Below are 230,686 nucleotides of genomic sequence, written 5' to 3' on the forward strand. Positions count from 1 at the left end.
CTGGTGTACCAGTTGTCTCGCCAGAGGCATAGCTGGGTAGCTAAGTACGGACGGGATAAGCGCTGAAAGCATCTAAGCGTGAAGCCCCCCTCAAGATGAGATTTCCCAATTAGTAAGACCCCTTGTAGACAACGAGGTTGATAGGTTCGAGGTGGACGTGCAGTAATGCATGGAGCTGACGAATACTAATCGGTCGAGGGCTTATCCAATACACTCATTAACCCGAGTGACAAGCACGACAAACACGGCTCGTTACCGTATTCGCATCCAGTTTTCAGAGAATAAACTTCTCTGCATATGGAGAGATACCCAAGAGGCCGAAGGGGGCGCTTTGCTAAAGCGTTAGGGTGTAACAGCCGCAAGGGTTCGAATCCCTTTCTCTCCGTATCTTTTATACAATCAAGTTTATGGCGGTGTAGCTCAGCTGGCTAGAGCGTACGGTTCATACCCGTGAGGTCGTGGGTTCGAGTCCCTCCGCCGCTACCAAGATTATTCGGAGGCTTAGCTCAGCCGGGAGAGCATCTGCCTTACAAGCAGAGGGTCGGCGGTTCGATCCCGTCAGCCTCCACCATCTCACTTAAGGTGAGGACAATTGTATAATGCGGAGCTGTGGTGTAGAGGCCTAACATGCCTGCCTGTCACGCAGGAGACCGCGGGTTCGAATCCCGTCAGCTCCGCCATTTTTTTCTTAAGTAAAGAATGAAGCAGTATCCGGTTTACCTGTATTTTTTTTTGTCCAATAGAGCCTTACATGTGTAATTGTAACGTGGCTCGGTAGCTCAGTCGGTAGAGCAGAGGACTGAAAATCCTCGTGTCGGCGGTTCGATTCCGTCCCGAGCCACCACTTCACCCAAAGTGAAGATGATTCAAAGATGGAGTTTCCGGTTACTTTACGGGGGACACCAAAAATTAAATATGCCGTTGTAGCTCAACTGGTAGAGCAACTGACTTGTAATCAGTAGGTTGGGGGTTCAAGTCCTCTCGACGGCACCAGCAATATGGAGGATTAGTGAAGTGGCTAAACACGGCAGACTGTAAATCTGCTCTCTTCGAGTTCGGTGGTTCGAATCCATCATCCTCCATCATCTTTTTTATCATGATTACATCATGAGCCATTAGCTCAGTTGGTAGAGCACCTGACTTTTAATCAGGGTGTCGTAGGTTCGAGTCCTACATGGCTCACCATTTTCATCAAACCGATCATCAAACCTTTATCCTCACGGGATAGAGGTTTTTTTGCATATCCATGCTGATCTCCTGATCGGATGAATGATCGCTGTCTGGGGAAACTAACTCTGCACTTATAATAGTTTTCATCTTTTCCTAAAATGTGTATGATGGAAAGTAGACGACAACGGAGGGATAAATGTGACCAACTGGGATCTAATCAAACAACAGCTTGAGGTAATTCTGAACACAGCGGTTAGACTTCAACAAATGTCAACAATCGAATGGAACCGGAAGGCCGCGAATAGTCCCACTGCTAACTCTAAGAGTTTTGTACATGAGCATACCCGATATTTTTGGTTATATAAAGAAGCCTCTTACATCCATGCATTTGCCGTGGACGAGCCTCTACTCACTCCGTCGGAGCAGCAATTGGTCGAATTGACGCTCGAAGCGTATCGTTCGCAGGAGAAATTGCAATCGTTATCACCGGTTTCCGATGATGAACGGAAGGCAGGAGCCATTCGCAGTTGGATTGTGCAAGAGCTGGAGGCGGGTCATACAGAAGGCGAAATGCCCGAGACGGTCTCTTCACTGTTTCCCTTTTACACAACCAAGATTCCAATTTTGTTATATGGCGATTATTCGGATCAACGGAAAACCAGCTACATGGAGTTGAAAAGACTGCTAGAGTCTTTTTTCGAGGGAGACGTTGTTCTTTTGCCCCTACTGGATAAGGAGTGGCTTATCCTTGTGCCAGAATCGTTGCTGCAAGCTGGGAGCGATGTTAGTAAAGGGGATGGAGAGGAAGAAGTGCTAGAGGATTCACTCGAATCTTTGTGCGAAGGCTTGCATGAGATGCTTGCTAGTGAGTGGATCGGGGAATGCCACCTCTCTGTGTCGTATCCTATCCGGCCATCCAAATCTACCTTACAGACCGTTGTGAGGCTGAGAGAAGCTATAACACTCGGCCAAACCTATCATATGACGGATTACATTCATCTCCCTTGGAAGCTGCAGTTAGAGAAATTGCTTCATTGGATTCCGGAAGAGGAAAAGACTGAGTTTGTAGAGCGTGTGTTGAAGCGCATGGATGCTTTGTTGGATCTGGAAATGCTGACTACGCTTGAGCAATTTTTGGCTCTGGATTGTAATGTTAGCGAGACCGCAAAGCGTCTTTTCATTCATCGAAATACATTATTATACAGACTTGATAAGTTTAAACAGGAAACTGGACTAGAGGTTCGGAACTTCCGGCAGGCTGTATTAGTGCATATTGCATTACTATTGTACAAAGTGACGAAAAGAAAGTGATTTTTTTGTAAGCAATGTGCATAGTCATGGGTGAAGAGGTAGGTTAATATAAGTCTATGATTAATTTATAATTTTAGGGGGAATTAACATGGCAGGTGTACGCTTATCTCACGTCGTGAAGAAATATCCAGGTGCTGCTGAAGATACAGTAAAAGATTTCAACCTTGATATTAAAGATAAGGAGTTCTTAGTGCTTGTTGGTGCATCCGGTTGCGGTAAATCCACTACACTTCGAATGATCGCTGGTTTGGAAGAAATTACTTCCGGCGAACTCTATATCGGCGACCGCCTTGTGAACGATGTAGCACCAAAAGACCGCGACATCGCGATGGTATTCCAATCCTACGCTCTTTATCCACACATGAATGTGTATCAGAACATGGCATTTGGTCTGAAATTGCGTAAGTTTAAGAAAGCTGAAATCGATGCCCGTGTTCGTCAAGCGGCTAAGATTCTTGATATCGAAGTATTGCTTGATCGTAAGCCAAAAGCTCTTTCCGGGGGTCAACGTCAACGTGTGGCATTGGGACGCGCTATCGTACGGGATCCGCAAGTATTCTTGATGGATGAGCCACTTTCCAACTTGGACGCGAAACTTCGCGTACAAATGCGCGCAGAGATCAACAAGCTGCACAAGCGTCTTGAAACTACTGTTATCTATGTAACGCATGACCAAACAGAAGCTATGACAATGGGCGATCGTATCGTTGTTATGCACCAAGGGATCATTCAACAAGCGGCTACTCCAGAAGAGATCTACAACTTCCCAGTTAATATGTACGTTGCTACTTTCATTGGATCGCCTTCGATGAACTTGATCACAGGAAGCTTGACTGAATCCGATGGTAAAGTTCGCTTCAAAGCTACTGGTGTAGATGTTGTAATGCCTGATGGCAAAGCACAGTTGTTGAAAGAAAAAGGTTACGTAGGCAAAGAAGTAATGTTCGGCGTTCGTCCTGAAGATATTCATGATGAGCCGATCTTCTTGGATGGATCCCCAAACAGCATCGTAAATGGTAACATTGAAGTAGTAGAGAATCTTGGTCACGAAATGCAGCTATACTTGAACGGTATCGGACCGAACCCTGTTGTGGCTCGTCTTAACTCCCGTACACCATTCAAGGATGGTATGAGCGTGAAGCTGGCATTCGATATGAACAAAGTTCACCTCTTCGATAAAGAAACTGAGAAGAACATTTTCTTGAGCTAATCAGGAATACAGGAGGGTCAGCAAAGCGCTGACCCTTTTTGCGTTAATCTTGGGTAGACTAGTCATTGGTTCAGCTATATTTTTGGGATTAATTGGGTGAGTTCCAGGCAATCGGTTCAATGTACGCATCAGGAACTAAGCTGCATTTTGTGGAAGCTGGGTTGCTTTACACAACTAATTTCGTTACGATGGGAATATGGAAATGAATTGGGGGACATCAAGATGGGGAAGAAGACGAAGGTTTCTGATCTCGTGCAGGCTTTTCAACTGGAAGTGCTTGCAGGGGAAGCAGGACTAAGCCGTTTGATCCAAGTAGCAGAATTATATCGTCCCGGTCTTGAGATGGCTGGGTATTTCGCCTATCATCCGAGAGAACGGGTGCAAATCCTTGGGAGAACCGAGCTTACGTTTTTCGAAACGCTGACTGCTGAAGAGCGCAGAGACCGGATGCAACGCATGTGTTCGGAGGCAGAAACACCTTGCTTCTGTATTACACGGGGAATGACGGCTCCAAGTGAATTATTGGAGGAAGCAGAAAAGCACTCTATGCCAGTAGTGCGTTCCATGATGGCTACGACAACCTTAGTCAGCCGGATTACCGGCTTTTTGGAGAATAGGTTGGCCCCCACTACTACGATTCATGGTGTACTAGTTGATGTGTACGGAATCGGCATGTTGATTACAGGTACAAGCGGAATCGGGAAGAGCGAAACCGCGCTGGAGCTTGTCAAACGCGGACATCGCCTAATTGCTGATGATGCTGTAGAGATTAAGCAAGTGGCTGACAACATTCTTGTGGGAAATGCTCCAGAGCTAATTAAACATTTGTTAGAAATTCGCGGAGTTGGGATTATTAACGTGATGACTTTGTTCGGAGCAGGAGCAATCCGCAATGTGAAGAAGATCACATTGGTCATCCGGCTGGAAACTTGGCAGCAGGACAAGGAGTATGATCGGTTAGGGCTCGATGAAGAGACAACTAGAGTAATCGATACCGATCTCCCGCTCGTTACGATTCCAGTAAGACCAGGTCGGAACTTGGCTGTTATTATTGAAGTGGCAGCAATGAATTTCCGTCTGAAACGGATGGGGTATAACGCTGCTTTGCAATTCACGAACAAGCTAACCGAAACTTTGGCAGGAGATATTGACGACGGAGATTGATTCCTGTAATGGACATGGAAAGGGAGTTGCATGCATGCATTTCTTGTTGAATCCAGTTGCGTTTTCGCTTGGCCCTATACCCGTTCATTGGTATGGGATTATTCTTGGATCAGCTGCGTTGGTTGGACTAATGCTGGCGATTCAAGAAGGGAAAAGATTCGGGATCATTCCTGAATTTTTCATGGACCTGCTATTAATTGGGGTTCCATCAGCAATAGTAGGGGCAAGAATTTATTATGTAGCATTCAAGTGGGATGCTTATAAGAACAACTTGTGGGACGTCTTCGCCATATGGAACGGCGGGATTGCTATATATGGTGCCCTAATCGGTGCCATTCTCGGGGCTGTTATTTTCGTTCGGCGAAGAGGGTATAATTTCTGGCGAATCGCTGACATTGCAGCACCTTCGCTCATTGTGGGCCAAATGATTGGACGTTGGGGAAATTTCGTCAATCAAGAGGCGCATGGAGGTCCAGTAGAAGAATCTTTCCTTCGCGACACTTTGCATTTGCCCAATTTCATCATAGATCAAATGTATATAGACGGTGTATTCTACCACCCAACCTTTTTATATGAGTCATTATGGAATCTTGTAGGGTTAGGGCTATTGTTCGTTATAAGAAGACAAAGCTTCTTAAGAGCGGGTGAATTGTTCTTCAGCTATTTCATCTGGTATTCGATCGGGAGATTCTTTATTGAAGGAATTAGAACAGACAGTCTTGCCATTACAGCGCCTGAATGGCTTAGAGCCATTGTAGACGGGCTATGGCTCCCAATGACCGCAATATTCGAGCCGGGCAATATGGAATATGGAAACGTGAGAATCTCCTCCTTGTTGGCTATCCTTATCATTATTGCGGCTATCATACTGATCATAGTGCGCAGGCGTAAAGGTTGGGCAGCAGAGAAGTACTCCGACCCGATCCGTTCAACCAAAGAAGTGACTGTAAATACTGGTGAAGGCATATAATATGAAGCAGTAAGGGAGATTCAGCAGGATGATCACGACAGTGCTTTTTGATTTGGATGGAACGATTGTAGATACGAACGAACTGATTATTAACTCATTCCTGCATACGCTGGAAGGCATATCGGAGAAAATATTCTCACGGGAAGATATTATTCCGCATATGGGTTATTCCTTGATTGAACAGATTAAGTTTTTTACCGGACTTGAGCAGGTAGATGATTTAATAGTGAAATACAGGAAGTTCAATTTGGAAAAGCATGATGAGATGGTAAAAGAGTTCCCTTACGTTCGAGAAGTTCTGGAGCAGTTGCAAGCAGCCGGCATCAAGATGGGTGTCGTGACGAACAAGATGCAAATCACGACTGTGATGGGACTTAAGCTTTGCGGATTGGACAAGTTCATGGACACTATAGTTACGGTGGATGACGTGCCTCAAGGCAAGCCCGACCCGGCAATGGTACGGCTAGCCTTGAATCGGCTTCAGATCCCTGCTGAGCAAGCACTGATGGTTGGCGACAGCCAATATGACATTCTGGCTGCACGTGCTGCAGGAGTAGCGTCAGTGGGAGTGGCTTGGTCGATGAAGGGTGAAGAGCATTTGCGTCAATATGATCCGACATATATGATTCACGACATGCATGATTTAATTGAGATTGTGGGGATAAAGAGGTAGAGGAATGTGAGACAAACGGAACGGTTTCCAGTAGAAGGCCCGAACGCATTATGGCAAATGTATAAAACCGTAAGCAAATTCAAGGCCGTGCGAAACTTTATTGTCATTCAGTTCGCGCGTTACTGCCCCTCGCTTCCGCTCAAAAACTGGATTTACCGCCGAATTCTTGGTGTAAAGGTTGGCGAACAGACAGCTTTTGCGTTAATGGTAATGGTGGATGTATTCTTCCCGGAGAAAATTTATGTGGGGCGCAATACGATAATCGGGTACAACTCCACCTTGCTAACCCACGAATACTTGATTAAGGAATACCGATTGGGTGAAATTCATATAGGCTCGAACGTTATGATTGGGGCAAATGTGACGGTATTACCTGGCGTTACCATTGGCGATCATGCTGTTGTAGGGGCAGGCTCGGTGGTACACAAGAATGTGGAGGCGGGCAGCTTTGTTGTTGGCAATCCACTTAGAGTGATCCGAGCTGCCGGGGATCCGACAAATGATCAATGAATTTCATCCAGGATTTAATGTTCATGAAGGCTCTCTTCCCCTCTATTCTAATGGGGGTAGGGAGCTGTTTATATATTGACGCAAATAGACGCAGCATGGTAAACTAACCAATATCTTTACTTTGGTAGTATGGTAGCACATTATCGCGATAAAGCAAACGAGCAATGAAATAGATGAATTGAAGTGATAGATGAAGAGGTGGATACATTGTCAAAGCCTAAAGTGTTCGAGAAGCCGACCGGGGTCAAAGATTATTTGCCGGAGGCGGTGTCCAAGTTAAGAAGAATCGAGGCGAATGTGCTCGATTGCATGCAGCGCTGGGGATACCGTCAGATCATTACGCCAGCATTAGAATATTACGATACGGTTGGAGCAGCAAGCTCTACGTCGGACAAGAAGCTGTTCAAGCTTTTGGATAAACGGGGTACGACGGTCGTTCTAAGATCTGACATGACGGCTCCTATCGCTCGGGTAGCAGCATCCCTGCTTAAGGATCATCCATTGCCTCTGCGGCTTTCATATCATTCGAATGTCTTCCGGGCGTTCGAGGATGAAGCGGGGCGAGAGGCGGAATTTTTCCAGACGGGTGTGGAGCTAATCGGGGATGCTTCGGCAGAAGCGGATGCGGAGGTAGTAGCACTGGCGATTGCGAGCTTGAAGGCTGCCGGTGTAAGGCAATTTAAGATCGCTCTAGGTCATGTGGGCTTTCTGAACGGTTTGTTCCAAGAAACACTGCGAGATCAGATTGAACATCAAAATGCTCTGAAGGATAGACTTCTGCAGCGTGATCATGTAGGGTATCGAGCTTTGCTGCGGCAGCTGAATCTATCGGAATCTGTGCGCGGTGAGCTCGAGGGGATCCTTCGTCTGCGCGGCGGTGAGGAGATCTTGGAGCAGGCTCGACAATTGACGCAAGAGCGTACTGCGAGAGATGCAATTGAGCATCTATGTGAAGTATGGGATGTACTCAAAGCTTATGGGGTGAGCGAGAACGTACTGATTGATCTGACGATGATTGGCGACTTCTCCTACTATACTGGAATGACTTTTGAGGGGTACTCTGCAGATCTTGGGTTTCCTGTATGCAATGGCGGAAGGTATGATAATCTGTTGAAGCAGTTCAATCGACCAGCACCGGCCACAGGTTTTGCGTTGAAGACGAATCGGATTATGGAAGTAATCGGCAATGATAAGCTGGAAGAGCCTTACCGGATTCTGATTCGATATGCTTCGGCCGAAAGACAAGCAGCGCTCGATCACGCCAGGGAAATGCGCTCTCGGGATGGTGTCATGGTAGAGACGATGAGGATTCAAGTGGAGCAGCAGTTGGAATTGCAGCTGGAGGATCTTGAGCTGGACACTTCTGATGAAGTAGATAAGGTAACGGTAGATAGGGATGGGAAATATACTTACCGCGGTATTCAATATGATGACGTAATTGATTTCATTTAGACAGGAAGGGGCAACGCTCCATGGGCGAATTATTAAAAGTAGCGATCCCCAAGGGACGGATCGTCAAGCATATCAGCAAACTGTTCCAACAAGCGGGCATTCATCTTCCTGAGGATTTGGAAGATACGCGTAAGTTCATCATTCCTGCGCATGATGTGGGCATGGAGTTCATTATTGCCAAGCCTGCGGATGTACCGACTTATGTTGAGTACGGAGTGGCGGACCTGGGTGTAGTGGGCAAGGATGTGCTGATGGAAGAGAATCGCAATGTGTATGAGCTGTTGGATCTTGGGATCGCTCGTTGCCGATTCTCTGTTATCGGGCTGCCGGACTGGGAACCCGTATTGAACCCTCGTGTGGCCAGTAAATTCCCGAATGTGGCTTCGCAGTATTTTCGCGAGAAAGGTCAACAGGTCGAGGTCATTAAGCTGAATGGGAACGTAGAGCTGGCACCGCTTATTCGACTTGCTGACCGGATTGTCGACTTGGTGGAGACAGGCAACACCATACGTGAGAACGGGCTTGTGGAGATGGAGAAGATAGCTGACATTACAAGCAGGCTCATTGCCAATCGTGTCAGTTACCGGATGAAGAACGAAGCGATTCAACAGCTATGCGACCGCTTGCAGCCTGTGCTGCCTGTAACACCTGTGAATTAGGGGTAGATGCAGGAGTGGGAATGTGAATGGAAACGGAACAAAGCGGATGCAAATAAGAATGGAAATGAAAATGCAAATGAAAATGTAAATGCAAATGCAAATGCAAATGCAAATGCAAATGCAAATGCAAATGCAAATGCAAATGCAAATGCAAATGCAAATGCAAATGCAAATCAAATGCAAAAGCAAAGAGAATGAGATAGAGAGAATTGCATAATTCAGATACAAATGAGAATGAAATTATAGATCGGAGGTAATCTGTATGCGGATGATGCCAGCCAAGGAGTTCGCCTTGGCACGGGTTGTGGATTACGGCACCCCGGAGCAGAATGAGACGGTGCGCAAGGTTCTGGTGCAAGTGCGCCTCGATGGAGACGCGGCACTGACACGGTTGAGTGAGCAGTTCGACGGTGTCCGCGTCGAACCTGAACAGCTCCGCGTCACGGAAGCGGAGCTGCAAGAGGCATACAGCCGCGTAGACGAATCATTCGTCGCGGCTCTGCGTCAGGCGGCGGATAATATACGCCGCTTTCACGAGAAGCAGATGCGCACCTCGTGGATGGATCTGCAGCCGGACGGCAGTCTGCTCGGGCAGATTGTTCGCCCGCTGAAGCGCGTCGGCTTGTATGTGCCCGGCGGCAAGGCGGCTTACCCGTCGTCGGTGCTGATGAATGCGATCCCCGCGCAAGTAGCCGGGGTTCCAGAGATTGTAATGGTGACGCCGCCTTCAACAGGCGGTCAAGCGGGTATCGACCCGTACATTCTCGTAGCCGCCGCTGAGGCGGGCATACGGGAGATGTACCGGGTCGGAGGGGCTCAAGCCGTGGGCGCACTCGCCTACGGCACAGCCACAATTGCGCCGGTCGACAAAATTGTCGGACCGGGCAACATCTACGTCGCGCTGGCGAAGCGCGCGGTCTACGGCGCCGTCGCGATCGACTCGATCGCCGGGCCGAGTGAGATCGTCGTGCTCGCCGACGATACAGCAGATGCGGCGTACATCGCCGCCGACTTGCTGTCGCAAGCGGAGCATGACGAGATGGCATCGGCCATCCTCGTCACGACCTCGCTTGCGCAAGCTCAAGCTGTGAGCGCCGAAGTCGCTCGCCAGCTTGCAGAGCTGCCGCGGCGCGAGATCGCCGCCGCGTCCATACGCGACCGCGGCGTCATCCTGCTCGCGGACAGCCTGGACGAGGCCATCGCCACAGTGAACCGGCTTGCGCCGGAGCACTTGGAGCTGCTCGTCCCAGAGCCGTTCGGCCTGCTCGGCCGCATCGAGAACGCGGGCGCCATCTTCCTCGGCGCCTACAGTTCGGAGCCCGTCGGCGATTACTTCGCCGGGCCGAACCATGTGCTGCCGACGAATGGGACAGCACGCTTCTCATCGCCGCTCAATGTGGACGATTTCCTGAAGAAATCCAGTGTGATTTCTTACAGCAAGGAAGCGCTGCTGGCTAATGGAGAAGCGATTATGACGTTAGCCAAGCATGAAGGACTCGACGCGCACGCCAGAGCCATTCAAATTCGTCTTGAGAAAGAAGGGAAGTAAGCATGACAACTGAAGCAAACCGCTCCCGTTCCGCGGGGATTGATCGTAAAACCAATGAAACGAACATTAAACTTAACTTCAACGTAGACGGTACCGGTGTGTCCGATATTGTGACAGACGTGCCATTTCTCAACCATATGTTAGACCTGTTCACCAAGCACGGCCAATTCGACCTGAAGGTTGAAGCGGAAGGCGATATCGATATAGACGATCATCACACGACGGAGGATATTGGGATTTGCCTCGGACGTGCGCTTAAGGAAGCGCTGGGTGACAAACGCGGAATCAAGCGTTACGCGAACGTATTCGTTCCTATGGACGAGGCGCTGGCTCAAGTGGCGATCGATATAAGCAATCGTCCGCATCTGGAATACCGGGCTGAATTCCCATCGGATCAGGTAGGCAGCTTCACAACAGAGCTGGTACATGAATTCTTGTGGAAGTTCGCATTGGAGTCGAGAATCACGCTGCACGTTATCGTCCATTATGGACGCAACACCCATCATATGGTGGAAGCGATCTTCAAAGCCCTCGGGCGTGCATTGGACGAAGCTACGTCTATCGACCCTCGGGTAACGGGCGTGCCGTCCACGAAAGGAGTGCTCTAACGTGATCGCGATTATCGATTACGGAATGGGCAATTTGCATAGCGTCAGTAAAGCGGTAGAGCGTCTAGGAGTAGATTATGTGATTACGTCTGACGAAGGCGAGCTAATGCAGGCAGAGGGTGCTATTTTGCCTGGAGTAGGAGCTTTTGGCGATGCCATGCATAACCTGCGAGAAACCGGGCTAGGCGAAGCTGTTCGCTATTACGCGCAATCCGGCAAACCCCTTCTAGGTATTTGCCTGGGGATGCAGCTGCTATTCTCCGAGAGCAATGAGCATGGGAGTCATACAGGACTGGACTTGCTCCCAGGGAAAGTTGAACGATTCCAGGGAAACTACAAAGTGCCTCATATGGGGTGGAATCGACTGCATTTCCGTGAGCAGCATGCTTTATTCCATGGGTTAGAAGAAGGGCATGTCTATTTTGTCCACTCCTACCATGTGAAGCCGGAGCGAGAATCGGATTTGTTGGCCTATACAGACTATCATCAGCCTGTGTCCGCTATTGTGGGACGAGGCCAAGTATTCGGCATGCAGTTCCACCCAGAGAAGAGCGGTCCGCTAGGGATGCAGCTTCTAGACAACTATTTAAAGCTCGTTCAGAGACGGATTCCGGTGTGAGTCTGCAGGGTAAGGGGAGATGGGTATGCTAGCCAAACGAATTATTCCTTGTTTGGACGTGAAAGACGGTCGGGTGGTCAAAGGGGTTAACTTCGTTAACCTTCGTGACGCCGGAGATCCTGTTGAGCTTGCGGCGGTCTATGACAGGGAAGGCGCAGATGAGCTGGTGTTTCTGGACATTTCAGCTTCCGTTGAAGGCCGCGCAACCATGATAGAAGTCGTCAAGAAGACCGCAGGGGAGATAACAATTCCATTTACAGTCGGCGGCGGCATATCAAGCGTGGATGACATGAAACGGCTGCTTCGTGCGGGTGCGGACAAGATTGGAATTAACACAGCTGCTGTCAGGAACCCGAGGTTAGTCGCAGACGGGGCTTCCAAATTCGGTTCCCAATGTATCGTTGTAGCGATCGACGCCAAGTTCAACGCAGCATGGGGAGAATGGGAAGTATATACCCACGGCGGCCGCAATGCCACAGGGATGAAGGCGCTGGAGTGGGTAAGCGAGATTGAACGCCTGGGAGCAGGCGAGATTCTGCTCACGAGTATGGATGCGGACGGGACCAAGGATGGCTTTGACCTGAAGCTGACACGCGCCGTGTCGGAGCGGGTGCGGATCCCGGTTATCGCCTCTGGCGGAGCGGGTAAGGAAGCGGACTTCTACGATGTGTTTACCGAGGGGAAAGCAGATGCAGGTCTTGCCGCTACAATTTTCCATTATAAAGAACTAACTATTGATCAGGTGAAGCATCACCTAAGAGAGAAAGGGGTTGAAATCCGGTGACGATAGAACAGAATGATAACTGGCGTTCAGCTATTCAATATGACGCTCAAGGATTAGTACCTGCCGTCGTGCAGGATGCGGTCAGCAAAGAAGTGCTTATGCTCGCTTATATGAATGAGGAGTCTCTTGCCAAAACGCTTGCTTCCGGAGAGACCTGGTTCTGGAGCCGCTCGCGCTCTGAATTGTGGAATAAGGGAGCTACCTCAGGTAACACCCAGAAGGTCAAATCGGTCAAATATGATTGTGACGGAGACACTCTGCTTATTCTGGTTGATCAAAAGGGGCCTGCTTGTCATACGGGCAAATATAGCTGCTTTTATAACGACGTCTCAGATGGGGCGGATTCCAGCAATGCGGAGCAAACGGCTTCTCCAGCTGCTGCAAGCCCTTCAGGCTTCATTAATCTCGGATCTCCTGATGTAGAAGTCTGTGCTGTACCGGGCACTCCAAGCCGATTCGACATTTTGTCCAAGCTGGAGAAAATTATTGCCGAGCGTGATGCTGAGCGTCCGGAAGGAGCGTACACTACTTACCTGTTCGAAAAAGGAATCGACAAGATTCTGAAAAAGGTAGGCGAAGAAGCGGCAGAAGTAATTATCGCAGCCAAGAACCGCGACAATGAAGAACTGCGTTACGAATCAAGCGATCTGATTTTCCACTTGCTGGTGCTGCTGCGTGAGGCGCGCCTGCCGATCGATGACATCATGGCTGAATTGGAAAGACGGCATGTAAATAAGAGCAAATCTTCGTCATAGCCTCCTGCTATTGAAGCACAGCACGGCAAGAACCTCTAGAACATTGGGCTCCAGAGGTTCTTCCTTGTGCTAGGGCGACTGTTAGAATGAATACCTGTATAAATTCTCTTGCCAGTAGAAATACATATTGCCGAAATCATCCTGAGTGAGGCCTCTTATATTTGTTCCGACCACAATGTGTGCAGCAGCCTTAGTCGCCGGATCAATTTTGTCGGATAGCGAGCAAAACAATACGATTACCGAATTGCAAAAAATTGAAGAAATGAGTCGCTCGCTGCGAATGGGAGGGCGAGCTAAACCAGTTTATTGCCACTTTGCAGACGGGCTCCTTCAGTGGGGAACAAATAAGGAACTTGCTGTTCGTTCTGTTGTTTCACATCCAGCACAAGATGAGTGATTTGCCTGATGAGCTGGAGAACGTGTGGTTAAGTGCAAACACCTCTCTGGAGAAAGCGATGAGCAGAGGAGAGACGCTCGACGATATCGGCAATTCCCTGAGCAAGACTCTTGAGGTCGTTGCTGATTGGATTCGAGAGTGGAAGGACTCCAAGAACAATCGGACTGTCGTGCAGGACATCAAGCGTTATATTGATGAGCATTATAGTGATCCGAACATGTCGCAGTCGATGCTGGCGGAAACCTTCAAGCTTCACTCGAGCTCGATCAGCAGACTATTCAAGGAGGAGTATGGCGTCAAGTTTGTAGATTATGTCAACTCCGTTAGAGTGGAGCAGGCTGCACGTTTAATGGGACAGGGCAATTCTACCGTTCAGGAGGTTGCTGAGAAAGTCGGCTTCGTTCATAGCACTACGTTTATCAGCATTTTCAAGAAGGTGACAGGCCTCACGCCAGGTACTTACCAGAAAAACCATACTGGAACGGAAGCTTAAAGCTCCATGCTGGAGGTTAAGGGGGATCAATATGAAACAATCCTACTTGAATTTAAGCGATGAAATCGTTATCAAAAAAATATATTCTTTTCATTACACGGAGCTAACAAAGGATTATGTGTATGAAGGGGAAAAGCATGATTTTTGGGAGTTTTTATATGTAGATCGTGGGGAACTGGAGATTGTTACCGATTTCAACTCGTATCATCTGAAGCAAGGGGAAATGGTTTTTTATGCGCCTAATGAGTTTCACAGCTTGAAGAGCAATCATGGAATTCCCTCAAATATTTTTATTATCTCATTTGGCTGTTTGTCCGAAGCTCTGCAGGTTCTAGCTCATAAATTACTGCGACTGGGCAATGCGGAGCGGAACATACTTAGCTTGTTGATTGAGGAAGGGCGCAAGGCGCTGCTCATACCTGTGAGTAAAGCCAATCAAGTGTATAAAGGCAATAAAAAAGCCCAAAGAGCTATGGGGAATACCGAAATCCCTTATTTTGGCTCGGAACAGCTCGTTAAAGTTTATTTGGTGGCACTGCTCATTCAGCTTATTCGAGGAGCGGACAAGGGTGAGGGGTATCAGAAGCTGTCAACCGTCACGAAAGAAAGAGAGGACAGCCACTTAGCTGCAAGGGTTGCCCAATATTTGGAGGAACAGGTAACCGCCCAATTGCGTCTGGATCAAATATGCAGTGAATTCTCTGTAAGTAAAACCTTTATAAGCCATGTGTTTCGTCAATATTCAGGCAACAGTATTATGGAATTCTATTGCAAGAAGAAAATAGAAAAAGCCAAGCTGCTGATACGTGAGGAAACCTATAACGTTACTGAAATTTCCGAGCTTCTGGGGTACAACAGTGTTCATTATTTTTCTCGGCAATTTAAAAAGGAGCTGGGCATGACTCCTTCCGAATACTTGAAGACTTTAAAAGCACAGATGTAAAAGCAAAAAAAGAGACCTGATTGCATGCAATCAGGTCCATTTCGTTTAAAAAGAATATCTATACAGGTTCTCTCGCCAGTAAAAATAAAGATTGCCGAAATCGTCCTGAGTCAAACCTCTGATGTTGGTGCCAACTACAATATTGGTAACAGCTTTGGTGCTCGCATCAATCTTGTACAGCCCATTCCTGATCTTAAGATAGACGTGGTTGTCTTTGGCGATAAGCATTTTGGCATCCGTCATGACGGGAGCATCAACGGTGTAGGATACGGCTGAGAATTTCTGCTGATTGTATATGATTGCATCCAGTGATGGACTATAAATGAAAAGATATCCTTCCGCCATACCCCATATGTTTCCATCGGGACCTACAATAACGTCGGTAATCGCCTTTTTTCCTGTCACAGGTACAATCTCGGAGGTTTTAACTCCGGTTGCCACGTCGTATATGAACAGGACGGCTGAAGTTGCAGTTGGTGTTGTACCCAGACCACCCCAGATCGAGGTGCCTCCATAAACTTTACCGTCTTTATAAGTCAAGGAAATCACACTTTGGTCCTCTACAATATTCGCTTTTACTGTTGGAGTCCCGCCGAGTATCGTATCATATATAGCCAATGCTCCACCAAGCTCCCCATATTTAGGCGCAGTGCCAATAAACAACTTGTTATCTCCCGAGGCGAATGCATAAGGCCTGTCCTGGTCGCTGCCGACTTGGAATAGTAATTGCGGATTGCTTCCACCACTGGAGAGGGTCCAAGGCAAAGTTGGATCATATTCGTATAGATACGCACCGGGGTAGATGCCCAAGTAGAGCTTATTATTGTATTCATATAAGCTTTCCGGCTGCCCAATGCCTCTGAATTGTTGGGTGTAGTCGCTACGACCAGCAGAATATGCCCCAAGACCCCCATTCAGGAAACCACCGGTATAAATGGTATTGTTAGGCCCTTTCTCCACGTAATTGATCGTTGTGTTGGCACCCGGCAAAGACAAAGGGAAGACTTCAACCTCGTCATTAGTCAAGTTGTATTTAGCCAATACGATTTGACCATTCTCGCTTCCGATACCGATCACTGTATGTCCCGGGTATTGAATTTGATCATCCAGTTCCACAATCTCCATCTCGATAGGGTTGATAGGAAGCTGTGCATCCAGTGAGCTGGCAGTTTTGGTAATGAGATCATAGCTCTGAAGCTGTTTATCGTTTGTATAATACACTTTATCATCATAAACTGAAGTCAGGCTTAGAGAAGTCAGGTTACTGATTTCATAATCGAGGGTTACATGAATATCTCCGTACACATCCTCTGTGACTGCCAGCACAAGCCCTTTGCTGCCAGGAGACATTTTGGCGAAGAGCTTACCTTCTCTGTAGTGCACATCATATGCAAAAGTTTCCGTTTGGTATGCAGTCGGAAGAATGTTCTCAGTATCGTTTGTATCCAGATCATATCTCATCAGATGGGCATGGGCACCGATTCCGGCATAGACTGCATTATAGGCAGGATCGTAAGCAACGCTGCGGACATAACTCTCACCGGCAACTATTGGAGAGTTTCCGAGCATGGTAAAACCTGTCCCGTACTCATATTTGTAAAGTGTTGCATTGTTGTAGGTCCCTACATAGATTTCACCGTTGGGGCCGGGCTTCAGATCAAAAATGAATTTGGAGCCCGGATCAGGGACTCCGAGACTTTCAACGCTCGTATCGCCTGGATTATATCGATACAGCGCTCCATTCGTCATATTTAACAACCCCATATATACTTTTCCGTCCGAGGAGTATGTGACTGCCCAAGCGGGATTGGAACCACCATTGGCTTGGTCAATGTCAATAAGCTTTGTAACAAGATTCGTATTGTAATCGATCACTGCAAGCATAGGTGGAGTAGTCCCGCTGCCGTCCAAAACTGCGTAGAGCACAGGGACGTTATTCTCATCGTAACCGAATACAGCTCCATGAGCTACCATCGATGTCATTTGTGGACCCAAGTTCGTTATTCTCTTGCTGATTGTAATATCATCAAAATAGGCTGTGCCAATAGTAGCTGTTGGAATATATAACATTACACTAACATAGGCGGTATTCGTTGGAGCTGTTCCCGTTACCGAAACATTTTTCCATGCTCCCGTTCCAGGAGTGTTTGCAAACGAAGCGCCCAGATAGGCGTTACTGCTGTCCCAGAACCTCACATACAGCTGTGCTCCACCAGTCTCTACATAAATTCTGGCTTGTGCCGTATACTTCTCTGCCTCCACAGCAGCTATTTTTCCGCTTTGCATGCTAAGAGGCAAATCCGTCCTGTTGTCCGCCATTTTCAGACTATAGCTTCCGCTGTAAGCTCTATCGCTGGAGACCGAGGCTGTGCCACCTCCGTGCACCAAGCTCCAGTTAGTAGGAACGCTGCCACTGAAGCTTTCAAAGCTAAAGTTAGGAAGCAGCATATCCCTCTCTACATTCAGCTTGATTTCATCAAAGTAGGCTGTGCCCACAGCAGATTCGGAAATAGACAAGAGAGCGCTTACAAATTTTGCGCCAACAGGTGCAGTTTCGATTACATGTACTTCCTCCCAAAGCCCGGTTTCGGAAGAATCGGTGTAGGAGGAGCCAAGTAAATTCAAGGCCTGGTCCCAGAACCTCAGGTATAAACGTGCGCTTCCGGAAACTGCATACACCTGTGCTTCAGCTTCGTAAACCATGCCTGTAAGGGCATCTACCTTATCGCTTTCCATACTTAAAGCTGTGCTTGCAGAGCTGTCTGTCAGCTTAAGACTATTAACTCCTCTGTACTGCTGGTCGTCTGATACCGAAGCAACTCCGCCGCTATGAACAAGGGTCCACCCTGTTATTCCTGCTACTGGCAAAGGCTCTTCAAATCCGTAGTTGCTCACAGTCAAAGGCAGCTCATTGAAGCCTGCTTGCACAGTAGGGGTGCTGTTATGCATGAAGCCTGCAAACAAAACAAGAGTGAGAATACTAACAAAAAGCTTTTTCAATGATAACAAATCATCCAACCTCCTTTATGGTGTCTTTCAATGCAATCATAGCGAATTAGCTGTTTGAAATCTTTGTACTATAGTTCATGAAATCATCACAATCGTACGGAATGAAAAAAAACAGGCGCTGGATAAGCCGACTGTTCTTCAAGCTTTCTCATGCACCTGTTAAAAGGTTACCTTCTGTTTCCTGCAAAGAATGCCAAATTTATAGTCCGTCTGCGCCATATCAAGGCTGACCTCACTATCTGTAACCGGAATCCACACTACTGCCTCTGGATTTTGCTTATCCGTAGACATGCCTGCAAGCTCTACTTCACCCGAAGCGTTCATTCCTGTTATACGAAGCTTGCGCCTTGCACGCTCCCAATCGTTGATCTCCTTACCAGTCATGAAGGTAAAACCGTACTCTCTGGCAGTGCGGACCACTTTACGAAGGGCATCTCTTACATTAAGCTGATTGTGAATATGGAACTGGTGAAATAAGAAATGGGCAACTCCGTTAACACTCTTTGCCTGCTCAAGAAAGGGGACTAGAACACTGCTGTCTGCCAGCAGATTATGATCCAGATCCTGGGTTAAGAAGCCGATCTCAAGTACATCGTAAGGTCGGTTCTGTTCATCCCAGTAAGCGATCGGGAAGTAGGGATGGCATGTACCAAACAAATAGCCGATATTGCCTTTTTTGCTCGGTCCTCGAGTCTGATCCGCTTGAATTCCATTCCGCTCACACCACTGAAATAGTTCTCCCCATCCTTCAAAACGAGTGTAGTGGTTTTTGTTGGATGTGAATTGTCCCATCCCTGTGGCTTGCTTCAGCCAGTCGAATTGACGAATGAATTCTTGTTCCCCCCATTTGCCATTCTGATCTTCCATAGCATTATAATGAAAGGCCAATTCATGACCATCCGCATGTGCCTGCTCATAAATGAAGGAACTGTAGCCCGGCTCCAACATACACCAAGTACTGCGAACCTCGCATTCCTTCAATACGTCTAATGTTGTGATGGCAGTTTCGTCTATGTTACGGTCGCTATCATGAGAGATCATGGCTACCTGCTCAATCCCATCCGGCCAGTACCCAATGAATGGCAGCGACAGACCAAGCTTAACGGTCTCATTCAGCAAATGTTTGATGACCGCTTCTTTCCATAAATCAGAGTAGGGGTGAGGGAAATAAGAATATCCAGTTTCAGTCTGAGCACGATCCATGCTCCAATCCAACTCGAAGCCGTCATCGGCCTTCAATAAGAGGTCATCAATGGCCCCTGTTCCATCCGGAGCAGGTATTCCGTCTTGGGTTACCGGTTGTGTGCCTTGCTGCAGTCCTACCCATGTGGCGGGCAAGTTTACTGCCCAGCGATGAAGGGCACCGCGGCCGATTGGAAAGCGCTGCAACGCAGCGCCGAGTCGTGGTGCCTCTGAAGAGGAAGTTTCTCTAAGAACACCAAAAGACTCGGCTGTATCTGGCAGATCTGAATCTGAAGTATGGATACTGCTCCAGGTAGTAGCCTGAATATACCGCAGAGGTCTTGTGTCTCCTAGGTTATCCGGCAACGTAGCGTATCCAGGGCCAGCATTTGGATGGACCTCACAACCCAGCCGGTTGGTGAAGTGGTTTAATCCTGAGAAGGAGACAAGCAGGCCGCCACGTTCGGCATAGGTCCACAGTTGTTCAAGTGAATCAGTAGAAGTTGGTTCTAAAGCAACAATAACGACGTCAAGCTGACTGGAGGCAAGCTCTTCTCCAGCATGCAACCACTGAAATGGAATGCCTGCATGTTCTAATACTTCGCTTGTAAATCTTTCGAATACGTTCTCACCTTTTGCCCATCGTGCTTGAGCTGCTTCACGATCAAGGAGAACGCCTACTTGTGCTAGTCTGTTCATTGAGCACCTTCCTTCAACAGCAATCATAACGAATTAGAAGTCCGAAATCTTAAGACTATAGTTCATGAAATAATCACAATCGTACTAAATGAAACGAACACTCTATGCCTGTGGAAATAACTCCCCCTTGAAATATGGGGGAGTGTATCCTCAGTACAATAGTTACTTACTTAGCCAGACCAGCAGCTTTCACTTGCGTGTCATAAGCTTCAAACAGCGCTTTACCGTTATATTTATTTATCAATTCATCGCGGTATGCAGGCCAGTTCTTACCAGACTTATCTTCGAAGATAGCTTTGGCTTGCAGCTCGCGTTGACGCTTACGGAAAGTAGCCAAGTCAAATCCAGCAGGAGGGATCAGACTTGTTCCCAGATATGGTGCAGATGGAATAGTTGCAAGTGTTTTTACAATTTCACGATCACGTTCGGTTTGATTCGGATCTACGACAGTCAAGCCGTAAACATTTGGTGTATCTGGTGTGAAGAAATCCCAGATCGTCAAGAAGTCGCCTTTGCTTGTAATATCCGTTTTAATAGCATCAGGCTTCAGGGTAATGGTTTTACCGCTCTTCGTGTAGTGCTTGTTCTCCACTCCATAGTGAGTGAGCAGGAATCCTTCCTCACCAGCCAGCCAGTCAAGAATTTCGACAATACGGGTAACCTTCTCAGGTGATTTATCAACTACGTTCTTATGGAAAAGAAACGGTGATCCAGGAGCTATGCCGGATTGAATAGGTTGTTTGCCAAAAGGTGTGAACGGAACCCAGTTTGCATTCGGGAACAGAGATTTTGTTTTGGCTTGCAAGCTTTGTGGGTTGGAGTCAAAGGCAAAATCCTTGGTTGCTCCAATTACAACGCCTACTTTTCCTTGTGCTGCTTTATCTGTGTGCTGTGGAGACTTGTTGAGGAACCAGTCGGGATCGACTACGCCCTCAGCAATTACTTTGGATATATCGTTCAATACTTGCTCTACGCGTGCATCCGTCTGCATATCGATGAATTTACCATTTTCCAGGAAGGACGCGAAGATGAGCCCTGCTTTCCAGTATTCAGGCCAATCCAATCCGATTCCATCGCCGCCTGCAGCCGTGGTGAAGCCGTAGGTATCTTTCTTGCCATTTCCGTCGGGGTCATTGTTCGTGAATGCTTTAAGGACGTTGTAATATTCCTCGTAAGTAGTTGGAACCTTCAGGTTCAGCTTATCGAGCCAGTCTTTGCGGATATACCAAGCGCGGTACAACTCTTTGCTGTATGGTATTGGAGCACGCACAACTTTACCTTGAACTTGATAACGATTGAAGGTAGTCTCATCTACCCAGTTTTTGAAATAGTTAGGCATCGCTTGTGGATTCACGAATTTCCCGATCTCACCAAGAACCCCGTCCAACGCGTATTTCTGTCCTCCGTCACCTGTTGCATCACGCCACATATCGGGCGGGTCGTTTGCAGTAAGCTGGGCATTCAGCTTGTTAATATAATCTTGACCTGTGGGCATATAGTCGACAGTAAGCTTAACGTTGAATTTCTCTTCAATCGTTTTCTTAACGAAATCATCTGCTTCTGCAGGCAGCTGTGCACTAGGATTACTATCAATCATGATGCGAAGGTTTAATTTCTCTTTAGTTGGTTTTGCGGAGGCAGTTGCACCTGCGCTACCTGCTGGAGTCGGGTCGGCCGTGCTTGCGCCGTCTTTTGCGCCGCATGCACTGAGCATAGCGGCAGCTAGTGTTACCGAAGTAAGCACTTTCATTTTTCTGAATTTTTGTGTATTGGTTTTCATTTGGTACTGATTCCCCCTTAAGCGTTTTGATTGGCCATACTCTTGCCTAGTTATCGTAATCGAGACAGACTTAAGTTGAAAATAGACCGTTTTTGCAGGATGCCCCAATTTTGCAAGCGCTATTAAAACCTTGACGAGAGAGCGCTTCGCAGGGAATAATTAAGGCACGGGTCTGCACACTAGATGGAATTACCCCCTGACCTTGGGAGGAGGATAGCGTCATGAAACGGAATTGGTTCTACCGGATGTTGTTTTCTTATATGCCGGTTTTTCTGGCTGTTTGTCTTACTTTGTTGCTGATCCTGTTTCTAACTGTTCGGCAATTGTCGGAGCAATCCTCCATTCAATCAAATGAAACCGTTGCCAAGAATGCAGCTCAGATGATTGAGCAATCCCTCCGCAGCATTGATGATGGCATGGCCCAGTTTTTTAATAAGGACACGATTGCGGGTTACTATAATGAACCGGACGATAATTTGTATTACTCCTCCTATGAGGCAGCACGCACTTTGACCGACTTTCAAATTCGATTTCCCATAATAGAATCGCTATATCTTGTAAAGCCTGCCGACGGCTCTGTATTGGAGCCTAACTCAATTCATAATTTGAGTAATCACCCGGATAAAGCTTATATTGAGAATAAAATGAAGTCTGATTCCAGATTTGTCTGGGGGGACAACAGAACGGTAGAGTCCCCTGGCTATGCGACAGGCAGTCGGGACGTCATTTCACTAGCTCGAATCTCCAGCTTGCGAACAAACGGCTTATTCGTAGCGCAAATAAACATAGCTACCCTTCAAAGGCTGCTTAGTCAGTCTGTGGATACAACGACAGGGTACCTAAAAATAATCGATAACGAGGGGCAAATTATTGGATCTACTATTGCTATGGCGGAGGATGGTAAGGAACGCAGAAAGCTGGCTGCTGTAAAGATGGGCTACACAGGCTGGGTCATGGAGAGCGGGGTATTGCAGCCAGGCATGCTCGGCTGGGCGGAGCCTGTGCTGTATGTGTCCATTTCGTTGGGTGGCGTTTGCATCTTTTTCGGCTTGGTGTGGTTTGTGATAGCGACCCGCAGGCATTACCGTCCCGTTCAATCACTCCTGACACAAATTGGGACTTTTTCTATAGCCAAACCTAATGATCCCTTACATGAAGGCAAAAAAGACGAATTTCAAACGATTGGCCGCGCGCTTGATAACTTGTGGGATCACTCCAACCAACTGCAGCAAGAAAATGCTAAGAATCTGAAGTTCAAAAGAGAGCATCAATTCCGCAGATTAGCTGAGGGGCGCTTTGAGACGGCTTCTTTCTACGGAGCCAAGGAGGAAGAGATGTTCGGGCTTCAGCTGGAGAAGCGGCCAACTGCGATTCTAATTGAGATGGATCGATTCTTATCCGAATTATCTAACCTGTATCCGGAGCATGAAATCGGATTGATGAAAGAAGCTTTCCAGTCTTCCTTGGATAAACGGTTAATAGAAGAGGGAATTTCCTCGACCACAGAATGGCTGGCTGAACACCAACTGGGAGCTATAGTTATGCAAGAAGAAGGACCGGAAGCGGAAGAGTTACTCGTGCGATTGCTGGAGGATTTCCGGATGTGGACGGAGCAGGAGCTTCCTTTTACAGTTACGATCTCAGTCGGAGTTGCGGTTGAACGTATTGAGGCGGTATCCGTTTCATTTCAGACAGCGCGCAGGGCACTCTCTTTCAAAGTATCACTCGGGTTGAATCGAATGATCACGCAGAATGTATTGCCAGACAGCGAGCAGCATGGTATGGTTCAGGAACTGCAGAGAATTGAAGAAATCAGTCGTTCGTTACGTGTGGGTGAGCGCAGTTGGGTACAGGAGTTGGAACTATTCATCACTGCGTTGCAGAACGGTTCATTTAACGGGGAGCAGGTTAGAAACTTGTTATTCGTCTTGTTATTCCATGTTCAGCATAAGATGAGCGATTTGCCTGCTGAGCTGGAGGACGTATGGCTTAATGCGAACTCACAACTTGAGATGACGATGAACAAAAGCGAGACGTTGTCGGATATCCGTCTTATTCTTAAGGAAACCCTTGAATCCGTATCGAGTCGTATCCAGGAATGGAGAGATTCTAAGAACACCCGGGTCATTATGCAGGATGTGAAGCGTTATATAGATGAGCACTACAACGACCCTAATCTGTCACAGTCGATGCTGGCGGAAGCGTTCCGGCTGCATCCGAGCTCGATTAGCCGCTTGTTCAAAGAAGAATATGGCGTCAAGTTCGTGGATTATGTCAATTCTGTTCGTGTAGAGCATGCTGCACGTCTGATGGGGCAAGGTCATTCCGCCGTTCAGGATGTCGCTGAACAAGTAGGTTTCGTTCACAGCAAGACATTTATAAGTATTTTCAAGAAAATTACGGGGTATACCCCGGGAAGCTATCAGAAGGATCGCACGGGGACGGAATCTTAATCTTATAAAGGTGGGCATCAGACAAATGGATAGAGTGATAAAGATCGGCATTATTGGTTGCGGCGTCATGGGTCGCGTATATTTGAATGCGGCTAAGGGCGAATCTTCCATAGCGATTACCGCTGTTGCCGATATGAATGAGCAAGTAGCGAAGGATACAGCTGCTGAGTTCTCGGTTCCAACCTTTTATGCTTCTGCAGAAGCCCTGATCGAAGATCCTAATGTAGAAGCAGTTGTATTCGCAATTCCGCCTGCTGGATTCAAGACCAAGCTTGCCTTGCAAGCTTTCTCGCTCGGCAAGCATGGCTTGCTGGAGAAGCCGATCGCGATTGAGCTGGAAGAGGTTGAGCAGTTGATTGAAGCATCCGAAGGCCTTGTAGCAGCGAGCTGTTCCGCTCGCCTTAGATTCTCAGATTCGGCAGAAGCCGTGCGAGCAGTATTGGAAGAAGGAACGATAGGCACATTGCGAACCATCTCGTGCCGATGGATATTGGCAGCAAAGCAGAAGCCAGAAAAGCTTCCTCCAGCATGGAGATTGAACCCTGCCTTGAACGGAGGAGGCAATCTGACGAACCTGGGTACCTATGTGTTGGATTATATGTTCGGTATTACCGGATGGAAGTATACGGTTCAAACGGTGTCTGGCCGAGTGTGGGGGATGCCGGGGATGTTCAAGGATTATGTAGCCGAGGGATCTGTGGGTGAAACACACAGTGCGGCGATCATAACTTGTCGAGGCGCTGACGCGCCAGTAGTACTTCTTGAGCAAGGAGAGTATACGATTGGGCCGGAGGAAGCGGCTTGGCAGATCTCTGGAGATCGAGGTACGCTTAAATTCCGTATCCTTCCAAGCGCCGCCAACGAAGTCCTTCTATATCAATATGACAATGATGAAGTGAAGCCAACGACAATATGGTCAGGTGTAGAGACGTTCGCCGACCTTCAGAGAAGACTCTTGCTTGATTTTGCGAATGCGATAAGGGACGGTCTCGCACCGCGCACTACTTTGCGTCAAGCTTATGAGCTGCAACGCACCATTCATGCTGTCTATCGTTCGTCTGCGAGCGGAGAAGCTGTAAGCCTGCAATAAGGTCAGCCATGCTGCCAAAGTAACGCATTAAATAGGAATGGAGCTTGAAGAATAATCTTCAAGCTCCATTTTTGTGTCAATTGATCTCGGATGAGAGCGGACCGGCTAGCTCTCGCAAGTAAAATAGCTTGCCCGGGAGAGTGGGCATGAATGTGGATGGAAGCCACATATCCGGGCCGTATCGAAGTGTTGTCCATAATGAAAGTCCTTGCCACTGCATACCGCGGCCAAGGGCGCCGTCACAACCGCCAATAATGCGATCTGAGCGAAGGAACAAGCCAGGGCCTATCGTATTGGCATAACAGGGCACCAACGTCGTTCGGCTCTTAAAGCTCGTGATCGCGTTTTGTTCGATCGTCAAGGGGTGCAGCTTGGCGCCAATGCGATGTGTTTCTTGCCGCCACTCTGTCTCATTCGCGAACTCTGCGGCGAAGTGAGGCTCCCAGAATGCGATATGGAGCATTCGGCCAATGCCGAATATGGTGATCAGCTCGGCGCCTTCTGCTTGTAGGGCAGCGATTTGATCAGCATAGGTGGGAAGATTATCGCGTGTGGCGAAATTGCGCTGATTGACAGGGACAGTTAACTCTCCAAGCGGGCCGTAAAAGGCCTGCTCCATCGCATACTGGAACGATCCTGGATTATCTGATGATAAGGTTCGGCCGTGTTGGTCGCTCCATTCATCCATATTAAACCCGTACACATGCGAACAATTGGTTTGCCACTGTTGAAGGAAGTAAACCGCCCACTTGTACATTCCCATCGGTCCGGCTGGAAGAATAACGGCCAGCTTGCGTCCAGCTTCCTTCGCACTTCGGATATTCCAAGCGATTTCGTGTCCCATCATCATGTCGAACTCTGCTACCTGATCGCAGGCTACGGGCATGAAGTTCTGATGCCAGAATGGTTGGCGTTCTTGTATAGCTTCCGGGCTATTCGCGCAACAGGCATCGATTCTGTTCAGATCCCATCCGCGGGGATAAAAACCTTCCAGCATCGAGCCTTCTATGGTTTGCATCATATCCATTGTTCAATCGCTCCTTTGTATGTCGATTTTTGGCTAGGGCAGTAGTCGTTCAGTCGTCAGTCGCGGCCAAGCTTGGCACTGCTTGAAAGCTTCCGCATACGGCTTGCCGCATTGCAGCCCGCGGAATTTCGACACGGTGCGCACAAAATCGAGAAAATCAATACCATCATGATCGCGAAGCCAAGTAATCTGACTTTCATGACAGTCGTTCATACGGATTTTGGTCTCAATATAAGCCGATATGTCAACGTATTCGGTCGGCAAGAATCCAACGCCAGCAAGCGTGTCCATGTAATAGATGGGCACCGCTTTCTCATGGTGGGGAGCGCCTCCTTCCACTTGATAATGGGGGACAGTAGCTGAAAAGCTGGCATCGAATACGGCCTTGGAAACCTCCATATGATCCTTCATATAATCTTCAGGCGGGTGGGTAATGATATAATCCGGTCTTGTTCTGCGAATAACGTCGACAAGCTTGCCGACCAACTGATCATTGTCGCTTTTGATCGTAAGATCTGAGATATCCAGGCTAATAACGGCAGCTCCAATCAATGCTCCTGCTTCCTGGGCTTCAACGGCTCGTATTTGCTTGAGCGGTTCGGGCTGTATAATCGCATGACCTTTGTCCCCATTGGCCACGTGCACCATCGTAACCTGATGACCAAGGGCAGCAAGCTTAGCGAGGGTTCCTCCACAACCAATCTCCAAATCGTCGGGATGGCAGCCGACAGCTAATACATTCATCATTATCACTCCGGACTCATGCCGAATTTTCATTCGGCTGAATAGTTAATAGGTTCCTGAGATTATTGTAATACAGCCCTCGCCTCTACAGCTTTATCATAAAGTCTGATTCATTTATCGATTCGTCCAAATCAAGACCGCTGCGTAAAGTGTCGTGCTATACTAATCTCGAGAAAACAAAAACAGGGGACTGATTCCTGATGGTGGTCAACCGATTTCCGAGAACGAATCTATCCGAGTATCTAACCATCAAACAAATCGTTTCTTTTCACTACTTTGAATTCTCAAAGGATTTTATTTTTGACGGTGAAAAGCACAACTTTTGGGAATTTGTCTATGTGGATCGAGGTGAGGTAGAAGCGCTGGCGGACAAAGACGTGTATCTGCTGAAGCAAGGGGACATCATTTTTCACAAACCGAATGAATATCACAACCTGTGGGCTAACCGAAAGATTGCACCGAACGTGATGATCGTTTCTTTTGTATGCCGTTCTCCGGCTATGCGCTTTTTTGAGAACAAAATCTTTTCTTTGACTTCTGATCAACAGCATCTTCTAGTACAAATACTGAAAAATGGGTTTGCGGCATTTATTCCGCCATTCGATGACCCGCGAAATCACGAGCTTCATAGAAATCCCGAGGCGCATGGGGCTGTTGAGCATTTGTTGAGAATTCACCTGGAGCTGTTACTAATCCGACTGCTGGAGCACGCGGAGCTTCAACAGAAACGATACCGGTTGTCGGGTGAGGTCAAGCAACAAAGCGATCACGAGCTTGTGGAAGGGGTAACCGCTTACATGGAGCAGCATGTATATCAGAACCTGCGAATCGACCGAATATGCAAAGTTTTCAACATCAGTCGAAGCTATGCTCTATCAATCTTCAAGGAGAAAACCGGCCAAAGTATGATGCAGTATTTTCGTGCATTGAAGATCGAACAGGCCAAACGCATTATTCGCGAGAATAAGCACAATGTAACCGAAATAGCAGAGCTACTCAAATATAGCAGTGTGCATAGCTTTTCCAGGCAATTCAAATCAATCGTACAAATGTCTCCAATGGAATATGCCAGAACAATTAAAGCAAAAATGTAAGCGGAACACATACCATATTAAGGAGGAGTCGAAAGAATGGGGAATTTACGGTTTGTGGTGGTTGGTACAGGTTGGGTAGCGGGAGAGTATTTGAAAGCGATTGCGGCAAGATCAGATGCAGAGGTTGTAACGGTAGTAAGCCGCAATATCGAGCATGCGAAGAGCAAGCTGGCTGAACTGGGCATCGAAGCAGGCGTTACCGACAACTATGAGGAAGCAGTAAGCGCTTCGAATGTAGACGCCGTTGTATTATGCTCCACGCCTGATCTGCGTCCTGAGCAAGCCGTGATCGCTGCACGATATGGCAAACATATGGTTCTCGAGAAGCCGCTTGCGATGGACAGGGCGGGGCTGCTCCTCATGGCCGAATCCTTGGAGCGGCATCCGGTTCGTACCGCTGTAAGCTTCGTATTGCGTTGGAACCCATCGTTCGTTAACACGAAGGCTCTAATCGATGACGATGCAATCGGTCGCGTCTACATGGCCCAAATCGATTATTGGCACCATGTTGGGCCGCAATATGGTCAATACCGCTGGAGCAAGACGAAGGCTCAGGGCGGCAGCAGCATGCTATCGGCGGGCTGTCATGCGGTTGACGCGGTCCGTTATTTCGCGGGTGAGATCACAGAGGTTACAGCGTACAGCTGCGGTACGTGGTCCAGCTCCGAATACGAATTCGATCCGAATGCGATTGCGATATTCAAGCTGAAGAATGGAGGCATCGGTAAGGTGTCGTCGTCGCTTGAATGCAAAACACCATACAAATTCAATGTGCATCTACTTGGAGAAAAGGGCGCGATCATGAACAATCAGCTCTTCACGCACAAATTGCCGGGACAAACCGACTATGCAACGATTCCGACGATTCTGCCAGACAGCGGGAATGTGTCGCATCATCCGTTCGTGGAGGAAATCGACGACTTCGTACGAGCCGTACATAGCGGCACGACGACACGCTGTGAGTTCCTGGATGCGTACAAATCGATGGAAGTCAGCTTCGCTATTGACGAATCGATCGCAACGGGAAAGAGCATATCCCTTCTGAACGCCTGATTAAGAAGTCTATGTAGTGACTGTAGCAGTTCAAATAATATTAGGAATAAGGCAGGAGTGGATAAGATGACAGTTAAAATTGGCATGATTGGTGCAGGGGGAATAGCCCGCCACCATTTGAATGGGCTGCAAAGAATTCCAATGGCTGAGATCGTAAGCGTCTACGACGTAAATCGCGAAGGTGCGGAGTCGATGGCCGCTATAGTCGGAGCGCGAGCAGTGGACAGCGTGGACGTTCTGCTTAATCCAGACGAGATCGATGCCGTCTTCATATGTGCTCCACAGTTCGCCAGAGAAGGCTTGGAGGAGATGGCAGCCAGCAGAGGAATTCATCTGTTCGTAGAGAAGCCGCTCGGGCTGGAGCTCCCGTCAGTGCTGCGCAAGGAACAGGCCATTCGCGAGTCTGGTGTGATCCATTCGGTAGGTTACTGTCTGCGTTATTATGATACCGTGCAGCAGGCAAAGGCTTATCTGGAGGGCAAGACCATTCATCTGATTCAAGCATTCCGATTCGGCGGCTCTCATCCTGCCCCGTGGTGGAGGCAGCAGCATATGTCTGGCGGGCATCTGGCCGACGCGGTGACTCATCAGGTCGACATGATTCGTTTCTTGGCTGGTGAATACAAGAGTGTCTCGGCGATGTTCGGCCATAATTCCATTCCTAGCTTGTACCCGGATGCCACTATTGCCGATGGCGGTGCTGTTTCCTTCACGCTAAGCTCAGGCGCTGTCGGCACCATTACTGAATCCTGTGTATCGCTGCATCATAGTGCCTCAACGATCAAATTTATCGGTGTCGACTTCTTCGTCGAGTTGAGCGTGAACGGGCAGGTTCTGACGATCGTGGACAAAGACCAGCAAATCACGGTGACTTCCCGTAAGGATCCAACCTATGAGCAGGATAAAGCTTTTGTAGAAGCCGTGGCAGCCGGTTCAAAGGACGGGATTCTAAGCGGTTATGAGAACGGTATGCGGACCTTGGCCTTCACCCTAGCGGCTCATCAGTCAGCTGAAGAGCGCAAGGTGGTTGAACTCAGCAGTTAAACAACGAGTAAACATATGTATCACAAAGAACCTGGCCGCTGCGGCCAGGTTTCTGTATTCTTATGGGTTAGCCGTCCTTTTTAACGATGTCGCTCGAGAAAAGTGCCTATTATTGGTTGAATTGTTACAAAAAATCGTCGATTGTAACAAAAAAATCGACAACCCTGTCGTTTTCTTTTGAAATTAATTGTCGAACAGGTATAATAAAGCTGAACCGACTTTAATAGGCCATCACCAAGATGTGATGTTATTGTAAATTTTGCAAGCACAAATTTAGGGGGTAACCATGTACACGGACAATTGTAAAATTTTTAGCGGATCGTCCAATCCTAAGCTAGCGGAAGCCATTTGTACGGAATTGGGTGTGCCTCTTGGCAAAATTAAGCTTTCTCGCTTTAAGTGCGGGGAAATTTATTGTAATTTTGAGGAGACAATCCGTAATTGTGACGTGTTCCTGGTACAGACATTTTCTCACTCCGTCAATGATCATCTGATGGAGCTATTGATTATGATGGATGCAGCCAAACGTGCATCAGCAAGAACAATTCACGTGGTAATGCCATATTACGGGTATTCGCGACAAGAACGCAAGGCCGCACCTCGCGAGCCGATCTCTGCTAAGCTTGTAGCGGATCTGTTAACAACAGCAGGCGCAACCCGTATACTGACCGTGGACTTGCATGCCCCAGCAATTCAAGGCTTTTTCAATATCCCAGTAGACCACTTAACCGCTACGGATATGATCAGTGACTACATTCGCAGCAAGAATATACCGAATCCGGTCGTGGTTTCTCCTGATGCAGGCCGTGCCACAACCGCTGAGAATCTGGCGAACATTCTGAACGCTCCGTTCGCTATTATGATCAAGAAGCGTCATGCGCATAATGAAGCTACTATCACTCACGTTATTGGAGATGTAGAAGGACGCACCCCGATTATTATTGAGGATTTGATCGATACGGGCGGCACGATCGTCAAGGTTGTAGAAGGACTGAAGGAGCGCGGTGCTGAGGACGCCTATGTATGCGCCACACATCCCGTATTTACTAACCCTGCTATAACGCGACTGGATCATCCGAACATACGTGAAGTTATTATTACGGATTCCATTGCCCTTCCAGAAACAGCAAGCGGCCGCTTCAAGGTGCTGTCCCTCGCACACTTGTTCTCAGATGCGATCCGTATCATTATGCAAGGTGGCTCAATCAGCACTTTGTTCAAATACGGTGGGGTCTAAGAACCGCTTAGCGGTGCAATCCCTGTAGGTTATCGCGATGAACTGTGATATACTTAAGTGAAGTATGTCACTGGAGGTGTCAACAACCATGGCGAGGAAAAAGCCTGTGGCCGAAGTGCAGCCACGCAACGTCATCTCGATCCAGATGGATGCCACTTTCTTTTTTGAGAGAGCCGTTCAATCTCTAGATCGACACCACTATGACAAGGCCTTGAAGTATTTCCGCAAGGCTGTGGACTATGAGCCTGATAATCCTGTGAATCATTGTAATCTAGCTGGCGTTCTTTCGGAGACAGGAAACTTCGAAGAATCGAACCAGATCTTAACCCATATAGTGGAACAGATTGATCCTGCAATGACGGAGTGTTATTTCTATTTGGCTAATAATTATGCCAATATGGAAAACTATGAACAAGCGGAAGAGTCGCTTATTCATTATTTGGAACACGACCCGAACGGGCATTATCTGGAAGAAGCCGAGGAAATGATGGAGCTGCTCAGTTATGAGCTAAACCGTCCTACTCGGCTGACTTCGATTAAGAGCCGGGAAGGCATGTTCGAGCATGACCGGGCGCGATCGCTCTTAGAGGAGGGCAAGTTCTCTGAAGCGGTCCGTATTCTGGAAAAGCTTGTAGAGAACACACCAGATTTTCTGGCAGCACGCAACAATCTTGCGCTCGCATATTACTATATGGGCTTATTCGACAAGTCAATGGATACGATTCGACAAGTGCTCGAGCTGGACCCGGGTAATCTGCACGCTTTGTGTAACGTAGCTATTTTCTACCAGCACAACGGCGATAAGGAGAACCTGCAGCCCTTACTTGCGCAGCTTCGCAAAACTTACCCGCTGCATCATGATCATGTGTTCAAGTTGGCAACGACGATGGGCATTTTGTCTGAGCATGAAACGGCGTATAGGTTATTCCGAAGATTACTGAAGAGTGTGGAATCCGGTCTGGATCCATGTTTGTACCACTACACCGCTGTTGCAGCCTACCACATTGGACGTTATAACGAAGCGGAGAAGTTGTGGAAGGTTGTAGAGAAGCTGGATCCGGGAACAGAGGTTGCTCCTTTCTACTTGAATCAGATTCAAGAAGTTAGGGCAGGTCAGAAGAAGCCGATCAGCTACCACTATCATTTGCCTTTTGAAGAACAGTTCAAGGTATTGGAGAAGGCGGAAGAAGGTATTCCTGATCATCTGAGAAGAGATCCACTCGTTCGTTCGTCTTTTTTCTGGGCTTTACGGCATGGAGATGCAGAGACGAAGCTTCAAGTGATTCAAGCTTTTGGCATTATCGCAGACAGTGAAGTGGAAGATGCACTAAGGGAGTTCCTTCTGGATCCTAAAGAGGATGAGTACCTGAAAAAGGTAGCTATGTTCGTCTTGCGCAGCATGCATGCGAAAGAACCGATTCAAGTGCATATGCAGGGCAAACAAACCGCTATTCAGTCGATACCATGGTCGCCCAATTTGCCTTCTTGGAAGGAACAATGGCAAGCGGTTATGGATCGGGCGCTGCAGATGATGGATAAGCGATACGATATGGTGCAGCAGCATGACTTGGAGACGCTGTGGGTAGAGTTCTTAACACGAATGTACCCAAGCGTGCCTAAGGTTGCTAAGATTGACGGATGGGCGGCTGCATTGGAGTATTTGACTGCCAAGATGCATCGCCGTCAGATATCCTATAACGAAGTAGCAGCCCGATACGGGGTGTCCACTTCGACCGTAAGCAAATATGTAAAAGTAATCGATGATGCATGCGGATTGAAAGCCAAGATGGCTGAAATCCTGCCTAAGCTTACCCGCTCAGAACAGAGGTAAATGATCTGGATGGGGTAGCCCGGGAGCGGAATTGGATTAAGCATGAAGGCTCTCTAACTTCGCTGGAATACAGTTAAGGAGGAAAAATGGAATGACCACATATCAATCTATAGTAGTTGGTACAGGGCCTGCGGGGTTGACAGCGGCTATTTATCTGGCACGTGCGAACCTGAAGCCGCTTGTTATTGAAGGGCCTGAGCCAGGCGGACAACTGACGACTACCACTGAAGTAGAGAACTTTCCAGGTTTTCCGGAAGGTATTATGGGTCCGGAGCTAATGGATAATATGCGTAAACAAGCTGAGCGGTTCGGAGCTGAGTTCCGTACGGGCTGGATTAATGAAGTGGACTTGTCGAAGCGTCCTTTCACGCTTCATCTCGAAGGCGGCCACGTTCTGACAGCGGAGACGTTAATTATATCTACTGGTGCTTCAGCAAAGCTGCTCGGAATAGAGGGCGAGAAAGCGAACATGGGCCGCGGTGTAAGCACATGCGCGACATGTGACGGGTTCTTCTTCCGCGGGAAGAGAATTATTGTAGTAGGCGGCGGCGACTCTGCGATGGAGGAAGCGAACTTCTTGACTCGTTTCGGAACGGAAGTGCGCCTGGTCCATCGTCGTGAAGAGCTGCGAGCATCCAAGATCATGCAGGATCGTGCCCGTGAGAATGAAAAAATCAAGTGGAGCTTGAATTCGACTCCTCTTGAAGTCGTTGCTGGCGAGAGAGGGGTTACGGCTCTCAAGGTACGCAATAATGTGACAGGCCAAGAGGAATTGTTGGAGACGGACGGGATCTTCGTAGCGATTGGACACACTCCAAATACTGGATTCTTGAACGGCCAACTAGAGACGGATGAGACCGGGTATCTGATTGTTAAGCCGGGTACTTCGGAGACCAATATCCCAGGTGTGTTCGCTTGTGGAGACGTGCAGGATCATAAGTATCGTCAAGCGATTACGGCAGCAGGAAGCGGCTGTATGGCGGCCTTGGACTGCGAAAGGTTCCTTGAAGGTCAAGCGGTTCATGACTGGAGCCAGTCCCTTAATAAATAAAGAAACCACACAGCCGGAGGCGACTGCCGCAGGTCCGGAATGTATCGGTTGCAGAATCCCCTTCGGCATTGGCTGACGGGGATTCCTCTATTTGGTACGACCATCCAGACAGCTTGACCTTCGCATAGGGTTGGCTTATAGTTGGAACAGAAGCATGTCTATTTCATATTATTTCGAGGTGACAAAGGAATGTCAGAAAAGATTTATATCGGCGTGGACTTGGGCGGAACAAGTATTAAAGTGGGAATTTGCAACGAAGAGGGCAAGTTACTCCATACCTTTGAGGGGCCGACAGAGTCTGAAGAAGGTCCTCAAGCCGTGCTCGATCGAATCGCGCAATATGTGAAACAGATTGTATCTGACTCCTCGTATAGTTGGGAACAAGTAGCTGGAGTTGGCGCTGGTATCGCCGGATTTATCGATTTGGAACAAGGCATCGTCATAGAATCCGTTAACTTGAAGTGGCAAAATGTTGAGATAACGAGAGAGTTGAATGAACGCCTGAATCTTCCGGTCAAGGTCAACAATGATGCGAATGTAGCGGCATTGGGTGAAGCATGGAGCGGCGCAGGTAAGGGAGTGCAGCATTTGATCTGCCTCACACTAGGAACAGGTGTCGGTGGAGGCATTATTATAAATGGCAAGATCATAGAAGGCTTCCGTGGAATGGCGGCGGAGCTTGGTCATATTAAGATTGTTCCCGATCTGGAAGCTATCCAATGCGGCTGTGGACAGATGGGTTGCGTAGAAACCGTATCTTCAGCTACAGGTATTATCCGAATGGCGAAGGATGCCGTTGGGCGCGGGGAAATCACTTCCTTGTCGGAGCTGGATTCAATCTCTGCCAAAGCGGTATTCGATGCTGCTAAGGATGGAGATGAAGTAGCGATTCGTATTGTGAAGCGGGCTGCCTACTATTTGGCCAAGGCCATGGCGGCCGTGGCAGTCGTGTTGAACCCGCAGCGGTTCATTATTGGCGGCGGTGTTTCCAAAGCTGGTGATGTATTGTTCGATGAAATACGTAAAGTATACAAACAGAATGTTCCTGCTGTATTCGTCGATGGCGTAGATATCGTGCCTGCCCAATTAGGGAATGATGCAGGGATCGTCGGCGCAGCCGGGTTGAATTTGAATTAGTTCCTTCTTAAGCTTTTCCTCATGGGAGGTGGAACAATTATGGTGCATACAGATGAGGCTGGTTCAGCGGCCAAGTTAGTCATTATTACAGGCATGTCCGGAGCAGGTAAGACCATTGCAGTTCAAAGTTTGGAGGACCTTGGTTTTTTCTGTGTGGATAATTTGCCCCCTGTGTTGATACCGAAGTTCGCTGAACTCATCGATCAATCCAAGGGTCGAATCGGGAAGGTAGCCTTGGTGATTGACTTGAGAGGCAGAGAGTTTTTTACCTCTTTGTCGGAATCGCTTCGGATCATCCAGGAGAATTACACGATCACTTACGAAATCTTGTTCCTGGATGCTACGGACGGCTTGCTTGTCCAACGGTATAAAGAGAGTCGACGCAGGCATCCTCTCGCGCCAGATGGATTGCCGCTAGATGGGATCAGACTGGAGCGCAAGCTGCTCGAAGAGCTCAAAGGAATGGCTACTCAGGTTATCGATACGAGCAACTTGAAGCCAGGTGAATTGAAGGAACGAATTATTGATCGATTTACGAATATAGGCCGATCGGGAATATCCGTCAACGTGATTTCTTTCGGCTTCAAATACGGAATTCCAATTGATGCGGATTTGATCTTTGATGTACGGTTTCTGCCTAATCCTCATTATGTTGAGCAATTAAGACCGAATACTGGTATGGATCAGGATGTATACGACTATGTGATGAAATGGACAGAGACGCAACAGTTTCTGACCAAGCTGATGGATATGCTGCAGTTTCTTATTCCGCAGTATGCCAAAGAAGGTAAAAGCCAGGTAGTTGTAGGTATTGGTTGTACGGGAGGCAAGCATCGTTCCGTTGCAATAGCTGAATATTTGGGGAAACGAATGGGAGCAAGCGAGACAGAAACCGTACGGGTCAGTCACCGTGATGCGGATCGGGATCGTCGACCTGAGGTGAGCCGATGACCGAATTGAGTTCTAGCAGCGCTAAGCCGCGGATCGTCGTCATCGGAGGAGGTACGGGGCTATCCGTGATGCTGCGCGGCTTGAAAGAGAAGCCGCTGGACATCACAGCCATCGTAACCGTAGCCGACGATGGGGGGAGCTCCGGCATACTGCGCTCGGAGCTGCAGATTCCGCCTCCGGGAGATATTCGCAATGTGCTTATCTCCCTGGCCGATGTAGAGCCGCTGCTGGCGCAGATGCTCCAGCACCGGTTCAGCGCCGGCTCCGCCTTGGCCGGGCACAGCCTCGGCAACCTCATCCTGGCGGCGATGAAAGATATCACCGGGGACTTCGTCACCGGTGTGAAGGAGATGAGCCGCGTCTTCGCAGTCCGCGGCCGGGTGCTTCCAGCGAGCGATCAGCAGATCGTGCTGAAGGCTGAGATGATGGACGGCTCCATAGTAGAAGGGGAGTCGAACATCCCCAAGGCCGGCGGCAAGATCAAGCGAGTCTTCATCGAGCCACCCGACGTATCGGCGCTGGGCGAAGCGGCCGATGCGATACGGGAGGCCGATGCGATCCTTATAGGGCCGGGCAGTCTATTCACAAGTATTCTACCGAACTTGCTCGTTCAAGACTTGGCCGATGCCATCGTGAACAGCAGCGCCATCAAGATCTTCGTATGCAACGTCATGACCCAACCAGGGGAAACGGATGGATATTCCGTCAGTGATCATTTACAAGCGATTTATGAACATGTGGGGCATCATTTATTCGATTACGTCATAGTGAATAATGGGGAGATTCCTCCTCAGGTGCAAGATAAATACGCAGAAAAAGGCGCAAGAGCCGTACACCTCGATTTGGATGAAGTGACCAAGCGAGGCTATAAGGTAATTGCCGACAGGCTCGTGCTGTTCCGCACCTATTTGCGGCATGATGCCGAGCGATTAAGCCATCATATTTATCAGCTGGTGGAAAGTTGGATGGTACGAAAGAGGTGAGTTCCGTTGTCCTTTGCAGCCCAAACGAAGAAAGAGTTGACCTTGATTGAAGCCGACGCTTGTTGTGAGCGAGCTGAGCTAGCGGCCTTGATCCGCATGAATGGCTCTGTACAGCTAACGAATCAGCGCATCGTCTTGGACATCTCGACGGAGAATGCGGCCATAGCTCGACGGATTTACTCGTTGATCAAGAAAATGTTTAACATTCATACCGAGTTGTTCGTGCGTAAAAAGATGCGGTTGAAGAAGAATAATGTATATATTGTTCGTCTCCCCGGTCAAGTGCAGGAAATCCTAGCCGATCTGCAAATTGTATCAGAGGGCTTTCAGTTTACGACTGGGATTGACAAACAAATTGTACGAGGCAACTGCTGCAAGAAAGCTTATCTTAGAGGAGCTTTCATGGCGGGGGGTTCGGTTAACAATCCCGAGGGCTCCTCTTATCACCTGGAGATCGCCTCCATGTATGAGGAGCACTGCCAAGCATTATGTCAGCTAGCCAATCGCTTCGATCTGAATGCACGCTGTATTGAGCGCAAGAAAGGGTTCGTCTTGTATGTAAAGGAAGGGGAGAAGATAATACAGTTCCTCAGCCTGATCGGCGCGCATCAAGCTCTGTTGAGGTTCGAGGATGTCCGTATCATGAAGGACATGCGTAACTCCGTTAACCGGATTGTGAATTGTGAGACGGCTAACCTGAACAAGACCATCGGGGCAGCTGTGAGGCAGATTGATAATATCCGATTGTTGCAGAAGACGATCGGATTGGAGAATTTGCCTGAGAAGCTTCGAGAGGTTGCAGAGATCCGATTGCAGCATTCCGATATGAACTTGAAGGAAGTCGGCGAGATGCTGAAGGGAAATGTAAGCAAGTCTGGCGTGAACCATCGGCTGCGAAAATTGGATGAATTAGCGGAAAAAGTAAGGAATTCACTACCTGATACGAAATTGCCAACGTTTTCTTTTACAGATTCATGAAAAATGGTATAATGAAATAATAAAGAAACCGTCAGAGCGTTTGAATAAAGTGATGGATGTAGGGGGTATAGGCGAAAATGACAAGACGACCAGCAGTCGTTAAACTCAGAACAGGGCTACATGCTAGGCCGGCAGCGCTTTTCGTACAAGAGGCGAATAAGTTCTCTTCTGAGATTTTCGTGGAGAAAGACGATAAGAAGGTTAATGCTAAGAGTATCATGGGTATTATGAGCTTGGCGATCAGTTCAGGTACAGAAGTACACATAAGTGCAGAAGGTTCGGATTCCGAGCAGGCTGTAACCGCTTTAGTAGCACTCGTTGGCAAAGAGGAATTGGAGAATCAATAAGAGCGGCGCTTCCCTAGTGGAGGCGCTGTTTTTGTGTAGATGTGTTAGAGTATTCGACTCGAACTGAACTCGATCACCATGGACCTTTGGAATGATCTCCCCAGAGGTTTTTCCTCTATCCGCAGGAGCGTGTCCCCAGTAGTAACGATCAAACAAAAAATGTATCTCATTTTCTATTAGTTGGTTGATTTCTACCTCCAAAAGCATTGATCTATAAGGCTTCTCCGTTGTATTGCTTCCCAACATGTGAAAATTTAAACGAAAATGAAAACGCTTTATTTACATATTTGGAAGGCCCACTATAATGGGAAATGTGCTGATGCAATGAATCCATCGTATATAGCTCAATATATTGAAGAGAACTATACCGGGAATTTGCATTTGGACCATATGGCCGATATTATGGGGACTTCTCCCAAATATTTCTCGAATTACTTTAAGAAGGCGTTCACCATCAATTTTGTGGAATATCTGAATAAAGTAAGGCTGACGCATGCGAAGGATTTGTTGAAAACTACGGAGATGTCGGTCGCGGAGATCGGCGAAAAAACCGGTTACTCTAATGCTTCCACATTTACTGGCACATTCAGAAAATATTGGGGGATATCACCAAGCGAATACCGCAAGCACACTTTAGATTGAATATCGGCATGTAAGAAAGAAAGAAAGAAGAACCAGACGTATTTGTTCTAGAGTCAGGTTCTTCTTGTTAGGTTAACCGACACGAAAGCAGTTAGCAAAGGCCCCGGGAATCCCGGGGCCTTCCCCTCCACCACTCACTCATCAGTCGATCTTACTTATCTTTTCCCTACTTTGGGTTATTGCTTCTTGGGTCATTTTACGGTAACAGTCGCACTTGCCGTGCTGCTGTTGCCCGCTTTATCAGTCACCGTGTAGGTGATGGTGTAAACGCGGTCCTGCTTGCCGGAGCGCTCTGCGCGAAGCTCAAACGAGGTATCCAACATTCCGTAGGCCGCTCCCTGGATATCCGCCGCATTTTTCTTGTTTCCGTTGTTGTTGTTGTTGTTGTTGTTGTTGTCATCGTCAAAGTCATCAGGATCCTGACTGTCGTCTCCCTTACTGGATTCCGGGTCGCTGCTTACTATAGAGGTCAGCACAACCGATGCAACTCCGGAACCAACATCTTGAGGTGTTAAGGCGACTTCGATCGGAATCATTTTGTTGTTGGTTTTATCGATCATGGGTTTATCCACAACGACTTTCAGGGTCGGAGCTGCTTTGTCGATGTTTGTGACAATGGCAACGGCAGTGCCTGTGTTGCCAGCTGCATTAGTAAACTCAAACGTAAAGCTGCCGTTCTCTTCAAACGTATAGCTCGATGAACCGCCATTATTGGTGATTGTTACCGCCTCACTCGGCGTAATAGTAGCCACGACATCTTTGTTCGTCAACTCTGTGTTGCTGTAAGCAACGGTTGCAGTCAATGGTTTCTTCACAACAGGGACCGTTATAGTTAACGGATTCGAAACTCCGGCTCCGCCCACGTGCAGCCTATAGTCCCCTCCCTGTAATCCCTTTAAATTTATCGAATCGCTGTAGGATCCATTCACTTCACTCTTGGTGTAGCCTACGTACACAACTTGACCATCTGGGGACGTGAGCTTTAATCTGATCATCGATGTACTTGGTGTAGCTGCAATTGACCCATGCACCCTAATGATATCGGATTCTGCTTCGTATTCAGCTGATGCTGATTGAAGTGCCGTTTTTGCCGGTTCAGTTGTATAATTCAAGGCAAGTTTATATAGGTGTGAGTTTTTAGCATAATACAAATGATCCTCGCCATCCAAAGTCATCAAGCTTACATCGTTCACAATAGTTTTATGCTCTAAAGTATTGGAATCAATAACAGTTAATTGGCGTCCTACCGTGGTGTAGAAGAGACCATGCTCTCCCCAACGAATATGGAATGGTCTCCATGTGCTTCCTGCACTGCTATTTGCATACAATAATTTGCTTTTGACTACCTTTAATGAGTCTGCCGGATCTAATGCAAACACGGAAAATGTTGTTCCGCCGGTCACTGCCTCACCGAACGATGTTCCCCATAACAGTCCATCTGGACCGAATGAAAGATCCCCAATCATTTTGTGATGAGTCATTCCTTCAATTTGCGGGGAAAATTCTTTGATCTTTGTTGCATTAGCCACATCCCACATAAATATCTTTGCTTCAGTGGCGACGGGATCGATTCCTAGACCGCCCCATATCGTTGTACCGCCATACACAACATTATCCTTGTAGGCTAATCCTATGATACTTTGGTCTTGAACTACATTGCGATGCTCCGACCATGTATTGGCCTTTTCATCATAAACTGTTAGTGCGCCGCCCAATATACCATAGTCAGAGATAGTCCCTATAAAGAGCTTGTCATCCCCTGAATCGAAGGTGAATGGCCTGCTCTGACCATTACCGATATCATGAACAAGTGAAGGATTAACCCCTCGTTCATACGGTAAGGTTGGGTCGTACTTGTAAATGATCGCCCCACCATAAATTCCGAAATACATTACATTATTTAAAGTGCCCATGCCTTCAATTTGGCCGAATACTTTTTCTTGCTTGTCGTATTGTTCTGTCTCCGGATCGTACATGGTCAGACTGCTCTGAAAACCTCCCAAATATAGTCGGTGATCCGGTCCCATTTCTAAGCTTTGAATATTGATTCCTTGAGCATTCAACTCTGGGTGGGTCCGTGTTATCGAATGGTCCTCAGGATCATATAAAATATATTCCAATCCCTTGGTAACTAAGCCTAGCAAAGTCTTCCCGGTCTTCGGGCCCTCAGTCTGAACAATCCAATCATAAGCTACAACTGTAGATTCCGCGGATATAAATGCGCCAGGAATGACATTGACATCGTTAGTGTCCGAATTGTAGGTTGCTAAAACACCAGTAGTCGCATCCCGAAAATACAATAAATTGGGTTGTAGCGGGGAAGGCTTGGAAATCATTCCATCTGCTCTAAATTCCGCAGGATATGCCATTGAATAGAGAAGCTCTTCTGACTTTTCATCAAGAATATAGAGCGATGTCGCTCCGACACGGACAAACAGCTTGTCGTTGTAGATCCATACTTCAGCAACTGAGCCCGAGCCTCCTGTGCCCGGCAGCATAACTTCCGTTTTTTCGCCGGTTTGACGGTTAATTTTGAATAGGTGGGTTTCAATTCCTATACCTGCATAGATGTAATCCTGGGATGCACCGATACCTCTTACATAATCTTGCTCGGGATGCATTCTGCCTAAATCCTTGAAAGTGGCCTCGGCAATATTATATTCGAATACTTTAGCATTTTTCCAAGTGCCTCCATAAATAAAACCATCGGGAGTTGCTGCTAAATCAAAAATTTGCCGATCACCAGTTGGGTTGACCCCTAAGTTTTGGATTATTCTCTCTTTGGGCAAATACCGGTATAAAGCCCCATTATCTGGCCCGCCGAAGTATATGTTTCCATCAGAAGCCATAGTAAGGGCAACGATGTTCGAATTCCCTATCAAATCTTGAGAAAACTTGACGTTGCCGTTCTTCGCATCAAGCACATAAAAGGTAGCTGGTGAGCCATTAGTGGCAAAATACACCTCATCGTTACCCATCTGGGCTCCTACCGTAAAGGAAGCGAGTGTAGCTTCTCCCAAATCAACGGGATCCCCAACTGTAACAGGGAATTCGTATGGAAGACCTTCTACTACACGGATGTTATCCATATAAAAGGTGCTCAAAGTAGCTGTTCCGGAATATAACCAAATTTCCGCACTAGCCGCCTCTGAAGGAGCGATGCCCTCAACCGTCTGGTCGATCCAGCTATTCAGTGGGGATTGCAGGTTAGATCGTAAAGAGGTGCCTATTTTTGAGCCTGATGCGTTAAAAAAGTCTACAAGTATCGTTGCGGATCCGCTTACCAAGTAGGTCTGAGCGGACACAGAGTACCGTTTACCTGGTGTAACAGGGAACCTGTTGCTGATTAATCCCAATGACTTGCTGCCACCGTCAACCATTTTCAAGCTGTTGGTTCCTTCGTAGGCTTGTTCATTCGTTACTTGTATGGAATACTCGCTAGTTAATGGAGACCAATAATAGTTCCAACCCGGGATGTTCGACCCTGTTGCCGGTTCCTCAAAACCATAGTTTGGAGTCAGTGGGGGTGTTGGTACCACTAGTTTTGTGATGCTAAAATCATCGAAGTATCCAGTGAATGTGTTGGCAGAATGAGAGAGCATGAAAAAGATAGCATGAGTCGCTCCATCCGGGACATTAGTTTCGATAACCATCTCCAACCATTCATTTCTTGCCAGATCTTTATCAAGAATCTTGATTTTCTTATCACTGGTCGTCAACCGGTTGGCTTCCGTGATCGTTGCCGATTTGTAGAAACGGATAATCATCTCTACGCCTCCGGTGGCGCTTGTAGTGCTGAAGTTCTCAACAAGTACATTAGATTTCGCTTGAATCAATGATCCTGCCTCGACCGCGATTGCCGAGCTTTCTGGAGCCGTATTCTTGTTAATGGATACTAGCTTCATACTGTGAGAACCCGACTTATAAACTGAATCGCTTACAGACATACCTGTACTATTTCCGCTACTCCAGTACCTCCAACCCACTGGTCTTCCACCGGTACCAATTCCTTCCTCGAAGCCAGGATTGACGACCTCAAGCGGGATTCTATCATATTCAGAACCGACTGCACTTGCATTGTAAGGCAACACAGGCATCATCGTCATTACTAACATCATAATCAGTAGAATGGTAGCCGTTTTTGTTTTTCGATACATGTTATTTCACTCGCCTTCTTATACGATGCGGGTTCCGCACTCGTAATTAATGTTGTGCGTGTCATTCCTTGAATACTAAGAGTGCGTCTATGGATCTGCATCCTCCCTTTATGCATCATGGCCATATCTTGGCCATATCGTTGCTGCTTCCAATGATAACCTTATTTGAAAGCGCCGTCAAAAGAAATCTTCTAATCGTCTGCAAACGGTACCTGCATCTTCCATACCGGACCAAAACAGCTTTAATTCCCGTCTTATGCGAATCATATGCTCATTGCGAATATTCAAATCCGACAACAATTTAAAGGATGGAATCATGTTACTATACATATGGAAGCTGGACGGCCGGTTTATTTCTTCCTTGCCTGTCCATTCGGCCGCCTTTTTTAAGCTCGGTATGGATATCGTTTGTTTACGGATCATCAGCTGCGCTGAATACGACAGCATGAAATCTACCAATTTTTCAGAAGCTTCTTTCACTTTGGATCTTCGGCTAATAGCAAGACCGGTCATAAGAAGTAAAGTTTTGGGGTCATGAATCGCAGGCAGCGGCGCTATATCATAGGCAAGTCTAGCATCTCGGAATTTATTGATACTATAGTACGTAGACATGATCATAGACACTTTTCCTTGTAAGAATAACTCTTCTACATCGGAATCACTTTCAGAAAAGTAATGGGCATTAATCAGTTTACGGCATAATTGTATACCTTCCATAAATTTTTGCTTCGCCGATTGCTTTGAACCTTGAAGATTCCCGAATTGAAATCCGTTTTGCAGGAGGATGATCGGCCATCTATTGCTCGAGAGTAAATGATAATAGAAGCCGTATCTGTCCTCTTTTTTGCCCAACGTTTTGGCTGCCAACATTAGATCGTCCCATGTCCAACTGCTGTTGGGCTCAGCTAACCCGTGTTCGGCAAAATGGTCTTTGTTGTAGCACAGAACGACAGGAGAGAAGATGAAAGGCAGCGCGAGCAAATGATTGTCGGTTGTAAAAGCATTTGCTATAAAATCGTATATATCGGGATTAGGCTTGAGCTCCTCTAGAAGCTCCAGTCCGCGTCCCTCACGGAAAAAATCAAAATCAGCATGATTGATCATTACCACATCGAGCAAATCATTGTCGATATATTCGGTTACCGTTTCCAAATACGGGTCATATGGAATCAGAATCGACTGAACCTTAATGTGGGGATAATGGGTGTGAAATTCTGCAATGATCTCGTTTAACGCCGCTTCCATATCCATATTTTTATAACACCCAAGCTTTAAGGTGTACGTGACTGCGTTATGGGGATTACGTACTTTTGCTCCCACTTTCGGGAGTTTTTCTATTAACCCTTCTTCCAGAAGAACTTGCAAACCTTTGCGCACAGAGCTTTTACTGAGATTGAATGTTTCCCCTAGCTCTGCGTTTGAAGGCAGAAATTCACCGATCGTCAGTTTATTCGTCAAAATATGATTTCTTAACATCGATACCATCTCATCCATTCGTTTATGGTACGTGATACGGCTTGGTTTATTGGCTGTCATCATTAACATTCCCCTTAAATTCCATTTCGCTTATTCTAGCATATATACGATGATCAAAGACAACCAAGAGAAAGAGTATTGGGATCCAGTATGCAGCCTTACAGTATTAATAGGGGTTATCTAATGTGCGAAGACAAACAATAGAGGAAACGATCAAAAAGGGATTTTGCTGGAGTGAACCTTAGATTAGGCAGCACAAATACAAGGCAGTTTGAGGTATTGTTCAGGAGGAGAGACAGAGGCATTATAAAATCGGATGGGTTGAGCGATATGGGAATCCTAAACATCCATGCACGAATACAGCTGTATTTTGAAGGTTTATACAGCCCTAAGGTAGACACATAGATGTGGATGGGAGCGGGAACAGCAGCCGCATCGTTTAGAAACGAGGCTCCTGTCCCCGTAACGTAAGTAGGGGTATGGATTACCTTATTCAGAAACGAAGCAGCGTGCCAATTGCAGGCGAAGGGGTTAACAAGTATTGATCGAACGCTTCCTTGGCATGATCTACGGGGTAAATCCCGCTGATGAGAGATTTGACGCTGATCCGCTTTTCGGCCAAAAGACGGATGTACTCTCGTGTGTTCCTTCCTTCTGTCCAACGTACGAAACCGATTGGATAGTCCTGATTATGCAGCTCGTACTGAGGATCATAGCGGCCTGGACCGCCTGCTCTGGAGATGAGGACCTGGGCTTCCTTACCGAACATTGCTCCCCTCGAGAATTGTGCCGTAATATCCCCAACGATTACAATCTTCCCTCGATCCCGCAGCCAAGAGAACGAATCATTAATCAGCTTCTCTCCGTCGCCGCTTGCGCAGAGGATAACACTGTCAGCTCCATATCCGTCGGTTATAAGGGGCAGCATCTGCTCTAGCTCCTCTTGGGAGCTGTAGGAGTGCTTGACGCCGCATTGCTGGAGCCGCTTCGCACGTTCAGCATTCGTATCGAATGCAACAGGTATCAAAGAGGCTGCCGATGCGATCTGGGCGAGCAGGTTGCCGAGTATCCCCAGCCCTACAATCACCGCACTTTCACCGAAACGCAGATCTGCAACGCGAAGCGCATGTATCGCAATCGCTCCGAGACCGGCAAATGCAGCCTCTTGCGGATCGACATGGTCGGGAACGGGCGCCGTTAGGTTGGCCGGCACCGACATCAGCTCCGTATGACGGACATAAGGTGCTCCATAACAGGCAACACGCTGTCCTGGCAGCAGGTCTGTGACCCCTTCGCCAACCTGTTCAATGATTCCCACACCGCTATACCCTAAATCAATGGGTGTCTCCTTGGAGCGCCTCAAGGCAGTCAGCTCGGTTCCGGGACTGATCGCTGAATATTCAGTCCGGATCAGCACATGACCGGGCTTCGCGTTTGGTGCCGCTATATTACTCGGAACAATTATGCTTCCGTCTCTGGCTTGTACAGCTTTCATGATTTCAAGATCCTTTCTTTTTACCGGTTCATCTGTTTCCTGTATTCGCTCGGTGAGATTCCGTATTGCTTTTTGAACGTGCTGGTGAATGTAGAAGCGTTCAGATACCCTGTCTTTTCGCCAATTTCCGCAATAGATAGCTCTGGACGTTTCATCATCTCTTTGGCCTTAAGCAGTCTGACCTTGTTCAAGTACTCAACGAAATTGATTCCGAACGTCTTCTTGAAGTAGTTAGAGAAGTACTTCGGTGTTGTATGAAGCTTCTCCGCCATATGATCCAGATGAAGATAGTCCATGTAATGAGTCTCGATATATTGAGCAATGAAGGCTGGATCGAGCTTCCGCTTAGGATCCGGTTTGGATAGATCGGCGGAGATGGCGCGTACGATCCCGATCAGGGCATTGCGCATATCGACAGCCGCTGCTGTGGTTTCAATCTGTTTGTAGAAAGATTTCTCCAGAGTGAAGACTCGCTTGGCCTCCGAATCACTAAGATCCCAGTGCTTAAGCAGCTCGTACAGAATCGTGGTTGCAACTGAAGCCATCTGGAAGCGGTGAATGCCGCGCACCTCGTTATCTTGAATGATGCTGTCGATGATGCGCACGCATTCCTCTTCATTACCTATAATCAGGCACTGTGCTGCTTTTTCAATCTCGTCAAGCGGGGCATATACCTTCCAATTGGGGCGGATCAATGTGTAGTCAATAAGCGCATCATCTGAGTTCATATGACGGTACAAGAAGCACTCGTTGATCTCTTGGAATGCCTTGGGACAATGGAAAATCTCGGATGTATAAGCTCTGCTCGCGGCTGCCTCCGTTACTAACCCTTTCCACTCGGAACTCTTGGCCTGTCTAATTAACGTATGAAGCTGTTTGATTGCAAAGTCACGTTCAAATGGGCTTTCAAGACCGATCACCACAAGTTGATAGCCCAGTTCCATCCGAAAAACAAATGAATGCTCGAAGCGTTTGCTGAGCTCGGTCTCCAGGAAAGAGGCGGCTTCAGACAGGAGTGTGCCTGATTCCTGCGATGCACTGAATTTTTTATGGATTCGGAAAGCGGCGAAAATGAAGTATTTGGCTTGATAGAACGGTGCAAAATCCCTCTGGAACCGTTGTTCAAGGCCTCTTCCGCCGGATTCAGAGTGTATGGCGTTTAATAGTGCGGCTTTTCGCATCTCCTGCTGGAATATATCCATCTGATGCTTGAACGATTCATTCTCTTGCTGTATTTTCACTATGCCGGTCCTTATGTTCAGGAAGTCAGCCCCGTTATGATCGCGTCCTGCCACTAATTTGACGATGTTACGAATCGGCCTGTACAAGTACAGGCTGAGCAGGGCGGAGAGGATGACGGCACAGGCTATAGCCGAGAGCATGATTTGACGGTTAACATCTTTAACAGGCTTCTTGTTGGCGAATGGATAGGGTGTTTTGTTAATATACATAAAGCCGTTGTATTCCGATTTGTACAGATGATATTCATGATCCATCTTCTTCAATGAGGTCTCTGAATCGGTACCTGGGTTAAGCTCGTAGATTACGTCCAGCAGGTCCCACTTTTCCTCGGTATTCATAATGATATTGCGGTTCTGGTCCATGACAATCAGAGAAGATCCTTGCATCATGGCTTCTTGATTAACCTTTTGCAGCAGCTTATCCATTTTCAAAAAAACCAGCACATTAAGAGAAGAGATCTGAGTACTGCCCATAACAGGAATTAGCTTGCGTACACCGCCTGTGTTGGAAGTCGTGAATGACTGTGCTGAAAATATTCGGGAGGGATGCTTCGTTTCCGATAGTTTCTTCCAAAATTCAAGATTATAGGCCGAGTTAGCGTATGAGGAACGTAGCAGCTCCTCTAGTGATATGGTCCCGGAAGTAGTGATAGCCAAATCCGAGCCTTGATGAAAAATAACGACGTCCTCTACATAGTCCATTGAAGAAATGAGGGAGCGTATGTTCATATGGGTAAGATAAGCTTCATGCATATCTACCGTCCCGTCATTCCTCCAAGCGCTATAGGATAACATTTGAACGGAAAACAAAATATCATTAATATTTTTGAAACTGTCGTCAAAGAGACGAACCATGTTCTTAACAACCAGCTTGTTGTTCTCATTGACTTGTTGATAGATATCGGTAATGGAATTTCTATACACTAAGTAATTCGAAATGAACATGGTAACCGCCACTAATAGCAGGGCAAGAAAAATTTGTAGCAAACCTTTATTGACAGTAGCCCTGAATTTGGGCAGCATCGCCCCAACCCCCATCGAATGAGAAAGATGTCGTACCCTACCATTATTCGACATAAATAAATCTAACCCTTTTCCGAACCAAGCATAACTCCTTTGGCGAAATATTTCTGGGCGAAAGGATATATGACCAGCACTGGCACCATAGATATGAAAATAGTAGCATTCTTCATAGCTTGCGGGGTAATGGTAGATTTATCGATTATGCTGTTTTCCTGGGTTGAGCCAAACATCAGCATGTCACGAAGCACCACTTGCAGGGGGTACAACTTCGGATCATTCAAATAAATCATCGGGATAAAAAAGCTGTTCCAATGTCCAATGAAATAGAAGAGACCTATGGATGCAAGCGCTGGTTTCGAAAGTGGAATAATAATACTGCGCAAAATTCTGTATTCGGAAGCCCCGTCAATCAAAGCCGATTCTCGTAATGAAGATGACATGGATTCATAGAAACTCTTCAAAATAAGCAGTTCGATGGTCCAGATCGCGTTAGGAAGCACGATTGCCCAGATCGAATCGATCAGATGCAGCTTTTGTACAATTAAATATGTAGGGATAATACCTCCATTAAGGAACATGGTCAGAATGATGGCGACCATAAAAAATTTGCGTCCAAAAAAGCCTGGTCGGGACAACGGATACGCAGCTACTGCAGTCATCAATAAATTAACAGCTGTGCCTATGCTTGTATAGAGGAGAGTATTTCGATAGGCCCTTGGGATTCTGGGGTTTTCTATGATTTGTATATAAGCATCGAGATTAAAGCCTTTTGGCCAAAGAAACACCCTGTTTTGTACAATAGAAGCGGTATCGCTGAATGAGATTGCAATGATATAAATAACGGGGTAAACCGTCACAATTCCAACTAAGCTTAACAGTAAGATAAGAAAAACATCAAAAAAGGTGTATTTTTGCTGAAACGCCTTCGATTTTACCATAACCCTCTTCCACCTGCTTTCTTACTGATGGCATTAGTAAGGAGTAGCATGCACAAAGCGATAAGCGATTCAAATAAGCCTACTGCTGATGCATAGCTATAATTGGTCTCGAGTAATCCTTTGCGGTATACGTAGGTGGAGAATACATCAGCAACCTCGTATGTCATCGGATTATAGAGGAGAAGCACCTTCTCATAACCAACCCGGAACATGGAGCCAGATTTAATAATGAACATAATCAGGATTGTAGGCATGATGCACGGAATGGTGATACGTCGCATCATCTGAAAACGGTTAGCACCGTCTACTTTGGCTGCTTCGTACAGGCTGGGGTCAATTCCGGCTATAGCTGCCATATAAATAATAGCTTCAAAACCCATATGTTGCCATATATCAGAGGAAATATAGATGGTTCGGAACCATTCCGGCGAGACTAAGAAATAGAAGGGTTCAAATCCTAACCATTGCAGCAATTGATTCACAAGACCGTGTGTTGGCGAGAGGAAGTCTATGATCATGCTGCTGACAATAACGACAGACAAAAAGGTCGGTAAATAACTGAATGTTTGAATCGTTTTTTTGAATTTAACATTGCGGACTTCATTCAGTAAGACAGCGAAAGCGATCGGAAATGGAAACGACCATAACAGGGCGAACGAGCCTAGTAAGAATGTATTCCGGAATAGGAGCCAAAAATCATAGCTATCAAAGAAGCGTCGGAAATGCTCTAAACCAACCCACTCACTGCCTAGAATACCTTCATAAACGTTATAGTCCTTGAAGGCAATGATTAGCCCGTAGATAGGTCCGTACCGGAACAAAATATAGAAAATGATACAAGGGATGAATAAGATCAGCAATTGGCGATCGCGATATACATGCTGCAGAATGGCTTTGAAACGTGACCTGCGAACCATTTTATTGGGCCCGTTTGATATATGGGGTTGTGTAGTTTGCAATGGGCTTCCTCCTATCATAAGGACAGAGCACCCGAGACTAATTCGGCTCGGGTGCTTCTGGTCAAACCAATGAGCTTGGCAACTTACTTGGCTTCATCAAAGCGTTTTTGTGCAGCATTGTAGGCATCCACGATTTTCTGAGAACCGAGTTTATTAGCTGTTTGCTGCCATTCCGTCCATGTTGTATCGTTAGATTCTTTTTTCATTACATATTTCGTGGCGAACTCATTAGCTGCTTTGTCCAGAGATGACTTCAAGTCAGCTATGGTCTTCGTTTCTTCTTCCGTGAACTTCACAATTGGATCCGCCGGTTCATATTTCTTCGTTTTATTAATTTTATCTTGAGCTTCCTGCTCTTTTTCAGTAAAAGCGTAATACACACTGCGTTTGTCTGGACGTAGATACATGCCTTCCAGCCACATGCCGTATTTGGTCTCCAGTACTTTGATATCAACGAGCGGTACGTCTTTCAATTCAGGATAAACCAGTTTGTTGTTCTCCATTTTGAAGGTCACGCCCTCAACCCCCAAGGAGACTAATTGCGAGCCGGATGGACTGGTCAGGTAATCAAGGAGTTTCAAAGAAAGTTCCTTGTTCTTGTTATTCGTTACTACGATGCCAAAGTTGGAGATTTTCGGTAATGTCCGAATGTTGCCAGTAGGACCGACCGGGTTTGCGTAACGCAGGTTGTAATCAGGAGTTGTTGCTTTCACTTGGTTAGCGAACGAATCCAGTCTTCCAATCCAGTCAAATGTTACGAAGGATTTGTTATTCGTAGTCATCTTAGCCGTCCATGAAGCGTCTGTATCGGTTATAAATTCTGGATCCATCAAGCCTTCTTCATACATTTTCTTCATGAAGTCAAGCATGCTTTTATATTCAGTGGACGTGTATGCTGACTTCCAGGTCTTCGACTTCTCATCATAGAATATAGGGAAATCATTTCCGCCAATCCCCCACCCGTAAGCCCAATCTCTGAAAATGTTCTCCTTCGTTTTGGAAGCGTAAGGGTAGGATTGCGGGTAAGCGGCTTTCAGCTTCTTGAGTGCATCATAGAATTCATCTGTATTGGTCCATTCCTTGATACCGTGCTTGTCGAATATATCTTTACGGTATAGGAATCCGTGGTTCACGTCACGATTCAGACCAAAGATCGGCCATCCGTATAGATTGTTTTTCTCGTCTGACCAAGACTTCATTATCCAATTATTCTCGGGATTGTTAGCATAGAGTTTACTGAAGTTCGGAAGATCCTTAAGGTGAGCATTGATAGGGGTCAAGGCTCCTTGACCACCCATTTTATTGATTTCTGCAGACGTAAGGCCGTGCCAGATATCTGGAAGATTATTAGATGCTACGACAACTTTCAGCTTATCTTTGTAAGTTTGTGATGAGTACACCTGCATGTCCAGTTTAATACCCGTTCTTTTCTCAATTTCCTTTATGACCATCGAGTTGTTGAGATCCGGATGTTCGCTGACGAGCATCCAAGTCAATGTGGTTGGCTTATCGACGAGTGGTAGCTTCAGTCCGCCAGTATCCCCGTAGTTAACCGTTGAAACTTGTGATGTTGGCGATGGTGTGGTGCTCGGGTTCGTACTCGGGCTCGTGCCTGTCGTGCCGCCCCCGCAACCTGCGAGCATGGTTGCCGTAAGCGTAAGTGCAAGCGCAATTTTACTCTTTGTAGCCATTTGCTTGTTTCCTCCCTTTTTATCGATCACGACTAACGAGTCATTATCCTTGCCGATTGATGGATAACGCTCCTCCATATAGTAGGCCAGCTTTGAAAGAGGCGTAAATAAAGCGTTTTCATTTTCTTCATTAAATGAGGGCTGATTTGTGATTCGACTTAATAAACCTTATAATAGTGCGGTTGAACGTATGTAGAAATACCTAAAGACAGGAAAATCATAAACAAATGGCCCAATCTTAAGCTGTTGCCAACAGGTAACTTGTCGCAGGTCGAATAGGACAATTATCTCATAACCGTCAATGGTATATGCAACCTTTTCCAATAATTAACGTCTAACTTAGGGTCGACTATATAGAAGAGGATGGAGAGAATCTTGAAATTACGGAAGTGGATGATTGCTTTACCGTGGATGCTAGTAGCGATCCTGCTAACGGTTAATATCGTATCGCCCAATGCAGGGGCAAGTGTATCCTCGACAACGATGACGATATGGCTGCATGAGAATCAACAAGCCGCAACAGTAGATGGGCGACCTGTTCAATTGGACATGCCCGCTCTTGTAAAAGATGGAGACATCTACTACGTGCCGGTCAAGTTCCTATCGGAACAAATGGGCTTCGATTTGAAATGGAATAATAAGACGAATCGAGTGGAGATTGGAACATCCAAGTCCAAGATTGAGATTGATAGCGCCAAGCAAGCGATATATGTGAACGGGGCCTCATTCCCTTTCAAAAATTCCGCCAAACTGTTCGACGAACGGCTTATGGTAGCTGACACCTGGCTGAATGATTTCTTCGGTGCCAAGTATACATACAATAAGGCTGAGAAACGAATGGAAATTTTCTTTGTGAAACGGCCTCAGACGTTAACCAATGACGGTAACGCCAATTCCAAGCCAGTGGCTCGCTTTACTTTCGGGAAGCCGACTTATCGGATTGGGGAGCCTGTCAAATATGTGGATCTCAGCTATGATCCGGATGCGGAAGGGTTAACCTATGAGTGGACAGGCAAGGAGGAAGCCTTCTACAAGGCAGGCAGATTCCTGGTCACTTTGAAGGTGACGGACGGCAAGGGCAAGGTGAGCGATATGTACTCCCGCTATATCGAAGTGGAGAACCGCACCATGTTCACTACGGATCTGCAGAGGCAGCTATATACCGCACCTGTAGGTACGATTATCAAAGCGAACTGGCCTATGCTATACGCCCATTTCCTGGAAATTCCGGAATTGCCTAAGAAAGTGACGGAGGATCGCTCCCGCTCGATGCTGATGAGCGACGGTCCTGAGACCTTCACCGAGAAAGGTATCCTGTATCAGGATATTATTAATGGCAAAGGCAGGCTGTACGCGAGTCATATGAACGGCATGGACGAGAAGGTTCAGTTCGTCATTATGGCCACGAATCCAGGCACGAAGCCAGTGACAATTCATACTACCAATAAAGGGGAAGTATACCCTTCGATCTATGCTCATCTGATCGGTCATCAGTCCGCGGTCGAGTTCATGCTCAATGACAAGATGGATCAGAAGCTGACGATTCCGGCAGGCCAGACAAGAGCGTATGTCCAGATGCCGGAATTCCATCCCGGTCAGGGTATGAATGCGATCTACGATGTGGAGACAGACGGTCCGATTCAATTCTCATTCATGGCTATGGATGCGGTGATCGAGACACCTATCTCGCTGTATCCATTGTTGTATGCGCCGCTGCCGTTCGATGGGCATATCCGCGGAACGTTCCCGATTACGCAGAAAACATGGGATGTCGAGGGGAGCAGCTTCACCAAGGCTTCGCGTCTGGTGCTGGGAGACAATATCAGTGATCCCAACCAGGCGGGGTATGATGTATTCCGCAAAGAAAAAGTGTTCGAGGATGGCAACTACGGAGTCGTATACAACATTCATATGGATAAGCCGCGCAGGATGGCAGTGCTGCTGTTAGCGCGGGGAGGAGCCTTCAAGGGGCCGCTCAAATTCAACGGTGAGCTGGTGCTGGTGCCGCAATCCGGCGTTATCACCGCATTTGAGCAGATTCAAGTGTTGTATCGAACCGATGGTACGGAGCCTTCGCTGGATATTGAATACATCCCGCCTTCCGGATCCGCATTTCCGGTCGATCTGATCTTCTATCCGTTGGACGATATCAAGTAAATAAACGAAAAAACAGGCAGTCGGTATAATAACCGGCTGCCTTATTTTTTTTGATTATAGTCATTCGTAAGTTAATAAGCATGTACGGGTATACGACCCTTGTTTTGATGGCTTTATCACAGAACAACTACACAATGATCCAACTATTTATGGATTGCTCATTGTTATTAAGTTATATTTAGGCGTAAAAAATGACGGATGAGTTGCTTGAACATTTGTGTTAGCATTAACAATGGAAGAAATAGTTGAAACCCCTTCTAAAATCACAATTTTTAAAACGAACGATTCATACGATACGGATTTGGCTGGGTGTTTAGCAGAGCTTTGCAATATTAAAATCCCGTACAAGGAGTGAGTTCATCCATGCTCAAAGGAAGACTTGCCCTACTTCAAAAAATGAGTCTGACCTACAAGCAGCAATTGTTTGTCTATTCATTACTGTTCAGTATAGTGCCGGTACTTTTGGTAGGCCTTTTCTCGGCTAATATCTCCTCAGGCAAAATTCAAGAGGAAGTCAACTACAATCAGCAGATGACATTGCAGCAGCTAAAGTATCAGGTGGATACGTTTCTATACAACATTGAACGTACCTCCCTACAAATTGTAGGGGATGTTACAATCGAGAAATCGCTGAGGATCGGTATTTCCATGGATGATAGTGATGCTCTGAATACGTTGTTGGATATGCTAGAAAGGATTAAAAGTTACCGGAGTTATGCGGATATTAAGTTTGATATGTCACTCATTTACAATAAATACGGTTACCTCTATTCTAACAATTACGGTGTTATGAGCGTCAAGGATTTCCCATTTTATCAACTGCTTCAGACAGAAAAGCCTCTGGCATCCAGCGCCCTCGTTATTCCGCCGAACGTCTACCGGAACCAGAAGGAACTTCTATTAATCCGATCCATTCAGAGTAGTGCAGCTCCACCGGAAGGTCTCTTGGTGATGGAGGTCGATGCCCAAAGGTTTTATGAGTTCTTTCAGTCTTTGGAAATAGGCAACAACAGCAGGGTCGTAATCGTCGACAACGAAGGCAGAGTGGCTATGAGTCAGAACGAACCGGAAATTGGGTCGCGTGTCGATTCTTTATCCCCCCTTTTTCAAATATGGCAAGACCCGCAACCTTACCCGATTCAAATATCTATCGATGGATCTGATTACAAGGTATCCGCACAAAAATCATCCTTCAACCAATGGACGTATATCGCTATGACGCCGCAAAAGGTGCTGACTCAAAAGTCAGATTCAATCAACCATCTGACTTGGGTAGTGGTCATAGTGTTGGTAGGGATGTGGACTTTGCTCTCCTTCATTGTTTCCTACAGGATGTATCTTCCGCTTCAACGAATGTCGTTAAAGCTTCCAAAGCGAGAGGGTGACGTCCTGCAGGCGATCGATACATACATAGATGATTCTACAGAGACGACCCGTAATTTGACTACTCAAATCATTAACCAGAGATCGGACGTACGGGATCACATTCTTCTGCAGCTGTTGCGAGGGGAAATTTCAGAATTTGAATTTCTTGAAAAATCTAAGAGATGCGAGTTTCTATTGCAGGGTCAATTGTATTATGTCGGTCTTGCCGAGATAGACCAGTACCTGGACTTCAAACAGAAGTTTATTGGAAGCGACCGATCTTTGATGATGTATGCATTATCCAAACTAATTGAGGAAATTAGCGAGGAGTTTTATCCGTGTGCTGCGGTTAGCCCCAATCCTGGCCAGATTGCTTTCATTCTGGGGGTGGATGAAGCGAGCGATGACATGGACCGCCGCATAATTGGACTGGGCGATGCAATTCGCAGCAAGGTATCACAGTACTTTCAATTCTCGCTTACCGTGGCTGTCAGTGGGGCGTTTCGGCATCTGAACAGCATAAGTGACGGCTATGATCAGGCATTGGAGCTTCTCCAGTTGCGCTTTTGGCTAGGAGATAACCGAACGATCTCTCGAGCAGAAATGAATAATTTGGGAACGGTTCAACAAACGAGCAAAAATTTGGTGAAATGGCAAAAAGCGATCGTGAAAAGCATCGCTGAAGGGGATCTTGTAAAGGCAGAGGAGCAGGTGGTCCTAATGTTCAGTTCCATGCCGCAGACGGAAGCAAATTCACAGCAAGTCGTCGGTTTTCTTTCCCATCTTATCGGAGAAGTGGACGGCATGATGGAAGAGATGGGTTATGAATTACCTCGTTTGTTCGAGGCTAACCTCTATAAAGGAATGTACTTAACTGAAACGATGACCGAGCTAAGGGACTGGTTCCAGAACGAATTTTTTCCGGAATTACACAGACATCTTGGCCAATTAAACGGTTCACAAAAAAAGCGACTGGTCCAACAAGTCATCGCCTACATTCATGATCGTTACGAGACGGACTTGTCATTACAACAGGTCGCTGATCATTTTGGGCTGCCGGCTTACCAGTTAAGCCGCTATTTCAAGGAGGAAGCAGAGATCAGCTATATCGATTATGTTATGCGGTTCCGTATTAACAAGGCCAAGGAGTGGCTTACACATTCGGAAATGTCGATCAAGGAAATCACGGAAAGGTTGCGTTATGCCACTACCCAAAACTTCACTCGTGTCTTTAAACAAATAACGGGGGTTCCTCCCGGAAAGTACCGAAGTAAATTGCGTCAAAGCAACGAATAATAGTAGCTTGATTTCCCTGGATGAAGGCGTTTACCAGGGCTTTTTTCTTTTTGTATCCTGGTTAGCATTTGTGTTTCCTGTTTCTCTCAGCAGCACTACAATTGAGACTTTTACTTTCATTCCGGGGTTTATATAGTGAATGCAATACTTAAGAAAGGAGGAGAAAATGAATGGGTTTGAATACCATGCGTAGAAAAGCTTGGCAAAGCCGCTATATGTACTTGTTCGTACTGCCAGGATTGCTCTATTTTATCGTTTATAAGTATGTTCCCCTACTAGGGTCGGTCATTGCGTTTCAAGATTTCAGCCCCTTTAAGGGGTTCCTTCACAGTCCTTGGATAGGTTTCAAACATTTCCGAACGATCTTCGAAGATACAGAAGTCATGCGGGTACTTTACAATACGCTTACGCTTTCGTTTCTGCAAATTGCATTCGCCTTTCCCGTTCCAATATTGCTGGCCTTGATGCTAAACGAAGTTCGCAACGAGCTGTATAAAAAAATTATCCAGTCGATTGTCTATCTCCCGCACTTTTTATCGTGGGTTGTGGTGGTGGGGATCGCAACCCTGGTATTACGCAGTGACGGGTTAATCAACAATGTCCTGTATGACTGGTTCGGCATGGAGTCGTTTCCATTCCTGCAACAACCGGTTCTTTTCAAGCCCCTGCTTGTATTAGAGGTAATTTGGAAAGAGGCGGGTTGGGGAACGATTATTTTTTTGGCTGCTTTGTCGGGCGTTAATCCGGAATTGTATGAAGCTTCTGTGGTTGACGGAGCCAACCGTATGCGGCGTATATGGCATATTACGCTTCCGGCTATCCGCAGCACCATTGTGATTTTGCTTATCCTTCGGTTGGGCCATGTGCTGGACAGCGGGTTCGAACAGGTGTTCCTTATGCTCAACCCGTTTGTTAATGATGTTGGCAATGTGTTGGATACTTATGTCTATTATAAGGGGATTCAGCAATCGGACTTCAGCTTTGCCACCGCTGTAGGCTTATTCAAATCATTCGTCGGGCTTGTGCTTGTGATTAGTGCGAATTTTCTGGCCAAGCATTTCGGGGAAGAAGGGATTTACTAGTGACTAGAGGTGAAGCGTAGATGCTGCTCAAACCAAGGATAAAAACAAGCTTTATCAAGAAAGGGAACGATCTTTTCTCCCGCCAATCTTTCGGGGACCGGATTCTGGATGGCCTCAATGTTGTGCTGCTGCTAGTTGTTGCGGCGGCAATGTTTTTACCGTTTCTATATATTTTCTCGGTTTCGTTCTCATCAATGGCAAGCTATTTGCAGAGCAATATTATGTTGTGGCCGAAGGAATGGTCAACGGGTGCCTATCGTTACATTTTGTCCAACGACCGATTTATCCGCTCCATTATCGTAACCGTATTCATTACCTTGGTTGGCACTCTGTGCAATCTAGTGATTACGGCAACGATGGCTTATGGGGTCTCGCGACCATTTTATGGTCAACGTACTGTTATGTTTCTGGTGTTGTTCGCGATGCTGTTCAGTGCTGGTATTATTCCGACATATTTGGTCGTACAGTCAACCGGCTTGTTAGATACAATTTGGGCGCTTATTATTCCCGTATTGATCAGCCCGTGGAATCTCATCGTGTTTCGTCAGTTTTTCAAAAGCATTCCAAGCGAGCTTCGTGAAGCGGCTTTGATCGACGGTGCAGGTGAGTTTTCCATTTTCCGAATAATAATTTTACCGCTATCAAAACCGGCACTTGCTACGTTTGGGTTGTTCTATGCAGTTGCCCATTGGAACTCCTATTTCACGGGAATTCTTTACTTGAACGATTCGTCCAAATGGCCTATTCAAGTACTGCTCAGGCAAATTGTCGTTGTGAACGACATGACTTCCATACAGACCCAGCAGATTTTGGAGCAGGTGCCCCCTTCGGAAACGGTACAAATGGCGGCGATCCTACTAGCCACATTACCGATCTTAATCGTATATCCGTTTCTGCAGAAGCATTTTGCTAAAGGTATGATGGTAGGATCTGTAAAAGGTTAGTTATTACCCAGTCAAATAAAATATCCATTCGGAGGTTCGAATATGAAATTGAAACGTACAACATTCATGCTTGCTACGTGCTTGGTGATTCTGGGAATAGCCGCTTGTACAAAGGGAAGTGAATCTGGAGAATCGGGAGAGCAAGGATCGCCAATCTCCCCCAGCAGTTCAGACAAAATGTATGAAATCAGCTTCATGAACCATGCTTATACCATTTTTCCGCCGGCTCAAGGTGCAGCGGTTGATGCGATCAAGGAAAAATTCAACGCACACATCAAATCACAGTTTATCCTTGCGGCCGACTTCAAAGATAAGCTGAACGTCGTCATGGCTTCCGGCAACATGCCCGATGTCGTGGTTATAGCAGGCCCGATGGACTCGAACTATTACAAATGGGCCAGGCAAGGAGCGTTCCTTCAGACCGATGAATACCTGAACAAGTATGAGACTTTTAAGGCGGTTCCGGCATCGGTTTACAACCAGGTTAAAGTGGACGGCAAAGTTTACGGCATTCCAACTTACAGATCGACCTACACCAACAGTGGGTTGATTCGCCAAGATTGGTTGGATAAGCTCGGCTTGAAGATGCCGACCAATTACGAGGAACTAAAGCAGGTGGCAATAGCTTTCACGAAGGACGACCCGGATGGCAATGGTCAGAAAGACACGTACGGTTTTGCGCTTAGCCAGAATATTGAACCCGATTTCAGTATGGGGGCGTATTGGTCCAGAGGCTGGTATCATAAGAACAAAAACGGACAATACATTCCCGGAGTAATCGGACCCGGCCGCAAGGAAATCATCCAAACCCTTAGCGAGGCTTATGCCCAGGGTGCCGTAACGAAAGATTTCGCCGCACTGAACTGGCCCCAGACAAATAAGGAGTTTTATTCCGGTAAGGCGGGTATCTTCATCGGCATCCCTGCTGGGATGGTGGAGGATTATTATCTTGGATTATTGAAAGTAAATCCGAATGCTAAGCTGGTACCGATTCCTTACTTCAAATCGCCGGATGGACAGCAGGGTGGGCTGCTTGAAAGAGGATATTATGGGGTAGCCGCCTTATCGTCAAAACTGAAGAATGACCCGGGTAAGGTGGCGAAAATACTCGAGATTTTGGACTATGGCCGCAAGTTCATCCCAGTAAACGAGCGGAACCCGCAGAACAAACAATTCGACTGGCTGATGGGCCATGAAGGTATCGGATACGACATGGTGAATGGCCTAGCGGTATTGAAGCCGAATTCCGAAGCGGTGACTCCGGTCCAATACATGTTGCAAAGGCATGAATCGTGGAGACCGTGGGCCCCAAGTAACGAGGCGAATCAATATTCCAAAACGACGTATAAAACGCCGGAAATGCAGAAGATGATCGCTAGCATTGAGGAAATGGAGAAAAAGTACAATAAGGAACCTTACGATGATCCGAGTTATTCCGTGTTTTCTGAAACGGATGCGCAAAAGGGAGGGGAGCTAAGTAAATATATAATCGGCGAGCAGACAAAGATGATTGTTGGACAGCGTCCAATTGCGGATTGGGATAAGGTTGTGCAGGAATGGATGGACCGCGGTGGTGCTCAAGTCATTCAAGAAACGAACGACGCTATTAAAGCACTTAAATAACTTTTAAAAAAGAGAGTGAGCCTATGAAAATCTATGTTAGCGTAGACATGGAAGGAATTGCTGGAATCATTTCGAAATCACAAATATTTAAAAACGAATTGCATTATGAAGAGTCAAGAAGGCTTTTGACTAACGAGGTAAATGCTGTCGTAGAAGGGTTACTGCAAGAAGGAGTAGATGAAATTATCGTAAAGGATGCGCATAGCACAGGCTTTAACTTTCTACTTGAGGAGTTGCATCCGGGTGCGACGTATTGCATTGGTGGAACAAACATAGCCGAACGCTTCCCTGGATTAGATGCGTCCTTCGATGGAGCTATGCTGGTTGGTTATCATGGCATGGCTGGAACGTATCGAGCAATTCTGGATCATACCTACTCGATTAAGAGCTTTACTGAAATTAACCTGAATGGACAACCGATCGGTGAAATCGTAATTGATAGTCTGCTCTTTGGGCTAAGGGATGTACCTGTGCTGTTGGTCACGGGGGACGATACGACCTGTGTAGAAGCTGATCGTGAGCTTGGACCGGACGTCCAGACGTACACGACGAAAATAGCAACTGGACGCCACAGCGGTTTAATCAAGCCCCCGCGCAAGGTGAACGAAGAGATCAAGGTCGCGATTAAAGCCGCCCTAGCGAAAAAGGAGGTATGCAAGCCTTATAAGAAGCAAGGTCCTTACGAATTGGTCGCGCATTATTTATCTACTGATTTGGCGGATGCCCGCTATTGCGATGGCAAGGAAACCATCCGACTTGACGGTCTGCGGATTTTGTTCAAGGATAATGATTTGGTCAGACTATTCAACAGAGCATTGTAACCACTCTTGCATTCCTTTGCTCAAGCTTGTGTTTCTGTATTCACAACCCAGCAGAATTACACCACAACAACAACAACAAGAACAGCAGGGAGTTGGCACTTGGCCAACTCCCTGCTGTTCTTGCTGAGTAATATTTTTCAGTCTAAGCGTTCGTAACAACCTTGTCGATCAAGCCATATTCTACAGCTTCTTGTGCGCTCATGAAGTAGTCGCGATCGGTGTCCTTGTCAATCCGCTCAATCGGTTGACCGCTGCGCTCGGCCAGAATTCCGTTCAGCTTGTCACGCAGCTTGAGGATCCGCTTGGCGCGAATCTCGATATCGCTCGCCTGACCTTCTGCACCGCCAAGAGGCTGATGGATCATGACTTCGCTATTAGGCAGCGCGTAACGCTTGCCTTTGGCGCCTGCCGCGAGCAAGAATGCGCCCATGGACGCAGCCATACCTACACAGATCGTCGACACATCAGGTTTAATAAACTGCATCGTATCATAGATAGCCATGCCTGCCGTAATCGAACCGCCCGGGCTGTTGATGTATAAGGAAATATCTTTATCCTGATCCTGGGCGGACAAGAATAACAATTGTGCAATAATGGCGTTTGCTACTGCATCATTGACAGGTGTGCCCAAAAAAACAATACGGTCTTTCAGTAAGCGGGAGTAAATATCATAAGCACGTTCTCCCCGTCCATCTTGTTCGACAACCATTGGAATATAGCTCACGGCAAAGCCTCCTTTATGGAACAAGTATGCTCCAAAATGAATTGGTATTAAACCCATCATACTGAAAAAAACATCAAAGGTCAAGGAAGGTCAAACGAAGTGAAAATAAAAACGTCTCCGAGCAATCGGGACGTTATGGTGTGCATGCTATTGATGTTGATAATAATGAAATAACAAGAGAGTTAATGGCGCGCTCGCGAGGAATTGAACCTCGATCTCAGGCTCCGGAGGCCTACGTCATATCCTTTGGACCACGAGCGCACGATATCAAGTTAAGGCTGACATTTACCTTAAGGACAAGAGCTACTTAATCATAGGCAGCAAAAATTATTATAGTGGATAATAGCTGAAAAATCAAGAGTGCGACAATATGTGTCATAATAGGGCCCCGTACGGCTTGCAATTGCAAATAAGGAGCATTATAATAAAAATATAAGCGGGACACAAATTGCTTTGTAGGGACTTAATACGTCCCACTCGCTATTTGCTCCATGCAAGTCTTTCAACCAGGAGTGAAGGCCGCCATGAGGCATATTCTTGATATTCAGAAACAGCTGGTGCCTGACTTGACGGATGTATTGAAGAAGCGTTACTCCATTTTACACCATATTCACATTTCCGGCTCGATCGGACGCCGCACATTAGCAGCTAATCTTAATTTAACGGAGCGGGTGCTGCGCGCTGAGGTAGATTTTCTCAGGGAGCAAGGATTACTGGATGCAGAATCGTCTGGTATGAAGCTAACCGAGAGCGGGAGCCGCTTGTTGGAAGATATGGAGCTGCTTATCAAAGATCTCTTCGGCCTGTCTGACTTGGAGGAACAGTTGAAGCAACGATTCGGGTTGAATCAAGTCGTTGTAGTTCCCGGTGACTGGGACCATTCGGTCTTCACCAAGAAGGAGCTGGGGCGCGCAGGTGCTGCAGCGCTTCGCAAGTATGCTACTAAGGACGACGTTATTGCTGTAACTGGTGGGTCGACGCTTGCAGAAATTGCAGGGTTCCTGGCGCTATCGCCCACACTCAAGGGCAGCTTGTTCGTTCCGGCACGCGGTGGCCTAGGTGAAAGCGTTGAGCTTCAAGCGAATACGATCGCCTCTACGATGGCGAAGAAGACAGGCGGTCAATATCGGCTGCTGCATGTCCCTGATCATCTGGGCGAAGAAACCTATCAGTCTCTGATGCAAGATACGAATATTCAAGAGTTGGTTAATGTTATTAGAGGCTCCCGTATTGTCGTACATGGAATCGGAGATGCTATTTTAATGGCCAAACGCCGCAAGGTAGATCCTCATACTATTGAGAGTCTAAAGACGGAAGGCGCGCTGGCAGAGGCATTCGGGTATTATTTTGACCGCCAAGGGAAGGTTGTTCATAGAATGCCTACGGTCGGATTGCGGCTGGAAGACATTCAGAACACGGAAGTCGTTATCGGGGTGGCAGGCGGCCGCAGTAAGGCTGAAGCGATTGATGCCGTCATGCATTATGGGCACAATGATGTGCTTGTAACTGATGAGGCTGCTGCTCAAGAAATTCTTAAGCTGTAACAGGTGAACCTAGTACTGTGTTGTCACGACTCCCTCACACGGACGTCTTGAAATAGATTACAATCCCATTTTCCTAGGAGGAAACCCACATGGTAAAGTTAGGTATTAACGGATTTGGCCGGATCGGCCGTAATGTATTTCGCGCATCGTTGAACAACCCGAATGTTGAGATTGTAGCAGTTAACGATCTTACAGATGTGAACACTTTGGCTCACTTGCTGAAGTATGACACGACTCATGGACGTCTTGACGCAACTGTTGAAGCAGGCGAAGGCTGCCTGATCGTTAACGGCAGAGAAGTGAAGATCTTCGCTGAGCGTGACCCTGGCAACTTGCCATGGGGAGAATACGGCGTAGAGATCGTAGTAGAATCCACAGGGATTTTTACAGCCAAAGAGAAGGCAGAAGCTCACTTGAAGGGCGGCGCCAAGAAGGTCATCATCTCCGCTCCAGCGACTAACGAAGATATCACTATCGTAATGGGCGTTAACGAAGACAAATACGACCCAGCCGCTCACACTGTAATCTCCAACGCTTCCTGTACAACCAACTGTCTGGCGCCTTTTGCCAAAGTATTGAACGACAAGTTCGGAATCGTCAAAGGGATGATGACTACAGTTCACTCTTACACGAACGATCAAAGCGTTCTTGACTTGCCGCACAAGGATCTTCGCCGTGCACGCGCAGCAGCTGAGAACATCATTCCTTCATCCACAGGCGCAGCCAAAGCCGTATCCTTGGTATTGCCTGAGCTGAAAGGGAAATTGAACGGTATGGCTTTCCGCGTACCTACTCCGAACGTATCCGTAACCGATCTGGTTGCAGTACTGAATGTGAATGTGTCGGTAGAAGACGTCAATGCTGCATTGAGAGAAGCTGCTAACGGGCCGCTCAAAGGCATTATGAACTTCACGGATGAGCCGCTTGTATCGAGCGATTTCAATGGCGATCCAGCTTCCTCCACAATTGATTCGTTGTCCACAATGGTAGTTGGCGACAACATGGTGAAGGTTGTGTCCTGGTACGATAACGAGTGGGGCTACTCCAACCGTGTGCTTGACCTGGCTTCTTATATTGCAAGCAAAGGGCTGTAAGCTCATAATAGATTAAAGCGGAGGAGAAGCGATTCTCCTCTTAAGTATTTCGCCAGAAATGCACTTCGCAAGCATGCGCTTAAGTATTTCGTCATATCGAACAGGAGGGTCCCGATGAATAAGAAAAGTGTTCGCAACGCAGAGGTAGCCGGCAAGAAAGTGTTCGTACGCGTAGATTTCAACGTTCCGCTAGAGAATGGCGCTATTACAGATGATACTCGAATGCGTGAGACGCTGCCGACCATTACTTACTTAATAGAGCAAGGCGCCAAGGTTATCCTGGCCAGTCATTTAGGTCGTCCTAAGGGACAAGTTGTTGAAGAGCTTCGTCTGACACCAGTAGCGGCGCGTCTATCAGAGCTGCTTGGCATGCCGGTGGTCAGTGCAACGGAATCTATCGGTGAAGCGGTTCAAGCTCAAGTCGATTCCCTGCCTGCGGGCGGCGTCCTGTTGCTGGAGAATGTTCGATTCCATGCAGGAGAAGAAAAGAATGATGCTGAGCTGGCGAAAGCTTTTGCAACACTTGCCGATTTGTATGTGAATGATGCTTTTGGCGCGGCGCATCGCGCACATGCTTCAACAGAAGGCATCGCACATCATTTGCCGGCAGTTTCCGGCTTGTTGATGGAAAAAGAGCTGGATGTGCTGGGTAAAGCGCTTCGCAACCCGGATCGGCCTTTCACAGCGATTGTCGGCGGCTCCAAGGTGAAGGATAAAATTGGTGTTATCGAGAACTTACTTAACATAGCGGATAATATTCTGATTGGCGGCGGATTGTCTTACACCTTCTTGAAGGCACAAGGCTATGAAATCGGCAAATCCCTTGTAGATAACGAGAAGCTTGATCTCGCGCTTGAATTCCTGCGCAAAGCTAAGGACAAAGGGGTTAACTTCTTAATCCCGGTTGATATCGTCATCGGAGACGATTTCAGCGCCAAAGCCAACTCAAGAATTGTGCCTATCAATGAAATTCCTGCAGATTGGGAAGGGTTCGATATCGGACCTAAGACTCGTGAAATTTATGCAGATGTAATTGCCAACTCCAAGCTTATCGTCTGGAACGGACCGGTTGGAGTGTTCGAGTTGGAGCCTTATTCAGCCGGAACGCGCGCAGTTGCTGAAGCATGTGCCAAGACACAAGGTTACACCATTATCGGGGGCGGCGATTCTGCAGCAGCAGCTGAGAAATTCCACCTCGCGAATCAGATGGACCATATCTCAACGGGCGGCGGAGCCTCGCTTGAGTTCATGGAAGGCAAAGCATTACCAGGCGTAGTAGCCCTTAACGATAAATAATTTGTACGAAAGGGGATTTCACTCCCATGAGAAAGCCGATTATTGCAGGTAACTGGAAAATGTTCAAAACCGTAAACGAAGCTCTCGCTTTCGTAGATGCGGTGAAAGGTTCTGCTGAGGTAGACGGAGTAGAGAGTGTCATCTGTGCACCCTACATTGCCTTACCGGCATTGGTTCAAGCTGTTCAAGGTACTTCCTTGAAGGTTGGCGCACAGAACATGCACTGGGAAGACAATGGAGCTTACACAGGCGAGATTAGCGGAGCCATGCTGAAGGATCTTGGCGTGGACTACGTAATCATCGGCCACTCGGAGCGCAGAGCGTACTTCGCGGACACGGATGAGACCGTGAACCGTAAGGTGTTGGCCGCGTTCAAGCACGGCCTGACGCCGATTGTGTGCGTCGGAGAGAGCTTGGAGGAACGAGAAGCGAGCAAGACCAAGGATGTGTGCCGCTTCCAGACCGAAGCGGCACTTGCGGGGTTGACCGCGGCTCAGGCCGCGCAGGTTGTAGTGGCGTACGAGCCCATCTGGGCGATCGGTACGGGCAAGACGTCGACCGCGGATGACGCTAACGAAGTGATCGGCTACATCCGCGAGCGCATTGCCGCCCAGCATGGCGCGGAAGCGGCAGCCGCTGTGCGTATTCAGTACGGCGGAAGCGTGAAGCCGAACAATGTGCGTGAATTCATGGCACAGTCGGATATCGATGGTGCCTTGGTGGGCGGAGCGAGCCTTGAGCCTGCATCGTTCATCCAACTCGTCGAGGGGGCGCGCTAAGATGACGGCAGCTAACAGCAGCGTGAGACCGAAACCGGTCGCGCTGATTATTCTGGATGGCTTCGGACTTCGCGGAGAAGTGCACGGCAATGCCGTGGCCCAAGCGAGCAAGCCTAATTATGATCGCTACATGGCGACCTATCCGAATACGACGCTAACCGCTTGCGGAGAAGCAGTCGGGTTACCGGAAGGACAGATGGGCAATTCTGAGGTAGGTCATTTGAACATCGGAGCAGGCCGGATCGTATATCAAGACTTAACCCGGATTACCAAGTCGATTCGCGACAAAGATTTCTTCGACAATGAAACATTGCTTGGTGCAATTGAGTATGTCAAGAAAAGCGGCAGGAAGCTGCACCTGTACGGGTTATTATCGGATGGCGGCGTGCACAGTCATATTGAACATCTGCTGGCCTTACTTGATCTCGCCAAAGCTCATGGGCTAACCGAAGTGTATATTCATGCTTTCCTGGACGGCCGTGATGTGTCGCCTGACAGTGCTGTAGGTTATATTGAGCGTGTGCAGCGCCATATCGAGAGCATTGGAGTCGGTCAATTCGCTACGGTGCAAGGCCGTTACTATGCGATGGATCGCGACAAACGTTGGGAACGGACAGAGAAATCTTACCGGGCTATGGTGTACGGTGACGCTCCTGCTTATACAGATCCGATTCAGGCTGTACGCGAATCTTATGACAAATCCATCTTTGATGAATTCGTCATGCCGACTGTAATCGTTGGAGCAGATGAGAAACCAGTGGGGTTAGTGGAAACGGCTGACGCGGTTGTATTCTTCAACTTCCGTCCTGACCGCGCCATCCAATTATCGCAAGTGTTCACGAACGATGATTTCCGCGGGTTCGATCGTGGAGAGAATCATCCGATTGGGCTGTATTTCGTATGCTTGACGATGTTCAGTGAATCGGTTGGAGGATTCGTCGCTTACAAACCGAAGAGTATGGACAACACGCTTGGTGAGGTGCTTGTACAGAATGGGCTGCGGCAATTACGTGCGGCCGAAACCGAGAAATACCCGCATGTAACCTTCTTCTTCAGCGGGGGCCGCGATGTGGAGCTCCCTGGGGAAACTCGGTTATTGATTAGCTCGCCGAAGGTAGCGACTTATGATCTGAAGCCGGAGATGAGCGCTTATGAGCTGGCTGAGGCTGTCGTAGGAGAGATTGATAAAGGAATCCATGACGTTATTGTTCTGAACTTTGCCAATCCTGACATGGTCGGACATTCCGGCATGCTGGAGCCTACGATCCGAGCAGTCGAAGCGACGGATGCTTGTCTCGGACGAGTTGTGGAAGCGATTCTGGCTCAAGGTGGAGTTGCGCTAATCACAGCCGATCACGGCAATGCAGATCTGGTTGTCGATGACAACGAGCGTCCATTCACAGCACATACGACGAACCCGGTTCCTTTTATTGTGACCACGAATTCTGTTACATTAAGAGAGGGCGGAATTCTAGCGGATATCGCACCAACTATGTTACAATTACTCGAGTTGAAGCAACCGGTAGAAATGACCGGCACATCCATCATATCTTCCGTACAACCAATCATATAAATAAGGAGTGTTACCTGATCATGACGATTATTTCTGATGTTTACGCACGCGAAGTATTAGATTCCCGCGGTAATCCGACTGTTGAAGTAGAAGTATACCTGGAGTCCGGCGGCAAAGGCCGCGCAATCGTTCCATCCGGTGCCTCTACGGGTGCTTATGAAGCTGTTGAGCTTCGCGATGGCGACAAAAGCCGTTATTTGGGTAAAGGCGTACTGAAAGCAGTAGAGAACGTGAACGAAATTATTGCTCCTGAAGTGATTGGCCTGGATGCTCTGGATCAAGTTGGAATCGACAACAAAATGATTCAATTGGACGGTACTCCGAACAAAGCCAAGCTTGGCGCAAACGCGATTCTTGCTGTATCCATGGCGGTTGCTCGCGCAGCAGCGGATGCACTCGATCTTCCTCTGTATACTTACCTTGGCGGATTCAACGCGAAGCAGCTTCCAGTTCCAATGATGAATATTATCAACGGTGGGGCGCATGCGGATAACAACGTTGACGTTCAAGAATTCATGGTGCTACCGGTTGGCGCTGCTACATTCGCAGAAGCGCTTCGCATCGGCACAGAAATTTTCCATAATCTGAAAGCAGTTCTTAAAGATAAAGGCTTGAACACAGCTGTCGGCGACGAAGGCGGTTTCGCTCCTAACCTGGGTTCTAACGAAGAAGCAATCACTACCATCATTACAGCGATCGAGCGCGCAGGTTACAAGCCGGGCGTTGATGTATTCCTGGGTATGGACGTGGCTTCCACAGAGTTCTACAAAGACGGTAAGTACCACTTGGAAGGCGAGGGCAAATCCCTTACTTCTGCTGAGTTCGTAGACTTCCTTGCGGATTGGGCTAACAAATACCCGATCATCTCTATCGAAGACGGCTGTGCCGAGGATGACTGGGAAGGTTGGAAGCTGCTTACTGAGAAGCTTGGCAGCAAAGTCCAACTAGTCGGCGATGATCTGTTCGTTACAAACACAGAGCGTTTGGGTAAAGGAATCGTAGATGGCATTGGTAACTCAATCCTCGTGAAAGTGAACCAAATCGGTACACTGACTGAGACGTTCGATGCAATCGAAATGGCTAAGCGCGCTGGTTACACGGCTGTTATCTCCCACCGTTCCGGTGAGAGCGAAGACAGCACGATTGCTGATATCGCGGTTGCTACTAACGCAGGTCAGATCAAAACAGGCGCACCTTCCCGTACGGATCGCGTAGCGAAGTACAACCAATTGCTCCGCATCGAGGATGAGTTGGCCAGCACTGCTCAATACGGCGGTAAGAAAGCTTTCTACAACCTAAGGAACCTGTAATATAAATAGCACGAAGATTATAGTCATACAAGCTGCTTCCGAAGAGGAGGGGATTACAAATGAGCAGATGGATGGTAACGATAGCTTTATTGGTCGGGTCCGCCATATTGAATCATTGGATCCCTTTCTCTTCTTTTTTTCGTAATCTGGATACAATGGTGCATGAATTCGGGCATGCGATTGCTACACTGCTGTTGTCGGGCAAGGTTCTATATATTTACTTGTTCGCCGATCATAGCGGAGTGACATACTCTTATATAACGGGTGGTTGGCGAGTCATACCGATGGCTATGGCTGGTTATTTCACAGCATCCTTATTCGCGGTTTATTTGTTCTATGCGTATAGTCGAGGCCGGCTAACGCAAGGCTTGGTTGTATGTTCTGTGCTGGCTGTGCTGTGTCTCGCTCTGTTCGTCCGCAATGGCTACGGGATGGCGTGGATTATCGGTTTCCTGGTTGTGAACGGGATCGTCATTATACTGCCTTTCCGGTGGCTCAAAACGTTCTACTATTTGCTCGTGGCCTTTGTATCGTTGGAGGAATCGGTAGTAGGCCCTGTCGGACTCGCCATTATGGCGCTTAATAATCCGTCCAAAGCTGGTGATGCGAGCAGTTTGGCTCAGGCTACTGGAGTTCCGGCTCCGGTATGGGGAATTGTGTTCGTTATCATTGCGCTAGTGTGTGCGCGTTCCGCGATCGGTTACTTTCTGGGGAAGCCAGGCAGACGGAAGGTTGGAAACTTGTCGGGTGCGAGAAGGTTTACGGCGGAGTGAATGGGTTGACATAAAAGAAAGTCAAAAAAATTTCAAGCTGGAGGTTCCTAAGAAAGCGAAGAAGGAGCCTTAAGAAAACGTGTTGAGATTGAATAAAAGGCATGATCGGGTACAATTCAGGTTGCTTCAATCTGGGGGTCGTACCCTTTTTTCATTGAACGGCGTCGATGGATAGGCTTGGTTGTATTATTGCTGTGTGTATGGTATAATCAATTTTGCTTTGAATTTGCAGTGCGATCATTCAGTTGGTTATTACGTAACGCTTTTTAGGAGGTTGGATCGTGGAAATTTTGTTCAAAATATTACTCATTATTGCTTCTCTTGGCTTGATTGCAGTCGTTCTATTGCAGAAGGGTAAGAGCGCAGGGTTATCTGGTGCCATCTCCGGCGGTGCGGAACACCTTTTCGGTAGGACTAAGGCTCGCGGACTCGATTTGTTCCTGTCCCGATTGACTATTGGACTAGCTGTAGCTTTCTTCATCTTAGCTCTGCTTGTAGCTTATGTGGTGAAAGGTTAATTGATAATTGTACAATACGCAGCGGGGGCTATCTCCTGCTGTTTTTTTGTTGGAAAAACGGTTAATACTAATAGAAGCACTGATAAAAAGCATGTTCGATAAAAACAAGGAAGGGTGATGAGATGATCACAGCAGAACAGGTCCTGCAGTTTGTGCGCGAGAAAGCGTATAAGCCTATGACCTATCAGGAATTGGCCCAACATTTTGAAGTATCAGATGATGCGGAGGAGTTTAAAGCTTTTCTGAAAATATTGAATCAACTTGAGAATGATGGAGCGATTATTCGCACTAGAACGGAGCGCTACGGGGTTCCAGAACGGATGAACCTATTGCGGGGGAAGCTGCAGGCGCATGCCAAAGGATTCGGTTTCTTGCTGCCTGAAGAGCCAGACCATCCAGATGTGTACATACATGCTAATGATATGAACGGCGCGATGAATGGCGACATCATCTTGGTGCGCATTACGTCTAAGAGTGCGGCTGGCGGAAGGCTTGAAGGGGAAGTAGCACGAGTAGTGACGCGCGCCAATACGCAGATCGTAGGGACTTTGCAGAGCTTGGAGTCGTACGCTTTTGTTATTCCCGATGATAAAAGAATTGTGAAAGATATATTCGTGCCTTCGCATGCTTTTAACGGAGCTGTGGATGGGCAGAAGGTTGTAGTTAAGCTTGTAACTTATCCGCAAGGGCGCGCTGCTGCAGAAGGCGAAGTCGTAGAAGTTTTAGGGCATAAGGATGATCCTGGCGTAGATATATTGTCGATCATTCGCAAATATCAATTGCCCGAAGCATTTACCGATGATGTCATGCAAGAGGCGGACGCTGCTCCAGATACCATACGCGAAGAAGAGCTCGTTGGTCGACGGGATTTGCGCGGCAAACGGATCGTGACGATAGACGGGGAAGATGCCAAAGATTTGGATGATGCCGTTAATGTAGAGCGTCTGCCGAACGGGAACTATTTACTGGGTGTGCATATCGCCGATGTAAGCTACTACGTTCGTGAGAATTCAGAGCTGGACAAGGAAGCATACAATCGCGGATGCAGTGTGTATCTGGTAGATCGGGTTATTCCGATGCTGCCTCACCGTTTGTCTAACGGGATCTGCAGCTTGAATCCTCAAGTGGATCGGTTGACGATGTCTTGCGAGATGGAGCTCGATTCGAATGCCCATGTAGTACGTCATGAAGTGTTCACCAGTGTAATTAAGACGAAGGAACGGATGACTTATTCGAATGTACGCAAAATTCTCGCTGATGAGGAGCCTGAGCTGAACGAACGGTATGCTGATCTGGTGGATGACTTCCGGTTGATGGAAGAGTTGGCTATGAAGCTTCGGAATCGGCGGATGCAGCGGGGAGCCATTGATTTTGATTTTGCGGAATCCAAGGTCATTGTGGACGAGAAAGGGAAACCGGTCGATATTATCAAAAGAGAGCGATCGGTTGCCGAGCAAATTATCGAAGAATTCATGCTGGCAGCCAATGAAACCGTTGCGGAGCATTTCTATTGGTTGAAGGTGCCTTTCCTTTACCGGATCCATGAAGATCCTGATGGCGAGAAGCTGATGCATTTCATGGAGTTTATCACGAACTTTGGCTATGTATTGCGCAGCAAAGGGAATACGATAAAGCCCCGTGCCTTGCAAGCTCTGTTGGAGGAGATTAAGGGAACCAAAGAACAGACGGTAATAAGCACGGTTATGCTTCGTTCCATGAAGCAGGCCAAGTATGATGCTAACAGCTATGGTCACTTTGGGTTAGCGGCCGAGTTCTACTCGCATTTCACGTCTCCAATCCGACGTTATCCCGATCTGATTATTCACCGGGTTATGCGGGAAGTGTTGGAGCAGGGGGCTTTGAGTGAGAAGCGACATGAGTATCTAGCCAGCCGGATGGATGAATATGCGAAGCAATCTTCCGAGCGTGAGCGTATAGCGGTCGATGCGGAACGCGATACGGATGCCCTCAAAAAAGCCGAGTTCATGCTCGACAAGGTGGGCCAGGAGTTCGAAGGTATTATTAGCAGTGTAACGAGCTTTGGGATGTTCATTGAGCTGGATAATACGGTCGAAGGGCTTATCCGCTTAAGCGACATGCACGATGATTATTACCATCACCATGATAAAATCCATGCGTTGGTCGGTGAACGCACGGCTAAGGTTTATCGCATCGGCGATGAGGTGAAGATTCGCGTCGCACGCGTGAATATGGCTGAGCATACCATCGACTTCGAGATGGTGGATATTTCGCCGCGGCAGAACAACAAGTTCAACTACGTTGACGGCCGCAGCAGTGGTGGTGGCCGCGGAGGCCGGGGCGGTAAGCGCGGCGGCGATCGCGGTGATCGCGGCGCTGAGGGCGGCCGCGGCGGGTTCGATGCTGCGCCTGGCCGAGGCGGGCGCGGTGGTAGTGGCGGCGGCCGTGGTCGCCGCAAGGGCGCAGGCGGCGCTGCGCAGGGCGCTAGCCGCGGCGGTGGCAGCGGCGCGGCGTCAGGCGCTGGACGCGCCGCCGGAAGTGCCGGAAGCGGAGCCGCCAGCGGCGGCAAGACGGGCGGCAGCGCGAGCGGGCGTGGCGGAGCCAGTCGAGGCGGCGCTTCGCGAGGCGCTGGTGGCGGGCCCGGCACGGGCGGTGGCGGCGGTGACGCCGGCAAGGCGACGCGCGGCTTCGTGCGCAAGAGCAGCAAGCGGAAAAAATAGTTATAACTCCGCGCCTGCATTGATTTTACCCGTTGAAGTTGATACAATAAACTCCTAGCTGATCGCATTTAACGATCCAGTTCTATCGATTGAAGGAGTGATGCACATGGGTAAGAAGAGCGAGGGCAAGCTGCTCGCCCAGAATAAAAAAGCTTCCCATGACTATTTCATCGAGGACACTTATGAAGCGGGCATGGTACTGACAGGTACGGAGATCAAGTCCGTCCGAATGAGTAAGGCTAATATCGGGGATGCCTTCTGTACGATTCGGAATGGCGAGGCGTTCGTGCATAACATGCACATCAGCCCGTTCGAGCAAGGGAATCGGAGTAATCCAGACGACCCTACTCGCGCACGTAAGCTGTTGCTGAAGAGTGATCAGATCAAGAAGCTGTATGGAACCGTTAAGCAACAAGGCTACGCGCTAGTCCCGCTTAAGGTATACATCCGTAATGGGTATGCCAAGCTCTTGTTGGGCGTGGGTCGTGGTAAGAAGCAATTCGATAAACGCGAGACCGAAGCTAAGCGTGATGCACAGCGTGATATCCAACGTGCTTTGCGCGAGAAGCAGAAAGTCGCGCGATAATAAGGATATGTTGGCTAATGGCAGAGCTGCCAATAGCCGCCTGTTCTGCCAGTAACATCTTCACATTTGATGGATCGATGTGTGCTATACTGTAATAGCAGCAGGATAACACTTGCTGCATAACCTTTAGTCTTCTTCTCTTAGCAATCGGTCAATTTGATCTTGCGGAAGGGATTAAATTGACACGATTGCGACAGCATCATGCTTCTCTCCCGAGGGATTTCTTCAGTCCTGAGGGAGGGGAACTTTTCTTCTTAGTAACAATCGCTTAAGCTTCACCTTCTAATTCGGGGGCGTTCTTGGATTCGACGGGGATAGTACGAGCAGCGGTTGCGGGTAGTGGGGACGCGTCCACTTCATCAACGCTAAAGCCTATTAAATGGCAAACAACAACAACCCTACGCTTTAGCAGCTTAATAACCTGTTAGCGTGCTCCTCCCTCGCATCGCCCATGTGCTAGGATAGGGGCTCAACTTTAGTGGGATCCGCCGTTCGGTCTCCGCCTGGGGTCGGACGGAATAAGACAATCAGGCTGACCCAAAGCGTAGTGTGTTGCAGGACGACGCTCGGGTGACATCAATACTGCAACTACACCCGTAGATATCGGTGTGGCGTGATCTTCGGACAGGGGTTCGACTCCCCTCGCCTCCATCGAAATACGAAAAACCTGACCTAATATGGTCAGGTTTTTTCGTATTTGGGGCGAGGTTAGAGGAGAACATCTGTCCGAAGAGGACAGGGGTTCAGTCCCGCGCACAGGGAGCGAAGCGGACGAGCACGGCATCGAAATCAACCGCTAAGGTAGTCATCCGCGAGTAGGCTTCGTCAGCAAGTTAGATCAAGATATCGATACTCCCCTCGCCTCCACCATGAAAAACCCGACCGCATGAGGTCGGGTTTTTGCATGTCTGGCGAGTCTAGGGAGGCGAACGCCTGCAAGGGGTTCAGTCCCGCGCGCAGGGAGCGAAGTGGACGAGCACGGCATCGAAATCAACCGCTAAGGTAGTCATCCGCGAGTAAGCTTCGGCAGCAAGTTAGATCAAGATATCGATACTCCCCTCGCCTCCACCATGAAAAACCCGACCGCATGAGGTCGGGTTTTTGCATGTCTGACGAGTCTAGGGAGGCGAACCCCTGCAAGGGGTTCAGTCCCGCGCACAGGGAGCGAAGCGGACGAGCACGGCATCGATATCAACCGCTAAGGTAGTCATCCGCGAGTAAGCTTCGACAGCAAGTTAAATCAGGATATCGATACTCCCCTCGCCTCCACCAACCTTATCAGTGAGACCACCTCGTGAGGTGGTTTTTCTGTATTTTATGGGCTCATTGCAGAGTACATTGCGGTTAGAAAGCCTTGCTGGGACTGAGTTTGTGGTGTTCTGATCACGTATACAGTGAGTTTCCCTGATGCTATGCGAAGAACTAATTTCAACGGATGGAACTGTAGGACGAACCATATTAACGACAGAGTTTCTTTCTGGTTGGTTCGGTAGTAATATTCTTGCAAGATTAAAAAGTGATACCTTGGATCATGGTTACTTAGTAGCTTTTCTTATGTCGACTTATGGCCAACATCAAATTAATAGAGAAGTATATGGCGGTGTTATTGACCATATCAACGAAGAACATATTGCAAAAAATGATCGAGTTCAATATTTTGGATAAGGCAGACTGTTCAACTTTTTGGCGGAAATAGTACCAGCAGGTAAAGGGAGCCATATTGAATTTGGTATTGCACTTGGACAAGGAAAAGAATTTGTCTATATTCACCAAATAACGAGGTTAGTAAAAAATGTATTGGAACTATTGATGAGTTGATAGAAATAGTGACGACATAGGTAAATGTTTTTCAATTAACGGGGGTGTTAGTTGAAGAGCATACCACAAAAATCAAACTTTTTTATAAAACTAAACTTAAATCTGTTAGTAATACCAAGCTGGCAAGCAGACAAATAAGCATTCAGATTGCTAATAATCTTCTGGGCAAACTTCGCCCGTACGCTGCCCTCCAGGGCAAGCGCTTCAATTCGGCTTCCGCGAACATTGATCATGGCGAACTCGACTGCGACGAAATACCCATTCAGCAATACAAGCACCAGAACAAAAAATAAATTCAACAAAATACCGGGTAATGGGTCACTCTCCAAATACTCCCTATCGCCTCATTAAGGCGAATAGGTACACCTCCTTCAGGGGATTGTACAACAAGACAGAAAAACGTCTATGGCACTTATTACACTCGACTTCGAAAAACACAGTCAAACTAAGGAACTTAGCGCATAGTATGGCAGTAGCTAGTAAACCGCTCTTTGTTCCATAATGAACGCTTATAAATGCTTCCTATAACCGGTTTGGCGCGATTCAGAGCAAATTTCGTCTATAAGCGCGGTTTTGTTGCTAGTATATGGCTCGTTGCTTGTATAGTATGACTGCTTGCATGAGCAAAATGCCGACCATCAGAGAACAGCCCTGAATAGTCGGCACTTTCTTGATTCTATGATGACTTACTTCGAGCTTTCCACAGGAACCTTACGCCAATCTTGCTCCAACCCCAGCCCGCTTAGATCCGCCATGCGGTTCTGCTGCTCAGCCTCGTACATCCGCCATATGCAGCGAAGTCCTTGCAAGCTTCCAGGTCCGTCTGACAGCGGCTTCTTGTTGAACTGTATGCAATCGAGGAAATGATTGATTTCGTGATGCGTAAACTTGCCGCCCTCTTTCACTTCCATCAGCAGCTCGACTTGCGAAACTTTCGTGCCGGCTGTCTCCTCATCTAGATTGTGGTGCAGATACAGCCTGCGCTCCCTGAAGTTCATCTCCAGCATCCCCGCCGTGCAGTGAGCATGGATAGCAGCGCCAAGACGCGTGCCGCGTGCGCCCCAGGTAGCAAAGTGCATGCCCAAAGCTCCGTTCTCGAACTCCATCGTCATGTTGCTGGTGCCTTCCTTCTCCATCCAAGGTGTCCCATAATTCGTGCCGAGATGCGTTCCGCGAACTGGATTGCCCATCATCCAGAGCAAAATATCTACATAGTGGCAGCCATGGCTGAAAAACTGCCCGCCCCCAAGTCGCTTCGAATCAAGCGCCCAGTGACCATCGTAATAGCGAGTATATTGTTCGGTGTAAATGGACATCTGGAACAAGTCGCCGTACGTCTTGTTATCGATCAATTCCTTCATTTTGACTACGATAGGATGGTGCCGAACCGGGTAAGCGATCATGAACACCCTGTTCACTTTCTCTGACAGCTCAATCAGATCGATACATTCCTGCTCCGAAATCCCCATCGGCTTCTCCATGAGCACGTGCTTGCCTGCCTTCAAGCAAGTCATCCCTACTTCATGGTGCAGATCATGCGGCAATACGACAAGAACGGCGTCAACGTGATCCAGCAAATCATGGTAATCGGCGACGACCAGTTCAGCGCCATAGTATTCAGCAGCCTTCTGCGCACGCTCCAGCACGATGTCGCATGTGGCGGTTACTTGCATCCGATTAGCCAGCTCTTCATATCCTTGGGAATGCGCTCCTGCCATATTCCCGCAACCGAGAATGCCTAGACGAATTTTTTGCATAATCATATTCGCTCCCTTATCTTTTCTCTTTTCTTTTAGATTCACTTATATAATAGAACGAGAGCATCGATTTGTATTTGTACTACCGGGCGAATGTTTTGTACTATTGCGAATTGGAGAGGGGATATGTCACGTGAACCCCGTTCGATTCGAGCTAAGAGAAGAAATTACGATTCGTCGTGTCTTGACATTTTCATACAAAGAACTGAGCAATACGTTTATTCATGACGGGGAGCAGCACGACTACTGGGAGTTTGTGTATGTAGACAAGGACGAGGTGGAGATCAGCATTGGTCCGCACTGCTATGATATGAGGCAGGGGGACATCGTCTTCTACAAGCCAAACGACTACCACAGCCTGCGCACGAATCAGGTTGTGGCTCCGAATCTATTCATTATCAGCTTTGATTGCCATTCGCCTGCCATGCGGTTTTTCGAGAACTTGTCATTTCCGCTGGACGACGAATGCCGGCATTGGCTCGCACTTATCGTACAGGCCGGCTTCGAAGTGTTCGATCCGCCGATCGACACCCCGATAGTTCGTATGCTGCAACGCATTCGGCAGCGAACAGCTTATCAAGCTATATGTCGAGCTGCTGCTCGTACAGATCATTCGCAAATACGGCGGACATCGCGTACCTGACAGCAAGCTTTCCTCGATGCCAAAGGATGGCTGTGGGGCAGCTTTTTCTCGCTCGGCTCGATTTTGCCTATAGACGGACCACGTATCGAGGAGTCAGCTTGCCTTTGGTGCTGTCGGAAATCTCTTTGTCCTTGAATAGGCTAACGATCTTCTTCACGTCGCTTACATAGATCACATCTCTAGCAACGATCAGCGCTAACGGATCGCGGTGCTCCAATGCCAAATCTTTCAGCGGCATCAACTGTTCTTCCGTTAAGTGGTCCTTCTTGATTTCCGTACCGCTAATAATCCTATTGCACACAGCTTGACCGAATTTCAGCAGCTCAAGCTTGTTCTTAATATAAGCTTCTGGCTTACCGAGTTTGCTGGACACGAATTTAATCGAGATGTTGAACCTGGGATCGTTCATCAGCTTATGGAAGGCCTCTGCCTCCTCGATTGGCGAAAACCCTTCACGCGTTAAATTCTCAGCGATTTGTTCCAAGTAAATTTCTGTTTCATCTGTTGCGGCAGAGACGATACAGGGGATTGTCGGCAAGCCTAGTATGCTGCAGGCTTTGTAGCGCCGGTTTTCATATATGATTTTGTAGCGACCATTCTGGGTGGATCTTACTTTGATTGGAGACAGCAAGCCGAGCTCCCCAATGCTTGTCAGTAGCTCCTGCAGCGAATCCTTATCGAACTGGTAGCGGGGCTAGTCTTTATCTTCATCTATTAGCTGGGTAGCAATTGGGATAATGTCTACGTCATTTCTCCTTGTCGGTGTTATGGTTTGGCTCGCTTGGCTTCGCGTATTTTGTCTTCGTACTGTTTGAATATAGCGGCTCCCTGATAATTCTGGATAATGTCTTGGCGGTAATCGGGCCAGTTGTCGCCGGATTTATCTAAGAATAGCATCCTTACCTGCAACTCGTTTTGTCTTGCTCGCATCGCCTCTGTTTGGATGCCGAGCGGAGGAGTTAAGGTTGTGCCTATGCCTTCATAGACCGGGATTTTCGTAATCGTCTGCAGGATGCTCTTGTCTCTCTCTGTCTTGCGAGGGTCGATGACATTCAACTCGAGTACAAGAGGGGAATTCGGTGTGAAGAAGTCCCAGACGGAGGCAAAGCTCGCCTGTGGGTTTAAGGTAATGTTGTTGCCCTGTCGGGTGTAATGCTTGCCTTCCATGCCGTAATGGGTCAGCAGGAAGCCTTCCTCTCCGCACAACCAGTCAAGAATCGCGGCAATCCGCTTCAGCTTGTCTGGATTCAATCCTGCCGCATTATTGGAGAAGACAAAGGGAGATTCAGGTGTAACGGCGGTTCGCAGCGGTCGATTGCCAAATGGATTGAAGGGAACCCAGTTTGCATCCCCATTCACCGCTTTGCTCCGCGATTGCAGACTGTTCGGATTGGAATCGTAGGCAAAATCGGCGGTATTCCCTAACACGACCCCAACCTTGCCACGAACGGCTTGCTCGACAATATCGAGGTCCTTGCTCAGAAACCAGTCCGATGGTACAAACCCATCGTTCAAAACTTTCAAGATATCGTTCACGACAGCACCGACTCGCAGATCCATCTGCATATCGACGAGCTGTTTACCGTCGTAATAGGCTGGAAACAGAAGTCCGTTTTTCACATATTCCGGCCAATCTGTAGAAATGCTAGTGCCCCCTCCGGAAGTCATAAACCCGTACGTATCATTTTTGCCGTTTCCATCGGGGTCGTTATAGGTAAAGGCTTGCAGCACTTTGTAATAATCGGCGTAAGTCGTCGGAATTTGCATATTCAAACGGTCGAGCCAGTCTTTGCGGATGTAGTAGGCGCGGTATGACTGGTTATCATAAGGGATAGGTGCCCGTACGAACTTGTTATGAATTTGATAATTTCTAAGCTCCGTTTCATTCATCCAGTACTTGAAATAATTCGGCATCATTGCAGGTGACACGAACAGCGACATGTCGGCCAATGCGTTGTCAAGAGCGTAGGAAGCCCCTCCATCGGGACTGAGTGCTAGCCACATATCAGGTGGGTTGTTGGCAGCGAGCAAGGCAGCAAGCTGTCGGTTATAATCGCTCCCATACGGCATTATCGTTACCGTTAGATCGACATGAAACTTGCGTTCTATAGCTTGCTTGACCCAATCGTTCTTCTCGTCTGCAACCGTAGAGGCAGCATGTTTGTTGATGAAAATATGCAGAGACAGCCGATCATCTGGAGTAGGAGGCAGTTTGCGCTCTCTCCAGGACCTGTAGCCTGAAAACGACAAGACGATTACCCCGATGAGTACGACAATAGCTACAATCGACCCTGTTTTTACCCGATTCAACAATAACGTCCCCTTGTCTGGTGGCATGCGTCCGTAGTGGAAAGCCAATGCCGCTTTTATTATTATGGTAATACACTTTGCTCCAAAAATAAACTTTTCGTTGCCGGGCTCGATTGCGGTTGGTACAGTTGTAATATATTTGGCGATTGCGGAGGAGTCTCATGCGGAAAAATTGGTTTAATCGGCTGCTCTTGTCTTACTTGCCCGTCTTGTTCGTAGTCAGTCTAAGTCTGCTGCTCATTATGTATTTGATGCTAAGCGAAATGTCCAAACGATCTGCCGTTCGGGCGAACGATCTGCTTTCGCAAAATATCATGCAGACGATCGATGATGCGCTGAAAGGTATCGACGACATGATGATACGTGAAATTCTGGATAATAACGAGATGAGAACGTTTTTTCAGCCCGACCGCCCGGATGATAATCGGTATGCCGACTACCAGACGGCTGCGGCTTTAAGGAAAATATTGAATGACAATCGGTTTATTGATTCGATTTATTTGTACCGGGTTAGCGGTCAGATGGTACTGACTACGACAGCCTTTATCGGAATCGACAGTTTCGGGGATAAAGAGTTTATCGGAAGACAGATTACAAGTCTGACTCCCCACTATTGGGTGACTACAAGACCATACCGCGAGCGGCCAGACGGACTGGCGGTGAATGTGATTAGTCTTGTGAAATTTACTAACCTTTCCGACAGAAGCTTGATTGTCGTCAACGTCAGAACGGACAGCCTGGGTGAATTAATTCGCAAAATGTCCGATTCTAAACTGAACTTTGTCGAGCTTATTGATTCGAACGAGAAACTGATCGCCTCAAAAGCTCCAAACGGCGCTTCAAGCTACGACGCGGATAGTCCGAATACAGGCAAGGAATTATCCAGTGTGCGTTCCAATTATACGGGCTGGACAGTACGCAGCGGGATTTATCGGGCGAATATCGTGGAGTGGGTCTCCTCCTTGTTCTATGTGTGGATTTCATTTGGCTGTCTCGTTATTGTGGCCGGGATCGTCTGGTTTGTCTATGTGACGCGCCGCAACTATACACCGATCCGCAACATCGCCGATCGAATTGAGGATTACGCAAAGCAGAAGAGACAACATTTAAAGCTCGAAGAGAGCGCGGATGAGTTCAAATACATTGAAACTGCCATAGAGGATTTGCTTAATCAGTCGTCTATCCTTCAGGAACAAAATAAAGAAAACCTCGCCTATCGCAGACGGCATGTTTTTCTGGAGATGCTCGAAGGCTCTTCCATCGCTCTAGCCGATAACTGGATAAGCGAATTCGACCAGCTTGGATGGAATGGTTCACAAGGGGGGTATACTGTCGTTCTTGTCGAAATGGATCGATTCACCGAGTTTGCGAGTCAATATAGCCGCTGGGATCAATTTTTGCTCAAGCATGTGCTGAGCACCGTGAACCAGGAGCTAGCCGATAGTGATCCCGTTCAAGTCTGGGCGGAGTGGGTCGATGATGAACGGCTGGCAGTGGTGTATATGCTGGATGCCTACGCTGTGACCACAGGTTGGGAGGTGAGCATTTTTTGCGAGAAATGGCGGGCTTGGGTGGAGCAAAACTTGACCTTTACCGTTACAATCGGCATCGGCACCTTTCAAGAGAAGCCCGAGCAGATTACGCAATCATATCAAAGCGCCGTTGAAGCGCTCGCATACAAGTCGTCTCTCGGAACAAACCGGCTGATCGGTCCGAACGACTTGACCTCGCTGCCGCAAGGGGAAATGTTCAAACAGCTTTCTAACATACGAGCTATATGCCAGTATTTCCGAGCGGGTGACAAGGAATGGGAGAAGCACTTCCATGATCTGCGCAGTACGGTGCGAATCCAATTGTTTTCTCATGATGAGCTGATCTACCTGTTGACAAACTTAATCGACCATCTCCATAAGGAAGTCATGGAGCTGCCGCCGGAATTTCAGGATATTTGGAATAAGGGCGTTGAGGAACGGTTGCATCGGATTGCAGAGCGAATAGAAAGCGCGGACGAGATTTTTACCGATTTCTATCAGGTGCTGCTCGAAGCTGCGGCACAAATGCAGCAGGTTCGCGAGGGTCGCAATCACCACCGGTTGATTCATCAGGTCAAGAAGTATATAGGCGAGAATTATGCGAATTCTGAATTGTCTTTGGCGCATCTGAGTGACGCGTTCGGTGTGAATGCCAGTTATGTAAGCCGCTTGTTCAAGGATGAGTACGGGGAGAAGTTTAACGATTACGTGGCACAGGTCAGGATAGAAAAAGCGATCGGACTTTTAAAAGAAACGACGTCCACGATCAATGAAATCGCGACCGCTGTCGGATATACGCATCCGTTAACGTTTATCCGCGTATTTAAGAAGCTGACGGGCAGTACACCGGGCAATTACCGCAAGGATATGACGTGAGTAATTGAAAATTGTACATGAAGTAAAAAAATCGTCTATGGACGATGATCGGCCTGAAGCAGTTGATCAACGGCGGCAAGCGTTGACGAGTGATTCAGGCTTTTCATATTTAGACTGTTCTGCTTTTTTGTCTACACTGTGATAATATCGATGATTTACGGGTGATCTCTAGACGTGTTACGTTACTGAACGAATCGGTATTCTTACTAGGGATGCCGAGGAATACTACACTATAGGAGGGTTAAATTTTGAAAACGAGTATGAAGTCGGTTGCAGTACTGGTAGTTTGTCTGATGCTTTCATTATCCTTGTTAGCATGTGCAAGCAAGGACGATGGCAAAAATGCAGGGCCAAGCCCAACGGGTTCAGCTAGTCCGTCGGGAGACTCCAATGTGTATGCGGAGAATGGGCTGCCTAAGAATGAGAAAGTCAATTTGAAGGTCGGATTTTTTGAAGGGGGCATGGGTCGGGTATGGTTCGACTACGCGATGGATACCTTTAAGAAGAAATTTCCGAACGTTAGCTTCGAAGTAGTCTATTCGCCTAAGATTGCTGACATTATCGGCACCAAAATTTCCGCCAATAACGATGAAGATATGTTCGACATTTTTTCGCCAGTATTGAGCGGAGGGAATGCTGCGCTGATCCCGCTTGTCCAAAGCGGCAAGGTAGAATCGCAGGAGGATTTGTGGGATCACAAAGCCTACGATGCCAAAGGCAAGACGATCAAAGAGGTCTCCATAGCGGGTCAATTCGAAGGGGCTCCTCGAATCCTTGGGAAGACGTATGCTTTGCCTGTTGCAGGAACGACAGTAGGGTTGTTCTACAACAAAAACATGTTTGAGAAATACAAATGGAACGAAAACCCTAATACATGGGATGAATTTGTCAAGCTTGGCGAGACGATCAAGGCGCAAGGTATTATTCCTATCTCGATTCCTGGGTTAGTTCCAGACTATATCGGTCATGCGTTCGGACCATGGAAGCGGTTTGAGGTAGCAGAGATTAAAGGGAATTTAAAGCAGTTTGAGAGCGATTTCCGTACTTTCAAAAACGAGTATACAAGTCCGGAAAGTGTAGAGGTATGGAATCGCATCTATGAGCTGGGCAAGAAAGGATTTTTCCCAGAAGGTCTGGCTGCATTAAACCACACTCAATCGCAAATGCAGGTGTTGCAGGGCAAAGCAGCGATGGTCTCCACTGGAGCTTGGGTACAAAACGAGATGAAAGATTCCACACCAACAGATTTCAAATGGGGCTTTATGGCAGTTCCGATGGGTGACAAGGCAGACAGTACGAAGTGGATTCGCGCTGCTGTTGGTAATGGATTCTTCATCTGGAAAGAAAAGCCTGAATTGAACAAGAAATGGGCAAAAGAATTCAGTGTATGGATGTGGAATTTGGATGTGCAGTCAGCAATTGCTGAAAAGGGCGGACAACTGCCGGTGCGTAGTGACTTTGCAGATGACCCTGCTCGGGCTGCCAAAATCCAGGATAGCTCGAAAGCTGTAGTCGAGTACATGAAGAAGAATAAAGTGAAGACGGAGAGTGCTTTCAGAAACATCACATTGACTGACCCGTCATATGCGCAGGCTATCAAGGTAATCAATGAAGCGACGAGCCAGATTGCTTTGGGCAAGCAAGACCCGTTGCCGAAGCTGGAAGAGGCTCAGAAGCTTATCGATAAAGCGATTGCCGCACAGCAGGCTGCTGCTAAGTAACAGAAGTCGTCAGGGGGGAGGGCGTCTTCCTCCCTGAGTTTCATAGAAGAAAGGAGTCGCATCATTGAGTGAGCTGACTAGTATGACAGGGCAACCTTTGCCAACTAGAAAGGGAGGGCTCCGTAAGCTGCAGACGCAGAAGCGGATATTCCTGCTTCTAGCTATTACACCGGCGTTTGGCGGTTATCTCTTGTTCACCTTATATCCTAATCTAATGTCCATTTATTATTCCCTGCTGAATTGGGACGGCCTATCGGAGCCAAAGTTTGTCGGACTAGACAATTATTTGACCTTGCTGCAGGATAAATACGTATGGCGAGCGCTATATCATAACTTGATTTATATGACGGTTGTGCCGGTACTTGTCATTATGATTTCGCTGCTGCTTGCCTATTTGCTAACACACAAAGCGTATAAGGGCAGCTCGTTCCTGAAGGTGCTTTTCTTTTTCCCAAACGTATTATCCAGTGTTGTTGTCGCGCTGCTTTGGGCATTCGTATATGATGGTAGCTTCGGACTGCTTAATTCATTGCTGCGTCTTGTCGGCTTCAACATCGGGGATTACTACTGGCTGGGCGAAATCAAGACCGCGCTATGGGCAATCGTTCCGCCCTATGTTTGGGGGGGTGTCGGGTTTTATGTCATTATTTTTATCAATGCGATGGCCACGATTCCCAAATCACTCTACGAATCCGCAATCTTAGACGGGGCGAATCACATGGAGCGTTTGTTTCAAATTACGATTCCGCTCATTATGCCGATTATTCGAGTTAGCGGACTGTTCCTTGTCCTTGGTTCATTCAAAGGCTTCGAGCATGTTCTGATTCTGACCAACGGGGGACCATCAGGCTCAACCGACGTCATTGGATTGTACATGTTTAATCTTGCTTTCGGGAGCGAGTATCACAACTATGGGTATGCTTCCGCGATCGGCATGTTCCTGTTCATCATACTGGTCGCTGCCAAACTGTTGATTGATAAATACATGCCGAACAGGCAAGTGGAGTATTGATTATTCGAAAGGATGAACGATTGTGACAGAACGACGCTCAATTATCGATATTTTTTGGTGGTTCGTGCTTATTGGCTGGCTACTGACAATATTGTTTCCCCTCGGTTGGATTTTGTACCAGTCGCTAAAGACGAACGTTGCTTTTTTCCAAGATGTATGGGCGTTTCCAGAGGTGCTGAAGTGGGGCAATTACAAAAGCGCTTGGGAGAAATTCCACATTGGCGGCGCTTTGCTAAACACGCTATATTACGTTGGGGCGAGCTTGATCATCGGCACGTTCCTCACCACCATTAATGCGTATGCCTTAACACGTCTGGAATTCAAGGGACGGAAACTGATCTGGGGGACGATCATGCTATCGCTGTTCCTACCAGGCATTAATGCACTCATTCCTCAATATGTACTGATGCGGGAACTTCATTTAACGAACAGCCTTACCGGGCTGGTCATTCTAGACAGCTTCGGGGAAAGCGTGTTTTTTCTCTTGCTGCTGGGTGGGTTTATGCAATCACTGCCGAAGGAGCTAGAGGAAAGCGCGTTTATGGATGGCGCTTCCTTATTCCAGGTATTTGCGCGAATTATTGTGCCGCTCGCTATGCCTGGTATTGTAACGGTCGCTATTTTTAAATTTCTTAGCTTGTACAACAATTTCCTCGCACCGTTTATTTATTTAAGTGACCAAAAGAAATATACGCTCGGAGTCAACATGTACCATGCCAACGTGGCGATGCAATATAGTTCGGACTGGGTTACCTTATTCGCCGGAGTCATCATCACAATGGTTCCATCGGTAATCATGTTCGTCTTGTTCCAAAGATGGATTATGGAAGGAGCTACACTTGGAGCGGTGAAAGGTTGATCGGCTATGGCAGATTCGAGGTATGTACATTATCACTTGAAGGAAGAGCTGTCGATTGAAAGTCTGATTACGTTTTACTATATGGAAACAGGCAAAAACTTTTATACGAGTGGAGAGAAACACGATTTCTGGGAAATGGTTTATGTCGATAAGGGTGAAGTGGAGGTTACTACCGACTCTAACCGTTTCGAGCTAAGCCAAGGGGATATGATTTTCTACAAGCCGAATGAATTCCATGGTGGACAAGCGAAAACTGGAAATGCATTGAATTTGGTCATTGTGTCATTTGAATGCCAGTCGTCTTGCATGACATTTTTTGAAGGTAAATCGTTTCGTTTAGAGGAAGACGAGCGGATGATTTTGTCGATTGTGGTGAAAGAAGGGTTGGAGGCGTTCTATCCGTCGATTGATTCGCCTTACATCAAATTCCCCCAAAGGAAATCGGACTCTCTGTTCGGTTGTGAGCAATTAATTAAAAACTACCTGGAAACCCTGTTTATTATGTTAATTCGCCGGGGAAAGTCACAACGGCATGAGAGACCGCCTTCCGTCTCAATGGAGAAGAAAAATAATGAATTATTGACAGATGTAATTGAATACATGAACGACAATTTGACGAAAGAACTGACTGCAGACGATATTTGCAGCAAGTTTAGCATTGGACGAACAAGCTTGAAAAACTTAATCAAAGAAAAAACAGGCTTGGGGATTATGGAGTGCTACAAAAAGCTGAAAATTGAACGAGCCAAAATTTTGATTCGCGAGAAAGAATTTTACTTTACGGAAATCGCGGAGCAACTTGGCTATAGCAGCGTCCATTATTTCTCCAAGCAGTTCAAGAAACAGGTAGGGATGACACCTACGGAATATGCCCGCTCGGTCAGAGCCAGAACAACACGAAGAGAGTAGCATCACGTACGCAGTACACAATGTCAGCGCCCAAAATGGCAAAATAATTGGCACGGCGGACAAATCATTTTGCGGGAAAAAGATTTAGACTGTAGTTGAAATCCACATTAAGGAGGAGAAAAGATGAGCGAGCAAGTGAAAAGATATGAACAAGAGACAGGAGTCAAAGAAGAAGCAAACATGAGCAGAAGGAAGCTGCTCTCCACCATCGGGATGGCGGGAGCAGCAATCGCCGCAGGCGGAATATGGAATGGAAGGATTAGCACGGCGTTTGCAGCAAGCGCTTCCATTGAGGTCACAACGCTGGCTGAGCTTCGGGTCAATCTGCTTCCCGATGTAAACACGGTGTATTATGTTAAGGATCTGGGTCAGGAAGGGTGTTTCTATTACGACTCCACCGACACTACATCGGTGGACAACACGGGTCTCACGGTCGTATCGTCAGGAGGCGCCAGATTCAAACGGAGTGCAGACGGCCCTCTGGATGTCAAATGGTTCGGAGCCAAGGGAGATGATGTTACAGACGACACGCAAGCGGTTCAGAACACGATTACCGTGGCGCAGCAATTGGGCAGGGGTGTGTATGTACCAGGGGGGAAATACCTCATCTCCGCACCAGTCATACTTGATTCCGCCGCTAGACCGATACGCATCTCGGGAGACGGTGTATACACCTCATTCTTCAAGCCCTATACGACATTCACAGAGTTAAATCCACTCGAAGCGATATTTAAATTCAACGATACGATCGTCGCCAATCGCTACGAATTTACGGAGTTCGGAATCGTGAGTGGGCTAATCAACGATCCGAAACGGATGCAGTACGGGATTTATTCCACTAAACTGTCGCATACGGCCTTCCGGAGAGTTTGCATTCAAGGTACACAGATTGCCGCTCTCGGAATCGGTTACGGTTGGTGTAACGACATCGACTCTTGCGAGTTTTCCTTCAACAGCGGAGACGGACTGCTCTTCACAGCCGGACAACTCAATGCACTGAATGTGGTGAATACGAAAATTTTCGCCAATGGCGGGATCGGAATTAACATGGCCTTTGAAGGTCTGGAAGTCAGGATCCAGGGCTGTACGATTGAGAAAAATGCCATAAGCGGTATTTACGTAAAGAAGGGCAGCTTCAATTTGGGAATTCACAATTGCTATTTCGAGGGGAATTCTGATACCGGGTTTACATTTACTAACCCAGCGATGCTGATCAAAGCTGCTATAATCTTGAACGGCAACGTGTCCGCTACGGAACCGAAGGCTATCCAAAGCAGCTACCCTTCACGAAATGTGACGATTTCCGATAACTTCGTTTCGGTCACGAACGAGGATTACTTCGTAGCTGGCTACGCGGTAGAACTCGGATTGGAAATCAAGAAGAACACGTTCCTACACTCGGGAACAGTTAGGGACTATGCCGTGCTGCGGACGGGTACGAATAAAACAGGACTAGGCGCAGTCCTCAAAGGGCTCATCATGCGGGATAACGATGTAGCAGTCGCCTACAAGCCATACTTGAACGTAAAGCCGTTAGTGGTCGATAATATACCTTTATCCGATTTTACTGGATTCTACACGTCAAAATTCCGCGATGTTCCACTGGGCAACTATAGCCCGGATTTAAGCTCTTTCGTCAAAATACGCGATTTCGGCAGACCAGGCGTGTTTGGAAGTGCTGCGCAGCAATACCGTCGTCATGACGTGTACTCCTATACGGGCGAGGCTGTGCCGGATCAATGGGGATTTGCCATCGATCTTGCGCAGTATCCGGAATTGGCAGGATCCTATATGTATTTTGCCATTTATGTTAAGCAGTCCGCAAGCAATATGAACGCGCAGATCTTTATTACCGGTACCGGTGCGAATACGCAGGGATACTCATCCAATACGAACTGGAGAATCACTTCGAGCATAGTCCAAATGCCGACTACCGGGATCGTCAATTTCACTGTCGGTATGATTTCAGACAGTGCATCCAAAACGCTCTATATGGCGCATCCGGTCTTAAGCGAAATAGGCGTTCCTTACGACCGCTTTTTCTAATCAAGTGCAACACAAAGAAGAGCTCATGTAGCTATAAGAATACCGGGTTAACCGGAGCAATATACGAAATATCCTGAAGGTCATTGGGGCTTGTCGGCCAAACGTCTGGGCGGCGGACAATTTTTCAGTCACGGTTGCCACTATGTTGATCTGATGATGTGGCTGCTTGGCGATCCGATTAGTGGATGTCACATGGGAACAAATCTTGGGACGCCTTGGATGGATCAAGAAGGGACGAGCAATGCCGTGATCTAGTTCGCAAGTGGGGCGATGGGTTACCACATGGGAACTTGGGGCGCCCGGGGAACGCGCCTTGGATGGAGTTTGCACATCCATTGCACGCACGGCATGATCGAATACAAACGAACCGATGGCAAGGTCTACTTGCACCATAGCATAAAAGAAGAAAAATCAAATCTGGACACCGATTCCAAAATCACTGTGCTATACGAAGATTCTAGCAGCGGCAAGCTAACCCAACATGAAACGCGCCACTTCATGGAATGTATAATGAACAACAAACGTCCAATGACCGACGGACCATCCAGCTTGCAAGGATTACGTGTGATTTGGCGGCTTTATGAAGCGGAAAAGAATCATACGGTGGCTGACCTGAGAGGACTTGGTCTGAAGGCATACTGAATCATGACGGGGTATAACATTTAGAAAAAGGGAGGGGTATATCCATGAGCAGACGTGTTACTCTGCGGAAAATGGTTATTATGATCATCTGTACGGTGATTTTATCGGGTTTGTTGGCAGGATGCAACAATCGGAACGAGGGTTCGCAATCGGATGCGCAATCCAAGCCTGTGCAAGCAGACCCTGTTGAGCTCGTTTTTTACGCGTTGTCTCCGTTGTCGGGAACGGAGGAGGAGATGGCGGCACAATGGACAGCTTATGTGCGCAAGAAGCACCCGCATATTTCCTTCAAATTCATTAATGCTACGGAAGAAAACACCGTCGACAAATTCATAGTCTCCAAACAACCGGTTGATATCCTTTTCGGTTCGTTTGCCAACTTTGTTCTTTACAAGGATAGAGACATGGTGGGGGATATGAATGACTTGGTCAAGCATCATAGATTTGATCTGTCAACGATCGAGAAGCCGTATATTGACCTGGTTCATAATTCTTTTGATGGCAAATTGCCGTTACTGCCCGTATACGATCTTAGGTTGGGGCTTTATTACAATAAAGACATATTCGACAAATTTGGCATTCCCTATCCAAAAGATGGAGTCACTTGGGAGGATCTGCTCGTCACAGCCAGACAGTTAACCAGGGTAGATAGCGGCATAACTTACCGCGGATTAGTAACGGCCGCCGCAGGAGGAGGACTGGCGATCAACCAATATTCGCTCGGGCATGTCAATCCTAAAACAACGGACAAGGCGGCTATCAATACCGATCAATGGAAGCGCTATTTTGAGTCGATCGTCCCCTTGTTTACTGTCCCGGGTTATAACCCGACACGAGAAACAATGGCTGGCGGAGCCCAACTCAAAATGTTCGAGCAAGGCACTGCCGCAATGCTGCTCGCCTTTAACTCTTATGGCATATTCAATCTTCCCTCGCTTCAACTCAATTGGGACGTAGTCAGTCTGCCCGAAATGAGCAGCCTACGAGGAATCGGAGCACAACCGTATCCGGTGTATCTGGGCCTCTCTTCCACGAGCAAGCATAGGGAAGCAGCTTTTCTCGCGATCAGCGCGCTGCTCTCCGGTGAAGTCCAGATCGATCGGTCTTCGAAGTATGGGGTGTTCAGCCCGTTGAAGGATCCAAAAGCGAAAGCCTCCTTCGGAGACGCCGGGGTGTGGAAGGGGAAAAATACTCGTGCTTTTACGGCTCAAACGCCTGCGGCTCCGGCGCCGGCTGTCAGAGCAGAGTTCAAGAATATCGTTGAAGGTGAGCTTAACAAGTCATTCGTGTCTGTCGTTACGGGTGAAAAAGATATGAACACCGCGCTGCGGGAGGCGGAAGAAGCGGCTGACAAAGCTATCCAGCAATTCTTGTCCCAACAATCTAAGTAACAACTAAACAGGAGAAGAAGGCGTTGCAAATGTTCAACAATCTGGGAGTAACGAAGCGTGGAGGGCAAATTCCGGTTCCCAAAGACCGGACTGCCCTCCGGAAGCTTAGCAGAAGAAACGTGTTGACCGCTCTTGGGGCGACGAGGATCATGATAGCGGCTCAATCGTTCAGCGGAGCTTCGCTGTTGAGCCAGTCAGAGGCGGCAGGTTTGCTACCATGTGTGAATTACGTTACAGACATAGCAGAACTGAGGTCGCTGACGGGAGTGCAGGAGGGGCAAGCTGTAGCGGTAATGACGACTGGACGGGCTGTCTTGTTATTTTTCCTCGGGGAATTTGTCTGCGCAGGTGGCTAATGACCAGCAATCCGGGATTTATATTGCTCCCAATAGCGATATGTCAGGCTCGAGCGGGGCGTGGATACGTCAATACGGACAAGCTGCCGCCTTTAACACGAAGGTAAACATTGCTTGGTTTGGTGCCGTAGGCGATGGGGTTACAGACGATTACCCGGCAATTCAGGGTGCAATCGATTTGTCTTTGAATGTATTTTTCCTGGAGGCTCCGGTTCAATGGCGCGTTTCACGGTCTGTAATTGTACGTCCTCTCCACCAGCTGGAGGGAGAGTGCAAATGGCAAGATTGGAATTTGTCTGCCGACGCAACCAAGGGTATTAAAGGTGATCCCGGTGTAACGCCATTCATTACGCTGCGACAGGCACGTCATATCCGTCCATGCCTTGCATCCTCACAGCAGCGGCGCGGCCTGACATTTTATCGAATGCACGTCATCGGAGATCACACACCAGCGATCATTCACCATTACGCCAACAATTTTACTTATCGGGAATGCTGCTTGCGCTCCAGTTATGCCCCAACCATTCCGTTGCGTTACTCTTATCGGGGAACTTTTGACAACAACTTTATCGGCGCCAGCAATTACGCAGGGTGGGTGATACAGCTTTATGACAATTGCAACGCGATCGACTTTAAAGGGAGCAATTACATTGCAGGCTCTTCCATAGGCGGCGCAATAGACCCAAAAGTCAGTCCATCACAATTCAAGGCGGAGAGCACGAGGTTGTTGGCCTTGCGTGTTACCGCATCGGCGGCTTGACAACTCAAGATGCCGAATACATCAATGAGGTTGGCAATTGTCACGGGATTCGAATCGTCGGCAATTACTTCGAGCGATGCGCCTTGCCGATCTCTGCGGGCATGGCCGCATATGTTTTCGGTCTTGAAGTTGAAGGCAATTTTCTAAGCTGCTACGGGAGTGAGACCGCTTACAAGGCAGGGATCGAGCTTGGCTCCGTAAGCGGCTGGAAAATCCAGAACAATTCACTGCTCAAGGACGCCAATAACTTCCCGACAATCCGGTTCGGTTACAACCTGCTGGCATCCTACAGATACGCAGTTGCGGGAACAATAAAGGATAGCCATGTTCAGCGAAATGATCTGTCCAGCGGAATCGACTACGAAGTGGAAACATCAATGCCTGCGGGGCTTCTCGGCTATCTGTTTGGCAGCAATTACATGGATTTTACGAACACGAAGGATCTGACTGACGGGAACCCAATCACGTTCAAAACTTTTGGCAGACTTCATGAGTGGACCTCATGTCTGGGCGCTGCCTGAAGTTTGGAAATGGATCAATTATAAAAACGCTTGGTTCAAGCTTAAAATAGACGATGCGATGCTGAACACGTTGTATTATGTCGGGGTCAGCCTGATTCTGGGTCTTTTTCTGACAACGATCAACGCTTATGCTCTTACCCGAATGAAATTTAAGGGGCGGAAGCTGATTTGGGGCTGCATTATGCTGTCGTTGTTTTTGCCAGGCATCAACGCTTTGATTCCTCAGTACGTGCTGATGCGGGATCTAGGGCTGACGAACAGTTTAACGGGATTAATCATTTTGGACAGCTTTGGGGAAAGAGTGTTTTTCCTTATGTTTCTCGGCGGGTTTATGCAATCGCTGCCTAAGGAGTTAGAGGAGAGCGCCTTCATGGATGGCGCGTCCTTGTTCCAAGTGTTTTGGCGTATCATAGTTCCGTTGTCCGTACCTGGTATCGTAACTGTGGCTATTTTTAAATTTTTGGGCTTATACAACAATTTTCTTGGGCCGTTCATTTATCTAAGTGATCCGAAGAAGTATACGATTGGAGTCAATATGTACCAAGCCAATCAAATGATGCAATATACATCAGACTGGGTGACATTGTTTGCAGGCGTTATGATCGCAATGATACCCGCGATTCTCATGTATATGTTCTTCCAACGTTGGATTATTGAGGGAGCGACACTAGGTTCAGTCAAAGGATAGACGTGAAATTTTACTGATTGTTGCTTAAAGGCCGCCGTTAGGGAAATATGGATTCGTAACATCGGCCCTATTTAATGAATGATAATGTTGCGGAGTGTGATCAAATGAGACAATTTAGTAAGAAATTGTTTTTGTTGCTGTGCAGTCTATTAGCGACTATGGTAATAACAACTTGGGGTGTTATATCAATTTATGCGGCTACGGTCAACGAGTCGACTTCTCATCAGATCGTCATTAACGGGCAAGCCAATGCCGTAGTGGTGGTCCATGAAAATGCTAACAGCCAAACGAGTAAAGCAGCAAGCGTTTTAGTCGAATATGTAAAAAAGTCGACTGGGGCAGAATTGGCCATCATGACCGAAGAACAGCTGAACAATGCGGGTCCATTGTTATCTGGATTCGTTCATATTTACGTTGGTGAAAGCGCTCTTATACAAGACTCTACCCTGTCCGCGGATCTGCTAGGGTTAAAGGATGACGGTTTCATTATTCGACCCAATTCGGATCGTATCATGTTGATCGGAACCAACTCTTGGGGGACGATATTCGCTGTGAATGAATGGCTTGAAAGGTATATCGGTGTTCGTTGGATACTGCCTGGGGAGAGCGGAGAAGATGTGCCCATTCATACGGATGTTAGCGTACCAATTCAGGAGATCGTGAAGGAACCGGCGTTTAGTGACCGAATGATAAGCCCCATACTTCCGGGCGCCAATATCCGTTTTCCAGTTCAAGTCGAGTGGGCCGAACGGAATAATACACACTACTCTATAACATTCTCACATGCTTTATACAGTTATTTTCCGACTTCTTTATACGGTACATCTAATCCGGAATTTTATCCGACTCGAAACGGCGTACCGTATATACCGCCTGCCGGTGTGACAACAGGATGGCAGCCTTGTTTCTCTGTCAAAGGCACTGTGGATGCAGCTGTCCAGGGAGTTCTGAATTATTTTGCCGCTAATCCTACTGCAACTACGGCTTCGCTTGGCGTTAATGACGGGGGGGGATACTGTTTGGCGGATATAACCAACCCTGACAAAAACCTGTCTGATATTTATTACGATTGGGTGAACCAAGTCGTGGTACAGGTTCTCAACACCTATCCGGATAAAAGATTCGGATTGCTTGCTTACGGTCCTATCCAGACGCCTCCATCATTTCCTCTGCATTCAAGTGTTGTTCCCTTCATTACAAAAGACCGTATGGCGTGGAGCGACCCTCAGACTGCGTCAGATGATCAAGCTTTAACTTTAGGATGGGGACAAGTGGCAACCAACATAGGCTGGTATGACTATACTTATGGTTCGAGCTATTCTTTACCTCGTGTATACCCCCATTTAATGGCGCAATATTATCAGTTTGCAATGGAAAATAAAGTGTCATCACAATACACCGAGTTGTATCCGAACTGGGGCGAGGGACCAAAGGCGTGGGTTATGGCCAAATTGTTGTGGGATCCGAATCTGGATGTAGAGGCACTGCTCAATGAATGGTATGTTCGTACCGCCGGCGCTCAGGCCGCCTCTGAATTAAAAGCCTATTACGATCACTGGGAAAGCTTTTGGATGGGACGCGTGCAGCAAACGCAATGGTTCCAAGCTAGTAAAGACCGAATAAATTTGGAGTTCGCAAACTCCGGATATTTGAACATCGTAACAGAGGTAGAAATTGCAGAGAACCGACAGCGTCTGGAGGCTGCCTTAAGCAAGGCTGAGACCGAACAGCAGAAGGCTCGTATAACGATTCTGCTGCGAGAATTTGAACAATATGAGGCTGCCGCATTAAGTTATCCGAAGCAGGGTCAGCCGCCGTCCGACTCTGCGCAGGCGATAGCGGCCTTAGACAGGATCTCGGAAACCCTGGACACGAAGCTGCAGTGGGCGGTAAGGCGTAACGAGATACTCGATTCCCTTAAATCGGATCCGATTCTGATGCTTCCGTTTGCGCCTCCTCAATGGTCGGGATGGAACAGTCATGATTTCTGGAATTTAACTGACTACCTGAAACAAAGTGAGCCGAATGACGGATCGGTCCGCGAAAAGGTTCGTATACTTGAACAGGAAGCAGCTTCACCTAATATGCGGCACTTCGCCGGCTTGCTGCAGCAAGTTAGTGCTGCGCCTGCCACGCTGGTTGCGAATTCCTCCTTCGAAGAAGGGAACGGGGATGCCCCGCCCTGGTTGTTCTGGACTGAATCGACGGGAACGATTAAACGGGTTGAAGGAGTTGCGCGCACAGGGAATGCAAGCCTTCAAATCAACAATCTGCATCGTGGCGGACCCGCACAAATTATTCCGGTTCGTCCGGGGTTGATTGCTTCCAATGTATACTATTATACGCCTCCAGGAACTATGGGTAGCGGATCTGTTCAATGGGCCATCAATATGATGGATGCTGAGAAACGAACGCTATACAGTTTACGAAGCGATCAGAAAACAATTGTCAATACAGTCGGGCAGTGGGCTAGCATCAACTATTTGGAAGAGGTTCCCCCTTCCTTTCAAGGAAAGGAAATCAAATTTGTGCAATTTGTTGTCATTGTCGACAACATTCCTTCTGATACGTCGCTTTATCTCGATGATATTGGCGTTTATCAGAGCGAATTGCAAGGGGATGGTGATCTAAGTCTTTTGAGTGTGAGCGGAACGATCCAACCATTATTTAATCCGGCCGTGACCGAATATTCCGTCGAAGTAAGTAACGAAACGGCCAGAATAGAGATAACGGCAAGATCTGCGGATGAAGGTGCCCTGATGATGGTGTACGGAAACCCACTAATCGGAAAGATTCCGCGAACGTTTAATCTAAAGGTTGGCGAGAACGTCATTCCTATAGTAGTGGTGGCCCCGAATGGGGCGATAAAAACGTATACGGTTAGGATAATCCGAGAGTAAACCCTGATAGGGATCGGGGAAAATTAAGGGCCAATGAAAGGACGTTAGATATGGTGAAAATCCGATGGATGTTTTCAGTGTGGCTGATCAGTGCTTTGCTTTCTGCCTTGCTGTTGAATATAGGGAATGTCGAAGCGGCAACTTCTGCATCTACTATATCGGCAGGAGCAAATCCATTCGCAATAGCGGCTAATCCGGTGACGAATAAGATTTATGCGGTAAATGCAACGGGAAACAGCGTAACGGTCATTGACGGATCGAATAACAGCACAGCGACAGTGTCTACCGGAGCAGCGGTGAATGGAAAGCAACCAAGACCAATTGCAGTTGCGGTGAACCCGAAGACTAATAAAATATATGTCGTAAATTCAGGTATTGGTACCGTAGCGGTGATTCATGGGGAGGACAACACTACGGATCATGTGTCGGTAGGTTTTAATCCTCAGGCAGTGGCCGTAAACCCGGTAACCAACAAAATCTATGTGGCCAACCGCGACAGCAATACGATCACCATGATCAATGGGACGAATAACAACCCCGTAACCATATCATTGAAAGTAGGTACTGTTACTGGTTTGGGGCCGCAAGCAATAGCGATCAATCCGATAACCAATAAAATTTATGTAGCTAATTTTCTCAGTAATACGATTACAGTTATTGACGGATCGTCCGACAAAGCGATCAAACATATATCAGCAGGGTCACGTCCTACAGCAGTAGCGGTTAACTCGAAAAGTAACAAAGTCTATATAGCTAATGCAGTCAGCAATAATGTATCGGTTATAAACGGAACGGATGACATTGTTGTAGCTCCGGCGATTCCGACCGGTCTAAAACCGACTGCGGTGGCTGTAAATCCGAATACGAACCTTGTATATGTAGCCAACTACGACAGCAGAAACGTGACTATTATTAACGGTGCCGATCATACAACAGTTTCGATCAGTACAGGGACAAATCCGAAATCCATTGCAGTTAATACATTGACTAACAATATTTTTGTAACGAACTATGGCAGCAACAGCGTTACGAAGATAGACGGTACTTCTGGCGTGCCCGTTACCACCACATTACTTGTTGGTACAACGCCATTTGCAATTGCTGTCAATCCGGTAACCAACCGAATATATACTGCCAACAACGGCGGAGGCAATGTTACGGTTATAGATGGAGCGGACAATAACACTACTCTTGTTCCTGTGGGAACGCATCCTGCTGCTGTAGCGGTAAATTCGACTACTAATAAGGTTTATGTAGCGAATAAGGACAGCGATGAAGTAACAATAATCGATAGAACGAATGGAACTACTGCAACCGTTCATACTGGAGAAGCGCCAACAAGTATAGCGATTAACCCTATAACGGGCAAAGCCTACGTGGTGAACTTTAGCAGCAATAACGTTACGGTTATCGATGGTACAAATAACAACGTTATTTCTACCGTTGCAGTGGGAATCAATCCGCAGGCTGTGGCTGTCAATGTAGCGACTAACAAAATTTACGTGGCTAATTTGTTTAGCGACGACGTTACGGTCATTGATGGGAACGACCTCAGTACGACTACCGTTCCAGTAGGTCAAGCACCAACAGCAATAGTCGTAAACTCTGCTACCAACATGATTTATGTAGCTAACTACAACAGTAATACGGTTACGGTGATTAATGGACTTAATAAGACTACCATTGCCGTTCCAACCGGAGAAGCACCAACGGCATTAACCGTTAATCCTGAAACAAACAAAATATACGTTGCAAATTTTAGAAGCAGTAATGTTACTGTGCTTGATGGAAAAGACAACACAACTGCAACGGTTTCACTTGGCTCGGGCCCGACAGCAGGTCGAAACCCGCTATCCTTAGCTGTGAATCCACTTACTGGGAAGGTCTATGTGGCTAACGTTTCTAGTAACAATGTGACGGTGATTGACGGTGAAACCAATCATACTGTTTCCGTAGCTGCGGGAATTCTTCCTTTTTCGGTGGTAGTTAATCAGGCTAACCATAAGGTATATGTAACGAACCATGGGGGCGAAAATGTAACCGTAATTGACGGGACAACCGCTGGAGCTTTTACTCCTTTTACCGTAACAGTACCGGTTGGAAAAAATCCGCAAGCAATAGCCGTAAACCCGTCCTTAAACGAATATTACGTAACGAACAGTGGAAGGAATGATGTAACGGTAGTGACTGAGCAATCTGTTGTTCCAGGTTTACCGGAGGTACTGATTTCCCCGCTTCCTGAGAATACGTCGGATACGACGAATCCGATGTTTACCTTCCTGGGTACTAACAACTCACAGCGCATTTACTATCAGGTAGATTCACTGACTGGATCATGGCACACAGCATCTCCTAACGGGGCCGACTGGGTAGGCATTGTGGCGGACTTAAGTAAAGGAATGCATACTCTTTATGCATTTGCTGCCGATGGCTTGGAAGCAACCACTGCGAATAGCGGATCAGCCATTGAAATCGGGAAGATCAGCTCCTATGGTTTTCTGGTGAATCCGCCCCCACCAGTTACAACGGCAGGGGTTCAAGGGGTATTGGTCAACGGTTGGTATAAGTCGGATGCTTCTGTCACGCTGGAGGTATATTACAATAAGGATAACGTTATGCGAACGGAATATAGCTTGAACGCTGGCGGTACATGGATTGAATATGAAACGCCAGTCGTTTTGGAGGATAGCGGTATCCATACGATGCATTACCGCTCGGTAAATAAGCAGATGATCGAGGAAGAACCGAAGACGATTGAAGTCCGTATCGATAAGCAAGCCCCAGACTATAGACTGTATGTGGGGGAGGTCTTAATCTCAAACGGTATGAACCTGCAGGACGGGATGCCGCTTGAATGGACGTTCGAATTTAACGATCCTCTATCAGGTGTAGCAGATAAATCGGTTACGGTCAGCGATATCGTGTATGGTCCTATGACTTTTCAGCAATCTTTCACGAAGGATTGGGCTGGACAGCTCGGACCACACACCGTTACGGTTTTTGTCATGGATTATACAGGGAACTTCAAGTCGGATACAATGACGGTAAACGTTATAACAAGTATAGAATCAATGCTGCAACTGGTGGAGCGTTATACGATATCTGGCGATGTAACGGATCCTCTTGTCCCTCAGCTTCGTAACGCATTGAAACAAGTGGAGCACCAGTTGGAAAAGGGGAATTTCAAGAATGCATCCAAGCATATGCAGGACTTCGTAAAACATATGGAAAAAGAACAAATGCAGAAACATATTTCAATCTCTGCAAAAGCAGCTCTCCGAGCCGATGCAGAAGCCCTTTACCAGGAGTGGAATGGTCTTTGATGAGCAAGAAGAAGATCGGGTGCATCTCTTGCGTTGGTACGGAGTGGGAATGAAATTTAATTTGTAACAGGGGTGAGTGAAATTCGGTATGTTGCGTGAGTCCTAGAAAGGTATTGTCGTTTCTATTAATGGTGACTTTGTTGTTGTCTATATAGAACGGTCATCCAGCAGTGGGAGCTGCTGTGGAAGCAGGAGGCACAAGTGTTGAACGGTACAGAATTATTTGTTGCTGATGCTGCCTTTCATCATATTGCTGCGTCAGGCATGACGGAATAATCCAAGTCACTTATCCAAAGCGATAAAGGAGGAACCTCAGGTTCCGTCTTTATCGCTTTGATTTGCCATACCTAAGGTACATGATCCATGCAATAAATGGAATGACTACTCCGTAAAAAAAACCACTATATGGAGAATAAGGAACAAATGGATACCGCCGCCGGGAATATCAAAATCAATTTTATACAGGTCTGCATGATCCTAATGCTCGTGAACGGTCTGATGAATCATGTCATTGTGAACCCCATGCTGCTTGATGTGGCTGGCCGGGACGCCTGGATTTCCGGAAATAGTAGAAGAAAAGGATATGGAAAATTAGCGTTTGAGAAGTTACTTGAATTATTACACACTAAAATATAGATCTTGAAGTTATGTATTGGAATAATATTGGATATGGATTTTGGAAAACGCTTGGATTTACTGAGAGAAGTTTATATGAGACTAGAGGGAACGATCGAAAAGTCGTTACACTAACGGTAAACGAAGCTGCAGCAACCCACACCAGGAGGAGATCGGCTTGCTATAAATCGGAAGATTGTTTATGAGGAGGATGTGAACTAAGCTAAAGGGAACGTTACTAGAAAAGGGATCACTTACTGCTGTTGCAGTTTAGGTGATCCCTTTTGTCGGCTCAAGTAACGGACAGAAGATCGGAATATAACATAATTATCGAAGCTCGCACATAAATCAGCTTACTTATTACCCTATAATATATGTAAAAAGAAGAAAGAAGCGATGACTCTATGCTGGCAGAATGTCCTAGCATTATTTTAATTACCGGAATAATGGCGAGTGGAAAATCAACAGTAGCACAGTTGCTTGCCGAACGGTCCGAGAAATCGGTGCATTTCCGGGGAGATATTTTCCGGAGAATGATTGTTTATAATCATAAAGAAGTTCAGCCAGACGCTGGAAGTGATGATCTGGATCAATTACGGCTACGATATCGGTTGGCGGCACAATCAGCTGATGGCTGTTTTCAAGCAGGATTTACAGTTGTAGTTCAAGATGTCGTAATTGGACCAATGTTGAATGATTTTATAGCTTATATCCAAAACAGTCCTTTTATGTGGTGGTTCTTTGTCCAAACTCGTCGGTTGTCAGACAAAGGGAATCGGCCCGTTTAAAAAAAGGATATGGTGTTTGGACCGTTGAAGGGTTGGATAGTCTGTTGCGAAATGAAACACCTCGAATCGGGATGATGTGGTTGGACTCATCTGAATTGACCCCGGAAGAAACCGTTAATGAAATTATATCGAGATTGCAAGATGAGGCACTTCTAAAATAAGTGACTTACTTAGTAGAAATTTCAAATAGTCATTTAAGAAAATTAACAGTGAAACAATCCAATCATGCTTACAAGGATGCATTAAACCCAATATATTTTTACTTTGACTCTAACGGCGGCCGGGATAACAAATGGGGGATGGATTATTGGACATCACAATCGGATCCGGTAAATATATGGCTTGGCACGAGCAAGCATTCATTAATAAATGGAGTAAACATAAAAGGTATCTTCTAACCAATTGAGACAGTGTAAAAAAGCGTACTCACCAAGATTTGTAATGATATACTGAAGGTAGATGTAAGTTGTACCCTTTTCGCGAGCCAGATGCCCTATGGGCGGAATTATGACAGGAGAGCTGTGCTTTCCCGTGTCACGTTCCGGTCCATACGGGCATTTTTTTGTTCCCGTAAAGTACCGAATAATAAGGAGGATGCCTATGGCAGAAGATTATGGTATTTTATCCGAGGAGCGGTTTACTACGATGGAAAAAGTACGTTTGTACCGAAAATTTGAAAAGGTAGTCAAAAAGCGAGATTCTTCTTTGATTGACAAGTCCCTCTACACGTTTCTGTATGTCTACTGTGGTTATATTGCACACTACAACATCTATACCTATCGTGAGCACTATGGCGATCAACCGCTAAGCTAGTCATCCGCGAGTAAGCTTCGACAGCAAGTTAAATCAAGATATCGATACAACCCTCGCCTCCACCATGTAAGCCCCGAACGCAAGAGGTCGGGGTCTTTCTATGCCTTCAAATTGTAGCCTTTTAGTCGCCAACTTAATATAAGATTACAATTTTTTAGAAACCCAGTAGCCCATTTGACTATTGGGTTTCTCTTGTTTTCTCATCCTATTTCAGGTTACCAGGAAGTTTGATTATTTTGATTTTTCTGAAATTAGTAGAGCAATTCATTCCATTTTATGGTATTGTGATGAGTGTCATAATATAGGGGCTGTGTAAGGATGATAGGGAATACGACAGAGAAAGAACGGACGATATTTGATCATACTGGAAATACAATTAAGACAGAAGATCGAGAGATTCGAATTCTTGCCAAGTATGAGGCACCGCTGGTTGTCGTACTAGGAAATGTGCTTAGCGATGAGGAATGCGATGAGCTAATTAAACATTCTAGGGAACGATTGCTACGTTCAAAAATAGGTGAAGATCGTACGGTCAATCAAATCAGAACGAGCAGCGGGGTGTTCTGTGAGGAGAATGAGACGATTACAAGAATCGAGAAGCGATTCTCTCAAATTATGAATATTCCTATTGAGCATGGTGATGGCTTGCAAGTTCTGCTGTATACCCCTGGCCAAGAGTATCAACCTCATTATGATTTCTTCGCAGAAACGAGTCGAGCAAGTGCCAACAATCGAATTAGTACGCTCGTGATGTATTTGAATGATGTGGAGGAAGGCGGAGAAACGGCGTTCCCCATGCTTAATTTATCTGTTTTTCCTAACAAAGGCATGGCGGTCTACTTCGAATATTTTTACAGTAATCATGAATTAAACGATTTCACCTTGCATGCAGGTACACCAGTGATCAAAGGGGAAAAGTGGGTTGCAACGATGTGGATGAGAAGACAAGCCTTTCGCTTCTCCTAGATGTATGATCATGTACGGAGCGATTTGGAAGCAATGGAAAGTCAGGTCGTTACTAATTCTAGTAACTCTTAAGTGACATCAAAACTATGACTATACCCGTAGAAGCCTGTGTGGCGTGATCTTCGGACAGGGGTTCAAATCCCCACGCCTCCATACCAGTACGGAAAAGGACACCTATGCGGTGTCCTTTTTTTTGGTGGGCGAAGTTTGAGGAGAACATCTGTCCGAAGAGGATAGGGGTTCAGTCCCGCGCACGGGAGCGGAGTAAGGGATGTTTTTCTTGCCTGATCGAGGACAAGATACAGTAGAAACGGTAATTCTGATTCAAAATAATGAATCAAGTTTTACAATAAACGGGCTTTATTTATATATGGAAGGTATTTGTAATTTAATTAACGAATTTACATAGTAAAGCAACCGAGAGGAACGATATGCAATATGCATTAACTAGCGAGATGTTTTGGGTGGTTTCTGTCTTAGAAGCAGCGATTCCAGGCATGGAGTGGGCTCAGGAGAAGGCACGGAAAAGCTGAAGAAGTTAAGCCTTAGTGAGCATCCTTATTGGAAGCACAAATAAATCTACTGGGGTCTCTAATGAACAATAGAATTCGTGAACTGTTAATGGAGAGTACACTATGCTCAAAAAGAGAACTCGTCTCAATTCTAATTAATAGAGCAGAGAAAAAACAGAGTAACCAAGTGTTTCACAGTATATTTCAACAATTTCTAATTGATTCGAAGGTGAGCCTAGCAGCTCCATTCGTGATGGTGGGGCCTAAGAGGGGATTATCATGTTTTGTTTCGGATTTTCTGTCTTTCTATGTAACGGGCAGTGATTATGAAGAGCAGATTAAGCTATTGAAAAGTCTGCTACAGGATTTAGATGATCTCCATGAGTCTAAAAAGCCCATATTGAAAATGACTACTGCTCAAAGCTTACTTCAAATACTTGAGCGTTTTGGAGCTAGGCGTTTTCTGGCTCGCAATACTAGTGGTGTACCTATTCGGTTCTATTTCGTTCCGTATGGCAACAGAAGCATGAATGCAGGATACTTCCCGCATCTTCATTTAGTGGTCATTTACAAGAATGATCTTGATAGCAATTCCAACCCAGAGTATATTTTCATGCATGAGTTAGGACATGTAGTTCAAGTGCGCATGACGAAGAGCCTAACAATTGTACCAAGCTCATTTAAGGAAGCTGTAAGAGGAATGTTTAAGCCCTGCTCAGATGAAGTATTAGCCGAAGTTTTTGCAGATTGCTTTTCTTTAGCAGTTATGAAGGGAACATCATTTGAAGAGAAGAATCCCTTCTGTACTACATTTTTACAGGAGCATCAAATTCTACTTAGAGATTACTTTTCATCCATATTTAAAGCTAAATGAACGCAACGGGAGCAGAAGGGAGGATTAATAATGGATGCACGTATTTTCAATAATGATATAGTATCCCTTGAAACTACAGATGACGATAACATCATGTCTATTAAATTAAGTGCCTCAAAGCGGCATCGAAATCAACCGCTAAGGTAGTAATCCGCGAGTAAGCTTCGACAGCAAGGTAAATCAAGATATCGATACTCCCCTCGCCTCCATACTGAAAACCTGCTCCTGGAGCGGGTTTTTACCTTTTCATGAGCAGACTGCTACAGTTAACGATGCAGTAAATGCTGCAATCATTTGGCTGACTTTGAAGAGTTGACGTTGTAAACAGACAAACATGGTATCCGGGTGATGCTCGATTTGGTGTTCAAGTAGTTTTGATGTTAATTTTTCATCTGCATTTAGCTGAATGTAATAGATTTCAATTCCTTCAGGTAAATGAATGGGAAGAAAAAATACTGGCCATGGAGTATCTCTGGTCATAGCCCCGTCAAGTAGAAAGTGAAAGAAGAGATATATCTAAGCGGCGATCATCTCTCGGTATTCAATGGTAGAGGAGTCGCTGAGTTTTTGTTTGGAAATGTTTTTCGTTATAATGATGCTATTAAGCTAACAGGAGAATAGGAAACATGAAATCAATCATCCAAGTGGAAGAAGCAGAGCAGTTTATTCGGATATGTTATGGTGAATTAGGGAAATCGGATGAGGTGATCGAAGCTAGAGTTAGGGAGATTAAACATTTAATGACAGTGCAAGGCTACTATACCCATACCTTCGAAGAATTAGAGTATGGAGCCAAGCTAGCTTGGCGCAATAGCAATCGCTGTATTGGTAGGCTCTTCTGGAATATGCTTACCGTATTTGATGCGCGTGAACTAGATACAGAGGAAGAAGTTTATGGAGCGCTACTTCAACATCTTGAGTATGCAACTAATGATGGCAAAATCCGTCCAACAATCACCATATTTAAGTCGACAATGGACTTGTCGAAGCAAATTCGAATTCTTAATCATCAATTAATTCGATATGCTGGATATGAAACTGAACATGGGATTACAGGCGATCCACATTCTATCAAATTCACTCAATTCTGTGAACAGCTTGGATGGGAAGGTAGAGGAGGACATTACGATGTTCTACCTATAGTAATCCAAATTGGAGATCGTGAACCAAGACTTTTCGACCTTCCACAAGCCTGTATTCTGGAAGTGCCTATTACCCATCCTGAGATAGAAGGTTTTGCTGATTTGAATCTGCAATGGTACGCTGTTCCAGCTGTATCAGACATGTTTTTGGATATTGGTGGTATCCGATATATGGCTGCACCTTTCAATGGTTATTATATGGGGACCGAGATAGGTGCTCGCAATTTAGCTGATGTTGAACGTTACAACATGCTTCCGAAGGTAGCTTCTATTATGGGATTAGATAGGAAGCGAGAGTCAACTCTATGGCGAGATAAGGCTTTGATCGAACTGAATGTAGCTGTGCTCCACTCCTTTCAGGAGAACAAGGTAACGATAGTCGATCATCATACAGCTTCCAGGCAACTCCAAGGCTTTGAGCAGAATGAACAAAAGCAAGGAAGAGAAGTAACTGGCAACTGGACATGGTTGATCCCACCTGTTTCACCTGCTACAACACATATTTTCCACCGAAGATATGATAACACAATACAGAAACCTAATTTCTTCCATACGGAGACAACAAAGTCTAATTGAAATTATAGATTAAGGAAATTGTCGTTATAAAACGAAGGAACACTCAAGAAGAGAACAGAGCGTATGCATGAATAGAGTTTTTGAAAACTACCACTTAAGGAAGGTGTGAAGATATGATTGACCGTAATGACCTTCAGGAACTCATCCGAATGACAGGTGAACGGGCGACGATAGATGCGAAAGCAAATAATACCTACATTGTATATAAGATTGCGGATGGAACCATTGTAAAAGAGTATCCGAATGGGGAGATTGTTCCCGTGAATGTGAATTACTTCCGTACAGTGCCTTAATAAATCGACAAGATGGTCATTCTGTGATATGGTAAAAGCATCCCATAGGCATTCTACTCTTCGGAGTAGAGTGCCTTCGTGCATACTTACGGGGATTTTACATTAAATGTATCCGATTGGATGTGGATGCGAAGTTTACGTCAGAGGTTACGGTCATTTCAGAGGATAATGAGTTTCTTCTCTCGGTCGTTAACCCTTAACTTCACCCATTCGTGTCAGTGGCGGCCGAAGAGAGGTTACTGGAACATATTCAATAAATGATGGGGGTAATTAACTTGGACAAGATTAATGTAGGCATAGTGGGTTACGGAAATTTGGGCCGTGGCGTTGAATCGGCCATTCGGCAAAATCCGGATATGGAGCTTGCAGCAATTTTTACTAGACGTCAACCCGAAAGCATGCTTTCATCTGCAAAAATGGTACACGTGTCTGAAATCGATAATTATATAGGGAAAATCGATGTGATGATATTATGCGGCGGTTCGGCAACGGATTTACCGGAGCAAGGCCCGTCTATCGCCTCCATGTTCCATACCGTGGACAGCTTTGACAGGCACGCTAAAATCAATGAATATTTTGATTCGGTAGATGCTTCGGCAAAGAAAAGCGGACATGCCAGTGTAATTTCAACAGGATGGGACCCGGGACTGTTTTCACTAAACCGTTTGCTGGCAGAAGCCGTATTACCTGAAGGAAAGGAATATACGTTCTGGGGCAAAGGGGTGAGTCAAGGGCATTCGGACGCGATTCGTCGAATTCAAGGCGTAAACAACGCGGTGCAGTATACGGTTCCTAATGAGGAAGCGGTTAACCTGGTAAGAAAGGGAGAGAATCCGGTATTGTCCGCAAGAGATAAGCACCTGAGAGAATGCTTCGTTGTAGCGGAGCCTGGTGAAGATCTGTCTCGCATCGAAAAAGAGATTATAACGATGCCGGACTATTTTGCCGATTACGAAACTCAAGTCCATTTTATTAGTGCCGAAGAATTGCAGGAGAAACATTCTTTAATGCCTCACGGAGGACTTGTTCTTAGAAGCGGGATAACAGGAGCCGATAGCAAGCAAATTATAGAATTTGGACTTAATCTGGCCAGCAACCCTGAATTTACCGGCAGTGTACTGGTCGCTTATGCTAGAGCAATCAGCAGATTTGCGAAGGAAGGCTTTGTAGGGGCGAAAACGGTATTCGACATTCCTTTTGGCTACTTGTCTCCCAAATCGGCTGAACAGCTTAGAAGAGAGTTGTTATAACGTTCTCAAGTCTCGTAAAAAGGGAATTATCCACAGGGTTATACACAATGCTCACAAGCAAAAAAACCTTGGTGTGCATAACTCTTTTGCAACATATAAACATATCCACAGCATCACATATTCACACAGAAGTTCCACTGACATAAGAAAGGAGCTGGAACCCCTCCGAAAGGGTGCTTTTTGCATGCTACAGGGCAAGGAGGAGAACCCCTGTCCGAAGGAGGACATTGGGGTCGATCGCGCGGACCGGAGCGGAGGAAGCACGCAATCGAAATCAACCGCTGCGGAAGCTCCTCTTTCAATTTCCCTTACACGTTCGGTTTTCTTTTCAGTTCTGGAATTTATGTAAAAGCATTGGAGAAAGGGGAAAGATTTGATGTTACGTTCGAGAATTTATTACGTGAGTCAGCAAGCATGACGGTTGAGGAGTTAGCTTCAAAACACCTGAGTGTTGATCTACGAGAGGCAGAATTCTGGGAAAATGCAGCTAGATTGGTTATGTCGGACATTAATAAGTTTTTGGAATTGACCGAAAAAAATGAATGAAGTAAAAGTGATGCCGCCACTAGGGCGGCATTCTCGTTTAGACAAAACTTGCCGTTACAGAGAACGGTATCATAAATAGTGGTAAAGCGGAGAGTTGAGGTAATAATTGAGATGAAGGATGTTTTAGTACGAGACGATAGACCGTCATCCGTTTTTTTCTGGAGCACCGCTAAGGTGGACTGGTATACTGAAGTCATGAAGCCGGTCCATAGGAAAGAAGGGATACCCGCATGCAACTGGAATTACACGCAAGCGAATATAAAGTGACTACCGAAGGCATAACGGTAGAGCTGCTGCCCAAGGAGTTCGCTCTGTTGCAATTTCTCCATCGCAACAGAGGCCGTACATTCAGCCGGGAACAGCTGCTGGATAAAGTATGGCCGCTGGAATATCCGGTTGAGCGCACGGTGGATGACCATATATACAGGCTTCGTAAGAAGCTAGACCATTTTGCAGGCTTGGAAATTAAGACGGTCCGGGGATTCGGCTATTGTCTGGCTGTACAGAGTCCAAAGAACGCAGCGGAAGCGAACCCCACCGTCCGGGATCCGGAGCTGAATGAGACTATGCGGGATATATTCGAGAAATACCACCAATACGGCCAGGGCCGTTCGATGCTGACCCTTGCACGCCAACAGGATGTGCTTGGCTATGAGCTGGACCCGTTCTATTCCGTCTATGTCCGTTTTGTACAAGGGGATCTGGAATGGCTGCTGAATACGGACGAGGTTCCGCTGAACGAACGCTTTTATTCGCTGCTGTTGTTTTATATTCTCACGGGTAACCCGAAACAGAAGCTGGCACTCTGCGAGCAAGTGCTAGAGAAGAAACTATTGTCTCCAGCGCAGCATAGAGAAATGGAGATTCTCAACATTCTTGATTGGTATACGCTGGCGGGAGAGCCCGATAAAGCGCTGGAACGCTTGAAGGTGAGTCACACCGTGATCGCCGAACCGGATTATGAGTATTTCATCCCGCAAACGGCTATTTCGGAGCTGTTTGTGCACCTGGTCGCAGGGGCGGAGGAGCGCGTGCTGGAGAAGATGGCGGAAGCCATTGAAGCCGGGATTTTGTCCGTCAAGCCTTTTTTGCGTGAGATCGGCAGTTACAAGGTGGTCAAGGGACTGTGGATGTTGCGGCGTCATGCATGGCGTGAAGCGGAGAATCTGCTGGACGAAGGGCTCCAGGTGCTGGACAGGTCCGGTTTTGTGCCGATGAGGCTGTATGCCCTGCATCGGATTATTCATTACTGCGGCATGTTTCCACCGGGGAAAGAATTGCGGCAGAAATATACAGATTTTTTTGAAGAAGAACAGGAGCGGATTGGCCTCCAAAAGCTGTTAGGGCCGCTGGAAGCTACGTTGCTGAACGAGATGAACCGTTTCTGATTATGCTCTGACATTTCTCCGTTACAGTAAATTATACGATCTTACTGCGATTTGGAGGAATGAGGAATGACCGCTTCACAACAAGCAGGAGCAAGCCTGTTTCACAACAAAGTATACGTGCGCATATATAGTGCCTTTGCCGCAGCGACCTTTGGCGACTGGTTCGACACGTTGGCGATCCAGGTGCTTGTGGGGTATCGCTGGCAGGCCAGTCCGCTGATGCTTGCCCTGATTCCGGTCGCCAATGCGCTGCCCAGCATCCTGCTCGGTTCGGTTGCGGGTGTCGCTGCCGATCGGCTGAACAAGCTGAAGCTGATGCGTATTTGCGATCTGCTTGCGGCAGTTCTGACCTTGTTGGTGTTATTGGCTCCGAATATGGTATGGCTGCTTCCTCTGCTTATGCTGCGTGCGGCTATCTCTACGTTAAATGTGCCCGCTCAGCAGTCGTTGACACGCAGTATCGTCAGGGAGGATCAGCTGCTTCAGGCGACCTCGCTCAACGGAATCGTCAACCAGGGCTCCAAAATCGCCGGTCCTTTATTAGGCGGATTCGCCTTGTCCCTCTTGTCGCCGCAGTGGTGCATTTTGCTGTGCGCCTGCTTCAGGGCGGGTTCTTATCTGCTGCTGCTCACTGTCAAGAATGCGGAGGCTGGAGACGGCAGGGAAGCGGTTGAAGGGAAGCATCCGTCCGTGCCGGCGCCGGAGCCGGAGCCGGAGCAGCGGGTTCCGCTGCGTATCATGTGGAAAGAAGGCTGGAGCTTCATTCTGCACAGCCGACTGCTGCTGACCACCATGCTGTTCGGATTAACCGGAACGCTCGCAATCCAGATGGTCGACTTTCAGTTCACCAGCCTCTTCCGGGCGGTTGCGCCGGACCAGGAATCTTTGCTCGGCTGGATGGTGGCGGCAACGGGCGCAGGCGCCATACTCATCATTGCAGCGATGAGTCAAATGAACCATGCAACGGGTTATGGATGGAAGTTCGGAAGTGGTTATGCGCTGATCGGCCTATCTGTTGGAGGGCTGGGGTTGCTCCCTGCCGGGGTTTCCGTGCTTCCCGTGCTGGCACTAGGGTTCGTGCTGGGCATCGGCAACGGCATGTTCATGGTTACATTCAACTATTGCCTGCAGAAAGAAACGCCTCCGCATATGATTGGCCGTGTGTTCGGGATTCAGAGCACAGTCCTTGGGATTGTTATGATTGGAGCGCCGCTGTTTGGGGGACTTCTGGTTCAAGTTTCCGGTCCCGCGCGTACCTTCCTGAATTTCGGTATGGTGATTACCGTGATCGGCCTGCTGGGCATTTTGTTCGGAAAGGTATTGTGGCCTGCGTCGAAGGTGTCGAGCTGCAATAGCCCTGTGGAGCAGACAATGGGGGAGAGTGTAGGAATCTGAGAACATGCGTGTAATTTGTGCATCTGGTCGGAAACTGCCGTCCTCATAGCCTTTAATAATGCTTGCCTGTACTGCTTGTGCTACTGCTTTCTGTGCCCAAGCACCGATCTTCGCTGTGTCTGTGAAAGTCAGTGCCGCTGCTTCTCCATGCGGTGTCAACATATTCATCAGCATAAATATGAAGGAGAAGAAAATATGAATCTAGGCGCATTTTCTGTAAGTTTAAACGTAAAAGACATTAAGGTATCTAAATCTTTTTACGAAAACCTCGGATTTCAAGCTTTTGGTGGAGACATTACACAAAATTGGCTTATTATGAAGAATGAAAATTGCGTAATTCGAGAAATTCAAAAGCAGCTTAAAGCAAAAGGAATGAAAATGCTGACTGAAGCAGATGAAACAAAAGAAGGACCAGCACATTTTGTTATTGAAGATCCAGACGGGAATCAAATTCTTGTCGATCAACATCGATAGAATATGCATACCAGCATCTCTTGAATATCCTTATATGTGTTAAAGCACTTCTAACTACAAACAGGTACTTTCCTATTATAAGGAAAGTACCTGTTTGTTGATGGCTATCAGTTGATGCAGCTATATGGATAATCTGGATTTACATTCTATTTTGCGTTTTCATCTGGCTGATGAATACCAAAAATATTTCCTTCGGTGTCCATATAGTACCCTTGCCAAGCCATACCAGGCAGTGCATACTTAGGCAATGCGACTTTGCCTCCATGATTAATAATTTTTGCTTCAGTAGAATCGTAGTCTTTCACTCCCATTGTACATGCATAGCCATTCAAAGCCTTACCTGGTTCTGGGGAAGAACCTTGGCGCTGCATCAAAGCTCCGTTAATGCCAAGCTCATTTGCATCGCCCGTTACAGCTCCAAAATAAGGCATTCCAGCATAACTACTCCAATCTTCAAATATCCATCCGAAAACCTCTCCATAAAACTTTTTAGCACGCTCCATGTCATCTACATGAATTTCGAAATGAACTAATCTGCCCATGATTTCCTCCTAATTTTGGATTCCTTTAAATCTTTTATTATGATCTCTTTTTGATTCTTCTTCCTCATTATTATAATCTATATATAGAAAAATTTTCAATTTTACTCTTGTAAAGTATGATGCATTCGAGGGGTTACAAATTCTGAGTTTTGGATTCAACAAGCCTTATGCCCATACAGAAAAGAGCCTACGCTGGATCCCGGCGTCAGGCTCTTTCATTATAGTCGGCTATTGCCGATTTCCTCAAATGGGTACAATACGCTTCCAACTCGTGAAACGGTACCGTATAGAGGGCAAAGTCGTTCACGATGGATTTGGTGGAGCCGGGCAGAGCGAGGAATTTGGCAAAGAGCCGATCGAGTCTATCGTCAGCCGCGGAAGCCCAGAACTGAACCTGCCGGACGTCGGGATTGCCTTCTTTGATGGCATAGAGCAGTGCGCGCAGTCCCTGTACGAACAAGGATGTACGTCGCAGCCCTTCCTCAATAAAGGCTACCTCGATCTGACAAATATGCTTGTCCTCATAATCGCCGGGACCCGTGCCGTAACCGAAGCCGGCCGCGCCGACCATGTGGTAGGACTCCTCGTTGATAACGAGCATCGCTTTGCCTAGAAAGAGCGGACTGCTGATGAAGCTGAGCTTCATAGCGAAAGGGTAAGGCAAGTTCAGTTCGTCGTGATGGCTAAGCAGGAAGTCCATGTAGGCTTCATGGTCCATTTCAAATTCGCAGATTCGGAATTCGAAAGACATTAAGTCGTTGGCTGTACTCTAAGGGTATCGTTAAGCTTTACGATTTTGCCGAAGCCGCTTCCTTTAACGATTTCTTTGACGTCGGGCTTTGCTGGATACATGACGGATCGCCTCCTATATGGTATTTAGTTCCTTTTTATTATACCTTGGTAAATCTTTTTAGGGTATCCCTTAGATTGTTAATTTTCTCACAGAATACGATTTCTTTGCCATGAGTGCCTTCACGTACGGAGCTCGCGCTTGTGAATTTGGAGTACAGCCTGCATAAATAGTCGTTTTCGGCCAAGGCAGCGAGCCTGATTTCCTGCACCTCCGGGTGCTCCTCGATAATCTTATTCACCATAAATAGCAATCCCTGGAGAAAGATCCGGGATCCTCGGTAAGCTTTATCAGCTATGGCCACATCCAACCAGGCGACAGCCTTATCCTGAAATTCCTGCTCCGGCGTACCGTAGTAATAGGCTCCTGCTCCGACCACACGTTTGTCGTCATTCTTGACCACAACCAAGTGCCCTTGAGCAATGTAGGAATAAATGAGGGTTACCATTTCCAAGGTGGTAAAAGAAAGGTGGAGATCACGCTTATGAGCTAACAGAAATAGACTGGCTTTGGCGAAATCGTCATCGCTCACACATTTTTGGCAGTGCATCGTCATCATGGGTCTCCTTCCTGACTTCCAGTTGTCATCCGATTCTCTTCTGAAGTGTAAGCTCCAACGATTGGTGAATTTGCGGGTGCTCGGCCATTAGACGATGGAACGCTTCTTGTCTGACGGACAACAGCACCGAAGGTCCCAACGCCCTTACCGTAGCGATCCGGGGGATGTTGTGAAGCAATGCGATTTCGCCGAAATGATCGCCGTCCTGCAGCACGGCGACCCGTCGTTCTCCTCTATCAGGCATACGCTTCGTGACTTCAAATTTACCACGGACAATGATGTAAAATTTGTTGCCTTCCTCGCCCTCGCTAACAATATTCTCGCCTTCCTTACAGGTTTCGGTTGTAAACAGCGCAGCGATGACCTTAAGCACCGGTATTTCAATGCCATTGAGGAAGGGAAGCTTGGCAAGTCTGTCAATATCGACCGTCGCGTAGAGCCCATCCTGAGACAGGTTAAATCCGAACTGCTTATCCCAGAGACTGCGATAAAGTTCATTCTTCTGCAGAAGCTCTTGGTGGGTACCGGAGTCCGCGATTCGGCCATCCTGGAATACATAGATGCGGTCGGCGTTCTTGACAGAGGCCAATCGGTGGGTCACGGATACAATCGTCTTCTCGGTTCGGAGCCGATCAATGAGCTGATTGATGTCCGCTTCGGCAGCCGGATCCAATGCTGATGTTACCTCATCGAGCAGCAGCAGCTTCGGCTTCCTCAGGAGCATCCTCGCAATCGACAAGCGTTGTCGTTCGCCGCCGGAAAGAGAGCCCCCTTCATGATGTACTCTTGTATCGTATCCGTATGGCCAGCTTGCAATGACATCATGGATGCGCGCCTGCTTCGCTGCCTCAATCATTTCATCTTCCGAAGCATCACTGTCCAGCAGCAGGTTATCCCGAATTGTCGTATTAAATAAGAAGGTATCCTGCGTAACAAGTGTAGCTTGCTTTCGTAAAGAAGCCTCGCTTATGGTGCGCATGTCGTATTCATTGATAGCGATGGTGCCTTGCTTCGGATCATAGAAGCGGGATAGCAGCTGCAGCGCAGTGCTTTTGCCGGAGCCGCTGGGACCGATGAAGGCCACATAGCTCCCGGCTGAGATCTGAAGGCTTACATTGCGTAATTGATCGGCCTCTACGTTATAACCGAAGGTCACACTATCCATCCGGATCGAGGGTAGATCAGAAGGGAGCTCCAGAGGATGAGGGGCCTCCTGCACGCTGGGCTTATGGTCCAGAACTTCCTGGATGCGCCGAAAGCTAATACTCGAATCGATAAGGGCTGGGATCAGGAACGATAAATTGGAGCCTGACTGGCCTACACTTAAGAATAATGTGAAAAAAGCCATGAAACCGCCGATGGTTATCTCGTCATGGAAGATCAAATAGCCGCCGAAGCCGATCATGATCCCATTCAAAATGAGAAGTGCTGTAAGAGGGAGCCGTTCCATCAGAGACCCGGTAAGATGTACCTTTAGGCCGAAGGAAAAGAGCTCATGCACCTGCTTACGGGCTCGCTCGTGGAATTTGGCTTGCAGATGCAAGCTTTTTATCGTCTTATGCCCCTTAACCATCTCATCAATCGAATTGGAGAAGCGTTCCTGCGATCCTTTATAGTGAACATTGGCGGCTTCCGCACGCCCTTGAAGGAGCCTCGGCCCGATAAACATCAGCGTAGAGCCTGCAAGCATGGCCAGCGTGAGCTTCCATTCAATAGAGAACAAGATAAAGAGCCCAAGCAGAATGCATAGTGCCTCCTTCAGGAAAAAGGGGATTACGACGCGAACCATTCTTTCCACCGAGGACATATCCGTAGAGAAGCGGGTGACAAGATCTCCGACTCTGTATTGCTGAAAGAATGGGAGCGATTGCTGCTGCAGGTGTGTAAACAGCTCGAGCCGTAGCTTCTTGATGACCTGGCCGCTAAGCGTTCCTAACGAGTAATCCCCGCCCATACTTGCACAAATGTTGAGAAAGCCGCTGCTAAGCAGCACCGTCAGGATGATCGCGAATGCGTGGAGGTTCTTGGGTGTGAATGCCTCGTCCACCAGGTATTTCAGGCTCAAGGGAGTTGCTGCCGCATAAGTGACTTCTATGAGAATGCACAATAAAAAAAGGCCGCTTAGAAGCCTATGGGGAATCAAAAGGCCTAGTAGGGTTCTTATGAAATGCAAGAATAATCGCCACCTTTTGATAGAATAAGCTTACAGCAGTTCCTAAGGTCTGTAAATGACGAGACCTTTGCTTTGCCATACAAACTGAGCATTGCGACGCGGTGAAAGGTAGGTTCCATAGTAACCCCGGTAACCCTCTCTTGCTAGAGAGGGCCATACTGGTTCACCACGCTTGCCGAAGCGTAAACAAATCGCGCAGCTCCTGGTTCGATAGCTCTGTAATCCAACTCTCGGAGGTAGAGATGACGTTCTCGCTCAAGCTCATTTTGCTCTCGAGCATCTCGTCAATCTTCTCCTCCAGGGTGCCGAGGGAAATGAATTTATGCACCTGCACGTTGCGTTTCTGTCCCATCCGGTAGGCACGGTCGGTGGCTTGGTTCTCGACAGCGGGGTTCCACCAGCGGTCGAAATGGAACACATGGTTAGCCGCCGTCAGGTTGAGACCGACTCCGCCGGCTTTAAGCGACAGAACAAAGATGCCAGGGCCAGTCCCTTCTGCCGCTTGGAACGTGTCGATCATCTTATCACGCTCTGCCTTGGGCGTACTGCCGTTCAGGTACAAGACGGGCTCCCCTCGATGCGCTCGCAGCACGTCGGCCAACATACGGCCCATGCCAACGTACTGGGTGAAGATCAAGCAAGAATCTCCCTCGTCCCGGAGTTCGTCGACCATGGCAACGAGCCGCTCCAGTTTCGCGGATCGCGTGATGAACGTCTCCCGATGCTCTTCGGGCAGCAGATCCTCCACTGTTGGTGCAGCCTCCTTCGTCAACAGCACGGGGTGGTCGCATAGCTGTTTAAGCTGGGTCAAGGCAGCGAGGATGGCTCCTTTTCGCTCAATACCCTTTAGTTTGCTCATTCGTTCCATTAGATTCTTGACTGCCTGCTCGTAGAGTGCTCCTTGCTCGACCGTAAGGTTGATATAGACCTTCATTTCCTGCTTATCCGGCAGATCCAGCTGGATAGCGGGGTCGTTCTTTTTGCGGCGCAGCATGAAGGGTTTCACTAGCTTCTGGAGCTGTTCGGTCCGTTCCTCGTCGTGATTCTTCTCGATGGGACCAGCAAACCGATGCTGAAACCCGCGCTGGCTCCCCAGGTAACCAGGGTTAAGGAAGTCGTAGATCGACCAAAGCTCCGACAGCCGGTTCTCAATCGGTGTCCCTGTCAGAGCAACACGGTGCCTTGCCTGGAGGGAACGGACAGCAGCCGATTGTTTGGTTTGCGCGTTTTTGATGTTCTGGGCTTCGTCCAGACAGAGGGAGCTCCACATGATTTCCTGCAGGGCCTCTTGATCCAACAGCGCAGTCGCATAAGAGGTGATTACAATATCCGTATCCTTAAGAGCGGAAGAAATGGTATCGCGGTCGAACCGTCCCTTCCCGTAATGAAGCAAAACCTTCAATTCGGGGGAGAAGCGGGCAAGCTCTTTCTGCCAGTTGCCGAGCACAGATGTTGGGCAGATGAGTAGAGCAGGGTACTCAGACTCTTCTCGATGCTGCAATAAATAAGTAATGAATTGAACGGTCTTGCCAAGCCCCATATCATCGGCTAAACAGGCACCAAGCCCGAACCTTCTAAGAAAGCTCAGCCAAGTGAAGCCTTCACGCTGGTAACTGCGCAGCTCTGCGCGAAGCCCATCAGGGACGGCAAGCTCTTGCAATTCTGACGGCTTTCCAAGCTGGCGGAGCAGTGCTAAGAGGTGTGAGTTTAACTCAACCTCCAGCTTAATCCGTTCTTCTTCGTCCCCAGCATCTTCTCCGGTTGTCCGACCACTCTCTAATCGTTTCTCTTGATCCGCATCGCTTAACAGGTGCAGTTGAAGAACATCCTGCAAAGACAAGCCTTCGTCTGGATTCACGCTTTCCATGAGCCTACGGATCTTCTCCAGAAGAGCAGGATCCAAGATGACCCATTCTCCGCGAAAGCGGATCAGCCGTTCCTTGTGGCTGAGCAGTTCAGCGAATTCAGCTTCGCTCAGGTCCGCATCGCCGATGGCAATGCGCCAGTCGAAGTCGACGAGGGCATTTAGCCCGAATAACGACTGGCCATTACCACCCGCATTGGGTGAAACCTGTGCACGCAGGCGCGGTTTCCGCTTCGAGGCGGCTTCCCACCACCCGGGGAGCATGACGTTCCACCCGTCACTCAAAAGATGGCGGCTATCGGTTGTCAAGAACCGCCAGGCGGCTTCATCACTGAGCGGTTCGGCGAACAGCAAACCGCCGCTGTTCGCGGTTGGAAGAGCCGCGGTCAACCTTGCTGCCCATCCGGGAGAACGCTCACGGATGTAGGAGCTCCAATCGCTGGCCCATAAGCCGGAAGCGTGCCCGTCTACAGCTAGACGAATGGGAACGACCGCTGAGCCTTCCTTTTTATCCTGCAGCACCAACCGGAGGCGCCAATCGTTCTGTTCTTCGTCCGGCTCCAACAGCTGCAACGCAGGACGGAAGGGGGCCATGTCAGGCTTCCACCCGAGTGCTGCAAGCCACTCTTCCTCGGTAAATGCATAAGCCGAGGCTGCCTCGGGCGAAGGCGCTTGAAACAGTGCGGGATAATCCCGCCGAAGATCGGACATGGCGGCTTCGTCCGCATAGTGCTCTGAGGAAACAGCGGCGGAAAAGGCGGAGTGCAAACCGGACATTTCCTCTCCTAAGGTGTCCAGGCTATTCAGCTTGTCCCAATCCAGTTGCTCCAGCTGAGTGGAATCAGCCTCCCATGTCCATTGGAGCTTCCCTTTCCGAAATGAGCGGTAGCTCGGTAAATAACGGCCTGTTTTGGCTTCTCCATATAGGACCGGAGCTGCTTTAAGCAATTCCTTTGCGGCTTCATTCCCGCCCTCCCAACGGAGTATGTCCATAAGACTCGGCTCGGCTAAGAAGGGAAGCACCATTTCCGCAGGGAGGACCGTCACTAACAATTCCCCAGCCTGCTGCAGCGCCAGAGTGGTTCCATAGCAGGATGGCTCATGCCACGCGAATAATAGATTACGGAACTGATCTCCCGGAATATCACGTCCATCTTGAAGGCCCCATAGCAGGGCGTCCCCGCTATCCGTCAGAATCATCTGTAAGGAAATATCATGCAATATTGTACTCATTCCAACAGTTTTCCTTTCTTTATTTCCTCTTGCAGCGCACGTAATCTGCTATGTCGTTCCATAAAAACAGTGAAAAAGCGATCCCAGTGCTGGACTTGTTTCGTTCTCTTGTACACCTTTTCAAGTCTTTTCAGCAGTTTGACTGCTAATTTGTAATCACGCCTGTTTTTAAGAGAGACATAATGCTCGATGGCTTGATGGTAATAAGGGAGAAGATAACTTGGCGCTTCCTTCTCAATCGGGTGGAGAACGCTTACCCGATGGAAGAGGGGATCATGCCTTTGTAAAATTTGCATCTCCACCCATTGCTTCCATTTTTTCTGCTCATACAGCATATTTTCGATAACCGGGGTAGAATGGGGCAGCATCTCTTGCAGAACCGTCCACATCTGCTTCTCAGCATCCGGAGAATGGACGACCGCAGCTTTCCAGTATCCTATATAGGGATAAAGCTCCTTGGAACTTTGGCCATAGAAATAAGGGGCTGTCTTCAGTAACCAATTCACCAAATTTTGCCAATCGTTAGTATTGTTAAGATGATTAAGGAAAGTTAGGAATAGACTTACTGGTGCTTTTTTCAACGTACCGCTCGCCTCTAAAGCATCCCATGCTTCACTGCTTCTGGCTTGATGAAGGTACAGGAAGGCCTTTGCCGCAGAGAGGGATGATGAGCTTGAAACGGCTGTTTGCTTCTCAATGTCATCGATTTCCTGCAACACCCAGTAGTCCGCCTCGGGATTGGGGACAATCCAGTGCTTCCACATCGCTGTATACAGACCGTAGTCCAGGTACTTATGACCTTGATCTTCTGCCATTTGTTGTCTAACATAACTCAAAGTTTGCTTAATACGCTCTCCAGAGCTGGTGAAGTTGATTAGAGTGGATTTCTGCTGTAACCAAGCATGAATCTCATCATACATTCGATAAAGCGCAAAAGAGGTGTAGTAGTTTACACTGCCTTGAGCATTCTGCTCTTTTACCTTCCGAAGGATAAATAGTTCTTGATGCAGCTCAAAATAAGTCCAATCAATCGCAGAAAAAGGAATGGACTCCTTCTGGATATTATCCAACTGATACCGCAGCGCCTCCATATAGATTCCCTGATCATAACCCGGTTTAACATGGGATGTAGCTTGGGTCAGAAACTCATGCCAGCCGACAACATCCATGTTGGGCAATTGGTTGAGCTGCGACTTGGCGGGGGTAATCGAATGAATTCGCTTGAGGTGATGCTTGGCATTCACAATCTGCGAAGCCGGGTATCCTAGTCGGTCAGCAAGCTCCATCATAACCGCTGCCAGATGTTTGCAATACGTGTGAACAGGGCAAGTACAGGAACTGGAGCTGAGCCTGTCTAAATAAAGCGTAACCTTATAGTCTTCCGAGCCTGTTACCTTCGCTTGAACAACACGACTCTCCGAAATGTTCAAAGATGCTACGTACTGCTGCTTAAAATAATTAAACCCTCGGTTAAGGGTAACCTCATTAAAGGTGTGAGCCACTTGCTCAAGCAGCTTCAACCATTGTTCATCGTTCAAAGCTGGAGAAGAGTTCATTACAAAGCTCCTTGCTAAAAAGTAAAGGATTCTATTAATCCTATTATAGAGAGAAACGCAAATAAAGGCGATATCGCACGATTTCGAAAGAAAGTTTAATCGCAACGGCTTAGAACGTCTGGGAAAAAGGATATGCGAGCCCATCGCAAAATGCAATAAGAGCACTGTGTCCCCAAATGTTTAGAGGAACAGTGCTCTTTAATGCTGTTATAGTCTTTATTCATTCTTAGAGGCTAATCCACAATACAAACAATGTACTCTCCACGACCGTCTCCTGACTTGATGACGCTTAGATCTATTAGTTTTGCGATATTCTTGGCGATACTCGAGGATGAAGCATCTAGAGTATCGGCAAACAATTGTCTATGAAATATCTCTCCGTCATCCATTCTACTAATCAATTCGAACATTGTTTTTGCATGTCCTCTACCCAGTAGTTCACGAATATGTTTTATTCTATCGTAACGTTGCAGTTCTTTGAGAACCTTGGTAAGCGATGCGTTGACGCACTCGAGATAAAAGACAATGAATGGTTTTAGGTTACCTTGAGTTGCAGCCATGAGCGTATCATAATAATCCGCGATTCGTTTATCAAAGAATTCTTCTACGCTAAATGCATCTTTAATCGTGGCAAGGTCGTTGTGTATTAAACCAACCAAAGTAGAAAATGCCCGCGCTGTTCTTCCATTACCATCAGGAAAAGGACGGATGTAACCTATTAAATGATGAGTGATTCCAGCAATGATCAGAGGATGGACCTTTTTGTCATGATTAGCATTTGTCGTCTCATATGGGTTTGTATATCCGGTAACACTTGTGTAAAGCCAAGAAAAGTAAGCACGCATGAGACGCGGAACTTCGTTAAATGATTGAGGTTGGTAACTGACATGCCCATCACCATCTTGAAGAGCTACCGGAATATTTCTATATCCCTCTCACAATTGTTTGATGTTTCAAACTTTCAAAGCCTGACGAATCCAGTGGGCCGTTTGTTCGGGACGTTCGATGGGAAATTGATGACCATATGGAATACGAGTAATATCGAGATGTTCATATGGCTTTGGAATATAATGTGCTTTGTCCATGTATCCCCATAATATTTTGACTTTGGTCTCATCCCACATCTCAGGATTCAATTGAATGGACTTCGATTGAGTTAACCATGACATGACCGCGGCGTTAGTAGTGCGGATGCGGGGTGATTTTAAATCATGAACCACATAATGAACGTAATCCTCTAAATATTTGCTGGATGCTATGAAATTTTTGCTTTGAAGCAGCTCTCTTTTCAGTTTGGTAGGTTTCATACATTTTAAAATGAGTTTTGTAACGCCTTGAATTCTGTATTTAGGTTTTACAGGATGCAAGACTGGCTGCAGCATAATGAGCTGATGGATCAGTGAAGGCAGACGTTGCATCACTCGGGCGGCAATCAATCCGCCAAATGAATGACCCACCAATATAACGGGTCTATTCAACTCGATAATCATGGCTGCTACACTGTCTACATAGCCTTCTATAACAGAAGGTTCATGGTGGTACGGAGTGCGTCCAAATCCAGGCAAATCAATGAACCATGTATTTACATCACTTAAAGATCCTGCGATAGGCAATAGGGCATCCGCACCGCTAAACGTCCCATGAAGAAAAATAACAGGGATGCCATGGATATCTTTTTCCAATGAGATTAAATTCGTTCTTCTTCGTTGAGAAAAGCTCTCCTGCCGATTCACTCCTAAATGATTTAACCGATAATCAAGATCGCTGACTATAAAAGGAAGTGTAGATGGCACTATGGATGATTTCGTCTCGCTCATTTGTTCAATTTCTAATTTAGTGTTGACAGGAAATTCTGACTTTACAAGAAAGTTCATGGACTCCTTAGGAATACCAAGGAGCTTTCCAACACCCATTCCAAGAACGGTTTTTAATAACGGAAGGGGTACCCTGCCCAAGGGCTGGGCTGTTTGTAATTCTGTTGCAATGAGCTGAGTCAAGACTCGAATTGATGGACTCGCTTGTTTAGGATCTAATAGATAGTAGGTATTGCTTGTTAATCCTTCTGTATTAGCAAGCTTTGCAATAAATGAGGCAACATGATCAACATGTACCATGGGCAGCCAGTAGTCGTCGCCACCTGGAACGAGCGGCATAAGGTTTCGCCTCACGGCATCAATTAAGATACTAAGACCTCCAAGCTGTTCCGTCTTCCCTGAGAAGGAATCTCCAACGACGACACTGGGATTAACTGTAGATAATGGGATGTTCATAGCATGAAGAGTTTTACGTATATAGGAGTCCGCTAGAAACTTCATTTTCTCATAGGGCGGTTCTTTATCTAGCAGTTGATCAATATCCGACATTGCATTTTGTTCATGATAAGGACTCATGAAACCTACGACATGGATGAAATGTTTTAAACCTTTTGTGGCGTTAATATCTTTTGCCAGCTGAACAAGTGATTTGGCAGGATATAGGAATGACTGCTCTGCTTCCCTGAGGCTTAACTCAATATTCATGGGGCCGCCTGCATGAATGATTAGATCAGTGGCAAGCATTTGCTTATAGCTAGTATCTTCTAAACCTAATCTGGGTTGCGTCAGATCACCAATGACTGGCAGGATGTTAGGCTGTTGATCGGTTGGCAATTGATTTACGATTTCAAGCAAACGGTTTTTTTGACGTATAAGTACATAAATCTGGTGCTGAGAAGCCAATTCAGAGAGCAGATGCCTTCCGATAAAACCAGTTCCACCCGTTAAAAAGATATTCATTATAAAAACTCTCCTTTTTCATTTTTAGTACTAATTAGTACTAGTGTGGCTAAAAAAATTACTTTAGCAATAAAGCTAAAGCGGGATAGACGGTTTTGATGATATCTGGGTTATTAGAAGCTTGAGCTAAGAAAAGAGCACCCTCGATAGAGGAGACGATGAGTGCAGCTGTTTGTTGGACGGGGAGTTCCGACTTTAGTTCTTGCTTCGCAATCCCCTCGGCTAAAATCAATTCAACGGCATGGAACTGTTGTTCAAAAAAGCTTTTGATTCTGTCTCTGACTTCGATAGCTTCAAGGGGTGTTTGCGTGTAAAGGGTTAGGAACGGACAGCCGCCAAGGTAGTTAGTTTGTTCAGTATTATCGGTCAGGATGATGAGTAACGTTTCTAATTTTTCCAGAACGGAGGTCTCACTTTGAGACAGGATGTGATTAATCCGTTGCTCATAGTGTGAAATCAACTGATCAACAATAGTGAGGAGCAGTTCCTCCTTGCTTTTAAAATGGTAATAAATATTCGTTTTTGAGACTTTGCTATGTACGACTATGTCGTCCATGCTTGTCGCTTGAAAACCCTTGGTAAGAAACAATGTGAAAGCTGATTGTAGCGCAATGTCTTTATTGCTAAGTGTATTTTTCCTCATGTTAGTACTATATAGTACTAGAAACAAGTAGTCAAGTTATGATGAGAGGGTTAGGCGAAAAACAAATAAGGATGCCCTTTTTTGGCATCCCCATTTGAGTTGGAGAGCAGGTTAAGCGCTCAAGGATTCGGTTCTCTTTGCCGTCGATACATTAAGCTTCCCAGCCCAGACGCAGTAGCCCATCCCTACATATGCAATTCCCCAGAAAGCCGCGAAGAATTTGTTGTCCGCAATCGGAAGAAAGAGGTTCACAATCATCAATAGGAGCAGAGCCGGAACCCAGCGAGGAAATACTTTGGCCCGGAAAGTAAGAATCGCGAACACAAGCGATCCCCCCATCAAGCCAACCATCATAATTGCCCTGGAGATGTTGACCAAAATGCCCTCCGGCATTGTTGCTCCGGCGCCTGCGGTAAATTGGGTCCATACCATTGCGGTCGTAACGATGTTCGCAATGATGATAGCCAACGTCGTAATAAAGCCCGTTACCCCGGTTTCACGGGACTGCACCATGAACGTGACGATCGTGCCGACCGACATCAGAATGCAAGCGATGAATCCGAAAGTCAGTTCTTGAGGACTGTCCGTTCCCCAAATGATCGAAGTTGGCGTCATACCGATTCGCGCAATTCCCGCAAGGATACAAATCATGCCTAGCCATTTAATAGTTTGCTTTTCATTCATTTTTCTCAGCCTCCAATATGTTTTCGCGTTGTCATGTACTTATCATAAGGGGCAGGAATTCCCGTATACCAGAGAAGTCAATTCCCGATTTAACGGGAAGAGTTGGAGTCATTTTTCGGGAAAAGGCGGGAAGGCCGGCGGGAAATTATGCACCATCCATATTCATTCCAAGGGGCAGGAGCTATAATTAGCTATATTAATTGTTCCGGAGGGCGTGTAGGGAATGGCACTAGAAGTCCGCAAGTCTAATCATTGGGGATTGGCAAGCCTGCAGCTGCTCATCCTGACTTTTTGCGTCATCACGATGGGGATGTATATCGGCAGCATTCCGCGCTATTACATGTCCTTGGTTACCACTTGCATCGAACAGGGCTGCGGGAATTTAGTTCCCGTCATGACGATCCCGGGTCAAGGGCTTACCGTAGAGAACTACGCCCTTCTGTTCGTGCTGATCGATTGCGTCTTTACCTTCGTGTTTTATGCGACGTCCGCTGTCATTCTGTGGAAAGGGTTCCGCGAACCGATGGGCCTGCTGGCTGCCGCAGCGATGGTTTCCTTCGGCACTTCTTTCCCTTCACTCACGATGGTCGCTGCGGAGGGCAGCTTTTTCGCGCAAAATTGGTTCATGTTGGTCTCGATGCTGGGCTGGATTTCGTTGTCGTTGTTTGTCTTTCTTTTTCCTGACGGATTCTTCGTTCCGAAATGGACCCGTTTCGTCTTCCTCCTCATTGTCGCTGTGGATGTGCTTCAATTTATATATCGCGGTCAAATGTGGGATAGTCTTGCCTTGCCGGAGTATATTCAATTGCTTTGGTATGTCGGCTCTACGATGATCCTCATCTATTCGCAGATTTACCGGTTTCGCAAGGTTTCTCAGCCTGTTCAGCGGCAGCAAACCAAATGGGTCGTATACGGGGTTTCGATCGGGTTTGTCGGCTTTGTCTGCATGAGCATCCTGTTCGATCCCAGTTTAAACGACGGCTCCGCCATCGCCTATGTGTACTTGAATGCGATCCTTAACGTATCTTTGACAGCCATACCGATTACGCTGATGATGGCGATTCTGCGCGAGAGGCTGTGGAACATCGATCCTTTGGTTAACCGAACGCTAGTCTATGCGGCATTATCCGTCTGTGTTGTCCTACTGTATACCTTTGTTGTTCTCTACTTGGGCCAAATGTTTCAAACGAAGGACAATTTCATCATCTCCCTTCTGGCTACGGCCATGGTTGCAGTTGCGTTCGCACCGCTCAAGGAGTGGCTCCAGCGCCAAATTAACCGGCTTATGAAAGGCCGGCACGACGATCCTTATGCCGTGCTCCTTGAGCTCGGCAATCAGCTGATCCAGCCGCTTGCGCCGGAGGCTATGCTGGACGCCGTCGTCAGAACAGTTAAAGAAGCGATGCGCCTTCCTTATACGGGAATTTCAATCGGCGTCGGTGTTCATCAAAAGATGGTAGCTTCAGTGGGGGAGCCGCTGAACGAGCTGCATTCATTTCCCGTTATTCATAGGGGCGAAGAGCTCGGTACACTCTATATTGCCAGCCGTTCACCGGGAGAAGCCTTCTCTCCGGAAGACGGCAAGTTTCTCGACGTCCTGTTGCGGCAAGCCGGACCGATCGTCGAGAACGTGAACATGACGCTAGGCATGAAGCTGCTGGCGAAAGATTTGCAGGAGTCCCGCGAGAAGCTGGTGTTGGCCCGGGAGGAAGAACGCCGCCAAATCCGAAAGAACCTGCACGACGACCTCGCTCCAAGACTAGCGGCGCTTGCTCTGAACGCGGCGACGGCGCAGAAATACGTAGAGAAGGAACCCTCTACCGCTATTGAAATGCTGGCCGACCTGCGGCAGGTCATTCGGTCTACCGTGAATGAGATTCGGACGATGGTCCATGATTTGCGTCCGCCGACCCTGGATGAACTGGGGCTGATCGGCGCAATTCAAGAGCGGATCCATGAGCTTTCCAAGCCGGTTCAGTTGCTTGCCGAGGAGCAGGGAACCGAGCCGCTGAGGATTGGGTTCCATGCGCCGACGCCGCTGCCAGACTTGCCCGCAGCGGTGGAAGTCGCGGTTTATCGGATCGTCATCGAGTCTGTCGTGAATGTAATCAAGCATGCGCGAGCAACGTCTTGCACGGTACGGTTGGACGTCCATTCCTCACATCAGCTGACCGTGGAAATCACGGACAATGGGATCGCCGGCAGCCTAAGGTCGGCAGCCTCCACCACCGGAAAGGGAGGCATCGGACAGCAATCGATCCGGGAGCGGGCCGCTGAGCTTGGCGGGCAATGCACGATTGAGAGATTGGAGGATGGCGGAACGCGGGTTTTCGCTGTTTTGCCGCTTTAGGAAAGGCACTTTTACTAAGGGGAGCTGGGTATGAAGATTGTCATCGCAGACGACCATCCGTTGTTTCGGAGTGGCGTTCGAAATTTGTTGGGAACTACGGAGGATTTGGAAGTCGTGGGAGAAGCCTCGTCAGGCGATGAAGCTCTGGACTTGGCGGCTGCACTGCAGCCGGAATTAATCTTAATGGATATCCGCATGCCCGGATTAAACGGGATCGAGGCTACCCGGCTGATCAAGGAGCGGTTCCCGCGCATCGAAGTGCTCATCCTGACCATGTTCCAGGACGATCAATCCGTGTTCACGGCCATGCGGGCCGGAGCCAAGGGCTACGTTCTGAAGGATGCCGATGAGACCGAGCTGCTGCAATCCATCCGGATGGTGGGAAGCGGCGGTGCGGTGTTCAGCTCGGACATAGCAGCGCGGATGATACACTACTTCGCGGCTCCCAAGGCGGCCGTCAAGGCGGGCAATCCCGCTTTGGCCGAGCTGTCCAAGCGGGAGATGGAAATTCTGGAGCGCATTGCTGAAGGCGATACGAACGCGCAGATTGCCTCCCACCTCTTTATCAGCGTCAAAACGGTGGCCAACAATATATCCACCATCTTGAACAAGCTGCAGGTCGCGGACCGGAATGAAGCGAAGCGTCTGTTAAAGGAGTCACGGGAGAATTAAAGTTATGAAGAGGACAGACGTTTGTATCCTAAGCTATCTCCCCTAACAACGGAATTATTAGGCGGCTGCTCCACTCCAGAGTTTCAGAATATATCGCTTTATATGAAGCTAAGTAATCGGAACATCTACATGATCACATGATGAATTGACAATGCGGAACCTAAAGCTTCCGCTAATAGAGGGATTTATATTTATTCGTCGAACTTACCCTGTGGAGTATTTCATGCAGCGATAATATTACCTTAAGAGGAGTAGGTCTTCATTGATACAGTCAGAGGAAAATGTAAATTTCTTATCACGGCCATATGCTGAACGACAACTAATTGTAGTTATGAGTGACGAAGAAATAAAAGCACAGCAGAAGTATAGACGAGAGCAGGAAGATTCAGGCCTTGTAAAAAAGGCAAAATCATTATCAAGATTTATGCTTCCTACACCACTTATTATTGCTGAAACCACTATTGAATTATATAAAGGCATAATGAAACTTAGAGAACAAGGCATTAAAACGTTACCCATTACACAAAACGATGCCAGAAAAATTAAATTTCCTCCCGGCCATCCAAGGTTCGGCGTTCTTTACATAGCACATCCTGCTGCAGAGAATGTATATTTTCCATTTGCTCAATTTCACCGCCTTACATTTGAACATAAATTCTCTGAGGCCGTTATTTTGCTCATGTCTTTAGGGGCTACTTATATTGAGGTGCAACATGTTACAGGGTGGTCGAAAGAGTTCTCCTCAAAGATGGACATATCCATACCACAGGCAGGTATTGAAGGTGGAGTAGAAGCTTCTTCAACCAGAAAATCGGGATCGGAGATACTTTTTACCGCAAATTTCAACGGGGACACTACAAGTACTATGCCGACCAACTTAGTCTGGTTTCATCATGAGCCAACATGGCAACAAATCGCGGATGGACGACTGAAATACGGAATGAAGGATTTTTCGCTAACAGTGAGGTATGAGGATGATCTCGGTGTTAATACGGGGCTCAAGGTAGCTGCAACAAAGGCAAAACTTGATATAGGTGGTAATTTTGAGGATCATCAATCCACGGTGTGGAAGATCGTTGGAAAGTTTGCTTAAAGAAGTGGTTAACATTGCGTTAAGGAGAATTCGAGATGAGTAAAATTGAAGCTGAAATCAAATCAAAGTTTAATGAGCTAATTAATAAGAGTAGTATGCAAAGACACATCAATGTAGTTAAAACCCTGCAAGATGTTAATGCTGCTTTGAAAGATTGTGAACGCCTTTATTCATGTGGATTTCTTGTTGGATATAATAGAGCAAAAGAAGGAATTATCTACGATCAAGCTGATATATCAAGAGAAAGGGATACAACACGCCTTGAGGGCGTAACCTATCAAATCGGGCAAGCCATAAAAGTCTTTTTTAGTAATGGGATATCTGATGGAGCAAATAGTGCGTCAACCATTAAACTGGCTCCAGAAGAGATCAACCAATATTCAATAAAGCCAATGCGCTATACAGTAGATAAAAGTCTTAGTTCTGTGAGCCAAACGGCAATGAAATCGGCAGAACTAGCACGAAGGGTCTCACCACCTTATTATCCCTTTGAGTACAAGAGTAGCTTTTTTTATGATTTAACTGATATTTCCTCTAAGCCCCGTGAAGTCTTGAACGATTCCTTACTAAGTTATTTCTCGAGCGCTTACAAAAAAGCCGAACAAAAAATGCATGAATCAACAGGGAAAATAACCGACCAGAGTAAGTTTAAAAACCTCATTGCGGATCAAAACTGGCAAAGGAAGTTTGTTAACTCTTACCTATTTAAAGCTTTTGTAAATTCACTAATAATAAGTGTACTACAACATCCATACAATGGTAAAAACCAATTAAGGCTGGAAAAACAAGCAGGACAATTAAGGGCCATCTATTCCGAGTTGGAAAGGGACCTTCAATCTAGAGGGTGTGGAAGTGATATTATTGATTTCCATAAGGGTTTGATAGCGGAGTGTGACGGTAGAGATTTCCTTTCCAGTCATGAAAGCGAAATTCTAAGGCATTATGTAGAACAACAGCCGGATCGCTCTTATGAATCTGGAATTAGTCGCTTTGAAATGTTTGTAGACAGTAATTTGCTTGGATTCATGTAATGTTCTGCCTCTATATGCACAACAAGAAAGAGACCTTATCGGGTCTCTTTTTGCATTAATATGGTTTAGTGATTGCAGATTTCACCCTAGAAATAGGGGGTCTATGAATGATCTTTATGGACTTGTTGCGAACCAACATGATGTAAATGACGTCTAGAATAAATGTAAGGATGTACATCGTATTTAATAAGAATGAATGTGGGTATAGGGAATAACACCAAATGGATGCACATAAGGTGCCCACCATCTTGAAGTAGGCGATGTATATGGATTGGCCGATTAGATCTTGTTTCATAACCATTTTTATAAAGAGTATGGACATCATTAGATTGATTCCGAAAGCAGAATACTTGCCTTCATGATCATGAAATTCGACAGCCATTCCATAGTGCAACAGAATCGCTATGACAAGTAAAGAGAGCACTATAGGTTTTGTATGCCATGTTGGATAGGTGCCTTTTGAATAATGGAAAAATTGGAACAAAATGATGCAGTCTAATAGGAACCATACCAGAGTTATGACTTGTTGGATGGGGTGAAAAGGCATAACGAAGGAAAATAGAAATTCCCAAGTGATATTGGCACAAAGGGCAGCGATGGGCATTCCGCAAGTTCGATCCCGAAACCCCTTATAAATAATCAATATATAAGTGATTGTCCAAAAAAAGGCTACCCCAAATGCCAATAATTGTTCTGTTTTAGGTGAGAAAACATGTTCCATAACGCGAGTAGATCGCATCCTTTCCAAGGAATTCTCTTTCATAAATAAGATCCATATAACTCGTCTATTCATATGAATCAAGCTGTCCGATTAGAACAAAGGACAAGCGGATACGAACGCGCAGCGTTCTGGAACATGCAAGATATTCTAAGGGCTAGGCTAGAATTAGGCGAAGCACTTAAATAACGTTTGAATTAGTTTGTGATATTATAATGAAAAAGGGGGGGTGCTTGGAATACTTCCTAGAGGTGACCAATTAAAGCAAATTCTAAGAAAAGCAAATGAGCATGCGAAGGCCGAGGCGAAGAAGGCCGGTGCCATCGGGATTATGCGGTGCTTACACCTATGCTATAATGAAGTATTGAGCAGCTTCATTCAGAAAAATCACATTTCCAATATATAAATCCATTGGACAAAGGGTGTATCGACCAACCATGTATGATTATCAGGCTTCCTTACACCACAAGCTGATTATTATCGGCGCAGGTGCATCAGGACTCATGGCCGCCGTTACTGCGGCGGACCAGGGTATCGATACCGCTATTCTGGAGAGCAACGACCGGATTGGAAAGAAGATATCCATGACAGGAGACGGTCGCTGCAACATTACGAACGAATCCACCACGACGGGTACGGAGGACGAAGCGTTGGCTTTATCGCGCAAGTATCACAGCAGTCAGACTGGATTTCCGTTACTTGTGCTGCAGCAATTCGGCATCCGTCAAACCATTGATTTCTTCAACGTGCTCGGGCTTCCACTTACAAGATTGAAAGAGGGCTTAATGTATCCGATGTCGCTGCAGGCTGCATCTGTGTTGGATATTTTCGAGCTTGCTCTAGAGGATAGGAACGTTCCGGTATATCTCAACAACAAGGTGCTGGATGTTACTGTATCGAAGGATCATCCTCGATTCAAGATTACATGCCGAACCGAGGCAGAGAAGCAGATTGTCTATACCAGCGAATACCTGTTTCTATGTACGGGCGGCCTTACCGGCCAGAATGCGGGAACGGATGGGTCCGGGTATGGGCTTGCCCAACGCATGGGGCACTCCTTGGTCAAGCCTGTGCCGGCCATCGTGCAATTGAAGGTGCAATATCCGCAACTGAAGGCGCTGTCCGGCATCAAACTCCAGGGACGAGCCCACATCCGCGTGAACGGGGAAGTCGTCCGCAGCGAAACCGGCGAAATTCATTTCGCCGAATACGGCCTCTCCGGCCCGCCAATTCTCCAGCTCGGCCGGAAGGCTGCCGTTCATCTCGCGAGAGGGGATTCTGTGACCGTTTCCGTCGATTTAATGCCGAGCCGCACCCAGGAGGAGGTTATCGAGTTTCTGGAGATGAACTGGGGAACGTTCGCACACCGAGCGGTAGCGGAATCTTTCATCGGGTTTTTACACAAGAAGCTGATCCCCGTCCTGCTGAAGGAAGCGGGAATCGATCAAGAGCCAAACCTACTTTGCAAGGATCTTTCGTGGAAAACCAAAGGGATCTTTTATAAGATATTGAAGCGTTGGGACTTTAAAGTGACCGATACCCATAGCTTTGAGAACGCGCAAGCGACAGCCGGTGGCATCGCTACGAAAGAACTCGTCGGGGACACATTGGAATCCAAGCTCGTGCCTGGGCTCTATTTGGCCGGCGAGGTGATGGATGTCGACGGCGACTTTGGCGGCTACAACCTGCAATGGGCCTGGAGCTCCGGCTATGCGGCCGCGATGGCGCTTGGTAAACACATTTTCAGATGAAACCATTAGAAAAAGGGATGTATCTACCACAATGAATAAATCTCAATCTTCCAAGCACCACGAGGTGGTCATTATCGGTGCAGGCGCTTCAGGCCTTATGGCCGGCGTTACTGCGCGAAACCTGGGGATCGATATCGCGATCATCGAGAGCAATGATCGGGTCGGAAAGAAGGTATTAACGACCGGCAATGGCCGCTGCAACATTACGAACGAATCCACGGCGACGGGTACGGACGAAGCGGTCGCTTTATTGCGCAAATATCACAGCACTCAAGCGGAATTCCCGCTGCCTGTGCTGCAGCAATTCGGCGTCCGGCAAACCGTCGATTTCTTCAACACTCTCGGCCTACCGCTGATCGCCATAGAGAATGGCCGGATGTATCCGATGTCGCTGCAGGCTGCTTCGGTGTTGGATATATTCCGAATTGCGCTGGAGGATCGGGATGTTCCGATCTACTTCAAGACCAAAGTATTGGACGTTACCGTGTCGAGGGAACATCCGCGATTCACGATTGTGTGCGAGTCGGAGACAGAGGGCAAGGTCGTGTATACTAGCGATTATCTCTTCCTTAGTACGGGCGGCCTTACTGCCCCCAAAACAGGGACGGATGGATCCGGTTACACGCTTGCCCAGCGACTGGGACACACCCTGATCGATCCTGTGCCCGGGATCGTGCAATTGAAGCTGGAATATCCGTATTTGAAGGAGCTGTCCGGAGTCAAATTTGAGGGATTGGGCCATATCATCGTAAACGGCGAAGTCATCCGCAGCGAATATGGAGAAATTTTGTTTACGGACTACGGCGCCTCCGGCCCGCCGATTCTCCAATTAAGCCGGAAGGCTGCCTATCAAGCCGCAAGAGGAGAAAAGGTGATCTTATCGCTTGATATGATGCCGGACCGCACGGAGGAGGAAGTCGTCGATTTTCTGGAAACGCATTGGGGAATGTTCGGACACCGTACGGTTGCGGCTTCCCTGACCGGCATCTTAAACAAGAAGCTGATCCTTGTCCTGCTGAAAGAGGCGGGAATCGATCAAGAGCCGAACCTGCTATGTCAGGATTTATCGTGGAAAACCAAGAAAATCTTGTATCGACTCATGAAGCGTTGGGAATTTATCGTGGCCGATACCAATGGCTTCACGAATGCACAAACGACGGCCGGCGGCATCGATACGAAGGAGCTAAAAGAAGGAACGCTGGAATCGAAGTTAGTACCTGGGCTCTATTTGACCGGCGAGGTTATGGATGTGGATGGGGATTGCGGAGGCTATAACCTGCAATGGGCCTGGAGCTCCGGCTATTCCGCGGCGATGGCGCTTGCTGATCAACTTAGCACGGAAAGAGGTTGAGGGTTGTTCACTTTTGGCACGCAGGGAACACACGACGGCGAATTGTGGTTTTGCACAGCCACGGTTCGCCGTCACCAATCTTATGTGAAAAGACACCGTGATAGTGTCTTTTTTGCGTTTGAGAGGAAAATGTGACAGCATCAAATATTCCACGAATTGTAATTTCCGCATTTCATAAGGATGAAAGAATCGGAGGGGCCGTTGTTGCTTTCGATACTCCAGGAGTCCATGATTTGGTGGGTGGATATGGAATGATCATCAATAAAAGCATCCCAAAAGGATGCTTTTATTAGTTAGTTGATCGTTATGGCAGAAATGCTTCCATTTGTTTTAAAGTCTTTTGTGTACGATAGCTTAGCGGTGGCCGTCACCTTACCTTGTGGTCCCGTTATGGTTACGGTTGGACTTGAAGTATATCCTGCACCAGAATTCGTAATCGTTACACCAGTCACGACACCATTCGTAACCGTTGCAGTTGCGCTAGCTTGTACCCTTGACCAGATTTCACCTTTGCTGCCGTTGTAGCGGTAATAGTTGGACACTGCATCTAAGCGATCATTCGTGACCCCGTAGGGCGCAAGGAAACTTTTTCGGAATTTTGTATATATCCCTTATCAGATGGTGAAGCTTGCACGCTTGGTTTGGATCTTTTCATAGCTTCTGAAGTCAGGTGCGCGCTGCCTGAGCCAGCAGCAAGAAGGATAATGAGTATGACGACGAAATATGATGGTCTCATGATTTGATCTCCTCTCAAATGTTGTTTCATGACTCAGTTTAATACAGGATTGTGTCGGGAGTATGTTGTGTTTGGACGAAGTGAACATGCAGAAGAAGCGGCTGCACTATGATTAGCACCCGCTTTGTGGATTTTGCTATTTCTGAATCTTCAGATTAAATCCTGGTTATGCTCAGTCTCTGTATAAACGGATATGAGTACAAGGGCTAACTCCTCACCTATGTTTTTCACCAAATGGGGTGTACAGGCATTCCAACTGAATGAATCACCCTCTCCGAATTCGGCTGCATCTTCTCCCTGCTCGGCATAAATCTTCCCTTTGATGACAACATGTACTTCTTCTCCTTCATGCGCATGAGGGACTTTCCCTGTGGACGCTCCAGGAGGGAACTCAACGAGCATCATCCTGACGTTTTTGGAAGAGCTCAAGTGCTCTACTTTTAATTTCTCAGTGCCGCTTGTCGTTATCGGTCGTTCCGATTTTCGAACTATATTCATGCGGTCCTCTTTTTGCAGCAGTAAATAAGCTAAGGGCACTTTCAAAGTTTTCGCAATACTTTCCAACGTTGAGATGGAGGGCGATGTTTTGTTGGTTTCCACTTGGCTCATGAATCCTTGCGATAGTCCTGTCTCTTCGCAAATTTGAGCGATGGTTATATTTTTTCGTTTCCGAATTGCTCGTATGGTTGAGCCGATATCCATCTAGGTTCACCTCTGAAAAATATTTGTAATACAGAATATAATTTGATATTAACAATTTATTTGTTGACATGCTAGTGCAATATGCGTTAAATTACCTATATAAACATTATATCTTTATTACTAATAATTGAATTAGTAAGGGGGACCGTGCTTGAACTGCAGTGATTGTTGTTAACAAAAAAGAATGAAGAGGAGAAAAAGAACAATGACGAAAATTACAGTAGTGTCGACTATGATGCGCATAGTATTGGGAATATTATTTTTAGCTCACGGAATCAGTAAATTCCAAATGGGCCTAGGGAATGTAGAGGCTTGGTTTGACTCTATGGGTGTCCCCGGATTTTTGGCTTATATCGTAGCCTTTCTCGAGTTGATCGGAGGGATCTTGCTTATTATTGGTCTCTTTACCCGGTATGTATCGATTCTTTTTATTATCATGCTCCTTGGAGCGATCTTTACGATGAAGCTTTCTGCAGGGCTGCTTGGAAACAACCAGATGGCAGGATACGAGTTGGATTTGGCATTTATGTTGGTGGCAATCTATTTGAGTATTTCCGATCCTACACCGCTGTCTATCGATCGAGCGTTTCTTAGAAAACGCAGGGCATAATCCACAAAATGAGGAGACTTCCAATGAAACCTGCATACCAATACGATATTCATCTGCCATCCCATTTCGATCCGAGCAAAAAATATCCGACGATCTTCACACTTCACGGTAAAGGGTCCAATGAAACAAATATGTTTGGTCTGGTCGCGCCATTGTCTGATGATTTTATTATTGTCGGAATACGAGGGAACGTCCCATTAGGCGCTGGATTTCAATATTATGAGTTGAAAAGCCTTGGCAACCCCATTCGGGAGATGTTTGATCAAGCTGTCCAGCAGTTGGAAGCATTCATCTATTATGCTACTGAGAAGTACCAGATCGACCCGAACAAGCGTTATTTGCTCGGATTTAGTCAAGGTGCGATCTTATCAATGACGCTAGCGCTTACGATGGGGGACCAACTGAAAGGGATTGTGGCATTAAATGGATATGTCCCTGGTTTTGTGAAGACGGAGTATCCGCTCAAGAACGTGAATGAAGTATCGGTGTTTATCTCACACGGAGAATACGACTCGGTATTTCCGATTCAGATCGGTCAAGAAACAGCGGCCTATATTCAAAGCCTGACACCGCGCTGCACTTTCAAGACTTATCCCACCGATCATGGTGTTTCAGAGGAGAATCAACGGAATTTCGTGGAGTGGCTCAATCAGGATGCTGGTCTGACTACGAATAAGGAGTGAAACGTGATATGATGCCGTCTTATTTTTTTGCACACGGTGCGCCTTCGATTGTATTAGAAAATAATGCGTATACTTCTTTTCTAAAAGATTTTGCTGCCCAGACGCCTAAGCCTAAAGCGATTGTACTTTTTTCCGCCCATTGGGAAAGTCGATTGCAGGCCATTAGCGCTGTCGATACGTACAGCACCATTTATGACTTTTCCGGATTCCAGGACGAGCTGTACCAGATGACTTATCCGGCCAAAGGCGAACGTTCCATAAGTGACCAAATTCAATCTTTGCTAACGGAGCACGGGGTTCAAAATCAAATGGATGAGGGAAGAGGACTCGATCATGGCGCTTGGGCTGTTCTTAAGCTGATTTATCCCGGTGCTGAGATTCCGGTTGTTGCCTTATCTGTTAACCGCTATTTGACTAATGCGCAGCAGTACCAGATCGGTAAAGCCTTAACGGCGCTCAGGGAGCAGGATATTCTTATCATTGGCAGCGGAGGCACTGTTCATAATTTGCGCAGACTGAATTGGCAGGCTGAAGGTAGTGACGATTGGGCTGAATCGTTTGACACATGGCTTCAGAGCAAGCTCGAGACATGGGATTTAGAAGCGTTATTTGACTACAGAGATCAGGCGCCTTTTGCAGCAGAGTCCGTTCCGACAAACGAACATTTCATTCCTTTGTTGCTTGCGATGGGGGCTGGTGACACGAACCGTCAAGCGAAATTGCTTCACCGCAGTTATCAATACGGGAATTTAAGTTTAAGCTGTTGGCAGTTTAATTAACGATTAGGAAATAAACTTAAAGGATGTATTTTCAAGCTAGCCTGCATCTCCGCCAATGTATAAATTTATCCTAGCGCACGATACTAGATGATGAAAGAAGTGGGCAAAGGCGGGGGTGTATGGGCATAAGCTTCAATTCATATTACTATTTGGGGTTGGTTTTTTTTAGCCTGGTGCTTCTTACATACACATGGATGAAATCAAGAAGCGTTCGAAGCCTGATGCACTTCTTGGCGATAGTTGGTCTTGGGTATGCAATAGAGGGAGTGATCTATGTTCTATTAGGGAGTTACCAGTACATGCCGAAGATTATTCAACATAACTCCTACTACGACAGTAATTTAGGCTCGGTTGCATCCAACACACTGGCCCTGCCTGTTACGGCCACATTCCTATCGGTTTTTCGATTGGGATGGGTTTGGATTGCCGCCTTTACCTTGCTTTTTGTTGGCATTGAATGGTTGTTTCTCGAGTTAAATATTTACATTCACTATTGGTGGACGTTAGGGTATACTGCTCTGGGTCTTCCGATTTATTATGTGACAGCAAAAATGATATATAACCAGCTATTACATCCGATCCAAGGATTTCTGAACTCTGTTATTCTGCTTCTAATGCTAGGTGCAATCTCAGGGACGTTGCATATACTCCCTATCCTGTTTTTTGAGAATAGATTTTATGAGCCTGGCTGGTTCGAGAGTAGATCACGTGATACAACGGCGTTTTCCTTTCTTTACTACTCATGTATCAGTCTGATCTGTGTCGTGTTAGTGAGACTTCAATGGAAAACCAAATGGTTGAAGTACATAGTAATGGCCGTTCTGATTTGTACCGCAACCGTTATCCTCAACAAAGCTGGAATCCTTCACAGTCTTGTCTGGTGGGATCAACCTTACTATGTTCTTTTGCCTTGTTTGGTATTAGGGATAGGTGAGGTCGTGAGCAAACGTCTATCTAATGGTCCGTATTTGCAACGATACAACAATTCGGAATAACAAGGTGTAATTTTGAAATAATAAAAGTGGTTACATCAAAGATTGGAGGTCGTTACCTATTAATAATCAACGAGCACAGGAGATCGCCGCTTCACCTATTATGGCAAATGTGACCTATCAAGGAATACCCGTCTATATTCAACACGTGGATGAACAGAATGAAAGCGCAAGAATTTATCCGCTTGACCAGCCAGAGAATGAGCAAAGTGTTCCTCTGAATAGCTTAATCGAGCAATAAATATTAGAAGGAAGGTCGAATTAGCGGCCTTCCTTTTGATTATCCATCTGCATCCATAGTGTTACTTCATCTTACCCAGTGTTACATTGAATATAGTCATTAATATGAATATGACCACACAAGAAAGAATCAATGCCCATCCAGGCTGCCGGTGATGAATTCTTAGAATGATAAACATAACGATGTTAAATATAAACGACCATAACAAATTCCATCCATTATGATAAGTTAGAGCTCCATAGTGGACAGAGACAACCTCGAGTATTATGAAGATAAGGACAAACAGAAGGATATATAGAGCTTGTGTCAGCAGGGATTTCTTTTCGGGATAACTAGATAAATAAATCCATGTGGATAGGGGCATGCCGACGACAGCAAGCATCAGAATAGGCAGTGTGTGATTAGGCAAGCCATTTGGTTCCATTGCCCACAGCAGGTACTCGGAGCAAATGACTTCATACAATAAATTTCCGACGATAGCGAAGAGCGCGGTGGGATAATACAATTTCCAGTTGCGCCAGTCCGCCCATTTCCAGGCAGCCAGGATCCAGAATATAGAAAAGATTACAGCAATCATATTGAATGGATCTCCTAATTCATGTAATGTTGTTATTATCCTTCTAATCCCATTTTCTAATGCATACAATAAAACTCTAACTTTTGAGCCGAGAGATAGGAGTCAGCTATTGGGTACAATGGAACAGAGCAATTTATATCAGTTCACATCGAAGCCGAATGGGACTGAACGGATCACTGAGTTTCTGGAGGACAATTTCATTAGTATAGGTTGGCCGGGTATAGGAGATTTGGAGGATGTAAGCCTAGAGGAATTGAAAAGCCGACTGGTCAGTGTGTACAAGTATCAGGGGCAACAATTAGTCGACCAAGTTAACGCTCTGAGCGAATTCGTACATACTATGCAGGATGGAGATTATGTGTTGGTGGCGGATAACAACAGGGTACATCTCGGCGATGTAGGTGATTATTATTATGTGGAACCATCCGACACTCCAGAGGAAGGCATGGGTCATCGACGAGGCGTTACATGGTTGGCCAGCATCCCGCGAGTAGAATTGAATGCTGCCGTTCAGGAATTATTAGAGCATCGCGTTCCGATAGCGAGGTTCAATCAACCGTTCTCGAATTCACAGTTGGACCGTTGGATATCCCATACAAAAGGTGATGTGCCGAAGACGATTCAAGTAGATCCGGAGACGATTGGTGAAGCATTGGATATCTTGAAGCAGGCAATGCGAAGTGAAGATGCCGATCGGCGCGAACGAGCAGCTATTGCTATTCTACAGTATGCCAAATAAGAACCCCGTCCGGTTTCCGAATGGGGTTCTTATTTGTTGCTTTTACGGGTTCTTCTTAAGCCAAATATTTCTCAAGCGGTTTCCAATAGTTGTCGTTCCAACCGGACTCCAGGTGCTCGCTTTGCCCTTGGGGGATGCCCGTTTGATCAAAGACCAATAAAGTTCCTGAACCTTGCTCCCTAAGCTCGAATTTTACGTTGGAATACACGCCTTGTTCCCAATTTGCAGCGCGCCATGCTTGGACGATTCGCTGATTGGGTACGAGCTCTATGTTACGTCCTACGATCATTCCTCCAAAACAGGAGAAGGAGCCGCCCTCCTCATGGCTGATTTCTGTTGGTGCTCCGCCTACAACCTTGCTGAATTGCTCAGCATTGGTGAGTGCTTCATAGACGCGGGTGGGGCTAGCTTTGAAAGTGACCTCTTGATGAATGGTAGCAGACATGTAGTAATTCCTCCAATTTATGAATGATCGTGCATAGCGTTAAGCGACATAGGATCAATACCTGGGTCACGGCCTTCAGCCACTGCTTGAATTCTGGATATATAGTGATTCCAGCCTTGTTGGTGTGACGGAATTTCTTCGACTGGCAGGTCGTAGTGGGTTAGGACCAAGAGAGTTCCGTTATCTTGAGGCGTTAATCGGAACTCCAGGGTGCTTGAGCCAGGGGGAACAATCTTGGATTTCTCCCATCCCCATGTCATAACAATCTTCTCATACGGGACAAGCTCTACATATTCGCCCATTGCTATATCGCTTCCATTGATATCTATGCGATATTTACCGCCAATTCTTGGTTCCAACAGGACATGACTGCCCATCCATTGGACCAGCTTGTCCGGATTTGTAAAAAACGAGAACAGTGTCTCGGGCCGGCATTCGATATAGATCTCTTTCATAATCTTGTCACTGCTGCTTATGGGGTTCATGATTTCTCCTTTCTTCTTCTTCTGCGGCTTCTTTCAAACGCAATAAGCTATCATCCCAGAAACGGTCAATATACCCTTTCAATTCGGCAAAACCTTCCCTCCTGATTCGATAATACCGTTTGGTCCCGTCTCTTCGGACAACTACAAGTCCAGATTCCTCGAGAACCTTGAGATGCTGCGATACCGCTGGCGCTGAGATATCAAAATGAGACGCAATCGCACTAGAGGTAAGCTCCTCATTGCGGACTAGAGACAGGATATCTCTGCGTCTAGGCTCTGTTAGAGCGTGGATGGCTTTTTCTATCATGTCATTAATTTAGCATACACTTAATTAAGTGTCAACTTAAATAAAGAAAAACCCGCCATGAGGCAGGGTTCTTGGCTTGAGAATTATAGTACTTTATCCAAGAATTGACGAGCGCGTTCGTTCTGAGGATTGCTGAAAAACAGCTCAGGGGCTGCCTTTTCAACAAGACGACCGTTATCAATAAAATAGATGGTGTCGGCTGCCTCTTGAGCGAACCGCATTTCGTGAGTGACAATGACCATAGTCATTCCCGTCTGGGCAAGGCTGCGAATGACATCGAGCACCTCTTTGACCATTTCCGGATCAAGGGCGGAGGTAGGTTCATCGAACAGCATGATTTCAGGCTCCATGGCCAGGCTGCGGACGATGGCGACGCGTTGTTTTTGCCCACCGGAGAGTCTGGAGGGAAAGGCTTCCGCCTTGTCTGCCAACCCTACACGCTCCAGGAGCTCTAGTGCTTTGCGGCGTGCTTGCTCTTTGGACCAACCCTTCACTTTCATAGGAGCAAAGCATATATTCTCAATGACACTCATATGCGGGAACAAATGAAAATGTTGGAATACCATCCCGATCCGTTCTCGCACCTGCGCAATATTGGTTTTCGGGTCAGTGATGTCCTTGTCATGGATCCTGATCCGCCCATTTGATGGAGTTTCCAACAGGTTCAGACAACGGAGAAACGTCGATTTACCCGAGCCGGAAGGGCCGATGACGGCAACAACTTCACCTTGGCTAATGGTCGTAGAGATGTCGTGCAGCACCGTCTGCTTTCCGAACGACTTGGACAAATTTTCTACTTTAATCACTACGACGCAGCCTCCTCTCAAGAATCCGGGCGATGAAGGTAAGGATCAGCACCAGAACATAATAAATGATCCCTACAAATAGTAACGGCTCAAAGTATTTGAACGTATCTGCACCGACCACATTGGCACGGCGCATCAAATCCTCTACACCAATGACAGAAACAAGCGAGGATTCCTTAAGCAAAGCAATACATTCATTCACTAGCGCAGGGAGAATATTCTTAACCGCCTGCGGCAGGATGATACTGATCATCATGGTCCTATAAGGGATTCCAAGCGACATGGCTGCTTCCCTCTGTCCGCGATCAACGGATAGTATGCCGGCACGGATCGTTTCCGACAAGTATGCAGCTGAGTTAAGACCGAAGGCCAGACCTGCTGCCATCAGCGGTGAGATATCGTATTGGAAGATCTGGGGAGTTGCGTAATAAATCAAGAAAAGCTGAAGCAGCAGGGGTGTCCCTCGAAAGATTGATGTATATACCGTTGCAAACCACCTTAGCGGTTTGATATCTGAGATCTTGAACAGCGACAGAATGGTGCCCCATATGAAACCGAATAGCGCAGATACAAATGTGAACAAAAGGGTAACTGCGGTTCCCTTCAGTACATAAGGAATATAACCGTTAAGAACACTGAAATCTAAATTCATTGTACAACCATCCCTTACTTTCTCGTATGACTGACGCCTCGATTACTCAAACCATTTCTTAATGAGCTCTGATTTCTTGCCAGTATCGCTGAGCTCTTTCAAAGATTTGTTGAAATCACTAACCAAAGGGGAGCCTTTCGGAAAGGCTATCGCGTATCCCTCTTCCTCGTCAGAAGCAATCACTTGGAACTTCAAGTCGGGATTGCTCTTCACATATCCTTGAACAACGGCATCTTCAATAATAGCTGCATCAATGCGATTCGACTTCAGCTCTTGGATCAGGTCAGGAATACGGTTTAGTTTCTTAATTTGGGCCTCTTTCAGATCTGCAACGACCTGCTCTTGCGTAGAGCCCAGTTGCACCCCAATCCGCTTGTTCTTCAGCTCGTCCAACGTTTTGTAACTGGAATCGCTTTTGGAAACAATGGTGTTCTGGGCGACAAAATAAACTTCGGAGAAATCAACGCTAGCTTTGCGTTCCTCCGTGATGGACATGCCGGACATTACAAAATCAACGCGCTTCGATTGAAGTGCTGCAATTAAGCCGTTGAAATCCATGCTTTGGATTTTCAATTCATACCCAAGCTTAGCCGCTACTGCTTTCGCGATATCGATGTCAAACCCGACGATCTCACCATTATTCTTGGCATCCACATTCTCATATGGAGGATAATCGGGTGATGTTCCCATTACTAATACTTTTTTATCTGCTGCGGTTGGAGCGGGCGTTGTATTAGAACCGGCTGGGGATTGGCCGTTATTATTGCCGCCGGCACAACCAGCAAGCGTAAGTAGACCTACCAACAAAATGACTATGAGACGTAAACCGTGATTGTGTTTCTTCATGTTGATCCCTCCTGATGTTATATACAATCTCATGCTGAAAACATGCAAATTTAAATATATCAAAAAGACCAAGGGAAACTCTATTGGTAATATATTGGTTTCGTAGTCATTTGCAAAATTTACATGGTTAGTCTTACCCAAAATTCCAATCGCCATTACGCGTACTTTATAATCCATTGTCCAATAGAAAAAGGGGTGGTATGATACTTGTAACCTGTCCGTTTAGGAGCTACTTTTGATGTATAAGAGGCAACTTAGACTAGCTTTGAGTAGAAGAAATATATCTTTGTATTTATTAATTGTAGTCCTTCCCCTTTGTATTTTTAGCTCCGCTTATTTGTATTTTAAATCCAAGAATAATCATTCCTTTCTGGAGGAAACAGCCCACAGGTATTCGAGCTTCCATGCCATGTATATCGAAAGCTTTATCGGAGAAACGATTGGGAGATTAGAGAGCTTGGCCATGGTGCTGAGTAACCAAGAGATCAATCTCAGACTGGTTGAAGAAGTATTAGCTAAAACACATCAAGAGGACCCGCGATTTTCTGGTTTTTATTGGGTCACTAGTACTGGAGATATTACTATAGGTTCCAATGAGCTTAAGGAACGAGTTAACTTATCGGGCAGAGACTATTTTCATCAAGCAGTACTCACGGGGAAAACTCAAATATCAGAAGCTCATTTCGGCAGGATTACGGGCCGGTATGTTTTTTCAATCGCTACCCCTGCAAAAGATCAAACGGGACAAATAAAAGGTGTGTTAGTGGGGAGTATTTCATTAGTAGGGATGCTTGAGGTTATTCAGGAATTAGTCAAGGATGAAGCTGTCCAGCTTATCGATGAGACGGGAAAAATCATCTTGCAGACCAAGGAGCTTCCCATTGCCAGCAAAGGCGTAGGCTCTTATGTAAATCTGGAAGTGGTACCCTGGAAACTCAATTCCATCATGATGCTCGATCACGGCAAATTACTGATCAAACCGTTCTTGATTTATTTAACCATCGGTTTCTTACTTATGAACATTCTTTTTATGTTGTTACAATCTTTCATAACCAAACATAAGCTAGCCAAGGAATTGAGTCTTAATGAAGCAGACAAGCTGAGGTTAATAGGAATCATTGCAACCAGTACGGCCCATGAGATTCGTAATCCGCTCACTGGAATTAAAGGTTTTGTTTCCTTGCTTAGCAAGAAATACAAGGATGACAAGGATCAATATTATTTCTCTCTAATCCTCAAAGAAGTCGACAGAATTAATACGATTGTGAGCGAATTGTTGATTGTAGGTAAGCCTGCAATTGCCTCTAAAGAAATCAATCATATCAATGATATTCTATCTGACATTATTCCATTAATCGAATCGGAAGCCAATCTGCATAATGTACAACTATCGATCACGATGACGACGGACCCTGCTTTCATTGATGTTTCCAAGGACCATCTCAAACAAGTCATATTAAATTTGATTAAGAATGCGTTGGAGTCTATGGAGTCGAATGGTCAACTCATCATCTCTTCCGAGAAAACAAAGGACAGCGTTCTGATCAAGATTAAAGATACAGGCGAAGGCATGTCACCAGAGGTGCTAAGAGATGTTTTCGTTCCTTTTTTCACCTTGAAGGAGACAGGGACAGGACTAGGACTGGTGGTCTGCAAGCGGATACTGGACAGCTATGGCGGGGAATTGCGAATTGAAAGCCGCGTAGGTGTCGGGACTCAGGTTACGGTTCAACTCCCTTTAGTTGAGCGTGTAGTTTGAGGAATTAACGGTCAGGTTCCCCTTCAAATGCAAAAACCCGGCCGAATAAGGTCGGGTTCTTGCATTTATTGTTCCACTGAATCCTTGCAATGCAGATGGATTACTCGTGTAAGAGCATGAAAAGAAAAGAGATGATTCACCATATCGACAGTAAGATCTTCGGCTGCTTTCTGGTTCATCACGAAAAGATATCCATTCAGTTGCAAAAAGATGACTAAGGCAGTGAAGGCGGTTCTTTTGTTTGCATTTTGAAAGGGATGATTCTGCCCTAATGATTCGAAGAGAGCGGAAGCTTTCTCGAACACGGATGGATAGGCATCCTCGCCAAAGGCGGAAGATTGAGGGCGTAGAACCGCTGATTCTAATAAACCGCTATTTTTGACACCAATATGCTCACCTGGGCTATATTTCTGGATAAGGGCCACATTGATCGCAATGACCTCTTGGACGGATAAATAACGGATGATGTTCATTTTAGCGATCCTTCAGGCCTTTCAGTGTATCGTCATACAGATCCATAACTTGCGCCAAGGTTTCAATAAATTGTGGGCTTATTCCTGCGGGCAGAGCGATTTTGTTTGCTTTTCGAATGACGATTTCTCCGTTGACTTCTTTCACCTCGATGTGCACGGTATCGCCTTGTTCAAGTCCGATTTGCTTCAAAGCTTCGGTCATTGTAATGCCAAGGCTATTCCCGAACTTCGTTACCTTCCGCTCCATTTCGATCTCCTTACTCATATGATTTCCCCCTTATAATACTATTCAACTGTTATTACAATTATACATTTGTGACTACCAATAATAAAGTATGTATTGCGGAAGAATGGCACCCCGCACGGAAATTGTTCCCTATTCTCAAGGAGAATAAGCTATAATGCTTGTGACAGCTTATGTTATTGCTTGCGCCGGTATTATATGTCTGTCTTGAGGTGAGCGGGTTTGGAAACGATCAAAACCATTTGGAAATCTTCCTTCCGGTCAAAAATTATTTTTGCTTTCATTTTGATTGTACTTATTAATCTGTTAGTAATAGGCTTCATCGTCAATCTACAAGTGTCGAAAACGATTAAAAACGATGCGACTCAGTTAAGCTTGCTAGTACTGGAACAGGCAAATTTGAATTTGACCGGTTACTTGAAGGATTACGAGAAATTTTTGCTCACACTGGGTACCAGTCATGAATTTCAAGCATGGAGCAATTACAGCAGCGGGGATGAAAGAGCCCAATCCATCGTTCCGTATTCGGCGATTATAAAAGATTTTGTTGGTCCATTCGTCAATAACCATCCTGAACTGTTATCCATTCAGTTCTATCATGCTCCCTCCTCCAATCATATGGTTTATTCCAACGGTTACGGCTATAAGCCAGGATATACCATAGAAGATGAAAACTGGATTTTCGACCTCAGTCCAATCAATAAAATAACCTATCACATTGATATCAACAAAAAATATGTTGAAAACTCCCTCAAAACATTAGATATTTCCTATATAAGTCTTGTGAAAAGCTTCAATTACAAAGGGTTAGTGTATGTAAAAATTGATATTGAACCTGTATTGATGCAGAACATTTTGAATCATTTGAATTTGGGCAATGGCGCAGTAGGCTTTATCGTAGATAACAACGGGATCATTGTTGCTCATCCGAACAAAGAGTTCATCTTAACTCCAATTGACGACAATATTAACCAAGGTTTGCAGCAATCGCCATACGGCTATTACGTGGATCAGAAGTCGGGAGACATCCTCATTTTCAAACCGATTTCCGGAACCGAATGGAAGTCCGTTTTTGCCATCCCTTACGAAGAAATCATGGGAAGCATTTACTCGACCCGCAATATGGTGATAGGAACGGCAATGGTTTGTTTGCTGGTTTCAATCATTATCATCCTGGTGATATCCTCTTCACTCACGAGCAGAATCATGAAGCTGAAAAGAGCGTTATACCATACAGGACAAGGTCGAATATCCGTCATGCTGCCGGTTGAAGGCAGTGATGAAATATCCGCACTCTCTCATTCCTATAATAAAATGTTAACCGACCTCAAATATTCAATCGAGAGACTCTCAAAAGCCCAATTTGCTGAACAAGAAGCAGTATTGCTATCTCTCCAATCCCAGATCGACTCCCACTTTCTATACAACACGTTGGAGATTATCAACTCGATGGCGAGTAAAATCCAACATGAGGATATCGAGAATATTACGGTGTCGCTTGCTCAGATGTTCCGCTACACCGCGAATTATAAATTTACCAGCGTAACCTTACAAGATGAGATTAATCATTTGCTCAATTATTTGCGAATCATCGAAATTCGGTACCTGGAACGCTTCTCTTATGAATTGAAGGTCGATGAGAACTGTATGGACACGAAGTGCATGAAGGTCATTCTACAGCCATTAGCAGAGAACGCGGTTAAGCATGGACTAAATGGTTACGTAGATTCCCTGCATATCGCGATTACGGTTCATCGTTTCGATGAGAACACGGTCGAATTTCTCGTATCGGATAATGGAATAGGATTTTCTGAACAACGGTTGCATGAACTCAGGGAGCAGTTAAACCTTCAAGATAGCGATAGTCCCAATCCCAGTTCAGATCGGATCGGATTACTGAACATTCAACACCGTTTAAACTTGCATTACCCTGCACATACGGCCAAGCTCCATATCGGAAATAACAGCAGCCAAGGGGCCTGTGTTCAAATTTTATTCCCCTATCTATCGTCTGAGAACGAGGGAAGAAAGGACTCCTTATCATGATCCGTGTGTTAATTGTGGATGACGAACCTCACATTCGTTCCGGTATTGCAGCTAAGATTGAACAGGCGAATAACCCTTTATGGCTTGTAAGCGGTGAAGTAGGGAATGGAATAGAGGCGATGGAATGGCTGAAATGTTATCATGCCGATATTTGCTTGACGGACATCCGTATGCATGTCATGGACGGCCTCAGCTTGATCAAAGAAGTGAAAGCCATGTATCCGTGGATGCAGTGGCTCATCATTTCATCTTATGATGATTTCAGTTATGCGAAGCAAGCTCTGCAGTTGGGAGTCACCGATTATATTCTGAAGCCTATTGATCGACAGACGCTTTATGAGTCTCTTGCCAAGACGGAGGAGCAGCTACTCAAGAATCGGAAAGAACGAGCTTATCATTTATTAGTGGACAAAATGCAGCAGTTACAGGATATCTTACAGCAATGGACCCATTTAATCCGAACGAATCAATTCGATAAATACCCTATGCTTGTCAGTGATACCCTTGCTTTGATGGAGCAATGGGTCGATCAGGAAGTTTACTTGTTGGATGCCCTGTCCAGCGAATTGATCGATTTGGTCGTGAAGCAAGTGAAATATCCGAAATTCTCACATACCCTGTCGATGGCCAAGGAGTATGGGTTCGATTCCGATAAGCTGCAGTTGTCGCAAACACGCTATTATTTTCGCATGGCAGCCGTGATGAGGATGGAGAAAAGCATCCTGCAGATGATTCACGGATTAAAGAAAGAGCATCAATATCAAAATCCGCGTATCGTGAATCAAATTAAACAATTTTTGGACGAGCACTACGCAGACAAAATAACTTTGGACGAGCTGGCGAAGCGGATTCCTATTAGTCGATCCTATTTGACGATCTTGTTTAAGCAAGATACGGGCAAAACCGTGTGGGAATATTTAATGGATGTGCGGATGCGTACAGCCAAGCTGCTGCTGCTGGATCATAATCTGAAGATTTATGAATTGGCCAATCAGATCGGCTATGAGAATAGTGAGCATTTCTCCAAATTGTTTAAGGAGTATTATGGAGTTACACCAAAGGAATATAGGCGATCCTTAGAGATGAATCTGGAGAATCCTTCCGACTAATCGGGGAGGATTTTTCTATGTTCCGAACATTATTCCATTACTATGGTTTTTAAATGATGACTCATTGTGATCGGGGGGCAAGGATGAAATAATGGGAGTAAGTTACATCAATGGGTGGCCACTCATGTAACCAGGAAGCCAAATATGAATGAGGGGAGATTTTCAATTGAGACAACATTTCCTGAAAATGTTGACCGCATCGATTTTAACATTATCTCTGGTAAGCGCTTGCACTTCCGCACCTACTGCTACTCCTGAAGGGACCCCAAAGGAAGCCTCGAAGGAGCCAACGAAGTCAACTGCACCTAGTGGGACTACAGACAAAGTGAAACCGCCGGGCACCTTTCCCATTGTAGATAAAAAGGAAACATTGAAAATTTTCACTATCCAAGACATCACGGTTGAGAACCCGGCTACCAATGATTTTGTGAAGTGGTATGAGGAGAAGACCAACATTAAGATCGAGTGGGATGTCGCACCTGCCGCAGGGTTCGCGGAAAAGCTTCAAGTTACGCTCGCTGGCGGTAAGCTGCCGGATATATTCATGGCTTCTAATATTAGTGCCAGCCAGCAGGTATCTTATGGCGCTCAAGGCGTGTTCAGGCCTCTTAATGACCTGATCGATAAATACGCGCCGAATATTAAGAAAATGCTGCAGGATAGCCCGTATCTCAAAGATTATATGTATACGTTGGATGGCAATATATATGCGCTGCCTACCCTGGATGAAGGGCTGCACGTGACGCTGCCCAACAAGCTGTGGATCTATCAGCCATGGCTTGACAAGCTTGGACTCAAAATGCCGACCACATTGGATGAATACTATAACGTGTTGGTCGCCTTCAAAAAGAATTATCCCAATGCCTGGCCGCTCTCAGCGTTAAAAGGCGCGGAGCCTACTAACTTCTTTATGCAGTCCTTTATTTACTACGACAATCGCAATTATTTGCAAATGAAAGACAAGAAGGTCGAATTTGTGGCAGATAAGCCTGCTTACAAAGAAGGTCTGAAATATTTGAGAAAATTAGTGAAGGATGGCTTGCTTCAACCGGAAGCGTATACGCAAGACCGTCAAGCCCTGACTGCCCTCGGCGAATATCCGAATGAAACAAGACTTGGTTCCGTAACAGGCTTATGGTGGGGGTCTTGGGTAGTCAATAACGGAGAGAGCGGACGCTATAAGGATTATCAACCCGTTGGAATCCTGGCCGGACCGAATGGAGAACGAATCGGAATGGATCGAGGCGTCACGCCGCAAATGGGTGCATTCGCTATAACCAAAGATGCCAAAAATCCGGAAGCCGCGATCCGTTGGGTCGATTGGTTATACAATCCTTACAATATGTTTGAAGAAGGATGGAGCGCCTATTTCGGAAAAGAAGGGGTAGGTTGGAAGAAAGCCGCTCCTGGAGCCAAGTCGTATACGGGTGCTGATGCCAAGTGGGAGTTCATTATGCCTTATGGGACGAAGAACAATCACCGCCTACAGCAGAGTGCTCCTTTCTATCGTACTGCCGCCTTTACATACAGTGAAGCTATGGCGGATAAAAATGATCTCGAGCCTCGGTTATACAGAGCCACCAATGAGCTATACGTCCCATATTCCAGACGGGATTTGAAAGTTCCTTTCCTCTTCTTGTCGGAGAAGGATCTAACGAAACATGGAGATCTGTTGAACAACATCAAAAATGTGGTAACCCAATTTGAGATCAAGTTCCTGACAGGCAATCTGGATCTGGACAAAGACTGGGATTCGTATCTGAAAGAATTGAATAACGCGGGTCTGCCGGCTTATATCGAGATCGTGCAGAGAAACGTCGATCTTAAAAAGTAAATAACAATCCAACCTACATCCCCTTTGAATCCAGGGGATGTAGTGAAGGAGTTGGTTGCGATTCTATCAAGATCCACCCAGAAACAGATTTTGCACAATTGGCAGCTGTATGCACTCATCCTGATTCCATTTGTATACGTCGTCATCTTTCATTACGTGCCGATATACGGGTTGCAGATGGCATTCAAAAATTACAATGTGGTCAAAGGCCTAAATGGAAGCGATTGGGTAGGCATTCAGCATTATCAGCGTTTTTTCAATTCCTATGATTTTAAAATCATTCTAAAAAATACGGTGCTCATTTCAGTTGTTCAACTACTCGTAGCTTTCCCGGCGCCCATTCTGCTGGCTTTATCGTTGAACTACATTCGGAAGATGATGTTCAAAAAAACAGTACAGATGGTCACGTATGCCCCTTATTTTATATCGCTAGTCGTGATGACCGGTATTATCTTGCAGCTGTTGTCTCCGAACACGGGGGTCATCCATAAGCTGGTGGAGGCCGTTCTAGGCAGACCGATCAACTTTATGATGGAGCCTGATTATTTCATCCCTATCTATGTTCTATCGGGAATATGGCAGAACATCGGATGGAGCTCGATCATTTATTTGGCGGCGCTTGCCGGTATTGATCCAACGCTGCATGAAGCGGCTGTAATGGATGGCGCTAATAAAGTGCAGCGGGTTCGCCACATCGATATCCCAGGCATCATGCCGACTGTTGTTATTTTATTCATTATGGAAGTCGGTAGATTCATGAATGTAGGTTTCCTGAAAATATTGTTGCTGCAGAATCCATTAAATATATCGGCCTCTGAAGTAATCGATACGTACGTCTATCGCACAGGGATTCTCTCCGGTCTACCTGATTTCTCTTATGCGGCAGCAATTGGACTGTTCAAGTCCTTAATCGGATTAGTATTAATCGTGATCGCGAACCAGATTGCCAGAAAAGTAAACGGCAGCGGTGTCTGGTGATGGAGGTTGTGAATGCATGCATGAAAATAACCTGATTCGGGAAACGGGCTCCGACAAACTATTTAATATCATCAATTATACATTCGCGATCGGCCTATTGATTGTTGTCATGTATCCGTTAATCTTCGTGGTGAGTGCCTCCTTTAGCTCTCCGCAGGCCTTAATATCGGGAAAAGTATGGCTATTCCCAGTAGATTTCAGCTTAGCCGGTTATAAAGCGGTTTTTGAGTATCGGGAAGTGTGGGTTGGGTTTGCCAATAGTGTTTTTTATATGGTCGTTGGAACGATCTTGAACATTGTCCTGACGATAGCGGCGGCTTACCCGCTTTCCCGAAAAGATTTTTTGGGCGGGAGAGCCATCGCCCTCATATTCGCCTTTACATTAATCTTCTCAGGAGGATTGATTCCGACCTATTTGCTGGTGCGGAATTTGGGCTTGCTGGATTCTCGGTTGGCTCTCTTGATCCCTAGTGCCATTAATGTTTTTAATGTCATTGTGATGATGTCCTTCTTTCGAAGCTCGATTCCGGACGAATTATTGGATTCCGCTAAAATGGACGGTTGCAGCAATTTTCGCTTCCTGCTCCGCATTGTAATTCCCTTGTCAGGGGCAGTTATTGCCGTCATCACTTTATTTTACGCCGTTGACCATTGGAACAGCTATTTTGAAGCCCTTTTATATTTATCAGATAAGGATAAATATCCTTTGCAGCTTTTTTTGCGGAATATTTTAGTGCTGAATACGGTGTTTGATTTTGCCAAAGAAGATGTCCGAGGGGACAGCAGCCGCATGTATTTAAGTGAACTAATGAAATATTCGCTGATCATTATTTCGACGCTGCCATTGTTGATCATCTATCCCTTTGTGCAAAAACATTTTGTTAAGGGCGTTATGATCGGTTCTTTGAAAGGCTAGTCACTGGAAGCATTCATTCTGTATCCGCTAATAAACAAACATGGCTTATCGCCAATTGGAGGTTATCATTCATGGCATTAAATCATCCAGTCCGTCTGGCTGTTGTAGGTGGAAACCGCGGGTTCTCGTACACGAAGACGATGGATTTATTACAAGGACAAATTGAGCTGGCAGCGGTATGTGATTTGGATGAACAGGTTTTTGGCAAATGGAAAGAGCGGTATCCCGGAATCCGGACGAGCACGAATTATGAACAGCTGTTGGATGACGATTCCATCGATGCTGTGTTCATTGCGACCCCGATGCTAATCCATGCGCGACAAGCGGTACAGGCGATGAAGGCGGGAAAACATGTTCTCTGTGAAGTGTCCTCTGCTCACACATTGGAGGATTGTTGGGAGCTTGTAGAGACCGTAGAACAGACTGGGAAAGTGTACATGATGGCGGAAAATTTCTGTTACACGCGATTGAATATGATGATCCGGAATATGTCGGAAAAGGGCATGTTCGGCGAAATTACGCATGCGGAATGCGGCTATGTCCATGATGTGCGCAGAGCTACCAATAACGCAGACGGTTCATTGAAGTGGCGCGGCGAGATGTTAAGGGATTTTAATGGTATTAATTATCCAACTCATTCTCTGGGACCGATTGCCCAATGGTTAGGCATTAACCAGAAGGACGGCGATTCATTCGACTATATGACGACAGTAGTCTCGAAGCCGGCGTCGCAATGCGACTATTTTGCGGAGTTGTTCGGGAAGGATCATCCGGGAGCACAGCCGGACTACTGGAAGCAGGGGGATTCTGCCTTAACGTTAATTCGTACGAAGCAGGGAGCCGTCATTTATTTGCGCAATGATTTCTCCTCGCCCCGTCCCTTCAACTATAAGCATCATGCGCTGCAAGGAACCAAGGGTTCTTTCTTGCCCCCTCGATTCGAAGGAGAAGAGCCGATGGTATGGTTTGACAGCCGTTCGTCCGAGAGATCTTATAACGGCAAAGCCGTCTGGACGCCTCTCTGGGAGTACGCGGATGAATTCGAGCATCCTTGGTGGAGTCGATCACGGGAAAAAGCAGAAGCCGCTGCTTCTTTCGGGGATTATTTCGTGATGGAGGAATTTGCTGCAGCGATCCGGGAGAATCGTCTTCCTGAGATGGATGTGTATGACTCGGTGGCGATAAGCAGTGTGTTTCCGCTATCCGTTCAGTCTGCGGCCAATCAAGGGCAACCGGTTGCATTTCCCGATTTCGCTCGGAATAAATTCAACAAACAATGAACGGAGGTGAGGAGCATGAAATGGGGAATCAGCTCGAATAGCTTGAGCCGTGCCATAGCCGCGAAGGAGATGACCGTTCCGGATGTCATCGAGTGGACGGCAAAGGCAGGGGGAGAGCACATTGAAATCGTGCCGATCGGTTACGATCTGACCCGGGATCCGGGACTTGTGCAGGCCATTCGCCAAAAAGCGGAACAAGTTGGCATCGATATATCGAACTATACGGTTAGAGCTAACTTTATTACCGAGGATGAGGCGAGCCTTGAACAAGAAATTGAGCGTGTAAAGCAGGAGGTCGATATTGCGAACGAGCTGGGGGTCAAATTGATGCGTCATGACGTTGCGTCCAGACCTCCTGGAGAACGGTCAATCGTTCAATTTCACAAGGATTTGCCTATGCTGGCGGAAGCCTGCAGACAAATCGCCGACTACGCCTCCAAATTCGGAATTACGACAAGTGTAGAGAATCATGGCTACTATATGCAGGCTAGTGAACGTATTCAAAGCCTGATCGATGCGGTTGGACGTCCTAATTTCAAGATGACGCTCGATACAGGGAATTTCATGTGCGTGGATGAAACAGCGGTTCATGGTGTAAGCAATAATATCGGTCTCGCTTCCATGGTTCATTTGAAAGATTTCTACCTTCGTTCCAGACATCGGGATCCTGGTCAAGGTTGGTTTAAGACAGCGGGAGGAAATTACTTGCGAGGTTCGATTGTGGGGCAAGGGGATATCGATATATGGGAAGTGCTGCGCATCATCAAGGATTCGGGTTATGACGGGTACATTTCCATTGAATTTGAAGGGATGGAAGAGTGCCGCAGCGGGACGAGAATCGGTCTGGAGAACGCCCAACGCATCTGGAATGAAGTATGAACGAGATCGGTTCCAGTAGAGAGAGAGGAGGATGAGCTATGAAGGTATTAGCGATAGGGGCGCATCCGGATGATATCGAAATATCTTGTGCCGGCACGCTGGCGAAGATGGTCCAGTCCGGCCACGAAGTAGTCATTTGTCACGTGAGCGACGGTGATAAAGGACACTATGAAATCCCTTCGGAGAAATTGATTGTGATTCGCAAGCAGGAGGCACAGCTAGCAGGAGCCGTTATAGGCTGTCCCGTTATTTCACTGGGGATGAGGGACGGGCGAATTCTCGCAGACAATGAAACTAACCGTGCACTCTTTATGGATCTATTGTGTTCCGTTCAGCCTGATCTTGTTATCACGCACGCGCCGAACGACTATATGCCCGATCATGTCGCCGTGAGCCGATTAGTCTTCGATACTACGTTTCTCGCGACATTGCCGGGAGCATCACAGAATCACCCTTTTGCCGCGAAAGTGCCATCTTTGTTCTATATGGATAACCTGTCTGGTATTGATTTTCAACCGACTCTCTATGTAGATATTACGGATACCTTTACAACAAAGGCGACCATGCTGGAGCAGCACCAAAGCCAATTAGTCTGGTTAAAGGAGCACGATAATGTTGACGTTCTGGATTTGATGAAGACGTTAAGCAAATTCAGAGGCATTCAGGCCGGATGTACATATGCCGAAGGATTTATCCAACATATGGCTTGGACGCGTCCCAATGCGGTCCGATTCCCGGTGTGACCCTTTTACGAAAAATATAAAAATGAGGAGAGAAGAGCAATGACAATTAAATTTGCTGTAGTAGGAACAGGTTGGGTAGCGGGAGAATACCTCAAAGCGATTAACGCCCGAAAGGATTCTGAAGTGTATGGCGTTGTTTCCAATGATGCTAATCGAGTGAAACCGAAATTGGCCGAGCTTGGCATCGATACTCGAATCTTCGCTACCTTCGAGGAAATGATTAAGGATCCGCAGATCGACGCTGTTGTCCTTTGCTCGACCCCTGGCATCCGCCCGCAGCAAGCTGCAATGGCTGCTCAGCATGGCAAGCATCTCATAATTGAGAAGCCGATGGCTATGAATCGGGAAGGGCTCGAGATTATGGCCGACGCAATTTCGAAAAACCCGGTTAAATCGGTAGTTAGCTTCGTCCTACGCTGGAATCCAATGTTCGAATCGACGAAGGCCCTTATCAACGATGATGCATTAGGAAGAGTGTATATGGCCCAGGTTGATTACTGGCATCACATTGGGCCGCATTATGTGCAGTATGTGTGGAGTAAAACAAAGGCGCTCGGTGGGAGCAGCATTCTTACAGCAGGTTGTCATGCGGTGGATGCGGTGCGGTACTTTGCCGGTGATATTACGGAAGTAACCGCCTATAGCTGCAAAACCTGGGCGGATTCGGATTATGAATTCGATCCGAATGCGATTGCAATATTCAAATTGAAAAGTGGAGGGCTCGGGAAAGTTTCATCATCGGTTGAATGCAAAACCCCGTATAAATTCAATGTTCATTTACTCGGTGAAAAGGGCGCGATCATGGATAACCAATTGTACAGCCACAAGCTTCCGGGGCAAACGAACTATGCGACCATTCCGACCATTCTGCCGGACAGCGGGGATGTGTCCCATCATCCATTTGCTAAGGAGCTTGCTGATTTCGTGAATGCCATCCTTAATGATTCAACGACTCGATGTGACTTCTTCGACGCGTACAAATCAATGGATGTCTGCTTCGCTATTGACGAATCCATCGCCACGGGACAAAAGGTGATCATTCAATCGTGATCGTGATCGTAAGCGCAAGCGCGGGTGATGATTAGGCGATTCAGTAGGAGGGCCCTATGAGATTGGACAATAATATCGCATTGATTACAGGAGGGTCGCTTGGCATCGGACGGGCAATCGCCCTCCGATTCGCCCGTGAGGGCGCAAAAGTAGCCATCTCAGGTCGCAACCGCGCTTCATTGGAGGAAGCTGCGGGAATGATCCGTGAACAAGGCGGCGAAGTATTAACAGTAGAGTCCGATGTGCAGGATCAAGATCAGGTCAACCGAATGATAGACCAGATCCTGGATAAATGGGGGAGGATTGATGTGCTTGTCCACAATGCGGGAATTAATAATCCGACCCCTTTTCTCGATATAACGGCAGAAGAATGGGACCGTCATATCAACATTAACTTGAAGGGTGCATTTCTTGTATCGCAGCGAGTATGCAAGGAGATGACCAAGCAGCAGCAGAAAGGCTCTGTCATCCTCATGTCGAGCGTCAATGGGCTTGCAGCGGAAGCGGATTTGGCCCATTATAACGCATCCAAGGGTGGATTGAATATGCTTGCCATGTCCATGGCGCTTGAATTAGCACCGCTCAATATTCGCGTCAATTCCTTATGTCCTGGCTTTATTGAGACCCGATTGACCAAACCGGTTATTGATAATGCCCCTGCCATCCATGAATATCTGAGAACGATCCCGATGGGAAGAGTCGGGCAACCCGATGAAGTTGCGGATGTGGCACTCTTTCTGGCAAGCGACGAATCACGCTATATAACAGGCCATTGTATGGTTGTCGATGGCGGGCAATTGATCAAGCTTTCCTAGAATTCCAGAGTTACAAACCCCGACCAAGCCGAGGTCGGGGTTTTGTAATTCCGCGTAATATTTCTAGTTATTTATTACCTACACCACTGTAAAATCGTTCCGATACCGCTCAAAGTCGGCTGTTCGACATTCCAGCTTCATCCTCGTTCCATCCTCCTCATAGCTCGTGGACTGAACATTAGCATGTTCATTGAAGTAAGCGACTAATCGCCCCTGACTGAACGGAATCAAGATTTCGCATTCTATATAATCGCGGAAAATATGACCCCTGATTAGCTCGATTAGCTCATTCAAGCCGCTCCTTTGCTTGGCAGACAGGTAAACAATGTTTTCTTCAACTTGAGGGAAGCTGTGTTCCGTCAGATCACTTTTGTTATAAGCGTATATAGTCGGAATGTCATATGCGCCTAGTTCTTTCAACGTATCATTCGTGACGGAGATAAGCTTCTCGTAATCTTCATGGGAATAGTCGACGACATGAACCAATAAATCAGCCTCGGCCACTTCTTCCAATGTGGAACGGAATGCTTTGACTAGGTGATGGGGGAGCTGGCTGACGAAACCGACCGTATCTGTTAACAAGAACGACTTGTGGTCGGGTAAGTTAATGCTTCTGACCGATGTTTCCAGTGTGGCAAACAGCATATCTTTGGCAAAAACCTGTTTATTGGTGTGCGGGTCAACCTTTTCCATCAAGGCATTCATCAGACTTGATTTACCCGTGTTGGTATATCCGACGAGACAGACAACGGGTACTTCGTTTTTCTGACGTTGCTTCCGTTGGATTTGGCGTCTGGCCACAAGCTTCTCCAGCTCGGACTGCAGAGCCGTGATCCTTTCTTCGATGCGCCTGCGGTCGAGCTCGAGCTTGGTTTCACCGGCACCTCTGTTCTTAAGACCGGCACCGCCGCCCTGACGGCCTAATGATGCGCGAAGTCCAACCAAGCGGGGAAGCATGTACTGGAGCCGCGCAACCTCCACCTGCAGCTGGGCTTCTCTTGTCTGAGCCCGTTCTGCGAAAATATCCAGAATGAGGATCGTCCGGTCAATAACCGTCACCTCAAGAGAGGACTCCAGATTACGGATTTGGGAAGGCGACAGCTCCGTGTTAATAATAACAACATGCACATCATGGGCCTCTAACAAAGCACGCAGCTCCTCGATCTTGCCCGTCCCAATGTAATGGGAAGGGTTCACACGGGTTGCTTTTTGAGTCAGCTCATCTACGACCTCGATATAACAGGCAGAAGCCAAATTGCGCAGCTCCTCCATGGAGTAGTCAAAGTCAGTTTGGTTCTGAAGCTGAACGCCGACTATAATCGCTTTTTGTTCGGTTTGTTCCATTTATCATCATCCTCCAGGCTTATTAGCACAAAATAAAAACACAGGCAGGTCTGCCTGTGTTAACAGTAAGAGTCAGAGGAAATCAGGAGAATCCATAAGGAACAAGGCCCTATGACACTCATGGCCTTTCATAGCGAGTAAACGGTATTACCGCCAGAAGGTAGAGAAGTAATCCCTTAATGGCAGTAAAGAGTTCGTTCATTCGCTATGAAAATGTTCCGCTCCAAAGGTAATACGAAGATGGGCATTCGTAAGCTCGTTGCTTCGTATTCATTATGGGGTACCTTCAAATATGGACAGACCAATCCTGAGTCCTCTGCACACAGGCAGAGCTTTGGCGCTATTCAATTAGCTGCGCAAAGACCTAACTCGGATAAAGTCTATCACACGTACCCCTCCGTTCCTAAAAGTAGCTCAAGTATATCATGATCGTTAGAATGGGGTAAAGTTAATCCATGATTATAATTAAACTCCACCACGAAGAACCTGACCGTTGATCCGGTCAGGATTTTTATTCAATGGATATCACATTTGTTGAGAATGAAATGGATTTGATTCTCAAGTCGATTTATAACCTCTTGCTCTTCAATAGAATGTTCGGCCCCGCTTTTTAGACTTTCCAGCTCTTGCTTTAATTCATGAAGATCTGCGCTTGCATTAGCGCAGTCGTAATTGCTTTCCAACTGTTCGAGCAACTTGAAGCCTCCTTCGTCTATCCCTTTATTTATTTCCTGCTTTTTTACCCTTCTTGTCCGAAGTCCGAGCATGAGTGTTTTGGGCTGCGTGTCCTTGTTGTTTGGCCATTGTAGGTCGCCTCCTTTTCTTGGGCTTACCTTATTGTTTGTGGAAAATTGTCAGGGTATTCGTCGCTGTCGTTCGGAAACGCCCCAGATACTTTCACAGGAGCAAACTTTATCTTGTGCATAGGCGGGATTGCCTATTAAATGCAATTTAAAGATTCAATGAAGCCCGTTAAACCTAGGTCTAAAAGAAGGTTTCTGTCAAATATTGACGAATAAATATACAAAATGAACCAGTAGGATTAGGAAATAAGGAGCAGTGCATATGAAGAGAACCGGCTTTTTAATTCTTACTTTTAGTTTGATTTTCATTTTGCCCTTATTAGGAAGTCTGGCAAGGTGGGATGGGCTGCCCCCGGGATATGGGGAGTTCCCTGCTCAAGAGGCGGTGCAGGATCCAGGCTTCAGTGTAATTTACTTTATTTTTGCGGTTATGGTAGCCTTGTTCATTGCAGCATTCCTGATTTTCCCCGGGCTGTTTGGGTTTAAGAAAAAAGACCAGCCTCTTAAAAAACCGATGGAAACCGGCTTTCCCGTATGGTTTTGGTGGAGTCTGCCGCTGCTAGGAATAAGCTGGTTCATTATGTGGTCCCGGCTAGAAGCTTTTGAGTCGTTAGAAAATTACACCTTCGTTCCTTTGTGGTGGGCTTTTATCCTCATACTTGACGGTATCGTGTACAGGCGTAATCAAGGGGTCTCGATTTTATCGAAGAAACCAACGATCATGAAGCTGTTGGCTGTCGTTTCCTGCTTCAGTTGGTTCGCGATCGAATATCTTAATTTCTTCGTAATGGAGAATTGGTATTACCCGAATAACAAGGTCTTCACGAACTTCGGCAATATTTTCTGGTTCTCGATCTCCTATACAACCGTTTTACCTGCGATTATTGAATGGTATTGCCTCCTGAAGACGATTCCTTTCTTCAAAGACCGATACAGCTATGGACCTAAACTGCATGCAAGCCCCAAAATGCTCTTTCTTTTATATGGACTCGGCATCATCTTGGCGTTCGGGATGGGCTATTACCCATTTCTTCTATTCTGGGTGCTGTGGGTCGCGCTTATTCCTCTCTTATCGGCAGCAATGGGGCTAAGAGGCTACTGGACACCCTTTACTCCTATCAAAGACGGGAACTGGTCCCCCTTGAGCCTGATCGCGATTGCTACTTTGTTCAACGGGTTTTTCTGGGAATTTTGGAATTTTGGCAGTGAATGGTTTCATGACAGCATGCCTGTTAACCCGAACTATTGGAAGTATTCCGTCCCTTACTTGGATAAATTTCATAGTTTCTCCGAGATGCCCTTGTTAGGCTATTATGGTTATTTGTTTTTTGGAGTGAATTGCTGGATTATTTGGTTGACTGCGGCTTATGTGTTCAAGTTCGATCCAAACTTTGAGCTTACAGAAGAGCGACATAAAAAGGGATGAAGGGGACCTTATGATGTTGAGAGGTTCAAATTACGATGTGTTGGAGGTTATTCACGACAGCGGCAACAAGCTCATCTGCAGATGCTTACACACCCTCTCTCGGGAGAAGGTACTTTTAAAGGTGCTAAGAGCAGAATTGTCGACTCACGAAGATGTGATGAAGTTTAAGAATGAGTACAATATGCTGTTAGACTTGAGCAATCGCCTAGAGGGAGCCGCCCAACCAATCCGACTAGAGGAGGTAGGGGGCGCCTTCATCATTGTATTGGAGGATATGGAGGGACAATCGCTCCGGAGCTTGATGGAGGGACAGCGTCTAAGTCAAGAAATCCTGCTCAGCCTAGCGGTTCAACTCATCGAAACAGTTGGAAGCCTCCACGACAATCAGATTATTCTAAAGGATCTGAACCCGTCCACCATGATGTGCAATGTGAAGACGGGGCGGATTCAACTCCTGGATCTCCACTTGGCCGTTAAGCACATTAAGGAAAAGAAACAGTTTCAAAATTCAGGCTTCATTGAAGGAACCTTGCCTTATATTTCCCCAGAGCAAACAGGCAGAATAAATCGGAATATTGATTACCGATCCGATTTCTATGCGTTAGGCGTTATTTTCTATGAGATGTTCACAGGCACTGTACCGCATGAATCCGGGACGGTCATGGAGCAGATTTACTCGATTATTGCCAAGCAGCCGATTTCTCCGCACGAAAGTACACAAGGGAACGTCTCCCAGCCATTATCCGACATTATCATGAAGCTGTTGGACAAATCACCCGAGCATCGATATAGAAGCGCCTATGGAATCCGGGTAGATTTGAGAAAATGTATAACAAACAGAGCTTCTTTTCCATTAGGAGAAGAGGATAAGCTGAAGCTGTTTCACATTTCTCAGAAATTGTACGGGAGGGAAAAAGAGCTTCAGCAATTGAAGGATGCTTTTCAGGCCAGCGTCATGGAGCAATCAAGAATGGTACTCGTTTCAGGAGAAGCAGGTATTGGGAAAACAGCGCTCGTGAGCGAGCTTCATAGCTTCATAAGTCAGGAGAGAGGGTATTTCATCCAAGGGAAGTTCGATCAATATAATAAAAACCTTCCATATAGTGCGTTAATTCAGGCTTTCCGAACGCTCCTGGCCCAGCTGATCAATGGTGATGAGGAGAAAGTATTGTTGCTCAGACATTCCTTGCTAAGCCGATTGGGAACTAACGGAGGGCTCATGGTTAACATGATCCCTGAGCTGCATAGACTGATTGGGGACCAGCCCCCTGTCGAGCCTCTTAATCCTACTGAGGAATCGAACCGATTCTTCCTTTCGTTTGTTCAATTCGTAGAAGGCTTTACCAACAATGAGAAGCCGATGGTGCTATTCTTGGATGATCTGCAGTGGGCTGATCTATCCAGTATTCACCTCTTGGAAAAGCTGGTAGGCAATACAAGCTTGAAGAAGCTGCTAGTGATCGGTTCATACCGGGATGATGAGGTTACCAATGGACATCCTCTTATTGCCGCAGTAGATGAGATAGAAAAGTTTTGCGAAGTGAAGCGTATGGATCTAAACCCATTGTCGAGCGCCGATGTAAGCAGCATCATACAAGATACGTTTCACTCTAGCGCCAGCATGACCCAAGACTTAACCGATCTGATCTATAACACGACCAAAGGAAATCCTTTTTTTGTAAATGAAATGCTGAAGGATTGCTATAAAAATAAGGCAATATGGTTTGATGAGCATCACGGTGCTTGGCGGTTGGCTAGCAGCAAAATTCGGGATATGACCATGAGTGACAGCATTATCAATTATTTAATGAAGAAAATTGGCACCCTGCCAGATGAAGCACAAAGGATATTAAGCCTTAGCGCATCAATCGGTCAATCGTTTGATTGGAAGATGCTGTATTTAGTCAGCGAAGAGGATAGCGGGGTGCTCGTCAAGTCCTTGATTCGAGCGGTGCATGAGGACATTATCCTGCCGTTGTCCAAGAGCTTTCATGTTTTGGCGGGGATAGGAGAAGATGATCACAAAGAGGGGCTGAAAGGCCTCGATATTCCGTTTGCCTTCCAGCATGATAAGATCCAGCAAGCGCTGTATCAGATGATCGACCTCGAAACAAGGAAGAGGCTGCACCTTAAGATAGGAAGGCTGCTGCTTACTGAACTATCTCCTGTTGAAGTGGAAGAGAAAATAATAGAGATCGTCAACAATATGAACAAAGGGTTGGAATTTGTAACTGGGAAGGATGAGATTAATAAGATTATTGACATCAACTTAAAGTCGGCCAGGAAAGTTAAGGATGCATTCGGCTACGATACGGCATTTGAATTCCTAGGAGTGGCTATAAAGTTATTGTCGGTTGAAGATTGGACCATCAACTACCATCGAACGTCTGAGATCTACAGACTATACTGCGAATGTGCATACCTCACCCATCGTCTGGAGGAAGCAGATCAAGCATGCGCCGTGCTCATCCAACGGGTCCAGGACCGTCTTGAGCTTGCAGGCATCTATGAAATGCAAGCGAACCATTATACATACTTGGGAATGATGCGAGAGTCAATGGAAGCAGGCAAACTGGGACTGAGGAGCTTGGGTGTCAAGGTTCCTGCAAAAGTGAGCATGGTATCGGTGATACGAGAACTGATTAAGGTGAAATTAATCTTGAGAGGCAAAACGACGGAAGAGCTCCTAGCCGGTCCAGAGATGAAGGATGATCGCATCAAGCTAATGATGAGGCTATTGGTAAGCTTCATTCCTCCGGCCTTTATTTCCGGTGAGCACAATTTATTCGGCTGGGTCGTTCTGAAGAAAGCATATTTGTCCACCAAATATGGGAACGGTCCTGAATCGGCAGGGGCTTATATCGGTTATGCGATTCTGCTGTCAGGATTAGGCGATCTGAAAGGGGCGCGTGATTTTGGCAGGCTTGCCGTTAAAATTAATGAGAAATTCGACGATGTACAATGGAGAAGTCTGGTGTATGTGTTATATACGCTGTTCTGCCATAGCTGGAGCTATTCCTGGGACACGCTGGAGGAATGGTATAAGAAGGCTATAGACTCAAGCCTGAGGTCGGGTGATCTATTATATCTGGCTCATGCATCTTATTATAGGGACCTGTGGAATCCTTCGATGGAGATCGAGCGGTATTTGCAGGGAAGTGACCGGACCCTCTCGATGATCGAGAATACAGGATACAAGGAGGCTTTGGCAACAGCGAAGCTGGCCAAGCAGAAATTCCTTAGCCTTGCCGGTGAATTGGACAATCCCTTATCGCTCGACAGCGGGGACTTTCGTGAAGCGGAATATCTCAAGCAGCTAACGAATGCGAAATACTACTCCGGGATCGCCATTTATTATGTTACCAAAATCCAGCTCTCCTACACGTTTGAGCACTATAAGCAATCACTAGAATATATGAAGACAGCCGACAAATACATAGGTACGTTAGCCGGTTCAGCCTTCATGGAGGAGTACACGCTATACACTTTCTTAAGCCTGGCTTCGCGCTATAACGAACTTAGCCTCAAGGATAAATTATTCGCTCGAATTCGGATGCGGAAGGAATATGCAAGAATGAGCAAGTGGGCTCTTCACTGCCCTGACAATTTCTTGCAGCAGCAATACATAATGAAGGCTGAATGGGCCCGTATTGTACGTAAGACGGATGTAGCTGAAGCCTATTACAATCTTGCTATCCAGACGAGCGGAAAAGGGAGCTTTATTCGCTATAAAGCGCTGTCGAACGAGCTGGCTGCCAAATTCTATTATTCTCGCGACCGGAACGAGATAGCGGCTTATTACTTCAGACAAGCGTCTTATTATTACTCGGTATGGGGAGCCAAAGGAAAGATCGATCAGCTGGAACGGGATTACGGGGAGCTGCAAGGTCTAGTAAACCGTGCAACTGTAGTACCTGATAAAATAAGTGCTCCCTCATCAGACGATATCGATGTTCACTCGATTCTTATGGCCTCAGAGGCCATATCCAAGGAAATCGGATTAGATCGACTGTTAGAGACGCTCATGAAGATTGTAATTGTAAACGCAGGTGCACAAAGAGGATGTATTGTGATGAAGTCCAGTTCTTCCATATTGGTGGAAGGCGAATATCAGTCAGATGAAGACCTGATCACGGTAAAGATGCACGATAGCTCCTTGTATGATCATTATCCGAGGTCGATCATTGCTGCTGCTGCGGACAGCCAGGAAACGATGATCTATGATGATGCGGGATCCGAGACTTCATTCGTCGAGGATGTGTACATGGAGATGTATAAACCGAAATCGCTGCTATGCATGCCTTTAATGAATCAAAGCAAAGTAACCGCCATTATTTATTTGGAGAACAACCTGGTTACCGGGGCCTTTACGAAAGAAAGAATACGGATGATTAACCTGTTATCAAGGGAGATGGTTAATTCCTTGGAAAACGCCAGTCTCTATACAAATTTGGAGCGATTGGTGGCTGAGCGGACGGAGGAATTAGCATATAAGAACGAGCAGCTGAATAAATACATCGACATCGTGGACAAGAACGTCATTATTATTCAAACCGATTCGCAGGGTGTGATTACGGCAGTCAGTGAGGAATTTTGTAAAAGCTCCGGTTATCAGCAAGAAGAGCTGCTCGGGCAGTCGCAACGCTTTCTGGAACCGTCTCGAGATCTGGACCATCCGGATCATGAGTTCGTGGACTTCGACATTGCTTCCGCCTCAGCGATGGTGTGGAAGGGGGAGTTGGTCCAGCTTACCAAGGATGGCAGCAACCTGTGGCTGGATATGGCGGTTGAATCGGTGTGGGATCAAGGGCTGATTACAGGCTACACATGGATTGGGCATAACATTACCGACAAGAAAAGAATTGAGCAGAATTCCATCACCGATGATTTGACGGGCCTATATAACCGAAGATACTTCAAAGATGTGATCTGGAGGGAAGTCAAACGAGCGGCTCGGAATGAAGATTACCTGACCTTTATTTTGCTGGATATTGACAATTACAAGAAATATAACGACACTTATGGACATTATGAGGGAGACCTTGTTCTGCATAGAATCGGATTAACGATAAATGAGCAATTAAGAAGGGCGACGGACTATGCTTTTCGATTAGGTGGAGAGGAATTTGGCGTTGTTTATTCGGGGGCTGATGCTGAGCACTCCTATGGGTTTGCCGAGAAAATCAGGAGGAGTATAGAAGCCTTGAACATTCCTCATGAAGAAAATGACACAAGCAGCTGTGTAACGGTCTCGGTCGGATTGGCTGTAGTCGCTGTCAAGGACAATCAAATGAACGAAGAAATGATATACAAGCTTGCTGATGAAGCTCTGTACAGATCAAAGGCAAGAGGGAAAAATTGTGTGACTATGAATGTGTTATAAAGTTCAACTTTCGCACCTTGAGAAATACCCCAAAGCCCTACTGTTGTAAGGAAAACTAGCAAAAAGGTTACATATTGACAGAAAACACCACTCTGTATGGTATATTAGGAATTGTCGAGATTCCAAATACATACAGAACGTGTCATCCATTCTTGCTGACGGCGTTCTTTATTCGTTATGAAGCAACCTCCTTGATTGAGTTGCTTCATTCAGTCATAAATGCTAGAGTCATTGAAGGTTGGCTAGGTTTGAAGCTTACTTTTTAGCCATAAAAATATCCCCTCCAAGTTCACTCGCTCGCCTCCAGATAACATGCAGGTTTTTTTGAGTGTCTACTTAAAGGGGATAATATCACCGCCTGGGATGCCTAAGGGTTTTTAAATTACAATTCTATCATTAACGTTAAAGGCGTTTTTTGTAAGATAAACGATCATTTAGTAAATTTTTCAGAAAACCCATAACTTCAAAGTGCTAGGCTAGTACCTATTATCTACTGGGTCATCAGTACTCCATTTAGATTGAGATTAGAATATGTCATCCAAATTGGTTCATATACTTTATAAGTCCCATCAGCTACATACTGACTACCTTGTATTGTGATGCTTCCAGTGTGAGTTCCGGCAAGATCAAAAGTATATGACATTCTATCATTGTCCCACGCATAATCAGTAACTATAGGTCCCCCACTGTCTCCTGATTGAGATGTATACCCCGTTGCAAGAACTTCATTTTCCTGATAGGCGTAGCCATTCCCACCCCACCAGATATCAACATTAGCATAACGAATTATTCCTGATGTTGTGGCACCTGTTTGTGATCCTCTCATATAGATAGTATCATTAACCAAATCATCAACATAAAAATCAACCATTGGAGTCATATCTGCCGTAGATGGATAAACTACTTCAGGTGTTCCTTCATGCCCTGATAGTACGATATAACCAGCATCACTCGTTCCGTCTGAACCATCTATTGCAGAAGAAGTTGTTCTGAAGGCGAAGTTCCCTATTGAAGGGTTATTTGTGGAAGGATCTCTCAATGGTTGATACCACGCTGAAGAGGACCCAACTGGTTCGCAATGACCTGATGTAACTAGAACCTCTTCATTAGATGCTGATAACCCAAAATAACCCACTGTGCAAACACTTGCTTTTTCTACATTGTTTTCTATTCTGTATCTCCCAGCAATCATTGCACCCGATGGAATAACTGTTCCAAAATCAGTTTGATCTGCAACTTCATTTCTTGTAGTTACAGATCCTCCGACATGAATTAATTGTGGGTCTGCCACCATGGCTAGTATCTCTTCTTTACTACCATTATCCCCTAAAGAAATAATGAGTTTATTGTTAATTGTGTCTGGAATTAGAGCCTTTACGGACCCAGGAGTGGCTTTCGCCTTGATTTGTTTCTTAGCATCTTCAATATCCTTCATAGAATACTTAGTGATTTGATATTCAATTTTGCTTTTTTCTTTCACTTTCTCATTAATTCTATTCTTCAGTTCACTCGAATCCTGTGTAATCTGTACGACAATAGAGCCACTTTCAGGATTATAGTACATACCGGAATAACTTTCAGGGTTCTCATTTATTAATTTCTTAATAGTTCTAGCATCCTCTTTGACTTTTTGATTTTCTTTGTAATCATCCAATTCCTTTCCTTTTAATGTATTACCAAATGGGTACGGAGTTTCGTTGACGGGCTGCGAAACTTCTGAAATTTGTTTGTATGTAAAATTATGTTGTAATTTAGGCAAATCTTCTGCAATTGAAGTACTAGACTGAGTCACAAATATAATGGTCATCAATACAACAATTGATTTAAACTTCTTTACAGGAAATAACATTGAATTCATTCCTCTCGATTTGTTATTAATCTGAATAAAAAGCGCCAAATAATGATTAATACAATAATGGCTTTGGAGTCGAAAAAATCAATCGTTAAATAAAAACAAAACCTACTATCAACCTCCTAACATTTCTATTTTTTGAGAATTAATACCATTTAAATATATTGTACATGACTATGTAAAACAAGTTAAATTTTGGTAAAAACCAAGTTAAAAGAAAAAAAGGAGTTAATCTATTATTTGATTATCCATTTAGCTCAGTTACAGTAGTATACTGAAGTCAAACGTTTGTTCGGGAGTGGTATTTATGGCAACGAAAGAATCTATGAATTTGATACAGTTTCAAAAACATTCCAAACGGAGGAAGCTTGCCATCAGCATTTATACAAGATGAAGTGGTCTGATGGATTCCGTTGCCCCAAGTGTACTCATGATCGTGCTTACGAAATCAAAACGCGCAAGTTACCCCTGTATGAATGCGCGAGCTGCCACCTCAGACGACTGTCACGGAGGTACAGTTTTGAGTAAACCCGTACAAATCTTGTGAAGTGGTTTTGGGCTGATATCTAATTGCTCATGATAAGCGCGGGGTGTCTGCAACCTACTTAGCTAATGAGCTTGGTATGACCTATCAAACAGCTTGGACCATCCAACATAAGATCTGTAAGGCGATGAGAGAGCGTGACAGCATGTACACTCTCGCTGGCATTGTAGAGCTAGATAATGCTTTTTTCGGAGCGCCCACTGAAGAAGCAACGTGGACACGGCACTGAACTAACTCCCGTATTCATAGCTCTTTCGCTTGATAAGAAAGGTCAGCCCAAATACCTCAGGATACAGGTGATTCCTGACATTAAAGGTGTCACGCTCGTTGACTTCGCACAACGGTTCATCGAGTCTGGATCAACAATAACGAGCGACAAGTAACCGATCTTATAAAGCATGGCGAAGGAAGAATTTAAACACGAAGCCAAGCTCTTTTATCCAGTGGATAACTTAGATCATCTAAAGTGGCTTCATACTGTCATTTCCAACGCTAAAGCCATTATAGGCGGGACTTATTATGGATTGGACTCCAAACGTTTGCAGGCATACCTGAATGAATTTTGTTATCGATTCAATCGTCGGGGAATGAAGAACGAACTGATTAACCGATTGGCTCAATGCTATGTTTCATCTACCACCGTAACCTATACTCAGCTAGTTGGATAATCAAAATTATTAAATAGAAGAAATTAGTTGAGCAATCTGTAATTCCGAATTCAATAAAGTTTTAAGCACACATTCGCTCAGCCTTTCAATATCAATTTCGAAAGACGTAATCTTGTTAATTAAAACTTATTAATTGTTATATACCTGAAACAAAACCACTAAGTCTAACGTTTATTTCTGTGAGGAGGTGCTAAATTGAAGAAATTAATAATTCTTGTCATAGTTTTGCTTAGCCTTGTAGCATGTGATCAATTTTCACCAGTTAAAGAGACCATCACGGAAAATCGCTCTCTATCCCAGACGACGGATACATCAGTTCCACATATAGAAGCTTTTAAAGCAAGTATATCTGTACCTAACCGCTTAAACTCAAATACAGAATTCACTATTGATGCTACTTTACTGAATTTATCTGATACTAGTTTTACTATTCAACATGCGGCAGGTGTTTTTTATTTTTCAATTAGAGATAGTAACGGCAAACTTGTTAATACTTTTGTTATGAACGAAATTGGGATAAGAGAAACTCTTCAAAGTAAAAGGTCAATCAATGAACAATATAAATATAAACTTGAAAAGCCAGGATTTTACACAGTTTCAGCAACTGCAAAATTTTCAATCGTTGATGCGAAAAACAGTGAAAACCTTGAAATCGAAACAAGTAAGGTGAGTTTTGAAGTAATATAACTCAACTTTCGCAGCGTTATAAAGCTATTAAGGGCGAGGAGAAATGGCTATGTACATTTGGTAGGAATGTAAAAAATGATTTACCGTACGAAAGGGGTTAACTCGATTATGAGTAAACGAATTACGCCTCTGCCCATTGAAGAGATTCATGCCATTCTACGGGCCGCGGACGATATAATCGGTCAGGGTGGACGAACGCTACTCAGCAAAATATTAAAAGGATCCAAGGATAGTAAGGTATTACAGTTGGGTTTGGAGAAAAATCCAGCATATGGGTACTTTGCGAATAGAACCTTGGAAGACATAACGCAAAAAATAGATCAAATGATAAGAATGGATTTCTTGGAAACGGAAATGAGCGGCAGGCTGCCCATGATCGTGTTCACATCGCGCGGATGGGCCATTGAACGGGCAAGGCGCAGCGTTGAATTCCTCCGAGAATGGGATCTCGGAATTGATAATCGGATTGTTCCTATCAGCTTTGAGTATTTAAAGGATCGCAACAGGGGACTCATTCTACTATTTCTATACCGAATATTGCGCACAGGGCATAAGAAGTACATTCCATATTTAAAGTTATGGGAGCGAGCAGAGTACAAGAAGGTTAAAACGGAAATTCGTCATGTGATCCAAGCCTTGGAGCAACGTGAGTCAATGGATGATACTGCGTGGGAAAACTTGAAACGGTTACGTGCCGAGACTCTGGTTCAAAGTGGGAAGAACCCGATTATTCTGGTTTGTTCTAAATGTGAGAGTCGATTCGTATTCAATGAGCAGAATCCCGACTACTATACAGAAGAGGGTTTGCAATTCCCGACAATTTGTCCGACATGCGCTTGGTCAGATTGAAAAAGTGTCAAGATACAGAATCATCAGCAGACGGAAGTTTGGCGTTCCTTGTGAATCAAAGGAAGCTATTCTGGGTAATGGAGAGTAGTGCGGATTGACGATATCCTATACTTTCGGAAGGAATGAGAGCCATGAATGAACGACAGGAGAATAGAGGAGTTACAGCAACGTATCACAACCAGGAGCAGAATCAAGAGGAGCTTGTAATTGAAAAAGAAGGAAACGGCTATATTGTCCGTGGCATTAGCGGGCAGGTAGGTGAGATCACGTACCAGTTGATAGATGTAGATACTTGGGCGATCGACCACACCTATCTCGATTCGCGCTACCGCGGCGGCAACCTCGCCCGCCAAATGCTGGATTTGGTCGTTGCGGAGGTGAGGGAGGCAGGAGTGAAGATTATTCCGTCCTGCTCTTACGTGCTCGCCCAATTCAAGCGTCATCCCGAGTATGCCGATGTCTGGGAGAAGAATGAGAGGTAGGGGGAGAGTTTAGGCTGTATCTGTACCTCTGGAATCTGCTGAACAAAACCTCAACAGGGACCCCGAGCAGCTTCTCTCAAATCGAAATGTAAAAGTACAATTCAACAAGCGGGATCTAGCCGTGTTGGTCATCTGCAATTGTAAAAGTGCAGTTCAATTTCTGGATTTTGGATTATTATTCCAGTACTCAGCGATTTGAACTGCACTTTTACTATTATGATCGTTTTGTGCTATCAATAATTGTTTTGGCATATTTGAAAGGAGTGAACATGTTTATATGCTATTAGTATGAACTTCATTTCATGCTAATCGCATTGGGAGGACGAGAAGATGATTACACAAGGCCTACCTTTTTCACATGAGCAGTTTCTTAAAGAGGGCTACAGCGGACCGGTGCAAGCGCTGACTCTTGCGGAAGCCGACCGGTATTGCAAGTTGTTTTTCGAGGCGCTCGGGATGTCCCCGTTCGAGCCGGGCCCAACTAAGGCGAATCTGTCCGCTTGGCATCAACGGCATCCGTGGGCATATGAGCTTGCTACCCATCCAGCCATACTAGAGTCCATCTCGAAGATCCTTGGTGATAATGTTGTGCTGTGGGCCATGCATTTCTGGTACAAGGAGCCGGGAAACGGGAAGTTCATTCCTTGGCACCAAGATATCAATTATTGGCCGATGGAGCCGGCGATCAATGCTACGGCCTGGGTGACACTCGGTTATTCGTTGGTTGAGAACGGGTGCCTTCGCCTTTTACCCGGCTCGCATCTGGAGCGGACCGAGCATGTAGAGCTTGGGGACGATAGCAGTGCTTTCGCACAGGGGATTGACGCATCACGAATAGATGAATCCCAAGTCGTCGATATGGAAATGACGCCGGGACAGGTTGTTTACTTCAACGAAGCGACATTTCACGGCTCCAAGCCGAACACCTCCGCTATCCCGCGGGTTGCTTTCTCTCTCCGGTTTACAACGCCTGAGGTGAAGTTTAAAATCGAGGAATGGGGAGGCGACAAGGAGCGGGTCAAAACGTATCTTGTGGGCGGTGTCGATACGCATCATTATAATGATGCGATCGCAGGCACGATCCCGAAGGAGTAAGATCAGGAGGTTGCAGGCGATGCTCCCGATAGCTGGACGGATAACCGAAGCGATGCAATTCCGCTTCTTGCATATTAAGCGATATGATTTGCCACATACGTGGAGAATTGAAGACCGGCTGCTTGAGAATACTGTCATCTGGCTGATTGAAGATGGGGCTTTGGAGATAGAAGCGAGCGGAGAGTCGATACGAAGCGGTGAAGGCGACCTGCTGCGCCTAGCGCCAGGTACCCGGTTGAATTGCCGTGCGAAGACAGCTGCGCTCCGCATCGTAAGTCTCAACTATGAAACCGTGATTCCGATGGACAGCAGCTACAAGTGGCCGGTCTCTCTCCGGTTTCCTCTGCGCTGCGAGCAGAACACAGCGGAGCTGGCGGAGGTGCTGCACGGTATGCTTGCCGACGCAGCCGTCGATCGAGCCGGCCGGCCATTCTTGCTGCAGGCCGGTCTGCTGCGCCTGCTCGGCCTGATGGCGGTCGATCGCGTCGAACCGGAGTCCGACTGCACCGATATACGGGTGCGTGAAGCGATCGCACACATGACCAGCCGGCCGGATGCCGTATGGACGGTACAGCAGCTGGCCGAAGCGGTGCGCACTAGTGAGCCGCATCTTCGAAAGCTGTTCCTCCGTGATACAGGGTTGCCGCCGCTGCAATATTGGCATCAGTGGAAAGCGACTCTGGCGATGCGCCGGCTTGCTGCCTCGAATGAGCGGGTGTCTGAGATCGGGTACATGCTCGGCTATGGAGATGCCAACTACTTTGCCCGAATGTTTAAGAAAGCAGTAGGCATATCCCCGCAGGAATATCGAAGAAAGCATCAGGACTGGATGCAGTCGGAATTGGAGCAGGATAGCTGAAGAGAAAGTCAAAAAGCCGCTTCCCGTGTTAAGGGATGCGGCTTAATTGGTGTTTGTTGTTAGGCGTATGCACGAACTTCTATAATCTCCGCATACGAGCCGCCGTTGGTTGATTCAATCACGACGCGAATTCGATCGGTTGTAACTGCAGTGCTTAGAAGATGGACCCGCTTGCGTTTGTGATTGCCGCTGAATTCAGCCACCGTGTGCCAACCGCCGCCTTCCACAGAAGCCTCAACCCGGTAATCCTTGACCAATTCAGGGATTATTTCGAATGGCGTCTTGTGATGATGCAGATTAATCAGGTCTTCATTCACATCATCGTTAAAGGTCAAGTGGATGGAGCTGATTCGAACCGATTGGTCCCATTGCAGCTCGAGCCATTCCGGTTGTCCAGGGGCGATCTGGTTAGATGACCACAGATGCGGACCGGCGAATGGACGGAGGTACCCGTCGATCGCTTTGCCCGGAGTGAACGCAGCCGTCGGCGCAGCCAGGCGGAAGCAAGGCGTTTGGCGCATGAACTTGCGCATATTCCATTGCACAACAGGCTGATCTGGCTGATGGTCCTCGAGATCCTTGGATACGATCGGCTTGGCTCCCTTCCAGAAGGTAAGGACTCCGGTCTTTGGCTGATTATCGAAATGTAAGGCTATGGCTTCGTTTGCTTTGATAATCAAGAATGCATTGCGGGCCGTTTCCGGCTTCCAGGCCAGGTCCAGCTTCACCCATTGGAGACCGCTGCGCTGCACATTAGCAGATGCGCTCGTTTGCAACTGGTGCGGCACATAATTCTCGCCCCGGCTGGTGCTCCACAGCTCAACGGTCAGCTGCGTGTCTGCGCTCGAATCGATCAACAGCTCCAAACCGTCTATTGCGGGATCTACCGGCAGGAGCAGGCCGATATCCGTCTCCAACGCGACGATACTAGCTGTATGCTCAACGGCCAGCCGTGTTAATGTACTCGAGGCCTTGACGCCCGCACGAAGCGCCAAGTCGTTCTCATCTGAGTTCGACAGTCCGATAATCGAGGCATCCTGCCGCAATAAGGTTTGCTGCAGCTCCTGCAGATGATTGGTGTACAGCTCCCTCGGAGATACACCCTTCTGTGCGCATAGGGCAGCACCGGTACCAGCCGCTTCGCCGATAACGGCACAGGTAGCCATAACCCGAGTTGTACCGAACGCCACGTGTGTTGCGCTGATATCGCGGCCGGCCATCAGCATATTGTTCACATTGGCTGAATACAACGAACGGAAAGGAATGTGGTAGTTGCCGTCCATATGCAGATGCTTCGAGCCCGCCTCGGTGGAATACACGCCTTGCGGCGGATGAAGATCGATAGACCAGCCACCGAAGGCGACGCGGTCTTCGAATTCCCGCTGCTCTAATATGTCGTTCTGGTTCAGCACATAATCCCCAATGAAACGTCTGTATTCACGCTTGCCCGGAATGGAGCCGACCCATTCGAGAGTCATGTTCTCAGCATTGAACTTCCCGGAGTTCTTAATATAGTCCCAAATGCCGTAAATAACCGACCACAGCTCATCTCGGATGCGCTCGTTGTCATGCACCGTGTCGTGCTCGCCGCCCCATTCAATCCACCAATAGGCGCAACCGTTATCCCCACTGCGAATAATGCGCCGCTCAGGTATGGTTGTCTTGGTGATGTCTTTGGCAAAGCTCGGAGGGGTATATCGAACGGGATGTCCGACATCCTTCGTATAGAACAGCAGGGTGCTGCCAAGTGTAATATTATCAGCTACAAGAGGCGCCCACTCTTCGTTATAATCCTCTTTGGCCTCTCGTCCGATTCGATGCTTGGCCCCGGCCAGGAAACCAATAAGCCCGTCCCCTGTGCAGTCGAGATAGACAGGACTTTCGAAGCGGATGCGTCGTTCGGAAGCCATCATCCAGCCTGTGACGGATCGGATGGTACGATCCTCCTCGTCTCCATCAGCTTCTATTTCGTGCACGTCCGTGTTCAGGAACAACTGAATGTTCGGCTCCGCTCGGACGGCTTCATGCACAACCATATCCCAGAAATACGGGTTGCCATCGATATTGCAGTATTGGTTCTCGACGAACAACTCGCCCATAATGCCTGTTTCACGCGCGTATCGGTGAATCCCATGACCAGTCGCTCCGCATACCCATACCCGGACCTCACTGCTCGAATTGCCGCCAAGAACTGGACGGTTATTGACAAGGGCTACCGTTTGCCCCAGTCGAGCTGCGGCAATGGCCGCGCATACGCCCGCAAGACCGCCGCCGACTACGGTTACGTCCGCCACAACGATTTCATTCTTCATTCTTCAACGCTCCTTCGCCTTAGGTTACTATATCTCTGATTTCATAATAAAGGTTCCGCTTGCCAAAAAACATACAGGGAATTACGATAGAGCATATACTTTATTTCAATATTATTTGCCTGAGGGGAGGGGTTCTGGTTGCGCAGCAATTGGTCGGTTTATCCGATGGCCTATCTGTATTGGTTTCAAAAAGAGCAGTTCATGTTAGATCAAGATACCAATGAATATTGGACTATATTCGCAGTAGAGGACGGTCAGTTTACTTATCAAATTGGCGAGCATGAAGGAGTGGCAGGCGTCAGTGATCTGGTTGTCTGTCCGCCAGGGATACCGTTTCACAGAAAGACGCTCAAGCCGCTAACCTTCCATTTCATTCAGTTCGTCTGGGAGGTTGAGCCAGATGAAACAGAGGCTTCGGGATTGGTGGGGAAAATAAGCATAACGGATACCGAGCGGCTGACTTCCACTTATAAATATATGCGGGCCATTGGAGAGTCAGACAGGAACGAATTAACCAATGCGCGGATGCGGCATATGCTTGAGGATCTATGGCGGCTTATAGAGATAGAGCGCAGCACGGCGGAGGAAGAGCAAAGAGCGCTTGCCGGGCCGGAGCCGAATATGCAGACGGCCAGGCAGTGGCTGCTTGCCCACGCTTACGAGCCATTCAGTATGCGGGAGCTGTCCAGCCTGCTCGGGATCAGTCCTGTGCAGCTGACCCGGCAATTCCGCTCAGCCTACCGAATGACGCCGTCGTCATTCGTCACGGGGCTCCGATTGGGCCGCGCATGCCGCTTGCTCGAGGAGACAGCGCTTCCTCTTGAAGCGATTGCACAAAGATGCGGCTACGAGAACGGCTTCTACCTCAGCCGGGTATTTCGCAGCAACAAAGGGACGACACCGTCAGCCTACCGTAAGCTCCACAGAGTATAAGAACCTGGCCTGTTGACAATCAACGAATGATAGACAGCGCTTTCAAAATCCGCTACTATGATAACTACAATTCGATCTCTACCAGATAGGATAGGAGATGAATCAACATGGTAACCAAATGGCTTGGCTCCCTCCGTGGAAAAATCGTCCTTTCGTTGTTTTTACTTATCATCGTTCCAGTCCTATTCATCGTATTCCGCTTCTATTCTTCCTCGCAGCAAATTCTCGAAGCCCAGCTCTATCATACGAATCAGACTTCTCTAGAGCGGAAGGCAGCAACCATGAATGAGCTGTCTGTCCGTATTCTCAAAGCATCCAATCTCATTATGAACGATCAGGAGACGCTCCGATTCCTGAAGGATCCATCCGATTGGATCAGCGAATATCCGGCATTTTACAACTATAAGACGTTAATCGGCAAGCTGTTCTCCTTTCGGGAATTTTTATTGGAGAATAACTCCTATTTGGCGCTATACGATTTCCGAGGGTATATTCATACCACTTGGGCGGGAACGATTCGGACCTCTTACGAGGCCATGCAGCAGGAGTCTTGGTTCAACCGAGCTTCGCAGACGGCAGGATTGCCTGATTGGAATGTGTCTTACCAAATGTCGGACGAGAACGGGGAACAATTGCTGCTCATGACCAGGCAGACGGCTGACGGTGACGGGATCATCTGGATCGGTGTTCCTACGGATTCCTACTTTTATTCGGAGAATGATTTGAAACAGCAAGCTTCGTCGGGTATTCACATGGTGTTATTGGCTGGAGACAAGCCTCTTCTTGGCGACCCTGCTCTGATGAGGCAAGCAGCGGCGATTAATCAAGGCAAACAAGTGGATGAGAACGGGATCGGCCGAGTTACGTTGGGTGAACAGCATTACCTGTTGAACGAAGCGAGTCTGACAGGTACAGGCTGGAAGCTGGTGCAGCTTGTGGATAGTCAAGTATTCGGCTATGGACTCAGTCGGGCTAAGAACCAATCCATTCTGTTGGTCTTTTTCTGGTTCTCTCTGTTCGCGATTGCTTTCATTGGACTCATGTTCCGATTCACCATGCCGATCAAGAAGCTGGTCAAATCGATGAATCGAGTCGGAAAGGGCGAGCTCAATACAGAGGTAACGGTTCGGGGACGAGATGAAATAGCCATGCTGAGCCATAATTTCAACAAAATGGTGCTGCAGCTAAAAGAGCTGATCGCCCATTTATCCGATGAACAGCAACGCAAACAGAAGGCCCAGTTCCAGGCGCTGCAGGCGCAAATTAATCCGCATTTTCTAACGAATACGATGAATTCCATCAAGTGGATGGCGATCTTATCCGGTTCGACCCATGTCAGTGAGATGATCACGAAGCTAGGGAAGCTTCTTAATTATACGATGCAGAACCAGGAAGAGATCGTTCTCCTGCGGAATGAGCTGGATTATTTATTGGTCTATATGGCCCTGCAGGAAATCCGGTATCACGATAACATCTCGGTCACACTGGACATTCCAGAGGAGCTGATGGATGCTGAGATCGTTAAATTTACGCTGCAGCCCATTGTGGAGAACAGCATTATTCATGGCAATCGATTCCCTCTTCATATCCACATAACAGCGAGAACGGAAGCGGGGGAGCTGATTCTGGATATAAGCGACAACGGGGTGGGCATGGGGGAGGAAATGATTCGTTTGGTGGAAGAGCAGATGAGTCAGCCCCATGCCAAGTTCAGCGGGATTGGGATTCGCAATGTAAATGACAGAATCAAGTTGGAATTCGGGGACCGATATGGAGTAACGATTGTGAATGGGGAAAAAGAGGGTGTTCTTGCCACTGTAACACTAGCCCTTCGAAGGAGGTCGGAGACAGATGCTGCGCTTACTGATTGTGGATGACGAAATTCTTGTGCGGATCGGACTGAAGACCATTATCCCGATGGATGGAGATGAATTCGAGATTATTGGCGAAGCAGTGAGCGGCAAGGAGGCCCTCGCGATCCTGGAGCAAACGCCTTGCGACATCGTCCTGACCGATATTCGCATGCCGGATATGGATGGTCTCGAGCTGTTGAAGCATATCCATGAACGTTGGCCGGAGACAAAGACCTTCATCCTGTCGAATTACAGTGACTTTACCTATGTACAGACCGCGCTGCGTCTTGGGGCTGCTGAATATATGATCAAGCTGGAGATAGAGCCCGCAGAGCTTATGCGCAAGCTGCGCGATGTGCGGAATAAACTGCTGGAGGAGCGGGAGAAAAGGCTGGAGGTAACGCAGCTCGAGTCCAAGGTGAATCGATATGGCCGAGAGGTGAAGGAGAAACGATTGCGTGAATTGCTGCTGCGGCCAGCTGCTCGTCGAGAGACGGAGGAGTGGCTGAGGGAGTTCAATATTTCCCCTTTTCAAACAGGCCTCACCGTTACCGTAATACGGATTCAAACCTACGAAGGCTTGATCGAGCACAATCGGTTCCAAAGTGAGAGGCTGCTGCAATTTACGGTGGCGAATGTATTAACCGAGATTATGAAAAAATACGGAAGCGGAGAGCTGGCTTGTCTCGAAAATGGTCTGTTTGCTGTTATTCAACAAACACCTTCGGCGATTATGATCGAGGAGATGGAGCGTGCGGTACGGACTTTTCTGAAGCTGTCGTTAAGCTTCGGGGTTTCGAGGCCGAGCCGTGATCTCTACAAGCTGCACGAAGCCTATACGGAAGCGCGTGAAGCGCTGGATCATCTGTTCTACAGCGTTGACGAGAGCCGGACCATGTTCCGCTCCGAGATGCCCGATTACATTTCGAAGGAAAGTGAGCTATTGGGCGAAGAGCAGTGGAATCGATTGATCGAAGAGCAGGATGAAGAGGGGATGAAGCGGCTGCTCGGAGAATGGACCTCTGCAACACTTGCCCCGCCGTACATTCGACCGTCCGCGCTACGTGAACAATGGATTCGACTCGTGGAATGTTTTGCCCGTTGCCTTAAGGCTGAGGGAGCGGACATCTATGCGGTAACCCTGCATGAAGGACTTTATCCGTATCATGTTATTCGACAAGCAGAGACGCTGCTGCTCATTAACGAATGGTTCAGTGGTTGGATCCCTGTGTTTCTCGAATATAGGCGGCAGCATGGACGGCATAAGTGGCGTTTTGAAGTGCAAACCGTTGTTCGTCTCATTCAGGAAAGGCTTCATCTTCCGCTCAAGGTGTCCGAGCTTGCTTCGGAGGTAGGCTTTACAGAGAATTACTTGAGTATTCTGTTCAAGAAAGAAACAGGGGAGACCCTGACCGATTACATGACTCGAATTCGTATGAAAAAGGCCCGTGAGCTGCTCAAAAATCCCGAAAACAAAATATATGAGGTTTCTGAGAAAGTAGGGTACAGCGATCCGAATCATTTCTCCAGAAGTTTTAAACAATTGGAAGGGATGTATCCGACTGAGTTCCGGAAGTTGACGCTAGGGAAGTCGTAATTAACAAGAAACGTTAAGATTTTACCAAGATAAAGCTGTGTTCATTGCGGTCGGTATTTCCTAACATTGTAAGTGATCTTATCATACGAGAGATCGCAAACCACTAACCATAAGGGGATGGGCCAATGAAAAAATCATGGTTAACTGCTACGACCGGAATCATATTGGCTGTAAGTATGGTACTGAGCGGCTGCAGCGGCGGCAGCAGCGGCACGAGTTCCAAGCCTGAAGCATCGAGTGGCGCTGCGTCGGCCAAGCCGACAGACTCAGCCAAGCCAGCGGATAAGCCGGTAACGTTGAAGTTCTGGGGCGGAGTACCGCCGGAGAGCGGTCCGCAGGAAGCCGTCGACAATTGGAATAAAGCCAATCCTAACATCAAAGTAGAATACACACGTTATGTCAACGATGACTCTGGCAATCTTAAGCTTGAAACAGCGCTGCTATCCAATTCGGACGCACCGGACCTGTTCATGTCATACGGAGATGACAAAATTACGAAGCGAGTTCAGTCCGGGATGGTAGCTCCGCTTGACGAGTTGATTGCAAAAGTAAACTTTGACGTAGAGGGAATCATAGGCGCTGCGAATATTCGGAAATTCCCTGACGGCAAATACTACTATCTTCCGGCTAACAAGAACGTCGGAGCGGTGTTGATCAACAAGAGCGCTCTTGACGAGGTTGGTGAGAAAGTACCGACTGCATGGACATGGGACGATTTCGCAGCTCTCGCCAAGAAGCTGAACAAGGGCGAACGCAAGGGAACGATGCATGATCCTGCGCTCGGGAACTTTGGAATGCAGGTGCTTACAACCGACAAACCTGTTGATCCGATCATCACAGCAGATGGCAGCTCTAACTTCAATTCAGCATCCGTCAAAAAAGGGCTGGAGCTGCAGAAGAGCCTGGAGGATGCAGGGGTGATGGTGAAATACTCCGAAGCTGTAGCGGGTAAGATGACTTACCAGAACGAGCTGCTGACAGGTAAAGCGGCAATGGTGTCCTCCGCGATTTATTTGATTCGATACATCAAGGATACCAAGAGCTTCCCGCATGAATTCCAGATTGCATTCGCGCCAATTCCACAGTACAAGGCTGGTAACAATGTCAATGTAGGGGGCGGGATGGGCGACTACATGTCCATCAACAAGAACAGTGCCAACAAAGACGCCGCGATGAAATTCATCGATTGGTACCTCAAGGAAGGCAACATGTCGATGGTTACTGGCGGCCGTATTCCGACCAATAAGAAAGCAGATCAAGCGAAGATCGCTCAATTACTTATTGGTGATTCGGATAAGCTGATTGACAAGGCTTCCCTGCAGGCTGTGCTCTCCGGTTCTTACACATACCCGACCTCCTACAACGTGCCGGCGCCAGTTGAATTGGGTCAAATCTACAAGGAAGAGATGGAGAAGTATTTGCTTAACGCCCAGAACATCGACAAGACATTAGAGGTGTTGAAGTCTAGAGCGGATGCAGCGATCAAGAGCGCCAAGAAATAAGGTTGTCCTCCTAGAAGGCCCTCGCTCCGTCCCACAGGCGGTAGCGGGGGCTTTTGTCGATTGCTTGCATAGTGCCGAATTGCAATTAAAGAGGTCGGCATGCTGAGCTAGAGCGACAAACCAAGAAATATGCAGAAAGCTTCAAGCTATATCCATTCTGCGAAGGAGAACGGCTTGCTACAGTTATGGGTATACTGCGGAAAAGGAGACCGAGCGTTATGAAGCAGATCTGGCAAAACGCGAGATTCAGGGAACAAATAGCGGGTTACTTGTTCATCTTGCCCAACTTTGCGGGCTATTTAATATTCGTGCTTATTCCCATTCTTTTCAGCCTGTACCTGGTGTTCGTGGATTGGGAGTATTTGAAAGGCTTCTCCGGCATTGAATGGGTGGGACTTGATAATTTCCGAGCGCTTGGAGATGATCCGAAGTTCATCAAGTCGCTCAAGAACAATACGATCTTCACCATTGTCAGCGTGCCGGCGTCCATGCTCATTGGTCTGCTGTTTGCCATTGTGCTGAATAAATACGTTTATTTCCGCAACACGCTGCGCACGCTCATTTTTCTCCCCTATGTAAGTAGCCTGGTCGCGGTATCCGTAATCTGGAGCATCATGTACAATGCACGCACGGGTCCGATCAATCAGTTCCTCCGCAGCTTCGGCGTAGACAATCCGCCAGGATGGCTCTCCAGCCCGGATTCCGCGTTATTCGCGATTATCATCATGTCGGTATGGGTGACGATCGGGTATGCGATGGTGATCTATCTGGCCGGCCTGCAAGGCATCTCAAGGGATTTGTACGAGGCCGCCGAGATTGACGGGGCAACAAGGCTGCGCCAGCTGCTGCAGATTACGGTGCCCATGCTGACTCCGACAACATTCTTTATTACGATTACCCTGATCATCTGGTCCTTCCAGGTTTTCGGACCCGTCGCGGTCATGACGCAAGGCGGTCCGATCGACTCGACGATGGTGCTGTCGTATCATATTTACCTGTTGGCATTCCGGTTCTACAAGATGGGTTACGCCGCAACGGTATCATGGGTGCTGTTCGCTATTATATTCGCCATCACTATCATTCAATGGCAAGGACAGAAGCGCTGGCAGCAGCATTTTTAATAAGGGGGCGGCCATATGCATAAACCAATACAATCGCAATCCAAAACGGATAGATCAAGCGCGCGCAAACTTAGTGCTTCGCCAACCGATCGTCGTCAGAGCAATGGGCAAATCGCAGGAAAAGCGATTGTTACCATAGTGATGGCGGGCTTGGCTCTGCTTATGATCCTCCCCTATATATGGATGATCTCGACTTCCTTCAAGGTCAACGGGGATGTGTTCAAGTACCCGATCGAATGGATCCCGAGAGAATGGCACTGGGAGAACTACAAGCAAGTCTGGACAGGTCCTAATCCGTTCTACACATACTATTGGAATTCTATGAAGATCACAGGAATTACAGTAGCTGGCAACCTGTTGACGGCAGCGATGGCGGGGTTCGCTTTTGCCAAGCTGAACTTCAGAGGGCGCAATGCCCTGTTTCTCTTGTACTTGTCAACGATGATGATTCCGGGTCAAGTGCTGCTGTTACCGCGCTTCATCCTGTTCGACTCCATGAACCTGATCAATACGCACTGGTCTTTGATCCTTCCGGGTATGTTCACCGTGTTGGGGACGTTCCTGATGCGCCAGTTTTTCAGCACCTTGCCCAATGAGCTTCTTGAGGCAGCGCGAGTGGATGGAGCGGGATTCTGGCGCATGTTCTGGCAGATTTGCCTTCCGCTTACGAAGCCAGCGCTTGTAACCTTGCTGATACTATCCTTCACATGGCACTGGAACGAGTATGAGGGACCGCTTATTTTCTTGCGAGATAAGGCGCTGTACACGATTCCGCTTGGCTTGACCAACTATGTGGAGGAGTTCGGGACCAATTATGTGCTAACGATGGCGGCATCTGTATCTGCGCTCCTGCCGCTCTTGATTGTTGTAGTTGTCTGTCAGAAATGGTTCGTGGAAGGCTTCGCTAACTCCGGTGTAAAAGGGTAATGTTACTGCGGTTTTGGGTAAGATTCCTTAATAGTGGTATACTTGGAAGGAGCTAAACCTTTCAAATTACTATTAGCGAGGTGGACAAGGTGGAGAAACGTAAGTTCGGACAGACAGGCGCGGAATTTCCTTTACTTAGCTTTGGGGCACAGAGGATCGTGGACGATCATAACTGCACGGAAGAAGAGGCTATACAGATTGTCAATCGGGCTATTGACGAAGGAATTACTTACTTTGATACCGCACCGAGTTATTCGAAAGGCCAGTCGGAAGAGCGATTAGGGAAAGCGTTAGGAAACCGAAGAAATGAAGTATGGATTGCGACCAAAACCCATGATCGAACTAGGGACGGATCGTTGAAATTGCTGGAAGACAGCTTGCGCAGGCTGCAAACCGACCATGTGGAAGAATGGCGTCTGCATAATGTGATGACAATGGAAGAATTAGATCAATGCTTTGCTAAGGGCGGTGCTATGGAGGCGCTGCTGCAGGCAAAGGACCAAGGGATGATCAAACATATCAGCATAAGCGGACATACGAATCCGAATGTTCAATTGGAAGCCATTGATCGCTTTCCATTCGCTAGCGCATTGGTTGCCTTGTCAGCGATGGATCACTTGATTTATAGCTTTGCTCATGAATTCCTTCCTATAGCCAACCGCAAAGGAGTAGCGGTCATCGGAATGAAGGTGCTCGCGCTTGGCAAGCTGGCTCCATGGTATGAACAAGCTCTTCAATATACGTTGTCGCTGCCGATCTCGACGGCAATCGTCGGGATGGAATCCATGGAGCAGCTAGAGAAGAATCTTGCGGTTGCCCGGGCATTCCAGCCGATGCAGGATATAGAGAAGCTGGAGTTTTTCAAAGAAGTCATTCATCTCGCGAATCCGGATGTGCTCCGATGGAAATCAACAGATTGGACATCAGGCGAATGGTATAAAAGAAAATAAGTGAGAAGTCTTTGCACAAAGAGCCGCACCTTACCGGGAAGCGGCTCTTTACTTCTTTTCACAAGTTTTGTCACGAACTTCATAAACTCATGGTAGAATAGAAATATGTTAAACATTGGAAGAGGAGTCAAGTTATATGAACGGAAAAGGCCAGTCGGAGGAAGATGTAACCAATCATAGTAATTTTTCATTGCGTCTTAACATTTTTTTCTTTTGTGTATTTTTGTTGTTTTCCGTCTTGATTATCAGGCTTGCTCTGCTGCAGTTTGTAGAGGGAAAAGCGCTTGCTGAGCAAGAAGGAAAGATGAAATCAATGCATCACTCGATTCCACCAATCCGAGGAACAATTTTTGACCAAAAAGGCTACCCAATTGCTGAATCCATATCCTCCCAATCTTTATTCTATACAATAGAACCTGGAATGAAGGATAAAGATTTAATAATCGGACTAGCTAAGAAGCTTGAAACCGTTTTTAAAAGTTATGGGGATCCGAGCAAGGCAATTACAGCACAAGAAATCATTAAAAAGATGGATGTCGGCTATGATCTTGAAAAAAAGGAGACTAAAGATCCGAGCTACTATTCGGTCCCTCGAAGGATTAAAGCGGATTTGACCAACATTGAGATTGCCTATCTTTCTGAGCAACGGGACGAGTTCCCTGGAATTGAGATTCAGGAAGAAAGCATTCGTCATTATAACGAAAAGACGATTGCTGTCCAACTGGTTGGATATCTAAGGCCGTTCTCCAATGCTCGAAATAAAGAATCAGGCTTAGAATTTTATCGCCAAAAGGCTGAATCAACGGATCCGACTGTGGAATATTTGGATACCGAAGATGTAGGATTTGACGGTATTGAATACTTGTTTCAGGACGAACTGCGTGGCAAGAACGGAGTTAAAAGCTATCCAGTCAATGCTGCACAGAAGATTGTAGGACCAGTTGCACTCAAGAAGCCCGATAAGGGGAATAACCTCTTCCTGACTATTAACAAAGACATTCAGTTGGAGTCTGAAAAAGCTATTACAGAACATTTAGAGTATATCCGTAACCCTAACAGAGATATTTGGACATATGCACCAAATGCCACGACTGGGTATGCTGTTGCAATGGAAGTGGATACTGGAAATGTTGTGGCTATGGCTAGTATGCCGGATTATGACTCGAACATTTGGCAGGGAGGAATTAGTACCGAGGACTACAAAAATATACAGTATCAATATTTAAATGGTGCAATAGCTGAAGTTTATGCAAACTACCCTGATCCCAAAGAAAGGGCAAAACATCCAACTTCTCTCGTATATATGGGCTCGACGATTAAACCCTTGTCCGTGTTGATTGGGCTAAAGGAAGGTATTATTACAGCGAACGAAATTTATTATGATTCTGGAGAAATGACCTTTGGAAAGGATAAGACTGTAATCCATAACTCAAGTAATAGTCCTTGGGGCCCCATTAACGCATGGCAGGCTATATGGCGCTCCTCTAATACGTACATGTCTGAGATGATAGGCTTGCGGCTGTATAATAAATACAAGAACAGCAATAGCGAGATGGAAATTTGGGATACTTATATGAAGCAGTTTGGTCTCGGGGTTACGACTGGAAGTGGCTTGCGTTATGAATCTGCTGGAATTCCTGATTACAAAAGCGAAGCTGAAAATGCAAGCTCCCAGTCTGCGCTCGTACGTTCTTCATGGGGACAGATGGGCAAATACACTGCGCTGCAGCTCGCTCAATTCACGGCGATGCTTGGCAATCACGGTAAACGGTTGAAACCAAATTTTGTGGATCGAATGACCACCTATGATAACCAGCCAATCAAGAAATTTGAAGCTGAACTGTTAAATGAAGTGTCATTTCCTAAGGAGTATTGGGAAACGATTCAGAGAGGAATGCTTCTAGTAAGCAAGCAAGGATTTGAAGGAGTAACTTACTCAGTTGCGACCAAGACAGGGACATCCACGCAGAGCATCGCCCGCAAGGAAATAAATAATGCAGTATTCATCGCTTACGCCCCGGCTGATAAGCCAAAGCTAGCAGTAGCTGTAATTATTCCGGAAGGTGGGTACGGTTCCTACGGGGCAGCACCAATTGCCCGCCGCATATTCGATGCTTATGATCGTGAATATGGCCTGAATGGAATACCGAATCCCAATTGATGTGTTCCGGCCCTTATGGTCAGAAATCAACAATCAAGGATAACAGAGCCCTTCAATAAAAATAAAATAATTTTTAAAAATGGTGTTTCACTCGGATAGAAGCAGGGTATATACATAATAAGCACCTCTACTACACGGTTTTACTCAGTTTTAGGCCTATAGGATAGTTCTTCTTCTTTCAATAGAGGACAGGCTATCAAATAAACTATGGAACCGCCTTGAACTGATTAAAATATAACTACTAATGAGAGGGGATAGTCCAATGACTTAGGTAAGCGAAGCATGCTGGAAGCAGTATACTAAAGAAAAAGCCGGTGAAAACTTTTTCGTACACTGTGGGCATGTGGGAACTCATAAGAAGTTGAACTATTGTCGGACTGACATGCTAGACACATGTCGCCAAGTATAATCTGATCCATGACATGTAATGCATGTTGGATGAAAAGGTAGGGAAGTTCATAAATGAATAGCAGTTGTAAGGGATAGCCTTCGTTTATAATGTAAATAAACGGAGGCTATTTACTGTTCGCGTAAAGGGGGGTAAAATAGTAACAATTGAATTTAGAAAGTAGGAATAAGGGTTAGATGAACATCAAGACCGTGGCTATTTGTTTGTATATCATGTTTATTTATTGGCTTTCCTTAAAGGGGCCTGTTCTTCACATGTTGTTTTTTCCTACGCTCGGAGCATTCAGCTTTCTCTTTCTATCACGGTCATTGAACATAGCAGAATTCACTAGAATCGCGATTGGGGCCATAATCTCTTCCATAACGGGGACGTTATTGTTTCTGCTTAACCCTGGTGTTCTTTCTTTATTCTGCAATAGTTTATTGACGATCTGGTTGATTAAAAAGTTCAAATGGAATGCCCCTCCTATCTTAGCCGTTTCGCTTATTCCTTTTTTCGCTCATCCTGATCATTTGTGGACCATACCTTTGTCTGTGTTAGGTGCTATGGCCGGGCTTCTCTTAACATTAGTGGTGGCGAATACTGCGGAGGCTAAAGTCAAGCAATGGTCCCCTTTACTCATGAAGAAGCGGGTATGGGCTAAGACGGAGTCCGAATAAATAACGGCTGAAAGGATGTGCTGCAATCATGGAACATTCCAAGTACGAGAAGCACTTTTCTGAAGACGGATTCTGGAGCAAGCTGAAGAAATACGCCAAAGATGCTGGAATGAAGGTCGTTTACAGCGGTTTGTTGTTATATTATGCGTTGGAAAGTCCGAAGACTCCCCTCAAAGCCAAGGTTCAGATTTACGGTGCTCTAGGTTACCTGATCCTCCCAGTTGATTTGGTGCCTGATATCCTGCCGGTAGTTGGTTATGTAGATGATTTGGGCGCATTAGGCCTAGCGATCGGTGCTGCAGCTATGAGTATAGATAATGAGGTAAAGAAGAAGGCAAAGGACAAAATGGTCGATTTCTTCGGGGAAGCAGCTAGGGATAATCAAGATATTATTGATGTAGATGCCCAACTAGTTGAAGATCGGGACAAATAATAAAAAAAATATATAACATTTTGTTTCAATATTGCCAAAACAGTCTAATACATTTGATTAGAGCGATTCGTAGGAATACGAGTTCTCCTCACTTACACAGTAATGATTCTGATTCTTTCGCCTTCTAAGATGTCTGAGAAGCAGGTGAGACAAGCATGGGAATAAGCTTTGTAGGGAAGAGAAAGGTAATATGGCGTATGATTATGGGGTGGTTATTCACTCTTGTCGTCATTCAGCTGTATGCATTCCCCCAGGAAGCGGAAGCGTCGTTGTTAGATCCGCTCCAAATCCTTACAGGGAAAACTACTAATTCTGATCAAAAGACCATGGATAGTCCTCCGCCTGCAGAATCGCGTGGAGTTCTTGGTGTGGTACAAAATAGCCTTACATCGGTAGTATCCGAGCTCCCTATAGTATCTAACATTGTGACGGGGGAAGAAAAGGCGTCTCCAGTTGTGAAGCCGGATATAGCGGAGCGACCTTCGGAACCTGCATCGACGTCTTCATCCGGAATAAGTATCGGCGGAGGGCTGTTACCGGAATTAAAGGTGCAATTGCCTTCCATTACCGTGAATACTCCACTATTGGAAGTGGACATCCCAACAGTAAATGTCCAGATTAAGACAGATCAACTCCCCCAAGTCACGTTGGATGTGAAAGTGTCTGTACCAAAGATACTGACGGATATCCCGATCCTTAACTTGGACACACCTGTGATTGAGGCGGAAGCTCCGTTAACGGAGAACCAACAACAACCATTAACTGTGGAACCTGCTGTTATACAGGTCCACGCCCCCAAGACTGATATCAAGTTGCCGAGCACCACCGTTGTCAGTGTCCAGACACCTGTTCCGGTGAAGATGATTCCACCTGAAGAGGAAGGTCAGACTGCTGAGGAAAGCCAAGTTCCTTTTCAACCGGTTGCAGCAGACCCGCCTTGGAGTCATGATGATGATGATGAACAGACAAGTGCCTCGGGTTGTGAGATCTATACGGAGTCCCTGTCATCAACCGAACCGATTGCTTCGGACGAAAGCAGTACATGGACTAACTTGGTTTCATGGAACTTTCAACCGCTAGGATTTTATGCCATAAATACTTGGTTGACTACTGTACTTCCTGGCAGCAGTGCTGATATAGGGAGTATCTCCTCTAGTTCAAGCAGTGGAGCCTTCTCTGGAAGCTCAGTGTTCTACGCGAACACTTTGTTGCAGCCGCCGAGGATGATTCACCAGAATTATCATCGATCTCAATTATCTGCTTCGAATCAATGGTCTAAGCCGCCGCCTGGGTTGCCGCCTCGTATAGCTTCTTCTCAATTGCGCATATCTACTACATACCAATGAGAAGGAGTGCTTGCACAATGAATAAAAAGAACCTATGGGTGATACAAGTATCCATAAGGAAGACAAGCTTATGAAACAGGGACACTTGGAACCGCAACATAATCGAGATGCAGAACTACGATATGCGATTGAGGAGGCTATTTACGAGAAGAGGTTGAAATTGAATGCATGTGTCGAGACTTATGGAATTGCTGACCCGAGATGCCTGCGGAGTTCGATAGAGCTTGATCATCTACTTAATCAGTTCAATAGACTGCAAAAAGCCGCTATGAAAAGAAACCAATGAAATGAGACAAGGAGCCATTCCTGACACATAACAGTCAGGTATGGCTCCTTGTAAATTTAGGGTCAGGAGGACGCCATTTCTTTTTCCAAGTTAGACTGTATAATGAAGAGATGGAACAACGAAAGACAAGCGTTCCCGCATTTGATTGGAAGAGGATGAATAAGAGATGAAAACGTTCAAGAAATTTTACATTGAGATCACAAGTGTCTGCAACCTGGCTTGCACCTTCTGCCCGCAAACCAAGCGCGAAGCTAATTTCATAAAAGTCGATGCGTTTACCAAAATATTAGATGAAATTAAACCTCATACGGATTCCATATATTTTCATGTGAAGGGCGAGCCTTTGCTCCATCCCAAAATTGATGAGCTGCTTGATCTAAGCCATGAGAGGGGATTCAAGGTGAATATCACCAGCAACGGAACCCTGCTGCCAAAAGTGAAGCATAAGCTCATGAACAAGCCGGCGCTTCGACAAATGAATTTCTCCTTGCATAGCTTTGATGGACATGAAGGATCTACGAACAAAGAGCAGTACGTGGCGACGGTCCTTGATTTTGCCAAGGAAGCCGTGCAGCACACGAATGTAATTATTTCACTGAGACTGTGGAATTTGACAGAAGACAATGTAACGAATATCGAGCGCAACCGCAATAGCCAAATTCTCGAAATGATTGAAAAGGACTTCGACCTGGACTTCAAGATTGAATCCAAATTTGCTCGGGGAAGCGGTGTGAAAATCGCTAAACAAATTTATCTCAATCAAGATCATGAGTTCAAATGGCCCGATCTGAAGGAAGAGGAAGACGAGGGTAAAGGGTTCTGCCATGGACTCCGCAATCAGGCGGGTATATTGGTGGACGGGACGGTTATTCCTTGTTGTCTGGATGGCGAAGGGGTCATTAATCTAGGCAATATTAATCAAACGCCTTTCTCTGAGATTATCGAAGGTGAACGGGCGAACAGGCTGTATGACGGCTTTTCCAGACGAGAAGTAGTGGAAGAGCTATGCAGGAAGTGCGGTTATCGCAAACGATTTAATGAGTAGAACGATGAACCATGCAAAGACCTTCGCTTTCACCTGACAGGTGCAAGTGGAGGTCTTTCTTTAATTTACTAGTAGATAAGGACTAGATGGATCCTTATGAATTGTATTATAATGATATAATATAGGTGGATGAGTGAAAGGTTTATGTAAACGTATTCAAGGGATGTGGAATTAATTGAACCTGATCAACAGAGTAAGCGTCAGCAGGCTGTTTACAAACATGAAGTCGTATTCCTTGTTCAGGCGGCTAATCGTTTTGATCGTTTTCGTTTTTTTTATCCCTTTTTTGATATTCAGCGTTTACTGGTATAGCCAGGCAAGTCGTATGATTGAAGAGAAAGCAGTAGCACAAGGCCAACAACAGGCTGATTTCATGAATGAACAACTGAATTTCTACTTCAAGCAGCTGGATGTGGCCACTTCACCTGTACTCACTTCTCGGCTCGTTAAAGATTTTATTGATTTGAAATCATTTGAAGGCTACGAGCAGTTCGTCTATACACACCGCTTGGATAATGAAGTATTCTACAATATTTTGTTTAGTCGTTCTGACATTTACAACATAGCTGTTGTTTCAAGCGCTGGGTTAGTAGCAAGCAGTAATAATACCTTTAGTTCAAAAGAAGCCTACCGATTATATGCGGAGGAGACTGCTGATGATTACAATTTCAACATTATGGGGATTCGGTGGATTAACGATGCTCCGGTTTTGACTATAGTTCGCAACTTGTTTAACAACCTTCATTATCGGTCTGACGGGCTGCTGGTCATTGACGTTAAGTTCCAGTCCCTGGCTGAGATGATTCGTACATTAACCTTGGATCGTTCTGGCGACTTTTTGGTCTATGATCGCACAGGTAATATTATCTATCACGAGAACCCTGACCTTTGGGGAAAGCCGATGAACGACTCCTTCCCTGATCTGTCTGTTCGCAAAGGCAAGCACGCAGAGATTAATGGGGCTAAGGATGGGGATCACCTGCTTGTGTATAACAGATTGGATTTCGCCGATTGGCAAATCGTTAATCGCATTCCGATGGATGACCTTGTTGGAGATCTGGCTCAATTAAATTCTCTTACTGTAGCGATCGGGGCTGTACTCGTTTTCCTCGCTTTGATGGTGATGTGCACCATTTTGTTCGTAATGACCCGGGCGCTGAAGTCGCTGCAACGGTTGATGAAAAAGGCTGAGATTGGCGATCTGGAGGCGAGGGCCCCCGAGAACCATTCTGCTATTGAAATCTCCAGCTTGTATCGAAGCTACAACAGCATGGTTGACGAGATCCGTCGATTGGTTGAGGTTGTGCACCGAGCCGAGCTCAAGGAGAAAGAGCTGGAGCTGCGGCAGATGGAGTCCCGTCTCATGCTGATGCAATCACAGATTAACCCGCATTTCTTGTACAACTCGCTGGAGGTTGTGAATTCTTATGCCATTGAAGCAGGGGTGAAAGAGGTCAGTCGGATGGCTGTAGCCATCGCCAAAATGTTCCGCTATAACATGCGAGATATGAAGAGCCAGGTGCCGCTCTCGGAGGAATTCGAGCATCTTCGGACTTACCTGAGTATTCAACAGGAACGTTTTGCGACTATGGAGTACGAATTGGATTTAGATAAGGAGGAGCTCGCAAAGGCAACGACCATCAGACTGGCGCTGCAGCCGATCGTCGAGAACTGCTTCAAGCATGGATATGACAAGCAGGCTGGCCGCAAGATGTGGATCGGGATTTCCGGACGTGTAGAAGGCAATCGGTATACGGTCACGGTCAGTGACCGCGGGACAGGAATGGATCAAGAAACGGTGACCCGATTGAATGCGAGCTTCGCAGAAGTCAAGCTGGAGCAAGCGGCTTATGACTTCCGCTTAGCGGAAGATCAGCAAGTAGGCATGTGGAACGTGCACAGCCGGATCCGGCTCACCTTCGGAGCTGAATACGGGATGCATATAGCCCAATCAGATGATACAGGTACCTCAATAGAACTATACTTTCCATGGGGGGAACAAGGATGAACGTCTTGATTGTTGATGATGAAGCTCCTGTCAAACGCAGCTTGACCCACATTATAGAACGTGAGCTTCCCCATTTTCACGTAGTATGCATTGCTGATAATGGGTTGGAGGCGCTGAAACAAATTGAGGAGCTTCGGCCAGACCTTGTTATTACCGATGTCAAGATGCCTGAGCTTGACGGACTGCAGTTGTCCCGGGAAATTCGCAAGCGAGGGTATTCCATGGAAATAATAGTCGTATCGGGTTACAATGACTACTCTTATCTTCGCGAGGCGCTTCAGCATGGTGTTATGGACTATTTACTCAAGCCTGTTGACCCGGATGAAGTGGTTGCGACCTTAGGACGAGTATACGAGCGGCATCAGAACAGACAAAAGGAATTGATGGGTAAGCAAGTCTGGTTGTCAGACCATAAGGTGCACATTCAGAAGCTGGCGGAGTCCATTTGGTTTTTGCAAGAAGAGCAGGTTTGGGAGCAAGTAAAGGAGCTTGGGGTGGCCACCGGAAGCAGTGCCGATACTGGTACGAGTCAGACGGTGGAATTGTGTATGCAGTGGATGACAATGGTTAACGCTGAGCTTAAACAGCTTAGCGGAGGGAAGCTGTCGATGGAGGAGCATTCGGAATTTAGGGAATTGTCTACATCCACCCATCCTATGCAAGAGGTGGAGCAGCTGATCAACACCCTAATGGACGAGATTCGCCGCATGCGCAATTGGGGCTCTCATCGTATTGTTCTGAACGCTTTGGACTACATTCAGCTTAACTTTTCAAAAGAATCGCTATCCTTAGGCGAAATCGCTGATGCTGTAGGGATGTCTGCCACTTACTTCAGCAAATGCTTCCGTGCGGAAATGGGTGTGAGCTGTACCCAGCACATTACACGTCTCAGGATGAAAAAAGCAATGGAGCTATTAGGTGATCCATCCTTTAAGGTATATGAAGTGGCACACGCGACGGGATTTAACGAGTACGCTCATTTTGCCAAAGTATTCAAAAAAACGTTTGATTTCTCTCCTAGCGAGTATCGCACGAACCTCGGTATTAGTTAACGATTCGATTTGAAAGCGGTTTACCATAAGTCCGATTACACCATATTTGTGAAAATAAAACCATACCGTCAGCCCTTCCTCCGATGTACGATGAAATCGACTAGTGAGGGGGCTGCTTATGTTACAGTCGGGAAGTGCCAAATGGATATGGGGCGGAGAAGAGATCAGCCCGCGCAACGAGTGGCGATGTTTCCGAAAGACGATTATGGTACCAGGCAGCGGTTGGGATCAAGCCACACTTAGAATTGCGGCCGATTCCAGATATGTGTTGTATATTAACGGGAAACGAGCAGGACGGGGATCGGCGAGATCATGGCCATCTCGGCAGTACATGGATGTCTATGACATTTCCGGAGAATTGATTCCCAATCAGACGAATACCATTGCAGTTCTGGTTATGCATTTTGGAGTCTCCACGTTCTACTATTTGCGCGGACGCGGCGGACTAATCACTAATCTGGAGCTGCTTCAGGGGGATCAGATTGCGGAGGCTTTTGGGTCGGACAGCACATGGGTCACCTCCAGGCATCGCGGTCAAAATGCTCGTGCGCCGCGGATGTCGAGTCAGAATGCATTCGCCGAGTCGATTGACGCCCGTTTGTGGGACGAGTGTTGGTTCGAGCCGCAATATTGTACCGATCTCTGGGAACGAGCGGTGGAGATTGGAAATCCAGGCATGGACCCGTGGAAAGAGCTGGTACCTCGGCCTATTCCATTCCTGACCGAGCAGACGGTTTATCCAGTACGTGTAGAAGAGCTTCATCATGTAAAGCCAATCTCATTTGCGGTTCATATAGATTTGCGTAATCACATGGTACCTGGCAGCGAAGATCACATGAATACCGTCACATTTACAGGTTATTTGGCAACCGTCATTGAAGCTGACCGTGCAGCAGCAGCGGTGTTTGGTTTTACCAATACAAACCTGTTCGGTGCCCTGTCCGTCAACGGAGTTTGGTACAATCGTGAGCAATTTTATGGAGAAGATCCGGAACGATATTTGGAAATTCAGCTGAATCAAGGGAATAATTTGGTCCTATTCGATGTTACAGGAGCTGATCTCGCGGTTGGCTGGTATTTCGCTGTGGACTGCAGCGTGCCGCTTCGAGTAGTTTCACCATTGGATGACGCGAGGCGGAATGATTCCGACTCCGAATTCATCTCGATCGGTCCATTCGAAACGTCTGTGAATACAACTCGACCTGTCGATCAGATGCCAGCTGCACAGCACCCTGCATTCGGCGAAGCTGGAACTGCCGCGTGCGTAGAAGATCTGAAGCGGTTCACCTCATGGATTCATGCTGTTCCTGCTAAATTCGTAGATCCTGACAATGTGTTCACCAAGTGTGTCTGGAAGCGGGAGAGCTTGGCCGCTCCAGTACCGAGACAACTGCATAATGCAGTAATCGCATACCGTGGCTCCGCCACTATTCCTCTGCGGGAAGGCTATGACACGGAACTTATTGTTGATTTTGGCCAGATCCTCTCTGGCTTTCTGTCATTTGAGCTCGAAGCACCGCAAGGAACCATCGTTGATTTCTATGGCTTCGAATATATGCGTGACGGCTGGCGGCAGCATACTTACAAGATGAATAATACGATCCGATATATATGCAAGGAAGGCCGCCAAATGTATGAATCCCTCGTTCGCAGGGGTCTGCGATATGTTGCAATTACTGTACGGGGCGGAGAGGCCGGTGCAATTCGTCTGCACTCCGTCCGGATGGAGCAAAGCTTGTTCCCGGTAGCTGACATCGGGGATTTTCGCTGCTCCGACACGTTGCTGACCGATATTTGGCGAATCAGCCGCGAGACCGTTCGGTTATGCATGGAAGATACCTTCGTTGACTGTCCTACCTATGAACAGACGTTCTGGGTGGGGGATAGCCGCAATGAAGCGCTTGTAGCCTATTATGTGTTCGGAGCAGAGGATATTACGCGGCATTCGCTGGGGCTGGTGCCAGGTTCAGGGGAGCAAACCCCGTATTACGCTTGCCAGGTCCCGAGCGGCTGGAGCAGCGTTATTCCGAACTGGACATTCTTCTGGGTTATCGCCTGCTGGGAATATTATGAGCAGACAGGAGAAGAGGATTTTGTCCGACGCATATGGCCGCACATCCGATTCACGCTCGATCACTACCTGGAATGTATAAACGAGGATGGATTGTTTGATTTCCAGGGCTGGAATCTGCTCGAGTGGGCTCAGATGGATTCGCCAAGTAAGGGCGTTGTTACCCACCAACATTTGTTTCTGACCCTAGCGCTTCGAACAGCTGGAATGGCTGCTGGTCTGCTTGGTGAGACGGAGGATCAAGAACGTTTTGTCGCTGCAGCGAGCTTGTTGAGGGATTCCGCTAACTGCCACCTGTGGTCGGAAGAGCGGGGAGCCTACTTGGACTGTATCCATGCGGACGGCAGGAGATCGGAAGTTTTCAGCATGCAGACGCAGGTTGTGGCGCATCTGTGCGGAGCCCCGGACCTGGCTAAGGCCGAGCGGATCGAAGCGTTAATCTCGGCACCGCCCGAGGATTTTGTGCAGATTGGCAGTCCGTTTATGTCATTCTTTTATTATGAAGCTCTTGCGGAAATGAAGCAGATGCCTTCGATTGTGGATGATATTCGTAGGAATTACAGGCAAATGATCGATGAAGATGCATCCGCTTGTTGGGAGATGTTCCCGAATTCTACGAATCGTCAAAACGATAAATTCCTGACACGAAGTCACTGCCATGCGTGGTCGGCCGCGCCGGCGTATTTCCTTGGAGCTTATGTACTAGGCGTCCGCCGAGTGGACATTGGATGGAGGAAGGCCATTATCGCGCCGCAGCCATGTGGGTTGAGCTGGTGTCGGGGGGCTGTACCATTGCCCCATGCTGGCCGTATTGAGGTGTCCTGGCGGTTGGATGAGGACGCCTCTACCTTTCATTTGCAAGTATGGGCACCTAAGGATGTAGAGCTGGATATTCAAATCCCGGATGGCTATGAAGGCGTTATTATCCAACATCGCATCTAGAGACACCCGAGAAACTTATAATAAAAGGACGGTACAATTCGTATGAAGATTGCCAGAATCGGTGTGCTACTCGATCGGAAGGCCGCTGAGGCCAAATGGAGCTACGGGTTAAATGTATTTGAAGGGTACATTGGTGAAGTGTTGTCCCACGCAGGTATTCCATTTGAGTGGTTATATGAAACCTATCATATTTTAGAAAGCCGCTTCGATGTGGTTATTATTGCGGCCATGGAAGAGCAGCCTGCTGCTTACGAAATCCTGCACAAGTACATGACTAAAGGCGGAATCGCGGTTACGTACGGAGGGCTGAACCACTTTGCCAAATCATTCGGCTGCATGAAGCACCCAGCAGTAGGGGAAGGTTATGCGCGTCTGGAGACGGAGTGGGCTGATGCCAGACCGCTTCGCTTTCTACGAGCGATTGCCTGGGAGGAGCGTTCGGAACCGACTCAGGGCAGCGGCATTGCGTTGCAACAATCAGTGGGCGTTGCGGTGCAAGGCTCTGGAGTAGAGAGGCTTGCAGGTGTAGGTGTAGGTGCAGGTGCAGGTGCGTGTGCAAGTACGGGAGCAGGAGCAGGTGCAGGAGCAGGAGCAGGAGCAGGAGCAGGAGCAGGAGCAGGAGCAGGAGCAGGAGCAGGTGCAAGTGCAGGTGCAGGAGCAGGTGCAGGTGCAAGTGCAGGAGCAGGAGCAGGTGCGTGTGCAAGTACGGGAGCAGGAGCAGGTGCAGGAGCAGGAGCAGGTGTAAGTGTAAGCTCCACCAATGGTGCACCCTTTTCTGTTCTGCAGCGGTTTGCGGTTGAGTCGGGACGTTTGGAGCGTTGGAGCGTGGACGTGCTGCACACCATTGTGGGATTACAGCAGGGGACGAGACCATTAACGGAGGACGGACCGCCTGCGCTTGATGGAACCGCCTGGTTGGACGATGGCATTCTTAAAGCTGAGGATATGCTTGAGCAGGACTGGTCGACGGATCGGAAGGTGACGGAGACCGGGGCCGTATATTTTGCCCATCCCTATGCAGACTTATGGCGGGAAGCGGTAATCGGACATCTGCTGGAGCTCGTCCGTGAGCGGGGAAAGACATTGCCGTTCATTGGTTATTGGCCTGAAGGTATTCGACAAGTGGCTATGTTATCACATGACAGCGACCGTAATCACGATGAGGACGCAGAGACAACGATGCGGGTGCTCCAGGAATGCGGGATTCACACTACTTGGTGCATGATGAAGGCGGGTTACAGTCACTCGGTGCACGAACAGATTCTTGAGGCAGGGCACGAGTTGGCGCTCCATTTCAATTCGAATTTCTATGAGGGCGGCCGCTTTCAGCAAGACGATTTTCGTAGACAATTCGAATGGCTTCAGACCGTAACAGGTGATGCCAGGATAACGAGCAATAAGAATCATTTTACCAGGTTTGAAGGTTGGGGCGAGCTTTTCAACTGGTGTGAATCTTGCGGGATTGAGAGCGATCAGACCCGTGGACCCAGTAAGAAAGGGAGCGTTGGGTTTCTGTTCGGGACATGCCATGCTTATTACCCTGTAGCTTGGGCGAACGAGCGCAATCGGCTTTACAACGTTCTGGAAATCGGATTTCTAACTCAGGATCTCCCGCAGATGACGGACTTCAGTGTTGTGGCACCCTTCCTGGAGCAGGTGAGGCGAGTAGAGGGGATTGCCCATTTCCTATTTCATCAAGGTCGTATTCACAGTGTAGAAAGTGTTCGTCAGGCGCTTAGTGATTTGGTTGCTGAGGCGAAGCGGCAAGGGTTCGTGTTCTGGACAGGGAGACAGATTAATGATTGGGAACGAGCTAGACGTAGAATGACTATTCGGGGGATTGATTCCGCTGGTATGGTCACGGTGGAGCATGATTCCGATGTCGAGCGTCCTGTCGTTTGGCGGCCCCTTCTGCTTGGCGAGACCGTGCCCGAAGACGTCTTAGTTGAACGTAAGTTTGGAACATTATGTGTAAGGGGATGAAGGGAAATGCCGACAATATATAATAACAAACGCGATTTTGCAGCTTCGAGCTCCATTACGGCCATCTTGCCAGTGGGTGCGATCGAGCAGCATGGCAGTCATCTGCCAGTTGGAACGGATGCCATTATTGCTGAAGCATTTGCACGGAAGTTGGCGGAAGCACTCGATGCTTATTTGCTGCCTGCACTCGCTGTAACTTCTTCGATTGAACACCGGGAGTCCAGAGGAACGGTGTACTTGAAGGCAGACACGCTTGCGCTTGTGATTCGGGATATTTGTGAATCCCTGCAATATTCAGGATACCGCAAAATCATTCTGGTCAATGGCCATGGCGGAAACTGGATTCTTAAGCCGACCATTCGGCAGTTGAATCGGGATTTTGCCGATCGAGGTGTGGATGCTGAAGTTATTCTAATTCATAGCTCCATCGTACTGGGCCGACAAGGGGAAGTAATGGAGCATTCCAAAGGGGATATTCACGGGGGCGAGAAGGAAACATCGCTTATGCTGCATCTTTGTGCGGAGCATGTCCTCGAGCCCGTTCCCCAAGCAGACGCAGTAAACGTACCGCAGGATTATATGGACTACTTCGATGTAGCTGACCTCACAGAGGACGGTTATTGGGGGTACCCCGAGGCGGCTACAGAAGAAAAAGGTGAAAAGCTGCTTAAGCTGATGGTAGAATGCGCGATCGATTTCCTTCGCCACCTTGAGGCGACGCACGAGAGTGTAAGGTTGAAGCGTGCTAGTAAACAATAGCTGCTTAGGTCCAGAGGAGATCAGTTAGCCAGTGCCAGTATAGGTTATATGGGAGGAAAAGCCGGCTTTTTCTAGGATAGCAAACTTTACTATTGGCTATTACGCGGATTTTGAGGAAAATCGGGTAACAACGAGGAAATAAGGGATAGTGAAGTTGGCTAATTAGTGCCTGAGTGATGAAATGGCCTAAATTGCCAATAGTAACATGGCTTATCTGTAAGCGGCGTGCCACTATAACCACGATATTTGTATATGGAAATAAATAACGCCGTCTGTCCTAGATAAGGATAGACGGCGTATGCTTTACGTAGAGAACGCGAACAGCCGCAAAGCGGAAAATCCGTATCTTCTTTTTATGCAGAAATTGAAATAATTGTGCAAAATCAACCATAGATAACGTATTTTCGATCCAGTACGATGAAAGCGGATACTTAAATTTAGCGAACCGCATCATATTTATAGAAACAGGAGGCCGAATAATGGAAAAGTTAGCTTTGCACGGCGGCAAGCCGGTTAGAAGCGAACCACTCAATGCCCCAATGCTCAGGGGGGCATTCATGTCTGGAGAAGAGGAAACAAGTAGAGTCACAGAGGTGGCGCGCTCGCAAGCTTATTTTCGGTATTACGGGCCCAATCAGCTTCGTTGTGTAGAACAGCTCGAGAACCAGATCTCTCAGAAATTCGGCGTGCCCTACACATTAGGCGTAACATCAGGAACAGCTGCCCTTATGGTGGCGCTAAAAGCACTCGGCATCGGCTACGGCGACAAGGTCATCGTTCCGGGTAACACCTTTACAGCCACAGCCGGAGCGGTTATATGCAGTAATGCAGTGCCGGTCTATGCAGACATGGATGACACACTCAATTTGAACCCCGCTGATCTGGACAGGGTGATGGATGAGGAAGTGCGCGCTATAATCGCCGTTCATATTAACGGCCAATCAGCTGAGATGGACGCGATAATGGCTTTTGCGCGAAAGCATAACGTACCTGTAATTGAGGATGTAGCTCAAGCACTTGGCAGCAAGTATAAAGGGCAATACACGGGCTCTTTCGGCGATATAAACGCATTTAGCTTTCAAATGCAAAAAATCATAACGGCAGGAGAAGGCGGTGCTGTGACTACTCGCAACTCGAAGCTGTTCGAGCGGGCAGTCCGTTATCATGACCAAGGCGGCTTTCGTGACAAAGGAAGGTATGCGTTTGAAGAAGGGTTTGTGCATGAACCAGTAGTCGGATTAAATTACCGAATGAACGAGATGACCGGCGCCGTGTTGTTGGAACAGTGGAACAGACTGGACACGATCATTGGGAGCATGCGGAGGCATCACCGGAGAATGCAGGAAACACTGCAAGCAGAGCTGCCGGGTATTCGCTTCCGCCGGACGATCGATGAAGAGGGCGATATTTGCTGCGTACTCGGAATCATTCATCCTACCCGTGAAAATGCTTCAGCGTTCATTAAGGCAATTAATGCGGAGAATGTGTTCTCTTGGTTAATGTACGGGGGTAAGCCGATTTACTTGCAGCCGCCTTTGATGAACCCCAAAACGTTGGACAAGAACAATTTTCCATTCGATTATCCGTTCAAAAACCCGGTTGTCTATAAGGAGGGCTTGTGCCCGAATGCGGAAGATTTGCTCTCCAGAGTAACGCTGCTTCCAGTAGGACCGCATTTCACGGATGAGGAAGTGGATCAAATAATCGAAGCTATAGTAAAAGTTTACAGAGGACTGGGCTTGGAGGCGGCAGTAAAAGCCTAACAGAACTAGGAGTAGTACTAGAAGATCCATCACTTTCTGGGGAGGGGATTTACTAATGCCGAATAATGGAAAAAAAGGAACAGCAATCATTCTATCCGCCTTGCTGATGCTGCTTATGCTCATACCTTCCGTAGCTGCTTCCTCCAGTATTTCGAAAGGGAACGGTGCACAATCCGATTATACTTTGACCGCAATTGCTCTGGAAGAAGCAACCGGTTCCAACCTATACTTAACCGTTGCGGCAACGCAAGCTGGTGGAACTGCGCCGGAGACGATCAAGAAGTTGCAAATTAAGACTTATGACGATACAGGGAAACATATCTCCACTCGCAACGAAAAGGATTTACCTTCGCCGGGAGGGAAGCTTACCCTAGACCTCCAGGATGTATCCCTCGGTTTCAAGATTTCTGTTCAAGCACTTGTTCAAACGGCGGAGTCGGTGAATACCGAGGTGCTAAATGCCGATACAGCGGTGACTGAACTCGCCGTAAATGCGGATCAGGTAGTTGTATCCAACTTTCAAGGCTACGGCGCTCAAATGAATATGCATCTGTATACAGCGCTTAACGACCCAGCCCGGGGGTTTGTAGGCAACGAGCCGCCCAAAGAGGTGGAGAATGTCGAGGCCAAGGTAAAGGACATGAAGCCTGGCCTAACCCGCATATTCCTCTCGCCTGTCAATTATGATCCCGGCAATGAGAATCGCATGGAGTCGTTCATCCAAACGGTGGAGCTCGCTCAGGAAGCAGGAGCAACCGTAAATGTGACGTGGTGGTTCATAGAACGGGCTCCAGGCGACAATCCTGTGCGTCAGGAGGAGCTCATGCAGGAGAACATGCGGCAGTTCGCGGATACCTTAATCGATCTGGTACACAATCGCGGTCTGATGGCAGTACAGGAAATTACGATTCAGAACGAGGTCAACACCACATGGGTGAAACCCGCTCTGTACGAGAAGTATTACCGACTGCTGGACAGCCACCTTCGCGATGCGGGAATTCGGGATCAAATCCGATTTGTGGGCGGAGACTTGGTTTTTAATAACCAGTTGATTTGGTTCACGCACATGGCGGACTATATGGGCGACGTGCTTGATGGCTGGTCCGTCCACATTTACTGGAACTATTGGGATACGGCTTACATGCTGAAGAGGCTTACCGATATCAATACCATTTATCAAAATATTGCGCCAGAGAAACGCAAGCCGATGTCGATTACCGAGTATGGGGTACGGGGAATCAAGCTCAATAATAACAATCCCCAAGATCCGATAAAAAATGCTAATCCTTACCGAGGCGGCCAACTGACCAACATCGATCCTGGAATTTACCAAGACGGTACAGTAATTGCTGAGACCAACATTCTCGCCTTCCAGCACGCATGGTTCAACATGCTGGCCGTCAATCAAGGCTTCACGGGAATGTCCAAGTGGGACGCCTATCGGGCACAATATGATTTCACGTATCAGAACTACTCTTTGATCGGGTACCGGTTTAATCCTGAACCTGGTGAGGATCGGTGGCCGCTGCGGCCTGCTTATTACATGCAGTGGCTTATGGGGAACACCACTGGGAAGGATTGGCAGGTGCTAGGTAACAGCGGCATTGCCGGGGCTAAGTTGATTACACCGTTCCGAAGCCCGTCAGGAGATTGGACTGTTTTCGCTCTGAACAGAGACTCCGCACCGGCTTCATTCAGTATAGGCGGATTGCCAGCCAACACCGCTTTCCAGGTTCTGATCTGGAATAGCAATGGAGAGGGAAAAGTGACGAAGGGCAGCACCGTTAATTCCGGTGCAACAGGCTCCGTTACGGTCGATGCACCCGCTGGAAGCTTCCTTGTCTTGACAACCGTATCTGCGAATCCGCCGCTTTAATCTGAAAGAGGAGCCTATGCAAGAGCAGGGCTCCTCTTATCTAAATCATTTAGAATTGACGGAGGTGACACACATAATGAAGTTCGGTATTGCCAAACAAAGAATTACCCCCGATTACCCGGTATTTCTAGCGGGCTTCGGCGGCAGGGATCACAAAAGCGAAGGGGTACTCGATGATATTTATGCCACTGTAACGCTAATCAAGGCCGATCACGATCAGACGCTTGTGATTATTACGTTGGATGCACTTGGGGGAGACCGCAGCTTTGTTCGGGGTATCCAGAGTGCTTTAAAGGAGGAATTTGGATTCGAAAGGGACCAGATCTTGATCAATTTCTCCCATACGCACTGCTCGGTCTATTTGACGGGGGACGTAGCAAGTTACGGAAGACGAGGCGGCTACAGCATGGGACAAGATCGTTGGCCGGAGCAGGCAGGAGATCTCGACTACAGCGTAGATATCCGTTATTTCTTGTACCTTCGCGACACGATCATTCAAATGACTAAGCATTGCCTGAACAGCTTGAAGGAAGGGACGATCCTGCTGAAATCCGGTACCTCAGATGCAGGTGTCAGTCGTCGAATGATGACAGAAGATGGATTGAAGTTCTGGCCGAACTTCACTGCTGACACAGATAAAGATTTATTTGTTGTGCAATTAATCGGTTCTGACGGCTTGACTGAAGGATTGCTATTCAGCTATGCGTGTCACCCTACTTGTATTGGAAAACATTTGATTTCGGCTGAGTTCGTGGGTAAAGCGTGCACGGAGCTGGAGCAGTTGTATCCCGGGTCGATAGCGGTATTCCTGCAAGGCTGCGCAGCAGATATTAAACCCGTGAAAACCGTTGATCACAACTTGGGACGGTTCAAAGCGATTACAGTCGAAGAGATGTACGAGGCCGGGGTGGAGCTGGCGAATGACGTTCAGTCTGTTGTAGAAAGCGGCGGCATTACAGAAGTTCAAGGCAAGCTGAGAGCTCGGATGGATGATGTCCGACTGTTCACAGAACCTTGGAAGACCGAGCAGGTTGCTGCAATTGCCAATGACGAGACCTCAACTGATTATAAGCGGCGTGCGGCTAGAAGAGTGCTGAATGCGATACAGGATGGCAATGTGAGGGAGATTCTTCCGCAATATATTCAGCATTGGAAGCTTGGTGAACAGATCCAGATCGTTACTCTCGAAGGAGAGGTACCCGCTGAGTATGCGCTTAAGATCAAGCGGATGTTAGGCAAGGACGGTGCTATAATAATCGTGTTGGGATACAGTAACGGCGTGTCTACTTATATCCCGACTGCCAAGATTTTGCAAGAGGGCGGGTATGAAGCAGATGCCTTTATACTGCATGGCTTCCGAGGACCGTTGGTGCCTGAGAACGAAAGCATTATTCTCGGAACCTTAGCGGCGTCGTCGAATGCAGATCACACTGCATGAGGCTTGTCATCTGCACCATAACCAGAAGAATACAGGAGGCGAGCACACTTTGCCGAATAACACTAACCAATACCTGATTTACGGGATTGATTACAGGACTAACGATCCAATTGTTGTGACCGTAGACGAAGGGATTATAGTCCATATTGAACGGAACGGCAGCCCAATGGCGAATCAGGACCAACTCACCGCATCTTACCTGGCTCCCGGGTTGGTTGACCTGCAGATAAATGGTTACAAAGGGTATGATTTCAACACGTTCCCATTAGCTGTAGATACCGTTATTGCAGCCACTCGAGCATTAGCCCAGGAGGGAGTCACTACATTCTTCCCGACTGTAACGACTAATTCCACCGAGCGAATCTCAGAGGCAATGAGCACGATTGCTGAAGCCTGCTCAATGGATGAGCATTGTGCGGAGGCAATTGCGGGTATCCATCTGGAAGGGCCGTTCATCTCGCCAGAAGACGGGCCCCGCGGTGCGCATCAAGCCGCGTATGTGCAAGCACCGCAATGGTCATTGTTCGAGCGTTGGCAGGAAGCCTCCGGCGGCCGCATCCGGATCATCACCTGCTCGCCGGAGTGGCCCGACTCGACGGAGTTCATTCGCCGCTGCTCGGAGAGCGGTGTTACCGTATCCATCGGACATACGGCTGCTACGCCGGAACAGATTCGCGAAGCAGTTGCTGCAGGCGCGCGAATGTCCACTCATTTCGGCAATGGCTCCCATTTAATGCTGCCTCGTCATCCGAACTATCTATGGGAGCAGTTAGCTCAGGACGACCTTTGGACGGGCCTGATTGCCGACGGCTTTCACTTGCCAGAATCGTTTCTGAAGGTAGCGCTTAAGGTAAAAGGGCATAAGGCGATGCTCGTTAGCGATGCGGTTGATTTGGGCGGAATGCCGCCGGGTACATACCATTCCCACAGGCGCGTCCATGTCGTAAAGACACCAGAAGGCAAGCTGCATCTGCGCGATAATCCAGGCATGCTTGCTGGATCTGCTCAAGCATTGCCATGGGGAATTGCGCATATGGCGAGCCGCGGCATATGCACATTAAGAGAGGCCTGGGAGATGGCATCTCTGCGGCCTGCAGGCTTCATGAATTTGCAAGCAGCAGCTGGATTAACAGAAGGCGCTCCGGCCGATCTGGCCTTGTTTCGATGGGACGGAACTGAAATTACAATCTTACAGAGCTACAAGAACGGAAGGAAAATGCTCTAGAGGAGGATTTTATAATGAATATCGCATTAATCGGACTGGATACTTCACATGTTAAAGTTTTTTCGAGAATTCTGAACGATCCTTCGTTTGAGCATTTTATGCCTGGGATGGGTAGAGTGATCGCAGGATATCCAGGGGGGTCGCCTGACTTTCCGGCAAGCATCTCCCGTGTGGACGGGTATGTGCAGGAATTGGGTGGACAATATGGGGTAGAGATCGCAGATTCCCCGGAGCAAGCAGCAGAGAAGGCGGATATGGTATTCATAACCGCGGTCGACGGCAGAATTCATCCGGATCTGTTCAGTCGGGTTGCCCCGCTGGGCAAACCGGTGTTCATAGACAAGCCCTTTGCTGTCGATTCTCAGGGAGCTATGTACATAGCAGAACTAGCTGCCAAGCATAACATCCCTTACATGAGCTCCTCGGTTCGCCGATACTCCCCGAATCTGACAGTCGCCTTGGCAAGCTCAGACAAAGGAGCCATTCAGGGAGCGGAATGTTACGGGCCTATCGAATTCATTCCTTCACAGCCGGGCTGGTATTGGTATGGCATCCATACAGTAGAAGTGTTATATGCCATCATGGGCAAGGGCTGCGAATCGGTTAGCGCGATATCAAGAGGGACGCATGAGGTAATCATAGGTCATTGGCGCGACGGACGAATTGGGATTGCCAGAGGAAATCGGCAGCCCAATAATGGTCACGGTGCTATCATTCACCGGGAGAAGTGTACGGAGCATGTAGATACAGGTTCGGATGGTCTTAAGAAGTATGCCTGCCTGCTGAGCAGCGTGCTCGAAATGGGGGCAACAGGCAGACCGACCCTGGACCCGGAAGAGACGCTGGAGATTATTCGTTTCATAGAAGCAGCCAATGAAAGCCGCGTGACAGGTCAAATAGTGAGCTTATAGGGAATGGCGGAGGTGCTCGGATAATGGAAACCGTACATTACGTTCCAGCTGCAAAGGAAATGTTAATCGAGCTCTGCGCCTTATGGAACCGTTCAATCGGGAACGAATTTCCTATGCAGCCGGAGTTGCTGCTGAGAAACAGCTTCGGCGATTCCTTCCCAGTGTTTCCAAGCGCATCATGGATTGCTATAGGAGGCGGAGGCGCCATTGGAGCCGTATTATCCAAGTATAACGCAAATGGAACGGGCTCTATCAGCGTATTAATTGTCGATTCAGCCTATCGCGGTCTAGGTGTAGGGAGCGCCTTGCTAACCAAGGCTGAGCAAGCTCTTATAGCGGCAGGCGCACGTACCATTAAGACCGGACAAGAGCAGAATCATTACTTTCCAGGTGTTCCTGGTTCCTCAACAACAGGGGGCTGGCTGCAAAAAAGAGGGTACACCTATCGGCATACAGCCTACGACATGATCAGTGTTGGAGGCAGCCAATCAACAACTGAATCGGATACAGCAAGTGCGGTGTCATCGGTGAAACCTGCAGATCAATCCATAGGTTTGGAGCTCCGACAACTGCGCCCATGGAACAAAGACGATCGAAATGAATTGCTCCAGTTCATGAAAGACGAATTCCCAGGCAGATGGGAGGAGTCCGCTCAGAGCTATTTTGACAATCAAGGAACAGGCGCAGAATATGTAGCAGTATGGAATACTGGGGAGATCGTTGGCTTTTGCCGCATGACAGATGAGCTTTCGCCAATCATGGTTGCAAGCTTGAACTGGAGCGCTTTGTTCGATGAACAGTGCGGAGGTATCGGCCCGATTGGAGTTGCAGCTAGATGCCGTAGTCAAGGAATAGGTGGCGCCTTGCTCAAGACAGCTGTACGAATTCTTCGGGAAAGAGGATGCGGACCGATAATAATAGACTGGACACAGCATCTTGATTACTATAATCGATTCGGCTTCGTCCCTTGGAAAAGCTATGATGTGTATGAAAAGTTAATCCGAAATGAAAACGCTTAATTCCGTCATAAAAGCTCATATTTTTATAAATAAACCCATAGTCCCGCCTAAGAGATTCAAGTACAGTTAAAGCAAGCAAGGATGCAGGAATGCTAGGATCGCAGGTTAGTCTAAAAAATGAAAAAAAAAGGGGATATTCTAAATGCGAGTAAAGCTTAAGGTATTGGTACCAACAATGATCGTTGGGCTTGCAGCTCTATTGGCTGCATGCGGCAGCGACAGCACCAACCCGCCGGCGGCAACATCAGCTACAGGATCACCAGCTCCTACAGTCAACAAAGACCCTGCCAGCTTTCTGATTTTGAATAATGACGGCGGTGAGGCTTACGCCAAGCAAGCCAAGAAGGATGACATCTTTTACAAGGAAATGTCCAAGTTGTTCTCCGACTATATCGGTGCTCCGACGGAATTAGCCTACGAATTCATTCCGGCTGCAGACTTCTCACAACAGTTGACCGTACGTTTTGCATCCAGAGACTTTCCGCAAATTATTGCCACCTCTTCGATTACAGATAAAGGGCATCCGACAGCGGTAGAAAATGGAATTTTCCAAGATTTGACACCTTTGATAGAAAAGTACGGTCCGAACTTGAAAAAGAAAATTCCTAAGGAAATTTGGGATAATCCGCGTATAAGCAGGGATGGTAAAATCTATGCTATTCCAAAGCTGTTAACTCCGCTTAACCCAAGAGCGCTGTTGGTCCGTAAGGACTGGCTCGATAAACTAGGCATGAAGCAACCTGAAACGGTCGATGAATATCTTGCTTTCTTCGAGGCGGTTAAGACAAAGGATCCTAACGGCAACGGAAAGAATGATGAGTACGGATATGTCATGCGTGCAGATATGGGCTTCAGTAACGCCTTTTTCGCTGCATATGATGTTGAACTGACCGGGAACAACTCCGCTTGGCAATTCGAGAACAACCAATTCATCCCGGACATTATCAATCCGCGAATGAAAGAAGCCATTAAGTTATACAAGTTGATGTATGACAAGGGCTATATTAAAAAAGATTGGGTGACTTTGAAGGCAGCGGATTGGGTCAAAGACATCACCGACGATACGGTGGCAGTATGGAGTCACGATTTGCGCAATGTACCAGTCAGTTGGAGTCCGGATAAATTTGTGAGCAAGAAGGCAGTTGTTGACTTGCTGCCAGGTATTAAAAATCAAAAGGGCCAGCTTTCTCTCGGCTTCCGTAGTTTAAGCATTGCAAAGGTGCATGTCATCACTAAGGATACGAAAAATCCGGAGCGCTTCGTACAGTTCATGGATTGGACTTATTCCGATGATGCTAAGAAAACAAACTTCTTCACTTACGGCATCTCCGGCCGCAACTTCACAGAGACGGCAGGTAAGATTGACTGGAATGCAACAAGTGATTTCAACACAAAAGAAAAGGCTTTCTTCCAAACGATGATCAATCCGGCTGGCGACACAAGAACAGATCCTAAGATTATCGAGCGTATGGGTGGCTTCGATCCGAAAGTATTGGAGAAAGGTGTGAAATACTCGGAAACGAACTTGTTAACTAGCCCGTCCATTAACATGGAGTTACCTGATGTATTAAACACGAAGCCTGAGCTTGGAAGCGGCACAGGGACCTTGTTCCAGGATATGTTCGCCAAGGTAGTCACTGGCAAGGAAGAGGCAGATGCGGCGTTTGACAAATTTGTAGCGGATTGGAAAAAACGCGGCGGAGACGAAGCTATTAAACAAGCAACGGACTGGTACAACAAAAACATCAAGAAGTAAACCATCAAGAGAAAAGAGAGGCAGGGGAGCGTCTGCTCCCCTTCTGTCATCTCAGAAGCTAACAATTCAACGCATAGGTGGTTAATTATGCTAATCAAAAAAATGATCTCTAACCCTCGAACCGCTCTTTTTCTAATTGCGTTGCCCGGTATTTTACATTTTCTCATTTTCAAGTACTTTCCGTTATTAGGGAATGTTATTGTTTTCCAGAATTATGACATGTTCAAAGGAATTTGGAACAGCAAATGGGTCGGTTTCGACCATTTTGTGACGATGTTTTCCTATTACGATTTTTTAACCATATTAAAGAACACGCTGATTCTTAGTTTTTATCGAATAATATTCGGGTTCCCGGCGCCTATTATTTTAGCGCTGTTTCTAAATGAGATTCGCAGTTATTTTTTCAAACGGACGATCCAAACGGTATTATATTTCCCGCACTTTTTGTCTTGGGTAATCGTGGGAGGGATCTTTCTCAACCTTCTCGCAACCGACGGAGTTATTAATGAAATTCTTGGTTTGTTCGGAGTCCAACCGATTAAATTTTTGCAAACCTCAGCCTATTTCCGAAGCATTATCGTATGGGCCGCAATATGGAAAGAGGTCGGGTGGGGCACGATTATTTATTTGGCTGCCATTGCCGGCATTAATCCGAATTTATATGAAGCGGCTGTGGTTGACGGGGCATCTCGTTGGAAACAGATGTGGTATATTACGCTTCCGTCTATGCTTCCGGCCATTATTGTCCTGTTCCTGCTGCGTATAAGCGATATTTTGGAATCGGGTGTAGAGGAAGTCCTGATGTTTATGAATCCTTTGGTTCGGGATGTGGCGGAAGTAATTGATACTTATGTGTATCGGGTTGGTTTGTTGGAAGCGCAGTTCAGCTATACGACCGCTATTGGTATTTTCAAATCGATCGTCGGCTTGATACTTGTTGTTGGACTTAACGCTGTGTTTAAGCGCAAAACGGGCGAAAGCATATACTAAGGGGGGACACGTCATGCCAATTTACGGATCAGAACGAACGTATCATATAATAAGCACAATCGGCTTCCTGATAATAGGGGCTTTGATGTTAGCCCCGATGGTTCACGTTCTTGCCCTGTCGCTTAGCAGTTCCGAATACGTTGACGCAGGGAAAGTGTATTTGTGGCCAAAAGGGTGGAACATCCAGGTTTACGAGCAAATTTTTCAGCAAAAATCATTGTGGAAAGCGCTTGGAGTTAGTGTAACTATTGCAGTAGTGGGTACGGCGATTCATTTATTTTTTACTTCTACGATGGCATTTGCCTTATCCAGGCCCTATATGCCAGCACGTAAGCTGATTCTTAAAGGGATTGTGGTTACCTTCATTTTTGGCGCACCGTTAATTCCCTATTTTTTAGTTATTGATTTCCTGGGGTTGACCAATACACTTTGGGCGCTAATGATTCCAGGTGCAATCGGGGCATTCGGCGTTATTATTATGAAAACGTTTTTCCAAGGCATTTCATCGGAAATCTTCGATGCGGGTAACATTGACGGCTGCAGCGAATTCGGCATTTATGCAAGATTATGTGTGCCTTTATCATTGCCGGTGTTTGCAACAATCGGCTTGTTTCATGCGGTGGGCTCTTGGAATTCTTATTTCAATGCATTAATTTTCATTCGCGATAGGGATCTCTATCCAATTCAAATTGTACTTAGAGGACTGATTGTTCGGGAGGATTCCCCAGAATTTTCGGCCATGAACCAGCTGCATATTACACCAGAAACGATGAAAGCAGGCATTATTATTTTCGCAACGATCCCGATCATTCTTGTGTACCCGTTCCTGCAAAAGTATTTTGTCAAAGGTGCTCATCTAGGATCCTTGAAGGAGTAGGCTGCTGGTGAAGAAACTTCCATTGGGAGGGTAAAAAAGCGATGAAGACCGTTCAAGACAGTAGGAAGAGAGAACACTTATATCCCATTTATTTGGTACATGAGAAAGAAATCGGGAAGGAAGCGGAGGAATCCGCTCCTTTTCTTATTGCAGACGTTCAATTTCGCGGGAAAAAGACAAGGCTTCAGCCGACTGCTCACCAAATGCGGTTTAACGCTTATACGGAAATGGACGAGTTGGTCGTGCGTGTGGAATATGAGCATGTCGAAAGCCGAGGCGGCGACCATGGCGACGTTCTGCTCTTCTTCGATCGCGGGAGTACGCGGCGCAAACGCCATAATATGTTTACTCTCCGGATTAGGAACGGCAGTCGGGTCGTATATGAGGAACATAATTATGAGTTGGAGACTATGGAGCTACCTCCTTCTATCCGATATCAGCTTGGGACATCGGGAGGGATAGACTGGGCTGAATTTCGTATCATGCTGTCGTATTTGCGTATAAATTCTGCGGAGGATCGAGTGGTAGGGTTCAATGCTGCCCGTATCCTGCAGGATCCTGCGGATAACAACAACTTGAGCGGTGACTTCATCTCTTGGTCCGGCATTCCTGGAGATCGGCCCTCAGGCGGTGTTGGCAACGGAGATTTGTTGTTGACCCGCGGGCTTGGCGAAGGTGAAATTACGGAGTGGGCCGAGAAGGTGCAAACCTATGGCAGCACTCACTTCTTGCAGTGGGAGAGAAGGTTCATCCCTGAGGAGATCCATGGGCTTATGGCGGAGAAGTCCAGAGGCTATACAGGGCGGCTGAATGCTTCTGATGTGAAGCGGGCGAGACACAGCGCGGAGTCGACGGAATGGGGACGCCTCATGAAGCGGGACATCCTTGATGTGGCTAATTACTGGGCGGCCAAGAGCGACGAAGAGCTGTTCGAGTTCGTGCCGGTGGGCAACCCGCGTGCCTTGTCAGTGGGACAGTTTTTCGGCAACCCGCTTTATGGCGGGAAGCGAACGGCTTTTGAGGTGTGTCTCGAAAGGCCTTATGAATATTACAGTATACATACGAAGACCTGGTGGCATGTTGGCATGACCTTGGAGCATCCGGAGACTGGGGAAGAAATTGTGCTGGAGGATGATGGCGGGGGATTCGTCGCACCCGAGGGGTTTCCGGTGCCTGGAGCTAGATATATGTTCACGGCGGCCTATCGCTTGTTCCTCATCTCGATGCTGCTTGGAAGGCCTTACTGTACCGTGATGGAGGATAAGAGTGCCTGTCCCGAAACTAGTGGAGAGCGTTATGCTTCCGCTATTCCGAATCTTGCCTTCGCCTATCAGCTGACGCAGGACAAGAAATATGCGTACAAAGCTTTGCTGCTCGCAGGTCGGCTGGCGGAGCTAATCCCTTATATGAACGGAAATTACGGATCAGGCTATTACGACACGGTGCAGATTGCAGAACCGACGACGACCGAATGCCACTGGTTATCCGCTTATTTCGATGCATTGGACCTGCTGTTCGACGTAATCGGTGAGGTTGAAGGTGATTTGAAGGCCTTTTTCGCTGACAAACCGGATGCTGAAGGCCGCTCACGGCAGCGTCCTTTTTGCGTGAAGACGGCTGTGAACGACATGATTCCATTCGTCTTGTACAGCTGCGAGATCGAGCGCACACGCAATACGGATTGGTCGCTGCGCTACATTTATCTGGAGCTGCTCATCGCAAGCTACATGGGCAGCGGCAAGCTGATGCATCGAGTGCTGAATGAAGGGCCGCATTGTCTGAAAGGGAAGGTGCGCAACAACTTTTTCCGCGACGGCCGGTATATTTATGACTCTCTCGGTTATTTAGTGCAAATATGCGATCAAGTAACGATGATGGCGAACAACAATTATGGGTTCCGGGATGAGGAGTATTTTCCGGACGGAATAGACATGTTCGAGCAGCAGGAGTATGGAATCAGCCAAGTGATCCGTTATTATTCACGCCTATATTGCGGCGGCTTGACGCCGATGTTCGGGGATACAAATGCGGACAACCGGGAGCCTGTATCGGAAGAGCGGCGCAAAGGAAAATTCAAGTATAGCCCGGCGTTCGAGATCAGCTACGCTCGTATGAAGTCTTTGCGCGGCGTACTGGGACCGATCCTGGCGCAATATGATTCAGCCGAACTCCAATCATACAGGCTGCAGAGCAATAATAATACGAATGTGAAACATTCGATGCTGTTGCTGGCCTTATCGGCGGACTGGGAGGAATACCAGACGTATAAGCAGAATGGGGCCGCAATTCAGCCTTCATTCTTGGTTGAGGATTCCGAGACGAGCGTGCTGCGTGCAGGGACCGATGCGCATAACTGCAAGCATCTGGTGTTGTACGGACAGCCTTCTGCAGGGCATAAGCACGGAGACAAGCTTGGCTTGTGGATTGGTGCATACGGTTATCACCTGATGGCCGGAGTCGGGGGGTACCCGTTTACTTGGCTCAGCCCGAAATTCGACCAATGGGAAATTCACTCCGCAGCGTGTACAGTGACACTGGTGGACGGGAAACACCAAGCGCCCTCCTATTCCGAGCAGCGCTGCCATTACGAAGGGGAACTGCTTCAGGTAACAGGAATGGTGAATACGACTGCATATCCCGGAACTACGTATGAGCGGTGGTGCTGGCTAGTTCAAGCGCCTGATCGGAAAAACGCTTATGTAGTAGACTTGAGCTATTTGTCGGGGGGCGGCACATTCGATTACAACACGATGGGCTTGGATGCTTCTCCCGAGCAGATCGAGTTCCAAGGAGTGAGCGAAGAAGACTGGCTGCCGTTGCGGGGGACGCTTGCGGGAGAAGATGTGGAGCTGTACAGCCAATCGGGTTATGGCTGGATGAAAGCGCAGCGATACGTGCGTACGGAAAGCCCGATCTCGTGGACTTACCGCTATGCGGGTGCCGGAATGAAGGTGCATACATTGCCCGATCCGGAGTCTGCACGCGAGGTAATATGCAGCTTGGGCGAGCGAGGCGGCGAGGAAATGGGCAAGTCCCGCTGGGAGCCATTCGTGCTGTGGCGGGATAAGGTAGCTGATCCTGCTGCAGCAACCGGTCACAAGGCTGTATTCGCAACCGTGCTGGAGCCATTCGAGCGGGAGAGTGAGGAGGATCGGCGGTACATTGCGTCGGTCCGGCCGATGGTATGTAAGACGCTCGATGCAGCCACAGGGGGACAAGATCATACAGCTGCCGAGGTGCAGCGTCCAGTGGGAATCGAGTTAAGGTATGAGGACGGAGTTCATAAGGATATTCTCATAGCTGTTCATGAAGGATGCGGCGCAGCTGTATTTGTCGATTCAGACGGAGTTGAATATTGTTCAGATGCCAAATCGCTGTTGCTTCGCTACCGGGATGGCTTATTAGTGGACATGGAAGCAGTAGGCTTCACTACTATTTCGGACAATGTTCATACCAGGAACAGAAAGGCAGTGGCTTGTATAGGGCATATAACTTCGGTTAACGTCGAGGATCGCGAGGTACAAGTGGAGTTGACCGAGGGCGCACATAATTGGTCCGCTGAAGCGCTTAAGGGGCAGGTTGCCCTTATTGATTCGCCGGAATATGGCAAGCCGTCACCCTATTATTTGCATGATGCTCGACTTGATGGCGCTAAGCTTACATTCCGCTCTGATATGTCGCTTATTAAGCTGGATGCCGATTGGAAGTCGCCGCAGAAGCGATTAGGCATGGGCGCGAAGCAAGCCGTGCTGCACGAGGGGAAGCAGGTGCTTGTTGATATTAAGCCTGGGGACTCCTTCCACCTGTGGAATGCCGTTCGAGAGACTTTCTCACATTAAGAAGGATCAAGTTGAACTTGGAGGCGGTCGATATGAAAATTTCTTGTCATTTGATTACATGGAACGAGGAATATGAGAAGGGGCTCAAGGAAGCTGCCGAGTTAGGCTACAAAGCCTGTGAGACCTTTACTCGTATTGCCCTGCAATTCGAAGATCGGATGGAGACATTCAACGAACTGCTTGCCTCGAACGGTTTCGTGTTGTCCGCTCTATATGGCGGAGGCAAGTTCGGAGATCGGGCTAACCGCGATGAGCTCATTACGTACAACACACGGGTGGCCAAAATGCTGGCTGCGTGCGGCAGTGATCGGATTGTATTCGGTCCGCGCGGACCGAGGAATCCGAACGGCACACCGCTCGAGGAGCTGAAGGTAGCGGCCGAGACGATGAATGAGGCAGCCAAGCGATGCAGCGATCTGGGCATCACCGCCTGCGTACACCCGCATCTGAACACGGAGATCCAGGATGAACGGGAGATCGACGCCATCATGGAATTGACGGATCCGCGCTATGTATCGCTCTGTCCGGATACGGCGCATCTGTATCGGGCAGGGATGGATCCGGCTGTTATCATTTCGCGCTATCGGGATCGCGTGAAGTATCTCCATCTGAAGGATGTCACACCTGAGCCGACTGAGCTCGCACAGATTGCGATAACCTCGGGTACCGAGGCGATGCCGATCTTCTGCGAACTGGGTCTCGGACCGGTCAATTTTCCGCAAATTATTAACCTGCTTAAGGAGATCCAATACGACGGTTGGCTTACAGTTGAGATTGACAGCTCCCGCACGACGCCTAAGCAAAGCCTTACGGTATGCAGAGATTACATCGAACAAACACTTGGCCTAAGCGTAGGGAACTAACCGATTCCTGTTCAGCAGCTCTTCTGGCGTGCAATGTGATGAGATGGAAACCGATGGATCTGCGAGTTATAATAGAAGGAGTGTTCAATTATAAGGAGCGGGTACATAGTGGAAGTGTCAGCACAAGAGGTTGCCGAATGGATGGTTAATGAAATTAAGTTTAAAGGAATTCTCCATCAGGAGGAGGCCGTAGCTTATGTCCGAGCTCACTTTGGCGAGGAACATGTTTTTCAGAATGAGAAAGGGAACCATTCTCTCTCCAAGGATGTGAAGAAAGCATTCCGTAAGCTCCATAACGGGAAAGTAGCATGGGAGCGGGACGGTTTTTTCTGGGCTTGGACTTAAAGCAGTAGTCACAGGAGCTGGACTGTGGCTGCTGCTTTTCTTGATGCGGCATTGGAACCTGGTAGTTAAGGTGGTAAACTTATAACATACTTACTTTATTAGGGAGGGACAAGATGGATTTTCTACAACCAAATCCGCAATTGTATAATGTACCTTTTCGAGTAACGGATGGGTTTAATGGGATGCCTTACCGGGCGTTAGGGTCTTCTGGATTACGGGTGTCAAATGTTGGGCTTGGAACTTGGAAGATGGGGTATCCGGATACCGGAGACGGCTCTCGGATCGATCAGAACCAGGCTTGGGATATTTTTGATCGCGCAGTTGAGTTAGGGGTGACGTTCTGGGATACTGCGAACCGGTACAACAATGCTTCAGGCAACTCGGAACGCATAATCGGCACGTGGATGAAGCGCAATCCGGAGCAACGGCGTAACGTCATTATAGCTACTAAGCTGTGTGGCGGGATGGATGGAATAACCCCCAATCATAGCGGGTTGTCTCGAAGTAATATACTCGATTCTGTATATGCAAGTTTACAGAGGATGCAGCTGGATTATATCGATGTGTTATATTTCCATCAGTTCGATGCGCTTACTCCGATCGAAGAGAGTTTGGCTGCGATTGAGGATTTGGTCCGACAGCAAGCGATTCGTTATTTTGCCGTATCGAACTTTAATCAGGAACAGCTTGAAAGCTATAGGAAGGTTACGGAAGGCAGCTTTCCTCGTACGCGAATCACAGCGGTTCAGAATAATTTTGACCTGTTGAATGGGGAAACGGCGAATCAAACGGGTGTATTGTCTTATTCAGCCGAGCACGGAATTTCCTATGTAGCGTGGAGTCCGCTTGCTAGAGGGCTGCTCTCTGATCGTTACATCAATCCGGAGAGAGTAGGACCCGGGAACAGGCTTTATGATGAAGGTGATTTGGACAAGGCCTTGGAGCCTGTTATTGCACAGAAGCTGCAGAAGCTCGCTGTGTTATCCCAGGCATGGGGGATGGAGCTGAATCAGTTGGCGCTAGCCTACATGCTTACATTGCCGGGAATGGGGCCCGTCATTCCGTCGTCTAGTAATGTTAAACAGCTTGAGGCTAATGCCGCAGCAGGCAGGATCGTGCTGACGAATGAGCAGCAGGCTAAGGTGCGTGAGGCTTTGCAAATGGAGTGATTGCTAGGCTTCACACATAATAAAAAGAGTAGGCGCATGCACAAGCATGCGCCTACTCTTTTTATTTGTGAGGGTCACATTGGTTTTCATCTTATCCTGCGCTTCGCTAATGATTACAACAAACTCGCTGAAGATTATCGGGCTGTAATCCCCTATTATTACTCGGTAATGATTGTAGACGGTTATCAGCGGCTCCGATACATTCGAAGTAAGCCACCCGCTTAGAGAGGAACGAAGAAGAGATACGTTTGCAACTTACATCTTATATCGAAAACTGGAACTATCTCGTGCTGAACATGATTGCTTGGCTTGAGGGGCGGCCGACAGAAAGGAATTTTAGGAAAGGGGGCAGAACAACTTGTCCGTCAAAAGCAATGCAAGCCTGGAGATCGCAGGCATCGGGCGTAAGACAGCCCCAACCGGAAGACCGCCATGGAGAAGGGTTATTCGCGACCGATGGCTTTATTTGATGCTGCTGCCCGGCATCGTCTATTTTCTCTTGTTTAAATATTTGCCCATGTGGGGCGTGCTGATCGCGTTCCAAAATTACCAGCCATTTCTCGGCTTTTGGGACAGTGATTGGGTCGGCTTCAAACATTTCGCACGGTTTTTCGGGGAGCCGACGTTCTGGATGCTATTCCGCAATACGGTGATACTGGCTGTCTATAATCTCGTCTTCTTTTTTCCGCTGCCGATTGTCGTGGCGTTGATGCTGAACGAGGTGCGCAAGGAATATTTAAAACGGTTCGTGCAGACGATGGTATATATTCCCCATTTTTTCTCATGGGTCGTCGTCGTCGGTATTTTCTACATGCTGTTTACGGTCGAAGGTGGTCTGGTCAACGAGCTGATCGTGAGAGCGGGCGGGGAACGAATCAACTTCCTGATTAGCGGGGATTGGTTCCGTACACTGATCATGGCCGAGGTGATCTGGAAGGAAACCGGCTGGGGCACGATCATCTTCCTGGCGGCGCTTGCTGGAGTCGACCCGCAGCTGTACGAAGCAGCCAAGATCGACGGAGCGAGCCGGTGGAGGCAGCTGTGGCATATTACGCTTCCGGCCATCCGCAGCACGATCGTGATCCTGCTGATCCTGCGACTTGGCCATTTCCTGGACACGGGCTTCGAGCAGATCATCCTAATGCTGAACGCATTGAACCGTGACGTCGGGGAAGTGTTCGACACTTACGTTTACTCGGTCGGGATCAATCAGTCCCAATTTAGCTACAGCACGGCGGTGGGGCTGTTCAAATCGCTGGTCGGCTTGCTGCTGGTGCTAGTGACGAATGCTCTTGCCAAAAAGGCCGGAGAGGAAGGCATTTATTAATGAAAGGAGGCGATCCAGCTGAAGAATCGATCGTTTGGAGGACTGTTTGATACGGTCAATATCATCCTTCTGCTACTATTCGCTGCTTTGACGGTACTGCCGTTTCTGTATATGGTTCTGGGTTCCTTCGCTTCCCCGGAGGAGTTCGCCAAGCGGGGCATGATGATCATCCCGACAAAGTTTTCCCTTGAAGCCTATATCTATATTTTTTCGACCAATACGATTGTACGCAGTCTGTTGAATACGGTCATAATCACGCTTGCAGGGACGTTCATCAATTTGCTGTTCACGGCACTGATGGCGTATCCGCTTGCACGCAGGGAGTTGCTCGGACGCAAGCCGATTATGCTTATGATCATTTTCTCGATGCTGTTCAGCGGAGGGATGATTCCGACTTTCCTGGTCGTCAAGGCGCTTGGGCTGATGAACTCGCTCTGGTCCCTGCTTCTGCCAGGAGCGATTAGCGCCTTCAACCTGATTATTCTCAAAAATTTTTTCCAGCAGATGCCCGAGGGCATTGAGGAATCGGCGAAAATCGACGGCTGCAACGATCTTGGCATTTTGTTCCGGATCGTGCTGCCCTTGTCACTTCCGGCTATTGCCACGTTTTCGCTTTTTTATGCAGTGGGACACTGGAACTCCTTCTTCTCGGCCATTCTGTACATCAACGATACGACCAAATGGCCCATTCAAGTTATATTGCGGCAGGTGGTTATTATGGCGGAAGGGGGCATCGGCGATTCCAGTCAGGTGAACGATTCGTTCACGATTCCTCCGCAGTCTATCAAAATGGCGGTCATTACCGTATCAACGCTTCCAATTCTGCTGGTATATCCGTTTTTGCAAAAGCATTTCGCCAAAGGGGTTTTATTGGGTTCGGTTAAAGGATGACGCCAGGACGGGTTATCTCTTAATATAAAAACTAGAGGAACAAAGGGAGGATCACATCAATGACAGAATGGAACATACTAAGGAGCCGAAGTGTACGGATGATGGGGGCCATGCTTCTTTCGGCAGGATTGATCGCCGGGTGCAGTCAGGGCACGGAGAAGCCTGCAGAAACCCAAGGGACGGTGCAGCCATCGGTGAAGCCGAAGGAGCCGCTCAAGCTCTCCATGATGAACATGTACTACTCTGCAGAGCCGCCAAAAGCGGACAATGAAGCCGTAAAACGGATTGAGGAGTACACAGGAACGAAGCTGGATATTACGTGGGTGCCGAATTCAGCGTACAACGACAAAATCAATGCGACGATTGCGGCTGGCGAACTGCCCCAAATCATGATGGTCGCAAGCAACAAAAGCCCGGGCATCGTCAACGCGGTCAAGTCAGGTATGTTCTGGGAGATCGGTCCTTATCTGAAAGATTATCCGAACCTTAGCAAGCTGAATTCGCTCGTCCTGAACAATATTGCGGTTGGCGGCAAAGTGTACGGGATATTCCGAAGCCGTCCGGTAGCGCGCGAAGGGGTCATTCTGCGAAAGGATTGGCTTAATACGGTAGGGCTGACGGAGCCGAAGACGATCGACGATTTCTACAAAGTGATTCAAGCGTTCGCCACCAAGGACCCGGATAAGAACGGCAAGAACGACACCTTCGGCATGTACGAAGGAAGAGGGATGAACGGGTTTCAGACGATTCTGGCCTGGCACGGCGGTCCGAATTTGTACGGGATTCAGGACGATAAGGTCGTGCCAGACTTTATGGCGAAGGAATACCTAGAAGCGATGAAGTTTTACAAGCGCTTGTACGACGAAAAGCTGATCAACCAGGACTTCGCCGTCGTGCCTGGCACGAAGCGCCAGGAGGCGATCAACCAAGGGAACGCAGGTCTCATTATCAGCACACTGGATGATGTGAACGCCGGCTTCAATGATCTGGTCAAGGTCAATCCGAACGCCGTCCTCGATGTCGTCAGCCGCATTAACGGACCGAAGGGCGATAGGCTGATGCTGTTTAACGGCGGTTATGTGGGTGTCTATATGTTCCCTAAGACAAGCGTGAAGAGCGAGCAGGATCTGAAAAATATTCTTGGCTTCATGGATAAGCTGGCAGATGCGAAGATGCAGAATTTGTTCGAGTGGGGCATCGAAGGCAAGCATTACAAGGTTGAGAATAGCAAGCCGACGCGCACGGACGGCAAGGCGTACGAAACAGACATCAACTCGATCTATCAGCTTCGCTTTGACAACGGCGATTTGGCTTCAGAGGGCGAGGATGCTCCTATCGTGAAGAAGTATAAACAGATGTTCAAGAATAACGCAGCCATAGCGGTAGCGAATCCGGCGGAATCGTTCGAATCCGCGACGCTTGCGGAGAAGGGCTCCGAAATCACCAAAATCATTCAGGACGCGAGAGTCAAGTTCATCATGGGCAATATCGACGAAGCAGGTTGGAATCAGGCGCTGGAGCAATGGCGTAAGAGTGGTGGAGATAAAGTCATCGAAGAATACACCGCGCAGTACAAGGCTCTGAAAAAATAAAGTGCGCTAGACCGGAGGAGGCTGACTGACTTACAATAGGCAGGAGGAATTCACTGCTGCTTGCAGCATGAATTCCTCCTTTATGCACATACAATGGGGGTTTGTCCGAGCATGAGAATTCGTCCGCCTAAATATTTGTTGCGTTTATTCCTGTTCAGTCTGGTGCTGGGCACCTTGCCGGTGCTCGTATTAGGGGTCCTGTCTTATCAGAAGTCATCGGAGATAATCCAGGATAAAGTGGCCAAGGGTAACATGCTGAATCTGGAGCAAACGCAGCAAAGGGTGGAGCAGGTTCTGAAGACGGCGGACAAATCTGCGGTTCAATTCATCAGCTCATCTCTTGTAAGCTCCTCAATGAACATGCCGTTAACCCCTGGGCAGTTCGAAACAGTTAACGGCCTGCTTCAGGGCTTGCAACAATTGCAAAGCTATGAGCTCGGTATATATGATGTGCTATTGACCAGCCTGAACCAGGGCTGGGCGATTGATAACAGCACAGAGGTGCTGCGAATCGAAAGTTTCAAGCAAGCCGATATGGTGAGGAACTACGCAAGCTATGGCAAAACAAGCTTCTGGACGATCGCTGAGTCGGGTAATGAGGTGCATCTGGTTAAGAAACTTCCCGTGCATTCACTTGCGCCTTCCGGTCTCATAGTGATCAAATTCGATAGCAAGAAGCTTAACAAGCTGCTAACGATCAATCGCGATCTTGGCGAAGTGATGATTCTTGACGAGGCTGGGATGGTGCTTGCCCATAGCGATCCGGATCAGATCGGCAACAATTTCAGCAACGTCCCGGAGCTTCAGCGGCTTCGTAATGGGCAGGAAGCGATAGGAGAGTATCATGACAACGCGGGCGGGGGCGTGGGAGTGATCTTCCGCAAATCGTCTTATAACGGATGGACCTATGTATCCATCTCCGCCGTTGATTTGATTACGAAGGATTCCAAGGTGATCAAATGGTACACGTATACGACTTGCCTGCTCATCCTGGCGTTCACGATACTGTTGTCCTGGCTGGGCTCCCGAAGGATGTACAGTCCGATCTACCGACTGTACCGTTCGCTCCAAGCAGAGCCTGGGTTGGTTCAATCCGGGAGTGGGGAGCGCGATCGGGATGAGCTTGGCTATATCGGTAATCAAGTGCACGAGATGCTGCACACGAAGCATAGGCTCACCGGTATTATCGAAGATCAACGTCGTCAGGTGGAAGAGCTTTTCATGATTAAGCTATTCCAGGGGGAGGTAAGGGCCCGAGATATTCATGAACGGCTAGAGGCAGCTGGAGAGAGGCAGGCTTGGAACGACATATGCGTATTGGCGGTTCAAATCGATACCTTCGAGGGGACCCGTTATGAGGAGAGGGATGAAGATCTTCTGCTGTTTGCCATCAACAACATTGTGGAGGAAATTATCCCCGCCTCAGAGCGCTTGAAGCCAGCCGTAATTCGTCGGACCCAGGTTGCGCTGCTTGGCAGCGGAGGAGTAAGCCAGGAGTTGTTCAAGAAAAGAATCAATGAGTTAGCGGCCGAGATCCGGTATAAGGTGGAGCAATTCCTCGAGCTGGAAATCAGTATAGGGATCAGCCGCTTCTACCCTACCGTAGAGGCTGCGCAAAGAGCTTATCAGGATGCAACGGAAGCCTTGAAATACACGATTCGAACGGGGCCGAGCTCGGTCATTTATATCGAAGACGTGGAACCGGAAGGAACGATATTATCGAGACTCCCCGACCGGTTGGAGCAGGAGTTGCTGGATGCGGTGAAGTTGGCCGATTTTGACCAAGCGAACCATCTGCTGAGTGCGTACTTGACGGAAATTTTTCGGGAGAAAGTGGGGCACCGGGAATATTTCGTTCCATTAACGGCCTTCCTGCTTAATCTTGTGTTGATGGCGCAAAATTCAGGAGAACCGATTGAGTCGCTGTATGACGGGGAAAAGTCGCTGATTGACCAGCTCTATCGGTTAAAAACGATCAAGGAGATCGAGCAGTGGTTCAAGGATACGCTGATCATCCCGATGATGGAGCTGTTCGAGAAGAAACGAAAGCATCAATATGTGAAGATTTCCGACCAGATGCTGAACATGATTCGTGAGGAGGTGGAGACGGACCTGTCGCTGGATCTTTGCGCAACGCGGCTGGGCTATCACCCGGACTACATTAGGGGCGTGTTTCGCAAGGAGGTAGGCGTGAGCTTCAGCGAATGTTTGTCCAGCTTCCGACTGCAGAGGGCAAAGGAGCTGCTCGTCGAGACGGACCTGAAAATATCCGAGATCGCAGAACGGCTGCATTATAACAATTCGCAAAATTTTATTCGTTATTTTCGCAAGCAAGAGGGGATGACACCAGGACAATATCGGGAAAAATTTAACGAGGAGTGATAATAATTGAAAAAACAGATGGGGCTGATCCGAAAAGGGGTCAGCCCCATCTGTATATTGTCCAGTAGCGTCTCTGCGGGTAATCCAACTCGAAGTAACAACTAGCTCAGATGAAATATGACAACGATGTCAGGAAAATTATTATACTTTTCAATAAAAATATAATTCTGTTGACAGAACACAATACTGATCCTATAATTCCAATTATAAGAGTAAGACAACGTTGTCACAAATATTGCGAGGGATGTGAATGGGAAATCATCCCGTGAAACTATCTATTGATTGAAACCGCTACCATAACATATGGCATGCGATGGTTGAATTCGGAATGGCGGTGGGGTAAATGGGGAGGAATGAGAAAAGCATGAAGACAGACAACTTTGGTAAAAGATTGAAGAAGAATATCGTAAGGGAATATGATTTGTATCTCCTGATCTTGCCGGTATTTCTCTACTTTATCATTTTTGAGTATATTCCGATGGTCGGGGTGCAGCTTGCGTTCAAGGAATTTTCTCCGATTCACGGTATTTTCGGAGATGAGTGGGTTGGATTGAAGTATTTCGAACGATTCATCAACTCGTATGACTTCTTACGGATTGTTACCAATACGTTGTTGATCAGCTTGCTTTCCTTGGCGATTGGGTTTCCGGCTCCAATTATACTGGCGTTGATGCTCAATGAGGTGACTTCCAAAAAATTCAAAAAGCTGGTGCAGACGGTTACTTATGCACCGCATTTTATCTCCACAGTCGTTTTCGTGGGAATGCTGATCGCGTTTCTCTCCCCATCCTCGGGAATGATTAATCTGCTACTGCAGAAGATGGGATTCGAGCCGATTCATTTTATGCAGAATCCCGATTACTTCAAGAGCATTTTCGTTATCTCAGGCGTATGGCAAGGGGTTGGCTGGGGTGCCATCATCTATATTGCCGCTCTCACCTCTGTAGATGTCAGCCTGCATGAGGCCGCAAAGGTGGATGGAATCACCAAACTGAAGAAGATATGGCATATTGATCTGCCGGCTATAATGCCCATTATCACAATCATGCTTGTGCTGCAGATAGGAAGCTTAATGAACGTGGGCTTTGAGAAAGTGTTCCTGATGCAGAACTCGATGAATGTCTCGAGCTCTCAGGTCATCTCGACGTATGTGTACAATGTCGGGTTGGTCGGCGTGCAGTACAGCTATGCAACGGCAATCGGGTTGTTCAATGCCGCTATTAATTTCATTCTGCTGATAACAGCCAATATTGTTGTGAAGAAGATGGGGAGGACGGGTTTATGGTAAACCAAAGCATCAAGGGACCTAGGGCTGACCGAATTTTTGACATCGTGAATTTGACGCTTGTCACGCTGGTCTTTATCGCGGTGCTATATCCGCTCCTTTATATATTAAGTGCTTCTGTCAGTGATCCTTATGCTGTGTCCAACGGTGAGATGTGGCTCTTGCCAGTGGATTTCACGTGGGAGGGATACTCCAAAATATTTGCCAGCAAGGAAATTTGGAACGGCTACAAAAATGCCATCGTCTACACAATAGTCGGTACGATTGTGAATGTTGTGATGACGGTCCTGGCGGCTTATCCTCTGTCTAGAAGCAACTTTATGGCACGGAATTTCTTCACTTTCATATTTGCATTCACGATGTTCTTCAGCGGCGGATTGATTCCCACTTACATGGTCGTTAAATCACTGGGGCTGCTTAATACGATGTGGGCCTTGATCTTGCCTAGCGCTGTGTCTATGTGGAACGTCATTGTGGCACGTACTTATTTTCAAATTTCGATTCCGGATGAGTTATACGAGGCAGCGCAAATCGATGGCAGCAAAAACTTCGGCTATTTACTAAGGATCGTACTGCCCCTGTCTAAACCGATATTGGCTGTGCTGACTCTTTTTTATGGGGTAGGGCATTGGAATAAGTTTTTCGAAGCACTGATTTATCTAAACGATACAAGCAAGTATCCTCTGCAGCTGATCCTACGGAATATTCTTATCAAAAATATGCTGTCGCAAGAGATGGTGGATCAGTTTACAGATTTCTCGGAGCAGGATCGGATTGCTGATGTAATCAAGTACGGGTTGATCGTCGTATCCTCGATTCCAATGCTGATTATGTATCCGTTTGTTCAAAAATATTTCGTTAAAGGGGTGATGATAGGATCCATTAAAGGGTAAGGCAAGTTATGAGAGTAGATCATGGTACGAAGACGATTATATTTTTTTCATCATAGGAGGACAGGAAATGGCAATACGCTTTCATTCCGACAAGAATCGGATAGTAGCGGATATAATACCTTTTTACGATAATGGTTATTATCATGTATACTATTTAAAAGGATTTACTGATGGAGCAGGCTGGAGCAGACATCAAACCCCTTGGGCTCATATTCGCAGCAGAGATCTGGTGGATTGGGAAGTAATGCCGGACGCGCTTGAGACAGGGCTTCAGAATGAACAAGACGGTGGGGCGTGTTTTACGGGCTCAGTCATCCGATGTGGGGAACAAATTCATATCTTTTATACAGGTTTTAGTCCGGGAAGTGCCTCAGGCAGGGAGCAGATCATGCAAGCCGTGTCCGACGATGGCATTCATTTCACGAAGAACGAACTTAACCCAATACTTAAGTTAGATTCGACCTATTACGGTGCAGGTGAGGATTTCAGGGATCCTTATGTTTTCTGGAATGAAGAGGAGCAGTGTTACTGGATGCTCTTTACGGCTGGAGCGCAGAAGCCTTTGAATGGGGTAAGAAGAGGAGTCATTGGATTAGCGGTTTCCCAGGATATGCAGCAATGGGAGTTTAGACCCCCGCTGTATGCTCCTAATAAATATCCGTCACTTGAATGTCCCGACCTGTTCCGCGTAGGGGATTGGTGGTATCTCGTCTTTTCTCAATTCGGTAGAACGGAATACCGGATGTCCAACTCTCCTAACGGACCATGGGAGCTTCCGGAATACCCGCATTTTGACGCTGGAGATTATTTCTTCTATGCAGCCAAAACCGTTAGCGATGGAACGAGACGTTATCTGTTGGGATGGTGCGGGGAGTTAGCGGGAGGAAAAGATGCGAGCTCTGCACAGTGGGGAGGCTCATTTGTTACCCCCAGAGAAATTGTGCAGAAGGCTAATGGAGAATTGGAGCTTGCCTGTCCGGAAGTATTCGAACGCTCACTTGTCGATTCGGGTAATAAGGGTCATCATAATTTCAGTCCAATTTCTGGCGAATGGGTATTTTCGGAGGGGGGAGCGACCTCTCATACCGATATTGGATTCGCGTCTTGTCTCATGGAAGAACAATCGAAAGATATTGGCTTGAAATTAAAGGTTTCAGTTGCAAATCATCATGGCAGCCTGGGTGTTCTTGTTCGATCGTCAGACGATCATTCGCATTGTTATGCAGTCACAATCGATTTGGGAGCGAGAATGCTGTCATTGGAACGCACTTATACAATAGAAGCATTCCATGGACCGGCAATGAGAGGCCCAAGGATTATATGCTCAAGAGGCTTGCCTGCTGAGCTTAATGAATCTTTGCCAATCATCCTCTTTTTGAAGGACAATATTATTGAAGTGTTCGTAGCCGGTGTAACGCTTACCGCACCGTTGAAAGATATAAGCTCCGGTCGCTTAGGATTATTTACAAGTGATACGAAGGCTGTTTTTTCAGAAGTGATTGTAAGGTGAGAGAGGAGGAGGAGGTAACATGGCTAACAGTCGAGACGTTGCCAAATTGGCAGGAGTATCCATATCGAGTGTTTCCAGAGCTTTCAGGGAAGACACTTATATTAGCAAAAGTGTAAAGGAACGCATCTTGAACGCCGCAGATCAACTAGGCTACACACCTAATTTAATGGCTAGAAGCCTAAAAAACCAGAAAAGTCATGTTATCGGCCTCATTATATCCGATATCGACAATCCTTTTTACTCCATCATTACCCGTATAATCGAGGCTGAATTGAAGAGAATTGGCTATCGACTATTGCTCTCCTACAGCAATGAGAATGCCGAGCAAGAAGCGGAGGATTTGAGCTTGCTGTCCAGATCTCGTGTCGATGGCATTATCTTCACACCAACCTCAACCAAGAACCAGTCTATGGTTAATCAATTGAAGAAGCAAAATATCGCATTGGTCCAGATGTTCCGCCAAGGATTCTCCGAACTTGATTCTGTACTGGTTGACGACCGCCGAGGCGCTTATATTGCAACCAAACACCTGCTGCAAAACGGCCATAAGGATATTTTGCTGCTTAGCGTAGAAAGTCAAATATCACCGAATCGTGCAGAGGGTTACAGACAAGCGATGGAAGAACAGAACATCCCGGTTAAAGACCATATGATTATGCATCTTCCATTTCAGACAGATCTTCGAATGACCATCTATAATAAAATTATGGAGACGAAGCCTACTGCGCTAATTGCCGGGACGAACACGATTGGGATGGATTTCATCAAGGTTTGCAAAGAGAACAAAATCTCTATTCCGAATGATATCAGCCTTATCATGTTCGATGATGTTTCCTGGGCGGGATTGCTTGATATTACTACGATCTCACAGCCGATAGAATACCTGGGTCTTTCTGCCTGCAGAACTATCATTGATCGGATCGAGAAGGACAAAAAAGGGGGACCCATTATTTCCTTGTTGGAGCCTTTTCTAATCTCGCGAAATTCGGTTAAGAACATGTATTTACGTTGATAATCTATGAAAAATGCCTTTATGGAGTGAGCCCTTGAATAATGAAGGCTCCTTATAGCTTATTGTGACATCGTTGTCATACAGGGCAATCATTCAAACTGCAGAAGGGAGTTGGACAGGATTGGGTATGATGCGTATCAGCCTGACTCGTGATTTTCTTGAGAAATTCCCGGATCCTTGGAAGATGGGACTGTCATGGCTGCGTGAGAATAACGCAATAAATTGGGATTGGTTCGAACAGCATTACGAAGAAGTGCAACCTAGCCAAGTTAAGGATGCAGACGTGGTCATTTCTTTGACGCCCAAATGGACGAAGAAAAGCTTAACGGAAGCAGAGAATCTCCTTCTGATTGCCCGTTGGGGAGTCGGTTATGACAATGTGGATTTGGAAGCCTGCACGGAAGCAGGGGTAATGGTAACCATTACCCCTGAGGCGGTCAAACGTCCAGTGGCTACAGCCAATGCAGCTATGGTGCTCGCTCTTGCGACTTCCCTTTCCGATAAGGATCGCAGTGTAAGACAGGGGGATTGGAGGCGTGGTTATGGATTGGTCGGACCAGGGCTTAGGGGGAAGTGCCTGGGTTCAATAGGCTTTGGCAACATTGCCAAAGAAACCTTCCGCTTGATGAGTGGCTTTGATATGAACTACTTAACCTATTCACCTCGAGCAGATGCGGAGATAGCCAATGACTTCAGCACGCGTTTGACGGATCTCAACACATTGTTGCGGGAAAGCGACTATTTGCTTATTAATTGCCCTTTGCGATCCGACACCTATCATATGATCGGCGCCGCACAATTGGACTTAATGAAACGATCTGCATTTGTGATTAATCTTGCCAGAGGTGCGATAGTAGATGAGTCGGCATTGATTCAAGCCCTGCGTAATGGCGATATTGCCGGAGCTGCGCTGGATGTATATGAACAAGAGCCTTTGCCGAACAACCATCCATTCCTTAGCATGGATCAGGTTATTTTATCCCCTCATTCACTGGCTATTACGGAAGACTTGACCGCAGGAATGGCTGCTCAGCTTAACGGGATCATCCAGCAATTATTAGAAGGTAATATTCCTCCGCATGTTATTAATCGAGAAGTGCTGGGCAGTGTCAGGCTTCAAGAGAAGCTGGCCAGAATTACAGCAAGCAGGGTGAATTAAAGAAGGGGAGTCTTTGAAAGGGAGCTGATGAAGATCATGCAGGAGAACAAAAGGTTGTTACACTACATACATCCGGAACATGCGATTGGCGACGTACATCCATTTCTTCACGATGGAACCTTGTATTTATACTATTTGAAGCCAGGAGGCAAATACGAAGCAGCGCTGCTGCGATCGGACGACTTCCTGAATTG

At 47.1% G+C, this 230,686-nt stretch carries 187 protein-coding genes, 9 tRNA genes, 1 rRNA gene, 1 other RNA gene and 5 pseudogenes (1 of these 203 cut by a window edge); 157 read left to right on the forward strand and 46 right to left on the reverse strand.

What is annotated here, in order from left to right:
- The 25 genes from AC58QD_RS14950 to AC58QD_RS15070 all read left to right on the forward strand — a co-directional run.
- Positions 1-209: ribosomal RNA gene (locus tag AC58QD_RS14950) — 23S ribosomal RNA — on the forward strand; the annotation flags it as partial.
- Positions 210-299: 90 nt separating this feature from the next.
- Positions 300-385, forward strand: a tRNA-Ser gene (locus AC58QD_RS14955).
- Between the two features lie 24 nt (positions 386-409).
- A tRNA-Met gene (locus AC58QD_RS14960) sits at positions 410-486 on the forward strand.
- Between the two features lie 9 nt (positions 487-495).
- Positions 496-571, forward strand: a tRNA-Val gene (locus tag AC58QD_RS14965).
- A 32-nt stretch (positions 572-603) separates the two neighbouring features.
- A tRNA-Asp gene (locus AC58QD_RS14970) sits at positions 604-680 on the forward strand.
- Positions 681-768: 88 nt separating this feature from the next.
- Positions 769-844: transfer RNA gene (locus tag AC58QD_RS14975), tRNA-Phe, on the forward strand.
- 73 nt (positions 845-917) lie between these two features.
- Positions 918-993 (forward strand) — tRNA-Thr (locus AC58QD_RS14980).
- Between the two features lie 7 nt (positions 994-1,000).
- Positions 1,001-1,082: transfer RNA gene (locus AC58QD_RS14985), tRNA-Tyr, on the forward strand.
- A gap of 27 nt (positions 1,083-1,109) precedes the next feature.
- Positions 1,110-1,185, forward strand: a tRNA-Lys gene (locus tag AC58QD_RS14990).
- Positions 1,186-1,368: 183 nt separating this feature from the next.
- A complete protein-coding gene (locus AC58QD_RS14995; protein ID WP_497334553.1) occupies positions 1,369-2,481 on the forward strand; it encodes a PucR family transcriptional regulator in 1,113 nt (370 codons plus the stop codon).
- 88 nt (positions 2,482-2,569) lie between these two features.
- Positions 2,570-3,691 (forward strand): ABC transporter ATP-binding protein, encoded by a 1,122-nt coding sequence (locus AC58QD_RS15000; RefSeq protein ID WP_497334555.1) that lies wholly within the window; start codon positions 2,570-2,572, stop codon positions 3,689-3,691.
- A 222-nt stretch (positions 3,692-3,913) separates the two neighbouring features.
- Positions 3,914-4,855, forward strand: coding sequence for an HPr(Ser) kinase/phosphatase (hprK, locus tag AC58QD_RS15005; RefSeq protein WP_497334557.1), 942 nt, complete (start codon positions 3,914-3,916; stop codon positions 4,853-4,855).
- A 34-nt stretch (positions 4,856-4,889) separates the two neighbouring features.
- Positions 4,890-5,825, forward strand: a complete 936-nt coding sequence (lgt, locus tag AC58QD_RS15010) for a prolipoprotein diacylglyceryl transferase (RefSeq protein ID WP_497334558.1) — start codon at positions 4,890-4,892, stop codon at positions 5,823-5,825.
- A gap of 28 nt (positions 5,826-5,853) precedes the next feature.
- Positions 5,854-6,498 carry a pyrophosphatase PpaX gene (gene ppaX / locus AC58QD_RS15015; RefSeq protein ID WP_497334560.1) on the forward strand — a complete coding sequence of 215 codons (645 nt, stop codon included), beginning with the start codon at positions 5,854-5,856 and terminating at the stop codon, positions 6,496-6,498.
- A 6-nt stretch (positions 6,499-6,504) separates the two neighbouring features.
- Positions 6,505-7,008: an acyltransferase gene (locus tag AC58QD_RS15020; protein ID WP_497334562.1), complete on the forward strand. Its 504-nt coding sequence runs from the start codon at positions 6,505-6,507 to the stop codon at positions 7,006-7,008.
- A gap of 207 nt (positions 7,009-7,215) precedes the next feature.
- On the forward strand, positions 7,216-8,460 hold the full coding sequence (locus tag AC58QD_RS15025) for an ATP phosphoribosyltransferase regulatory subunit (RefSeq protein WP_497334564.1): 1,245 nt from the start codon (positions 7,216-7,218) through the stop codon (positions 8,458-8,460).
- Between the two features lie 20 nt (positions 8,461-8,480).
- The gene (gene hisG / locus AC58QD_RS15030; protein ID WP_497334566.1) at positions 8,481-9,119 is read left to right on the forward strand and encodes an ATP phosphoribosyltransferase; all 639 of its coding nucleotides are present in this window, start codon (positions 8,481-8,483) and stop codon (positions 9,117-9,119) included.
- A gap of 6 nt (positions 9,120-9,125) precedes the next feature.
- Complete coding sequence (locus AC58QD_RS15035) at positions 9,126-9,317, forward strand: hypothetical protein (protein WP_497334568.1); 192 nt, start codon at positions 9,126-9,128, stop codon at positions 9,315-9,317.
- 64 nt (positions 9,318-9,381) lie between these two features.
- Positions 9,382-10,668, forward strand: a complete 1,287-nt coding sequence (gene hisD / locus AC58QD_RS15040; RefSeq protein WP_497334570.1) for a histidinol dehydrogenase — start codon at positions 9,382-9,384, stop codon at positions 10,666-10,668.
- Positions 10,669-10,670: 2 nt separating this feature from the next.
- Positions 10,671-11,276 (forward strand): imidazoleglycerol-phosphate dehydratase HisB, encoded by a 606-nt coding sequence (gene hisB / locus AC58QD_RS15045; protein ID WP_497334572.1) that lies wholly within the window; start codon positions 10,671-10,673, stop codon positions 11,274-11,276.
- Between the two features lies 1 nt (position 11,277).
- The gene (gene hisH / locus AC58QD_RS15050; RefSeq protein WP_497334574.1) at positions 11,278-11,895 is read left to right on the forward strand and encodes an imidazole glycerol phosphate synthase subunit HisH; all 618 of its coding nucleotides are present in this window, start codon (positions 11,278-11,280) and stop codon (positions 11,893-11,895) included.
- Between the two features lie 25 nt (positions 11,896-11,920).
- Complete coding sequence (gene hisF / locus AC58QD_RS15055; protein ID WP_497334576.1) at positions 11,921-12,679, forward strand: imidazole glycerol phosphate synthase subunit HisF; 759 nt, start codon at positions 11,921-11,923, stop codon at positions 12,677-12,679.
- Positions 12,676-13,434, forward strand: coding sequence for a bifunctional phosphoribosyl-AMP cyclohydrolase/phosphoribosyl-ATP diphosphatase HisIE (gene hisIE / locus AC58QD_RS15060; RefSeq protein ID WP_497334578.1), 759 nt, complete (start codon positions 12,676-12,678; stop codon positions 13,432-13,434). The genes hisF and hisIE overlap by 4 nt, the downstream gene beginning before the upstream one ends.
- Positions 13,435-13,787: 353 nt before the next feature.
- Positions 13,788-14,324 (forward strand): helix-turn-helix domain-containing protein, encoded by a 537-nt coding sequence (locus AC58QD_RS15065; protein WP_497334580.1) that lies wholly within the window; start codon positions 13,788-13,790, stop codon positions 14,322-14,324.
- A 31-nt stretch (positions 14,325-14,355) separates the two neighbouring features.
- Positions 14,356-15,267: an AraC family transcriptional regulator gene (locus AC58QD_RS15070; protein WP_497334582.1), complete on the forward strand. Its 912-nt coding sequence runs from the start codon at positions 14,356-14,358 to the stop codon at positions 15,265-15,267.
- 45 nt (positions 15,268-15,312) lie between these two features.
- Here AC58QD_RS15070 and AC58QD_RS15075 read toward each other — a convergent pair whose 3' ends face one another.
- From AC58QD_RS15075 to AC58QD_RS15085, 3 genes are all read right to left on the reverse strand, one after another.
- The gene (locus AC58QD_RS15075) at positions 15,313-18,276 is read right to left on the reverse strand and encodes a hypothetical protein (protein WP_497334584.1); all 2,964 of its coding nucleotides are present in this window, start codon (positions 18,274-18,276) and stop codon (positions 15,313-15,315) included.
- Positions 18,277-18,435: 159 nt separating this feature from the next.
- Positions 18,436-20,157, reverse strand: a complete 1,722-nt coding sequence (locus tag AC58QD_RS15080) for a hypothetical protein (protein ID WP_497334586.1) — start codon at positions 20,155-20,157, stop codon at positions 18,436-18,438.
- A gap of 166 nt (positions 20,158-20,323) precedes the next feature.
- A complete protein-coding gene (locus AC58QD_RS15085; protein WP_497334588.1) occupies positions 20,324-21,937 on the reverse strand; it encodes a type 2 periplasmic-binding domain-containing protein in 1,614 nt (537 codons plus the stop codon).
- A 221-nt stretch (positions 21,938-22,158) separates the two neighbouring features.
- On the opposite strand from AC58QD_RS15085, the gene AC58QD_RS15090 reads away from it, so the two are divergent.
- Positions 22,159-24,390 (forward strand): helix-turn-helix domain-containing protein, encoded by a 2,232-nt coding sequence (locus AC58QD_RS15090; RefSeq protein ID WP_497334590.1) that lies wholly within the window; start codon positions 22,159-22,161, stop codon positions 24,388-24,390.
- Positions 24,391-24,415: 25 nt separating this feature from the next.
- Positions 24,416-25,480, forward strand: coding sequence for a Gfo/Idh/MocA family protein (locus AC58QD_RS15095; RefSeq protein WP_497334592.1), 1,065 nt, complete (start codon positions 24,416-24,418; stop codon positions 25,478-25,480).
- 76 nt (positions 25,481-25,556) lie between these two features.
- Here AC58QD_RS15095 and AC58QD_RS15100 read toward each other — a convergent pair whose 3' ends face one another.
- Entirely contained in the window at positions 25,557-26,507 is a 951-nt protein-coding gene (locus AC58QD_RS15100) for a sugar phosphate isomerase family (RefSeq protein WP_497334594.1), read from the reverse strand.
- A 33-nt stretch (positions 26,508-26,540) separates the two neighbouring features.
- A complete protein-coding gene (locus AC58QD_RS15105; protein ID WP_497334596.1) occupies positions 26,541-27,254 on the reverse strand; it encodes a PIG-L deacetylase family protein in 714 nt (237 codons plus the stop codon).
- 197 nt (positions 27,255-27,451) lie between these two features.
- On the opposite strand from AC58QD_RS15105, the gene AC58QD_RS15110 reads away from it, so the two are divergent.
- The 12 genes from AC58QD_RS15110 to AC58QD_RS15165 all read left to right on the forward strand — a co-directional run bounded on the left by AC58QD_RS15110 (position 27,452) and on the right by AC58QD_RS15165 (position 39,599).
- Entirely contained in the window at positions 27,452-28,345 is an 894-nt protein-coding gene (locus AC58QD_RS15110; RefSeq protein ID WP_497334598.1) for an AraC family transcriptional regulator, read from the forward strand.
- A 36-nt stretch (positions 28,346-28,381) separates the two neighbouring features.
- Entirely contained in the window at positions 28,382-29,398 is a 1,017-nt protein-coding gene (locus tag AC58QD_RS15115) for a Gfo/Idh/MocA family protein (RefSeq protein WP_497334600.1), read from the forward strand.
- A 66-nt stretch (positions 29,399-29,464) separates the two neighbouring features.
- Positions 29,465-30,442, forward strand: coding sequence for a Gfo/Idh/MocA family protein (locus tag AC58QD_RS15120; RefSeq protein WP_497334602.1), 978 nt, complete (start codon positions 29,465-29,467; stop codon positions 30,440-30,442).
- A gap of 286 nt (positions 30,443-30,728) precedes the next feature.
- Positions 30,729-31,679 carry a ribose-phosphate diphosphokinase gene (locus AC58QD_RS15125; protein WP_497334604.1) on the forward strand — a complete coding sequence of 317 codons (951 nt, stop codon included), beginning with the start codon at positions 30,729-30,731 and terminating at the stop codon, positions 31,677-31,679.
- Positions 31,680-31,767: 88 nt separating this feature from the next.
- The gene (locus AC58QD_RS15130) at positions 31,768-33,510 is read left to right on the forward strand and encodes a tetratricopeptide repeat protein (RefSeq protein ID WP_497334606.1); all 1,743 of its coding nucleotides are present in this window, start codon (positions 31,768-31,770) and stop codon (positions 33,508-33,510) included.
- A gap of 91 nt (positions 33,511-33,601) precedes the next feature.
- Positions 33,602-34,561 carry a thioredoxin-disulfide reductase gene (gene trxB / locus AC58QD_RS15135; RefSeq protein WP_497334608.1) on the forward strand — a complete coding sequence of 320 codons (960 nt, stop codon included), beginning with the start codon at positions 33,602-33,604 and terminating at the stop codon, positions 34,559-34,561.
- Positions 34,562-34,750: 189 nt separating this feature from the next.
- A complete protein-coding gene (locus AC58QD_RS15140; RefSeq protein WP_497334610.1) occupies positions 34,751-35,698 on the forward strand; it encodes an ROK family glucokinase in 948 nt (315 codons plus the stop codon).
- Positions 35,699-35,737: 39 nt separating this feature from the next.
- The gene (gene rapZ / locus AC58QD_RS15145; protein ID WP_497334612.1) at positions 35,738-36,649 is read left to right on the forward strand and encodes an RNase adapter RapZ; all 912 of its coding nucleotides are present in this window, start codon (positions 35,738-35,740) and stop codon (positions 36,647-36,649) included.
- Positions 36,646-37,632, forward strand: a complete 987-nt coding sequence (locus AC58QD_RS15150; protein WP_497334614.1) for a gluconeogenesis factor YvcK family protein — start codon at positions 36,646-36,648, stop codon at positions 37,630-37,632. Before rapZ ends, AC58QD_RS15150 begins: the two co-directional genes overlap by 4 nt.
- Positions 37,633-37,638: 6 nt before the next feature.
- Positions 37,639-38,610: a DNA-binding protein WhiA gene (gene whiA, locus AC58QD_RS15155; protein WP_497334616.1), complete on the forward strand. Its 972-nt coding sequence runs from the start codon at positions 37,639-37,641 to the stop codon at positions 38,608-38,610.
- Between the two features lie 77 nt (positions 38,611-38,687).
- Positions 38,688-38,957: an HPr family phosphocarrier protein gene (locus AC58QD_RS15160; protein ID WP_127583159.1), complete on the forward strand. Its 270-nt coding sequence runs from the start codon at positions 38,688-38,690 to the stop codon at positions 38,955-38,957.
- Between the two features lie 324 nt (positions 38,958-39,281).
- Positions 39,282-39,599, forward strand: a complete 318-nt coding sequence (locus AC58QD_RS15165) for a helix-turn-helix domain-containing protein (RefSeq protein WP_497334619.1) — start codon at positions 39,282-39,284, stop codon at positions 39,597-39,599.
- Between the two features lie 191 nt (positions 39,600-39,790).
- On the opposite strand, the gene AC58QD_RS15170 is transcribed toward AC58QD_RS15165, so the two are convergent.
- From AC58QD_RS15170 to AC58QD_RS15200, 7 genes are all read right to left on the reverse strand, one after another.
- Positions 39,791-43,756, reverse strand: coding sequence for a ligand-binding sensor domain-containing protein (locus AC58QD_RS15170; protein WP_497334621.1), 3,966 nt, complete (start codon positions 43,754-43,756; stop codon positions 39,791-39,793).
- 177 nt (positions 43,757-43,933) lie between these two features.
- Positions 43,934-45,295 (reverse strand): extracellular solute-binding protein, encoded by a 1,362-nt coding sequence (locus tag AC58QD_RS15175; RefSeq protein WP_497334623.1) that lies wholly within the window; start codon positions 45,293-45,295, stop codon positions 43,934-43,936.
- A 430-nt stretch (positions 45,296-45,725) separates the two neighbouring features.
- Positions 45,726-46,727, reverse strand: coding sequence for a zinc-dependent alcohol dehydrogenase (locus AC58QD_RS15180; RefSeq protein WP_497334625.1), 1,002 nt, complete (start codon positions 46,725-46,727; stop codon positions 45,726-45,728).
- A gap of 20 nt (positions 46,728-46,747) precedes the next feature.
- The gene (locus AC58QD_RS15185; RefSeq protein ID WP_497334627.1) at positions 46,748-48,991 is read right to left on the reverse strand and encodes a helix-turn-helix domain-containing protein; all 2,244 of its coding nucleotides are present in this window, start codon (positions 48,989-48,991) and stop codon (positions 46,748-46,750) included.
- Between the two features lie 62 nt (positions 48,992-49,053).
- The gene (locus AC58QD_RS15190; RefSeq protein ID WP_497334629.1) at positions 49,054-49,929 is read right to left on the reverse strand and encodes a carbohydrate ABC transporter permease; all 876 of its coding nucleotides are present in this window, start codon (positions 49,927-49,929) and stop codon (positions 49,054-49,056) included.
- Entirely contained in the window at positions 49,923-50,846 is a 924-nt protein-coding gene (locus AC58QD_RS15195; RefSeq protein WP_497334997.1) for an ABC transporter permease, read from the reverse strand. Before AC58QD_RS15195 ends, AC58QD_RS15190 begins: the two co-directional genes overlap by 7 nt.
- A 125-nt stretch (positions 50,847-50,971) precedes the next feature.
- Positions 50,972-52,579, reverse strand: coding sequence for an extracellular solute-binding protein (locus AC58QD_RS15200; protein ID WP_497334631.1), 1,608 nt, complete (start codon positions 52,577-52,579; stop codon positions 50,972-50,974).
- A 375-nt stretch (positions 52,580-52,954) separates the two neighbouring features.
- Between AC58QD_RS15200 and AC58QD_RS15205 the strand changes: the two genes are divergently transcribed.
- From AC58QD_RS15205 to AC58QD_RS15230, 6 genes are all read left to right on the forward strand, one after another.
- A complete protein-coding gene (locus tag AC58QD_RS15205) occupies positions 52,955-54,736 on the forward strand; it encodes a stalk domain-containing protein (RefSeq protein WP_497334633.1) in 1,782 nt (593 codons plus the stop codon).
- Positions 54,737-55,099: 363 nt separating this feature from the next.
- Positions 55,100-57,397, forward strand: a complete 2,298-nt coding sequence (locus AC58QD_RS15210) for a helix-turn-helix domain-containing protein (protein ID WP_497334635.1) — start codon at positions 55,100-55,102, stop codon at positions 57,395-57,397.
- Positions 57,398-57,567: 170 nt separating this feature from the next.
- Positions 57,568-58,479, forward strand: a complete 912-nt coding sequence (locus AC58QD_RS15215) for an ABC transporter permease (protein WP_497334637.1) — start codon at positions 57,568-57,570, stop codon at positions 58,477-58,479.
- Between the two features lie 20 nt (positions 58,480-58,499).
- Positions 58,500-59,423, forward strand: coding sequence for a carbohydrate ABC transporter permease (locus tag AC58QD_RS15220; protein ID WP_497334639.1), 924 nt, complete (start codon positions 58,500-58,502; stop codon positions 59,421-59,423).
- 42 nt (positions 59,424-59,465) lie between these two features.
- Positions 59,466-61,046, forward strand: a complete 1,581-nt coding sequence (locus tag AC58QD_RS15225; protein ID WP_497334641.1) for an extracellular solute-binding protein — start codon at positions 59,466-59,468, stop codon at positions 61,044-61,046.
- A gap of 23 nt (positions 61,047-61,069) precedes the next feature.
- The gene (locus tag AC58QD_RS15230) at positions 61,070-61,867 is read left to right on the forward strand and encodes a M55 family metallopeptidase (protein ID WP_497334643.1); all 798 of its coding nucleotides are present in this window, start codon (positions 61,070-61,072) and stop codon (positions 61,865-61,867) included.
- Between the two features lie 142 nt (positions 61,868-62,009).
- On the opposite strand, the gene clpP is transcribed toward AC58QD_RS15230, so the two are convergent.
- Together clpP and AC58QD_RS15240 are read right to left on the reverse strand one after the other, a co-directional pair.
- Positions 62,010-62,591, reverse strand: coding sequence for an ATP-dependent Clp endopeptidase proteolytic subunit ClpP (gene clpP, locus AC58QD_RS15235; RefSeq protein WP_497334645.1), 582 nt, complete (start codon positions 62,589-62,591; stop codon positions 62,010-62,012).
- Positions 62,592-62,777: 186 nt separating this feature from the next.
- Positions 62,778-62,852 (reverse strand) — tRNA-Arg (locus AC58QD_RS15240).
- A gap of 263 nt (positions 62,853-63,115) precedes the next feature.
- Between AC58QD_RS15240 and AC58QD_RS15245 the strand changes: the two genes are divergently transcribed.
- From AC58QD_RS15245 to AC58QD_RS15300, 12 genes and pseudogenes are all read left to right on the forward strand, one after another.
- Positions 63,116-64,135, forward strand: a complete 1,020-nt coding sequence (locus AC58QD_RS15245; protein ID WP_497334647.1) for a sugar-binding transcriptional regulator — start codon at positions 63,116-63,118, stop codon at positions 64,133-64,135.
- Positions 64,136-64,224: 89 nt separating this feature from the next.
- Complete coding sequence (gap, locus tag AC58QD_RS15250) at positions 64,225-65,229, forward strand: type I glyceraldehyde-3-phosphate dehydrogenase (RefSeq protein WP_497334649.1); 1,005 nt, start codon at positions 64,225-64,227, stop codon at positions 65,227-65,229.
- A gap of 114 nt (positions 65,230-65,343) precedes the next feature.
- Positions 65,344-66,525, forward strand: coding sequence for a phosphoglycerate kinase (locus AC58QD_RS15255; protein ID WP_497334651.1), 1,182 nt, complete (start codon positions 65,344-65,346; stop codon positions 66,523-66,525).
- A 26-nt stretch (positions 66,526-66,551) separates the two neighbouring features.
- The gene (gene tpiA, locus AC58QD_RS15260) at positions 66,552-67,304 is read left to right on the forward strand and encodes a triose-phosphate isomerase (RefSeq protein ID WP_497334652.1); all 753 of its coding nucleotides are present in this window, start codon (positions 66,552-66,554) and stop codon (positions 67,302-67,304) included.
- 1 nt (position 67,305) lies between these two features.
- On the forward strand, positions 67,306-68,877 hold the full coding sequence (gene gpmI, locus AC58QD_RS15265) for a 2,3-bisphosphoglycerate-independent phosphoglycerate mutase (RefSeq protein WP_497334654.1): 1,572 nt from the start codon (positions 67,306-67,308) through the stop codon (positions 68,875-68,877).
- 20 nt (positions 68,878-68,897) lie between these two features.
- On the forward strand, positions 68,898-70,187 hold the full coding sequence (gene eno, locus AC58QD_RS15270) for a phosphopyruvate hydratase (RefSeq protein WP_497334656.1): 1,290 nt from the start codon (positions 68,898-68,900) through the stop codon (positions 70,185-70,187).
- A gap of 59 nt (positions 70,188-70,246) precedes the next feature.
- Entirely contained in the window at positions 70,247-70,960 is a 714-nt protein-coding gene (locus AC58QD_RS15275) for a M50 family metallopeptidase (RefSeq protein WP_497334658.1), read from the forward strand.
- 281 nt (positions 70,961-71,241) lie between these two features.
- Positions 71,242-71,478, forward strand: coding sequence for a preprotein translocase subunit SecG (gene secG / locus AC58QD_RS15280; RefSeq protein ID WP_497334660.1), 237 nt, complete (start codon positions 71,242-71,244; stop codon positions 71,476-71,478).
- A 122-nt stretch (positions 71,479-71,600) separates the two neighbouring features.
- Positions 71,601-74,177 carry a ribonuclease R gene (gene rnr, locus AC58QD_RS15285; protein ID WP_497334662.1) on the forward strand — a complete coding sequence of 859 codons (2,577 nt, stop codon included), beginning with the start codon at positions 71,601-71,603 and terminating at the stop codon, positions 74,175-74,177.
- Between the two features lie 106 nt (positions 74,178-74,283).
- Positions 74,284-74,763 (forward strand): SsrA-binding protein SmpB, encoded by a 480-nt coding sequence (gene smpB, locus AC58QD_RS15290; RefSeq protein WP_497334664.1) that lies wholly within the window; start codon positions 74,284-74,286, stop codon positions 74,761-74,763.
- 289 nt (positions 74,764-75,052) lie between these two features.
- Positions 75,053-75,417: a transfer-messenger RNA gene (ssrA, locus tag AC58QD_RS15295) on the forward strand.
- 973 nt (positions 75,418-76,390) lie between these two features.
- Positions 76,391-76,459 (forward strand): annotated as a pseudogene (locus AC58QD_RS15300) (iron chaperone); the annotation flags it as partial.
- 229 nt (positions 76,460-76,688) lie between these two features.
- Here the strand turns inward: AC58QD_RS15300 and AC58QD_RS15305 are convergent.
- Both AC58QD_RS15305 and AC58QD_RS15310 read right to left on the reverse strand, forming a co-directional pair.
- Positions 76,689-76,910: pseudogene (locus AC58QD_RS15305) on the reverse strand (CNNM domain-containing protein); the annotation flags it as partial.
- A 357-nt stretch (positions 76,911-77,267) separates the two neighbouring features.
- Complete coding sequence (locus AC58QD_RS15310; protein WP_497334666.1) at positions 77,268-78,338, reverse strand: Gfo/Idh/MocA family protein; 1,071 nt, start codon at positions 78,336-78,338, stop codon at positions 77,268-77,270.
- 133 nt (positions 78,339-78,471) lie between these two features.
- Between AC58QD_RS15310 and AC58QD_RS15315 the strand changes: the two genes are divergently transcribed.
- Positions 78,472-78,981 carry a hypothetical protein gene (locus AC58QD_RS15315; protein WP_497334668.1) on the forward strand — a complete coding sequence of 170 codons (510 nt, stop codon included), beginning with the start codon at positions 78,472-78,474 and terminating at the stop codon, positions 78,979-78,981.
- Between the two features lie 67 nt (positions 78,982-79,048).
- On the opposite strand, the gene AC58QD_RS15320 is transcribed toward AC58QD_RS15315, so the two are convergent.
- Both AC58QD_RS15320 and AC58QD_RS15325 read right to left on the reverse strand, forming a co-directional pair.
- Positions 79,049-79,648, reverse strand: coding sequence for a ParB/RepB/Spo0J family partition protein (locus tag AC58QD_RS15320; RefSeq protein WP_497334999.1), 600 nt, complete (start codon positions 79,646-79,648; stop codon positions 79,049-79,051).
- A 98-nt stretch (positions 79,649-79,746) separates the two neighbouring features.
- Complete coding sequence (locus AC58QD_RS15325) at positions 79,747-81,291, reverse strand: type 2 periplasmic-binding domain-containing protein (protein ID WP_497334670.1); 1,545 nt, start codon at positions 81,289-81,291, stop codon at positions 79,747-79,749.
- A 161-nt stretch (positions 81,292-81,452) separates the two neighbouring features.
- Between AC58QD_RS15325 and AC58QD_RS15330 the strand changes: the two genes are divergently transcribed.
- From AC58QD_RS15330 to AC58QD_RS15450, 25 genes and pseudogenes are all read left to right on the forward strand, one after another.
- Positions 81,453-83,699: a helix-turn-helix domain-containing protein gene (locus tag AC58QD_RS15330; protein WP_497334672.1), complete on the forward strand. Its 2,247-nt coding sequence runs from the start codon at positions 81,453-81,455 to the stop codon at positions 83,697-83,699.
- 248 nt (positions 83,700-83,947) lie between these two features.
- Positions 83,948-85,420 (forward strand): ABC transporter substrate-binding protein, encoded by a 1,473-nt coding sequence (locus AC58QD_RS15335; protein WP_497334674.1) that lies wholly within the window; start codon positions 83,948-83,950, stop codon positions 85,418-85,420.
- Between the two features lie 64 nt (positions 85,421-85,484).
- Positions 85,485-86,432 (forward strand): carbohydrate ABC transporter permease, encoded by a 948-nt coding sequence (locus AC58QD_RS15340; RefSeq protein WP_497334676.1) that lies wholly within the window; start codon positions 85,485-85,487, stop codon positions 86,430-86,432.
- 22 nt (positions 86,433-86,454) lie between these two features.
- Positions 86,455-87,291: a carbohydrate ABC transporter permease gene (locus AC58QD_RS15345; RefSeq protein WP_497334678.1), complete on the forward strand. Its 837-nt coding sequence runs from the start codon at positions 86,455-86,457 to the stop codon at positions 87,289-87,291.
- A gap of 6 nt (positions 87,292-87,297) precedes the next feature.
- A complete protein-coding gene (locus AC58QD_RS15350) occupies positions 87,298-88,200 on the forward strand; it encodes an AraC family transcriptional regulator (RefSeq protein WP_497334680.1) in 903 nt (300 codons plus the stop codon).
- Positions 88,201-88,323: 123 nt separating this feature from the next.
- Positions 88,324-90,246 carry a glycosyl hydrolase family 28-related protein gene (locus AC58QD_RS15355; protein ID WP_497334682.1) on the forward strand — a complete coding sequence of 641 codons (1,923 nt, stop codon included), beginning with the start codon at positions 88,324-88,326 and terminating at the stop codon, positions 90,244-90,246.
- 87 nt (positions 90,247-90,333) lie between these two features.
- A pseudogene (locus AC58QD_RS15360) lies at positions 90,334-90,501 on the forward strand (Gfo/Idh/MocA family protein); the annotation flags it as partial.
- A gap of 27 nt (positions 90,502-90,528) precedes the next feature.
- Positions 90,529-90,888: a hypothetical protein gene (locus tag AC58QD_RS15365; RefSeq protein ID WP_497334684.1), complete on the forward strand. Its 360-nt coding sequence runs from the start codon at positions 90,529-90,531 to the stop codon at positions 90,886-90,888.
- 44 nt (positions 90,889-90,932) lie between these two features.
- Complete coding sequence (locus AC58QD_RS15370; protein WP_497334686.1) at positions 90,933-92,279, forward strand: ABC transporter substrate-binding protein; 1,347 nt, start codon at positions 90,933-90,935, stop codon at positions 92,277-92,279.
- A 23-nt stretch (positions 92,280-92,302) separates the two neighbouring features.
- Positions 92,303-92,635 carry a hypothetical protein gene (locus AC58QD_RS15375; protein ID WP_497334688.1) on the forward strand — a complete coding sequence of 111 codons (333 nt, stop codon included), beginning with the start codon at positions 92,303-92,305 and terminating at the stop codon, positions 92,633-92,635.
- Positions 92,628-93,395 carry a hypothetical protein gene (locus AC58QD_RS15380; RefSeq protein WP_497334690.1) on the forward strand — a complete coding sequence of 256 codons (768 nt, stop codon included), beginning with the start codon at positions 92,628-92,630 and terminating at the stop codon, positions 93,393-93,395. Before AC58QD_RS15375 ends, AC58QD_RS15380 begins: the two co-directional genes overlap by 8 nt.
- The gene (locus tag AC58QD_RS15385; RefSeq protein WP_497334692.1) at positions 93,392-93,916 is read left to right on the forward strand and encodes a hypothetical protein; all 525 of its coding nucleotides are present in this window, start codon (positions 93,392-93,394) and stop codon (positions 93,914-93,916) included. The genes AC58QD_RS15380 and AC58QD_RS15385 overlap by 4 nt, the downstream gene beginning before the upstream one ends.
- Positions 93,885-94,604, forward strand: a complete 720-nt coding sequence (locus tag AC58QD_RS15390) for a carbohydrate ABC transporter permease (RefSeq protein ID WP_497334694.1) — start codon at positions 93,885-93,887, stop codon at positions 94,602-94,604. The genes AC58QD_RS15385 and AC58QD_RS15390 overlap by 32 nt, the downstream gene beginning before the upstream one ends.
- Positions 94,605-94,708: 104 nt before the next feature.
- Positions 94,709-97,504, forward strand: coding sequence for a DUF4838 domain-containing protein (locus tag AC58QD_RS15395; RefSeq protein ID WP_497334695.1), 2,796 nt, complete (start codon positions 94,709-94,711; stop codon positions 97,502-97,504).
- 50 nt (positions 97,505-97,554) lie between these two features.
- Positions 97,555-100,827, forward strand: coding sequence for an FIMAH domain-containing protein (locus AC58QD_RS15400; RefSeq protein WP_497334697.1), 3,273 nt, complete (start codon positions 97,555-97,557; stop codon positions 100,825-100,827).
- Positions 100,828-101,250: 423 nt separating this feature from the next.
- Positions 101,251-101,463, forward strand: a complete 213-nt coding sequence (locus tag AC58QD_RS15405; protein ID WP_497335021.1) for a hypothetical protein — start codon at positions 101,251-101,253, stop codon at positions 101,461-101,463.
- Between the two features lie 383 nt (positions 101,464-101,846).
- A complete protein-coding gene (locus AC58QD_RS15410) occupies positions 101,847-102,230 on the forward strand; it encodes a P-loop nucleotide/nucleoside kinase family protein (RefSeq protein ID WP_497334699.1) in 384 nt (127 codons plus the stop codon).
- Between the two features lie 600 nt (positions 102,231-102,830).
- Positions 102,831-103,043 (forward strand): hypothetical protein, encoded by a 213-nt coding sequence (locus AC58QD_RS15415; RefSeq protein WP_497334701.1) that lies wholly within the window; start codon positions 102,831-102,833, stop codon positions 103,041-103,043.
- Positions 103,044-103,361: 318 nt separating this feature from the next.
- Positions 103,362-104,009 (forward strand): 2OG-Fe(II) oxygenase, encoded by a 648-nt coding sequence (locus tag AC58QD_RS15420; RefSeq protein ID WP_497334703.1) that lies wholly within the window; start codon positions 103,362-103,364, stop codon positions 104,007-104,009.
- Positions 104,010-104,603: 594 nt separating this feature from the next.
- Positions 104,604-105,395, forward strand: coding sequence for a hypothetical protein (locus AC58QD_RS15425; protein ID WP_497334705.1), 792 nt, complete (start codon positions 104,604-104,606; stop codon positions 105,393-105,395).
- A 626-nt stretch (positions 105,396-106,021) separates the two neighbouring features.
- Positions 106,022-107,113 (forward strand): nitric oxide synthase oxygenase, encoded by a 1,092-nt coding sequence (locus AC58QD_RS15430; RefSeq protein ID WP_497334707.1) that lies wholly within the window; start codon positions 106,022-106,024, stop codon positions 107,111-107,113.
- A gap of 113 nt (positions 107,114-107,226) precedes the next feature.
- Entirely contained in the window at positions 107,227-107,406 is a 180-nt protein-coding gene (locus tag AC58QD_RS15435; protein ID WP_497334709.1) for a hypothetical protein, read from the forward strand.
- Between the two features lie 260 nt (positions 107,407-107,666).
- Positions 107,667-108,656 carry a diaminopimelate dehydrogenase gene (locus AC58QD_RS15440; protein WP_497335001.1) on the forward strand — a complete coding sequence of 330 codons (990 nt, stop codon included), beginning with the start codon at positions 107,667-107,669 and terminating at the stop codon, positions 108,654-108,656.
- Between the two features lie 776 nt (positions 108,657-109,432).
- Complete coding sequence (locus tag AC58QD_RS15445) at positions 109,433-110,590, forward strand: winged helix-turn-helix domain-containing protein (protein ID WP_497334711.1); 1,158 nt, start codon at positions 109,433-109,435, stop codon at positions 110,588-110,590.
- 66 nt (positions 110,591-110,656) lie between these two features.
- Entirely contained in the window at positions 110,657-111,985 is a 1,329-nt protein-coding gene (locus AC58QD_RS15450; RefSeq protein WP_497334713.1) for an MFS transporter, read from the forward strand.
- 18 nt (positions 111,986-112,003) lie between these two features.
- On the opposite strand, the pseudogene AC58QD_RS15455 reads toward AC58QD_RS15450, so the two are convergent.
- Positions 112,004-112,159: pseudogene (locus AC58QD_RS15455) on the reverse strand (S-layer homology domain-containing protein); the annotation flags it as partial.
- Positions 112,160-112,180: 21 nt separating this feature from the next.
- Between AC58QD_RS15455 and AC58QD_RS15460 the strand changes: the two are divergent.
- A complete protein-coding gene (locus AC58QD_RS15460) occupies positions 112,181-112,459 on the forward strand; it encodes a VOC family protein (protein ID WP_497334715.1) in 279 nt (92 codons plus the stop codon).
- Between the two features lie 146 nt (positions 112,460-112,605).
- Here AC58QD_RS15460 and AC58QD_RS15465 read toward each other — a convergent pair whose 3' ends face one another.
- From AC58QD_RS15465 to AC58QD_RS15510, 10 genes are all read right to left on the reverse strand, one after another.
- Complete coding sequence (locus tag AC58QD_RS15465; RefSeq protein WP_497334717.1) at positions 112,606-113,001, reverse strand: VOC family protein; 396 nt, start codon at positions 112,999-113,001, stop codon at positions 112,606-112,608.
- Positions 113,002-113,206: 205 nt separating this feature from the next.
- Positions 113,207-113,719 (reverse strand): hypothetical protein, encoded by a 513-nt coding sequence (locus AC58QD_RS15470; protein WP_497334719.1) that lies wholly within the window; start codon positions 113,717-113,719, stop codon positions 113,207-113,209.
- Positions 113,720-113,891: 172 nt separating this feature from the next.
- Positions 113,892-114,410: a hypothetical protein gene (locus AC58QD_RS15475; RefSeq protein ID WP_497334721.1), complete on the reverse strand. Its 519-nt coding sequence runs from the start codon at positions 114,408-114,410 to the stop codon at positions 113,892-113,894.
- A gap of 25 nt (positions 114,411-114,435) precedes the next feature.
- On the reverse strand, positions 114,436-116,583 hold the full coding sequence (locus AC58QD_RS15480) for an ABC transporter transmembrane domain-containing protein (protein WP_497334723.1): 2,148 nt from the start codon (positions 116,581-116,583) through the stop codon (positions 114,436-114,438).
- Positions 116,584-116,746: 163 nt separating this feature from the next.
- Positions 116,747-119,680 (reverse strand): DEAD/DEAH box helicase, encoded by a 2,934-nt coding sequence (locus AC58QD_RS15485; RefSeq protein WP_497334725.1) that lies wholly within the window; start codon positions 119,678-119,680, stop codon positions 116,747-116,749.
- Entirely contained in the window at positions 119,677-121,236 is a 1,560-nt protein-coding gene (locus tag AC58QD_RS15490) for an SWIM zinc finger family protein (RefSeq protein ID WP_497334727.1), read from the reverse strand. The genes AC58QD_RS15485 and AC58QD_RS15490 overlap by 4 nt, the downstream gene beginning before the upstream one ends.
- Positions 121,237-121,469: 233 nt before the next feature.
- Positions 121,470-122,156, reverse strand: a complete 687-nt coding sequence (locus AC58QD_RS15495; protein WP_497335003.1) for a Fic family protein — start codon at positions 122,154-122,156, stop codon at positions 121,470-121,472.
- A gap of 33 nt (positions 122,157-122,189) precedes the next feature.
- A complete protein-coding gene (locus tag AC58QD_RS15500; protein ID WP_497334729.1) occupies positions 122,190-124,010 on the reverse strand; it encodes an alpha/beta fold hydrolase in 1,821 nt (606 codons plus the stop codon).
- A 58-nt stretch (positions 124,011-124,068) separates the two neighbouring features.
- Entirely contained in the window at positions 124,069-124,653 is a 585-nt protein-coding gene (locus AC58QD_RS15505) for a TetR/AcrR family transcriptional regulator (protein ID WP_497334731.1), read from the reverse strand.
- A 111-nt stretch (positions 124,654-124,764) separates the two neighbouring features.
- Complete coding sequence (locus AC58QD_RS15510; RefSeq protein ID WP_497334733.1) at positions 124,765-125,337, reverse strand: hypothetical protein; 573 nt, start codon at positions 125,335-125,337, stop codon at positions 124,765-124,767.
- A gap of 223 nt (positions 125,338-125,560) precedes the next feature.
- On the opposite strand from AC58QD_RS15510, the gene AC58QD_RS15515 reads away from it, so the two are divergent.
- The 4 genes from AC58QD_RS15515 (at position 125,561) to AC58QD_RS15530 (ending at position 130,483) form a co-directional block, all read left to right on the forward strand.
- A complete protein-coding gene (locus tag AC58QD_RS15515; protein WP_497334735.1) occupies positions 125,561-127,687 on the forward strand; it encodes a GAF domain-containing sensor histidine kinase in 2,127 nt (708 codons plus the stop codon).
- Between the two features lie 30 nt (positions 127,688-127,717).
- Complete coding sequence (locus tag AC58QD_RS15520) at positions 127,718-128,359, forward strand: response regulator (protein ID WP_497334737.1); 642 nt, start codon at positions 127,718-127,720, stop codon at positions 128,357-128,359.
- 262 nt (positions 128,360-128,621) lie between these two features.
- Positions 128,622-129,452, forward strand: coding sequence for a hypothetical protein (locus AC58QD_RS15525; protein ID WP_497334739.1), 831 nt, complete (start codon positions 128,622-128,624; stop codon positions 129,450-129,452).
- 35 nt (positions 129,453-129,487) lie between these two features.
- Entirely contained in the window at positions 129,488-130,483 is a 996-nt protein-coding gene (locus AC58QD_RS15530) for a hypothetical protein (protein WP_497334741.1), read from the forward strand.
- Positions 130,484-130,538: 55 nt separating this feature from the next.
- On the opposite strand, the gene AC58QD_RS15535 is transcribed toward AC58QD_RS15530, so the two are convergent.
- Complete coding sequence (locus AC58QD_RS15535; protein WP_497334743.1) at positions 130,539-131,276, reverse strand: transmembrane-type terpene cyclase; 738 nt, start codon at positions 131,274-131,276, stop codon at positions 130,539-130,541.
- A 362-nt stretch (positions 131,277-131,638) separates the two neighbouring features.
- On the opposite strand from AC58QD_RS15535, the gene AC58QD_RS15540 reads away from it, so the two are divergent.
- The gene (locus AC58QD_RS15540; protein WP_497334745.1) at positions 131,639-132,952 is read left to right on the forward strand and encodes a BaiN/RdsA family NAD(P)/FAD-dependent oxidoreductase; all 1,314 of its coding nucleotides are present in this window, start codon (positions 131,639-131,641) and stop codon (positions 132,950-132,952) included.
- A 31-nt stretch (positions 132,953-132,983) separates the two neighbouring features.
- On the forward strand, positions 132,984-134,303 hold the full coding sequence (locus AC58QD_RS15545; RefSeq protein ID WP_497334747.1) for a BaiN/RdsA family NAD(P)/FAD-dependent oxidoreductase: 1,320 nt from the start codon (positions 132,984-132,986) through the stop codon (positions 134,301-134,303).
- A 293-nt stretch (positions 134,304-134,596) separates the two neighbouring features.
- Here AC58QD_RS15545 and AC58QD_RS15550 read toward each other — a convergent pair whose 3' ends face one another.
- From AC58QD_RS15550 to AC58QD_RS15560, 3 genes are all read right to left on the reverse strand, one after another.
- Positions 134,597-134,845, reverse strand: coding sequence for a hypothetical protein (locus AC58QD_RS15550; RefSeq protein WP_497334749.1), 249 nt, complete (start codon positions 134,843-134,845; stop codon positions 134,597-134,599).
- Positions 134,846-134,850: 5 nt separating this feature from the next.
- Complete coding sequence (locus tag AC58QD_RS15555; protein WP_497334751.1) at positions 134,851-135,039, reverse strand: hypothetical protein; 189 nt, start codon at positions 135,037-135,039, stop codon at positions 134,851-134,853.
- Positions 135,040-135,189: 150 nt separating this feature from the next.
- The gene (locus AC58QD_RS15560; protein WP_497334753.1) at positions 135,190-135,741 is read right to left on the reverse strand and encodes a helix-turn-helix domain-containing protein; all 552 of its coding nucleotides are present in this window, start codon (positions 135,739-135,741) and stop codon (positions 135,190-135,192) included.
- A 205-nt stretch (positions 135,742-135,946) separates the two neighbouring features.
- On the opposite strand from AC58QD_RS15560, the gene AC58QD_RS15565 reads away from it, so the two are divergent.
- The 5 genes from AC58QD_RS15565 (at position 135,947) to AC58QD_RS15585 (ending at position 139,046) form a co-directional block, all read left to right on the forward strand.
- Positions 135,947-136,351, forward strand: a complete 405-nt coding sequence (locus tag AC58QD_RS15565) for a DoxX family protein (RefSeq protein ID WP_497334755.1) — start codon at positions 135,947-135,949, stop codon at positions 136,349-136,351.
- Between the two features lie 23 nt (positions 136,352-136,374).
- Positions 136,375-137,034, forward strand: a complete 660-nt coding sequence (locus AC58QD_RS15570; RefSeq protein ID WP_497334757.1) for an alpha/beta hydrolase — start codon at positions 136,375-136,377, stop codon at positions 137,032-137,034.
- A gap of 8 nt (positions 137,035-137,042) precedes the next feature.
- Positions 137,043-137,813, forward strand: a complete 771-nt coding sequence (locus tag AC58QD_RS15575; RefSeq protein ID WP_497334759.1) for a dioxygenase family protein — start codon at positions 137,043-137,045, stop codon at positions 137,811-137,813.
- Positions 137,814-138,112: 299 nt separating this feature from the next.
- Positions 138,113-138,808, forward strand: coding sequence for a hypothetical protein (locus AC58QD_RS15580; protein WP_497334761.1), 696 nt, complete (start codon positions 138,113-138,115; stop codon positions 138,806-138,808).
- A 58-nt stretch (positions 138,809-138,866) separates the two neighbouring features.
- A complete protein-coding gene (locus AC58QD_RS15585) occupies positions 138,867-139,046 on the forward strand; it encodes a small acid-soluble spore protein H (RefSeq protein WP_497335005.1) in 180 nt (59 codons plus the stop codon).
- Positions 139,047-139,107: 61 nt separating this feature from the next.
- On the opposite strand, the gene AC58QD_RS15590 is transcribed toward AC58QD_RS15585, so the two are convergent.
- Positions 139,108-139,623, reverse strand: a complete 516-nt coding sequence (locus AC58QD_RS15590) for a CBO0543 family protein (RefSeq protein WP_497334763.1) — start codon at positions 139,621-139,623, stop codon at positions 139,108-139,110.
- Positions 139,624-139,741: 118 nt separating this feature from the next.
- On the opposite strand from AC58QD_RS15590, the gene AC58QD_RS15595 reads away from it, so the two are divergent.
- Entirely contained in the window at positions 139,742-140,362 is a 621-nt protein-coding gene (locus AC58QD_RS15595) for a DUF8426 domain-containing protein (protein ID WP_497335007.1), read from the forward strand.
- Positions 140,363-140,417: 55 nt separating this feature from the next.
- Here the strand turns inward: AC58QD_RS15595 and AC58QD_RS15600 are convergent, their stop codons facing one another.
- From AC58QD_RS15600 to AC58QD_RS15625, 6 genes are all read right to left on the reverse strand, one after another.
- Complete coding sequence (locus AC58QD_RS15600; protein WP_497334765.1) at positions 140,418-140,807, reverse strand: SRPBCC domain-containing protein; 390 nt, start codon at positions 140,805-140,807, stop codon at positions 140,418-140,420.
- A 17-nt stretch (positions 140,808-140,824) separates the two neighbouring features.
- Positions 140,825-141,292 (reverse strand): SRPBCC family protein, encoded by a 468-nt coding sequence (locus AC58QD_RS15605; RefSeq protein WP_497334767.1) that lies wholly within the window; start codon positions 141,290-141,292, stop codon positions 140,825-140,827.
- Positions 141,270-141,599, reverse strand: coding sequence for an ArsR/SmtB family transcription factor (locus AC58QD_RS15610; protein ID WP_497334769.1), 330 nt, complete (start codon positions 141,597-141,599; stop codon positions 141,270-141,272). Before AC58QD_RS15610 ends, AC58QD_RS15605 begins: the two co-directional genes overlap by 23 nt.
- 83 nt (positions 141,600-141,682) lie before the next feature.
- The gene (locus AC58QD_RS15615) at positions 141,683-142,405 is read right to left on the reverse strand and encodes an amino acid ABC transporter ATP-binding protein (RefSeq protein WP_497334771.1); all 723 of its coding nucleotides are present in this window, start codon (positions 142,403-142,405) and stop codon (positions 141,683-141,685) included.
- The gene (locus AC58QD_RS15620) at positions 142,398-143,057 is read right to left on the reverse strand and encodes an amino acid ABC transporter permease (protein ID WP_497334773.1); all 660 of its coding nucleotides are present in this window, start codon (positions 143,055-143,057) and stop codon (positions 142,398-142,400) included. Before AC58QD_RS15620 ends, AC58QD_RS15615 begins: the two co-directional genes overlap by 8 nt.
- A 42-nt stretch (positions 143,058-143,099) precedes the next feature.
- Positions 143,100-143,903 carry a transporter substrate-binding domain-containing protein gene (locus AC58QD_RS15625; protein WP_497334775.1) on the reverse strand — a complete coding sequence of 268 codons (804 nt, stop codon included), beginning with the start codon at positions 143,901-143,903 and terminating at the stop codon, positions 143,100-143,102.
- Positions 143,904-144,141: 238 nt separating this feature from the next.
- On the opposite strand from AC58QD_RS15625, the gene AC58QD_RS15630 reads away from it, so the two are divergent.
- A complete protein-coding gene (locus AC58QD_RS15630) occupies positions 144,142-145,662 on the forward strand; it encodes an ATP-binding protein (protein ID WP_497334777.1) in 1,521 nt (506 codons plus the stop codon).
- Between the two features lie 65 nt (positions 145,663-145,727).
- Here AC58QD_RS15630 and AC58QD_RS15635 read toward each other — a convergent pair whose 3' ends face one another.
- Positions 145,728-146,135: a type II toxin-antitoxin system death-on-curing family toxin gene (locus tag AC58QD_RS15635; protein WP_497334779.1), complete on the reverse strand. Its 408-nt coding sequence runs from the start codon at positions 146,133-146,135 to the stop codon at positions 145,728-145,730.
- 1 nt (position 146,136) lies between these two features.
- A complete protein-coding gene (locus tag AC58QD_RS15640; protein ID WP_497334781.1) occupies positions 146,137-146,400 on the reverse strand; it encodes an AbrB/MazE/SpoVT family DNA-binding domain-containing protein in 264 nt (87 codons plus the stop codon).
- A 201-nt stretch (positions 146,401-146,601) separates the two neighbouring features.
- Here AC58QD_RS15640 and AC58QD_RS15645 point away from each other — a divergent pair, with 201 nt between their 5' ends.
- The 10 genes from AC58QD_RS15645 (at position 146,602) to AC58QD_RS15690 (ending at position 158,029) form a co-directional block, all read left to right on the forward strand.
- Positions 146,602-148,425, forward strand: a complete 1,824-nt coding sequence (locus tag AC58QD_RS15645) for a histidine kinase (protein ID WP_497334783.1) — start codon at positions 146,602-146,604, stop codon at positions 148,423-148,425.
- Positions 148,422-149,534 carry a response regulator transcription factor gene (locus AC58QD_RS15650; protein WP_497334784.1) on the forward strand — a complete coding sequence of 371 codons (1,113 nt, stop codon included), beginning with the start codon at positions 148,422-148,424 and terminating at the stop codon, positions 149,532-149,534. Before AC58QD_RS15645 ends, AC58QD_RS15650 begins: the two co-directional genes overlap by 4 nt.
- A gap of 166 nt (positions 149,535-149,700) precedes the next feature.
- Positions 149,701-151,368, forward strand: a complete 1,668-nt coding sequence (locus AC58QD_RS15655; protein WP_497334786.1) for an extracellular solute-binding protein — start codon at positions 149,701-149,703, stop codon at positions 151,366-151,368.
- A gap of 42 nt (positions 151,369-151,410) precedes the next feature.
- Positions 151,411-152,346, forward strand: coding sequence for an ABC transporter permease (locus AC58QD_RS15660; protein ID WP_497334788.1), 936 nt, complete (start codon positions 151,411-151,413; stop codon positions 152,344-152,346).
- Between the two features lie 16 nt (positions 152,347-152,362).
- Positions 152,363-153,262, forward strand: a complete 900-nt coding sequence (locus AC58QD_RS15665; protein WP_497334790.1) for a carbohydrate ABC transporter permease — start codon at positions 152,363-152,365, stop codon at positions 153,260-153,262.
- Between the two features lie 71 nt (positions 153,263-153,333).
- The gene (locus AC58QD_RS15670) at positions 153,334-154,542 is read left to right on the forward strand and encodes a Gfo/Idh/MocA family oxidoreductase (protein ID WP_497334792.1); all 1,209 of its coding nucleotides are present in this window, start codon (positions 153,334-153,336) and stop codon (positions 154,540-154,542) included.
- Positions 154,543-154,557: 15 nt separating this feature from the next.
- Positions 154,558-155,421 carry a sugar phosphate isomerase/epimerase family protein gene (locus tag AC58QD_RS15675; protein WP_497334794.1) on the forward strand — a complete coding sequence of 288 codons (864 nt, stop codon included), beginning with the start codon at positions 154,558-154,560 and terminating at the stop codon, positions 155,419-155,421.
- A gap of 38 nt (positions 155,422-155,459) precedes the next feature.
- On the forward strand, positions 155,460-156,164 hold the full coding sequence (locus AC58QD_RS15680; protein WP_497334796.1) for a PIG-L deacetylase family protein: 705 nt from the start codon (positions 155,460-155,462) through the stop codon (positions 156,162-156,164).
- Between the two features lie 39 nt (positions 156,165-156,203).
- Positions 156,204-157,214 carry a Gfo/Idh/MocA family protein gene (locus tag AC58QD_RS15685; RefSeq protein WP_497334798.1) on the forward strand — a complete coding sequence of 337 codons (1,011 nt, stop codon included), beginning with the start codon at positions 156,204-156,206 and terminating at the stop codon, positions 157,212-157,214.
- A 56-nt stretch (positions 157,215-157,270) separates the two neighbouring features.
- On the forward strand, positions 157,271-158,029 hold the full coding sequence (locus AC58QD_RS15690; RefSeq protein WP_497334800.1) for an SDR family NAD(P)-dependent oxidoreductase: 759 nt from the start codon (positions 157,271-157,273) through the stop codon (positions 158,027-158,029).
- 78 nt (positions 158,030-158,107) lie between these two features.
- On the opposite strand, the gene hflX is transcribed toward AC58QD_RS15690, so the two are convergent.
- Both hflX and AC58QD_RS15700 read right to left on the reverse strand, forming a co-directional pair.
- Positions 158,108-159,373 carry a GTPase HflX gene (gene hflX, locus AC58QD_RS15695; protein WP_497334802.1) on the reverse strand — a complete coding sequence of 422 codons (1,266 nt, stop codon included), beginning with the start codon at positions 159,371-159,373 and terminating at the stop codon, positions 158,108-158,110.
- A gap of 515 nt (positions 159,374-159,888) precedes the next feature.
- Positions 159,889-160,068: a DUF2524 domain-containing protein gene (locus AC58QD_RS15700; protein ID WP_497334804.1), complete on the reverse strand. Its 180-nt coding sequence runs from the start codon at positions 160,066-160,068 to the stop codon at positions 159,889-159,891.
- Positions 160,069-160,438: 370 nt separating this feature from the next.
- Here AC58QD_RS15700 and AC58QD_RS15705 point away from each other — a divergent pair, with 370 nt between their 5' ends.
- Together AC58QD_RS15705 and AC58QD_RS15710 are read left to right on the forward strand one after the other, a co-directional pair.
- Complete coding sequence (locus AC58QD_RS15705) at positions 160,439-161,602, forward strand: small-conductance mechanosensitive channel (RefSeq protein ID WP_497334806.1); 1,164 nt, start codon at positions 160,439-160,441, stop codon at positions 161,600-161,602.
- Positions 161,603-161,615: 13 nt separating this feature from the next.
- Positions 161,616-166,985, forward strand: a complete 5,370-nt coding sequence (locus tag AC58QD_RS15710) for a diguanylate cyclase (RefSeq protein WP_497334808.1) — start codon at positions 161,616-161,618, stop codon at positions 166,983-166,985.
- Between the two features lie 490 nt (positions 166,986-167,475).
- Here AC58QD_RS15710 and AC58QD_RS15715 read toward each other — a convergent pair whose 3' ends face one another.
- On the reverse strand, positions 167,476-168,834 hold the full coding sequence (locus AC58QD_RS15715; RefSeq protein WP_497334810.1) for a chymotrypsin family serine protease: 1,359 nt from the start codon (positions 168,832-168,834) through the stop codon (positions 167,476-167,478).
- 393 nt (positions 168,835-169,227) lie between these two features.
- Here AC58QD_RS15715 and AC58QD_RS15720 point away from each other — a divergent pair, with 393 nt between their 5' ends.
- The 7 genes and pseudogenes from AC58QD_RS15720 (at position 169,228) to AC58QD_RS15750 (ending at position 174,021) form a co-directional block, all read left to right on the forward strand.
- Entirely contained in the window at positions 169,228-169,365 is a 138-nt protein-coding gene (locus AC58QD_RS15720; RefSeq protein WP_497335009.1) for a transposase, read from the forward strand.
- Positions 169,366-169,560: 195 nt separating this feature from the next.
- Positions 169,561-170,049: pseudogene (locus AC58QD_RS15725) on the forward strand (IS1595 family transposase).
- A 195-nt stretch (positions 170,050-170,244) separates the two neighbouring features.
- Complete coding sequence (locus AC58QD_RS15730) at positions 170,245-170,736, forward strand: hypothetical protein (RefSeq protein WP_497334812.1); 492 nt, start codon at positions 170,245-170,247, stop codon at positions 170,734-170,736.
- 108 nt (positions 170,737-170,844) lie between these two features.
- Entirely contained in the window at positions 170,845-171,585 is a 741-nt protein-coding gene (locus AC58QD_RS15735) for an RQC-minor-1 family DNA-binding protein (RefSeq protein WP_497334814.1), read from the forward strand.
- A gap of 131 nt (positions 171,586-171,716) precedes the next feature.
- On the forward strand, positions 171,717-172,067 hold the full coding sequence (locus AC58QD_RS15740) for a GNAT family N-acetyltransferase (RefSeq protein ID WP_497334816.1): 351 nt from the start codon (positions 171,717-171,719) through the stop codon (positions 172,065-172,067).
- Between the two features lie 330 nt (positions 172,068-172,397).
- A complete protein-coding gene (locus AC58QD_RS15745; RefSeq protein ID WP_497334818.1) occupies positions 172,398-173,162 on the forward strand; it encodes a phytanoyl-CoA dioxygenase family protein in 765 nt (254 codons plus the stop codon).
- Between the two features lie 19 nt (positions 173,163-173,181).
- Positions 173,182-174,021: a helix-turn-helix transcriptional regulator gene (locus AC58QD_RS15750; protein WP_497334820.1), complete on the forward strand. Its 840-nt coding sequence runs from the start codon at positions 173,182-173,184 to the stop codon at positions 174,019-174,021.
- 59 nt (positions 174,022-174,080) lie between these two features.
- On the opposite strand, the gene AC58QD_RS15755 is transcribed toward AC58QD_RS15750, so the two are convergent.
- A complete protein-coding gene (locus AC58QD_RS15755; protein WP_497334822.1) occupies positions 174,081-176,333 on the reverse strand; it encodes an FAD-dependent oxidoreductase in 2,253 nt (750 codons plus the stop codon).
- A gap of 138 nt (positions 176,334-176,471) precedes the next feature.
- On the opposite strand from AC58QD_RS15755, the gene AC58QD_RS15760 reads away from it, so the two are divergent.
- The 41 genes from AC58QD_RS15760 to AC58QD_RS15960 form a co-directional block, all read left to right on the forward strand.
- Positions 176,472-177,266: a helix-turn-helix domain-containing protein gene (locus tag AC58QD_RS15760; protein WP_497334824.1), complete on the forward strand. Its 795-nt coding sequence runs from the start codon at positions 176,472-176,474 to the stop codon at positions 177,264-177,266.
- A 107-nt stretch (positions 177,267-177,373) separates the two neighbouring features.
- Positions 177,374-179,143 carry a cache domain-containing sensor histidine kinase gene (locus AC58QD_RS15765; protein ID WP_497334826.1) on the forward strand — a complete coding sequence of 590 codons (1,770 nt, stop codon included), beginning with the start codon at positions 177,374-177,376 and terminating at the stop codon, positions 179,141-179,143.
- Positions 179,118-180,716 carry a response regulator gene (locus AC58QD_RS15770; RefSeq protein ID WP_497334828.1) on the forward strand — a complete coding sequence of 533 codons (1,599 nt, stop codon included), beginning with the start codon at positions 179,118-179,120 and terminating at the stop codon, positions 180,714-180,716. The genes AC58QD_RS15765 and AC58QD_RS15770 overlap by 26 nt, the downstream gene beginning before the upstream one ends.
- Before the next feature lie 125 nt (positions 180,717-180,841).
- The gene (locus tag AC58QD_RS15775) at positions 180,842-182,218 is read left to right on the forward strand and encodes an ABC transporter substrate-binding protein (protein ID WP_497334830.1); all 1,377 of its coding nucleotides are present in this window, start codon (positions 180,842-180,844) and stop codon (positions 182,216-182,218) included.
- A gap of 218 nt (positions 182,219-182,436) precedes the next feature.
- Positions 182,437-183,339 carry a carbohydrate ABC transporter permease gene (locus tag AC58QD_RS15780; protein ID WP_497334832.1) on the forward strand — a complete coding sequence of 301 codons (903 nt, stop codon included), beginning with the start codon at positions 182,437-182,439 and terminating at the stop codon, positions 183,337-183,339.
- Between the two features lie 15 nt (positions 183,340-183,354).
- Positions 183,355-184,266 carry a carbohydrate ABC transporter permease gene (locus AC58QD_RS15785; RefSeq protein ID WP_497334834.1) on the forward strand — a complete coding sequence of 304 codons (912 nt, stop codon included), beginning with the start codon at positions 183,355-183,357 and terminating at the stop codon, positions 184,264-184,266.
- Between the two features lie 89 nt (positions 184,267-184,355).
- Positions 184,356-185,216 (forward strand): aldo/keto reductase, encoded by an 861-nt coding sequence (locus AC58QD_RS15790; RefSeq protein ID WP_497334836.1) that lies wholly within the window; start codon positions 184,356-184,358, stop codon positions 185,214-185,216.
- 136 nt (positions 185,217-185,352) lie between these two features.
- Positions 185,353-187,377: a peptidoglycan D,D-transpeptidase FtsI family protein gene (locus AC58QD_RS15795; RefSeq protein WP_497334838.1), complete on the forward strand. Its 2,025-nt coding sequence runs from the start codon at positions 185,353-185,355 to the stop codon at positions 187,375-187,377.
- 585 nt (positions 187,378-187,962) lie between these two features.
- Positions 187,963-188,445: a hypothetical protein gene (locus AC58QD_RS15800; RefSeq protein ID WP_497334840.1), complete on the forward strand. Its 483-nt coding sequence runs from the start codon at positions 187,963-187,965 to the stop codon at positions 188,443-188,445.
- 28 nt (positions 188,446-188,473) lie between these two features.
- Positions 188,474-188,878 carry a YkvA family protein gene (locus AC58QD_RS15805; protein WP_497334842.1) on the forward strand — a complete coding sequence of 135 codons (405 nt, stop codon included), beginning with the start codon at positions 188,474-188,476 and terminating at the stop codon, positions 188,876-188,878.
- A 155-nt stretch (positions 188,879-189,033) separates the two neighbouring features.
- Positions 189,034-190,224 (forward strand): hypothetical protein, encoded by a 1,191-nt coding sequence (locus AC58QD_RS15810; RefSeq protein ID WP_497334844.1) that lies wholly within the window; start codon positions 189,034-189,036, stop codon positions 190,222-190,224.
- Between the two features lie 70 nt (positions 190,225-190,294).
- Positions 190,295-190,510, forward strand: a complete 216-nt coding sequence (locus tag AC58QD_RS15815) for a Spo0E family sporulation regulatory protein-aspartic acid phosphatase (protein ID WP_497334846.1) — start codon at positions 190,295-190,297, stop codon at positions 190,508-190,510.
- A gap of 166 nt (positions 190,511-190,676) precedes the next feature.
- The gene (locus AC58QD_RS15820; protein WP_497334848.1) at positions 190,677-191,555 is read left to right on the forward strand and encodes a radical SAM/SPASM domain-containing protein; all 879 of its coding nucleotides are present in this window, start codon (positions 190,677-190,679) and stop codon (positions 191,553-191,555) included.
- 256 nt (positions 191,556-191,811) lie between these two features.
- Positions 191,812-193,563: a sensor histidine kinase gene (locus tag AC58QD_RS15825; RefSeq protein ID WP_497334850.1), complete on the forward strand. Its 1,752-nt coding sequence runs from the start codon at positions 191,812-191,814 to the stop codon at positions 193,561-193,563.
- Positions 193,560-194,615, forward strand: a complete 1,056-nt coding sequence (locus tag AC58QD_RS15830; protein ID WP_497334852.1) for a response regulator transcription factor — start codon at positions 193,560-193,562, stop codon at positions 194,613-194,615. Before AC58QD_RS15825 ends, AC58QD_RS15830 begins: the two co-directional genes overlap by 4 nt.
- A 118-nt stretch (positions 194,616-194,733) precedes the next feature.
- Positions 194,734-197,628 carry a family 78 glycoside hydrolase catalytic domain gene (locus tag AC58QD_RS15835; protein ID WP_497334854.1) on the forward strand — a complete coding sequence of 965 codons (2,895 nt, stop codon included), beginning with the start codon at positions 194,734-194,736 and terminating at the stop codon, positions 197,626-197,628.
- A 42-nt stretch (positions 197,629-197,670) separates the two neighbouring features.
- Positions 197,671-199,611: a polysaccharide deacetylase family protein gene (locus AC58QD_RS15840; protein ID WP_497334856.1), complete on the forward strand. Its 1,941-nt coding sequence runs from the start codon at positions 197,671-197,673 to the stop codon at positions 199,609-199,611.
- A gap of 6 nt (positions 199,612-199,617) precedes the next feature.
- Positions 199,618-200,370: a creatininase family protein gene (locus AC58QD_RS15845; RefSeq protein WP_497334858.1), complete on the forward strand. Its 753-nt coding sequence runs from the start codon at positions 199,618-199,620 to the stop codon at positions 200,368-200,370.
- A 479-nt stretch (positions 200,371-200,849) separates the two neighbouring features.
- Positions 200,850-202,133: a DegT/DnrJ/EryC1/StrS family aminotransferase gene (locus AC58QD_RS15850; protein ID WP_497334860.1), complete on the forward strand. Its 1,284-nt coding sequence runs from the start codon at positions 200,850-200,852 to the stop codon at positions 202,131-202,133.
- Between the two features lie 55 nt (positions 202,134-202,188).
- Positions 202,189-204,009 (forward strand): hypothetical protein, encoded by a 1,821-nt coding sequence (locus tag AC58QD_RS15855; protein ID WP_497334862.1) that lies wholly within the window; start codon positions 202,189-202,191, stop codon positions 204,007-204,009.
- Between the two features lie 76 nt (positions 204,010-204,085).
- Positions 204,086-205,447, forward strand: coding sequence for a neutral/alkaline non-lysosomal ceramidase N-terminal domain-containing protein (locus tag AC58QD_RS15860; protein ID WP_497334864.1), 1,362 nt, complete (start codon positions 204,086-204,088; stop codon positions 205,445-205,447).
- 49 nt (positions 205,448-205,496) lie between these two features.
- The gene (locus tag AC58QD_RS15865; RefSeq protein WP_497334866.1) at positions 205,497-206,672 is read left to right on the forward strand and encodes an N-acetylglucosamine-6-phosphate deacetylase; all 1,176 of its coding nucleotides are present in this window, start codon (positions 205,497-205,499) and stop codon (positions 206,670-206,672) included.
- Positions 206,673-206,686: 14 nt separating this feature from the next.
- On the forward strand, positions 206,687-207,583 hold the full coding sequence (locus AC58QD_RS15870; RefSeq protein ID WP_497334868.1) for a Gfo/Idh/MocA family protein: 897 nt from the start codon (positions 206,687-206,689) through the stop codon (positions 207,581-207,583).
- Positions 207,584-207,606: 23 nt separating this feature from the next.
- On the forward strand, positions 207,607-208,602 hold the full coding sequence (locus AC58QD_RS15875; protein ID WP_497334870.1) for a GNAT family N-acetyltransferase: 996 nt from the start codon (positions 207,607-207,609) through the stop codon (positions 208,600-208,602).
- Positions 208,603-208,744: 142 nt separating this feature from the next.
- Complete coding sequence (locus tag AC58QD_RS15880) at positions 208,745-210,358, forward strand: type 2 periplasmic-binding domain-containing protein (protein ID WP_497334872.1); 1,614 nt, start codon at positions 208,745-208,747, stop codon at positions 210,356-210,358.
- Positions 210,359-210,445: 87 nt separating this feature from the next.
- Positions 210,446-211,348: an ABC transporter permease gene (locus AC58QD_RS15885; RefSeq protein ID WP_497334874.1), complete on the forward strand. Its 903-nt coding sequence runs from the start codon at positions 210,446-210,448 to the stop codon at positions 211,346-211,348.
- A gap of 13 nt (positions 211,349-211,361) precedes the next feature.
- Positions 211,362-212,225: a carbohydrate ABC transporter permease gene (locus tag AC58QD_RS15890; protein ID WP_497334876.1), complete on the forward strand. Its 864-nt coding sequence runs from the start codon at positions 211,362-211,364 to the stop codon at positions 212,223-212,225.
- A gap of 41 nt (positions 212,226-212,266) precedes the next feature.
- Positions 212,267-216,064 carry a hypothetical protein gene (locus AC58QD_RS15895; protein ID WP_497334878.1) on the forward strand — a complete coding sequence of 1,266 codons (3,798 nt, stop codon included), beginning with the start codon at positions 212,267-212,269 and terminating at the stop codon, positions 216,062-216,064.
- Positions 216,065-216,096: 32 nt separating this feature from the next.
- Positions 216,097-216,927, forward strand: coding sequence for a sugar phosphate isomerase/epimerase family protein (locus AC58QD_RS15900; RefSeq protein ID WP_497334880.1), 831 nt, complete (start codon positions 216,097-216,099; stop codon positions 216,925-216,927).
- 108 nt (positions 216,928-217,035) lie between these two features.
- Positions 217,036-217,272, forward strand: a complete 237-nt coding sequence (locus AC58QD_RS15905; protein ID WP_497334882.1) for a DUF6953 family protein — start codon at positions 217,036-217,038, stop codon at positions 217,270-217,272.
- A 113-nt stretch (positions 217,273-217,385) separates the two neighbouring features.
- Positions 217,386-218,441, forward strand: coding sequence for an aldo/keto reductase (locus AC58QD_RS15910; RefSeq protein WP_497334884.1), 1,056 nt, complete (start codon positions 217,386-217,388; stop codon positions 218,439-218,441).
- Between the two features lie 397 nt (positions 218,442-218,838).
- The gene (locus AC58QD_RS15915; RefSeq protein ID WP_497335011.1) at positions 218,839-219,768 is read left to right on the forward strand and encodes an ABC transporter permease; all 930 of its coding nucleotides are present in this window, start codon (positions 218,839-218,841) and stop codon (positions 219,766-219,768) included.
- Between the two features lie 12 nt (positions 219,769-219,780).
- Positions 219,781-220,659: a carbohydrate ABC transporter permease gene (locus AC58QD_RS15920; RefSeq protein WP_497335013.1), complete on the forward strand. Its 879-nt coding sequence runs from the start codon at positions 219,781-219,783 to the stop codon at positions 220,657-220,659.
- Between the two features lie 59 nt (positions 220,660-220,718).
- Positions 220,719-222,251 (forward strand): extracellular solute-binding protein, encoded by a 1,533-nt coding sequence (locus AC58QD_RS15925; protein ID WP_497334886.1) that lies wholly within the window; start codon positions 220,719-220,721, stop codon positions 222,249-222,251.
- A 111-nt stretch (positions 222,252-222,362) separates the two neighbouring features.
- On the forward strand, positions 222,363-224,633 hold the full coding sequence (locus AC58QD_RS15930) for a helix-turn-helix domain-containing protein (protein WP_497334888.1): 2,271 nt from the start codon (positions 222,363-222,365) through the stop codon (positions 224,631-224,633).
- 364 nt (positions 224,634-224,997) lie between these two features.
- On the forward strand, positions 224,998-225,921 hold the full coding sequence (locus tag AC58QD_RS15935; protein ID WP_497334890.1) for an ABC transporter permease: 924 nt from the start codon (positions 224,998-225,000) through the stop codon (positions 225,919-225,921).
- A complete protein-coding gene (locus AC58QD_RS15940) occupies positions 225,915-226,811 on the forward strand; it encodes a carbohydrate ABC transporter permease (protein ID WP_497334892.1) in 897 nt (298 codons plus the stop codon). The genes AC58QD_RS15935 and AC58QD_RS15940 overlap by 7 nt, the downstream gene beginning before the upstream one ends.
- Before the next feature lie 67 nt (positions 226,812-226,878).
- Positions 226,879-228,321 carry a family 43 glycosylhydrolase gene (locus tag AC58QD_RS15945; RefSeq protein ID WP_497334894.1) on the forward strand — a complete coding sequence of 481 codons (1,443 nt, stop codon included), beginning with the start codon at positions 226,879-226,881 and terminating at the stop codon, positions 228,319-228,321.
- Between the two features lie 19 nt (positions 228,322-228,340).
- The gene (locus AC58QD_RS15950; protein WP_497334896.1) at positions 228,341-229,333 is read left to right on the forward strand and encodes a LacI family DNA-binding transcriptional regulator; all 993 of its coding nucleotides are present in this window, start codon (positions 228,341-228,343) and stop codon (positions 229,331-229,333) included.
- Positions 229,334-229,460: 127 nt separating this feature from the next.
- Complete coding sequence (locus tag AC58QD_RS15955; RefSeq protein ID WP_497335015.1) at positions 229,461-230,492, forward strand: NAD(P)-dependent oxidoreductase; 1,032 nt, start codon at positions 229,461-229,463, stop codon at positions 230,490-230,492.
- A gap of 54 nt (positions 230,493-230,546) precedes the next feature.
- Positions 230,547-230,686, forward strand: the 5' portion of a protein-coding gene (locus AC58QD_RS15960) for a hypothetical protein (RefSeq protein WP_497334898.1). The gene runs 1,168 nt beyond the window's last position; 140 of the gene's 1,308 nt are visible here — the first part of the coding sequence; it begins with the start codon at positions 230,547-230,549; its stop codon lies beyond the right edge, outside the window.

It is taken from the genome of Paenibacillus sp. J2R1T-4 (assembly GCF_059692235.1).

What these genes read in the sequence shown, in the direction of transcription:
- AC58QD_RS15000 (WP_497334555.1), top strand. Translation starts at nt 2,570, where the DNA reads ATGGCAGGTGTACGCTTATCTCACGTCGTGAAGAAATATCCAGGTGCT.
- hprK (WP_497334557.1), top strand. Translation starts at nt 3,914, where the DNA reads ATGGGGAAGAAGACGAAGGTTTCTGATCTCGTGCAGGCTTTTCAACTG.
- lgt (WP_497334558.1), top strand. Translation starts at nt 4,890, where the DNA reads ATGCATTTCTTGTTGAATCCAGTTGCGTTTTCGCTTGGCCCTATACCC.
- ppaX (WP_497334560.1), top strand. Translation starts at nt 5,854, where the DNA reads ATGATCACGACAGTGCTTTTTGATTTGGATGGAACGATTGTAGATACG.
- hisG (WP_497334566.1), top strand. Translation starts at nt 8,481, where the DNA reads ATGGGCGAATTATTAAAAGTAGCGATCCCCAAGGGACGGATCGTCAAG.
- AC58QD_RS15035 (WP_497334568.1), top strand. Translation starts at nt 9,126, where the DNA reads ATGCAGGAGTGGGAATGTGAATGGAAACGGAACAAAGCGGATGCAAAT.
- hisD (WP_497334570.1), top strand. Translation starts at nt 9,382, where the DNA reads ATGCGGATGATGCCAGCCAAGGAGTTCGCCTTGGCACGGGTTGTGGAT.
- hisB (WP_497334572.1), top strand. Translation starts at nt 10,671, where the DNA reads ATGACAACTGAAGCAAACCGCTCCCGTTCCGCGGGGATTGATCGTAAA.
- hisF (WP_497334576.1), top strand. Translation starts at nt 11,921, where the DNA reads ATGCTAGCCAAACGAATTATTCCTTGTTTGGACGTGAAAGACGGTCGG.
- AC58QD_RS15070 (WP_497334582.1), top strand. Translation starts at nt 14,356, where the DNA reads ATGAAACAATCCTACTTGAATTTAAGCGATGAAATCGTTATCAAAAAA.
- AC58QD_RS15080 (WP_497334586.1), bottom strand. Translation starts at nt 20,157, where the DNA reads ATGAACAGACTAGCACAAGTAGGCGTTCTCCTTGATCGTGAAGCAGCT.
- AC58QD_RS15085 (WP_497334588.1), bottom strand. Translation starts at nt 21,937, where the DNA reads ATGAAAACCAATACACAAAAATTCAGAAAAATGAAAGTGCTTACTTCG.
- AC58QD_RS15090 (WP_497334590.1), top strand. Translation starts at nt 22,159, where the DNA reads ATGAAACGGAATTGGTTCTACCGGATGTTGTTTTCTTATATGCCGGTT.
- AC58QD_RS15095 (WP_497334592.1), top strand. Translation starts at nt 24,416, where the DNA reads ATGGATAGAGTGATAAAGATCGGCATTATTGGTTGCGGCGTCATGGGT.
- AC58QD_RS15100 (WP_497334594.1), bottom strand. Translation starts at nt 26,507, where the DNA reads ATGGATATGATGCAAACCATAGAAGGCTCGATGCTGGAAGGTTTTTAT.
- AC58QD_RS15105 (WP_497334596.1), bottom strand. Translation starts at nt 27,254, where the DNA reads ATGATGAATGTATTAGCTGTCGGCTGCCATCCCGACGATTTGGAGATT.
- AC58QD_RS15110 (WP_497334598.1), top strand. Translation starts at nt 27,452, where the DNA reads ATGGTGGTCAACCGATTTCCGAGAACGAATCTATCCGAGTATCTAACC.
- AC58QD_RS15115 (WP_497334600.1), top strand. Translation starts at nt 28,382, where the DNA reads ATGGGGAATTTACGGTTTGTGGTGGTTGGTACAGGTTGGGTAGCGGGA.
- AC58QD_RS15120 (WP_497334602.1), top strand. Translation starts at nt 29,465, where the DNA reads ATGACAGTTAAAATTGGCATGATTGGTGCAGGGGGAATAGCCCGCCAC.
- AC58QD_RS15125 (WP_497334604.1), top strand. Translation starts at nt 30,729, where the DNA reads ATGTACACGGACAATTGTAAAATTTTTAGCGGATCGTCCAATCCTAAG.
- AC58QD_RS15130 (WP_497334606.1), top strand. Translation starts at nt 31,768, where the DNA reads ATGGCGAGGAAAAAGCCTGTGGCCGAAGTGCAGCCACGCAACGTCATC.
- trxB (WP_497334608.1), top strand. Translation starts at nt 33,602, where the DNA reads ATGACCACATATCAATCTATAGTAGTTGGTACAGGGCCTGCGGGGTTG.
- AC58QD_RS15140 (WP_497334610.1), top strand. Translation starts at nt 34,751, where the DNA reads ATGTCAGAAAAGATTTATATCGGCGTGGACTTGGGCGGAACAAGTATT.
- rapZ (WP_497334612.1), top strand. Translation starts at nt 35,738, where the DNA reads ATGGTGCATACAGATGAGGCTGGTTCAGCGGCCAAGTTAGTCATTATT.
- AC58QD_RS15150 (WP_497334614.1), top strand. Translation starts at nt 36,646, where the DNA reads ATGACCGAATTGAGTTCTAGCAGCGCTAAGCCGCGGATCGTCGTCATC.
- AC58QD_RS15160 (WP_127583159.1), top strand. Translation starts at nt 38,688, where the DNA reads ATGACAAGACGACCAGCAGTCGTTAAACTCAGAACAGGGCTACATGCT.
- AC58QD_RS15165 (WP_497334619.1), top strand. Translation starts at nt 39,282, where the DNA reads ATGAATCCATCGTATATAGCTCAATATATTGAAGAGAACTATACCGGG.
- AC58QD_RS15170 (WP_497334621.1), bottom strand. Translation starts at nt 43,756, where the DNA reads ATGTATCGAAAAACAAAAACGGCTACCATTCTACTGATTATGATGTTA.
- AC58QD_RS15175 (WP_497334623.1), bottom strand. Translation starts at nt 45,295, where the DNA reads ATGATGACAGCCAATAAACCAAGCCGTATCACGTACCATAAACGAATG.
- AC58QD_RS15180 (WP_497334625.1), bottom strand. Translation starts at nt 46,727, where the DNA reads ATGAAAGCTGTACAAGCCAGAGACGGAAGCATAATTGTTCCGAGTAAT.
- AC58QD_RS15185 (WP_497334627.1), bottom strand. Translation starts at nt 48,991, where the DNA reads ATGCTGCCCAAATTCAGGGCTACTGTCAATAAAGGTTTGCTACAAATT.
- AC58QD_RS15190 (WP_497334629.1), bottom strand. Translation starts at nt 49,929, where the DNA reads ATGGTAAAATCGAAGGCGTTTCAGCAAAAATACACCTTTTTTGATGTT.
- AC58QD_RS15195 (WP_497334997.1), bottom strand. Translation starts at nt 50,846, where the DNA reads ATGGTTCGCAGGTCACGTTTCAAAGCCATTCTGCAGCATGTATATCGC.
- AC58QD_RS15200 (WP_497334631.1), bottom strand. Translation starts at nt 52,579, where the DNA reads ATGGCTACAAAGAGTAAAATTGCGCTTGCACTTACGCTTACGGCAACC.
- AC58QD_RS15210 (WP_497334635.1), top strand. Translation starts at nt 55,100, where the DNA reads ATGCTCAAAGGAAGACTTGCCCTACTTCAAAAAATGAGTCTGACCTAC.
- AC58QD_RS15215 (WP_497334637.1), top strand. Translation starts at nt 57,568, where the DNA reads ATGGGTTTGAATACCATGCGTAGAAAAGCTTGGCAAAGCCGCTATATG.
- AC58QD_RS15220 (WP_497334639.1), top strand. Translation starts at nt 58,500, where the DNA reads ATGCTGCTCAAACCAAGGATAAAAACAAGCTTTATCAAGAAAGGGAAC.
- AC58QD_RS15225 (WP_497334641.1), top strand. Translation starts at nt 59,466, where the DNA reads ATGAAATTGAAACGTACAACATTCATGCTTGCTACGTGCTTGGTGATT.
- AC58QD_RS15230 (WP_497334643.1), top strand. Translation starts at nt 61,070, where the DNA reads ATGAAAATCTATGTTAGCGTAGACATGGAAGGAATTGCTGGAATCATT.
- AC58QD_RS15245 (WP_497334647.1), top strand. Translation starts at nt 63,116, where the DNA reads ATGAGGCATATTCTTGATATTCAGAAACAGCTGGTGCCTGACTTGACG.
- gap (WP_497334649.1), top strand. Translation starts at nt 64,225, where the DNA reads ATGGTAAAGTTAGGTATTAACGGATTTGGCCGGATCGGCCGTAATGTA.
- AC58QD_RS15255 (WP_497334651.1), top strand. Translation starts at nt 65,344, where the DNA reads ATGAATAAGAAAAGTGTTCGCAACGCAGAGGTAGCCGGCAAGAAAGTG.
- tpiA (WP_497334652.1), top strand. Translation starts at nt 66,552, where the DNA reads ATGAGAAAGCCGATTATTGCAGGTAACTGGAAAATGTTCAAAACCGTA.
- gpmI (WP_497334654.1), top strand. Translation starts at nt 67,306, where the DNA reads ATGACGGCAGCTAACAGCAGCGTGAGACCGAAACCGGTCGCGCTGATT.
- eno (WP_497334656.1), top strand. Translation starts at nt 68,898, where the DNA reads ATGACGATTATTTCTGATGTTTACGCACGCGAAGTATTAGATTCCCGC.
- AC58QD_RS15275 (WP_497334658.1), top strand. Translation starts at nt 70,247, where the DNA reads ATGAGCAGATGGATGGTAACGATAGCTTTATTGGTCGGGTCCGCCATA.
- rnr (WP_497334662.1), top strand. Translation starts at nt 71,601, where the DNA reads ATGATCACAGCAGAACAGGTCCTGCAGTTTGTGCGCGAGAAAGCGTAT.
- smpB (WP_497334664.1), top strand. Translation starts at nt 74,284, where the DNA reads ATGGGTAAGAAGAGCGAGGGCAAGCTGCTCGCCCAGAATAAAAAAGCT.
- AC58QD_RS15310 (WP_497334666.1), bottom strand. Translation starts at nt 78,338, where the DNA reads ATGCAAAAAATTCGTCTAGGCATTCTCGGTTGCGGGAATATGGCAGGA.
- AC58QD_RS15330 (WP_497334672.1), top strand. Translation starts at nt 81,453, where the DNA reads ATGCGGAAAAATTGGTTTAATCGGCTGCTCTTGTCTTACTTGCCCGTC.
- AC58QD_RS15350 (WP_497334680.1), top strand. Translation starts at nt 87,298, where the DNA reads ATGGCAGATTCGAGGTATGTACATTATCACTTGAAGGAAGAGCTGTCG.
- AC58QD_RS15355 (WP_497334682.1), top strand. Translation starts at nt 88,324, where the DNA reads ATGAGCGAGCAAGTGAAAAGATATGAACAAGAGACAGGAGTCAAAGAA.
- AC58QD_RS15365 (WP_497334684.1), top strand. Translation starts at nt 90,529, where the DNA reads ATGGGAACTTGGGGCGCCCGGGGAACGCGCCTTGGATGGAGTTTGCAC.
- AC58QD_RS15370 (WP_497334686.1), top strand. Translation starts at nt 90,933, where the DNA reads ATGAGCAGACGTGTTACTCTGCGGAAAATGGTTATTATGATCATCTGT.
- AC58QD_RS15390 (WP_497334694.1), top strand. Translation starts at nt 93,885, where the DNA reads ATGAGTGGACCTCATGTCTGGGCGCTGCCTGAAGTTTGGAAATGGATC.
- AC58QD_RS15395 (WP_497334695.1), top strand. Translation starts at nt 94,709, where the DNA reads ATGAGACAATTTAGTAAGAAATTGTTTTTGTTGCTGTGCAGTCTATTA.
- AC58QD_RS15400 (WP_497334697.1), top strand. Translation starts at nt 97,555, where the DNA reads ATGGTGAAAATCCGATGGATGTTTTCAGTGTGGCTGATCAGTGCTTTG.
- AC58QD_RS15405 (WP_497335021.1), top strand. Translation starts at nt 101,251, where the DNA reads ATGGATACCGCCGCCGGGAATATCAAAATCAATTTTATACAGGTCTGC.
- AC58QD_RS15410 (WP_497334699.1), top strand. Translation starts at nt 101,847, where the DNA reads ATGCTGGCAGAATGTCCTAGCATTATTTTAATTACCGGAATAATGGCG.
- AC58QD_RS15415 (WP_497334701.1), top strand. Translation starts at nt 102,831, where the DNA reads ATGGCAGAAGATTATGGTATTTTATCCGAGGAGCGGTTTACTACGATG.
- AC58QD_RS15420 (WP_497334703.1), top strand. Translation starts at nt 103,362, where the DNA reads ATGATAGGGAATACGACAGAGAAAGAACGGACGATATTTGATCATACT.
- AC58QD_RS15425 (WP_497334705.1), top strand. Translation starts at nt 104,604, where the DNA reads ATGAACAATAGAATTCGTGAACTGTTAATGGAGAGTACACTATGCTCA.
- AC58QD_RS15430 (WP_497334707.1), top strand. Translation starts at nt 106,022, where the DNA reads ATGAAATCAATCATCCAAGTGGAAGAAGCAGAGCAGTTTATTCGGATA.
- AC58QD_RS15435 (WP_497334709.1), top strand. Translation starts at nt 107,227, where the DNA reads ATGATTGACCGTAATGACCTTCAGGAACTCATCCGAATGACAGGTGAA.
- AC58QD_RS15440 (WP_497335001.1), top strand. Translation starts at nt 107,667, where the DNA reads ATGGGGGTAATTAACTTGGACAAGATTAATGTAGGCATAGTGGGTTAC.
- AC58QD_RS15445 (WP_497334711.1), top strand. Translation starts at nt 109,433, where the DNA reads ATGCAACTGGAATTACACGCAAGCGAATATAAAGTGACTACCGAAGGC.
- AC58QD_RS15450 (WP_497334713.1), top strand. Translation starts at nt 110,657, where the DNA reads ATGACCGCTTCACAACAAGCAGGAGCAAGCCTGTTTCACAACAAAGTA.
- AC58QD_RS15460 (WP_497334715.1), top strand. Translation starts at nt 112,181, where the DNA reads ATGAATCTAGGCGCATTTTCTGTAAGTTTAAACGTAAAAGACATTAAG.
- AC58QD_RS15465 (WP_497334717.1), bottom strand. Translation starts at nt 113,001, where the DNA reads ATGGGCAGATTAGTTCATTTCGAAATTCATGTAGATGACATGGAGCGT.
- AC58QD_RS15470 (WP_497334719.1), bottom strand. Translation starts at nt 113,719, where the DNA reads ATGGACCATGAAGCCTACATGGACTTCCTGCTTAGCCATCACGACGAA.
- AC58QD_RS15475 (WP_497334721.1), bottom strand. Translation starts at nt 114,410, where the DNA reads ATGATGACGATGCACTGCCAAAAATGTGTGAGCGATGACGATTTCGCC.
- AC58QD_RS15485 (WP_497334725.1), bottom strand. Translation starts at nt 119,680, where the DNA reads ATGAGTACAATATTGCATGATATTTCCTTACAGATGATTCTGACGGAT.
- AC58QD_RS15490 (WP_497334727.1), bottom strand. Translation starts at nt 121,236, where the DNA reads ATGAACTCTTCTCCAGCTTTGAACGATGAACAATGGTTGAAGCTGCTT.
- AC58QD_RS15500 (WP_497334729.1), bottom strand. Translation starts at nt 124,010, where the DNA reads ATGAATATCTTTTTAACGGGTGGAACTGGTTTTATCGGAAGGCATCTG.
- AC58QD_RS15505 (WP_497334731.1), bottom strand. Translation starts at nt 124,653, where the DNA reads ATGAGGAAAAATACACTTAGCAATAAAGACATTGCGCTACAATCAGCT.
- AC58QD_RS15510 (WP_497334733.1), bottom strand. Translation starts at nt 125,337, where the DNA reads ATGAATGAAAAGCAAACTATTAAATGGCTAGGCATGATTTGTATCCTT.
- AC58QD_RS15515 (WP_497334735.1), top strand. Translation starts at nt 125,561, where the DNA reads ATGGCACTAGAAGTCCGCAAGTCTAATCATTGGGGATTGGCAAGCCTG.
- AC58QD_RS15520 (WP_497334737.1), top strand. Translation starts at nt 127,718, where the DNA reads ATGAAGATTGTCATCGCAGACGACCATCCGTTGTTTCGGAGTGGCGTT.
- AC58QD_RS15530 (WP_497334741.1), top strand. Translation starts at nt 129,488, where the DNA reads ATGAGTAAAATTGAAGCTGAAATCAAATCAAAGTTTAATGAGCTAATT.
- AC58QD_RS15535 (WP_497334743.1), bottom strand. Translation starts at nt 131,276, where the DNA reads ATGAATAGACGAGTTATATGGATCTTATTTATGAAAGAGAATTCCTTG.
- AC58QD_RS15540 (WP_497334745.1), top strand. Translation starts at nt 131,639, where the DNA reads ATGTATGATTATCAGGCTTCCTTACACCACAAGCTGATTATTATCGGC.
- AC58QD_RS15545 (WP_497334747.1), top strand. Translation starts at nt 132,984, where the DNA reads ATGAATAAATCTCAATCTTCCAAGCACCACGAGGTGGTCATTATCGGT.
- AC58QD_RS15555 (WP_497334751.1), bottom strand. Translation starts at nt 135,039, where the DNA reads ATGAGACCATCATATTTCGTCGTCATACTCATTATCCTTCTTGCTGCT.
- AC58QD_RS15560 (WP_497334753.1), bottom strand. Translation starts at nt 135,741, where the DNA reads ATGGATATCGGCTCAACCATACGAGCAATTCGGAAACGAAAAAATATA.
- AC58QD_RS15565 (WP_497334755.1), top strand. Translation starts at nt 135,947, where the DNA reads ATGACGAAAATTACAGTAGTGTCGACTATGATGCGCATAGTATTGGGA.
- AC58QD_RS15570 (WP_497334757.1), top strand. Translation starts at nt 136,375, where the DNA reads ATGAAACCTGCATACCAATACGATATTCATCTGCCATCCCATTTCGAT.
- AC58QD_RS15575 (WP_497334759.1), top strand. Translation starts at nt 137,043, where the DNA reads ATGATGCCGTCTTATTTTTTTGCACACGGTGCGCCTTCGATTGTATTA.
- AC58QD_RS15580 (WP_497334761.1), top strand. Translation starts at nt 138,113, where the DNA reads ATGCCGAAGATTATTCAACATAACTCCTACTACGACAGTAATTTAGGC.
- AC58QD_RS15590 (WP_497334763.1), bottom strand. Translation starts at nt 139,623, where the DNA reads ATGATTGCTGTAATCTTTTCTATATTCTGGATCCTGGCTGCCTGGAAA.
- AC58QD_RS15595 (WP_497335007.1), top strand. Translation starts at nt 139,742, where the DNA reads ATGGAACAGAGCAATTTATATCAGTTCACATCGAAGCCGAATGGGACT.
- AC58QD_RS15600 (WP_497334765.1), bottom strand. Translation starts at nt 140,807, where the DNA reads ATGTCTGCTACCATTCATCAAGAGGTCACTTTCAAAGCTAGCCCCACC.
- AC58QD_RS15605 (WP_497334767.1), bottom strand. Translation starts at nt 141,292, where the DNA reads ATGAACCCCATAAGCAGCAGTGACAAGATTATGAAAGAGATCTATATC.
- AC58QD_RS15610 (WP_497334769.1), bottom strand. Translation starts at nt 141,599, where the DNA reads ATGATAGAAAAAGCCATCCACGCTCTAACAGAGCCTAGACGCAGAGAT.
- AC58QD_RS15620 (WP_497334773.1), bottom strand. Translation starts at nt 143,057, where the DNA reads ATGAATTTAGATTTCAGTGTTCTTAACGGTTATATTCCTTATGTACTG.
- AC58QD_RS15625 (WP_497334775.1), bottom strand. Translation starts at nt 143,903, where the DNA reads ATGAAGAAACACAATCACGGTTTACGTCTCATAGTCATTTTGTTGGTA.
- AC58QD_RS15630 (WP_497334777.1), top strand. Translation starts at nt 144,142, where the DNA reads ATGTATAAGAGGCAACTTAGACTAGCTTTGAGTAGAAGAAATATATCT.
- AC58QD_RS15635 (WP_497334779.1), bottom strand. Translation starts at nt 146,135, where the DNA reads ATGAACATCATCCGTTATTTATCCGTCCAAGAGGTCATTGCGATCAAT.
- AC58QD_RS15640 (WP_497334781.1), bottom strand. Translation starts at nt 146,400, where the DNA reads ATGAGTAAGGAGATCGAAATGGAGCGGAAGGTAACGAAGTTCGGGAAT.
- AC58QD_RS15650 (WP_497334784.1), top strand. Translation starts at nt 148,422, where the DNA reads ATGATCCGTGTGTTAATTGTGGATGACGAACCTCACATTCGTTCCGGT.
- AC58QD_RS15665 (WP_497334790.1), top strand. Translation starts at nt 152,363, where the DNA reads ATGCATGAAAATAACCTGATTCGGGAAACGGGCTCCGACAAACTATTT.
- AC58QD_RS15670 (WP_497334792.1), top strand. Translation starts at nt 153,334, where the DNA reads ATGGCATTAAATCATCCAGTCCGTCTGGCTGTTGTAGGTGGAAACCGC.
- AC58QD_RS15675 (WP_497334794.1), top strand. Translation starts at nt 154,558, where the DNA reads ATGAAATGGGGAATCAGCTCGAATAGCTTGAGCCGTGCCATAGCCGCG.
- AC58QD_RS15680 (WP_497334796.1), top strand. Translation starts at nt 155,460, where the DNA reads ATGAAGGTATTAGCGATAGGGGCGCATCCGGATGATATCGAAATATCT.
- AC58QD_RS15685 (WP_497334798.1), top strand. Translation starts at nt 156,204, where the DNA reads ATGACAATTAAATTTGCTGTAGTAGGAACAGGTTGGGTAGCGGGAGAA.
- AC58QD_RS15690 (WP_497334800.1), top strand. Translation starts at nt 157,271, where the DNA reads ATGAGATTGGACAATAATATCGCATTGATTACAGGAGGGTCGCTTGGC.
- hflX (WP_497334802.1), bottom strand. Translation starts at nt 159,373, where the DNA reads ATGGAACAAACCGAACAAAAAGCGATTATAGTCGGCGTTCAGCTTCAG.
- AC58QD_RS15705 (WP_497334806.1), top strand. Translation starts at nt 160,439, where the DNA reads ATGAAGAGAACCGGCTTTTTAATTCTTACTTTTAGTTTGATTTTCATT.
- AC58QD_RS15710 (WP_497334808.1), top strand. Translation starts at nt 161,616, where the DNA reads ATGTTGAGAGGTTCAAATTACGATGTGTTGGAGGTTATTCACGACAGC.
- AC58QD_RS15715 (WP_497334810.1), bottom strand. Translation starts at nt 168,834, where the DNA reads ATGTTATTTCCTGTAAAGAAGTTTAAATCAATTGTTGTATTGATGACC.
- AC58QD_RS15720 (WP_497335009.1), top strand. Translation starts at nt 169,228, where the DNA reads ATGAAGTGGTCTGATGGATTCCGTTGCCCCAAGTGTACTCATGATCGT.
- AC58QD_RS15735 (WP_497334814.1), top strand. Translation starts at nt 170,845, where the DNA reads ATGAGTAAACGAATTACGCCTCTGCCCATTGAAGAGATTCATGCCATT.
- AC58QD_RS15740 (WP_497334816.1), top strand. Translation starts at nt 171,717, where the DNA reads ATGAATGAACGACAGGAGAATAGAGGAGTTACAGCAACGTATCACAAC.
- AC58QD_RS15745 (WP_497334818.1), top strand. Translation starts at nt 172,398, where the DNA reads ATGATTACACAAGGCCTACCTTTTTCACATGAGCAGTTTCTTAAAGAG.
- AC58QD_RS15750 (WP_497334820.1), top strand. Translation starts at nt 173,182, where the DNA reads ATGCTCCCGATAGCTGGACGGATAACCGAAGCGATGCAATTCCGCTTC.
- AC58QD_RS15755 (WP_497334822.1), bottom strand. Translation starts at nt 176,333, where the DNA reads ATGAAGAATGAAATCGTTGTGGCGGACGTAACCGTAGTCGGCGGCGGT.
- AC58QD_RS15765 (WP_497334826.1), top strand. Translation starts at nt 177,374, where the DNA reads ATGGTAACCAAATGGCTTGGCTCCCTCCGTGGAAAAATCGTCCTTTCG.
- AC58QD_RS15770 (WP_497334828.1), top strand. Translation starts at nt 179,118, where the DNA reads ATGCTGCGCTTACTGATTGTGGATGACGAAATTCTTGTGCGGATCGGA.
- AC58QD_RS15775 (WP_497334830.1), top strand. Translation starts at nt 180,842, where the DNA reads ATGAAAAAATCATGGTTAACTGCTACGACCGGAATCATATTGGCTGTA.
- AC58QD_RS15780 (WP_497334832.1), top strand. Translation starts at nt 182,437, where the DNA reads ATGAAGCAGATCTGGCAAAACGCGAGATTCAGGGAACAAATAGCGGGT.
- AC58QD_RS15785 (WP_497334834.1), top strand. Translation starts at nt 183,355, where the DNA reads ATGCATAAACCAATACAATCGCAATCCAAAACGGATAGATCAAGCGCG.
- AC58QD_RS15795 (WP_497334838.1), top strand. Translation starts at nt 185,353, where the DNA reads ATGAACGGAAAAGGCCAGTCGGAGGAAGATGTAACCAATCATAGTAAT.
- AC58QD_RS15800 (WP_497334840.1), top strand. Translation starts at nt 187,963, where the DNA reads ATGAACATCAAGACCGTGGCTATTTGTTTGTATATCATGTTTATTTAT.
- AC58QD_RS15805 (WP_497334842.1), top strand. Translation starts at nt 188,474, where the DNA reads ATGGAACATTCCAAGTACGAGAAGCACTTTTCTGAAGACGGATTCTGG.
- AC58QD_RS15810 (WP_497334844.1), top strand. Translation starts at nt 189,034, where the DNA reads ATGGGAATAAGCTTTGTAGGGAAGAGAAAGGTAATATGGCGTATGATT.
- AC58QD_RS15815 (WP_497334846.1), top strand. Translation starts at nt 190,295, where the DNA reads ATGAAACAGGGACACTTGGAACCGCAACATAATCGAGATGCAGAACTA.
- AC58QD_RS15820 (WP_497334848.1), top strand. Translation starts at nt 190,677, where the DNA reads ATGAAAACGTTCAAGAAATTTTACATTGAGATCACAAGTGTCTGCAAC.
- AC58QD_RS15830 (WP_497334852.1), top strand. Translation starts at nt 193,560, where the DNA reads ATGAACGTCTTGATTGTTGATGATGAAGCTCCTGTCAAACGCAGCTTG.
- AC58QD_RS15835 (WP_497334854.1), top strand. Translation starts at nt 194,734, where the DNA reads ATGTTACAGTCGGGAAGTGCCAAATGGATATGGGGCGGAGAAGAGATC.
- AC58QD_RS15840 (WP_497334856.1), top strand. Translation starts at nt 197,671, where the DNA reads ATGAAGATTGCCAGAATCGGTGTGCTACTCGATCGGAAGGCCGCTGAG.
- AC58QD_RS15845 (WP_497334858.1), top strand. Translation starts at nt 199,618, where the DNA reads ATGCCGACAATATATAATAACAAACGCGATTTTGCAGCTTCGAGCTCC.
- AC58QD_RS15850 (WP_497334860.1), top strand. Translation starts at nt 200,850, where the DNA reads ATGGAAAAGTTAGCTTTGCACGGCGGCAAGCCGGTTAGAAGCGAACCA.
- AC58QD_RS15855 (WP_497334862.1), top strand. Translation starts at nt 202,189, where the DNA reads ATGCCGAATAATGGAAAAAAAGGAACAGCAATCATTCTATCCGCCTTG.
- AC58QD_RS15860 (WP_497334864.1), top strand. Translation starts at nt 204,086, where the DNA reads ATGAAGTTCGGTATTGCCAAACAAAGAATTACCCCCGATTACCCGGTA.
- AC58QD_RS15870 (WP_497334868.1), top strand. Translation starts at nt 206,687, where the DNA reads ATGAATATCGCATTAATCGGACTGGATACTTCACATGTTAAAGTTTTT.
- AC58QD_RS15875 (WP_497334870.1), top strand. Translation starts at nt 207,607, where the DNA reads ATGGAAACCGTACATTACGTTCCAGCTGCAAAGGAAATGTTAATCGAG.
- AC58QD_RS15880 (WP_497334872.1), top strand. Translation starts at nt 208,745, where the DNA reads ATGCGAGTAAAGCTTAAGGTATTGGTACCAACAATGATCGTTGGGCTT.
- AC58QD_RS15885 (WP_497334874.1), top strand. Translation starts at nt 210,446, where the DNA reads ATGCTAATCAAAAAAATGATCTCTAACCCTCGAACCGCTCTTTTTCTA.
- AC58QD_RS15890 (WP_497334876.1), top strand. Translation starts at nt 211,362, where the DNA reads ATGCCAATTTACGGATCAGAACGAACGTATCATATAATAAGCACAATC.
- AC58QD_RS15895 (WP_497334878.1), top strand. Translation starts at nt 212,267, where the DNA reads ATGAAGACCGTTCAAGACAGTAGGAAGAGAGAACACTTATATCCCATT.
- AC58QD_RS15900 (WP_497334880.1), top strand. Translation starts at nt 216,097, where the DNA reads ATGAAAATTTCTTGTCATTTGATTACATGGAACGAGGAATATGAGAAG.
- AC58QD_RS15910 (WP_497334884.1), top strand. Translation starts at nt 217,386, where the DNA reads ATGGATTTTCTACAACCAAATCCGCAATTGTATAATGTACCTTTTCGA.
- AC58QD_RS15925 (WP_497334886.1), top strand. Translation starts at nt 220,719, where the DNA reads ATGACAGAATGGAACATACTAAGGAGCCGAAGTGTACGGATGATGGGG.
- AC58QD_RS15930 (WP_497334888.1), top strand. Translation starts at nt 222,363, where the DNA reads ATGAGAATTCGTCCGCCTAAATATTTGTTGCGTTTATTCCTGTTCAGT.
- AC58QD_RS15935 (WP_497334890.1), top strand. Translation starts at nt 224,998, where the DNA reads ATGAAGACAGACAACTTTGGTAAAAGATTGAAGAAGAATATCGTAAGG.
- AC58QD_RS15940 (WP_497334892.1), top strand. Translation starts at nt 225,915, where the DNA reads ATGGTAAACCAAAGCATCAAGGGACCTAGGGCTGACCGAATTTTTGAC.
- AC58QD_RS15945 (WP_497334894.1), top strand. Translation starts at nt 226,879, where the DNA reads ATGGCAATACGCTTTCATTCCGACAAGAATCGGATAGTAGCGGATATA.
- AC58QD_RS15950 (WP_497334896.1), top strand. Translation starts at nt 228,341, where the DNA reads ATGGCTAACAGTCGAGACGTTGCCAAATTGGCAGGAGTATCCATATCG.
- AC58QD_RS15955 (WP_497335015.1), top strand. Translation starts at nt 229,461, where the DNA reads ATGATGCGTATCAGCCTGACTCGTGATTTTCTTGAGAAATTCCCGGAT.